This window comes from Streptomyces sp. NPDC001348 (genome assembly GCF_053597535.1).
Genome location: NZ_JBSFIK010000005.1, coordinates 22,820 through 220,048 on the forward strand (window position 1 = coordinate 22,820; position 197,229 = coordinate 220,048).

A 197,229-nucleotide genomic window follows, 5' to 3' on the forward strand; every position below is an offset into this window, starting at 1 on the left:
GTCGAGCCCGAGCCGGAGGGCGTCGAACCCGACGCCTTCGACGACACGGACGCCGAGGAACCCGACGCCTACGACACCTTCGAGATGTACCGGGTGATCTGCCCGGACTGCGCGCAGCCCATCGCCCTGCTGGCGGACGAGGAGATGCTGCCGGAGCACGCGCTGTGCGCCTCACCGTGGAACCCGTTCGGGCTCACGGTGTGCGCCGGAACCGGCCGTGCGGCGGGCGACGCGCGCCCCGCGGACGAGTCCTTCCGGCCCCAGGAGCAGGACGCCTCGCTCCTGTTGACCCTGCCGCAGGGACTGAACTGGCGGACGCAGCCCTTCTCGCACGTCGGCGGCCCGGGCTCGCGCCCGATGCGCGTGGCGACGTTGCGCCGCCAGGCCGCCTGAGTCACCGGCCGCACGCCGGCACCGTCCTGCACCACGGCACGCGGGCCGCCGTGGTGCAGGACGAGTGCGTCCGGGCGATTCGCGAGTGCTCCGGTGGCCCTCCCGAGGGGGCAGCGGTGAACTCACGCTCGATTCGTCGGGGCGGTGACCTGTCCGCCGGTGCGGGCGTTGCCCTGGTATGACCCCCACACAATCGGCGACCGGGCGTCAGTACCGCGTGTTCGTCCCCCGGCCCACCGGTCCGGTGCCGCCGCCCCCGCCGCCGGACCCGCCCATCTACCGGGACCTGATGCGCGTCTGGGCCGACCGGGGCCGCACCCTGCCGGGCCGCCACGACCCGGAGTGGGTCAGGCTGGCGGCCCCGTCGGCCACGCTCGGGCAGTTCAGCGCCCTTCCGGCCCCGCTACGTGACGGGCGATGACCATCCGCTGGATCTGGTTGGTGCCCTCGACGATCTGCAGGACCTTGGCCTCGCGCATGTAACGCTCCACCGGGAAGTCCGCGGTGTAGCCGTATCCGCCGAGGATCTGCACGGCGTCGGTGGTCACCCGCATGGCCGTGTCCGTGCAGTGCAGCTTCGCCATGGCGGCCTGCTTGGCGAACGGCCGGCCGGCGTCGCGCAGCCGGGCCGCCGCCAGGTAGAGGGCGCGGCCCGCCTCGATCTGGGTGGCCATGTCGGCGATCATGAAGCGCAGGCCCTGGAAGTCGGCGATCGCATGCCCGAACTGCCTGCGGTCGGCCGCGTAGGCGACGGCCTCGTCCAGCGCCGCCTGGGCCAGGCCGATCGCACAGGCCGCGATGCCCAGTCGGCCGGAGTCGAGCGAGGACAGGGCGATGGCGAAACCCTGGCCCTCCTCGGCGATGCGCCGCTCGTCGGGGACCCGTACGCCGTCGAAGTGGACCTGGGCGGTGGGTGAGCCCTTCATGCCCATCTTCCGCTCGGGCATGGCGGCGCTCAGACCCTCCGCGTCGCCGGGCACGAGGAACGCGGTGATCCCACGCGGACCGTCCTCGCCGGTGCGGGCCATCACCGTGTAGAAGTCGGCGACACCGCCGTGCGTGATCCACGCCTTGGTCCCCGTGATCACCCAGTCGTCACCGTCGCGGACCGCCTTGGTGCGCAGTGAGGCGGCGTCCGAACCCGACGAGGGCTCGGACAGACAGTACGCTCCGAGCAGTCCGCCGCCGAGCATCGTGGGCAGGTGCTCGACCTGCTGCTGTTTGGTGCCGTGGGCGGCGAGGGCGTAGGAGGCCAGGGTGTGCACGCTGACACCGAGGCCGACGGTGAGGCGGGCGGCCGCGAGCTCCTCGAGGACCTGGAGGTAGACCTCGTACGGCTGGTCGCCGCCCCCGTACTCGGAGTCGTACGGCAGACCCAGCAGGCCCGATTGCGACAACAGGGTGAATGTCTCGCGCGGGAAGCGTCCGGCGTCCTCCTCCTCGGCCGCCTTCGGTGCGATCTCGCGCTGCGCGATCTCACGGACGAGCGAGATCAGATCCCGGGCCTCGTCCGTGGGCAGTTGCCGGTCCACAGGCTGCTGGGCGCGGTCGGGCATGGCGACGCTCTCCTCCCTGTTCGGGCGCATCGGCGGACGTGCGCCTTGGGTGGGGCGGCGCCGCCTGATTCGTCTGGTCGGCCGATGCGCGCGCTCCCGGGTCTCGGAAGCCGCTGACCAGCGGCTGTGCGCTGTGAGTATGCCCGATCAGCGACCTCTCGTCACCAGTTAACGACCGCTCACTCGAAGACGTCCACCCCAGAGGTACGCGCTCAGACCTCGCGTCGCGTCGGCACCGGAGCCGGATGGGCGGGATCCAGTTCCTCGATGGCACGCAGCGCGCCGCCCAGGGTCTTCACCAGCAGCTCACGCATGGTCTCGCGGGACAGTTCGGGCCGGTCGATCCAGTCCAGGGTGGCCCCCTCCACGCTGCACACCCAGGCGAGCAGGCCCATACGGGCCAGCGGAGCGACGTCCCTGCGTCCGTAGGCCCCCTCGGCGATGGTCGCCACGATCGCCTCACGCACACCGTCCCGGATGGCGTGCACCTCGGTGTCGAAGCCGACTCCCCCGCTGACGATGGTGCGGTACGCGGCCTGGTGGTGCTCGGCGTAGCGCAGATAGCTGTCGATGGTGCGGTGGACGCGGTCCACGGCGGGCAGGTCGACACCGCTCGCGGCATGCTTGACCAGACCCGCGACGGAGTCCTGGATGATCGCCAGGTAGTACCCGCGCTTGGACTGGAAGTAGTAGTAGATCAGGCCCTTGGCGACATGCGCCTGCCGGGCGATGTCGTCCATGGAGAGCGCGTCGTAGGACGTGTCCGCGAACAACTTCCGGCCTATGGCGATGAGTTCGGCGCGACGCGTCGCGGAACGCTCGGTACCGCGCGCCGGGGGACGGACGGCGGCACCCTGTTGCCTCATATTCAATTCGTACCCTGGTCTCGGGCGGGCTGCGGGACATCGGAAGTATGTCAGAACAGCATCGGCCGCTACGTCGAACAGCCATTCCCGCCCGGACCGTCAGCTCACAGCAGGCCGGTCCGGGTCACGAGCATGGCGATCACCACGGCCAGGACCCAGCCCAGGACGTGTTCGAGAAGCTTGGGCCCGTCGTCGCGCGGACCGCCGGTGCGGGTGCGGGCGGCGGTGGCCGAGTGTGCGGTCATGGTGTCTCACCGAGTTCTGCCGTGCCGGGTGGAATCCCCCCACCGTGGTGTCCACCCTGCCATCCGCCGCGGCCCGTGCGGCCGAGACGTCCGTCACAGACGGTCGTTCAGCACACGCCCACCGACGCGAGCGCCCGGCGCCGCCGGGGACCCGGGTGGGCGGGGAAGTACAGGTAGCAGACGCCGCCCGTGCCGGAGACCACCTTGCCGGCGGCGTTGTACCGCTTGGTCCTCAGCCAGATGTTCTCGAACTCCCGCCGCAGGTACACCCGGCGCACCGCCGCATCGCTCGGTGAGGCCGGGTCGTTGGCGATCACATCGCCCTCGGCGGTGAAGCCGATCACGGTCATGAGGTGGCCCGAGGTCCCGTATCCGGCGCCCGTCAGCTCCGTCTTGAGGAAGGACTGGGACGTTATGACCGGGATGCCGGCGGCGATCAGCGTCTCCACGTCGGTCAGCGAACCGAGCCGGGTGACCACACCCTGCAGGCCTCGGTAGGTGGCCGCGTAGGCGGCGTTGAACGGCCAGTTCCCGCAGCCCTCGTACTGGTAGTCGTAGGTGTTCCGGGCCGCGTGGCACACCTGCGGGTCGGCATAGGACGGGTCCACCCAGGACAGTTGCGCGGGGGTGGGGCGGCCGCCCCAGTACTCGATGATCATCTGCGAGGAGGTGGGGCTGCACCAGGCCTCGCCTCCGTTGTCGTACTCGGGGTACTGGCCCGCGTGGATCTCCTGCGAGTAGCGCGGCACGATCAGTTCCCCGGTCAGACCGGGAGTGGAGGCCGGGACGGTGAAGCGGTCGGGCACGTCGGAGCCCATGGCGCCGAGCCGCCAGACGGTGGGGGTGAGCGTGGTGCCGGGCTTGCGGTAGAGGGTCAGCCGCAGCCGGTAGGACGTGAGGCGCAGACCGGTGGAGGCGTCGTCGATGGCGAAGGTGTCCGTCCAGACGGTGCTCCTGCCGTCGGTCTGGCCGTCCACCGAGGTCCGCTTGATGTCCTGGTCACCGGCCGCCCAGCGGCCCATCACGTACCAGGGGGTCTCGGTGCCGTCGGAGTAGGTTCCCCGCAGCTCGACCTGGAGCCAGGTGCCGTCCGGGGTGAGGGCGTTCCAGGAGGCGACCGCCTCACTGGCGGGGACGGCGAGCCGGTGCACCGGCGAGGTCCAGGTCGCGTACTCCCAGGCGGCCGTGGTGCCCGTGTGCGGATCGGTGTAGTCGGTGGTGCCGGCCGGGTCGGCGATCACCAGGCCGGGGCGGCGGCCCCCGATGGCACGGGTGCCCGTCGCGGCGCCACCGCGCCAGTCGGGGTACGTCGTCCAGGCGCGGTAGTCGACGGCGCGGTCCGGGGTGTTGCCGGGGTCCTCGGCGTCGGGGGCCGTCGTGCCGCTCGCGGCAACCGCGGGACCGGCTCCGGAGACCACGGCGGCGGCGACGGCCGCGGCCAGGACGGTTCTGCGGGAAGGCTGCTCGGCTGTGCTCATGGGCGGAAGACCCCCAGGTGTCAGGTGTCGGGCGGTCCGTTGCACGGCTGTCCGCCAACTATGGGCCAGGCGGCATGCCCCTGCCAGCACTTCGGCCCGTGCCACGCCTACCAATATTGGTCTCGCCCACTGACGGGCGCCGCGGGACACGATCGGCCCCGGTGTGCGTACCCGGGTAGGCACACCGGGGCCGATGACGAAGCGTCAGACCAGGTCCATCGCCGCGACCTCGTCCGGGCGGCCGTAGCTGACCGGCCCCTGGAAGCGACGGCGGGCTGTGGCGAACCACCACACCGTGGCCACCAGCAGGACGACGGCCAGCGCGATCGGCGCGTAGTTGAAGGAGTCGACGGTGATCGGGGAGGCCTGCGGCAGCATGAACAGCACGCTGCTGACCAGGATCCAGACCACGGCCAGCCAGCCGATCGGACGGCCCCAGCGGCCCAGGTGCCAGGGGCCCGGCTGGAAGTCGTCACCGAGCCGCAGCCTCAGGAAGATCGGCACGGCGTAGGCGAGGAACAGCCCGACGACGTTGACGCTGACGATCGCGGTGAACGCCGTGTGCGACCACCAGCCGGGCAGAACCAGGACGAGTGAGCAGCCCACCGCCAGCCACACCGCCTTGACCGGCGTACGGGTGCGCGGGGAGACCGAGTGCCACCAGCGGGAGCCGGGCATGGCGCCATCCCGGGAGAAGGCGAAGATCTGCCGGGTGTTGCTGGTGAGGTTGGCCAGACCGCAGAAGAGCATCGCGCCGATCACGACCAGCAACAACGCCTTGGCCCACCCCAGGCCGAGACCGTCGATGAGGATCTGGACGGGCGGCGCGGACGAGCCCGCCACCTTGGCGTAGTCACCGATGCTGTAGACCAGCGCCAGCATCAGGATCAACCCGGTGATCGCCGAATAGCCGATCGAACGGGTGATCCCCTTGGGTGCGTTCACCGTCGCCCGGACGGTTTCCTCGGACATGTGGAAGCTGCCGTCGAAGCCGGTGAAGGTCCAACTGGTCACCAGCAGGCCGAGCATCCCGCCGTAAAGGCCGTTGGTGAAGCCCGTGTTGTTCACGAAATGCGTCACGAAGGACGCCGGCCGGTGGTGGTCCGGCATCACGATCAGTGTGCTCACGATCACCACGAGTCCGATGAGCAGCCACCAGACGGAAATCCGGTTGAGAACGGCGACCAGTTGAACGGTGTACGTGTTGGCAAGTCCCTGCACCACGATGATCAGAGCCGTGATCAGGACCGTCTGGTGGACGGTGGGCTCGTAGGAGTCCCACTGCAGGGCGACGAAGGCCTGGATGAAGGTCGCCGCCGCGTATCCAGTGGCGGCGGTGCCGCCGATCTGGCCCACGAAGTTCAGCCAGCCCGTGAACCAGGACCAGGCACCCTTGTGGCGTTTGGCGAGTTTACCGGCGGAGAAATACAGTGCCCCGCTCGTCGGGTAGGCCGAGGCCACCTCGGCCATGGCCGTGCCGATGAAAAGCACCATCACGGAAACGCCGATCCAGCCGAACACGAGAATACGGGGGCCACCCGCGTTCATACCGTAGCCGAAGGACGAGAAAATACCCGAGATGATGTTGATGATGGTGAAGGAGATCGCGAAATTGTCGAACGCCTGGAACCGACGGGTGAGTTTCCGCGGATAACCCATCGCATGCAGGGTCGCGTCGTCGTCGAGCGCGATCGGGTCCTCTCCCCCGCGGGCTCCGGCCCGTGGAACCGATATCCGTTCTGACACAGATCGACCTTTCTCTGGGTGGGGACGAGCAGGAAGTGGGGCGGTCAGGCGGGCCCCGGCACCGGCAGACCGCAGGCGCGCCGGGCCCTGGAGAGCTGCTCCGCGGGATCACCGAAGGCGCTCCAGGGCATGCGGGAGGCGTAGGGGCCCATCGCCGTGAAGACCGCCCGGGCCTCGAACTCGCACTGGGCCATGACCAGCGCGTGCGCGAGGTAAGCCAGGTCGAGCACCGGGGTGAAGCGGTATCCGGCCACCGTGGGCAGCCAGTTGTGATAGATCGCGAGAGCCGTGGAACGCCACTGGGGCTGCTCCCAGACCCGGTCGGCGAGCAGTTGGGTCGGGTTGTAGCTCTCGACCAGGGCGACCAGCGGCAGCAGCCGCAGTGGGGAGTCGGCCGGTGCCCGCTGGCTGAGGAAGGCGGCGACGTCCCAGGCCGCGTTGACCGAGCCGCCGTACCGGGTGAAGAAGAAGGAGAGGAAGCGGTGGTGGGCCTCGCGGTGCCACGGGTCGAGGGAGAGTACGTGTGCGAACAGCCGCCAGGGGCCGGGCGGGGCGGTGAGCAGCCCGTGCGGGGCCGGCTCGCGCAGCCGGTGCAGCCGGGCCATGGCCAGCTTGGCGACCCAGGGCGTGGGGTCGGCCGGAGCCAGGACGGTGGCCCGGTCGCAGGCGGCCAGCGCGATGCGCTCCAGGGCCTCGGCCCGCTCGTCGCGGGCATCGGCGGCCCTGAGCGCCCGCTGCACGGCCACCCGGGCCCACATCAGCGCCGACTCGGGTGCCGGCTCCTCCGCCAGCCAGCGTTCGACGAGATCGCTGCCGGCGGCCTCGGAGGCCAGAACCAGGGAGCGGTGGGCACGCAGACCGTAGTCGGTGCCCGTCTCCGCCAGCGCTTCCCGGGCGCTTCTATAACGCCCGGCGCGCACGTCGACGCAAACGTTCGCGAGCACACGGTCGTCGGCCGCCGGATGCCACACATACTGCCCTTCGAATAACTCCGCGGCCATCTACCCCTGTCCGTCCCCGCCCGACGCATCGCAGTTGTGCTGGAAGTACCTTACTCAGCCGCGGACGCGCCGGGAATGCCGAATTCGACATATCGGTCAACGGATACCGGCGTCAACCGGCCGGATTGACTGGCTGCCAGCCGGTGGTTCAAGGCGTGACTTCTTTTCGGCCGCCGGTACGCCGGCCATGAGCCACTACTAGAATGTTTCCGGAAAACCCCCCACACCGCACCACACCACAGGGAAACGCCATTCACGACCTCGCCGCCCGGCTGCGCGCACTTCCCCCTTCCTGCGGCCCGGTCCGCCTCGTCGGCGTCGACGGGCACGCCGGTTCCGGCAAGTCCACGTTCGCCGGACGCCTCGCCGCGACGCTGGGCGGAGCTCCGGTACTGCACCTGGACGACATCGCCACGCACGAGCAGCTCTTCGGCTGGACCGGCCGCCTGCTGACCCAGGTACTGGAGCCGCTGGGCCGCGGCGAGACCGCCCATTACACGCCGTACGACTGGCGCACCCGGCGCTTCGGCCCGCGGCACGCGCTGCCGCCCGCTCCCGTGCTCCTCGTCGAGGGGGTCGGCGCCGGCCGCCGCGCCCTGCGACCCCATCTGGCGGGGCTGCTGTGGATGGAGTTGCCCTCCGAGGACGCGTGGGCGCGGGGGCGACTGCGGGACGGACCGGAGCAGAGCGCGTTCTGGGCCGACTGGGTCAGGGCGGAACGCGCCCACTTCGCGCTGGACCCTTCGCGACCGTACGCCGACTTCCTGGTACGGCAGTCACCACAGGGGTACGAGGTGCTGCCGACGGGTCCGGCGTCTGCTGGACCGGACCAAGCCTGTCGCCGTGAGTGACGACCCGTCCGCGTAGTGCTGCACTCACCAAGAGCCGTGTCCGAGAACTGTTCGAGTGCTCCGACTCGGCTTGACCGGGGGCCGGGGCAGGTCTTACGTTCTCAATGTGCGGCCCATCGGGGTCGCCCACCTACGCGAAGCCCCCGGTTGTTCCCCCGTGATCGGGGGCTTCGTTCTGCCCGCGGACCGGTTTCCGGGCGCCGTGCGCCGTCGTCCGCTCACCGTATGTCACCGCGCCGTGTGCGCCCCATCTGCTCCCACCTCGCGGAACGGCTTGTGCGGCACCCTTCGGCGGGTGGACACCACGCGGGTACGATGCCCTCGGTGCGACCATCGAACGGCTGCTTCGCGCATCTGCAACTCCGGTCCGCAGTACAGCGTTTCGACCAAGGCAGTCGCCGGGACGACGGTGCGGCGACGAACCTACGGGGGCACGGTTTGTGGGGGACGTGATGGACTTCGGCACGCGGGGCCCCGAGGCCCCGGCCGACCTCGCCTGGCTGCGAGGCGTGGACGCCTACACCATGGGCGCCTATCCCCAGGCGGAGGAGGAGTTCCGCGCCGCGGTGCGGATGGATCCCGGTATGGCCGACGGCTGGCTCGGGCTGCATGCGCTGCGCGTCGACACGACGACCGCCCTGCTCAGGATGTTCCGGCACCGTGACCGCTTCGGGGAGCAGCGTGCCCGGCACCGCCGCACCCTCAACTCCTGGTACTGGCTGGGCTGGTGGGTGCAGCCGGTGCTCGAGAGCCCCCGCGACCTGCTGCTCGCGCACGCCTCGCACTGGCTGGACGGCCGCCACGTCCCGGAGCTGGACCGCGCCCTCGCCGGACTGCCACCGGTCGACACCGACGCGCAGGTCCGCTTTCTGCACGCCTGCCGCGCCTACCTGGTCAAGGACTGGGAACAGCTGGTCCGGCACACCGACCCGCTGCTCGACGATGCCCTGCTGGGCATCGAGGCAGGTTTGTTCGGCGGCATGGCCCGGGTCCGGCTGGAGATGTACGGGCAGGCCGAGCCGCTGCTGTCGGCGGCCCTGATGCGCTGCCGCAGCGAGCAGCCGCAGCGCAAGGAGCTCAGATACTGGCTGGCCCGGGCGCACGAGGGCACCGGCCGCAGCGCCGCGGCCCTCCCCCTCTACCGGGCGGTGCACCGCGTCGACTCGGCCTTCATGGACACCTCCGCCCGGCTCGCCGCCATAGCCGAGAGCGACGGCTACGACGACGCGACCGACCTCGCGGCGATCACCCTCACCGGAGTCGGCCAGGACACCGTCGACGGCCCCGACGTGCTCGACCCGCTGTTCGGAACGGAGGGCCGCGACCTGCGGCTGACCGAAGCCGACCTGCCGCCGGCCGGTGCGATGCCGTCGGTGACCGACCCGGCGGTGCGCGCCAAGACGGTCACACCTTCCTCGCCGCTGCCCGCCGGGCCGACCGATCCCGCGTTGCTGCAGGCCGCGCTCGCCGAACTCGAGCGCATGGTGGGGCTGGAGCCCGTGAAGCGCCAGGTCAAGGCGCTGTCCGCACAGCTGAACATGGCCCGGCTGCGCGCCGGACAGGGCCTGCCGGTCCAGCCGCCGAAACGGCACTTCGTCTTCTCCGGCCCCTCGGGCACCGGCAAGACCACCGTCGCGCGCATCCTCGGCCGTGTCTTCTACGCCCTCGGTCTGCTCGGCGGTGACCACCTGGTGGAGGCCCAGCGGGCCGACCTGGTCGGCGAGTACCTGGGCCAGACGGCCGTGAAGGCCAACGAGCTGATCGACTCCGCCATCGGCGGGGTGCTGTTCGTCGACGAGGCGTACTCGCTGTCCAACTCCGGATACGGCAAGGGGGACGCGTACGGCGACGAAGCCCTGCAGGTGCTGCTCAAACGGGCCGAGGACAACCGGGACCACCTGGTGGTGATCCTGGCCGGCTATCCGGAGGGGATGGACCGGTTGCTCGCCGCCAACCCCGGGCTGTCCTCCCGCTTCACCACCCGTGTCGACTTCCCGTCCTACCGGCCCCTCGAACTCACCTCGATCGGTGAGGTGCTCGCCGCGGAGAACGGCGACGTGTGGGACGAGGAGGCGCTGGACGAGCTGCGGTCGATCGCGGGGCACGTCGTCGAGCAGGGGTGGATCGACGAGCTGGGGAACGGGCGGTTCCTGCGGACGCTGTACGAGAAGAGCTGTGCGTACCGGGATCTGCGGTTGTCGACGTATCCGGGGAGGTTGACCCGGGACGATCTGGCCACGTTGCGGTTGCCGGATCTCATGCAGGCGTACGGGGAGGTTCTGTCCGGGCGGGGGCCCCAGGATCCGTCGGCCATGTAGGTGCCGTGGGCCGGGGCCCGGTGGGTGTCGCTCGCCGGCGCCGGCCGGGTGCCTCCCCCACTCTCGGCTTCGCTCGAGCGGGGGGACCCCCACCGGGAGGCACGACGGCCCGCAGCTACGCGTTGCTCGACTGCGCAGCGGCACCCATGCTCAGCTCGCCAGCGCCTCCTCCGGCTCCCCGTGCACCCGGGGGTCGCTCACCCTGGCATCCCGGGTCTCCCGGTGGGCCGGGTCGCGGACCTCGCCGACCAGGAGTTCCAGGACGTCCTCCAGTGCGACCAGGCCGAGCACCTTGCCGGAGGCGTCCGCCACCTGGGCCAGGTGGGTGGCCGCGCGCCGCATCACCGTGAGGGCGTCGTCGAGCGGCAGCTCGGACCGCAGGGTAGTCATCGGGTGCCAGACGTGCTGCGGGACGGCCCGTTCCGACTCCTCCAGGTCGAGTACGTCCTTCACATGCAGGTAGCCCATGAAGGCGCCGGTCTCCGCCGCCACCGGGAAGCGGGAGAACCCGGTGCGCGCGGTCAGCTCGACGATCTCCCCCGGCGTGACCGACGGAGCCACCGTCACCAGCGACTCGCGCCCGAGGAGCACGTCGGTGACCGGGCGTGAGCCCAGCTCCAGCGCGTCCTCCAGGCGCTCCTGCTCCTCCGGGTCGAGGAGGCCGGCCTGACCGGAGTCCTCCAGCAGGCGGTTGAGCTGCTCGCTGGTGACCACGGCCTCGACCTCGTCCCTGGGCTCGACCCGGAACAGCCGCAGGATGCCCTGGGCGCAGGCGCCGAGGGCGACCGTGATGGGCCGGCAGATGCGGGCGAAGGCGACCAGACCGGGGCTGAGCCACAGCGCGGCCTTCTCCGGGGCGGCCATCGCGAGGTTCTTCGGGACCATCTCGCCGACGACGAGGTGGAAGAAGACGACGGCGGCGAGGGCGATGATGTACCCCAGCGGGTGGACCATCCCCTCCGGCAGGTGGATCCGCTCGAACACCGGCTCGAGCAGGTGTGCCACCGTCGGTTCGGCGACCGCGCCCAGGGTCAGCGAGCAGACGGTGATGCCGAACTGGGCGGCGGCCATCATCTGCGGCAGCCGCTCCAGGCCGTACAGCACCTGCCGGGCCCGGGCCGTGCCGAGCGGCTCGATCTGGCTGCGGCGGACGGAGACGAGTGCGAACTCGGCCCCGACGAAGAAGCCGTTGGCGAGCACGAGGAACGCGGCGAAGAGCAGTTGGAGGAGGGTCATCGAAGGGCCTCCACTACGTTCACCGCGGGGGTGGTGCGCACCAGGCGGACCCGCTCGGCGCGGTAGTGGCCGACCCGGCGGACGGACAGCCGCCAGCCGGGCAGTTCCGCCTTGTCGCCGGGGGCCGGGATACGGCCGAGCAGGTCGGCGACCAGGCCCGCGACGGTCTCGTACGGGCCTTCGGGCACGTCGAGGCCTATGCGCAGGAGGATGTCCACGCGGCAGCTGCCGTCGACGTCCCAGGCGGGCCTGCCGTCCTCGGGCGGGGCGGCGGCGAGCTCCGGCACCAGCTGGCCGTCGTGCTCGTCGCGGACCTCGCCGACCAGTTCCTCGACGATGTCCTCCAGGGTGACGACTCCGGCGGTGCCGCCGTACTCGTCGACGACGACCGCGATGGGCTGCTCGCTGCGCAGCCGGGCCAGCAGGGGCTGGACGGGCAGCGTCTCGGGGACGAGCAGGGCCGGCCGGGCGATGCGGCTGACGGGGGTGCGCAGCCGCTCGTGGACCGGGACCGCCAGGGCGTCCTTGAGGTGGGCCATGCCCACGATCTCGTCGATCTTCTCCCGGTAGACGGGAAAGCGGGACAGCCCGGTGGCGCGGGTCAGGTTGACCACGTCCTCCGCGGTGGCCGAGGACTGCAGGGCGCTGACCTTCACGCGCGGGGTCATGACGTGCTGCGCGGTCAGCTCGCCCAGCGACAGGGTGCGGACGAACAGGTCGGCGGTGTCCTGCTCCAGCGCGCCGGCCTGGGCGGAGTGCCGCGCGAGGGAGACGAGTTCGCCGGGGGTACGGGCGGAGGCCAGTTCCTCCGCGGGTTCGACGCCCAGGGCCCGGACGAGCCGGTTGGCGACCGTGTTGAGCGCGGCGATCACCGGGCGGAACAGACGGGCGAAGCGGTGCTGCGGGCCGGCCACGAAGCGGGCGACCTGCAGCGGCTTGGACACCGCCCAGTTCTTGGGCACCAGCTCGCCGATCACCATCTGGATCGCCGAGGCGAGCAGCATGCCGACGACCACGGCCGCACCGGACACGGCTCCCGCGGGGATGCCGACCGCGGCGAACGGGCGGTGCAGCAGTTCGGCCAGGGCCGGTTCGGCGAGCATGCCGACCACGAGGGAGGTGATGGTGATGCCGAGCTGGGTGCCGGACAGCTGGAAGGACAGCTCTTTCAGCGACTCGACGACCGTACGGGCGCGTTTGTCGCCGTCGGCGGCGGCCTTCTCGGCGTCCGGGCGTTCGACGGTCACCAGGCCGAACTCGGCCGCCACGAAGAAACCGTTGGCGAGAATCAGCAGGAACGCCGCCGCGAGGAGCAGCAGGGGGGTGGTCATGATGCCACCGCCTCACCGTGATGTCGGGAGGGGGCGGCGCAGGTACTACAGGACGATCCGTCCATCGCCGGAGGGAGTCACTCCTCGGGTAGCAGGAACCCCTGGACGCCGGGCGGCGCACAGGGGCGGAGGCGCAGCGAAAACGCCTCCATCACCAGATTAATCAAGACACGGGCCACTACGGCAGGGTCGACGGCTCCGAGTCAGCCCTGATCTTCCACGGGGTGGGCCGTCGAGCGGGCCTCGGCGAGCGCCCTGAGGGTGCGCGCGTCGGCGATGGCACGCTGTTTGGCGACGCCCGGCTGGATGCCGAGCGCGGGCAGGCTGGTGCCGTCACTGAGGTCGATGAACACCCAGGGATCGCCCGGACGGAGGTTCACCTGGACGACTTCCGCCCAGTCCAGGTGCCGCTTGCTCGCGATGTTGACGACGGTGACGCCGGAGTCGTCGGCGACGACCTTCACCCGGGCGAGCTGGGCCAGCGCACCGAATATGAGGGCGCCGGTGATCACGAAGCTGAGCCGCTCCCCCGGGCCGAGGTGTTCCAGGAGCATCGCGATCCCCGAGATGACCACGAAGATCGCCACGCCCGCGGTGAGCAGAATCACGCGGGTGTGCCCCGGCCGGAAGGTGACGGGAAGATCGGGAAGGTCGGACATCTGCTGCTTACCCCTGCTTGTCCCTCCTGCGGCTCAGAGGCGGCAGGCGTGGATGGCGGTGGTCAGGATGGCGCGGGCACCGATCGCGTACAGGTCGTCCATGATCCGCTGGGCCTCCTTGGCCGGGACCATGGCACGGACGGCGACCCAGCCCTCGTTGTGCAGCGGGGAGACGGTCGGGGACTCCAGGCCGGGGGTCAGCGCGACGGCCTTCTCGAGCTGCTCCACGCGGCAGTCGTAGTCCATCATCACGTACGTGCGGGCCACCAGGACGCCCTGGAGGCGGCGCAGGAACTGCTGCACCTTGGGCTCTTCGGTGTCGGCGCCGGTGCGGCGGACGACGATGGCCTCGGATTTCATGATCGGCTCGCCGAAGACCTCGAGGCCGGCGTTGCGCAGGCTGGTGCCCGTCTCGACGACGTCCGCGATGACCTCGGCCACGCCCAGCTCGATCGCCGTCTCCACGGCGCCGTCGAGGTGGACGACCGAGGCGTCGACGCCGCTGTCCGCGAGGTGCTTGGCGACGATACCCTCGTAGGAGGTGGCGACCGTCTTGCCCGCCAGGTCCTCGATGCCGCTCGCGGTGCCCGGCTTGGAGGCGAAGCGGAAGGTGGAGCGGGCGAAGCCGAGCGGGAGGATCTCCTCGGCGTTGGCGCCGGAGTCGATCAGCAGGTCGCGGCCGGTGATGCCGATGTCGAGGCGGCCGGAGGAGACGTAGATCGCGATGTCGCGGGGGCGGAGGTAGAAGAACTCGACCTCGTTCCCCGGGTCGACGATGCGCAGTTCCTTCGACTCCCGGCGCTGCTGGTAGCCGGCCTCATGCAGCATCTCCGCCGCAGGGCCGGACAGTGAACCCTTGTTGGGGACGGCGATGCGCAGCATGAGGTCGGCTTCCTTTGCTCGTTCTGTACGTGGTTGTGTGCGGGTGCGGCTCAGAGGTGCGCGTAGACGTCGTCCAGGGAGATCCCGCGGGCGACCATCATCACCTGGACGTGGTAGAGCAGCTGCGAGATCTCCTCGGCGGCCGCCTCCTTGCCCTCGTACTCGGCGGCCATCCAGACCTCCGCGGCCTCTTCGACGACCTTCTTGCCGATGGCGTGAACACCCTTGCCGACCAGCTCGGCGGTGCGGGAGGTGGCGGGGTCGCCCTGGGCGGCCTTGTGCTGGAGCTCGGTGAAGAGCTCCTCGAACGTCTTCTTGGACATGGTGGTCCTTACCCTACGCGCTCCGGGCCGTGCCTCAGTGCCAGGGTTCGGATACTGAGCGAAGTGTGACCGCGGTTGCCACCGCCGCGGTCACTGCCTCGTGTCCCTTGTCCTCGTTCGAGCCTTCCAGACCGGCCCGGTCCAGGGCCTGTTCCTCGGTGTCACAGGTCAGCACGCCGAAGCCGACCGGGACGCCGGTCTCCACGGAGACCTGGGTGAGGCCTTGGGTGACGCCCTGGCACACGTAGTCGAAGTGCGGGGTGCCGCCGCGGATGACGACGCCGAGGGCGACGACCGCGTCGTAGCCGCGGCCGGCCAGCACCTTGGCGGCCACCGGGAGCTCGAAGCTGCCCGGGACCCGGATCAGCGTGGGCTCGTCGATGCCCAGCTCGCGCAGGGCGCGCAGGGCCCCGTTCACCAGACCGTCCATCACCTTGTCGTGCCACTGCGCCGCGATGACCGCGACCCTGAGGTCGCTCGCGTTGCGTACGGACAGTTCCGGTGCACCCTTGCCGCTCACGTCTCTCCTAAGTACTTTCTCTTACTGGTTGCCGCAGGTGGCCGCGGACGCGGTCACGGATTCTGCCGCGGACTCGGCCACGGATGCCGTCGCGGACCCGGCCGCGGGGGCCGGTACGGCGGGCGTGTCCAGCCAGGGCAGGTCGTGCCCCATCCGGTCCCGCTTGGTGCGCAGGTAGCGGAGGTTGTGCTCGCCCGCCTGCACGGGCATCGGCTCGCGGCCGGTGACCTTGAGTCCGTGGCGCAGCAGCGCCTCGGTCTTCTCGGGGTTGTTGGTCATCAGGCGCAGGCTGCGGACGCCGAGGTCGTCGAGGATCTGCGCGCCGGCGCCGTAGTCGCGGGCGTCGGCGGGCAGGCCGAGTTCGAGGTTGGCGTCGAGGGTGTCGTGGCCCTGTTCCTGGAGCTCGTACGCCCGCAGCTTGGACAGCAGGCCGATGCCGCGGCCCTCGTGTCCGCGCAGGTAGACGACGACTCCCCGGCCCTCGTCCTGGATGCGCTGCAGGGAGGTGTCCAGCTGGGGGCCGCAGTCGCAGCGCAGGGAGCCGAACACGTCCCCGGTGAGGCATTCGGAGTGGACGCGGACCAGGACGTCCTCCCCGTCGCCGATCTCGCCGTGGACGAGGGCGACGTGCTCGACGCCGTCGGCGGTGGAGCGGTAGCCGTAAGCGGTGAAGGTGCCGTGCGCGGTGGGCAGGCGGGTCTCGGCCTCGCGCCGGACGGTGGGCTCCGAGCCGCGGCGGTAGGAGATCAGGTCCTCGATGGAGATGATCGTCAGGCCGTGCTTGCGGGCGAACGGGATCAGTTCGGGCAGACGCAGCATGCGGCCGTCCTCACCCGCGATCTCGACGATGGCACCGGCCGGGCGCAGGCCCGCGAGCCGGGCGAGGTCGACGGCGGCCTCGGTGTGGCCGTTGCGGACCAGGACCCCGCCGGGCCTGGCGCGCAGCGGGAAGACGTGACCGGGGCGGACGAAGTCGGCCGGCTCGGCGTCGCCGCTCGCCAGCAGTTGCAGCGTGGTCGCCCGGTCGGAGGCCGAGATGCCGGTGCTGACACCGTGCGCGGCGGAGGCGTCCACGGAGACGGTGAAGGCGGTCTTCATCGACTCGGTGTTGTCCTCGACCATCTGGGGGAGCCTCAGCCGGTCCAGTTCCTCGCCCTCCATGGGGGCGCAGATCAGGCCGCGGCACTCGCTCATCATGAAGGCGACGATCTCGGGCGTCGCCTTCTCGGCGGCGATGACGAGGTCGCCCTCGTTCTCCCGGTCCTCGTCGTCGACGACCACGACCGGACGCCCGGCCGCGATGTCGGCGACGGCCTGCTCGACGGGGTCGAGCGCGAAGTCCTCGAAGCCGTCGGTGCTGTGGAGGACGGGTGGGATCGAGGGGGCGGCGCGATGGGGGTCCCCCCAGGCCTTCTGCTCTGGGGGAGCCTCGGTCAGGGTGGCGGCGGGCGACGGGCGGGCGGTCATGCGGGGGCTCCTTCCAGAGCGGGCCGCGAGCCCTGGCGGGAGCGCAGCCACCAGTCGCGCATGCCCCACAGGACCAGCGCGCCGTAGATGACGTAGACGAAGCCGGAGAAGGCGTAGCCGTTGGCGAAGTTCAGGGGGACGCCGACGACGTCGACGAGGAGCCAGGCGATCCAGAACTCGACCATGCCGCGCGCCTGGGCGTACATGGCGACGATGGTGCCGACGAAGATGTAGGCGTCCGGCCAAGGGTCCCAGGACAGGCTCGGGTACGCCTTGAAGAGCAGGGCGACGGCGACCGTGCCGACGGCTGCGGCGGCCAGCATGGCGCCACGCTCGGGCCAGGTGGCGAACCGCGGGACGATGTGGCCGTCGCCACCGTCTTCGGCCCGCCCCTTGTTCCGGTTCCACTGCCACCAGCCGTACAGGGCGACCGCCATGACGACGACCTGCTTGCCGGCGCTGCCGGTGAGGTGGCCGAAGAAGGCTCCGAAGAGGACGAGACCCGACAGGAACTGGACCGGCCAGGTCCACAGCGAGCGTCGCCAGCCGAGCGCCAGGGTGATCAGGCCGAGGATGTTGCCGATCATGTCCGACCAGAGGATGTGCTGGCCGAGGAGGGTGAACGCCTCGGAGTTCAGCCCGTTCACTTCGCGGCCCCCTGACCCGCCGCGAGCAGCCGCTCGACGTACTTGGCGACGACGTCCACCTCGAGGTTGACCGGGTCGCCGGGCTGCTTCAGGCCGAGGGTGGTCAGGGCGAGGGTGGTGGGGATGAGGCTGACGGTGAAGTGGTCGGGTCCGGCGTCGACGACGGTGAGGCTGATGCCGTCGACGGTGATGGAGCCCTTCTCGACCACGTAGCGCGAAAGGTCCGCGGGGAGGGAGATCTTGATGATCTCCCAGTTGTCGGAGGGCTTGCGCTCCAGCACTTCGCCGGTACCGTCGACGTGGCCCTGCACGATGTGGCCGCCGAGGCGGGCGCCTACTGCGGTGGGACGCTCGAGGTTCACCCGGGAGCCGGCGGAGAGGGCGCCCAGACTCGAGCGGTTGAGGGTCTCGGCCATGACGTCGGCGGTGAACTCGTCGCCCTCGTGGTCGACGACGGTGAGACAGACACCGTTCACGGCGATGGAATCGCCGTGCTTCGCACCCTCGGTGACGACGGGGCCGCGCAGTCGGAAGCGGGAGGCGTCGCCGAGGTTCTCGACGGCCGTGACCTCGCCCAGCTCTTCGACGATTCCGGTGAACACTTCCCGGGTCCTCCTGCCTCTTCGGGCACGGACTCCGGGGCCTGTCGACGACGACAGAATGAGCGGATCGGCATGACCGGGGCGACGCCGGACGGGACCCGCCCGCGACCGGACGAGCCCAGACGGCGGCGCGCACTTTTGCATGCCCGCCCGCCGCGCACTGCCTCCCATCCGGACTTTAACCGTCGGTCCAGGAATTTCACCTGGTCAACCGGCCGCTGGAAGCGACCGGGTCGCGGACTGTAACCGCCGGTTCGGACTTTCACCGACCCCGGAGTGCGCTGCTTCTGGTACAGGGCCAGTGTGCCACGCCCGGCCATCACCCATGCGGGTGATCGATGTGGAGTGGCTCACAGTCGACTCCTCGTCACCGTCCGCCTCCGCATTGGTCCGTACTATTGACCAGTTGGTCTAGTCCTTTTATGGTGCCGTCGGGCCCGGCGGCGGTGACGACGGCCCTTGCCCGTCGCCGGACCCCGCTCTGGCAGGGTGCTCTCATGACCGCCCCGTTCACCGACGCGTTCGAAGCCCACCGTCCACGGCTGTTCGCCCTGGCCTACCGGATGCTCGGCTCGGCCGCGGATGCCGAGGACACGGTCCAGGACGCGTATCTGCGCTACAGCCGCGCCGACATGGCGGGCATCGAGCATCTGGCGGCCTGGCTGGCCAAGGTCGTCACCAATCTCTGCCTTACCCGGCTCACCTCGGCCCGGGCCCGTCGCGAGAGTTACGTCGGCACCTGGCTGCCGGAGCCGGTGGTCACCTCCGACGGCACGCTCGGCCCCCTGGAGTCGGCCGAGCGGCGGGACGACGTGTCGATGGCACTGCTGATCCTCCTCGAGCGGCTGACACCGACCGAGCGGGCGGTGTACGTGCTGCGGGAGGCGTTCGGCTACGGGCACCGGGAGATCGCCGGCGTGCTGGACATCGGCGAGGCCAACTGCCGTCAGCTGTACCGGCGGGCGGTGAGCCGGGTGGCCGTGCCGGAGGGCCGGTTCGAGCCCTCGCCCGAGCGGCGGGAGGAACTGGTCGGCTCGTTCGTCGCGGCGGCACGCGACGGTGACCTCGCCCGGCTGGAGAAGCTGCTCGCGGACGACGTGACCTGGTGGAGCGACGGGGGCGGCAAGGTCAGGGCCGCCCTGCGGCCGATCGAGGGGCGGGAGAAGGTCGTCCGCTTCCTGGCGGGCATCGCCCGGCGGTTCCCGGCAGCCTCGGGTTTCACGGTGGTCGAGGCCAACGGCGGGAGCGCACTGGCCGCCTGGGTGGGCGACCTGCTGTCCGGCGTCGTCTCCTTCGGGTTCCGCGACGGACTGATCACGGAGGTGCATGCCGTGACGAACCCGGAGAAGCTGGGATTCGCGCGGCGTCAGCTGGCGCGGCCGCAGGAGATCCACGAGGACTGTCACATCGCGCGGGGGCTGCGCGGTCCCAGCTGACGAGGGACGCCCCGTCCGGGGGCGTCCGGCATCCGGAGGGACTGAACAGCCATGACCACGATCCTGGTGACCGGCGGTACCGGAACCCTGGGGCGGCTCGTAGCCGAACGGCTCCGGGCGGACGGGCACGAGGTGCGGGTGCTCAGCCGCCGTGCCCAGCCGTATGCCGTCGATCTGCGCGAGGGCGGTGCGGGACTGGACAGGGCCGTGGCGGGCGTGGACACGGTCGTGCACTGCGCGAGCACGCCGCGCGGCGGGGACGAGCGGGCGGCGCGGAACCTCGTCGGGGCGGCACGCCGGGCGGGGGTGGACCACCTGGTCTACATCTCCATCGTGGGCGTCGACCGGGTACCGCTCGGCTACTACAGGTCGAAGCTCGCTGTGGAGCGACTGGTCGAGGAGTCGGGCCTGGGCTGGACCGTGCTGCGGACGACCCAGTTCCACGACCTGCCCACGCAGATGTTCGAGACGCTGGCCAAGGTGCCCGTCCTGCTGCTCCCCGCCGGGATCTCCGACCAGCCGATCGAGGTGGCCGAAGTCGCGGACCGCCTCGTCGAGTTGGCGGCCGGGTCCCCGGCCGGGCGGGTCCCCGACATGGGCGGTCCCCAGGTGCGCAGCCTGGACTCCCTGGCCCGCGCCTGGCTGAAGGCGGCCGGCCGGCGACGCCCCGTCGTGCATGTCCCGCTGCCCGGAAAGACCTTCCGCGCCTTTCGCGACGGCGGCCACCTCACACCGCGTCTGGCGGTGGGCAAGGGCACGTTCGAGGACTACCTGGAGCGGCGGTTCGGGGGCGGGTCCAAGGGGTGAGGCCTGCCCCGGCGCGGCCCTCGCGGCCCGGAGCCCTCTTCTAGCTAGAGGGGGACCGGGGGTGCGAACAGTTCGTCCTGCGCCCGTTCCCGGGCCGTCAGCAGGGCTCCGCGCAGCACGGCGCTGCCGCCCAGCCGGCTCGCCCGTACCTCGGTGGGGAGCGGGGACATCCGGCCGATCCGCTCCGCGACCCGAGCGGCCAGCGCCTCCCCGCCGGCCTGGCCGGTCTCGCCGCCCAGGACCACGCATCCGGGGTCCAGGACGGCCACGACGGAGGCGACGCCGATGGCGATCCGGTCGGCAAGGGCGTCGAGGAAGCGGGCGGCCGCGTCCCCGGCGCCACCCCTGCCCGCCGTTCCGGCCGCCTCGCGTACCGCGACGATCGCCTCACGCACCACGACGGATGCGCCGGACTCTCCCCGGCCGGGGCCCGGAAGCCCGTGGACCGCGGCCAGTTCGGCGATCGCCGCCGCCCCGACCAGGGAGTGGAAACCGCCCGAGCAGTCGGTCGCCGAGGGCAGCGCGGCCACGCCCGGAACGGGCAGGAAGCCGATCTCACCGGTGCCACCGGAGGCACCCCGGCGCAGTGTGCCGTCGAGGACGACGGCGGCGCCGGGACTGTGGCCGAGCCAGAGGAGGACGAAGGTGTCCCGGTCGCGGGCGGCACCCTCCCGCTGCTCGGCCAGGGCGGCGAGGTTGGTCTCGTTCTCGACGCTGACCCGGGCCTGGAGAAAGCGTTCCTGGAGCGCGGTGACAAGGCCGCGGTGCCAGCCGGGCAGTCCCGCCGAGTCGCGCAGTTCACCCGTGCCGGGGTGGATCAGGCCCGGCGCACCGATGCCGACGGTGTGCAACCGGTCGGCCCCGGCCTCCTTCACCGCCCGTTCCACCAGCGCCACCGCCTGCTCCTGCGCGGGGCCGGTCCCGCCGTCCCCGCCGATCGGCACGGAGGCCTCGGCGAGCACCCGGCCGAGCAGGTCGGAGACCAGCACGGAGACGCTCTCGGTACGCACGTCGAGCGCCGCGAGGTGGGCCCGGTCGGCGACGATGCCGTACAGCCGGGCGTTCGGGCCGCGGCGCTGCGCGCCGGACTCCCCCACCACCGTGATCAGCCCGGAGGCGGTGAGACGTTCGACGAGGTCGGCGACGGTCGGCCGGGACAGTCCCGTCAGCTGCTTCAACTGCCCTGCCGTCAGCGGGCCCTCCTGCTGCAGCAGCCGCAGGGCGAGCCGGTCGTTGATGGCCCGGGCGGTGCTCGGTGATGCGGGCATGACCGGAATCCTTCCAGACCGCGGCACCCGATGGCGCGCAAAACACGCTATCTATCAGGCAGGCTCCCTGATAGTTTACGGCGGTGCGGCGGGGTGCGCCCATCCAGGGAGGGGACGGAACATGAGTCACATGGTCGACGACAGGCGTCCGGTCACGCGCGCCCGTTACGCCGTGGCGGCCGTCTTCGCCGTGCACGGTGCCGTCACCGGCTCGTTCGCCACCCGGGTGCCGTGGATCCAGGACCATGCCTCGCTCGGCACGGGTCAGCTCGGCTTCGCCCTGGCCTTCGGCGCGTTCGGCGCCTCGTGCTCGATGCCGCTGGCCGGCCGGATCAGCCACCGCTTCGGCAGCCGTACGGCCCTGCGGGGCCTGATCGCGCTGTGGACTCTCGCCCTGGTGCTGCCGTCCCTCGCGCCGAACCTGTACACGCTGTGCCTGGCGATGTTCGTCTACGGCGCCACCGCCGGGATGGCCGACGTCGCCATGAACGCCCTGGGCGTGGAGGTGGAGCGCCTGCTGGACCGGTCGATCATGTCCGGGCTGCACGGCATGTGGAGCGCGGGCGCCCTGATCGGCTCGGCGGCCGGCACGCTCGCCGCGCATCTCGGCTCGGACGCCCGGCTGCACTTCGCGCTGGCGGCGGCCGTGCTCACGCTGCTCGGCGTGCTGGCGTGCGGCTGGGTGCTGGACGTACAGCCCGCCGAGGACGAGGAGCCGCCGCCGAGGTTCGCGCTGCCGCCGAGGTCTGCGCTGCTGATCGGCGCGGTGGGCTTCTGCGCGGTGTTCGCGGAAGGTGCGAGCCTCGACTGGTCGGCGGTCTTCCTGCGCGACCGGCTGGAGAGCTCGGCGGGTCTCGCGGCGGCGTCCACGACCGGCTTCATGCTGACCATGGCGGTGGCCCGGATCGCCGGGGACGCGGTGGTGAACCGCTACGGAGCGGTCCGCACGGTCCGCGCCGGCGGCGCCCTGGCGGTCCTCGGCGGCCTGCTGATCGTCGTCGCGCGGTATCCGGCGGTGGCGATGGCCGGGTTCGCGCTGATGGGCCTCGGGATCGCGGTCGTCGTCCCACTGTGCTTCGCGGCGGCCGGCCACAGCGGGCCCAACCCCAGTCAGGCGATCGCGGGCGTGGCGACCATCACGTACACCTCGGGGCTGGTCGCGCCGAGTCTGATCGGCGGGGTGGCGCAGGCCACCAGCCTGGTGGTGTCGTTCGGCCTGGTGACGGCGCTGGCCTGCTGCCTCGCCGTCTTCGCGGGAGTTCTGGGCGGCGGGCGGGGCTCGCGCGAGATCAGTGCGCCGGCCGCAGCAGTTCCCGACCGGCAGTCCTGAAGGCCTCGCTCCAAGCGGTGGGGCGCAGGGTGGCCGCGTCCAGCCGGACCAGGACCCGGGTGCCGTGTGCGTAGGTGACCGCCCCGTCGGCCGAGCAGAAGCGGAAGCCGTAGGTCAGACCGGTGGTGCCGAGCCGCTCCAGCCACAGGTGGACGGCGTACCCGCCCGGGCTGGCGACCGGCGCCTCGTAGGTGATCCGCAGTTCCTTGACGGCGTTGCAGGCGTCTCCCGCGGCCGCCCAGTCCCCTTCGAAGCGGACGCCGTAGGTGTGCCACAGCTCGGTCCAGGCACGCTCGACCAGCAGCGGGTAGCGGGCGTTGTGCAGCAGCCCGAGGGCGTCCAGGTCGTCGAAGTGGACGGCCACGGGGATCAGCCGGCCGTACGCGAGGGCGGGGACGGGCGGGGCTTCGGCGGTCACGGAAGGGGCTCCTGAACGTGGCTGGACGAGGTCGGTGCGTACGCCTGGAACGCGCGTACGTGTCACGTACACCGTGAACACGCGTACACCTGATCCCCATCCTAAGCGAGCGCTCAGCAGCCCCGGCCGGAAAGCCTCCGGTCAGCCCGCTATGGAGTCCAGTTGCTCGGCCGCGGGCCGCAGCGCCCAGAGGTCGCCGCCGGGTGGGGACTCCAGCCCGGACACCGCCTTCCGGGCCGCCTCGTCCCCCGCGTCGGCGGCGGCGTGCACGACGTCGCTCGCCGCGTACCGATGGAACTCCAGTTCGGGGTACGGCCAGGCGGAGGCGCCGGTGGCGGCGGGCAGCAGGTAGTCGACCGCCTTGGCCAGCCCCTGCCCCCCGGGCCCCCGGTAGGCCCACAGGTCGACGCCGACGTGCCGCCCGATGGCCGCCAGCCGGGTGTAAGCGACCAGGTCGAAGGTCGAGTAGTGCCAGCTCCGGGTGCGTGCGAGCTCCTGCGGCTGGCTGCCGTCGGCGGCGATCTGCGGGTCGATCCGCTTGACGCGTGCGTCGCGGACGGTCCGTCGCGCCAGGTCCTCGTCGCCGGTGGCGTAGGCGAGGGCGGCCAGCTGCATGTCGTAGAAGGTCCCGTGGTTGTTCGCGGCGGCGCCCTCCTGCGCGCCGAAGTCGCTGTTCTTCAGCCAGTCACGGAAGTCGGAGTTCCAGTTCCCCATCGCGGTCCGGTCCTTCGTGGTCCAGCCGGGGGCGCCCGTGGCGAGGATCGCCTGCGCGTCGAGGACGCTGGTGTAGGACTGCGAGAAGTCGATGATGCCGATGGCCCGGCCGTCGTACTTGCACGGGATGAACTGCGCGTGGTTCAGGTTGGGATTCATCCGGGTGGCCGGATCGAGGAACCAGGTGCGCAGGATCTGCTCGGCCTTCTGGGCGTAGCTCCGCCTTCCGGTGTAGTACCAGGCGAGGGAGAGGTCGTAGGTCGAGTCGAAGACCTTCTCGACGTCCTGCCGGTCCGTGCCGCTGTCGACCTCCGGGTTGCGCTGTCCGTCGCGCTGCACGTAGGGGCAGCCCCAGGGGTTGTCGGCGGTGGGGGCCGTGCTGGGCCACCAGTAGGGGGCCTGGCTCAGGTAGTCGTGGAGGTCGCCGCCGGGCGCCGGCTTCGGTTTGTCGACGACCGTCCACGGACCCTGCCCGAGCCAGGCGTCCGCGCGCCCGGTCAGGCTCTTGAGCGCGCGCTCGAGTCGCGGGTCGCCGTGCTCCAGGCGGGCCCGGGTCTGCTGGAGGCGTGCGCCGTCGAGGACGACCGTCCGGGGAGCCCTCGGTGCCGCGTGCGCGGTGGGTACGAGTGCGGCTCCCACGGTCACCACGGCGGCCAGGAGAACGGCCGCACGGGATCTTCCACCCATCGAGTACTCCGATCGTGTACGTGAACGCAGTTCATGAGTAGGACCGTGCGAGCCTAGAACCGCCGACTGACCGTGACAAGGGTGGTGCGCAGGGCGGCCCCGACAAGGAGTCGCCGGTTTGCCAGCGCTTCGTCGTGCTCGTGAATGCCCCGGCGGCTTCGTCGTGCTCGTGAATGCCCCGGCGACTCGGAGGCGTGGTTCCTCGCCCGCCGACTTCACGTCTCGGCGCGCGCGACCGCGTCCGCAAGCAGGTCGGCGATCTCGTCCGCGTGCGAGAGGTGCGGGGAGTGCCCGGAGGGCACGCGCAGACTGTGTGCGGCGTGCGCGGCCCACTGCTCCTGCACCGCAGGCGGGAGGGCCGGGTCTTCGGTGGCCACGACGTACGTCGAGGGAACGTCCGTGGGCGCGGCACCCAGCTTCTCGGTGAAGGCGCGCATGCCCTGCCAGTTGAGCCGCTTGACCGCCTCGGCGGTCAGGACCGGGTCCACCCCGCTGAAGATGGACTGCTCCGCGTCCCCCGCCTTGACGGCCAGACCGTCGGGAGAGTGCTTCCAGGTGGGCGGGAAGTCGCCGCCCATCCACTCCATCATCGAGACCCCGGGCTCCAGGGCGAAGGCTGCCATGTAGACGAGTTCGGCGACCCGGTCCTCCTGTGCCGCGGCCCATGTGGCGGGCACACCTCCGTAGGAGTGCGCGGCGAGCACGACGGGGCCCTCGACGGCCTCGATCTCGGCACGGACCACGGCGACGTCCTCGGTCAGACCCTGGGCGGCGGCACTGTCGGGGTTGCTGCTGGGCAGCTGTGGGGCGCGGGAGGCGATGTCGCGGGCAGTGAGCCGCTCACGCAGCGGGTCGAAGATCCACGGCGTGTGCATCGCGCCGTGGACCAGTACGACGGTGGGCTTCATCAGGTGCGTCCTCAGGTACGAACTGCGGTGCGGGCGGGCGTCAGTCGGTCATGGCGTCGCGGACCTTGGCGGTGTCCACGAATTGTTCGAAGCGGACGATGAGTCCGCCGCGGACGACGAAGTGGTGGGCGACGCGGACGTCGATCGGCTTGCCGGTGGTCTTGTTGCGGGCGGTGTAGCGGGCCAGCACGACGACGTTCTCGCCGTCGACGACGTAGGTGTCGTCGTGGGCGGTCCAGCCCTCCCAGTCCCTGCCGAGCTGTTCCATGACGTTGGCGGTGACGCCGTCGGGGGTGCGGTAGGTGCCGGCCAGCGGGAAGCCGGCCATCTCCGTCCACTCCACGTCCGGGGCGAGGGTGGCGCGGAGGGCTTCCAGGTCCCCGGCCGCGGAGGCCAGGTACTGGCGGCGTACGACGTCGGCGGGTGCGGTGGAGGTCGCGAAGGTGGTGGACTCGGTCATGGTCAGCCCCACTTCATCTCGCCCTTGGCGACCTTGGCGCCGATCTGGGCGGCGATCAGCATCCCGTTGTCCGGGTACCGCTTGACCAGGGCCTCGGTCAGCGCCGCCCCGTCGGCCGCCTTGCCCAGCTCCTCCTCGAACGCCACCAGGTACTCGCGGGTGGCGGTGATGGCGGACGCGTCGGCGGGCGTGCCGGGCAGGCGGTGGCCGGGCACGACCAGCTCCGGCTGCAGGGCGGCCATCTCGTCGAGCAGGCCGATCCAGGCGTCGCGGTCGGCGGGGGTGGGGGTGTCGGCGACCCAGACGTGTTCCTGCTGGAAGAGCAGGACGCCGCCGAGCAGGGCACGGGACTCGGCCTGCCACAGGTAGTGCCGGTCGGGCAGTTCGGCCGGGCCGCCCTTGAGCTCGAAGCGGTGGCCGTCCAGGGTGAGGTCGCCGGTGAGGGGTTCGAGGTCGACGAGGCGGGTGGGGAGGTTGGCGCCCAGGGCGGCCCAGGCCTTGAGCTTGCCTTCGTAGGAGTGCTGGATGTGCTCGATGACGAGCGGGGTGGCGACGAAGACGGCGTCCGGGAAGGCGTCGGCGAGGACCTCGGCGCCGAAGTAGAAGTCGGGATCGGCGTGGGAGACGAAGACGGTGGTGAGGGTCTTGCCGGAGTCGAGGATCTCGGCGGCCAGGCGGTGGCCGTCGGCGCGGGTGAAGGCGGCGTCCACCAGCAGCGCGTCACTCTCGCCGGTGACGAGGGTGGCCGTCTTGTTCTTGCTGCCGGCCGGGAAGTCCAGGTCGAGAATCTTGAAGTCGAGGGCGCTCATGCTTGCTTCCTTGAGGTGAGGTGATGGCGGGGAAACCGGTGCTTCGCCCCGTGGCGGTGTACCGGCGAGAGACGGACGGGGGCCGGAATCGCAGTGCCCCTGTCGGGCGGACCGTCAGCCCTGGGTGCCGTTCTGGTCCGTGGGGTACAGGCCGAGCACATTCTTCGGGTCGGACGGGTTCACACCCTGCACGTCACCGACGTACAGGTTGATGCGGGCCTTGTAGCGGTCCAGGGCCGCGCGGTCGCTCATGAACTCTCCGAGGCCGAGCGGGTTCATGTTCTTGTAGTCGAAGATGTTCCTGCGGCCGGGGGGCGGGGCGACGTCGGTGCGGGCGCTCCACGTGCCGATGGCGTGTTCCTGGGCATCCTTGGAGAGCAGCCAGCTCAGGTACAGCTTGGCGGCGGCCTTGTGCGGGGCGTTCTTGAGGATGCCCGCGGTCTGCGGCCAGGCGACCCAGGGGGACTTGCGGGGCAGGGTGACCTTCGACAGGCCGCCGGCGCTGCCGCCGCTGGCGAAGTTCGCCACGTAGTCGCCGGTGCCGACCAGGTCGGCGGAGTCCTGAGTGCCACGCACGAACTTCGGGTGCTGGGCGAGCAGCTTCTTCAAGTAGCCGAAGCCGTATGTGTCCGTGAGCTGCTTGAAGTAGTACAGGACGGCGTCGTCGTCGTTCGGGTAGGTGAACACCAGCTTGTTCTTGAACTGCGGCTTGAGGAAGTCCTTCGCCTCGACCGGAGCGCCCGAGCCCAGCTTGGTGGCCGTGACGTCGGCGAAGGCGAAGAAGAACACGCCGGTGTAGTAGCCGTCCTGGTCCTTGATCTGCGGGTAGACCTTGTTCCAGCCGACCGGCTTGTACTTCTCGAGGACCCTTTCCCGCTTCCAGCGCGGGAAGTCGTCGATGGTCTGCAGGTGGACGACGTCGGCGACCACGTGATGCCCGGCGACCTGGTTGTCGACGCGGGCGTCGTGGTTCTTGCTGAAGTCGACCACGATGTCCACGTTCATCTTGGGGAACTTCTTCTCGAACGCGTCCTTGAGGTAGTCGGCCTGGCCCGGCTTGTCGCCGCCGGCGTAGACGACGAGCCGTCCGCCCTCGGCCACGGCCTGCCGGTACAGCGCCTGGAGCTGGGCCTCCTCGCTCGAGCCGGTCCGTCCGGCGGGAGCAGACGGGACAGCGGCGGCGGTCGCACCGCCCGCGGCGAGGACCCCCAGAAGGACGGCGGAGGCCAAGGTGCTACGGGTCGACTTCACGACTACTCCTTCAGGAACACTGGCGGTTCAGTCGGCTCCCCAGACCATATATCTGTCAATGCAGATATTGCAATAACAGATTCTTCCGCTCTTCTCTTCTGGCATCCTGGTGGAGTGAACGAGCATCTGCTGAACGACGACGACGTCACCCTCTACGGTCTGTTCGTAGAGGCCCACGCCCGCATCAAGCCCCTGGTGCACCGCGATCTGGGCATACCCGACGCCTGGTTCGAAGTGCTGCTACGCCTGGGACGGACGCCGGGACACCAGCTGCGCATGACCGATCTGGCAGAAGCCGTGTCCTTCAGCTCGGGCGGCTTCACCCGGCTCGCCGACCGCATGGAAAAGGAAGGGCTCATCCGCCGGGCGCCCGACCCCGGCGACCGACGGGCGGCTCTCGCCGTGCTGACCGACCAGGGCGAGGAGGCTCTCAACCACGCGCTGACCGCTCACGTCCACCAACTGCGCACTCACGTCACCGCCGCCCTCCCTGCCGACGACCGCGAGCACTTGGCGCGCATCCTGCGCACACTCCGCGACGCCTGCGAGTGACTCCGGGCACTGGGCAACAACGACATCACCGGCCGGCAGCAGGCCGTCGACGCCCTGGCCTCCGCGTCCGGCTACACACGATCCTCGCCCGCCACGGCGCCCCCACCGGGCCTGAGGTCTGCGAAGTCGTCCGCCGCTGCCTCGCCGACGCCCGCGAACTGCTCGGCGACGACGGCGACGCGTACAAGAAGGCGATCGTCGACAGGTACCCGGCCCACGTCGGCCCGTTCATCATCGGCATCGCCCACCGGTCGGTCTTCCCGGCCGGCAGCTGAACACCGTCGGCGTACGCCGTCAGCGCCGCGCTACTGGCACGTACCACCGAGAACCGCTGCCGCGCAGTCGCACGATCCCCGGCGGCGATGTGCTCGCCGGCTCGGTGCGTGTCTCGGCCGTGTCCGGACCGACAATGGTCCGGACCCACTTCACGCACCACGAAAGCGAACATCACCATGGATCTCGGCGTGCGCTGGAAACTGCACGGTGACGGGCGTACGCCCGCGCCCGGAGCGGTGGTACGCCCCGACGAACGGCTGTCCTGGCCAAGGACGGTGGGCCTCGGCGCCCAGCACGTGGTCGCGATGTTCGGGGCGTCGTTCGTCGCCCCGGTCCTCATGGGCCTCGACCCCAATCTGGCAATCATGATGTCGGGCGTCGCGACCGTGGTCTTCCTGCTGGCCACGCGCGGGCGGGTGCCGAGTTACCTGGGCTGCTCACTGTCCTTCGTGGGGGTGGCCGCGGTCATCCGGGCACAGGGCGGCACGAGCGCGACCGTGACCGGCGCGGTCTTCGTCGTCGGCGCGGTGCTGTTCCTGGCCGGCCTGGCGGTGCGGCGTTTCGGGGCGCGGATCATCCACGCCACGATGCCGCCGATCGTCACCGGCGCGGTCGTGATGCTGATCGGCTTCAACCTCGCCCCGGTGACCGCCTCCACCTACTGGCCGCAGGACCAGTGGACGGCCCTGCTCGTGATGTCGTTCACCGGGCTGGCCGTGGTCTGCCTGCGTGGTTTCTGGTCCCGGATCGCGATCTTCCTGGGCCTGGTCTTCGGCTACGGCCTCTCCTGGGCCTGTGACCGGATCTTCGGCATGATCCACTCGGTGGACGCGAGCGACAAGGTCACCGACCACTGGCGGCTCGACCTCTCGGGTGTCGGCAAGGCCGACTGGATCGGGTTGCCGTCCCTGCACGGCCCCTCCTTCCAGTGGTCGGCGATCCTCGTCGCCCTGCCGGTGGTCATCGCGCTCGTCGCGGAGAACGCCGGGCACGTCAAAGCCGTCGGTGAGATGACGGGCGACCCGCTGGACGACGAGCTGGGCACGGCGATCTCGGCCGACGGTGTCGCGTCGATGCTGTCCACCGCCGTCGGCGGACCGCCCAACACCACGTACTCCGAGAACATCGGCGTGATGGCCGCGACCCGGGTGTACTCGACGGCCGCGTACTGGGCGGCGGCGGGTTTCGCCCTGTTCTTCGGCGTCTGCCCGAAGTTCGGCGCGGTCGTCGCCGCCGTCCCGGGCGGGGTGCTCGGCGGCATCACCGTCATCCTGTACGGCATGATCGGCCTGCTCGGCGCCCAGATCTGGCTCAACGCCGGGGTCGACCTGCGCAACCCGCTCAACCTGGTCCCCGCGGCCGCGGGCATCGTCATCGGTGTCGGCAACGTGACGATGAAGTTCAGCGACACCTTCTCGCTCAGCGGCATCGCCCTCGGCACGCTGGTCACCGTCACCGGCTACCACGCCCTGCGCGCCCTCGCCCCCGCCCATCTCAAAGGACAGGAGCCGCTGCTGGACGAGGGCACCTCGTCCTACGACGAGAAGGCGGCCCGCTCCGAACCGGAGGCGTGACCGGCGGCGACGAACCGGGCGCCCGGCCCGCGACGCACGCCAGGAGGCCTTCACCCTCCCCCGCGGCACCTCCGCGTTCCCCCGTTCCGGGGAAGTCCGGGCCCGTCGGCCCGCCCGCGGCCCCGCGGCTGGGACGCTTCCCCCATGGCGCAGTTGAAACACCGCACCCCCTCCGTCGAGGCCGTCGTCTCCCGCATGCGCGGCCTCGACGCCGCACTGCCCGCGCGCGACGGGGTCGCGGTGTTCAACCGCGTCTACCTGGCCGTCACCGAGGAGGTGGAGCGGCGCCTGCGCACCGGGGCCTTCCCCGACCCGGGGGCCGCGACGGCGCTGGACGTCCGGTTCGCCGAGCGGTATCTCGCCGCGGTCGACGCGGTGGCCGACGACCGCCGGCCGCCCGCCTGCTGGCGACCGCTGCTCCAGTTCCGCCGCCACCCCGGCGTAAGGCCCCTGCAGTTCGCCCTCGCCGGCATCAACGCCCACATCGGCCACGACCTGGCGCTGGCCGTCGTGGACACCTGCCATGCCCTCGGCTGCGGACCGGAGGATCTCGAGGACGAGTTCGACCGTGTGGGCGAGCTCCTCGTGTCGTTGGAGGAGCGCATCCGCGAGGACCTGATGCCCGGTCCCGACCTGCTCCAGATCGCCGACCCGCTCACCCATCTCCTGGGCTCCTGGAGTTTGGAGCGCGCCCGGGACGCCACCTGGTCGGCCGCGCGCGCCCTGTGGGCGCTGCGCCGGTTGGAGGACCTGACCGAGGAGTTCGCCGAGCGCCTGGACGCGGCCGTCGGCTTCGCGGGCCGCATGCTGCTCACACCGCTACCGGACTGATCCGGCCACGCCGGTGCTTCGGCCCCTCAACTCCTGTGTGAACGTTGTACGTTCGACACCAAGCGACCTTCTGCAAAGGAGTACAGGGCATGGCGACGCGGCTCGGACTCGCTCTTCCCCAGAACAAGCAGTACGACCTCGGACGGGACGTGCCCGACGTGGCGCGCGCCGCCGAGCGGATCGGTTACGAGAGCCTCTGGGTGTACGAGCGGCTCCTGGTTCCCGAACCCGCCACGCAGGGCCTGTACGGCATCGAGGGTCTCCCCTGGCCGGACGGCTACCGGGGTGTCGCCGAGCCGCTGGTCACCCTCACCCTCGCCGCCGCGGCGACCGAAAGGGCCCGACTGGGCACCAGCGTGCTGGTCGCCCCGCTGCACGTACCGTTCCAGCTCGCCAAGGCCCTCGCCACCCTGGACGCGGCGAGCGGCGGCCGCGTGGTGGCGGGCCTCGGCACCGGCTGGTCCCTCGACGAGTACGCGGCCGCCTCGGTACGGCCCTTCGAAGAGCGCGGGCAGGTCCTGGACGAGCTGCTCGAGGTGTGCCGGGCGGTGTGGGGCCCCGATCCGGTGGTCTACGACGGACGCGTCACCAAGATCGCGTCCGCCGTGGTCGGCCCCAAGCCGGCCCGCCCGATCCCGATCCTGCTCGCCGCGATGTCGAAGAAGGCGCAGCGCCGCCTCGTCGACCACGCCGACGGCTGGATGCCGGTGGGCATGGGTGCCGACACCCTGGCCGCGCAGTGGCGCGACCTGCAGGAGCTGGCCGCGGAACGGGGGCGCACCGAACCGATCCAGACGGTGCTGCGCACCAACGCGGCCTACCAGGCCCAGGGGCACGCCGGCGCCGACCGGCGGCCCTTCCAGGGCAGCGTCGACCAGATCGTGGAGGACCTGGCCGCGCACGCCGAGGTCGGTCTCGACGAGATCTTCGTCGACCTCCAGGACGGCACCCGGGACGCCGAGGAGCTCAAGGACGTCGCCGCCGAGGTCTACGAGAAGGCGCGCGCGGCCGGGGTGTGAGCCCCCGGGCTCACGAAGGGCTCAGTCCTCCGGGAGCTCGACCGGCGCGATCTCGTCGTAGACGTCACCCGGCCCGGGGTTGCCCGGGTCGGTGGCGCCGCCGAGGTGGTGCATGACGCCCCAGACCGCGTTCAGCGCGGTCTGGACCGCCCCTTCGGCCCAGCCGGCCGTCCAGGAGATGTCGTCGCCGGCCAGGAAGATGCCCCGCTTGTCCTCGGGCAGCCGGTCCTGCATGAAGTGCGTGAACAGGCGTCGCTGGTAGCGGTAGTGACCCGGCAGATTGGCCTTGAAGGCGCCCATGAAGTAGGGCTCGTTCTCCCAGGAGACCGTCACCGGGCTGCCGATGATGTGCTTCCTGATGTCGACGTTCGGGTAGATCTCGCCGAGCGACTTCAGCATGACCTCCATCCGCTCGTTCGCGGACAGCGGCAGCCACTTCAGACTGTCGTCGCACCACGTGTACGAGAGGCAGATGACGGCGGGCTTGTCGGGGCCGTCGTCGAGGAGGTAGGTGCCGCGGGTCATGCGGTCGGTGAGCGTCATCGACATGACGTCCCGGCCGGTCGGGTTTCCCTTGTCGTCGACGGCCTTGTCGAGCCAGAACGGCCGGTCGACGGGGACGAACAGCTTCGAGCTCTCCATGTAGTGGGTGCGCTCGATCGCCGTCCAGTGGTCGATCGGGAAGAGCGAGTCGTCGCAGGCGATCTTGGACAGCAGCATCCAGGACTGGGCGGTGAAGATCGCCGCCTTGTAGGTGCGGATGTCGCCGTTCGCGTCCGTCACGGTGATCCGGTTGCCCGCGGTGCGGTGCAGCCGGGTCACGGCCGGGCGGGGCTCGCCGGCGACGTGCAGGGACTTCAGCGAGGTGCCGTACGGCCAGTGGACGATCTTCTCCGGCTCGCGCTCCCACAGGCGGAGCGGCAGCTGCTGGGAGCCGCCGACGATGCCCCGGTGGTGGTCGTCGGCCTCGGTGTAGACGACGCGCAGGATCTCCAGGATGGAGTTGGGGAAGTCGGTGTCCCAGCCGCCGGTGCCGAAGCCGACCTGGCCGAAGATCTCGCGGTGCCGGAAGGACTTGAAGGCCTCGGAGTGGCAGAGGAAGCCGTAGAAGGTCTCGTTGTCGAGCTTCTCCACGAGCCTCGCCCAGATCTCGCGGATGCGCGGTACGTCCCGCTCGCGTATGGCGCGGTTCATGTCGGAGAAGTCGGCGCCCTCTTCGAGGCACTTGTTCCAGGCCTCGGCGACGTCGCGGTAGACCTGCGGCAGGTCGTCGATGGTCTCCGCGTAGTGCGACTCGCCCTTGAGGTCGACGACGGTCGACGGGGTCGCCTCGGCCAGCGGGTTGGGGAAGGGCCGGGTCTCGAGCCCCGCCAGGTCGATGTAGTGCTGCAGGGCGGTGGAGGACGGCGGGAAGCGCATCGCGCCCATCTCGGCGGTCAGCGACGGGTCGCAGCCCTCGAAGCCCACCGTCCGCAGCCGGCCGCCGAGCCGGTCGGCCTCGTACACGACGGGCTTGAGGCCCATCTTCATCAGCTCGTAGGCGGCCACGATGCCGGACAGGCCGCCGCCGATGACCGCGACCTCGGTGCCGTGCTCGGTCGCGGGGACCTGGCCGAGGCCCGCCGGGTGGGCGAGGAAGTCGTCGTAGGCGTAGGGGAAGTCCGGGCCGAACATGGTGATCGGCGGCTGCTGCTCGTCGGCGTGCTCGACGGCGTTGGGCACCGTGGACGTCATGGGGTAGGGACTCCTTGCGCGGGGTGACTCGAGAGTCGAGAGAAGACTCGGGGGGATCGGTGGGTCAGACCAGGGACCCGTACAGACCGGGGCGGCGGTCCTTCAGGTACGGGTTCGCCTCACGGGAGGCGGCGAGGAGGACGGGATCGACGTCGGCGACGACCAGTTCCTCGGCGCGGCCGGCACGGGCGCGGGCGATGCCGTCGGGTCCGGCGAGGGCGGAGAGGCCGAAGAACTCGAACTCGCCCTCGTGGCCGACCCGGTTGACGTACGCGACGTACATCTGGTTCTCCCAGGCACGCACCGGCACCATGGCCTCGGCGACGAACTGGAACGGGTGCATGTTCGCCGTCGGTACGACCAGCAGGTCGGTGCCGGCCAGGGCGTGGGCGCGCGCGTTCTCCGGGAACTCGACGTCGTAGCAGATCATGATGCCGACGGTCAGGCCGCCCAGCCGGGCCTGGACGAGGGACTTCTCGCCCGGGGTGAAGTGGTCGCGCTCGGCGCAGCCGAAGAGGTGGGTCTTGCGGTAGTTCGCGAGACGGGTGCCGTCGGCGGAGATCAGCTGCGCGGAGTTGTAGACGGTCCCGCCGTCCCGCTCCGGGTAGCCGTAGGCGATCGCCAGGCCGTGCCGGGCGGCCATCTCGGCGATCGTGTCGGCGGAGGCCCCGTCGGCCGGCTCGGCGAGGCGGCCGACGGCGTCACCGATCGCGTACCCGGTGAGGAACATCTCCGGTGCGGCGATCAGCACGGCACCCGCGGCGGCGGCACGGCCCGCGGCCTCGTCGAGGACCTTGAGGTTCTCGACGGTGGAGCCGGGGCGGCCGGAGCTCTGGAGCAGGGCGGTGCGCATGCGTGTTCCTCACCGGGGCGGAAGGGTCTCGGGGGTCACTTAGACGGTACGGTCGCCGGGCTCGGCCGGACAAGAAGAACCCGTTGCGCGCCGATGAGCGGTTCGTTGCGTGAGCCTGCCGTTCGGCGGTGATTCGTTGCGTCCAGGAGCGGCCGAGGGGTCCGAACGGCCACGGATCCGAGGTACTGCGACTCCGTCGGCCGCTCGACGGTTTCCTGCGGCGGCCCGGTCGGGGTCGCCTCCCTCGATTCGACGCCCGGCTGTGCGACGTCCTTCCCGCCGCCTCCGCACGGCCGTGCGGAGGCGGCGGGGGCGACGGCGGGAGGAAGGTGGCGCCCCGGCCGCTGGGCGGGAGCGGAGGTCGTGGAGCCGCCACGCACCCGAAGGGGGCGTGGCGCGCCGTGCCGCGTCGGGCGATCCCCCGCCGGGCGCGGCCGGCGCGCTCCGCCCGGCCAGGGCGAACGCCGGGGTGCTCGGCTCAGGTCGGCGATCCCGACGAGAAGCGTCTGAGCAGTGGTGACAGCACCAGCACCGACTTGGTGCGCTCCACGAACGGCTCCCCGGCGATCCGCTCCAGCACCCGTTCGAAGTGGCGCATGTCGGAGGCGAAGACCTGGGCGACCGCGTCGGCGTCCCCGGTGACGGTGGAGGCGGCGACGACCTCCTGGTACCGCTCGAGGCCCCGCCGGATGGTCTCGGGCGAGGTGTTGCGCCGGCAGTAGATCTCGATGATCCCCTCCGTCTCCCAGCCCAGCGCCGCCGGGTCCACCCGTACGGTGAACCCGGTGATGGCTCCGGTGGCGCGCAGCCGGTCCACACGCCGCTTCACGGCGGGCGCGGACAGGCCGACCATCTGCCCGATGTCCGCGTAGGAGCGGCGGGCGTCCTCGGCGAGGGCGTGCACGATGCGTTCGTCGAGTTCGTTCAGCACAGTGGGTCGATCACTTCTCGGACGGTACGGGCGTTGCGAGTGGGGAGCGGGCTGTCGCGTCAGCTCCAGCTGGCGTGCAGCGGCTTGCCCTCGGCGTAGCCTGCGGCGCTCTGGATGCCGACGACGGCCTTCTCGGCGAACTCCTCCAGGGAGGCGGCACCGGCGTAGGTGCAGGAGGAGCGGACGCCCGCGATGATCGAGTCGATCAGGTCCTCGACACCCGGCCGGGCCGGGTCGAGGAACATGCGGGAGGTGGAGATCCCCTCCTCGAACAGGGCCTTGCGGGCGCGGTCGTACGCCGACTCCTCGGAGGTGCGGTTGCGCACCGCCCGGGCGGAGGCCATGCCGAACGACTCCTTGTAGGGGTGGCCGTTGGCGTCGTGCTGCAGGTCTCCGGGCGACTCGTACGTGCCCGCGAACCACGAGCCGATCATCACGTTGGACGCACCGGCCGCGAGGGCCATCGCCACGTCGCGCGGATGCCGGACGCCGCCGTCGGCCCAGACGTGCTTGCCGTACTTCCTCGCCTCGGCCGCGCATTCGAGGACCGCGGAGAACTGCGGCCTGCCCACGCCGGTCATCATGCGGGTGGTGCACATGGCGCCGGGGCCCACGCCGACCTTGACGATGTCGGCGCCCGCCTCGACGAGGTCGCGCACGCCCTCGGCGGCGACGATGTTGCCGGCCGCGATCGGCACCCGCGGGCCGAGGTCGCGGACCAGCTTGATCGCGTTGATCATCGACTCCTGGTGGCCGTGCGCGGTGTCGATGACGAGTGTGTCCACGCCCGCGTCCAGCAGCTGCTCGGCCTTGCCCGCCACGTCACCGTTGATACCGACGGCGGCCGCGACGCGCAGCCTGCCCCGTGCGTCGGTAGCGGGGGTGTACAGGGTCGCGCGCAGGGCACCCTTGCGGGTGAGGATGCCGGCCAGCCTGCCGTCCTTGTCGACGGCCGGAGCGTAACGGCGGTTGGCCCCGTCGAGCCGGTTGAAGGCCTCGGTCGGATCGATGTCGGCGTCGAGCAGCAGCAGGTCCTTGGACATGACCACTTCGAGCTGGGTGAAACGGTCGACACCGGTCAGGTCCCGGTCGGTGACGACACCGATCGGCCGCTGCTCCGCGTCCACGACGACACCGGCGTTGTGCGCGCGCTTCGGCAGCAGGGACAGCGCGTCGGCGACGGTCTGGTGCGGAGCCAGCACGATGGGGGTGTCGAGGACGAGGTGGCGGCTCTTCACCCAGGCGATGACGTCGGTGACGACGTCGATCGGGATGTCCTGCGGGATGACCACCAGGCCGCCGCGCCGGGCGACCGTCTCGGCCATGCGGCGGCCGGCGATGGCGGTCATGTTGGCGACGACGAGCGGGATGGTGGTGCCCGTGCCGTCCGGGGCGCTGAGGTCCACGCCCTGACGTGAGCCCACCGCGGAGCGGCGCGGCACCATGAACACGTCGTCGTACGTCAGGTCGTACGCGGGCCGGATGTCGTTGAGGAATCGCACGTGCTGCACATCCCAGTCGATCGGAGGCGGCCCCCCGGACAGGTCAGCCAGGGGGAAAGAGCACGTACTTCATTCTCCCATGAGGGCTCGCGTGCCATGCCCCGACGAAACATCCAGGCTGGTCAGCGGGGCCTCGGAGCAACCTCCAAGGACCGCCGTCCCGGGCCTGGAAGGCGTCGGGGCGACGGCGTGGGAGAACACCTCCTGGGCGGTCTCTCCCACTCCTCGGGTCGCCCGGTCATGTCAGGGCCCGTCCGGGTCCGCACGGTTGAGTGCGGGCTTCGGCGTCGGTCCGGCGGTCATCAGGTAGTCCGCGGCGGACGTGTCCGTCACCAGGCTGGTGACCAGCCCCGAGCGCAGTACCGCGTCGATCGCCGCCGCCTTGCGCTGGCCTCCGGCGATCGCCACCACCTCGGGGATGCGGCGGAGCTGGTCGGCCTTGACCGTGATGCACCGCTCTCCCAGGTCCCGTCCGACCCGGCGGCCCTCGGCGTCGAAGAGGTGCGCGGACATCTCGGCGGCGACGCCGAGCGAGGCGTAGTGCGCCCGCTCCTCGTCCCTGAGCATGTCGTGGACCGTCGAGATGCCCGGCTCCCAGGAGCCGATGGAGACGCAGGCGACCGTGACCTTGTCGAAGTACTCGAAGGCGCGGGCGATTCCCGTCTGGTGGCGCAGCGCCGCCGCGGTGGCCGCGTCCGGCAGCAGCATCGGCGCGTAGATGGGGTGGGCGTCGCCGCCGGAGACCTGGGCGGCACGGCGGACGGCCTCGACCGAGCCGCGCTCGGCGGTCCCGGCGTCGTACACGCCCGTCAGCTGCACCACCGTGCAGGGTGGCAGCCGGTCCAGGGCCGCCGCCATGTGGATGGTGGAACGGCCCCAGGCCAGGCCCAGGACGTCTCCCTCGTTCACGAGCTCACCGAGCAGGTCGGCGGCGACTTCCCCCAGGTTCTCGGGGTCGGGGGTCTCCTCGGCCTCGGCCGGGGACTCGACCACGACGGCGTGCCTGAGGCCGTAGCGGGCGCGGAGCGCGTCCGAGCGCTCGGCGTCCAGTTCGGCCGGGACTCGGATCTCGATGCGTACGAGGTCCCTTTCGAGGGCAGTCTCAAGTACCCGGGCCACCTTGAAGCGGCTGACGCCGAACTCCTCAGCGATCTGGATCTTGGACTTCCCCTCGAGGTAGAAGCGGCGGGCCATGGCCGCCGCCTGCACCAGCTCAGCGGGTCCCATCCGCATGGCTGACCGGCCCGCCGACATACCCGACACGGCGATCTCCTCACTGCTGTTCACACTCTGGATTCGCCGTTCATCCTTGCAGATTCGGCGCGCTTGATCTGCCCTGATGGGCGCCGTTCACATAGCTGTGGCCCGAGGGCCGTCTAGTGGTCGCACGCCCACGAAGCCCTGGCGGTCGCCCCCTCGGCCTGGGTGCGTAGTGCACGTACCGCTTCTGCCGGGTCCTTCGCCCCGTAGACGGCGGAACCGGCGACGAAGACGTCCGCTCCCGCGTCCGCGCACCGCTCGATCGTCGAGGCCGAGACGCCGCCGTCGACCTGCAACCACAGCTCCAGACCGTGCTTGGCGATCAGCTCGCGGGTGCGGCGGATCTTGGGGAGCATGATGTCCAGGAACGCCTGACCGCCGAAACCCGGCTCGACCGTCATGATCAGCAGCATGTCGAGCTCGGGGAGCAGGTCCTCGTACGGCTCGATGGGCGTCGCGGGCCTGAGCGCCATGGAGGCGCGGGCGCCCTTGGCCCGGATCTCGCGGGCCAGCCGCACGGGTGCGGCGGCCGCCTCGACGTGGAAGGTGACGGACGAGGCGCCCGCCTCCACGTACTGGGGCGCCCAGCGGTCCGCTTCCTCGATCATGAGGTGGCAGTCCAGCGGCGTGTCCGTCGCACGGGCCAGGGACTCCACGACCGGCACGCCGAGCGTGAGGTTGGGGACGAAATGGTTGTCCATGACGTCGACGTGGAGCCAGTCGGCGCCCTGGACCGCCTTGGCCTCGTCCGCGAGGCGGGCGAAGTCGGCGGACAGGATGCTGGGGTTGATCTGCACGGCCATGCCCCAAGCCTGCCATGTTCTTGCACGGTTGTTCGCGTCGGTACGGCCCTGGAACACTCCCCCGCCGCCCGTCCCGCGCCCCACGCGCCCCGCCGGCCTCCCGGCCCGCACCGGCCCACGCCCGAAGCTGCTGGTCACGGCCTTGCGACGGTCACGACGGACGGCCGTCACGGGCCCGGCCCCCGGCCGAGGGCTCACGGCGATGGCCGCCCCACTCGGCCCGGCCGCTCCGGCGGACGGCCCGTGCACGGCGCGCTCGGCGAAGGCGGGAGCGGCGGTGCCGGGGACGCCGCCCACGTCGCCCTCTCCCGCCGCCCGTGACCGGCCTGCCGCCTTCCGGCCGGCCCGGCGAACCAACCCGTCGACCGCGCCGACGCGTCCCAGCCCGGCACCGTGACGCACGCCCGGCCCACCGGCCACGGCCGCGCGAGGCGGCCGCTCCGGCGGACGGGCGGAACAGCGGACGGCAGTCAGCCGGTCCGGCGGATCAGCGCCAGGTACATCGCGTCGGTGCCGTGCAGATGAGGCCACAGCTGTACGTCGGGGCCCTCGCCGAGCGCCGGGACACCCGGCAGCAGAGGGCGGGCGTCGAGGAGTTCGGTGGCCGGGCGTTGCTTGAGCACGTCCTCGACCACGGCCCGGGTCTCGGCGAGGTGCGGCGAGCAGGTGGCGTAGCCGACGACGCCGCCGACCCGCACCGAGTCCAGCGCGCCGCGCAGCAGTGCGCGCTGCAGCGGCGCGAAGTTCTCCAGGTCCTCGGGGCGGCGCCGCCACCGGGCCTCGGGCCGTCGGCGCAGGGCGCCCAGACCGGTGCACGGCACGTCCACCAGTACGCGGTCGAAGCTGCCGGGCCGCCAAGGCGGGCGGGTCCCGTCGGCGGCGATCACCTGGTACGGACCGGGGTTGCCGGCCAGCGCCTTGGCCACCAGCCCGGCGCGGTGCGGCTGCTTCTCGGAGGCCAGCAGCACCGCTCCGCGTTCGGCGGCGAGGGCGGCCAGCAGCGCGGCCTTGCCGCCGGGCCCGGCACACCCGTCGAGCCATTTCCCGTCCGGTCCGTCCAGCGGCGCGTTCGCCAGCGCGAGGGCGACCAGCTGGCTGCCCTCGTCCTGCACTCCGGCCCGGCCCTCACGCACCGCCTCGACGGCTCCCGGCTCCCCGCCCTCGGTGAGCCGCACGGCGTACGGCGACCAGCGGCCGGGGACGGCGGCCTCCTCACGGAGCAGTTCCCCGGTCGTGGCTCGCCCGGGCCGGGCGACCAGGGTGACCTCGGGCCGCTCGTTGTCGGCCGCCAGCAGGTCCTCGATCCCGGCGCGGCCACCGCCGAGCGAGTCCCACAGCGCGGACACGACCCAGCGGGGGTGGGAGTGCACCACGGCGAGGTGGTCCTCGGGATCCTCGTCGTACGGCGGCGCGATCTTCGCCAGCCATCCGTCGAGGTCGTCCTGCGCGACCTTGCGCAGCACCGCGTTGACGAACTTCGCCCGCCCGTCACCGAGCACGACGCGGGCCAGCTCCACGGAGGCGGACACGGCGGCGTGCGTGGGGATCCGCGTCCCGAGCAACTGGTGCACGCCGAGGCTGAGCACGTCGAGGACGGGCGGGTCGACCTCCCTGAGCGGCCGGTCGACACAAGCGGCGATGACGGCGTCGTACGTCCCCTGCCTTCGCAGCGTCCCGTACACCAGCTCCGTGGCCAGTGCCGCGTCCCGGGTGTCGAAGTCGCCCTTCTCCCGCGCCTTCCTCAGCAGCGGCGGCAGCACGAGGTTGGCGTACGCGTCGCGTTCGTCCACGGCACGCAACGCCTCGAAGGCGAGGATGCGGACGGGGTCCTTCTGGGGCCGGCGGTAGGGTTTGGCGGGCTTACGGGGCCGACGGGGCTGGTCGCTCACGAAAAAGGTGCTCCGGGTGTGGGACGGGGTGCGGGGTCCAGGGTACGTCCGGCCGGCACCTGCGAGGACGGGCGGGCGCCTCAGCCGCCCAGCGTCTCCCCGTCCGCGATCCGCACGCCCCGGGCCCAGTCCGCCGCACGCATCGGCTTCTTGCCCTGGGCCTGCACCCACAGCAGCTCGACGGCGTACGAACCGGTTCCGACGTGCACGCTGTTCTTGCCCACGGCCAGGCGCCCGGGGGCGAGGTCGGTCCGCTCCGGCACCGGCGTGACGTGGACGAGCTTCAGCCGCTCGCCGCGGAAGGTGGTCCAGACGCCCGGCGCGGGGGTGCAGCCGCGCACGACCCGGTCCACCCGGAGCGCGGGGGCCGACCAGTCGATCTGCGCGTCCTCGACGGTGATCTTGGGGGCCACGGTGACGCCCTCGGCGGGCTGCGGTACGGCCTTCAGCGTGCCGTCCTCGATGCCGTCCATGGTGGCGGCGAGCAGCCCGGCGCCCGCGAACGCCAGCCGGGTGAGCAGGTCGCCGCTGGTGTCGGTGGGCCGGATCTCCTCGGTGACCGTCCCGTACACCGGGCCCGAGTCCAGCCCCTCCTCGATGAGGAAGGTGGAGGCTCCCGTGATCTCGTCCCCCGCCATGAGGGCGTGCTGCACGGGGGCCGCTCCGCGCCAGGCCGGGAGCAGCGAGAAGTGCAGGTTGACCCAGCCGTGGACGGGGATGTCCAGGGCCACCCTGGGCAGCAGGGCACCGTAGGCCACCACGGGACAGCAGTCCGGGGCGATCTCCCTCAGCCGCTCCAGGAACTCCGGGTCCCGCGGCTTGGCGGGCTTGAGCACCTCGATCCCGGCCTCCGTCGCGCGTTCGGCCACGGGGGACGCGACCAGCCTGCGTCCCCGGCCGGCCGGGGCGTCGGGCCGCGTGACCACGGCGGCCACCTCGTGCCGCCCGGAGGCGAGAAGGGCGTCGAGAGCGGGAACGGCGACCTCGGGGGTACCGGCGAAGACGAGCTTCATGGGTGGCTTCGGGCCTCTCGGGCGGTGATCGACGGGCAACACACAAGTCTATGCGGTGATCACCGCCCGCGAACGGACGGCCGCCGACGGCGGGCGACCCCCGCGGGAGACCCGAGCCTCCGGGCCGGCTGGAGGCGGGTGGTGCGCGGTGGGAGAACGGCGTACTCCCGAGCCCACACGCCCCCACCCCGTTACCAGCGGAGCGCAAACGCGTTGGTCAAGACAGAGTTGACCACATCGGGCCGCTTTGGCGTCCCAATTCCTTTCAACGCCGGTTCGAGAGGCTTGTTCATGGCCGACCACGCCACCCACGACGCCCAGGCCCGGGCCAGCCTGCACCTGCTGGTACGGGACATCGAGCGGGTCCGCCGGCAGGTGGACGCACTGCGCACGCTCACCGCCCAGCTGGGCAACGTCTACCGCCCGCGGCGCTCCGGCCCCTCCACGGGCTTCGTCGTCTACGGACGCGCCCCAGCCCCGACGGTCCGTCTCGCCCAGGAACTGCGGGACAGCGTCGAGACGCTGGTCACGGCCGCCGTGGACTTCGACCGCTCACTCGGCTTCTCGTGGGACGCGGTGGGCTCCGCCCTCGGGGTCACCAAGCAGGCGGTCCACCGCCGTTACGGCGCCCGCCGGGCCGCGGCGCAGGCGGCCGCGGAGGCCGAGCGCTCGACGGAGACCTCGGGCACCCGGACGCTCAGCGTGAACAGCGGTCTCCCCCCGGTGCCGACGGTCCCGGCGGCTCGCTCGATGCCGACCCAGCCGACCGCCGGCAGTCCCACACTCCGCGAAGACGCCCGGACCACGACCTTCCCCGGCCCGCGCAACGGCTGACGCCAGGGGCACCCGGTCCCGTTCCTGTTCGCCGGCCACCCTGTCGGCTCACCCGATGTCCGGCGGGTCGATCCGCACCCGGACCGGTGTCTGGCCACTCCCCCGCGCCATCCGCGCGGCCTGGGCCGCCTTCAGGGCGGACGCGAGCGCGGCCCCGCTACCGGGTGGCACCCGGACCAGCGCCCGTTCCCAGTGCTCCCCAGGAGGCGGCGCCCCGGGACGTCGGGGCCGCCCGGCGGGAGTGGCCGGCACCGGAACGGGCCCCAGCACCTCGGCTTCCGGCGGCAGCTCCACCGCGCCGAGGAACTCCGCCACGGCCTGCGCCGTCCCGGACACGGCCGCCATCCGCGACACGGGCGGGAAACCGAGCTCGGCGCGCTCGGCCAGCTCCCGCACCGCGTGCCCGACCGGGTCCCAGCGCACCAGCGCCTGCACCGGCCGCAGCGTCGGCTCGGCGACGACCACCACGGTGCCGCCCTCGCCCTGCGGTCGCACCAGCGCCGAGGCCCCGATCCAGCGGCGCAGCGCGTCCTCACCGGCGCGCAGGTCGGGCCGGCCGAGCATGGTCCAGCCGTCCAGCAGCAGGGCCGCCGCGTAGCCGCCTTCGGCGACCGGTTCCGCTCCCGGCGTGCTCACCACCAGTGCGGGTGTGTCCGGGACCGTGTCCAGCACATGCTCGCGGCCCGAGGTCCGCACAGGTACGGCGGGAAAGGCACGGCCCAGTTCCTCGGCGGTCCGCCGGGCCCCCACCACCTGGGCGCGCAACCGGAAGCCCCCGCACTCCGGGCAGTGCCAGGCGCCCTCGTCACGCCCGCACCAGCCGCAGCCGAGCGCCCCGGACTGCTGGGCCTCGAGCGGCCCGGAGCAGTGCCGGCAGCGTGCGGGCGCCCGGCACTGCGCACAGGCCATACGCGGCACATAGCCTCGCCGTGGCACCTGCACCAGGACCGGCCCGTGCCGCAGTCCCTCGCGGGCCACCTGCCAGGCGAGCGTCGGCAGCCGGGCCGCCCGGGCGGCCTCGTCCCGCGCCAGGTCGCCGTCCCCGACCGTACGCACCAGGGGCGCGGTCCGCCGCACCTCTTCCCGGCCCGCGGCCAAGGGCCGGGCCCAGCCGCTCTCCACGAGTTGCGCCGCCTCCACGGTGCAGCCCCAACTCCCCAACAGAAAACCGCACTTGTCCAGCGCGGCACGCAGCATCAGCACATCCCGGGCATGCGGCTGCGGGGCATGCTGCTCACTGTGGCTGTCGTCCCCGTCGTCCCATACGGCGACGAGCCCGAGGTCGCGCACCGGTGCGAACATGGCGGCCCGCGTCCCGACCACGGCCCGCACCGACCCGCGCCGCACGGCGAGCCACTGCGCATACCGCTTCTCGGGCCCGGCGTCGGCGGTGAGGACAGCATGCCGTCCCTCGCCGAGCAGTGCGGTCAGCGCGGCGTCGACCCGGGTGGCGGCCCGGCCGTCCGGTACGACGACGAGAGCGCCGCGTCCCGAGGCGAGCGTCGCGGCGACGGCCCGCGCCAGCTCCTCGCTCCATCCGGGCCCGGGCAAGGCGTTCCACACGGCTCGCGGCGAGCCTCCCGAGGCCAGCGCCTCCAGGAAGGCGGCCCCGTGCTCGTACCGGCTCCACGACCCGGCGCCGGGTGCCGTGGGCGGCGGCAGGGGCTCGGGCGACGGCCGCCGCTCGGCCCGTGCGCTGCGCGGCGGCACGGCCAGCTGAAGCACGTCCGCGAGGCTTCCGGCGTACCGGTCGGCGACGGCCCGGGCCAGCCCCAGCAGTTCCTCGTCCAGCACGGGCTCGGGCGACACCACCTGGGCCAGTGCCGCCAGCGGCCCTGCGTAGTCGGACTCGGCCCGCCGCTCGACGAGGAACCCGTCGATGAGGCCGCCGCCCTCACGCCGCCCTTCCCGCACCCGGCCCCGCCCGGCGCCGAACCGCACCCGCACCCGTACTCCGGGCTGGGCCTGCTCGTCCAGTTCCTCGGGTACGGCGTAGTCGAAGTACCGGTCGAGATGCAGCACACCCTTGTCGACCAGCACCCGCGCGACCGGCAACCGCCCGGCCAGCGCGGCCCCCCGCCAGGTACGCGGCTTGGCCCGCGGCGCCTTCGCCTTACCCTGCCGCACGCCCTCCCGGATGAGCGCGAGCTGCTCCGCCGCCGCGGCCCCTTCGGCCCCGCCGTCCCCCGGCCCGTTCTCGCTGCTCACCCTTGCATTCTTACCAAACGGCACTGACAACCGACGTGCGCCGACCAGCCGCCCAGGCTCACTTACCGGTCGGCAACTCCGGGTGTGCTCGCGCGGCGAGGCCATCTGGCCGGCACACCCCTCACCACACGCCGAGGCCCGGCCTCCCGATGGGAAGCCGGGCCTCTGACGGAGAACGGCGGGCCTACAGGCCCACGGCCGCCCGCAGGGCGTCCACGCGGTCCGTGTGCTCCCAGGTGAAGTCGGGGAGCTCGCGGCCGAAGTGGCCGTAGGCCGCGGTCTGGGCGTAGATCGGGCGGAGCAGGTCGAGGTCGCGGATGATGGCGGCCGGGCGGAGGTCGAAGACCTCGTCGATGGCCTTCTCGATCTTCTCGGTCTCGACCTTGTGGGTGCCGAAGGTCTCGACGAACAGGCCGACCGGCTCGGCCTTGCCGATGGCGTAGGCGACCTGGACCTCGCAGCGGGAGGCGAGGCCCGCGGCGACCACGTTCTTGGCGACCCAGCGCATCGCGTACGCCGCGGAGCGGTCCACCTTGGACGGGTCCTTGCCGGAGAAGGCGCCACCGCCGTGGCGGGCCATGCCGCCGTAGGTGTCGATGATGATCTTGCGTCCGGTCAGGCCGGCGTCGCCCATCGGGCCGCCGATCTCGAAACGGCCGGTGGGGTTGACCAGCAGACGGTAGCCCTCGGTGTCGAGTTTGATGCCCTCGTCGAGGAGCGCCTTGAGTTCGGCCTCGACGACGAACTCGCGGATGTCGGGCGCGAGCAGCGACTCCAGGTCGATGTCGCTCGCGTGCTGCGAGGAGACGACGACCGTGTCGAGGCGGACGGCCTTGTCACCGTCGTACTCGATGGTCACCTGCGTCTTGCCGTCCGGGCGCAGGTAGGGGATGGTGCCGTTCTTCCGGACGTCCGACAGGCGCTTCGACAGCCGGTGCGCCAGGAAGATCGGCAGCGGCATCAGGGTGGGCGTCTCGTCGGACGCGTAGCCGAACATCAGCCCCTGGTCGCCGGCGCCCTGCTTGTCGAGTTCGTCCTCGTCGCCCTCGACCCGGGACTCGTACGCCGTGTCGACGCCCTGCGCGATGTCCGGGGACTGCGCACCGATCGAGACGGAGACGCCGCAGGAGGCTCCGTCGAAGCCCTTCTTCGAGGAGTCGTAGCCGATCTCGAGGATCTTGTTGCGCACCAGGGTCGCGATGTCCGCGTACGTCTTGGTGGTGACCTCGCCGGCCACGTGGACCAGACCGGTGGTGATCAGCGTCTCGACGGCGACGCGGGAGGACGGGTCCTCGCGCAGGAGCGCGTCGAGAATGGTGTCGCTGATCTGGTCAGCGATCTTGTCGGGGTGACCTTCGGTCACGGACTCCGAGGTGAACAGGCGACGGGACACAACGCTCCCTGGGTTTGCAGCGGCTGCTGGCTGATCATTTGACGGACGACGCGGGGAGCTGCGCCCGGCATCGTCCGAGAGACAGTTTATCGGTGGCAGTCTGCCCACGGGGCACATGTCTCACCTCTCGGGAGCCCTGTGACCTGCGGCACGGGCATTCTGCCCAATGCGCAGCGGCCTTGGCCAGGGCCGCCACGCGCCAATGTCCCCTGCGGAGATCCCGCCGAACGGCCGAAACAGAGGGCCGTACGATCAGCCCAGCCGCCCCGCGACGAGGTCCCAGACGATCTCCGCGAGGGCCTCTTTCGGGCCGCGCGGTACGGGCGTCTCACTGCCGTCGGCGCCCAGTACGACGGCCTCGTTCTCCTCGGAGCCGAACGTCTTGCGCTCCCCGACCTCGTTCACCACGAGGAGGTCACAGCCCTTGCGCGCCAGTTTCCTGCGGCCGTTGGCGAGGACGTCGTCCGTCTCGGCGGCGAAGCCGACGACCACCTGTCCGGGCCGGGGCCGTTCGGCCGATATCTCCGCCAGGACGTCCGGATTCCGTACCAGGGCGACCGGCTCCGGGTCCTGGTCGTCCTTCTTCTTGATCTTCCCTGCCGCGTAGGTCGCGGGCCGGAAATCGGCCACGGCTGCGGCCATGACCACGGCGTCGGCGTCGGCGGCCGCCTTCAGTACGGCCTCGCGCAGCTGGAGCGCCGTGCCCACGGGTACGACGTCCACACCGGCGGGGTCCGGCAGTCCGCCGGTGTTGGCGGCGATCAGCGTCACCCGTGCACCCCGGGCGGCGGCGGTCCGGGCGAGGGCGTAGCCCTGCTTGCCGGACGAGCGGTTGCCGAGGAAGCGGACCGGGTCGAGGGGTTCACGGGTGCCGCCGGCGCTGACGACGACGTGCCGGCCGGCGAGGTCCGGCTCCGTCGCTCCCCTGGCCAGGACCCGGCGGCAGACCTCGAAGATCTCTCCGGGGTCGGGCAGCCGCCCCTTGCCCGTGTCGACGCCGGTCAGGCGGCCGACCGCCGGTTCGATCACGACGGCGCCCCGGCGGCGCAGTGTCGCGACGTTCTCCTGGGTGGCCGGGTGCTCCCACATCTCGGTGTGCATGGCCGGGGCGAAGACGACCGGGCAGCGCGCGGTGAGCAGCGTGTTCGTCAGCAGGTCGTCGGCGAGACCGTGGGCCGCCTTGGCGAGCATGTCGGCGGTGGCGGGGACGACGACCACCAGGTCGGCCTGCTGGCCGATGCGGACGTGCGGCACCTCCTGGACGTCGTCCCAGACCTCGGTGGACACCGGGTTGCCGGACAGGGCGGACCAGGTGGCGGCGCCGACGAAGTGCAGCGCGGAGGCGGTGGGGACCACCCGTACGTCATGGCCCGACTCCGTGAGCCTTCTCAGCAGCTCACAGGCCTTGTACGCGGCGATCCCGCCACTGACCCCCAGAACGACCTTGGGCTTGTCCACCGACTTGTCCACCGTCTCTCCCCGGCTCGGCAACGTACGGGTCCATCACACACCACAGGCCCGGCAGGAGCACTGCCGGGCCTGTGGATAAAACGACTGCGATCTGCAGGTCCTACTGCGCCGGGCCCTCGATGGCCTCGGAGGTCAGCAGACCGGCGTTGATCTCGCGCAGGGCGATGGAGAGCGGCTTCTCGTGGACGTGGGTGTCCACGAGCGGACCGACGTACTCGAGGAGGCCCTCGCCGAGCTGCGAGTAGTACGCGTTGATCTGGCGGGCCCGCTTGGCCGCGTAGATCACGAGGCTGTACTTCGAGTCGGTGGCCTCGAGGAGCTCGTCGATCGGCGGGTTGATGATGCCCTCGGGCGCGGTGATGGAAGAGGACACGCTCTACCTTCCGATGGATGGGAAAGAATCAATTGAGGGTGATCTTCACGATCACACAACGTCCATCAAGGCTAGCAGCTCGCGCGCCACGTCCTCGACGGAGGTGTTGACCAGGGTCTCGTCGAACTCGGGCTCGGCCGCCAGCTCGGTCCTGGCCGCCTCCAGGCGACGCTCGATCACCTCGGGCGGCTCGGTGCCCCGGCCGGTGAGCCTGCGCACGAGCTCCTCCCAGGAGGGAGGGGCCAGGAACACCAGCTGGGCCTCCGCCATGGACTCGCGGACCTGCCGGGCGCCCTGGAGGTCGATCTCCAGCAGCACCGGCACTCCGGCCTCCAGGTGCTCCAGCACGGCCTGGCGGGGGGTGCCGTAGCGGTTGCCGGCGAACTCGGCCCACTCGAGCAGCTCGCCGTTGGCGATCAACTTGTCCATCTCCTCGTCGGTGACGAAGAAGTAGTGGACGCCGTGCTGCTCGCCGGGGCGCGGCTTGCGGGTGGTCGCCGACACCGAGAGCCAGACCTCGGGGTGTTCCTTGCGCATATGGACGACGACCGTGCTCTTGCCGACCCCGGAGGGGCCGGAGAGCACGGTCAGCCGCCGACGTACGTCCGGGGGCTCGGGGGTCGTCCCCCGGGATGTTGCAGCCATGCAGCGATTATTCCAGCAATGCCGGGGTGCCCGGGACGCCGGTCCCGGACCACCCGGCACTCAGGAGCCGGTGCTTCCGAACTCACGCTCCAGGGAGGCGATCTGGTTGGAACCGAGGCCGCGCACGCGACGGCTCTCGGAGATACCGAGTCGCTCCATGATCTGCTTGGCGCGGACCTTGCCCACGCCCGGCAGGGACTCGAGCAGGGCGGAGACCTTCATCTTGCCGATGACGTCGTTCTCCTGGCCCTGCTTGATGACCTCGTGGAGAGAGGCGCCGGAGTGCTTGAGTCGATTCTTGACCTCGGCCCGCTCCCGGCGAGCCGCGGCGGCCTTTTCGAGCGCGGCTGCGCGCTGTTCAGGGGTAAGGGGCGGAAGAGCCACGCCTACGTCACCTCGGATGTCGAACTGTCGGATACGGACCGGTGAGGAACCTAGTCGTCCCACACCTGGGGAGCCACGAGCAACACGCTGCCCGTCCTCCCCCACTGCCTGAAGGGCGTGGGAGGTGTCCCCACTGCTCGGAGACTAGCGGGCAAGTCCGCCAGAGTCAGCGAGAACAGCGGAAAAGTCCTGGTCAGCCTCCGTCAGGCCGGACATTTCAGACATACTGCCCTCGATTTGAGAATGTATTCACCCTCAAGCCGCCCTGGAACCGCTCACCCGGGCACTCATCGGAGGACTCAGGCGTCCGCCACCGCGGCCCGGATCTCCTCCGCGAACCGCTCCGCGGCCGCTCGCAGCGCCCCGACCTCGGGACCGTGACGCAGAACACCCCGGCTGACGTTCGGCACCACGTTGCGCACCGCCGTTCCGAACACCCGGGGAAGATCGGCGGCCGTCGCCCCCTGGGCCCCGACGCCGGGCGCGAGGAGCGGACCGTTGATGCCGAGGTCGTACGAGGACAGGTCGCCGAGCGTGGCGCCCACCACCGCGCCGAACGAGCCCAGGGGTTCCTCCCCCGCGTTCTCGGCCGCCAGGTGGGCCAGCATCGTCGCTCCGACGTCGCGCCCGTCGGCACGGACCGCCTGCTGCACCTCGCCGCCCTCGGGGTTGGAGGTGAGGGCCAGTACGAACAGGCCCGTGCCGTTCTCCCGGGCCAGCGCGACGGCAGGGCTCAGGGAGCCGTAGCCGAGGTACGGCGAGACGGTCAGCGCGTCCGAGAACAGCGGGGCGTCCTTGTGCAGGAACGCCTCGGCGTACCCGGCCATGGTCGAGCCGATGTCGCCGCGCTTGGCGTCCATCACCACCAGCGCGCCGGCCTCGCGCGCCTCCCGCACCGACGCCTCCAGGACGGCGATGCCGCGGGAGCCGAAACGCTCGAAGAAGGCGCTCTGCGGCTTGAGGACGGCGACCCGGTCGGCCGTCGCCTCGACGACCGTCCGGCTGAACCGCTCCAGCCCGGCGACGTCGTCGTTCAGACCCCATTCGGTGAGCAGGGACGCGTGCGGGTCGATGCCGACGCACAGCGGGCCCCGCTCGTCCATGGCGCGGCGCAGACGTGCGCCGAAGGCTTCCTGAACCGTCATGCCGTCTTCCTCACGTCGGCGCCGACCGCGTCGGCGAGGGTGGCGTACGGGCTGGTGCGCAGACGGGCCGCCAGCCCCTTGTGGATCGCCCGGCCCCAGAAGGGCCCCTCGTAGATGAAGGCGCTGTAGCCCTGGACGAGCGTGGCGCCCGCCAGGATGCGCTGCCAGGCGTCCTCGGCGCTCTCGATGCCGCCGACGCCGACCAGGGTGATGCGGTCGCCCACGCGCGCGTACAGGCGGCGCAGAACCTCCAGGGAGCGCGCCTTCAAAGGCGCTCCCGACAGTCCGCCGGTCTCCTTGACCAGCGAGGGCGCGGATTTCAGACCGAGTCCCTCGCGCGCGACGGTGGTGTTCGTGGCGATGATCCCGTCCAGGCCGAGTTCGACGGCCAGGTCGGCGACCGCGTCGACGTCGTCGTCTGCCAGGTCCGGCGCGATCTTCACCAGCAGCGGCACGCGGCGGCCCGGCACGACCCGGTCGGCGGCCTCGCGCACGGCGCTCAGCAGCGGACGCAGCGCCTCGGTGGCCTGCAGGTTGCGCAGGCCGGGGGTGTTCGGCGAGGAGACGTTCACGACCAGGTAGTCCGCGTACGGCGCCAGCCGCTCGGCCGACTTCACGTAGTCGGCGACCGCCTCGGCCTCCGGGACGACCTTGGTCTTGCCGATGTTCACGCCCACGACCGTCCTGAACACCGGTTCACGGGTGGCCAGGCGGGCGGCGACGGCCAGGGAGCCGTCGTTGTTGAAGCCCATGCGGTTGATCAGCGCGCGGTCCGCGACGAGCCGGAACAGCCGCTTCTTCGGGTTGCCGGGCTGCGGCTCGCCGGTGACGGTGCCGATCTCGACGTGGTCGAAGCCCAGCATCGCCATGCCGTCGATCGCGACCGCGTTCTTGTCGAAGCCGGCGGCGAGCCCGAAGGGGCCGTGCATGCGCAGCCCGAGCGCCTCGGTGCGCAGTTCCTTGTAGCGGGGCGCGAGGGCCGCGGCGACGAAAGTGCGCAGCACGGGGATGCGGACGGCCAGCCTGATCCAGCGAAAGGCCAGATGGTGCGCCTTCTCGGCATCCATCCGTTTGAAAACCAGACGGAAGAAATACTTGTACATGTCCAGATGTCCTCGGGAGCCTCGTGAAGAGGGGGGCCTCATGAAGAGGGGGACACCGTTTCCGGTGTCCCCCTCCTGGGCCGCTAGTCGCGGGCCGCGGTCAGGTGCTGTGCGTGTTCCTGGAGCGACCGCACGCCCACGTCGCCGTGGTTGAGGGCGTCGATGCCCTGGACGGCCGCGGCCAGCGCCTGGACGGTCGTCAGGCACGGCACGGAACGTGCCACGGCCGCCGTACGGATCTCGTAGCCGTCGAGGCGGCCACCGGTGCCGTACGGGGTGTTGACGATGAGGTCCACCTCGCCGTCGTGGATGAGCTGGACGATGGTCTTCTCGCCGTTCGGGCCGGTGCCCTCGAACTGCTTGCGCACCACCGTGGCCTTGATGCCGTTGCGCTTGAGGACCTCGGCCGTGCCGGAGGTGGCGAGCAGCTCGAAGCCGTGGGCGACCAGCTCGCGCGCCGGGAAGATCATCGAGCGCTTGTCGCGGTTGGCCACCGAGATGAAGGCGCGCCCCTTGGTGGGCAGCGGACCGTACGCCCCGGCCTGCGACTTGGCGTAGGCGGTGCCGAAGACGGAGTCGATGCCCATGACCTCGCCGGTGGAGCGCATCTCCGGGCCGAGGACCGTGTCGACCCCCCGGCCCTGGATGTCGCGGAAGCGGGACCACGGCATGACCGCCTCCTTGACGGAGATCGGCGCGTCGAGCGGGAGCTCGCCACCGTCGCCCTGCTTCGGCAGCAGGCCCTCCTCGCGCAGCTCGGCGACGGTCGCGCCCAGCGAGATCCGGGCGGCGGCCTTGGCCAGCGGCACCGCGGTCGCCTTCGAGGTGAAGGGGACCGTACGGGAGGCACGGGGGTTGGCCTCCAGGACGTACAGGATGTCGCCCGCCATCGCGAACTGGATGTTGATCAGGCCGCGGACGCCCACCCCGCGCGCGATGGCCTCGGTGGAGGCGCGCAGCCGCTTGATGTCGAAGCCGCCCAGCGTGATCGGGGGCAGGGCGCACGCCGAGTCGCCGGAGTGGATGCCGGCCTCCTCGATGTGCTCCATGACGCCGCCGAGGTACAGCTCCTCGCCGTCGTACAGGGCGTCGACGTCGATCTCGATGGCGTCGTCGAGGAACCGGTCGACCAGCACCGGCCGGGAGGGGCTGATCTCGGTCGACTCGGCGATGTAGGTGGCCAGCCGGGTCTCGTCGTAGACGATCTCCATGCCGCGCCCGCCGAGCACGTAGGAGGGGCGGACCAGGACCGGGTAGCCGATCTCGTCGGCGATGGCCTTGGCCTCGTCGAAGGTGGTGGCCGTGCCGTGCTTGGGGGCGGGCAGGCCGGCCTCGGCGAGGACCCGGCCGAAGGCGCCGCGGTCCTCGGCGGCGTGGATGGCCTCCGGGGGGGTGCCCACGATCGGCACGCCGTTGTCCTTCAGTGCCTGCGACAGACCCAGCGGGGTCTGACCGCCCAGCTGCACGACGACGCCGGCGACCGGGCCTGCCTGCTGCTCGGCGTGCACGATCTCCAGCACGTCCTCGAGCGTCAGCGGCTCGAAGTACAGGCGGTCGGAGGTGTCGTAGTCCGTGGAGACGGTCTCCGGGTTGCAGTTGACCATCACGGTCTCGTACCCGGCGTCGCCCAGCGCGAAGGAGGCGTGGACGCAGGAGTAGTCGAACTCGATGCCCTGGCCGATGCGGTTCGGGCCGGAGCCCAGGATGATGACCGCGGCCTTCTCGCGGGGCGCGACCTCGCTCTCCTCGTCGTAGGACGAGTAGAAGTACGGGGTCTTGGCGGCGAACTCGGCGGCGCAGGTGTCGACGGTCTTGTAGACCGGGCGGATCCCGAGGGCGTGCCGGACCTCGCGGACGACGTCCTCGCGCAGCCCGCGGATCTCGCCGATCTGCTGGTCGGAGAAGCCGTGCCGCTTGGCCTCGGCGAGCAGCTCGCCGGTGAGCTCGGGCGCGTCGGCCAGCTCGTCCGCGATCTCCTTGAGGAGGAAGAGCTGGTCGACGAACCACGGGTCGATCTTCGTGAACTCGAAGACCTCCTCGGGCGTGGCGCCCGCGCGGATGGCCTGCATGACGGTGTTGATCCGGCCGTCGGTGGGACGGACGGCCTCCGCGAGCAGGGCGGTCTTGTCGCCCGGGTCCCCGACGAAGGTGAACTGGCTGCCCTTCTTCTCCAGCGAGCGCAGTGCCTTCTGGAAGGCCTCGGTGAAGTTGCGGCCGATGGCCATGGCCTCGCCGACCGACTTCATGGTGGTGGTCAGCGTGGAGTCGGCCTGCGGGAACTTCTCGAAGGCGAACCGCGGGGCCTTGACCACCACGTAGTCCAGGGTCGGCTCGAAGGAGGCCGGGGTCTCCTGGGTGATGTCGTTCGGGATCTCGTCGAGGGTGTAGCCGACGGCCAGCTTGGCGGCGATCTTGGCGATCGGGAAGCCGGTCGCCTTGGAGGCGAGGGCCGAGGAGCGGGACACGCGCGGGTTCATCTCGATGACGATGACACGGCCGTCCTCGGGGTTCACCGCGAACTGGATGTTGCAGCCGCCGGTGTCGACACCGACCTCGCGGATGACGGCGATGCCGATGTCGCGCAGGATCTGGTACTCGCGGTCGGTCAGCGTCATCGCCGGGGCGACGGTGATCGAGTCGCCGGTGTGCACTCCCATCGGGTCGAAGTTCTCGATGGAGCAGACGACCACGACGTTGTCGTGCTTGTCGCGCATCAGCTCCAGCTCGTACTCCTTCCAGCCGAGGATGGACTCCTCCAGGAGCACCTCGGTGGTCGGGGAGAGCGTGAGGCCCTGTCCGGCGATGCGGCGCAGCTCCTCCTCGTCGTGCGCGAAGCCGGAGCCCGCGCCGCCCATGGTGAAGGAGGGGCGGACGACGACCGGGTAGCCGCCGAGGTGGTCGACACCGGCGAGCACCTCGTCCATGGAGTGGCAGATCACGGACCGGGCGGACTCGCCGTGCCCGATCTTCTTGCGGACCTCCTCCACGACCTCCTTGAACTGGTCGCGGTCCTCGCCCTTGTGGATCGCCTCGACGTTGGCGCCGATCAGCTCCACGCCGTACTTGTCCAGGACACCGTTCTCGTCCAGCGAGATGGCGGTGTTGAGGGCCGTCTGGCCGCCCAGGGTGGGCAGCAGCGCGTCGGGCCGCTCCTTGGCGATGATCTTCTCGACGAACTCGGGGGTGATCGGCTCGACGTAGGTGGCGTCGGCGATCTCCGGGTCGGTCATGATCGTCGCCGGGTTGGAGTTGACCAGGACGACCCGGAGGCCTTCGGCCTTCAGAACCCGGCACGCCTGGGTGCCGGAGTAGTCGAACTCGGCGGCCTGGCCGATGACGATCGGGCCGGAGCCGATGACCAGGACGGACTGGATATCGGTGCGCTTAGGCACGCTGGCCCTCCATGAGGTTCACGAAGCGGTCGAACAGGTAGGCGGCATCGTGCGGGCCGGCTGCCGCTTCGGGGTGGTACTGGACGCTGAACGCCGGGCGGTCGAGGAGCTGCAGGCCCTCCACCACGTTGTCGTTCAGGCAGACGTGGGAGACCTCCACGCGCCCGTAGGGGGTCTCGGTCACCTCGTCGAGCGGGGCGTCGACGGCGAAGCCGTGGTTGTGCGCGGTGACCTCGACCTTGCCGGTCGTACGGTCCTGCACGGGCTGGTTGATGCCGCGGTGGCCGTACTTCAGCTTGTAGGTGCCGAAGCCGAGGGCGCGGCCCAGGATCTGGTTGCCGAAGCAGATGCCGAACAGCGGGGTGCCGCGCTCCAGGACGCTCTGCATGAGCGCGACGGGGTGGTCGGCGGTGGCGGGGTCGCCGGGGCCGTTGGAGAAGAACACGCCGTCCGGATTCACGGCGTGGAGGTCCTCCGCGGTCGCCGTGGCGGGCAGCACGTGCACCTCGATGCCGCGCTCGGCCATGCGGTGCGGGGTCATGCCCTTGATGCCGAGGTCGACGGCGGCGACGGTGAACTTCTTCTCCCCGATCGCGGGGACGACGTACGCCTCCTGGGTGGCGACCTCGGCGGAGAGGTCGGCGCCCTTCATCTCGGGGGCCTGGCGGACCTCGGCGAGCATGGTGCCCTCGTCGGGCAGCGCGTCGCCGGAGAAGATGCCGACGCGCATGGCGCCGCGCTCGCGCAGGTGGCGGGTGAGGGCGCGGGTGTCGATGCGCGAGATGCCGACGACGCCCTGCGCGGCGAGCTCCTCGTCCAGGGAGCGCCGCGATCGCCAGTTGGACGGCACGCGCGCGGGGTCGCGCACCACGTACCCGGCGACCCAGATGCGCCTGGACTCGGGGTCCTCGTCGTTGACGCCGGTGTTGCCGACGTGCGGGGCGGTCATCACCACGACCTGGCGGTGGTAGGAGGGGTCGGTGAGGGTCTCCTGGTAGCCGGTCATACCGGTGGAGAACACGGCCTCGCCGAAGGTCACCCCCATGGCCCCGTAGGCGCGGCCGCGGAAGATCCGGCCGTCCTCCAGGACGAGTACGGCGGGAGTCTTGGCAGCTCCCCTGGTGGAGGTCGTCATCGTTCGGCGCCTTCCGTGCTGGTTTCGTTGATCATGGAGTTGATGGCGTCGGCCCACTCGTGGTGTTCCGCGGCGCGGTCCGAGCGGAACCCGGAGTCGATCAGCCGGTCGCCGTGCTGCCAGGTGACGATCAGCAGCCCGCCCTCGGTGAGCACCTTGCCGGCGATGCCCTTGTCGAGCCGGGCCTCGCGCAGCGCGGCGGCGGGGACGAAGAAGTCGGCCGCCCCGGGACGTACGACGTCCAGTCCCGCGGCCGTCAGGGTGAGCTCGGCCCGGCTGCGGGTGCCCAGGCCGTGCGCCACGATGCGGTCCAGCCACTGACCGGCGGTGGTGGAGCCGTGGTAGCGGCCGCTCATGCTCAGTTCGACCGGGCCGAGGTCGTCCGGCGCGGTCGGCAGCTCGGGCAGGTCGCTCTGGAGGGTGCCGCGCCACTTCCAGCCCTCGCGCATCAGCCAGTAGACGAGCGCGACGAACAGGGCGAGTCCGACCAGCCAGCCGATACGCGCGGCCCAGTCGGTGACCTCCGCCGACTTCCTGTCGGCGGCGAGGCCGGTCGCGAGCAGAGTTGCAGGTGTCACGTGAGCTTCCCGTCGACGAGCGTGGTCTTGCCCCGCAGCCACGTGTGGGTGACACGGCCCGGCAGCTCGCGTCCCTCGTACGGGGTGTTGCGGCTGCGCGAGGCGAAGCCCGCGGGGTCCACCAGGCCACGGTAGGCGGTGTCGACGAGGATGAGGTTGGCGGGCTCACCTGCCGAGACGGGGCGGCCCTGGCCGTTCGCCCGGCCGATCTGCGCGGGCTTGACGGACATCCGGTCGGCGACGCCGGCCCAGTCCAGCAGACCCGTGTCCACCATGGTCTCCTGGACCACCGACAGCGCGGTCTCCAGGCCGACCATGCCCATGGCGGCCGCGGCCCACTCGCAGTCCTTGTCCTCGTGCGGGTGCGGGGCGTGGTCGGTGGCGACGATGTCGATCGTGCCGTCGGCGAGCGCCTCGCGCAGTGCGTGCACGTCGCGCTCGGTACGCAGCGGCGGGTTGACCTTGTAGACGGGGTTGTAGCTGCGCACCAGCTCGTCGGTGAGGAGCAGGTGGTGCGGGGTGACCTCGGCGGTGACCTGGATGCCGCGGGACTTGGCCCAGCGGACGATCTCGACGCTTCCGGCGGTCGACAGGTGGCAGATGTGCACGCGGGAGCCGACGTGCTCGGCGAGCAGCACGTCCCGGGCGATCACCGACTCCTCGGCGACGGCCGGCCAGCCGCCCAGGCCCAGCTCGGCGGAGACGACGCCCTCGTTCATCTGGGCGCCCTCGGTCAGCCGCGGCTCCTGGGCGTGCTGGGCGACGACGCCGCCGAAGGCCTTCACGTACTCCAGTGCCCGGCGCATGATCACCGCGTCGTCGACGCACTTGCCGTCGTCGGAGAAGACGGTGACCCCGGCGGCCGACTCGTGCATGGCGCCCAGCTCGGCGAGCTTCCTGCCCTCGAGGCCGACGGTGACGGCGCCGATGGGCTGCACGTCGCAGTAGCCGTGCTCCCGGCCGAGCCGGTAGACCTGCTCGACCACGCCGGCGGTGTCGGCGACGGGGAAGGTGTTGGCCATGGCGAAGACGGTCGTGTAGCCGCCGGACGCGGCCGCACGGGTTCCGGTCAGGACGGTCTCGGAGTCCTCGCGGCCGGGCTCGCGCAGATGGGTGTGCAGGTCGACCAGGCCCGGCAGCAGCACCTTGCCGTCGGCCTCGACGACCTCCGCGCCCTCGGCGCTCAGAGCGGCGCCCACCTCGGCGACGACCTCGCCGTCGATCATCACGTCCTGCGGCTCGCCGCCGAGCACCTTCGCACCACGGATCAGGATCTTGCTCATGGCTCTTACTTCTCCTCGGAACCGGAGGGGTGCGCGAAGCGCTCGTCGGAAGGGTGGTGGTGGGAGACGGGCGGGCGGGCGTGGGTGACGGCGGGTTCGTTGCCGCCGAGCAGCAGGTACAGGACGGCCATCCGGATGGAGACCCCGTTCGCGACCTGCTCCACGACGGTGCAGCGCTCGGAGTCGGCGACCTCGGCGGTGATCTCCATGCCGCGGACCATGGGGCCGGGGTGCATCACGACGGCGTGCTCGGGCATCCGCGCCATGCGGTCCCCGTCGAGGCCGTAGCGCCTGGAGTACTCGCGCTCGGTGGGGAAGAAGGCGGCGTTCATGCGTTCGCGCTGGACGCGGAGCATCATCACGGCGTCGGACTTCGGCAGCGTGCTGTCGAGGTCGTACGACACCTGGCACGGCCAGGTCTCGACGCCGACCGGCACCAGGGTGGGCGGGGCGACCAGGGTCACCTCGGCGCCGAGGGTGTGCAGCAGGTCGACGTTGGAACGGGCGACCCGGCTGTGCAGGACGTCGCCGACGATCGTGATGCGCTTGCCCGACAGGTCCTGGCCGATCCCGGCGTCCCGTCCCACCAGCCGACGGCGCATGGTGAAGGCGTCCAGGAGGGCCTGGGTGGGGTGCTGGTGGGTGCCGTCGCCCGCGTTGATGACGGCGGCGTCGATCCAGCCCGAGTTGGCCAGCCGGTAAGGGGCACCGGAGGCGCCGTGCCGGATGACGACGGCGTCGACGCCCATGGCCTCCAGGGTCTGGGCGGTGTCCTTCAGGGACTCTCCCTTGGACACGCTCGAGCCCTTGGCGGAGAAGTTGATGACGTCCGCGGACAGCCGTTTCTCGGCGGCCTCGAAGGAGATCCGGGTCCGGGTGGAGTCCTCGAAGAAGAGGTTGACGACGGTGCGGCCGCGCAGGGTCGGCAGCTTCTTGATCGGCCGGTCGGCGACCCGGGCCATCTCCTCGGCGGTGTCGAGGATCAGGACGGCGTCGTCGCGGGTGAGGTCGGCGGCCGAGATGAGATGACGCTGCATCTGTCAGGCTCCGTAAGGCAATTCAAGAATCGGGGGTCTGGAGGCCCCGGAGGCGCAACCGGGCGTGGACACGTGCGGGAACGCGCACCCGGGGCGGGCCGGAGTGCTAGTGCTGCTCGTCCGGGGCGGCCGGCTTCGCACCGAGCAGCACGGTGTCGCGACCGTCCTCCTCGGCGAGCTGGACCTTGACCGTCTCCCGCAGCGACGTGGGGAGGTTCTTGCCGACGTAGTCGGCGCGGATGGGCAGTTCGCGGTGGCCGCGGTCCACCAGGACCGCGAGCTGCACCGCGCGCGGGCGCCCGATGTCGTTCAGGGCGTCGAGGGCGGCGCGGATGGTACGGCCGGAGAAGAGCACGTCGTCGACGAGCACGACCAGCTTCCCGTCGATGCCGTCACCGGGGATCTCGGTGCGGGCCAGCGCACGCGGTGGGTGCATGCGCAGGTCGTCGCGGTACATGGTGATGTCGAGCGATCCGACGGGCACCTTGCGGTCGGTGATCTTCTCGAGCTTGGCGGCCAGCCGCTGGGCGAGGAAGACGCCCCGGGTCGGAATGCCTAGGAGCACCACGTCGTCGGCGCCCTTGGCGCGCTCGACGATCTCGTGGGCGATGCGGGTCAGGACCCGCGCGATGTCGGGCCCTTCGAGAACGGGCCGCGCGTCGGACGTCTGCGCGTCCGGCTTGTCTTGCCTGTCTTGCTTGTCCATACGAAACGGACCTCCTTCTCCGCCTCACGGGACGGACCTTAAAGGACGTCGGAATTGCGCCATCCACCGTAGCAGGTCGCCCGGACGCCTCCCGATCACCCCCTTGGCGCAACGAGCCGCCGCCACCACGGAAGAGTCGCTGCGGACCATTCCGCTTGACGCAGGAGAGTAACGCTGCGTAACCTCACAGTGAGTTACCAGCCGCGCGGCGTGGAAACGCTGCCAGCCGCGTCGACACAGTGTCCGGGGAGCTATATGTCCAGCGAATACGCCAAACAGCTCGGGGCCAAGCTCCGGGCCATCCGCACCCAGCAGGGCCTTTCCCTCCACGGTGTCGAGGAGAAGTCCCAGGGGCGCTGGAAGGCCGTGGTCGTCGGTTCCTACGAGCGCGGCGACCGCGCCGTGACCGTGCAGCGCCTTGCCGAGCTGGCCGATTTCTATGGCGTTCCTGTGCAGGAGCTGCTGCCGGGCACCACGCCGGGCGGTGCCGCCGAGCCGCCGCCGAAGCTGGTCCTGGACCTGGAGCGACTGGCCACGGTGCCGGCCGAGAAGGCGGGCCCGCTGCAGCGGTACGCGGCGACCATCCAGTCCCAGCGCGGTGACTACAACGGCAAGGTCCTGTCGATCCGGCAGGACGACCTGCGCACACTCGCCGTCATCTACGACCAGTCGCCCTCGGTCCTCACCGAGCAGCTGATCAGCTGGGGTGTCCTCGACGCGGACGCGCGCCGCGCGGTGGCGACCCACGAGGAGAGCTGATCCCCCCAGCGCCTCAGCAGAAACGTGCCGCCCACCAGGTGCACCAGGCACAACGCCGGAGGGCCCGCAGCAGTCGTGCTGCGGGCCCTCCGGCGTTCGGGTCACCGGGCCTCTCAGGCCTCGTCGCGGCGCAGCGAGGGCTTGAGCTCCTTCAGCCGGCCCAGCAGGCCGTTGACGAACGAGGGCGACTCGTCCGTGGAGAACTCCTTGGCGAGCTGCACCATCTCGTCCAGGACGACGGCGTCCGGGGTCTCGTCCACCCAGATCAGCTCGTAGGCTCCCAGGCGCAGGATGTTCCGGTCGACGACCGGCATCCGGTCGAGCGTCCAGCCGACCGAGTACTGGGCGATCAGCTCGTCGATGCGCTTCGCATGGTCGGCGTAGCCCTCGATGAGCTGCATCGTGTACTCGCTCACCGGGGGCTGCCGGGGGTCGGTCCGGGAGAGCCGGATCCAGTCCGCGAGGACGGTCAGGACATCGGCGCCGCGCTGGTCCCCCTCGAAGAGGATCTGGAAGGCGCGCTTGCGGGCCGTGTTGCGGGCGGCCACGGTTAGCTGTTCACCCGGCCGAGGTAGTCGCTCGTGCGGGTGTCGACCTTGATCTTCTCACCGGTGGTGATGAAGAGCGGGACCTGGATCTGGTGGCCGGTCTCCAGCGTGGCGGGCTTGGTACCGCCGGTGGAGCGGTCGCCCTGGACGCCCGGCTCGGTCTCCTGGATGGTGAGCTCGACGGCGGCCGGGAGCTCCACGAAGAGCACCTCGCCCTCGTGCTGGGCGACGGTGGCCGTGAAGCCCTCGACGAGGAAGTTGGCGGCGTCGCCGACGGCCTTGCGGTCGACCATCAGCTGGTCGTAGGTCTCCATGTCCATGAAGACGAAGTAGTCGCCGTCCATGTACGAGAACTGCATGTCGCGCTTGTCGACAGTGGCCGTCTCGACCTTGACGCCGGCGTTGAAGGTCTTGTCGACGACCTTGCCGGAGAGCACGTTCTTGAGCTTGGTGCGCACGAAGGCGGGGCCCTTGCCGGGCTTGACGTGCTGGAACTCGACGACGGACCAGAGCTGGCCGCCTTCGAGCTTGAGCACCATGCCGTTCTTGAGGTCGTTCGTGGAAGCCACGGTTGCGGAATCTCCTGGACTGACGTACGACCCCGGGGCAGGCGCCCAGCGCGAGGCTAGAGCGCGAGCAGCTCCTTGGTCGTGATGGTGAGTAGCTCGGGTCCGCCGTCCGCCTCAGGGCGTACGACGAGCGTGTCATCGATCCGGACGCCGCCCCGGCCCGGGAGGTGGACCCCCGGTTCGACGGTGACCGGCACGCAAGCGTCCAGTTTACCCATGGCCGCGGGAGCCAACTGCGGGTCCTCGTCGATTTCGAGTCCCACCCCGTGTCCGGTGAGCGGCGGCAGTCCTTGCGCGTACCCGGCGGAGTCCAGCACCTGGCGCGCGGCCCGGTCCACGTCCCGGCAGGCCGTGCCGGGTGCCAGGGCCTCGCGTCCGGCGCGCTGAGCGGCGAAGACCAGGTCGTACAGCTCGATCTGCCAGTCGGCCGGCGAGGTGCCGATGACGAACGTACGGCCGATCTCACAGCGGTATCCCCGGTAGGTGGCCCCCAGGCAGACGGACAGGAAGTCGCCCTCCTCGACCCGCCGGTCGGTGGGCGGGTGCCCCGGGCGGCCGGAGTTGGGCCCGGTGGCGACCGAGGTCGGGAAGGCGGGCCCGTCGGCGCCGTGGTCGACCAGGCGCCGCTCCAGCTCCAGGGCGAGGTGCCGTTCGGTGCGGCCCACCAGGATGGACTCCAGCAGCTCACCGAGGGCCTGGTCGGCGATCTCGGCGCCGATCCTCAGGCAGGAGATCTCCTCCTCGTCCTTCACCACCCTGAGCTGCTCGACGGCTCCGCCGAGGTCCGCGAGCCGGAGGCCGGCCGCAACGGAGGACACGGCTCTGTACCGCGTGACGGTGAGGTGGTGCTCCTCCACCGCGAGGGCCTCGGCCCCCTGGGACGCCGCGAGGTCGGCTGCCGCGACCGCCGTGTCACCGCCGGGTGACGGCAGGACGTGCAGCCGCAGGTTCTCGTCCGGCCGTCCCTCGGCGGGGCGGTCGTCGGGCGGGCCGGCGCAGACGAGGAGGTCCTCGCGCTTGCCGAGGAGCAGTGCTGCGCCCTGGGGGGCGGCCCCCGCCAGGTAGCGCACGTTGGCGGGGCGGGAGATGAGCGCTGCCGCGGTACCGGCCGCGTTGCAGCGCTCCCTCAGCCGGGATCGGCGGGTCGCGTACACCTCTGACATGAGACGAGCGTAGGAGTTTTGCCCGGTTCGCGCCGTTTGGTGGGGCCGAGTGGGGTTCGCTCCCACTGGATCCCGGGCGCGTGGATCACCAGCTCGGCGGGCTCGCGATCGCTCTGGCCAGGACCTCGTCCAGCACTCTCGCCGTTCCCGGGACGTCCAGCTGCGAGTTGTCGACGATGGGCAGACCCGAGCCGTACCAGCCGGCCATGCGGCCGTGGATGCGGGCCACCTCCTCGTCGGTGAGGCGGCGGTTGCCGGTGCGTTCGGCGTTGCGCTCCAGGACGATGTCGAGGCCCGGGAGGAGCACGACGGGCAGCAGTCCGGGACCGACGTGCCGCTTCCAGCCGCCGAGGCCGACGACCGGCCGGTCCGGGAACACGGCGTCGTCCAGGATGCAGGAGATGCCGTTGGCCAGGAAGTTCCGGGCGGCGAAGCCACAGGTGCGGCGGGCGAGGCGGTACTGGGCCTCGGAGTTGTCGTTCCACCCCGACTGCGGGTTCGCGTAGCCCGAGCGGACCCATTCGCGCACGTCGTCGAGGCTGATGTGGGCGGTGGGGACCCGGCGGTGGTCCGCCCAGTACTTGGCGACGCTGGTCTTCCCGGCACCGGCCGGGCCGATCAGCAGCACGGCCAGGGTCGTACCGGACGGATCGGGGCTCACGGCGGCCGGCGGCGTGCTCGGCATGGCGACCGGGCCGCCGGGCGGCAGCGGCACGTGGCCCGTGGTGTCGGGGGCCTGCGGGACGGGCGGGTGCTGCGGGACCGGAGCCGGGGGCTGCGCGGGCGCGGGGGGCAGCGGACCCGGGGAGCCGCCGGTGAAACCCGGCGCCGGGGGCGGCGGGGGCACGGGCACGGAGCCCTGGTGGGCTCCCGGGAGGTGGGCTCCCGCGTGGTGCGCTCCCAGGTGGTGTGCGGCCGACTGGTGTCCGGCCGGTACCCAGCCGGCGGCCGGTCCCTGCCCCGGCTGGTGGGGCGGCGGCAGCTCAGACCCCGCTGCGTGCTGCATCCGGTCCCACTCCGTCTCCTCCGTACAGGCAATTGGCGCTGGCAGCGGGGCTGTTCCCCCGCTCCCTACCGAACGGTACCGTCCCCGGCCGTCGTTTGGTGAAACGGCCGGGGAGGGCCCGAAGTGCCCGCCCGCCGAGGCGAATCGGACGGAAGGAGCCGTTGAGGACGTACCGCGCGGCTGCCTACTGCCCCACTTCGCCGTACGCGGCCAGCAGCACCGCCGGGTCCGGTCCCTCCAGGACGGTCGGCTTGGCAAGGCCGTCGAGCACGATGAAGCGCAGCAGGTCGCCGCGGGACTTCTTGTCCACCTTCATCGTCTCCAGCAGCTTGGGCCACTGGTCGTGGCGGTAGTGCAGCGGCAGCCCGACCGACTCCAGGATGCTGCGGTGCCGGTCGGCCGTCGCGTCGTCCAACCGGCCGGCGAGGCGCCCGAGTTCGGCGGCGAAGTGCATGCCGACGGAGACCGCGGCACCGTGCCGCCACTTGTAGCGCTCGTTCTTCTCGATGGCGTGGCCGAGCGTGTGGCCGTAGTTGAGGATCTCCCTCAGGCCGGACTCCTTCAGGTCGGAGGAGACGACCTCCGCCTTCACGCGGATGGAGCGCTCGATGAGCTCGGCGGTGTGCGGTCCGGCCGGGGTGCGCGCGGACTCGGGGTCGGACTCGATGAGCTCCAGGATCACCGGGTCGGCGATGAAACCGGCCTTGATGATCTCGGCGAGTCCGGAGACGTAGTCGTTGACGGGCAACGACTCCAGCGCGGCCAGGTCGCACAGCACACCGGCCGGCGGGTGGAAGGCACCCACGAGGTTCTTTCCCTCGGCCGTGTTGATGCCGGTCTTGCCGCCGACCGCCGCGTCCACCATGGCCAGCACGGTGGTCGGCACGGCGATCCAGCGCACGCCGCGCAGCCAGGTCGCGGCCACGAACCCGGCCAGGTCGGTGGTCGCACCGCCGCCCACGCCCACGATGACGTCGGAGCGGGTGAAACCGGACTGGCCGAGCGCCTTCCAGCAGTACGCGGCGACCTCGGCGGTCTTCGCCTCCTCGGCGTTCGGCACCTGGATGGCGACGGCCTCGTAGCCCTGCTCGGCGAGGTCGGCGCGCAGGGCGTCACCGGTCTCGGCGAGGGCCTCAGGGTGGATCACCGCGACCCTCTTGGCTTTGTGCCCGACCAACCCGGCCAGCTCGCCGAGGAGTTGCCGGCCGACCAGCACCTCGTAGGGGTCGGTGCCCGCGGTACCGGCTACCTGGATCCTCGTCACTGTCTCGCTCATGCTTCCTTCAACTCCAGTGCGTCCAGGGCCGCTTGGGTGACCTCTTCCGGCATGCGGCCGTCGGTCGGCACGACGGCGGTGGCGACCTCCTCGTACAGGTGCCGCCGCGCCTCCATCAGCTCGCGCCACTGCTTGCGCGGGTTGACGGCGAGCAGCGGGCGGGCCGCGTTGAGGCCGGTGCGCTTGACCGCTTCCTCGACGTCCATGGAGAGGTAGACCACACGGTGCCCGACGAGCAGGCCGCGGGTGTCCTCGTCGAGGACGGCGCCGCCGCCGAGCGCGAGGACGCCCTCGTGCTCGGCGAGCGCCTGGTGCACGGCGGCCTTCTCGATCGCCCGGAAGACCGCCTCGCCCTCGTCGACGAAGATCTCGGCGATCGTGCGGCCCTCGGCGGCCACGATGTCGTCGTCGGTGTCCCGGTAGGCGACGCCCAGCCGCTCGGCGAGCAGCTGTCCGACGGTGGACTTCCCGACGCCCATCGGGCCGACCAGAACGATCAGCGGTCCGCTCATCGGATCCGCAGGTTGTCGAGGTACGACTGCACGTTCCGGCGGGTCTCGGTCACCGAGTCGCCGCCGAACTTCTCCGCCACCGCGTCCGCGAGGACGAGGGCCACCATGGCCTCGGCGACGATACCGGCGGCCGGGACCGCGGACACGTCGGAACGCTGGTGGTGCGCCTGGGTCGCCTCGCCGGTGCTGACGTCCACGGTCCGCAGAGCGCGCGGCACGGTGGCGATCGGCTTCATCGCGGCCCGTACCCGCAGCAGCTCGCCGGTGGTCAGCCCGCCCTCGGTGCCACCGGAGCGGCCGGACACCCGCCGGATGCCGTCCGGCGTGCCGACGATCTCGTCGTGCGCCTTGGAGCCGGGCACCCGGGCCAGCTCGAAGCCGTCGCCGATCTCGACGCCCTTGATCGCCTGGATGCCCATCAGCGCCGCGGCCAGCCGCGCGTCCAGCTTGCGGTCCCAGTGCACGTGCGAGCCCAGTCCCACCGGCACGCCGTACGCCAGCACCTCGACGACGCCGCCGAGGGTGTCGCCGTCCTTGTGGGCCTGGTCGATCTCCGCGACCATCGCCTTCGACGCATCCGCGTCCAGGCAGCGCACCGGGTCGGCGTCCAGCTTCTCGACATCGGCGGGCGTGGGATACACGCCCGCCGGGGCCTTCGCCGAGGCCAGCTCGACGACGTGGCTGACGATCTCGATGCCGGCCGTCTCCTTCAGGTACGACCGGGCCACCGCGCCCAGCGCCACCCGGGCCGCGGTCTCCCGGGCCGAGGCGCGCTCCAGGATCGGCCGGGCCTCGTCGAAGCCGTACTTCTGCATGCCGGCGAGATCGGCGTGGCCGGGCCGGGGCCGGGTCAGCGGCGCATTGCGGGCCAGACCGGCCAGCACCTCGGGGTCGACGGGGTCGGCCGCCATGACCTGCTCCCACTTGGGCCACTCGGTGTTGCCCACCATGATCGCGACCGGGGAGCCGAGGGTCAGGCCGTGCCGGACACCGCCCAGGAAGGTGACCTCGTCCCGCTCGAACTTCATGCGCGCGCCACGCCCGTAGCCGAGGCGCCGCCGTGCGAGGTGGTCCGCCACCAGCTCCGTGGTGACCGGCACGCCGGCCGGAAGGCCCTCCAGCGTCGCGACGAGTGCGGGACCGTGGGACTCTCCCGCGGTCAGCCAGCGCAACCTGCTCAACGGTGCTCCTCAATGCTCGCGCCCGGTACTGCCCTGCGTACACGTCTCCTCGCGTACGGCAACGGCTCGACCGGGTGCGCGGCCCCGGCCCGCCACCTCCGATCCTCCCACGTCCGGGGGCGGGAACGGCCGCCGGTCCAGAAGACGGACGCGGGCGTGGGCGTCAGCGGGCCGCCAGCGCCTTCTCGCCGGCGTGCCGCATGGCCTCCAGCGGGCCCGGGGCGCACCCGGTCATCTGCTCGAACTGGAGTACCGCCTGGTGGACCAGCAGGTCCAGGCCGCTGACCACGGCGCCGCCGAACATGGACCAGCGGGCCGCCAGCTCGGTGGGCCAGGGCTCGTAGAGCACGTCGAAGAGGGTGGCGGGGCGTTCGGGTACGGCGGTGGCGAGGGCGTCGGTGGTGCCGGCGGGCGTCGTGGCGATCACCAGCGGAGCGCGCAGCGCCTCGGCCGCCTCCGACCAGTCCGCCGTACGGACGTCCACGTCGAGCCGTTCGCCCCACTGCCGCATCTCGGCGGCGCGGGCCTCGCTGCGGACGTAGGCGACGACCTCCCCCGTGCAGACCCGGGACAGCGCGGCGAGTGCGGAGGAGGCGGTGGCACCGGCTCCGAGGATCGCGGCGGAGTCGATCTGTTCGATGCCGTGCTCACGCAGAGCGGCCACCATGCCGGGGATGTCGGTGTTGTCACCGAGTCGGCGTCCGTCCTCGGTGAGAACGAGCGTGTTGACGGCGTCGACCGAGGCCGCGGTGTCACTGATCTCGTCGACCAGCGGGATGACCGCCCGCTTCAGCGGCATGGTCAGCGACAGCCCGGCCCACTCCGGCCCGAGCCGGTCCAGGAAGCCGGGCAGAGCGGCCTCGTCGACGTCGAAGCTTTCGTACGACCAGTCGGTGAGTCCGGCCGCCTCGTACGCGGCCCGGTGCAGCACCGGGGAGAGGGAGTGGGCGATCGGCGAACCGAGCACGGCGGCACGACGGCAGTCGTCTGCCTTCGATGTCATGGAAAGCTGCCCTCGACTTCCGCGGATGTGGGTTGCGTTCTCCGACTTGGGCCCCTCCCGATCGGGAGGCCGGGAAGTCGCCGCTCATCGGATGGCAAGTTTACTCGGACAGGCGGAACACCGCCGAGACGGCGCAACGGCCGGAACAGCCCGGCGAAGGGCTCGACCGGCCGTCACCGAACAGAGTGGCTAGGCCTTGTCAGGCCTGCTGACGCAGCTGCTCTCCTTCACCTTGCCGGCGTTGCCGACGCAAGCTTCGAGACGGATGGAGGCCCCGTCGGGCATCCAGGCTTCGTCCCGGCTGGTTACGCAACTGTGCGCCCCGTTCTTGTTCCAGACAGTCGTGTAGAGGTGGCCCTGGTAGTACATCCGACCGACCGCCGCGTGACCGTCTGCCTTTTCGTCGCAGATGGTCCAGTACTCGGTGGAGGAGTCGTAGCCGACACTCGCCGCACCGTCCGCGGAATAGATGAGGCCGCTGGCGTTGGCCGTGCCTGCCGCGAACCCGACGGCGGCGACACCCATGGCCACGACGGATCCCAGACGTGCCAACTTCATCGTGCTTCCCCCTGCATGGAGACGTGGAGCGGTCGGACTCCACTCATGATCATGATCAACTCGTTGATCATACATGCAGGTCGTCGGGCATCGCGGACACCGAGTGGCCGCGCGCTGCCGTCAGTTCTTGTTCCGCGACGCGTTCCACTCGTTGACCAGCTTCTCGTGTTCCGCGAGCGTCTTCGTGAATTCGCTGGTCTTACCGTCCATGGAGATGAAGTAGTACCAGCCGTCGTGCGTCGGGTCGAGTGCGCCCTGGAGGGCCTCTTCGCCGGGGTTGTCGATGGGCCCCGGCGGCAGGCCCCTGACGAAGTACGTGTTGTAAGGGTTGTTGTACTGCCGCAGCTCGGCGATGGACAGGTCGATCTTGCTCTGGTTCTTCACGTAGTTGTACGTGGAGTCGAATTCGAGCTTGCCGTTGGTCTGCGGGTTCCCGGGTACGAGGCGGTTGTAGACGACCTCGGCCATCTTGCGGAAGTCGTCGTGGCTGGTGCCCTCGGCCTGGACGAGGCTCGCCACGGTCAGCAGCTGCCAGGGGTTGTCGAGGCCCAGGGACTTCGCCTTCTTCACGAGGCCGAGCTGCGTGTACATCTCATTGGCCCGGGAGACCATGCTCTTGAGGACGGCCTCGGGCTTCTGCCCCTTCGCGACCGGGTAGCTGGACGGATAGAGGAATCCTTCCAGTGGGTCCTTGAGGTTCGGGTGGTTCAGAGCCCAGTTGGGCAGACCCAGTTTGCGGTAGTCCTTCCCCGCCACCTTGGCCGTTGTGCCCTGTGGCACCTCGAGACGCTTGTCGATCAGTGCGTAGACGTCCACGTTGCGCACGCCCTCGCGGATGATCAGGTTGCTGCGGCTCTTCGGGCTCAGCATCAGTTCGACGGCGCTAGCGGCCGACATATGCTTCTGCAGCGTGTAGACGCCGTCCTGGACGCTCTTGCCCTCGGGGTTCGCGCCCAGCGCGGAGACGAGCGCGTCGACGCTCTCGACGACACCCGCTTCCTCAAGCTTCTGCCCGATCACATAGCCGCCGGCACCCTTCGGGATGACGACCGTGACCTGTTCGCCGTTTCCGTCACCCGCGTAGTCGGGCGCCGCGCCGAAACGATCCTTGTAGAAGTGGTAACCGAAGTAGCCGACCCCGGCCAGCCCGCCGCCGAACACCAGGCACACCACCAGGCAGGCGATGCCGTTGCGCCCCTTCTTGCTCTTGGCGGTCTTTCCGCCCGCGCCGCGCGAGCGTTTCTTCTCCGGAGCGCCGTCGTCCTCGTCGTCCTGGCCCTCCTCCGCGAAGAAGGCGTGTTCGCCCTGGTCGGGGCCGGGGTCCCAGCCTGTCTCGGGATCTGCCTCCGGTTCCGGTTCGGGGCGTCTCTGGCCGGGGGGCTCCGGTGGGGGGTACGCGTCGGGGGTGCCGTAGAGGTCTGGCTGCTCGCCGCCGTACGCCACCGGCTGCTGGCCGTAGGGGTCGCCCGGATCGGCGGCGTACGGCACATGGCCGTGCGTGCCCGTCGCGTCCCATCCGCCCTGGTGGTACTGCTGCTGGGGTCCGCCCTGGTGGTACTGCTGTTGCGGGTACGAGGCCGCGTACTGCTCCTGGTCGTAACCCTGGTGACTCTGGTGGCCCTGGCCCTCGTAGTACTGGTACTGCTGCTGGTCGTACCCGTCCTGCTGCCCGCCCTGGCCCCAGTCGCCGTACTGCGACTCCGGCGAATGCTGCTGCGGCTGGCCGCCGTAGGCAGACTGCTGGCCCACATGGGCCTGCTGCTGCCCTTCCCATCCGCCGTCCCCGAACAACGGGTCCTCCGGATGCCACGGTTCGGAGCCTTGGCCCCGGCCATACTCAGTCATCGATCCCCTAGAGCCGCGAGGCGATCGGTGACACGGCTTGCCGGGCCGGTTTCCGTTCCGCCTCTTGCTGTGCGGCGGCTGTTCGAACACCGCCGCATCTCGCGGAACGTTACCGTATCGCGATCAGATGACCACTTCGACGCCCTCGCCGGGTGTATTGCCTGACACCCGTTCGGATTCCAGCGCCTGCTGCAGGATGATCACGGCGGCCGCCTGATCGATGACGGAACGGCCCTTCTTGGAGGTCACGCCGGAGGCGCGAAGTCCCTGAGTGGCCGTCACGGTCGTCATCCGCTCGTCCACAAGTCTCACCCCGACCGGCTGGATCATGCGGGCCAGTTCCTGGGCGAAACCACGGACCTTGGCGGCGGCCGGGCCCTCGCCCCCCTTGAGGGAGCGAGGCAGACCTACGACGACCTCGATCGGCTCGTACTCCTCGACCAGCTGCTTCAGCCGGCGGTGAGCCGCCGGGAGGTCCCGCCCCGGGACGGTCTCCACCGGCGTGGCGAGGATCCCGTCGGGGTCGCAGGAGGCGACCCCGATACGGGCGTCCCCGACGTCGATCGCGAGTCGGCGTCCTCGGCGCATCACTTGGCCGTTTCCGCCACGAGCCGCTCGACGGCGTCGACGGCCTCGCCGACGGCGGCCGGGTTCTGGCCGCCGCCCTGGGCGACGTCCGGCTTGCCGCCACCGCCGCCGCCGAGGGTCTTGGCGGCCGTGCGGACCAGGTCACCGGCCTTGAGGCCGCGCTCGCGGGCGGCCTCGTTGGTGGCGATGACCGTGAGCGGCTTGCCGTTGTTCACCGTGAACAGGGCGACCACGGCGGCCCGTCCGCCCTGGATGCGGCCGCGCACGTCGAGGACGAGCTTGCGCAGGTCGTCGGGGGTCGTGCCGTCCGGGACCTGGCCGGTGACGAGTGCGACGCCCCGCACGTCCTTGGCGGACCCGGCGAGACCGGCGGCGGCCTGGAGCACCTTCTCCGCGCGGAACTTCTCGATCTCCTTCTCGGCGTCCTTCAGCTTGCCGAGCATCGCGGAGACCTTCTCCGGGAGTTCCTCCGGACGGCCCTTGATCAGCTCCTGGAGCTGGGCGACGACCGTGTGCTCGCGGGCGAGGAAGTTGTAGGCGTCCACACCGACCAGGGCCTCGATACGGCGGACACCCGAGCCGATCGAGGACTCGCCGAGCAGCTTCACCAGGCCCAGCTGGGCGGTGTTGTGCACGTGCGTGCCCCCGCACAGCTCCTTGGAGAAGTCGCCGATGGTCACCACGCGGACCCGCTCGCCGTACTTCTCGCCGAACTCGGCGATGGCGCCCTGCTTCTTGGCCTCGTCGATGCCCATGACCTCGGCGTGCACGTCGAGGTCGCGGGCGAGCACCTCGTTGATCTTCTGCTCGACGTCGGTCATCACGGCCGTCGGAACGGCGGACGGCGAGCCGAAGTCGAAGCGGAAGCGGCCGGGCTGGTTCTCGGAACCGGCCTGGGCGGCCGTCGGGCCGAGGGCGTCGCGCAGGGCCTGGTGAGTGAGGTGGGTGGCCGAGTGGGCGCGGGCGATGGCCGTGCGGCGGCGGCGATCGATCGAGGCGTGGGCCTTGGCGCCGACGGTGACCTCGCCGAACTGGACGACGCCCTTGTGGACGTAGACGCCCGGGACCGGCTTCTGGCAGTCGCGGACCTCGACGACGGCACCGGAGTCGACCTTGATGCGGCCGGTGTCGCCGATCTGGCCGCCGCCCTCGGCGTAGAACGGGGTGCGGTCCAGGACGATCTCGACCTCGTCGCCCTCGGTGGCGGCCGGAGAGGAGACGCCGTCGACGAGGATGCCGACGACGGTGGTCTCGCCCTCGGTGTCCGTGTAGCCGATGAAGTCGGTCTCGCCGGTCCTGTCGGCGATCTCGCGGTAGGCGCCCGCGCCGGCGTGGCCGGTCTTCTTGGCCTGGGCGTCGGCCTTGGCGCGCTCCCGCTGCTCCTTCATCAGGCGGCGAAAGCCGTCCTCGTCCACGGACAGCCCCTGCTCGGCGGCCATTTCCAGGGTGAGGTCGATCGGGAAGCCCCAGGTGTCGTGGAGCAGGAACGCCTTGTCGCCGGAGAGGACCGTGCCGCCGGACTGCTTGGTCTCGGTGACGGCGGTGTCGAGGATGTTGGTGCCGGCCTTCAGAGTCTTGAGGAAGGCGTTCTCCTCGGCCAGGGCGACCTTCTCGATGCGCTCGCGGTCGGTGACCAGCTCGGGGTACTGCTGCCCCATCATGTGGATCACCGTGTCGATCAGGTCCTTGACGACCGGACCGGTGGCGCCGAGCAGGCGCATGTTGCGGATGGCGCGGCGCATGATGCGGCGCAGCACGTAGCCGCGGCCCTCGTTGCCGGGGGTGACGCCGTCGCCGATGAGCATCACCGAGGTGCGCATGTGGTCGGTGACCACGCGCAGGGAGACGTCCGAGTCGTGGGCGTCGCCGTAGGCCACGCCGGTCAGCTCGGTGGCCTTCTTGATGACGGCCATGGAGGTGTCGATCTCGTACATGTTCTGCACGCCCTGCAGAATCATGGCGAGGCGCTCCAGGCCGAGGCCCGTGTCGATGTTCTTGCTCGGCAGCTCGCCGAGGATCTCGAAGTTGTCCTTCCCGATGCCCTCGCCGCGCTCGTACTGCATGAAGACGAGGTTCCAGATCTCCACGTACCGCTCGTCGTTGACGGCGGGGCCGCCCTCGACTCCGAACTCGGGGCCGCGGTCGTAGTTGATCTCGGAGCAGGGGCCGCAGGGACCGGGGACGCCCATGGACCAGTAGTTGTCCTTCATGCCCAGGCGCTGGATGCGCTCCTTGGGCACACCGACGACCTCGTGCCAGATGCGCTCGGCCTCGTCGTCGTCCTTGTAGACAGTGATCCACAGGCGGTCGGGCTCAAGGCCGTAACCGCCCTTTTCCTGGGGCGTGGTGAGCAGCTCCCAGGCGTACTTGATGGCGCCTTCCTTGAAGTAGTCGCCGAAGGAGAAGTTGCCGCACATCTGGAAGAACGTGCCGTGCCGGGTGGTCTTGCCGACTTCTTCGATGTCGGGCGTGCGCACGCACTTCTGCACGCTGGTGGCGCGGGCGAACGGCGGCTTGACCTCACCCAGGAAGTAGGGCTTGAAGGGCACCATGCCGGCCGGGACGAGGAGCAGAGTCGGGTCGTCCGCGATGAGCGACGCCGAAGGGACGACGGTGTGACCGCGCTCCTCGAAGAAGCTCAACCAGCGGCGGCGGATCTCAGCCGACTCCATCAGTGGTCCTCATTCCGGTTGTACGAGTACGTCGTGTTCTCGATGTACTTCGGGTTGCTGCGGTTGTTCTCGATGGCGGTGTACCGCCGGGGCGCGGGGAGTTCGGGATCCGCGCCGATGCCCAGTGCGTCTCCGAGCTCGGCCTCCCGCTGCGCCATGTTGTCGCGGACGTCGAGCGCGAAGCCGACCGCGCGGTCCTTGACGCGCCGGCCCGTCTCGAGGGCCTTGTTGGCCGCGGTGGCGGCCAGGCTCTCGGGGGTGAGCTGCTTCAGCTTGCGGTTGACCTTGGTGGTGGCCCACACACCGGTGGCGACACCCGTGGTGAACCAGAACGTACGGCGGAACATCGCTCGGTCTCAGTCCTTACTTCCGCTTGCGTCGTGCGGCGGGAACCGTGCGGCCCACGATCACGGTACGCCGGGGCGACTTCGCGGGCGCTTCCTCCTTGCGGCCGCCCAGGGCCCGGCGCACGCCGTAGCCGAAGGCCGCGACCTTCACCAGGGGGCCGCCGAAGGTGGAGGCGACGGTGGTCGAGAGCGCGGAGGCGTTCGACGTGACCTCCTGGACGTCGGAGGCGATCGAGTCGACCCGGTCGATCTGGGTCTGCGCGGAGCGCACCGCCGCCGAGGCGTCGGCCAGCAGCGGGACGGCCTGGTCGGTCACGTCCGCCACGAGCTTGGTGGTCGCCTTGAGCGTCTGGGCCAGCCTCGCCAGCGCGACGGCGAGGAAGGAGACCAGGATCGCCCAGAAGACGGCCACCAGGATTCCGGCCACTTCGCCACCGGACACTGTGCGCACCCGCTCCCTGAAACGTGCTCTGGACATCGAGAAAGTCGTGCACCGAGCCTATCGCGCCGGGAGCGGGGCTCCGTACCGGATTACCTTCCGGCGGCGGGGCGATCACGAAAGCCCGCCGCCCCTCCGCCGGAAGGGCGGGGAGACGGCGGGCTGACGCTGAGGTGCTACGGCCGGCCGGTGATCAGCGGGCGTAGTACTCGACGACGAGCTGCTCGTCGCAGATGACCGGAACTTCCTTGCGGTTCGGCTCGCGGTCCAGGCGGAACGCCAGGGCGCGGAGGTTCACCTGCAGGTAGCGGGGGGTCTCGCCGTCGGGGGCGAAGCCACCCTCACGGGCGATCTGGAAGAGCGTCTTGTCCTTGGAGCGGTCACGGACCTGGACGACGTCGTCCGGGCGCACGCGGAAGGACGGCTTGTCCACCTTCTGGCCGTTGACCTGGATGTGGCCGTGGACGACCATCTGACGGGCCTGGTAGATGGTGCGGGCGATGCCCGAACGCAGGACCAGGGCGTCGAGACGGCGCTCGAGCTCGACGATCAGGGCCTCACCGGTCTTGCCCTGGACCTTGGAGGCGCGCTCGTAGGCGCGGACGAGCTGGCGCTCGGAGATGTCGTACTGGGCGCGCAGACGCTGCTTCTCGAGCAGACGGACCTTGTAGTCCGAGTTCTGCTTGCGGCCACGGCCGTGCTCACCCGGCGGGTAGGGGCGGGCCTCGAAGTACTTGACGGCCTTCGGGGTCAGCGCGATGCCGAGCGCACGCGACTTCTTGACCTTGGGGCGGGACTGGTTCGCCACTGTCTCTGTCTCTTTTCTGAATTTCCGGCTTGTCAGTGTCGAGGGAGGTCGCATCCGCAGCCGGGGAATCCCTCCTCGTCCTGACGGACGGGGTGGGCAGCCGCTCCCCTGGTCTGGGCACATACGTGCAGCACGCGAGTGGCCCACCGACCGTTCCCGGGATTCCGGGTGGTGGTGGGCTGCCCGCGACACCGTTCGACGGTGCGCGACGCTCCTGGAGCCGGTCCGCGGAGGACCGGGTCTCCGGCTGGCTGTCCCGCTCTGACTGCGCGGGACTCAGCACTTCGGAGCAGTCTACAGGGTGCTCAGGACCGCTTGCGACCTAGGTGCTTGCGGGTCCACTCGACGGCGTCCGCGTACCGCGCCTCGCCGCCGTGCCTGCTCGGCGTGTAGTACTCACGCTCCTTGATGGCGTCCGGCGCGTACTGCTGCTGGGCGATGCCCTCGGGCAGGTCGTGGGGGTACACGTACCCCTGCGCGTGGCCCAGCTTGGCGGCGCCCTTGTAGTGTCCGTCCCGCAGGTGGGCCGGTACCGGTCCGGCCAGGCCCTTGCGTACGTCGTCCAGGGCGGCGCCTATCGCGGTGGTCGCGGAGTTGGATTTGGGGGCCAGGGCGAGGGCGATGGTGGCGTGGCTCAGGGTGAGGGCGGCCTCGGGGAAGCCGATCATGGCGACGGCCTGGGCGGCGGCGACCGCGATCGGCAGGGCGTTCGGGTCGGCCAGGCCGATGTCCTCGCTGGCGGAGATCATCAGGCGGCGGGCGATGAAGCGGGGGTCCTCGCCGGCCTCGATCATCCGGGCCAGGTAGTGCAGCGCGGCGTCGACGTCCGATCCCCGGATCGACTTGATGAGCGCGCTGGCGACGTCGTAGTGCTGGTCGCCGTCCCGGTCGTACTTCACCGCGGCCCGGTCGACGGTCTCCTCCAGCGTCGCGAGGGCGATCTCCGTCTCGCCCTTGTCGAGTGCGGCTCCGGCGGCGGCCTCGAGGGCGGTCAGGGCGCGGCGGGCGTCGCCGCCGGCGATGCGCAGGAGGTGGTCCTCGGTGTCGGCGGGCAGGGTGACGGCGCCGCCCAGGCCGCGCTCGTCGGTCAGGGCACGCTCGACGAGGCCGCGCACGTCGTCGTCGGTGAGGGGTTCCAGGGTGAGCAGGAGGGAACGGGACAGCAGCGGGGAGATCACCGAGAAGTACGGGTTCTCGGTGGTGGCCGCGATCAGGGTCACCCAGCGGTTCTCGACCGCGGGGAGCAGGGAGTCCTGCTGGGCCTTGCTGAAGCGGTGGATCTCGTCGAGGAAGAGGACGGTCTCCTTGCCGAACCCGCCGGTGGCGCGGCGGGCGCCGTCGATGACCGCGCGGACCTCCTTGACGCCCGCGGTGATGGCGGAGAGCTCCACGAAGCGCTTGTTGGTGGCCTTGGAGACGACGTACGCCAGGGTCGTCTTGCCCGTGCCCGGCGGGCCCCAGAGGATCACCGACGACGGTCCGGCGGGACCGCCCGCGCCCTCGCCGACCAGTCTGCGCAGCGGCGAGCCGGGCTTGAGGAGATGCTGCTGGCCCACGACCTCGTCGAGGGTGCGTGGGCGCATCCGCACCGCCAGGGGGCTCGCGGCGGGGTCCTTCTCCTGGCGTTCTTCTGCTGCGGCGGTGAACAGGTCGGGTTCCACGTGGAAAACCCTAAGTCACCGCACTGACAACTCCACCGGGCCAGGACTCAGGCCCAGAGCTGGCTGCCCCAGCGGGTCAGGATCAGCATGGCGATGATCCCGACGTGGGTGACCGGGACGACCCAGGTGAACTCGGCGAGGAACTTCTTCAGCGGGCGCGGCGCCGGCAGGAAGTCGTTGCGGACGTTGAACGAGGTCACGTACCAGAACATCGTGATCGTGGCGACCCAGGCCAGCGAGCACCACAGGCACAGCGCGTTGATCCGGTACAGGGACTGGAACTGCAGCCAGGTGACGAAGGCGACGCCGAAGAGGGTGCCGAAGTTGAAGGTGAGCCAGTACCAGCGCGGGAAGCGGGCCCGGGCCAGCAGGCTCATGCCGACGCAGATGACGATGCCGTAGCAGACCAGGCCGAGCATCGGGTTGGGGAACCCGAAGACGGCGGCCTGCTTGCTCTCCATGACGCTGCCGCAGGAGACGACCGGGTTGACGCTGCAGCTGGGCGTGAAGGGCTTGCCCGCGACCTTGCCCTCGAGGATCTTGAACTTGTCGATCGTGATGACCCACGCGGCGAGCACTCCGGCCGCACCGGTGATCACCAGGAGCAGGGCGAAGGCACGGCTGCCGCCCACCGCCCGCGGCGTGGCGACGGCCTGCTCGGGCCCGGGCTCCGTCGAGACGTCTTTCACTGTCGTCTTGCTCATCACGCCGATTCCGTCACTCGAGAATAGGACCATCTTCGGGCACGGGTCATTGTGCCGCACGCACGCGTCTGTCCACCGTTCGATGGACATAAGGAGGTACGCACGGTCGTCCCGGAGCGTTCGGTTCAGGCCAAGGCTTCACGGCACCACAGCCCACGCGAACGAACTCGCGATGCGCGTTCGGGGGCTGCGCGAGCAGTACGGGACGGGGGCGAGGTCTCGGTCCTGGACGCGGACCCGGCGACCGCCACGCGCGCGGCGGTCCCGGGTGGGAATCATCCGACAGGACGAATCGGCGCCGCCGGGTTGACAGGGGCGGCGGGGGCGGCGGGGACGAGGAAACCGGGCCGCTCGCCCCCACGCGCCTCAGCCCAGCCGCGATTCCAGCTCGGCCACGATCTCGCCCACGCCGACGGCCGTCTGCTCGCCGCTCTCCATGTCCTTGAGCTGGACGACACCCTCGGCGAGGTCACGCTCACCGGCGACGATCGTGTAGCGGGCCCCGCTGCGGTTGGCGTTCTTCATGGCGCCCTTCAGCCCCTTGGCGCCGTACGAGAAGTCCGCCGCGATCCCCACCTTGCGCAGGTCGGTGACCTTGGCGAACAGGACGCGCCGGGCCTCCTCCCCCAGCGGCACCGCGAAGACACTGGTCGACGCGGGAAGGTCGAGCTCGACGCCCTCCGCCTCGAGGGCCAGCACCGTGCGGTCGACGCCGAGGGCCCAGCCCACCGACGGCAGCGCGGGACCGCCGATCATCTCCGACAGCCCGTCGTACCGGCCGCCGCCGCCCACCGCGGACTGGGAGCCGAGACCGTCGTGCACGAACTCGAAGGTGGTGCGGGTGTAGTAGTCCAGCCCGCGCACCAGCTTCGGGTCGTCCTCGAAGGCCACGCCCGCCGCGCCGATCAGCTCGCGGACCTCCTCGTGGTACGCCTTGCAGGCGTCGCACAGGTAGTCCCGCAGCAGCGGCGCGTCACCGAGCTGCTTCTGGACCGACTCCCGCTTGTCGTCCAGCACCCGCAGGGGGTTGATATCCGCCCGCCGCAGCGTGTCCTCGTCCAGGTCCAGGCCGCGCAGGAAGTCCTGCAGGGCGGCCCGGTACACCGGCCGGCACTCCTTGTCGCCCAGCGAGTTCAGCAGGATGCGGAAGTTCCGCAGTCCCAGCGAGCGGTAGGCCTGGTCGGCCAGGATGATCAGCTCGGCGTCCAGGGCCGGGTCCTCGGCCCCGATGGCCTCCGCGCCCACCTGCGAGAAGTGCCTGTACCGGCCCTTCTGCGGACGCTCGTATCGGTAGTACGAGCCGGAGTACCAGAGCTTGACCGGCAGGTTGCCCGACTTGTGCAGGTTGGCCTCCAGGGCGGCCCGCAGCACGGAGGCCGTGCCCTCCGGGCGCAGGGCCAGCCGGTCACCGCCCTTGGTCTCGAAGGCGTACATCTCCTTCGTCACGATGTCGGTCGACTCACCGACACCGCGCGCGAAGAGCTCGACGCTCTCGAAGCCGGGCGTCTCGATGTAGCCGTAGCCGGAGTTGCGCAGCGGCGCGGCGATGGCCTCGCGTACCGCCAGGAACTTCGCGGAGTCCGGCGGGATCAGGTCGTACGTGCCCTTGGGGGCCTTGAAGGTGCTCACGGGAAGTCTCGTCACATTCCTCGTCGGGGAGCGGAGGATCCGTCCGCTCCCGGGCCGGCGGCCACCTGCCGCAGATAGGGATTGGTGGCGCGCTCCTGGCCGATGGTCGTCTGGGGGCCGTGGCCGGACAGCACCACGGTCGAGTCCTCGAGCGGCAGGCACACGCGGGCCAGCGAGTCGAGCATCTCGGCCATGTCACCGCCGGGCAGGTCGGTGCGTCCGATGGAGCCGGCGAACAGCAGATCCCCGGAGAAGAACACCGACGGGATGTCGGTCGTCTCGGGCATCCGGAACGTCACCGACCCCTTGGTATGGCCGGGCGCGTGCGCCACGGAGAACTCGAGACCCGCCAGTTCCAGCCGCGCGCCGTCGGCGAGCTCCTTGACGTCGTCCGGCTCCCCCACGGTCAGCTCCCCCATGAGCGGCATGCCGATGGACCGCCCGAGCGCCTTCTCGGGGTCGCTCATCATGTAGCGGTCCTCGGGGTGGATCCAGGCCGGCACGTCGTGGGCGCCGCACACCGGGACCACCGAGGCCACATGGTCGATGTGGCCGTGGGTGAGGACGACCGCGACGGGCTTGAGCCGATGCTTCTTCAGTGCTTCCTCGACTCCGTCGGCGGCCTGGTGGCCCGGGTCGATGATCACGCACTCCTCGCCGGCGGCGGGGGCGACGAGATAACAGTTCGTCCCCCAGGCCCCGGCGGGGAACCCGGCAATGAGCACGATCGTCCTTCGTTGTGTCGATTAGGGGCGGCCACAGCTGCTGTCAGAGCCTACCGGCGCTGCCGTTTCCTCAGCGAACCCATATACGGTACGGGGCTACACGCGGCTGTCGACTCTTGACGCACGCGTACCGGTCGGCACACGACACGCATGAGGAGAGAACCCGGTGGTCAGCCAGGAGCAGCGGCGGCGTCAGCTCGCCCGGGAGAAGTTCTTGCGGCAGCAGCAGCGGCGCACCAGCGCGCGGCGCAAGGCACGTATGCGCAACTCCGTGATCGCGTCCGTGCTCGGCGTGGTCGTCATAGGGAGCGTCGCGCTGTACACGACCGGGGTGCTGAAGAACGACGACGACAAGGCGAGCGCCAATTCCGCGCCCACGCCCAGTGCCTCGGCCCCCAGCAAGGCTCCGGACCCCTGCGCGAAGCCCGCCAAGGGCTCCGTGAAGAAGCTGAGCTGGAAGAAGGAGCCGGCGATGACCATCGACACGTCGGCGAAGTACACGATGAACCTGGCGACGACGTGCGGTGACATCGGCATCGCGCTGAAGACGGCGGCGGCCCCGCACACCGTGAACTCGTTCGACTTCCTCGCGGGCAAGGGCTTCTTCGACCACACCAAGTGCCACCGGCTCACCACCAACGGCATCTACGTGCTGCAGTGCGGCGACCCGACGGGCACCGGAAGCGGCGGTCCTGGGTACACGATTCCTGACGAGAACCTCAAGGACAAAAGCCTGAAGGGCAACGTCTACCCGGCGGGTACCGTGGCGATGGCGAACACGGGCCAGAAGCACACCGGCGGCAGCCAGTTCTTCCTGGTCTACCAGGACAGTCAGCTTCCGCCCAACTACGCACCGTTCGGAACCATCGACGCGGCGGGCCTGAAGGTGCTGAAGAAGATCGCCGCCGCGGGCGAGAGCACGGGCCAGGGCGACGGCGCTCCGAACGCGACGGTCGTGATCGACAAGGCGACGGTCACGAAATCCTGACGGTCGGGCGGCCGGTAGCGGAATTTCGGTCGCGCTGGATGCGGACAGGCAACCCGCTGGTCGCCTATGTTGGCCGTGACGAAACTGTGGACGATGCCCGGGGGAGCTTCAGGCCCCCCGCAGGCATCATGTGGAGGAGGCGCTGTGAGCAGCGACCCGTGGGGCCGCGTCGACGAGACGGGGACCGTGTACGTGCGTACGGCCGACGGCGAGCAGGTCGTCGGTTCCTGGGCGGCCGGCTCCCCTGAAGAGGCGCTTGCCTACTTCGAGCGCAAGTACGAGGGCCTGGTTGTCGAGATCGGCCTCCTCGAGAAGCGAGTGCAGACCACCGACCTGTCGGCGAAGGACGCGCAGACCGCCATCGACCACCTCAGGGAGCAGGTCGACGCGCACCACGCGGTCGGTGACCTGGACGCGCTGCGGGCACGGCTGGACAAGCTGGTGCAGACCGTCGAGGCCCGCCGTGAGGAGCGCAAGCAGCAGCGGGCCAAGCAGTCCGACGAGGCCCGCAAGGCCAAGGAGGACCTGGTCGTCGAGGCCGAGCAGCTGGCGCAGTCCGACCAGTGGCGGGCGGCCGGCGAGCGGCTGCGTGCCCTGGTGGACACCTGGAAGGGTCTGCCGCGGCTCGACCGCAAGTCGGACGACGAGCTGTGGCACCGCTTCTCGCACGCTCGCTCCGCGTTCTCCAAGCGGCGCAAGGCGCACTTCGCACAGCTGGACGCGCAGCGCGAGGAGGCCCGCAAGACCAAGGAGAAACTGGTCGCGGAGGCCGAGGGGCTGTCGGGTTCGACGGAATGGGGTCCGACGGCGGCCCGCTACCGCGAGCTGATGGCGGAGTGGAAGGCCGCGGGCCGCGCCCAGCGTGAGCACGAGGACGACCTGTGGAACCGCTTCCGCGGCGCGCAGGACGTGTTCTTCGCCGCTCGCAGCTCGGTGTTCGCCGAGCGGGACGCGGAGCAGGCGGAGAACCTGAAGCTGAAGGAGGAGCTGGCCGAGGAGGCCGAGAAACTCCTCCCGATCACGGACCTGAAGGGTGCCCGGGCCGCCTTCCGCTCGATCAACGAGCGCTGGGAGGCCATCGGTCATGTGCCGCGCGACGCCCGTCCGAAGGTCGAGGGCCGGATGCACACCGTCGACCGGGCGATCCAGGAGGCCGAGGAGGCCGAGTGGCGCCGGACGAACCCGGAGGCACGCGCGCGTGCCGAGGGCCTGACCGGCCAGCTGCAGGCCGCGGTGGACAAGCTGAGGGGCCAGATCGAGCAGGCCCGCGCCCAGGGCAACACCGCCCGGGCGGACAAGCTGGAGCGGGAGCTGGAGGGCCGTCAGGCGCTGCTGGACCAGGCTCTGAAGGGCCTGCAGGAGTTCGGCGGCTGACGAGCCCCAGGCGTGTGTGAGGGCCCCGTACGACGTCGTACGGGGCCCTCTCGCCTGTCCCGTGGCAATCGTGCTCCACGAGCGGCCGCGCGCCGAGCTACGAGCGGCTGCGCGCCGACGTCACGCGGTACACGTCGTAGACGCCCTCCACGCCCCGCACCGCCTTCAGGACGTGCCCGAGGTGCTTGGGATCGCCCATCTCGAAGGTGAAGCGGGAGGTGGCCACCCGGTCGCGGGAGGTCTGGACGGCCGCGGAGAGAATGTTGACGTGCTGGTCCGACAGGACGCGGGTGACGTCCGACAGCAGACGGGAGCGATCCAGCGCCTCGACCTGGATGGCGACCAGGAAGACCGAGGACTGGGTGGGCGCCCACTCGACGTCGAGGATGCGTTCCGGCTCGCGGGACAGTGACTCGACGTTGACGCAGTCGCTGCGGTGAACCGATACGCCACTACCCCGCGTGACGAAACCGATGATCGGATCGCCGGGCACGGGCGTACAGCAGCGGGCGAGCTTGACCCACACGTCCTCGACGCCCTTGACCACGACGCCGGGATCGGCGCTGGAGCGCCGCTTGCGGCCACGCCCACGGGACGGCGGGACCGACTCGTCGATCTCCTCGGTGGCCGCCTCCTCGCCGCCGAGTGCCTGCACGAGCTTCTGTACGACGTTCTGCGCGGAGACGTGGCCCTCGCCGATCGCCGCGTACAGCGCGGAGATGTCCGGATAGCGCATCTCGTGCGCGAGGGTGACCAGCGAGTCACCGGTGAGGATCCGCTGGATCGGCAGGTTCTGCTTGCGCATGGCCCGGACGATGGCGTCCTTGCCCTGCTCGATCGCCTCGTCGCGCCGCTCCTTGGAGAACCACGCCCGGATCTTGTTGCGGGCGCGCGGCGACTTGACGAAGCCCAGCCAGTCGCGGGAGGGGCCCGCGCCGGACGCCTTGGAGGTGAAGACCTCTACCAGGTCGCCGTTGTCCAGGGTGGATTCCAGGGGCACGAGGCGGCCGTTGACCCGCGCCCCTATGGTGCGGTGTCCGACCTCGGTGTGGACCGCGTACGCGAAGTCCACCGGGGTGGCACCCGCCGGGAGCGCGATGACATCGCCCTTGGGGGTGAAGACGAAGACCTCGTTGCGGGAGAGGTCGAAGCGCAGCGACTCCAGGAACTCGCCGGGGTCCTCGGTCTCCTTCTGCCAGTCCAGGAGCTGACGCAGCCACGCCATGTCGTTGATGGCGTCCTTGTCCTTGGCGGACGTCTTCGGCGCGTCGGTCCGGACCTTGGAGGCGCCGGCGACGGCCTCCTGCTTGTACTTCCAGTGCGCGGCGATGCCGTACTCGGCGCGCCGGTGCATGTCGAAGGTGCGGATCTGCAGTTCGACCGGCTTGCCGTTGGGCCCGATGACCGTCGTGTGCAGGGACTGGTACATGTTGAACTTGGGCATCGCGATGTAGTCCTTGAACCGGCCGGGGACCGGGTTCCATCGCGCGTGCACGGTGCCGAGGGCGGCGTAGCAGTCGCGGACCGTGTCGACGAGGACACGGATGCCCACCAGATCGTAGATCTCCGCGAAGTCACGGCCGCGGACGATCATCTTCTGGTAGACGCTGTAGTAGTGCTTCGGGCGGCCCGTCACCGTGGCCTTGATTCGGGCGGCGCGCAGGTCGGCCTGCACCTCGTCGGTCACTATGGCCAGGTACTCGTCGCGCTTGGGCGCGCGCTCGGCGACGAGCCGCACGATCTCGTCGTACATCTTGGGGTAGAGGATCGCGAACGCGAGGTCCTCCAGTTCCCACTTGATGGTGTTCATGCCGAGCCGATGGGCGAGCGGAGCGTATATCTCCAGCGTCTCGCGCGCCTTCTTCTCCTGCTTCTCGCGCTTGAGGTAGCGCATGGTGCGCATGTTGTGCAGGCGGTCGGCGAGCTTGATGACCAGGACCCGGGGGTCCTTGGCCATGGCGACGACCATCTTGCGCACGGTCTCGGCCTGCGCGGCCTCGCCGAACTTGACCTTGTCCAGCTTGGTGACGCCGTCCACGAGCAGGGCGACGGTGTCGCCGAAGTCGCGGCGCAGCTGGTCGAGGCCGTACTCGGTGTCCTCGACGGTGTCGTGCAGCAGCCCGGCCATGAGGGTGGCCGGATCCATGCCCAGCTCGGCGAGGATGGTGGTGACCGCGAGCGGGTGTGTGATGTACGGGTCGCCGCTCTTGCGTTTCTGGCCGCGGTGCCAGCGCTCGGCCACCTGGTAGGCGCGTTCGATCTGGCGCAGCGTGGCGTTCTCGATCTTGGGGTCGTTGCTGCGGACTATGCGCAGCAGGGGCTCCAGGACCGGGTTGTACGGATTGGCGCGCTGGACACCCAGACGGGCGAGACGGGCCCGGACCCGGTTGGAGGAGCCGGAACGCGCGGGCTGCCCTGCGGGCGAACGGGTCGCCGGGGGCTGCTCGGGCGCTGGGGACGGCTTGGGGCGCACGGCCTCCGGCGACTTCTCGACGGGCGCGGACTGGGCGTGCTCGACCGGCCCGCGGCTGTCGTTCTTCGCGTGGGGCGCGTTCGGCGCGGGCTTCGCCGCGGGCCCCGAGGCGGACTCGGGCTTGGCGGCGGTCAGTGGCTGGGCCTCGTCTGGCAAGAGGGCTCCTCGTGCGCGATCCGGGTCCCCCGGTCAGGCTCCGGAGACCCCATGGTAGCGATCCTGGGCCCCGGCATCGCCTCCAGCCGGTCGTGAGGATCGTGTACTGGGGGAACACGGGCCGCTTCCGCGGGATTCCGCCAGGGAGGCCGCCGGGTTTCACAGGGGTGTCCCACGGGTTGCCGCCCGCGAAGACGCAGCCGAGGCCGCCCCGGATGCACCAGGACGGCCTCGCTGACCGGCGAACGAGTCAGACCCGCAGCAACGCCTCCAGCGGAGCACCCCGCAGAGCGGCCTCCAGGCGGGGACGGCCCTCCAGGAAGCACAGCTCCATCAGTACGGCGACGCCCGCGACCTCGGCGCCCGCCCGGTGGATGAGCTGGATGGCCGCCTCGGCGGTACCCCCCGTGGCGAGCACGTCGTCCACGATGAGGATGCGGTCACCGGAGACCAGGTCCTCCGCGTGCACCTCGATCTCCGCCGACCCGTACTCCAGCTCGTACGCCTGGCGCAACGTCGCCCCGGGCAGCTTGCCCGCCTTGCGTACGGGGATGAAGCCGAGCCCCGCCCGGACGGCCACCGGGGCGCCCAGGATGAAACCGCGGGCCTCGAGCCCGACGATCTTCGTCGCGCCGGTGCGCTCGGCGATCTCCGCCAGCGCGTCGGTGAGAGCGGTGAACGCCGCCGGATCCGCAAGCAGCGGGGTGATGTCCTTGAACATCACGCCCTGCTCCGGATAGTCCTCGACGTCCCGGATGCGGCTGAGCAGCAGTTCCTTGATGTCGGTCATCGGCGCTTCCCCGAGGGTCGGCCACGGCCCCGGTTGCGGGACGCGGGCTGGTTGCGCGGTCCCACGACGGCCGCGGCGGCGTCGTCCGGCTCGTCGTCGGCGGGCCGGGGCCCGGCGAGCTCCTCCTCGGCTGCGGCCTGGGCCCGCTTGGCCAGGACGCGCTTCCTGAGGGCCTTCATCTGCGGCTCGCGCTCCTTGAGGTCGGCGACGAGCGGGGTGGCGATGAAGATCGAGGAGTACGCACCGGCCGCGAGGCCGACGAACAGCGACAGCGAGATGTCGTTGAGCGTGCCGGCGCCGAGGAAGCCGCCGCCGATGAACAGCAGGCCGGCCACCGGCAGCAGCGCGACCACCGTGGTGTTGATGGAGCGGACCAGGGTGCCGTTGATCGACTGGTTGGCGATGTCGCTGTAGGTGAAGCGGGTCTGCTTGGTGATGTCCTTCGTCTGCTCCTTGAGGCTGTCGAAGACGACGACCGTGTCGTAGAGCGAGTAACCGAGGATCGTCAGCAGACCGATGACCGTACCGGGCGTGACCTCGAAGCCGACGAGGGCGTAGATACCGGTCGTGATGGTGATGTCGTGGATCAGTGCGACGAGCGCCGCGATCGCCATGCGCCACTCGAAGGCGATCGCCAGGTAGATCACCACGAGCACCATGAAGATCCCCAGGCCCTCCCAGGCCTTGTTGGCGATCTGCTCACCCCAGCTCGGGCCGACCAGGTCGGCGGCGAGCTTGTTCGGGTCGAGGCTGAGGTCCTTGGCCAGCGTCTGCTTGATCTGGTCGGACTTGTCGGTGTCGATGCCGGCGATCTGGATGCGCAGGCTGCCGTTGCCGAGCTTCTGCACGACCGCCTCATGGCCGGCGGCGTCCTGCGCGTACTGCTCCGCCTTGGCCACCGAGGTGCTCATGTGGGTCGGCGTGGTGAAGACCGCTCCGCCCTTGAACTCGATGCCCATGTTCAGGCCGCGCACCGCAAGGCCGAGGATGGCCGTGATGGTGATCAGGATCGAGACGCCGTACCAGATCTTGCGCTTGCCGACGAAGTCGTAGCTGATCTCGCCGCGGTGCAGTCGCGCGCCGAGGTTGCCGAGTTTCGACATCGCTCACGCCCCCTTCGGGTCGACGGAGCCGGCGGCGGGACCGGCGGGACGGCGGGTGCGGCGCAACGGCGGCTTGGCACCCAGGCTCTTCGGGTCGAGACCGGACCACTTGTGGCCGTTCGCGAAGAACTTGCGGCGGGCGAGCAGAGTCATCAGCGGCTTGGTGAAGAAGAAGACGACGACCACGTCGAGCACGGTGGTCAGGCCGAGCGTGAACGCGAAGCCCTGGACCTTGCCGACGGTCACGATGAACAGCACCGCGGCGGCGAGGAACGACACGAAGTCGGAGACCAGGACCGTGCGCCGGGCGCGCGGCCAGGCACGCTCGACGGCGGGACGCAGGGTGCGGCCCTCGCGGATCTCGTCCCGGATGCGTTCGAAGTACACGATGAACGAGTCCGCGGTGATACCGATGGCGACGATGGCACCGCAGACGGCCGGCAGGTTCAGCGCGAAGTGGATGGCCGGACCGAGCAACGACATGATCACGTAGGTCAGGGCCGCGGAGACCAGCAGGGAGGCCATGGCCACGAGCGACAGCCCGCGGTAGTAGATCACCAGGTAGATCACGACCAGTGCGAGGCCGATGGCGCCCGCGAGCAGACCGGCGTGCAGCTGCTCGCCGCCGAGCGCGGCGGTCACCGTGGTGACGGTGTCCTCCTTGAAGGAGAGCGGCAGGGCACCGTACGACAGCATGTTCCCGAGGCTCTGGGCCTCCTGCTGGGTGAAGCTGCCGGAGATCTCGGCCTGGCCACCGGTGATGGCCTGATCGACGTTCGGGCTGGAGACGACGTCGCCGTCGAGGACGATGGCGAACTCCTTCTGCACACCCTGGTTCTTGGCGAGCTGGGAGGTGATGTCGGCGAACTTCTTCGACCCGCCGCCGGTGAAGGTCATCTGGACCTGCCAGCCGACGGTGCCCTGGGTACCGAAGACGGCCTGGGCCTTCTTCACGTCGGTGCCGTCCACGGCGGCCGGGCCGAGCAGGTACTTGTACCAGACGTCCCTGATCTTGCCGCAGGCCACCGTCGACTCACCGGGCTTCGCGCTGGTGCCGGCCTTGGCCCGGTCGGCGGACTTGGTGCAGTCCAGGGCGGTGTACTGGGCCTGGAGCTTGGCGGCCTCGGCGCTGATGCCGGACGAGGGCGAGGCGGACGGGCTCGGGGAGGCCTTCGAGCCCGACGAGGCGCTCGGCGAGGAGGACGACGACGGAGTGGGGTCGTCCTTCAGGGCGTCACTGACCGCGCGGCCCTGCGAGGTGGCGGTGGCGGTCGGGGACGCGGAGGAGGGCGAGGACGCCTTCTCCTTCGAGGTGGCACTGCTCGAGGGGCTCGGCGAACCGCTGCCGCTGCCGCCGGCGGACGTGCTCGGCGACGGGCTCTGCGCGGCGCCGCCGCTGGGCTCGCTGGCGAGGACCGGCCGGAAGTACAGCTTGGCGGTGGTTCCTACCTGCTGCTGCGCCTCTTTGGAGTTGGTGCCCTTGGGGATGTTGACGATGATGTGGTCTTTCCCCTGGGTCTGCACCTCCGCCTCCGAGACGCCCAGGCCGTTGACACGGCGGTTCATGATGTCGACCGCGGTGTTCATGTTGGCCTGGTTGATCGCCGACCCCTGGTCGGCCTTCGCCTTGAGCGTGATGCTCGTACCACCGGCAAGGTCGATGCCGAGACGCGGAGTGGTGTTTCCGGAGGCGAACATTCCCCCGGTGAGCGCCGCGATGGCGATCAGGATGAGGGCCAGCGAGCGCCCCGGCTTGCTCTGGGCACTCGCGCTCCGGCCCCTCTTAGGTGCTGCCACCTTCTCGTACTCCCTCTCGGGCCGCCCCGCGCCCGGTCGGGGACGCGGTCGGCCATGACATGGTGTCGGGATCCCGTGCGGGAAACAGACGCGCCCGGGGTGCGCCGGGCGCGAACGTATCGCGCCGCGCGTCCCGGGGCGCGACTACTTCGCGTCGGAGTCGCCGTCGGTCTTCTTCGGCTCTTCGTCCGCCTTCGCCGCGGCGTCCCGGGCCTCTTCGGCACGGGCCTCGGCGGCCTGGGCCTCGTCGCCCTTCTCCTCGGACGCGTCCTTCTTACCGAGGTCGACGGCCTTGTCGTCGGAGGCGGCAGCGCCGGCGGCGCCGTCGGCCCCGGTGAGGGAGGAGGCGTCGTCCGGGACGACGTCGGTGTCGGACTTCAGGTCGTGCTCGATGCCGTGGACGATGCGGTTGTACTCGTCGTCGGTGAGGACGGCGCCGATCGCGTTCTTGGCGAAGAGGAGGTCCACGCCCGGGCCGGCGTCGAGGAGGACCGTGTCCTCGTTGACCTCCTTGACCGTCGCGTACATGCCCCCGATCGTGCGGACGCCGGAGCCGGGCTGCATCTCGTTCCGCATGTTGGCGGCCTGCTGCTGCTTCTTCTTGGCAGAGCGCGTCATCAGGAACATGGCCGCGATGAGCACGATGAACGGGAGGAGGGTCAAGGTATTCACGGGACGGGATTTCCTTCGCGCGACCGCGACGGAGAGCGGCCTGGTATTTGGGGGTTGGTCGGCGCCGCCCGCGAAGGCGGCATCGGCGGAGTCTAAGCGAGTCCGCGTGCATGGAACAACGCTCAGCATGGCACCTGGGTTCCTGCCCCCGCCAATGCCCGCGCCGTCACGCCCCGAACAGGTCCTGTTGTCCGGTTCCTGTGGATCCGTGGCGGGGCGGGGTGAGGCCGAGATGCGCCCATGCCGCGGGCGTGGCGACCCGCCCGCGCGGGGTACGGGCGAGCAGGCCCTCGCGTACCAGGAAGGGCTCGGCGACCTCTTCCACGGTCTCCCGCTCCTCCCCCACCGCGACGGCGAGCGTGGACAGGCCGACCGGGCCGCCGCCGAACAGCTTGAGCAGGGCCTGCAGAACCGCGCGGTCGAGCCGGTCCAGGCCGCGGGCGTCGACCTCGTACACGGCCAGGGCCGCCGCGGCGATCTCCCGGGTGATCAGTCCGTCCGCCTTGACCTGCGCGTAGTCCCGCACCCGGCGCAGCAGACGGTTGGCGATGCGGGGCGTGCCCCGGGAGCGGCCGGCGATCTCGGCGGCTCCGTCGGACTCGATCTCGACGTCGAGGAGGCTCGCGGAGCGGTGCACGACGCGCTCGAGCTCGGTCGGCTCGTAGAACTCCATGTGCGCGGTGAAGCCGAAGCGGTCGCGCAGCGGGGGCGGCAGCAGACCCGCGCGCGTGGTGGCGCCGACCAGCGTGAACGGGGGAAGTTCGAGGGGGATGGCGGTGGCGCCGGGGCCCTTGCCGACGATGACGTCGACCCGGAAGTCCTCCATCGCCATGTAGAGCATCTCCTCGGCCGGCCGGGACATGCGGTGGATCTCGTCGAGGAAGAGGACCTCGCCCTCCTGGAGGGAGGAGAGGATCGCGGCGAGGTCGCCGGCGTGCTGGATGGCGGGGCCGGACGTGATGCGGATGGGGGCGCCCATCTCGGCGGCGATGATCATCGACAGCGTGGTCTTGCCGAGGCCCGGGGCACCGGACAGCAGCACATGGTCGGCGGTCGCCCCACGCGCGCGTGCGGCGCGCAGGACCAGGTCGAGCTGCTCGCGGACCTTCTCCTGGCCGATGAACTCGCCCAGGTCCTTGGGTCGCAGGGCGGCCTCGACGGCCTGGTCCTCACGGTCGGCGACAGAGCCCACCAGCCGCTCGGGGGCGGCGGGGTCGGTCGTGTCGTCCCAGTTCATGTGGTGTGCCTCGGGGTGGTGTGGTGGATCAGCGGGCGCGGTTCAGGGTCTGCAGGGCCGCCTTGAGCAGCTGGCCGACCTGCGGGGTACCCCCGGCGGCCTCGGCCTGCGGGGCCACCGCGGTCACCGCCTCGTCGGCCTCCCGGGTGGCGTACCCGAGGCCGATGAGCGCGGCGTGCAGCTGGTCGCGCCAGCCCTGGGTGACGGGCGTGCCCATGGCGGGTGCGCCGATCGGCTCGCCGAGGCGGTCCTTCAGCTCCAGCAGCAGCTTCTGGGCGCCCTTCTTGCCGATGCCGGGGACGGCGGTGAGGGCCTTCTCGTCACCGGTGGCGACGGCCCGGCGCAGCGCGTCGGGCGAGTGCACCGCCAGCATCGCCTGGGCCAGCCGGGGGCCGACCCCGCTCGCCGTCTGCAGCAGCTCGAAGACCTGGCGCTCGTCGTCGTCGGCGAAGCCGTACAGGGTCAGCGAGTCCTCCCGGACGACCAGCGAGGTCGCCAGTTTGGTCTGCTGGCCGGTCCGCAGCCCCGACAGGGTGTTCGGAGTGCACTGGACGGCGATGCCGATGCCGCCCACCTCGACCACCGCGGAGTCGGGGGCGAGGGCGGCTACCGGTCCGCTCACGAAGGCGATCATCCCGTACGGCCTTTCGATGTGTGCAGGGCGACGGCCTGCTGGAGTCGGTTCTGCGCGGGGGCCCGCCAGATGTGGCAGATGGCGAGCGCGAGGGCGTCGGCGGCGTCGGCCGGCCTGGGCGGCGCGGCCAGGCGCAGCAGTCGGGTGACCATGGCGCCCACTTGTGCCTTGTCGGCGCGTCCGCTGCCGGTGACGGCGGCCTTGACCTCGCTCGGGGTGTGCAGGGCGACGGGGATGCCGCGACGGGCGGCGCACAGCATGGCGACGGCGCTCGCCTGGGCGGTGCCCATCACCGTACGGACGTTGTGCTGGCTGAACACCCGCTCCACGGCGACGAACTCGGGCCGGTGTTCGTCCAGCCAGGTCTCTATGCCCTGCTCGATGGCGACGAGGCGGTGACCCAACTCGGCGTCCGCGGGCGTCCGTACGACCCCGACGCCCACCATGGTGAGCGGGCGCCCGGCGACCCCCTCGACGACGCCGACGCCACACCGGGTCAGCCCGGGGTCCACCCCCAGTACGCGCACCGCGCGCCCCCCTCCCTCTCGATCGCCTGTTTGTGCAGGCTATCGGGTGCCACTGACAACGGCGGCGGGCCGGGGGACGTGTCCCCCGGCCCGCCGGAACGCGCTGAGCCCGCGGCAGCGTTACGCGTCGACCTTCTCCATGATCTCGTCGCTGACGTCGAAGTTGGCGAAGACGTTCTGCACGTCGTCGCTGTCCTCGAGGGCGTCGATCAGCTTGAAGATCTTCTTGGCGCCCTCCTCGTCCAGCTCGACCTGCATGGTCGGGACGAAGTTGGCCTCGGCGGAGTCGTAGTCGATGCCGGCGTCCTGCAGGGCGGTGCGGACCGCGACCAGGTCGGTGGCCTCGCTGAGCACCTCGAAGCTCTCGCCGAGGTCGTTGACCTCCTCGGCACCCGCGTCGAGGACGGCGCCGAGCACGTCGTCCTCGGTCAGCTCGCCCTTGGGGACGATCACGACGCCCTTGCGGTTGAACAGGTACGACACCGAACCGGGGTCGGCCATGGAGCCGCCGTTGCGGGTCATGGCGACGCGGACCTCGGAGGCGGCGCGGTTGCGGTTGTCGGTGAGGCACTCGATGAGCACCGCGACGCCGTTCGGGCCGTACCCTTCGTACATGATCGTCTCGTAGTCGGCACCGCCGGCCTCGAGCCCGCCGCCGCGCTTGATGGCGGAGTCGATGTTCTTGTTCGGGACCGACTGCTTCTTGGCCTTCTGGACGGCGTCGTAGAGGGTCGGGTTGCCGTCGATGTCGACGCCGCCCATGCGCGCCGCGACCTCGATGTTCTTGATCAGCTTCGCGAAGAGCTTGCCGCGCTTGGCGTCGATCACGGCCTTCTTGTGCTTCGTCGTGGCCCATTTAGAGTGGCCGGACATCTGCCTGTCTCCTTCGCGTAACCCATCCTGTACGAACTCCCCCGGGCCGGCCCGGGAGGTTACCCCCGGAGATCCTACAAGGACTCGGCTGCCCGGGTGGCGCGCACCATGTCGACGAAGTACGCGTGCACGCGGTGGTCGCCGGTCAGTTCCGGGTGGAACGACGTGGCCAGCGCGTTGCCCTGGCGGACCGCCACGATGTGGCCGTCGTGCTCGGCGAGCACCTCGGCGTCGGCGCCGACGGACTCGACCCAGGGGGCGCGGATGAAGACGCCCTCCACGGGATCTCCCCCGACGCCCTTGACGTCGACGGCCGCCTCGAAGGACTCGTTCTGCCGGCCGAAGGCGTTGCGACGCACGATCATGTCGATGCCGCCGATCGTCTCCTGGCCCGAGCGCGGGTCGAGGATCTTGTCGGCGAGCATGATCATGCCCGCGCAGGTGCCGTAGACGGGCATGCCGTCCCGCACGCGCGCACGGAGGGGTTCCATCACGCCGAAGAGGACGGCGAGCTTGGAGATGGTCGTGGACTCCCCGCCGGGCAGGACGAGGCCGTCGACCTCGGCGAGTTCTTCGGGGCGCCGCACCGGCCTGGCCACGGCGTCGGCCGCGGCCAGGGCGATGAGGTGCTCCCGTACGTCGCCCTGGAGGGCCAGGACGCCTATGACAGGAGTGTTCATGGGTGATTACCTGGTGCTGCTTTCCGGGGGTGGTTACCAGCCGCGGTTGGCGTAGCGCTCGGCCTCGGGGAGGGTGTCGCAGTTGATGCCGACCATGGCCTCGCCGAGGTTGCGGGACGCGTCCGCGATGATCTTCGGGTCGTCGTAGAAGGTCGTCGCCTTCACGATGGCGGCGGCGCGCTTGGCCGGGTCGCCGGACTTGAAGATGCCGGAGCCGACGAAGACGCCCTCGGCGCCGAGCTGGCGCATCAGCGCGGCGTCGGCCGGGGTGGCCACGCCGCCGGCGGAGAAGAGGACCACCGGGAGCTTGCCGAGTTCGGCGACCTCCTTGACGAGCTCGTACGGGGCACGCAGCTCCTTGGCCGCGGCGTAGAGCTCGTGGTTGTCGAAGCCACGCAGCCTGGCGATCTCGTTCTTGATCTGGCGCAGGTGGCGGACGGCCTCGACGACGTTGCCGGTGCCGGCCTCGCCCTTGGAGCGGATCATCGCGGCGCCCTCGGCGATGCGGCGCAGGGCCTCGCCCAGGTTGGTGGCGCCGCAGACGAAGGGGGTGGTGAACGCCCACTTGTCGGAGTGGTTGACCTCGTCGGCCGGGGTCAGGACCTCGGACTCGTCGATGTAGTCGACGCCGAGGGACTGCAGGACCTGGGCCTCGACGAAGTGGCCGATACGGGACTTGGCCATGACCGGGATCGAGACGGCGTCGATGATGCCCTCGATCATGTCCGGGTCCGACATGCGGGCCACGCCGCCGTCCTTGCGGATGTCGGCCGGGACCCGCTCCAGGGCCATGACGGCGACGGCGCCCGCGTCTTCGGCGATCTTCGCCTGCTCCGGCGTGACGACGTCCATGATCACGCCACCCTTGAGCTGCTCGGCCATGCCGCGCTTCACGCGGGCGGTGCCGGTCTCGGGGGACTGCGCGGAGTTGGGGATCGTGGTGGACACGGGTGACCTCACTCGGGGGAAAGAGGGGGTTTGGTGCAGCACTGAGGAAACGCGGTCGGACCAGTCCACAGCAAGGGCCAATGGCAAGCCGGTGGATCATTTTCGAACGCTCCCCGAACATCCGGAGGCTAGGCGGCCCGCTCCATCAGGGCCGCCGGCGGCTCGTCGTCCATCTCGAAGGCCAGGGGGAACGGCGCGTGCCCGGCCAGCCGGAACCAGCGCACCTTGCGATGCGCTCGCAGCCTGCGCGCCGCCCCGACCGCGTCGTTGTGGAACCGCCGTGCCATCGGAACCCGGCGCACGGCCTCGGTGAGCTCGTGCGCCGCCGCCTCTCCCCCGGGGGCCTCGCGGACGGCCTCGACCTGCTGGGGGTCCGCGAACACCGCCCGCAGCGCCTGGCTCAGCTCGCTCTCGGCGACCTCCCGCTGCTCCTCCTCGGCCTGCCGGGCGGCGTGGGCCGCCTCGTACAGCACTATCGAGGCCGCGGGGTCCAGCACCCCGGAGGTGGCCAGTTCCTGGGTCACGGAGGCCCGCCGCAGCAGCTGGGCGTCGAGCGCGGCGCGTGCGGCGTCGATACGCGCGTGCAGCCGGTCCAGCCGGCCCGCGGTCCAGCTCAGGTACAGGCCGATCGCGACGAGCGCGACGAGGATCCAGATGAGTGTTGCGGTCACGGGCGGCAAGGCTACCGGGGCGCCGTGCTGGGTTTGTCGGGGTGTCGCGCGGGGCGTTGTCGTGGCCGTCGCCGGGGGCCGTCGCCCCCGGACCCCCTCTTCGGCCTGAACCGCCTCGTCCTCGGACGCCGGACGGGCTGATCACGCCTGGACCGGCTGCGAAGGCACGGCTCAGTCCCGTGCCGCCAGGCCCAGCCGTGCGCGCAGTCCCGTGGCCCGCTCGTCCGCAGCCACCGCCGCGGCGCCCGCCGTCACCGTCTCGTACACCGAGAGGATGTCCGCGCCGACCGTCGACCAGTCGAAGCGCCGCACGTGCACGCTGCCCCGGTCCCGCAGCTCGGCACGGCGGGCCGGGTCGGCGAGCAGTCGTAGCGCCGCGTCGGCCAGGGCGTCGGCGTCCTCGTTGGGGAACAGTTCGCCGGCCGCGCCCTGGTCGAGGACCTGGGCGAAGGCGTCCAGGTCGGAGGCGAGGACGGGGGCGCCCGCCGACATGGCCTCGACGAGGATGATGCCGAAGCTCTCGCCGCCGGTGTTGGGCGCGACGTACAGGTCGATGCTGCGCAGGAAGCGCGCCTTGTCCTCGTCGCTGACCATGCCGAGGAACTCCACGCGAGAGCGCAGTTCGGCGGGGAGGGATTCGACCGCCTCCTCCTCGTCGCCGCGGCCGGCCACCAGCAGCCGGGTCTGCGGACGCGCGGCGAGGATCTTCGGCAGGGCCTTCATCAGCACCGGCAGGCCCTTGCGGGGCTCGTCGATGCGCCCGACGAAGCCGATGGTGTCACCCTGCCACTCGGGGTTGGGCTCGGCCTTGGCGAAGAAGTCGACGTCGACACCGTTCGGGATCACCACCGCGTCACCGCCGAGGTGCTCGACGAGGGTGCGGCGGGCGTACTCGCTCACCGCGATCCGTGCGCTGATCTTCTCCAGCGCGGCCTGCAGGATCGCGTACGCGGCGATCATCGCGCGCGAACGGGGGTTGGAGGTGTGGAAGGTGGCCACGATCGGGCCGGACGCCGCCCAGCAGGTCAGCAGGCCGAGCGACGGCGATGTCGGCTCGTGGATGTGGATCACGTCGAACGCGCCCTCGTGCAGCCAGCGCCGCACCCGGGCCGCCGAGAGGAAGCCGAAGTTCAGCCGGGCCACCGAGCCGTTGTACGGCACCGGCACGGCACGCCCGGCCGAGACCACGTACGGCGGCAGCGGTGTGTCGTCGTCGGCGGGGGCGAGCACGGAGACGTCGTGGCCCAGGCGGATGAAGTACTCGGCCAGGTCCCGGATGTGGAACTGGACGCCGCCCGGCACGTCCCAGGAGTACGGGCAGACGATGCCGATTCTCACGGCCTTCCCTTCGCGGGGTCGAGGTCGGCGAGCCACAGCCGTTGCAGCATGTGCCAGTCCTCGGGATGGTCGGCGATCCCCGAGGCGAAGGCGTCGGCCAGCGCCTGTGCCATGGCGGACGTCTTCTCGGCCCGGGTGCCCGACTCGGGCACCTCGACCGGGGGATGGACTCGGCCCCGCATGACGGGCGAGTCGTCGTACCAGAGGGTGACGGGCAGCAGGAGCGCCCCGGTCTGCTGGGCGAGCAGGGCCGGCCCGGCGGGCATGCGCGCGCTCTCGCCGAAGAAGGTCACCTCCACGCCGGAGGCGGACAGGTCGCGGTCGGCGACCAGGCAGACCAGGCCGCCGTCCCGCAGCCGCCGGGCCAGCGTGCCGAACGCGGAGCCGCCGCTGTGCGGCAGCACCTCCATGCCGAGGCCCTCGCGGTAGGCGACGAACCGGTCGTACAGCGTCTCCGGCTTCAAGCGCTCGGCGACCGTCGTGAACGGGATCTCCAGCTTCGTCGTGACCCAGGCGCCGGCCAGGTCCCAGTTGGCCAGGTGGGGCAACGCCAGGACGACGCCCCTGCCCGCGGCGAGGCCGTCCGTCAGGAAGTGCAGGTCCTTGGGGTCGAAGCCGGCCCTGATCCGCTCGGCGCTCCAGGCAGGGAGCCGGAAGGACTCCATCCAGTAGCGCAGGTAGGAACGCATGCCCGCCCGGGACAGCTCGGCAAGGCGCTCGGGGGTGGCGTCCGGCACCACGCGCGCGTAGTTGCTCTCCAGCCGCCGCACGCCCTTGCCGCGCTGTTTCCAGGCGAGGTCGGCGATGGTCCGGCCCAGCCGTACGGCGACCGGCTCGGGGAGCGTCTTCACGGTGCTCCAGCCCAGCCCGTACAGGGCGTCCGACAGCCGCTCCCCGGCGCTCACTGCGCCGCCTCGCTCCCCTGGGAGGCGTTCGCGCCGTCCGGCCCGGCCTCCGCCTCGGCCTCGGCGGACTCCCGGCGGACCGTGACGACCCGCTGGATCAGCGTGACCAGACTGCCGACCGCGACGATCCACAGGGCGACCGGCAGCAGGTACTGGATGCCCGGGACACCGAACTTGTGCAGACCCGCGAACCCGGCCGCGACCAGTGAGACCACCAGCCGCTCGGCACGCTCGACGAGACCGTTCACGGCGACCGGCAGCCCGATCGACTCGCCTCGTGCCTTGGTGTACGACACCACCTGGCCGCTGGCCAGGCAGAAGATCGACACGGCGCACAGGACGTTGTCGTTGCCCAGGCCCGCGTACCAGAGGGCGAAGCCGCCGAAGATCGCGCCGTCGGCGACCCGGTCCAGCGTGGAGTCCAGGAAGGCGCCCCAGCGGCTGGAGCGGCCCAGCTGGCGGGCCATGTTTCCGTCGACCAGGTCCGAGAAGACGAACAGCGTGATGACGACCGTGCCCCAGAAGAACTCGCCCCTGGGGTAGAAGACCAGCGCGCCCGCGACCACTCCGGCGGTGCCGATGAGCGTGACCGTGTCGGGGCTGACGCCCCGCCGGATGAGAAACGCGGCGAACGGTGTGAGGACACGCGTGAAGAATGCACGCGCGTACTTGTTCAGCATGGCCTTCCCGACGGTCGGTGTCGCCGCGGCCCCTGCTGGCCTCCGGCTGGCCCATCGTAGTCACGCGCGCGCATGAACGACCGCCGGGCACCCGCACCGGTGACCGGATCGGGTACATGGCTCGCAACCGCCCCCCGGCGAGGCGATGGGCGTCCCTCGTATGGACGCAGCGTGACGGGAGTGGAAAGCTCGAAGGACCGCGGGCGTCGCCGGAGCCGCCAGTGCACGCGGTGCCGCGTGTCCGCGCCCACAGTGACCTCACCGTGCACGGGAGGCAAGGCCATGGGCGACAAGGCGCACACACACCCCGGGGCCGCCGGCAGGGCTACGGCGGCCGACCACCCCGCGTCCGTACGGAATGTGGTGCTGGTCGGCCACTCCGGATCGGGCAAGACGACTCTGGTGGAGGCTCTCGCGCTGACGGCGGGAGCGGTGAACCGGGCGGGCCGCGTGGAGGACGGCGGCACCGTCTCCGACTACGACGACATCGAGCACCGGCAGCAACGCTCGGTACAGCTCTCCCTGGTACCCGTCGAATGGAACGGTTTCAAGATCAATCTCCTCGACACCCCCGGATACGCCGACTTCGTCGGGGAGCTCAGGGCCGGTCTGCGCGCGGCGGACGCGGCCCTCTTCGTCGTCTCGGCCTCGGACGGGGTGGACGGCTCGACCCGGATGGTGTGGGAGGAGTGCGCGGCCGTCGGCATGCCGCGCGCCATCGTCATCACCCACTTGGAGGCGGCACGCGCGGATTTCTCGGAGATGACCCGGGTCTGCGCGGAGGCGTTCGGCGCCGACGACCCGGACGCCGTGCTCCCGCTGTACCTGCCGCTGCACGGCCCCGAGGGCCCCGACGGGCACGCGCCCGTGACCGGCCTGACCGGGCTGCTGTCGCGAAAGCTGTTCGACTACTCCACCGGCGAACGCAAGGAGTCCGAGCCGGGCGAGGACCAGCTGCCGGGGATCGAGGAGGCCCGCAACCGGCTCATCGAGGGGATCATCTCCGAGAGCGAGGACGAGACCCTCATGGACCGCTACCTCGGCGGTGAGCAGGTCGACGTCAAGACGCTGATCGAGGATCTGGAGCGGGCCGTCGCGCGCGGCGCCTTCTTCCCCGTCCTGGCCGCCGCCCCCGCGGCCGAGGGTGCCAGGCAGGGCCTCGGCACGGTCGAGCTCCTGGAACTGGTCACCGGCGGGTTCCCGACCCCGCTGGAGCGGGAGCAGCCCCTGGTGACCACGCCCGACGGGGAGCCACGCGAGCTGAAGCGGTGCGACCCCTCCGGGCCCCTGGTCGCCGAGGTCGTCAAGACCTCCTCGGACCCCTACGTCGGACGGATCTCGCTGGTCCGCGTCTTCTCCGGCACCCTGCGCCCCGACGAGACGGTGCACGTCTCCGGCCACGGACTGGCCGACCGGGGCCACGAGGACCACGACGTCGACGAGCGCGTCGGCGCCCTGTCCACGCCGTTCGGCAAACAGCAGCGCCCGGTCACCCACGTCGTCGCGGGCGATCTCGCGTGCGTGGCCAAGCTGAACCGCGCCGAGACCGGGGACACCCTGTCCGCCAAGGACGACCCGCTGCTGATGGCCCCGTGGGAGATGCCGGACCCGCTGCTTCCGCTCGCCATCCAGGCGCACAGCAAGCCGGACGAGGACAAGCTCAGCCAGGGTCTGTCCCGGCTGGTCGCCGAGGACCCGACCATGCGGCTGGAACAGAACCAGGACACCCACCAGGTGGTGCTGTGGTGCCTGGGCGAGGCCCACGCGGACGTCGCCCTGGAGCGGCTGCGCAGCCGGTACGGCGTCCAGGTCGACGTCGTACCGCACAAGGTCTCGCTGCGGGAGACGTTCGGCTCCAGGGCGGCCGGGCGCGGTCGGCACGTGAAGCAGTCCGGCGGGCACGGCCAGTTCGCCATCTGCGAGATCGAGGTGGAGCCGCTGCCCGGCGGCTCGGGCATCGAGTTCGTGGACAAGGTGGTCGGCGGTGCCGTGCCCCGGCAGTTCATCCCGTCGGTCGAGAAGGGCCTGCGGGCCCAGGCGGCCAAGGGGGTCGCCGCCGGATATCCGCTCATCGACGTCCGGTTCACGTTGCTGGACGGCAAGGCGCACTCGGTGGACTCCTCCGACGCCGCGTTCCAGACGGCGGGCGCGCTCGCCCTGCGGGAGGCCGCCGTCGACGCGAGGATCCATCTGCTGGAGCCGGTCGCCGAGGTCACCGTGCTGGTCGGCGACGACTACGTGGGTCCCGTGATGAGCGACCTGTCCGGGCGGCGCGGCCGGGTGGTCGGCACCGAACAGGTGGGCACCGGGCGGACCCTCGTACGGGCCGAGGTGCCGGAGATCGAGATCGGCCGCTACGCGGTCGACCTGCGGTCCCTCTCGCACGGCACCGCCCGCTTCAGCCGGTCCTACGTGCGGCACGAACCGATGCCGCCGCAGATCGCCGAACGCGTCCGCGAGGACGCCAAGGAGGGCTGAGCGCTCCCTGGAACCGCAGCGCACCTGCGGGCCACTGCCCCGTCGGCGGGCGGCTTCGGCCGTCCGCCGACGAATGTCGGTCCCTGCCGATACGCTGGTGCGGTGATCAACACGCATACACGTGATCACCATGTGTCCTGATCAACAGGTGTGCGGACCAAGGAAGTCGGGAAGGCCGCAGGAGCGGGGCCGCGGCGATCGGGGGCGGGAATGTCGGTGGGAACGGAGTGGGACGGGCCACAGGTGCCCATCTCGGGGGACGAGAGCCAGGCGGCCACGTTCGCCCTGGCCTCGGCGGCCTATCGGGACAGTGACGTCACGGACATACTCAAGGCCAACGGCGAATGGCACGAGTCGACCGTCAAGGACGGTGTGTTCTCCCTGCTCAAGCCGAATCTCGGCGAGGCGTTCTCGCGGGCCGTGGTCGACCGTATGCTCGCCCCCGGCCGCGCCGCGCTCATTCAGTCGTTCGGCACGGAACCTCAGGTCGTCGTCGAGCACTGCCTCGCGGCGAACACCATCCGCCGGGACCGCGACAACCGGCTGACCGCCGTGATGGTGTTGTGCGGCCTGCTCTTCCTGCCCGGACTCCTGGTCTGGCTGCTCGTCTTCCAGATCCGCTCCACCATCGCCAAGCTCAACGACAGGCGGGCCGGCGCCCTGGGCACCACCCTGCTCGTGGCGGTGGGCGCGCTCACCGCGCTCTTCCTGGTACGCATGCCGTTCCACGGGTTCTGGGCCTGGTACGGACGTGCGGCGGCGGTGGCCCCGGTGCTGGGCTGGTTCTGGGCCAAGCGCATCTGCGAGCAAACCGCCCATGACCTGCGCGGACGGTGGGCCGGTCTGCTCGCCGGCAGTAGCGTCGGCGCCAAGATCCCCGAGTCGGTGCCCAGCAGCCCCGCCCAGACCGCCGCCGAGCAGTTGCGCCAGTCCCTGGCCAAGCTCAGCGCCGAGCAGCAGTCGAACTCCGTCTTCTACGCCGGGCCGAAGGGCATACTCGGCATGGGCACCCGCTGGGGCGCCTGGCAGCTGGCCGAGGACCTGGTCCCGGCCGACCCGTCCCGGGAGATCCACCCGTTCCGCAGCTGGGACGTCATCCGCGCCATCCATGACCAGCTGAGGATGCTGGAGCGCGGCCCGCTGAACACCGGAGGCTTCCCGAAGGCCTCGATACGGCACTGGATCGTCACACCGATCGGCGAGAACGCCACGGCCGTCTCCCGGCCGGAGGGCACCGACGTCGAGGCGTACCAGGTCAAGTCGCACGCCATACAGGACATCTGCAACAAGCAGCAGTTCGGCAGCGGCGACCGGCACTACCTCGGGGTCCAGTGGACGCTGTGGGACGGCCAGCTGATCATCACCATGCTGATCACGGTGACCGTGCTGCACGAGACGCTGCGCATCGAGGTGACCGGGCATGCGCTGGGGCCGGTGCACTCCCTGTTCACCTCGAAGCCCGAGGCGCCGACGAAGTCGGTCCCGAAGTCCCTGAAGCCCTGGGAGTCGCGCACGATCAAGCTGCCCCTGGTCAATGCCGACGAGGTGGTGCGGCTCACCGCGCGGGCGCCGCTCACCTGGTACCCGCCGCTGCTGAACTGGCTCGGCGGCACGCTCGCGCTGCCCGAGCCGTTCGGGCTGCGGCACGTGTGGGCGGACAAGCCGTGGCGCCACCGTTTCATGGCCGACGACGCACTGCGCGCCGCCACGCCGGTCCTCCGGGTGGTGCACTCGGCGGCGATCCGGGTGCTGCGCGAGAACGGCGTGGACGTGGAGAAGTTCGGGGCGCGGTCGGCGTTCCTCAGCGGGCAGGTACAGGACCCGACCCCCAAGAAGGCAGACCTCTACGAGGCGTAGTCCCCGGGGGCTGCCGCCCCCGGGACCACCTTCGCCGTCACACGGCCGGCCAGGCCTCCGCGAGCATCTTCCGGGTGTCCGCGAGCAGCTGCGGCAGCACTCGCGTGTGGCCGACCACCGGCATGAAGTTCGTGTCGCCGCCCCAGCGGGGCACGATGTGCTGGTGGAGGTGGGCGGCGATACCGGCGCCCGCCACGGCGCCCTGGTTCATGCCGATGTTGAAGCCCTGCGCGCCGGAGGCGGTGCGCAGGGCCGTCATCGCCTGCTTGGTCAGCTCGGCCAGTTCCATGGTCTCCGGGACGGTGAGCTCCGTGTAGTCCGCGACATGGCGGAACGGCACGGTCATCAGGTGACCACCGTTGTACGGGTAGAGGTTGAGCACCGCGTACACATGCTCACCGCGCCGGACGACCAGCCCGTCCTCGTCCGTCATGGCCGGGATGGCGCAGAAGGGACAACCGTCGCCGGCTCCTGGGCCGGTGGGCTTGTTCTCGCCCTGGATGTAGGCCATCCGGTGGGGTGTCCACAGGCGCTGGAACGCGTCCTGCGTCCCCACTCCGATCTGCTGCTCCGGCTCACTCGTCATGCAAGGCAGCATATGGCTTCGCCCGATCGCGGCGTGTCGCCGGGGCTCGGGCGAAGCGGTCCGGGGCGAAGCTGTGGCCATGGACGACGACAGCCGTACGGCCCGCTGGGAGCGGCGGGTGGGCTACCCGCTGGGTGTGGCGTCCCTGGTGTACCTCGGCTCGTACGCGGTGTGGGTCCTCGGGGAGGGCCTGCCCGAGCCCCTGCCCGACCTGTCCCTGGCGGTGATGGCCGGGTGCTGGGCACTGTTCGTCATCGACTACGCGGTCCGCTGGCACCTGAGCGGGGAGGGGCTGGGCTTCGTCCGCCGGCACTGGCTGGACACGGTGGTCGTGCTGCTGCCCCTGCTGCGTCCGGTACGGATCGCGCGGGTCTACGACGCCTTGCAGGAGCGCCGACCGGGACGGCCCCGAAGGTCCCTGCAGGCGCGGGTGATGCTGTACGCGGGGCTGTCGGCGGTACTGCTCGGCTTCGCGTCCTCGCTCTCGGTCTACCGCTACGAGCGGACGGCCCCGGGCACCACGATCCACACCTTCGGCGACGCGTTGTGGTGGGCGGCTTCCACCCTGTCGACCGTGGGCTACGGCGACGCGGTCCCGGTGACGCTGCCGGGACGGCTGGTCGCGGTCGTCCTGATGGGCTGCGGGCTGGCCCTGCTCGGCGCGGTGACGGGGTCGTTCTCCTCATGGCTGGTCGAGCGGTTCACCCGGGACGAGGACGAGGAGAGGCCCGCGGGGGACTGAAGTTCCTCGCGGGCCTCTCCTCGGACGTGGACGTCAGACCTGCGCCCGCTCCTCCACGACCTTCGCGATCTTGGCGATGGCCTCGTCGAACGGGATGCCGTTCTCCTGCGAGCCGTCGCGGTAGCGGAAGGACACGGAGCCGCCTGACATGTCCTCGTCGCCCGCGATGACCATGAAGGGCACCTTCTGCTTCTGGGCGTTGCGGATCTTCTTCTGCATGCGGTCCGAGGAGGAGTCCACCTCGACCCGCAGGCCCTGCCTCTTCGCGGCGGCCGCGAACTTCTCCAGGTACTCGACGTGCGCGTCCCCGATCGGGATGCCGACCGCCTGGACGGGGGCGAGCCACGCCGGGAAGGCGCCCGCGTAGTGCTCGAGCAGTACGGCGAAGAACCGCTCGATCGAGCCGAAGAGGGCACGGTGGATCATCACGGGGCGCTGCTTGGAGCCGTCCGGGCCGGTGTACTCCAGGTCGAAGCGCTCCGGCAGGTTGAAGTCGAGCTGGATGGTCGACATCTGCCAGGTGCGGCCGATCGCGTCCTTGGTCTGGACGGAGATCTTCGGCCCGTAGAAGGCGGCGCCGCCCGGGTCGGGCACGAGCGGGAGGCCCTGCTTCTCGGCGACCTGCCGGAGGGTCTCCGTGGCCTCCTCCCAGACCTCGTCGGAGCCGACGAACTTCTCCGGGTCCTTGGTGGAGAGCTCCAGGTAGAAGTCGGTCAGGCCGTAGTCACGGAGCAGTCCGAGGACGAAGGTGAGCGTCTTGTCGAGCTCCTCCGACATCTGCTCACGGGTGCAGTAGATGTGCGCGTCGTCCTGCGTGAAGCCCCGGGCGCGGGTCAGGCCGTGCACGACGCCCGACTTCTCGTACCGGTACACGGTCCCGAACTCGAAGAGGCGCAGCGGCAGTTCACGGTAGGAGCGGCCGCGCGCGTCGAAGATCAGGTTGTGCATCGGGCAGTTCATGGGCTTGAGGTAGTAGTCCACGCCCTCGTCGAGCTGCATGGGCGGGTACATGCCGTCGGCGTACCAGTCCAGGTGGCCCGAGGTCTCGAAGAGCTTCCCCTTGGTCGCGTGCGGGGTGTAGACGAACTCGTAGCCCTCCTCCTCGTGCCGGCGGCGCGAGTAGTCCTCCATCACGCGACGGACGATGCCGCCCTTGGGGTGGAAGACGGCGAGGCCGGAGCCGATCTGCTCCGGGATGGAGAACAGGTCGAGCTCGTTGCCCAGCTTGCGGTGGTCGCGCTTCTCGGCCTCGGCGAGGAAGTCCAGGTACGTCTTCAGCTCGTCCTTGGACGGCCAGGCGGTGCCGTAGATGCGCTGGAGCATGGGGTTCTTCTCGCTGCCGCGCCAGTAGGCGGCCGCGTTGCGCATCAGCTTGAACGCCGGGATGTTCCGGGTGGAGGGCAGGTGGGGACCGCGGCAGAGGTCCTTCCAGCACAGCTCGCCGGTCTTGGCGTCCAGATTGTCGTAGATGGTCAGCTCACCGGCGCCGACCTCGACGTCCGCGCCGTCGGCGCCATCCTGAACGGAGGCGGACCCCTTGAGGCCGATCAGCTCCAGCTTGTACGGCTCGTCGGCGAGCTCCTCACGGGCGGCGTCGTCGGTGACGACACGGCGGGAGAACTTCTGCCCCCGCTTCTGGATCTCCTGCATCTTCTTCTCGATGGCCTTGAGATCCTCGGGCGTGAACGGCTTCTCGACGTCGAAGTCGTAGTAGAAGCCGTCCTTGACGGGCGGGCCGATGCCCAGCTTCGCCTCGGGGAAGAGCTCCTGCACGGCCTGCGCCATGACGTGCGCGGTGGAGTGGCGCAGGATGTTCAGGCCGTCCTCGGAGGAGATCTCGACGCCCTCGACACTCTCGCCGTCCTGGACCTGGTAGGTGAGGTCCTTGAGCTCGCCCCCGATCCGCGCGGCGATGACCGAGCGCTCGCCGGCGAACAGCTCGGCGGCCGTAGTGCCCGGCGTCACCACGCGCTCTTCCCGCTCGGAATCGCGTTGGATGATCACACGGACGTCTGACACCGGTCTCTCCTGACTGAAGGTGGATGCGGCGCCATACCAGGAGCGCGCGCATTACGCGATCGTACCGACCCCGGACGGTCGAGCGCGAAACGGTTATCCCCGGTCCTCGGCCCCGCAGGACTCCTCGAAGAAGCCGGCCTTCTCGGCGGTCTCGTGCAGTGACTTCAGCAGCCGGTCGCGCTCGGCGTCGTCCACCCGCACCGGTACCACCCCGCAGGCGCCGGTGAGCCTGCGGAAGCCGCCCCGGCTCTCCAGCCGCCCCTGCACCCGCACCGGCAGCCCGACGAGGTGGGCGTGCCCGGCGGTGCGGTAGGCCTCCTCGTCCACGGTCACTTGCACGTACGGCACCTCCGCGCCGTCGATCACCCGCAGGCGTACGGCGCCCTCGCCCCGCGGCCCCGACCTGCGCATGCGGACCACCGTCCCGGTGATCCGCACCGCGACCGAGGGCTCCTCGCGCAGATAGCGGGCCCCGGCCTCGCGCAGGGCGGGCAGGTCGCCGGGCGAGAACTCGACGGGTTCCGCGGAGGCCGCGCAGCCCTCGGGGACGCCGGCGGCCGGCGCCCACTCCACGGTGATCCGGGCGCCCTCGGTGCCGCACACGAGGGCGACGAGGGCATCGGTCAGCTCACGGCTGACGCCCGCCTCGACGGCGCCGTCGAAGGCGTCCATGCCGCCGGTGGCCCGCTGGTAGTCGATGGCCTCGCGGGTCGCGTACAGAGCCTGGTGGAGGCGGACGGCGAGGGGGCGTGCGGTGCCGACGGGGGCGAAGGCGGTGAGGGCGCGGCCCGAGGCGGCCGGACCGACGAGGACGTCGTCCAGCAGCGCGGCGGCCGAGCGCCGGTGCCGGGCGCCGTGGTAGCCGGCTCGCGCCCGGGTGGCGAGTGCGGCCGCGAGGAGCGTCTGGCGGGCGGCGGTGCGCAGCCGTTCCTCGACGGTCCAGGGGGCGGCGCCCGCGGGCCCGCTCGGCACGTCCCGCCCCCAGTGGATCTCATCGCTGGGCATGGCGAGGGCGAGGAGCACCTCGCGGGCGGAGGGCGTGCCGCTGCGGGCGAGGGCGAACAACGCCTCGCCGAGCAGGTCGTCGCTGTCGGGGAGGGCCCGGTTCTCGGGCACGAGCAGGCTGGTGCCGTTGCCGCCCGGTCCGGGCGGGGTCCAGCGGCCGTAGCGGCCGGCTGCTCCGCCGCGCCGCTGCCAGCCGTGCCGGTGCAGCAGGGCGCCCAGCACGGCCGGGTCGACGTCGGCGGGCTCGGGGGGACGGTCCCAGGGGGCGGCGGCAGGGGCGTCCGGGTGCGGCCCGGGCTGCCGTGGGGGCTCGCCCAGGGGGCGGTGCGTCATGGTCTGCCTCCTGTCCCGGCCCGCGTCATGATCTCGCAGAGCGCCCGGTCGTCGAAGATGCGCGAGGTCGGTATCCGCACGGTGGTCCGGTGCCGTCCGGTGACGGGGTGGCCGGCGAGGTTGATCCAGTAGCAGCAGTGTCTGAGGTCGAGGCGGTCGTGGCCGGCGCGCAGCCAGTCGTCCTGGGACCGCGGCACGAGCATGACGACCAGGATCTTGTGCACCGTGACCGGTGTGCGGGCGAGTTTGCGCAGGTGGTCGTTGTCGAGGGTGAAGGAGAAGAAGCGGCCCGGGGGGTTGGGCGCGATCTGGTACGTGCACTTGAGCTGCACCTTGATGGTCACCTCGTCGTCGACGGTGTGCCCGGGCGCGCTGTGGCTGACGTGCCAGTCGATGCCGTTGTCCGGGAACGGCTGCGACAGCGAGCAGCCCGCCGCCGCGGCGACCGCGTGCAGATAGCCGACCTGCAGTGTCTCCATGCAGGCGGTGGTGGCGAGGGTGCCGCGAAGGGGGCCCGTGTGTGCGGGCAGCAGCCCGCCCCGCTCGGGCTGCGCTATCGCCATGACCAAGAGCCTTCCGCGCCAGGTGTTTCCCCGTTGCGGGCCGCTGAACTGCAAAGACCCGTACTCGTGTTGTGTCCTTCCGGCGTACGGCGCAAACAGCCCGGGTATCACCAAACAGGCAGAAGACGGTATGTCAGCTGCCTTCGTAGGGTGAGGAGTTGTGGTCGTATGACGTGCTGGTACGAGGGGCCGCTGGCCGCCTTCGACACGGAGACGACGGGCGTGGACGTCGAGACCGACCGGATCGTGTCGGCCGCGGTCGTCGTCCAGGACGCCCCGGGCACCCGGCCCCGGGTGAAGCGCTGGCTGGTGAACCCGGGTGTCCCGGTGCCCGAGGCGGCGACGGCGGTGCACGGGCTGACGGACGAGCAGCTGCGGCGTGACGGCCGCTGGCCGGCGCCGGTGATGTACGAGATAGCCGAGGAGCTGGCGGAGCACGCCGCGCTGGGCCGTCCGCTGGTGGTGATGAACGCGCCGTTCGACCTCACGCTGCTGGACCGGGAGTTGCGCCGGCACCGGGCGTCCTCACTGGACCGCTGGTTCGAGGCTTCGCCGCTGCGGGTGCTGGACCCGCGGGTCCTCGACAAGCACCTCGACCGCTACCGCAAGGGCCGCCGGACCCTGACGGACCTGTGCGGCCACTACGGCGTGACCCTGGACGGCGCGCACGACGCGGCGGCGGACGCGGTGGCGGCGCTGGAGGTGGTACGAGCCGTGGGGCGCCGTTTCGCGACCCGGCTGGAGCGGCTGTCCCCCGCCGAGTTGCACACCCTCCAGGCGAACTGGCACGCGGCACAGGCCCGCGGTCTGCAGGCGTGGTTCGCACGCAGCGGCTCGGAGGAGACGGTCAGCACGGACTGGCCGCTGCGGCCGGACCTGCCGGCGGCGGCCTGAGAGGTGGGGCGCAGCACCCTCGCTGGAAGCGGAAAGGCCGGTCCGCATGTGCGGACCGGCCTTCTCCCGGTGGGCGATACTGGGTTCGAACCAGTGACCTCTTCGGTGTGAACGAAGCGCTCTCCCACTGAGCTAATCGCCCGGGAACGCACTGAACAATACAGGTCCCCGCGGGCTTCCTTCAAACCGCTTCCAGGTAGCGCCGCAGTCCGCGCCGTCCGGCCCTCATCATCAGCCGGTGGTTGGCGCGGAAGACGGGGCGTCCCGGCACGGCGAGCCGCCTGAGCAGCGGCTTGGTCACGTCGACGACCTGGTCGTAGCGCGCGAGCGTCCCCCGCCCTGCGGGCGTGACCGTCCAGCGCGCCCGGCCCTCGATGTCCCCGGACACGGCGACCTGCAGAACTCCGGCGCCCGGGTCGCGGCGCGTCTCGCGGGCGGTGAAGGTCATGTCGTACGGCAGGAAGGAGCGAATGGTGAGAACCCCGGTGCCGCCGTCGAGTCGGGTGACCGAACGCACCTGCGGCCACCAGCGGGGGTAGTCCTCGGGTCGCTCGAGCGCCGCGTACACCGCGGCCGGCGGGGCGGGCAGGGGCCAGAGGCTGGTGAAGCGGTAGTGGGTCCAGTCCATGGACCGTGTCTTCCCCGGTCCGCCCCGGCCAGGCTCGGCCGACTGAGTACGCGTACTCATGCACCGTGTGGTGACGCGGCCCACACTCGGGGGACGAGCGCCGCCGCCCGTGCGACGGCGCTCCCCCGTCACGTCCTACGAGGGCACCGCGTCCTACGAGGGCATCCTGTCGCCCAGCAGGGCCAGGTTCTCGATGGCCGCGAGGCCGTAGAGCGCGGTGTCGTTGGTGGACACCCAGCTCGCCTCGCTGCCGGGGACGAGGGTGGCGGGGCCGCTCAGCTTCTCCGTCTTCCACGGCGAGGACTCGGTGTAGCCGTCGGAGGCGTAGAACTTGGTCCAGGCGCGCTGGGCGAGCGTCTGGTCACCGGTCTGCACGGCGGCGTACGCGTCGAGGCGCGAGTGGCCCTGGAAGAGCAGCAGGGTGCCGAAGTCGGAGCCGTAGCGGGCTTTCTGCTCCGCCTTGGTGGCGTTGAAGTACCGGCAGTAGTCGAGGTAGACCTGCTTGAACTTCGGCATGTCGACCAGGTGGATCAGTTCGGCGCACAGCTCGTTCAGGCCGAAGACGGCCGACAGGTGGGACACGGAGACCACCGGGGTGTCCGCGACGGCGAACTCGCCGGTGTCCAGGTCGTACAGGCCGCTGCCCTGGACGAAGCCGTTGGGCTGGGCGGCGATGCCCTCCATGGTGGACAGCACCCGTGCCTTGGCCTTCTCCCACTTGGGTCCCCTGCGTTCCCACTCGGTCAGCCAGGCCGACACCAGTCCGCTCCAGTCCGTGCCGAAGCCGATCGACAGGGCGTGCCGGTCGGGGGTGTAGGGGGTGGTCCGCACCTTTCGCTGCGGGTCGAGGACGAGGAATGTCTCGTCGGAGTCGATGTTGGCGTGCATGAGGTCGCCGACGCGTTCGTCCGCGGTGAGGAAGTAGTAGAAGCGGCGGTAGGTGGTGTTGGCGATGCGCTGCTGCTTGGCGCTGTCGGCGAAGTGCTGCACACCGTGCCGCGTGCCGAGTCCCGCCCACTCGCCGATGTGGTAGACGTCCACCTCGCCGGTGTGCCGGGTCATGGCCTCGGCGAAGCGGAAGATGTCGGACCGGCCGCTTCTCAGATACGCGTACCAGAGCCACAGGTCGGGCGAGAGCTCGGAGTTGTCCCAGGCGTAGCCGCCGATGTCGTAGCGCCACACGTGCCGGGCGGAGTCGTAGGTGTGCATGATGTCGCCGTAGTCCCAGAAGCCGTACCAGCGGCGCTGCTCCACCTGGTCCCGGTAGTAGGTGAAGAGGAAGTCGAGGTGGTCCTCGATCTTCGCCTTGGCGGCGGTGGAGCGGTCGGGCTCGGAGTAGAGGCCGGGGCCGAAGACCTTGGCCTTGATGAGCTGCTTGGGCGGGGCGGCCAGCTGCGGCAGCACGCGTACGGCGTTCACCTGCTCGGCCAGGGTGTCGGCGCTCGGGGTGGCGTCGTTGGCCCAGAAGAGCAGTTCGGAGGTGCGGGCGATGCCGTACGGGGTGCCGAACTTCGGCTCGTAGTCCTCGTAGGTGATGTTGAGGCCCTCGAGTTGTTCGGCGTAGGTGTCCTGGCCCATGCCGTCGTGGTAGAAGCGCAGGTCCATGGGCTGGGCCTCGGGTGACCAGAGCCAGAGGGTGACGGTGGCCTCGTCGGTGTGGGCGTCGCGGATGTCGAGCTGGGCGGGGAACTTCTCCCAGAAGTCGCGCAGTCCGAAGGAGAGTCCGCCGCTCGCCCCGCCGACGTAGCCGAATCCGGAGGCCCGTCCGCCGCCGCCGGCGCCGATCCAGCCGTAGCCCTTCTTGGTGCGCTTGCGCAGGGTGAAGCCGTCGGCGGAGAGCTGGGAGAGGGTGTAGTCGCCCCAGTGCGGGACGTACTGCAGGCGGCTGGTGACCCGCTGGTCCCAGGTGGAGGGGTCGGGCAGCTTCTTCCCCTCGTACTGGGCGGCCTGCACGGCGGCGCCGGGGTCGCGGCGCAGTCCGGTGATGCCCTGGACGGCCTCGCGCAGCAGGCCGGTGCCCTCGCCGCCGATCCGGATGTGCCGGTCGTAGGCGGCGTCCCGCATCGGCACGGAGAAGCGGACGCCGAGCCCTCGGATGAAGTCCCCGCCGGCCTTGCCGGGCTCCAGGGTGCCGTCGTAGGTGATGGTGTGCACCATACGGAAGGAGTCGGCGCCGGCGTAGAAGTAGAGGCGGAGGGAGAAGGGCAGCCAGCCGCGGCCGCCCCTGCGGTGCTTGCCGTCGATGCGGACGACGGCGCGGACCGGCCCCTCCTGCTCGACCGTGACCGAGGAGATCGCGCCGTCGAAGCGCTCGGTGCGCACCGAGCCCTGGTCCTCGTCCTCGATCTCGGGCTGGCGGATGAGCACCAGCCGGCCGTTCTTCGCGATCTCCGTCGACCCCCGGGTGACCGACTTGACGATGGTGGAGCCGTTCTTGCCGATCCGCACGGTGATGACGCCGGTCGACACGTCGACGGTGCCGCCGCTCTTGTCGACGGTGACCTTCTTGCCGGGGGCCTCGGGGGTGCCGGCCCGGAGGGTGAGCCTGCCGGTGCCGGAGCTCACCGCGTGGGCCGTCCACTTGAGTGAGCCGTCGGGCCAGTGGGCGAGCGGCCAGGACTGCACGGGCACGGCCGTGCCGTCGGCGTCCGTGACGGCGAAGGTCTGGTCCTCCTGGTACGCGCCCATCGGCCAGGGCACGCCGACGGTGGAGCCGGGCGCGGCGCCGAGGCCGCCGTCCTCCAGCCAGTCGAGCGTCACCGGGTCGGGGTCGGCGGCCGCGCCGCTCGGCGCCGCCTGCGCGTCCTGGGCCCCCAGCGCCCAGCTGAACCGGGCCGCGGCTCCGGCGACGGCGGCCGCCTTGAGGAGGGACCTGCGGGGAATGGGCGACATGGCTTTCCTTTCACACGCGGTGCGGTGGTCAGGGACATGACATAGACGGGGGCACCGGGACGCCCGGCGATGCGCGGCACCGCCGGTCAGCGCTGCCGGTACCGTTCCTCCACGGCGACGGCCGCCGCCGCGACGGCCCCCAGCACGGGGACCGCCAGCGGTGCGATGAGCAGGGCGGAACAGGCGACGAGTACCGTTCCGCCGACGAGCAGGAAGGATCCGGCCGGGTCGAGGACCGTACGCCGGCCGGCCGCGGCGAGCAGGGTCCGCCAGGTGGCGCCCGGGACCCAGACCGCCGCCGCGCGCATCGCGGCGACGGCGGTGCCGAGCAGCGCGAACAGCCCGACCGCCCCGACGAGCGGGCCACCGGGCAGCCCGGCCCGCACCGCCTGGACATCCACCCACCCCAAGGCCGCGGCGACCCAGCCGGCGAGCCCCACGGCCCAGCCGCCGCGTACGGCCGCCCGGAAGTCCCGGGCGAACTCCCGCCAGCCTCCGCCCTGGTGGGTGGTACGGCGTCGCAGGTGCCGGGCACCGGCGGCGAACGCGGCCGGACAGGTGACGACCCCGAGCGAGGCGACCGCGATCCACACGCCGGTCAGCAGGCACTCGGCGAAGATCCCGAACCTTCCCCAATCCCTCGGCTCCGCTCGGGCCGGGGAGGCCCCTGTGGCGAGCACGGACTCCTTGCGCGCCTTCGCGCGTACCTCGGCCATCGGTCCCCCTCAGCCCTTCAGTCCGGAGGTCGCCATGCCGTCGATGAGGTACCGCTGGAAGGCGAGGAAGAACAGCAGCACCGGCAGCAGCGCGACCAGCGACATGGCGATCATCCCGCCGTAGTTGGCGGCCACACCGTCGGAGTCGCGGAACATCATCAGGCCGAGGGAGACCGTGTACTTGCCGGGCTCGTTGAGGTAGATCAGTGGGCCCAGGAAGTCGTTCCAGGCGTTGATGAAGGTGAAGATCGCACTGGTGATGAGCGCCGGGCGGCACAGCGGCAGCACGATCGACCAGTAGATGCGCAGATGCCCGCAGCCGTCCAGCCGGGCCGCCTCGTCGAGCTCCCGGGGCAGGTTGCGCATGAACTGCACCATGAGGAAGACGAAGAACGCCTCGGTCGCCAGGTACTTGCCGATCAGCAGCGGGGTGTAGCTGTTGATCCAGCCCAGTTTCTGGAACATGACGTACTGCGGGATGAGCAGCACATGGTACGGCAGCAGCAGCGTGCCGATCATCAGGCTGAACAGCAGGTTCCGGCCCGCGAACCTGATCCGTGCGAAGGCGTAGGCGGTCAGTGAGCAGGAGATCAGGATGCCGACGACGGAACCGAGCGCGTAGAACAGGGAGTTCTCGAAGAAGGTCCAGATCGAGATGTCGGCTATGCCGTCGGCGAGGCCCTTGAAGTTGCTCAGGATCGGATGGGACGGGAACAGCTGGAGGCTGTTGATGATGTCCTTGCTGGGCTTGAACGAGGCACCGAGGACCCAGACGACGGGATAGAGGATGACGGCGAGGATCAGCAGGGCGCCGACGTGCCAGATCAGTGACCCGGTCCGCCTGCGGTTCATCCCGGCGCCCAGGGACTTGGTGGTGGTCGCACTCATCGGGCGTCCTCCTCGTAGTGCACCCACTTCTTCTGGGACCAGAAGAGAACGGCCGTCACCAGGGCGACGGCGAGCAGCAGCATCCAGGCCATCGCCGACGCGAAGCCCATCTGGGAGTTCTTGAAGCCCTGCTGGTACAGGTAGCAGGTGTAGACGAGCGTGGCGTCGGCCGGACCGCAGTACGTGTTGGAGACCACGTACGCCGAGCCGAAGATCTGGAACGAGTGGATGGTCTCCAGGAGCACGTTGAAGAACAGCACCGGGGAGATCATCGGCAGGGTGATGTTCCAGAACCGGCGGAAGGGCCCGGCGCCGTCCATCTCCGCGGCCTCGTACAACTCCCTCGGCACCTGCTTGAGCCCGGCCAGGAAGATGACCATCGGGGCTCCGAACTGCCAGACGGTCAGCGCCACCAGGCAGTACAGGATCCAGTCGGCGTTGCCGACCCAGCCGCCGACATGGAAGCCGAGGGCGGACTGCACACGGTCCACGACGGCGTCGTCGGAGAACAACGACCGCCAGACGAAGCCGACGGAAACACTCGCGCCGATCAGCGAAGGCGCGTAGAACGCGGCCCGGTAGAAGGCCTGCCCGCGCCGGCTCTGCGCGAGCAGCAGGGCGACCCCGAGCGCGAGCAGCAGCTTCAGCGGGGTGCCGATGATCACGTACTTGGCCGTCACCTCGACCGACTTCTGCCACCGCGGATCGTCGAACATCTTGGTGAAGTTGTCGAAGCCGACCCACTTGGGGGCGTTGAAGAGGTTGTAGTCCGTGAACGCGAAGTAGAGGGAGGCGATCATGGGGCCGGCGGTCAGGAACAGGAAGCCCGCGATCCACGGGGACATGAACAGATAGCCGGCGAGATTCTCCCGGCGCCCCCGGCGCTGTCGGGCGGCGGGGGCGGTGGCGCGGGCCTTCCGGGCGGTCGGAGCGGAGTCCTTGACGAGAGTCACAGGGGTTCCCATCGGGCTTGTCAGGCCTGGAAGGCGGCCTCGGCCTCGGTGAAGAACTGCTTCACCGCGTCCGAGACCTTGGTCTTGCCCTGGCCGAGGTCACCGCCTATGCGCAGGAAGGCGGCCTCGGTGGTGTCGGCGCCGGAGGGGTGCGGGGTGATCGTGCCGAGCACCCCGGCCTTGGCCGTGTCGTCCTCGTACTGCGCGATCTCCTTGTTCACGGCGTCGGTCGGCTTGAAGGCCTGGTACTGCTCGGTGCTGGCCAGGATGCCGCGGTCGTAGCCCATGATCTTGCCGACCTCGGGGTCGTGGACCATGAAGTCGATGAACTGGGCGACCTCCTTGGGATGCGAGGTGTGGGCCGAGGCGCTCAGCATCAGGGAGGCGAGGTACTGGCCCGTGTGCTTGCCGTCGGTCGTGGGGATCGGTGCCAGGCCGTAGGTGCTGTTGCCCTCGGCCGTGTACCGGACGGTGAAGTTGTCCCAGGTGAACTCCGAGGCGCCGTGGCGGGCGGAGAGCGAGGACTTGGGCATGTCCTGCTGGACGATCTTGGGGTCGGTGACGATGCCGGCCTTGACGCGGTTGTAGCCGTCCGTCCACCACTCCGTCAGGTCGGCTTGGTCGAAGCCGAGGCCGTCCTTGGTGAAGAACGCCTTGCCGTTCTGCCGGAGGTAGAGGTCGTACAGGTACATGATGGCGAAGTAGCCCGTGTCCCCCGGCACTTTGGTCTTGTCGTGGACGGTCTTCAGCGCCTTGAAGTACTCGTCCCAGGTCCAGCCCTCCTGCGGCTCGACGCCCGCCTGCTGGAAGAGCTTCTTGTCGATGACCAACGCCATGGTGTTGGAGCCGACCGGGACGCCGAGCTGCTTGCCGTCGACCTCGCCCACCTTGGTGACACCCGCGCGGAAGTGATCCAGGCTCAGATTGCCGGCCTGGATCTGGGACTTGAGGTCGAGGAGAATGCCCCTCTTGTCGTACTTCCGAAGAAACGTGACGGCGTTCTGGAAAACGTCCGGGGGATTTCCGCCGGCGGCCTGCGTCTGGACCTTCTCCCAGAACGATTGATACGTCTGAAAGTCGGTCTTGACCTTGATCTTCGGATGCTTCTTCTCGAAGAGCGCGATGGTTTGATTGATCTTTTTCGCCCGCTCCTCGGCACCCCACCAGGAGTAACGGATCGTAACCGTCCCGTCCCCGGATCCGCTGTCGCCCCCGCAGCCCGTCGTGGCGGCCAGCCCGAGCGCGGCCGCCCCCGCCCCGGCCGCCTTCAGGATCGTACGCCTCTCAACATTCTTGCCAGTCACCACTGTTGGGCCTCCCCGCAGCCTCGTGAGCAGTCATGAATCGTTTCAAGTAAGCGCTTGCTGGCACAAGGTACGGAGGGGTCCGGGGTGCGTCAATGATTCGGACAGGATTTTCTTGGGCGGGCGCCCGCGGGGATCGGCACTCCGGAGCGGACGAGCCGGGGACCTCGCAGGTGAGAGCGTCGAAGGGAGGGTGCGGGCGACGGAAGGCGGCGACGGAAGCCGCAGCGCCGGTCAGCGGACCCGGCGGCCCCGCGGTTCACGCGCGCGCCGTTCGACGTCCGCCGCGCCCACCGGACGACTCGGATCACACCGGACCCATAGCCCACAACGTGCGGCAACCGGAGGAAATGATCTCGAACCACCCTCGTCGGCGCAGGCGGCGCGGTCCAGTGGTGACCCGTTCCGCCGAAGGCGCCCCGGCCGGACCACGCGGCCGGGGGCGCACGACCGCGGCCCACCTGCGATGTCGCAGATGGGCCGTCGGTTCCGGGTGGTGGGCGATACTGGGTTCGAACCAGTGACCTCTTCGGTGTGAACGAAGCGCTCTCCCACTGAGCTAATCGCCCGGGCGCAGGAAGAACATTACCCGATCCGGCGAGCACGTCCGACCACGGGCGGGGCCGGCCGCGGCCACCCGGCCCTGGCCGGCGGAGCCGACCGACCCGGCCCCGAACCGGGTCACTGAGCGCCGATCTTCCAGGGCATCACGAAACCGAACTTCCACAGGTAGATCCCGAGCAGCACACCGACGACCACCAGCCCGACCGAGGTCAGGACGATGTTCCGGCGGCGCACCTTCGGGTCGAGTGCCCGCTGCGCGGCCTCGGTGACCTTGCGCTTGGTCCAGCGGAGCACCAGCTGGGCCCAGACGAACTCGGTCGCCCAGACGGCCATGCCACCGAAGATCACGACCCAACCCGGCCCGGGCAGCGGCAGCATGACGATCCCCGCCGCCACGACCGCCAGCCCGACGACGAAGACGCCGACCTGCCAGCTCAGGTGCAGTGCACGCCGGGCCTTGATGAAATCCGGTGCCCTCGATCCGAGTCCCCGCTCGTCCCGCGCCCCGTCCCTCATCTCCTCCGCCTCGTCCGACGCCACGGCAACCCCGCCAGGCTCGTTACTCCCCGTATTCATACGACCAAACCCTACCGGAGCGAAACCAATCACCGGAATGGGCGTACGTCCCAGACCCGCACTCGGCCGGAAGAGTTACGTAAACACACGCAAAACACTCAGAGGGGTTTACAACGGCACCGTAGGTGGCATGTCGATTTCGCCGACGTGCGAATCCCCGAGCGCACACTGAGCGAAAGGCCCTGGCGCTTATGAACACCACGGTCAGCTGCGAGCTGCACCTGCGCCTCGTTGTGTCGAGCGAGTCCTCCCTGCCTGTCCCCGCAGGCCTGCGGTACGACACGGCCGACCCCTACGCCGTGCACGCCACCTTCCACACCGGAGCCGAGGAGACCGTCGAGTGGGTGTTCGCCCGCGACCTCCTCGCCGAGGGGCTTCATCGTCCCACCGGCACCGGCGACGTCCGCGTCTGGCCGTCACGGAGCCATGGCCAGGGCGTCGTGTGCATCGCCCTGAGCTCCCCGGAGGGGGAGGCCCTGCTCGAGGCCCCGGCGCGGGCCCTGGAGTCCTTCCTGAAGCGGACGGACGCGGCCGTGCCGCCCGGCACGGAACACCGGCACTTCGATCTGGATCAGGAGCTCTCGCACATCCTGGCGGAAAGCTAGGTCGCGGGATCTCGAAGCCGGCCGACGCCGTCCAACTCGGGGAGACGGCTCGGGCGGCTCTCGGGCCAGGACAACCGCATACGGCAGGACCGGCGCCGTCACCGTACGTGTTCACGGGGACGGCGTCGGTGTGCGAGTGCTCTCCGCCGGGCGGGGCCGCGGCACTACGGGAACGCCGGCCGGCTCGCAGCCGTTCTACCGGGAGCCGATTGTGGGGCGGGGCCGGGTGCGGTGCGCGGGTATGTCGCTACCATCGGCCAGCATCGGCGGGCGCCCGCCCGACCCCCAGGCCAGGGAGCGAAAACGTGTTGATCACCCACGACACCCGGTGCGCCCTCGACACCGTGGTGGATCTGGTGAACACCGCGCCGGAGGAGGACGCGGCGGCGGACGGGCTGCCGGACGTCGCGGCTCTGGCGGACTTCGTGCGGAAGCACGAGATCAGCGGTGTCGGGGTGCTCTCGGAGTTCGACCTGTCGGCGGTGCGCAAGGTCCGCGGTCGGTTCGCGGGGGTCTTCGCCGCATCGGACGCCCGTACCGCCGCCGGGATGATCAACGAGCTGGTGGCCGCCGCGGGCACCACCCCCCAGCTGACCGATCACGACGGCTACGACTGGCATGTGCACTACTTCGCGCCGGGTGCCTCGGTGGCCGACCACCTGGCCGCCGACTGCGGGATGGCTCTCGCGTTCTTCGTGGTGGCCGGGGAGCAGGAGCGGCTGCGGCGCTGCGAGGCGCCCGACTGCCGACGGGCCTTCGTCGACCTCTCCCGCAACCGTTCGCGTCGCTACTGCGACTCCCGCACCTGCGGGAACCGGCTGCACGTGGCCGCCTACCGGGCTCGCCGGAAGGAAGCGGCCGGCTGACGGCGGTCGCCCGCTGTCGACGCCGCCCCCGGCGGGTGACGCCGGGGACGGGCGTGTACGGCTCACAGCAACAGCAGATCGTGCAGCGCAGCCATGAGGAGCAGACACCCGATCACCGCCAGGAAGATCATCAGCGGTGGCTGGGAAAGGGCGAAGAGGCACCCGCGCGGCTCGTCCTTCGGCGGCGCGGCCTCGCTCTCTGACGTGTCCAGCATCTCGCGGCGATGATGGACCAGAGGGCACCCCGGCCGCGATCAACACGCTCGGAATGAGCGGGAGCTCGCCGAATTCATCGATGTCGGTCCGGTTCCGGCCCAGCAGTGATCATTTGAGGGCACGGCGGGGACGGTCTGTGTCCGGTGGGCGGGTGCCCGACGACGTCATATTCCGTGCTTCTTGAGGATGGCCTCGATGTCGCTGAAGTCGTCCGCGGAGTCACCGGTGCGAGGGGCCGCGGCGGGGCGGGGGGCCGGACGGGTGCCCTGACCGAGGGAGGGCGCCGCGGCCGCCGGAGCGACCGCCTCACGCTCCGCCGTCCTTGCCGCCCTGCGCTCGGCACGGGTTCCCCCGCGCCTGCGCTCCACGGCCCGGGTCGTCGCGAACAGGGCCCAGGCCGCGCCCAGCACCCCGAAGCCGGCCCAGGCCGTCGGGCTGAACGCGGTGTCGGCCAGCCAGCCGACGACGCCGGTCATCACCAGTCCCACCGGCACGAGCGAGTAGGCCGCGATCCGGGCGGCGGCCAGGAAACGCCTGCGGTACGCGGTGACCACCGCGATGCCCAGGCCGGCCGCGGAGACGGCGGAGCAGACGGTCTCGGCAATCATCCGGTCCTCCTGGCGGCTCGGTCACGGCACCCTGTCCACTCCATCGTGCACCGCCCGGTACCTGCGAGGCCATGCCCCGGCCCGACATCAGGGACATCTCCGGGTCACCTCCTCCCCAGGTGCCGGTCACGGCGTACGGAGCCGATCGGGGCCGGTTGGGCCGGTGGGATCCGGACTGGGAGACTGGTGCTCATGAGCGACTCCTCCCCCGCGCGCACCGCCGTTCCCGTGCTGGACGTCTGGTGCGAACTGCAGTGCCCGGACTGCCGCACCGCCCTGGCCGACCTGCGTGCCCTGCGCGCCCGCTACGGCGACCGGCTGGAGCTGCGGCTGCGGCACTTCCCGCTGGAGAAGCACAAGCACGCGTTCGCCGCCGCGCAGGCCGCCGAGGAGGCGCTGAAGCAGGGGCGGGGCTGGGCATACGTCGAGGCGGTGCTGGCCCGCGTCGAGGAACTGGACCGTAAGGGAGAACCCTTCCTGGTCGAGGTGGCCCGGGAGCTCGGGCTGGACGCCGAGGAGTTCGACACCGCCCTGATCGACGGCCGGCACATCCTGGTCGTCGACGCCGACCAGGCCGAGGGCAAGGCGATCGGCGTCACCGGCACCCCGACGTACGTCATCGGCGGCGAACGCCTCGACGGCGGCAAGAGCCAGGAGGGCCTGCGCGAGCGGGTCGAGGAGATCGCGGACCGGTTGCTGGCCGGGGGCGCGCCGGCGCGGTGACAGGACCCCGCCGCGGGTCCTCGGCGCGGGTGCCCGCTGCCCGCCCCGAACCGGCCCGCTCAGGATCTCAGCACAGGTCCTTGTAGAGGTGGTGCGCGGTCGGCTCGTAGCCCAGGGCCGTGTAGAGCCGCTCCGCCGGGGTGTTGCCGGCGAAGACGTTCAGTGCGATGCGGTTCTTGCCGGCGCCGATGCCCTGCGCCTCCGCCAGCAGCATCAGTGTCCGCCCGTGGCCACGACCCCGGTGCTCCTCCCGCACCTCGACGTTGAGCACGTAGGCGGCGTCCGGCCACAGCGCCATCCGCAGCCCGACCCACAGGGTGCCGACCGGGGTCCCCTCGTGTTCCAGGACGCTGATCAGCATGTTGTCGGTGGCCGGCCCGTCCGGCAGGTACCGGGCATGACCCTGGTCCGCCTTGGCGTACGCCTCCGCCTCGGACACGCCCCTGGTGATCAGACTGCTCGCGAAGCGCTCCCGGTCCTCTGCCAGCCACGGACCGAACTCGTCCTCCGACATGGGCCGGACGGTGCTGCCGGGCGGCAGCACGGGCGCCACGCCGACCAGGCGTTTCGCCATGTTCCGGTTGCGCGGCACGTATCCGAGCGCCGTGGCGAGCCGGAGCGCCGCGGCGGACTCCTCGGGCACCGATATCTCGACGCGTCGGCACCCCCAGCCGCGGGCGACCTCCTCGGCGGCGAGCGCGGCCACCGTGCCCCGGCCCCGCCCGCGGTCGGGTTCCTCGATGCGCAGGTCTTGGAGGCGGGCCACGGTGTCCCCGTACTCGGGGTGTGTGGACAGGCGTACTCCGCCCACCGGGCGGCCGTTGACGCACACCTGGTAGCGCCGGGAGCGTGTTCCGTCCGGATGCTGCTGAAGCGGCTCGGTCGGCCGCAGGGTCGTCGTCATCAGAGGTGTTCTACCCACCGCGAAGGACCACGTCAGCTCGTTTTCCGGGGCTCTCAGGGATCGAGGTCGTGCCCGGAGCGCTCTTCGAAGACCCGCATCGCCTTGGTGGTCACCGGCCCGGGGGCGCCCGGCAGCTCCCGGCCGTCGACCCGGTGCACGGCCTGCACGTCCCGCAGCGTGGACGTCAGGAAGACCTCGTCGGCGTGCTCCAGGACGTCGAGCGGCAGGTCGGTCTCCCGCGCGCCGGTCCACTCCGCGGTCAGCACCCGGGTGATGCCGGCCAGGCAGCCGGAGGCGAGCGGCGGGGTGTGGATCTCGCCGTCCAGGACGACGAACACGTTCGAGCCCGTGCCCTCGCACAGCCGGCCGACCGTGTTGGCGAAGAGCGCCTCGGAGGCGCCCTGTTCGTGGGCGCGGGCGAGGGCGACGACGTTCTCGGCGTATGAGGTGGTCTTCAGGCCGGTGAGGGCGCCCCGCTCGTTGCGGGTCCACGGGACGGTGATCACTGCGGTGGAGTCGGGGCGACGGCTGGTCTCGCCCAGGGCGACCACCAGGGTGGGGCCCTGATCGCCACGGTCCGAGCCGAGCGGCCCGTGGCCGCCGGTGTAGGTGATGCGCAGCCTGCCGAGCGGCACCGGGCCGGCCTCCAGGACGGCCGCGCAGGCGCGGCGCACCTCGTCGAGGTCGGGGTCGGGCAGTCCCAGACCCCGGGCGGAGCGCGTCAGCCGGTCGAGGTGCCGGGTGAGCGCGAAGGGCTTGCCGTGGACCGCCTTGACCGTCTCGAAGACGCCGTCGCCCACGGTCAGCCCGTGGTCGAAGACGGAGACACGGGCGGTGTCGACGTCCTGCAGCCCGCCATCCAGCCAGATCTTCATATGAGCGCCCCTCCACTCTCCTCGTACGCCCCCGACGCTACCGCGAGCAGGCGGGACGCCTTGAGCTCGGTCTCCCGCCACTCGCCCTCGGGGTCGGACCCCCAGGTGATCCCGGCGCCGGTGCCGAACCTCAGGACACCCTCGGCGCGGTCGATCCAGAAGGTACGGATGCCCACGGCCAGCTCGCCCGTGCCCCGGTCGGCGTCGACCCAGCCGATGCCGCCGCAGTACGGGCCTCGGGGTTCCGTCTCCAAGGCGGAGATGATGCGCAGGGCGCTCTGCTTGGGAGCACCGGTGACCGAGCCGGGCGGGAAGGCGGCGGCGAGCAGTTCGGGCCAGCCGGCCCGTTCGCGCAGCTCGCCGCGGACCGTGGAGACGAGATGGACCAGGCCGGGGTGCTTCTCCACGGCGCAGAGGTCGGGGACGGTGACGCTGCCGGTGGCGCAGACACGCCCGATGTCGTTGCGGACCAGGTCCACGATCATCACGTTCTCGGCGTAGTCCTTCTCCAGGAGGTCCGCCTCGGTGCGCCCGGTGCCCTTGATCGGCCCGGACTCGACCGTCCGCCCCTCCCGGCGCAGGAACAGCTCGGGCGAGGCGGTGGCGATCTCGACACCGTGCCCCGGCAGCCGAATCGTTCCTGCATAGGGTGCGGGGTTGCCGCGCGCCAGCAGGGCCGTGAGGGCGTCCACATCGGCGTCGGGATCGACCGGCGCCGTCAGGACGCGGCAGAGGTTGGCCTGGTACACGTCGCCGGCCGCGATGTGCGCGCGGATCCGGCGCACGGCCGCGGTGTACGCGTCGCTGTCGAGTGACGACGTCCAGGCGTCCACGGCCGGGCCGCGCCACCCGCCCGGCGCCGGCGCGGGCACCGGCAGCTCCCGTACGTCGGCGAAGCGGGCGCAGGTCAGGGCGCCCTCGAAGTCGGCGCAGACGGCCCAGAAGCCGGTGGAGTCCAGCGCCGCCGGGTCACTGGTCACATCGAGGAGACCGGTGGCGACGCGGTGGCCGAAGCGGGCGAGAGGGGGCAGGTGGAGCACACGACCGAGTCTATGGCGGGTGTCGCGCGGGAGACCCGGAGGTGTCCTCCCGGGCGTCCTGACCACGGGGTCTCCCGGGTGCAGCGCAGCACGCTGCGCAAACGCGTTTTTGTGCTGGCCCGGGAATCCGCTAGAGTTCAACACGTCGCCGGGACGCGCAAGCGAACCGAAACGACAGGCGGACGTAGCTCAGTTGGTAGAGCGCAACCTTGCCAAGGTTGAGGTCGCGAGTTCGAGCCTCGTCGTCCGCTCGAAGGAGAGGGGACTTCCCGGTTCCCTGCACACTCCTGGTGGAGTGGCCGAGAGGCGAGGCAACGGCCTGCAAAGCCGTCTACACGGGTTCAAATCCCGTCTCCACCTCCATGGACGATTAGCTCAGCGGGAGAGCGCTTCCCTGACACGGAAGAGGTCACTGGTTCAATCCCAGTATCGTCCACGGGATCTGCCGGCACCTTCGGCAAGATCCGTACCCGCGCGATTAGCTCAGCGGGAGAGCGCTTCCCTGACACGGAAGAGGTCACTGGTTCAATCCCAGTATCGCGCACGCAGCACCCCCGGACGATTAGCTCAGCGGGAGAGCGCTTCCCTGACACGGAAGAGGTCACTGGTTCAATCCCAGTATCGTCCACACACCGGAGCCCCCGGCCGTCTCGTACGGCCGGGGGCTCCGTCGTGCGCCCGGTGGATGCCCGGTGGGTCTGTTGGGCTCAGCTCCCGATGGGCCCGTTGGGCTCAGCTGGAGAACAGCATGTGGCCGAAGCTCTTGTGGCGGTGGTGGCCGCCGTGACCGCCGTAGTGGCCACCGTGACCGCCGTGTCCGCCGCCGTACGGAGCGCCCCAGGCGGGTGCCGGCGGGGCCGGGTAGGCCTGGGGGGCGGGCGGAGGCGGCGGGGCAGGCTGGGACCACTGGGACTCCAGACGCGTGAGGGCCTCCAGTTCGCCGTAGTCGAGGAAGATGCCGCGGCAGCCGCTGCACTGTTCGATCTGGACGCCGTTGCGGTTGTACGTGTGCATCTCCGCATGGCACTTGGGGCACTTCATTGCTCGGCTCAACTCCTCGCCGGTCGGTCCTGCTTCGTGTTTCCCCAGGACAGACTCCGTGCGGCCCCGGTCGGTTGCACCCTACTTCGGGAATCCGTGCGGCGACTCGGGCGGGGCGGAGCCCATCCGCGCGCAGGCGTCGATGACGGACTGCTCCACCTCGTCCAGCGGCCGGTCCGCGGCACGGGCCTTGCTGATCACCAGGGCGGCGGTCTGGACGGTGAGGGCACGGGCCGGGACGTCCAAGGCGGGCCAGGGGTCGCCGTCCGGAGGCACGGCCGGGCCGCCCGCGGCGCGGTAGGCGGCGAGGAAGCGGGCCCACTCGTCGGGCGGGAGGAGTCCGCAGGCGTACCAGGCGGCGGGACGCGCCAGGTCCCAGGCCGCGACACCCACCCCGAGGTCGTCGACGTCGATCAGCCGCCAGGAGCCGTCCGGGGCGGGGTGCCGGACGAGCTGACCGAGGTGGAGATCGCCGTGGCAGAGGACGGCGGTGCCGGGCATGGGCGCCTCGGCGCGGGCCCACGCCGGGAGCGCCGCCCAGGCGCGCAGAACGGGGCGTGCGGCGGGGTGGTCTTCGCCGGCGAGGGCGGCCCGGAGCCTGGCCAGAGCACGTGCGGCCTTGGCGGGGCCGCGCATCGGGGGCACGGTGGTGGGGGCGTGCGCCCGGTGCAGGCGGGCGAGGAGGGTGGCGGCGGCCTCCCAGGGGGCGGCCTCCGGATCGTCCGGGTCCACGGGGACACCGTGAGGCCAGAAGGTGACGAGCCGGCTGTCCACGGTGACCGGGTCCGCGGTGACGGGCGCGAGGAGTATGCCCGGCAGACGGGCGGCGACGGCCAGGCGCAGGGTCAGCTCGGCGTGGTCCGTGTCCGGCGCGTGGGCCTTGGCGACGATTCCGGCGTGCCGGACGACAGTGGCGTCGGGACGGTCGGCGAGGGCGACGGAGGCGGTTCCGCAGGCACAGGCCGCTCCGTCCGGGTGAGCGGCGGCGGTGACCTTCGCGATCAGCTGCGGCAGCAGGAGGTCTGCGGTCACGGGGTCCTCTGGGGCGGCGACGTTTCTGCGAAGGGTACGGGGGTGCGGTGTGCCGGGGTCGAGTGCTGCCGGGGGACCTGTGCGGGCCAGGGGCGCGGAGCCCGGCGCGACGGGGTGCCGCCGCGCCCACTCGTGCCGGGCCGCGGACGACCAACCGTCGCCCGCCACAACGAACCCGTCTGAACCGCGGCCCATAACCGAGCAGCCCCCACAGACACCAACCACATCCGCGAAAAGCGGCTCCGGCTCGGGCCCAAAGGGGGTTATGCCGGCGCAGCTCCCCAGCTGCGCCGGCATCTGTGCCGTCCGCCGCACCCCCGTCCCCACGGGGTTTCATGGGTGGATGTCCCCGCCCGGACCGCTCTTCCGGGCCTGGGGTCGCTGTTCAGCGCCCCAGCATCACACCCACGGACGACGCCTGTGTGACCACTGCTTCCCATCCGCCGAAGGCGTAGACGAGCAGGGCCGCCAGGGGGAGGACCATCGCGGTCGCCACCAGTGGGTGACGCCGGCCGGTACGGCGGGGGCGCGCGGTGCGTGCCTGCGTGCGGATGAGTGTCCGCGGAGCCGTGTGGGCCATGGTCCCTCTCCTGACCGTTTCAGTTGTCCTTGGCAGCGGCGGGTGTCTTGACCTCGGGGGACGAGTGCTGCACCCGCCGCTTGACCCCCAATCTAGGCGGGTCGGCGACGACGGGCGTCATGCCGTCGTACCGCTTGACGGGCCTCCCGGAGGATGAGCCGTCACCTGCGGTGTACTCCCCTGGGTGGAGATGCGGCCCTTGATCTCGGGGTCTTCCCGGAGGGGACGCCCGGAGTGCCCCTGCTTTTCCGAGCTGTCCTCGCGCGGCACCGGCTGTTCGACCAGGGCCAGGACCCGGTTCGCCATGAAGCGGGCCGTGCGGACCACGCTACCGTTGCGAGTGACTTCGCTCACTTCGACCACCCCTCGCCGCACCGCCGTCTCCACTCGGCGGCCCGCCCGGCTCGCCACCACCTCGTACGTCCGTGTCGTGTCCCCCGCGTCCACGACTATCTCCACACGGTCACCCTTCACGCGTCCAATCCCCCTTCCGGGATGGATGGTTGAGGCCACTGGGCGGTCAAGGGAGCCCGCTGCGACGGCGCCCTGACCACTCTTCAAGTCTCCCACCCGGCACTGACAATCCATGGGGGCGAGAGGGCGCGGCCTCTGCGCGCTGCGGGCCGTGGAAACGTAAGCTGTGCCACGTCACACGGACCGGGCAGCGGGGATGAACATGGCGATGATGCGCCTGAGGCGCGAGGACCCGCGCGTCGTCGGCTCGTTCAGGCTTCACAGACGGCTCGGCGCGGGCGGCATGGGGGTTGTCTACCTGGGCTCCGACAAGAAGGGGCAGCGGGTCGCCCTGAAGGTCATCCGGCCGGACCTAGCGGAGGACCAGGAGTTCCGGTCGCGGTTCGCGCGTGAGGTCTCCGCGGCGCGACGGATCAGGGGCGGGTGTACGGCCCGGCTGGTGGCGGCGGACCTGGAGGCGGAACGGCCGTGGTTCGCCACCCAGTACGTGCCCGGTCCCTCCCTGCACGACAAGGTCGCCGACGAGGGCCCGCTCGGCGCGGCCGAGGCGGCCTCCATCGGAGCCGCCCTGTCCGAGGGGCTGGTCGCCGTGCACGAGGCCGGTGTGGTGCACCGGGACCTGAAGCCGTCCAACATCCTGCTGTCCCCCAAGGGGCCGCGGATCATCGACTTCGGCATCGCCTGGTCCACGGGTGCCTCGACGCTCACGCACGTCGGCACGGCCGTCGGCTCCCCCGGATTCCTCGCGCCCGAGCAGGTGCGCGGCGCCGCGGTCACGCCGGCCACGGACGTGTTCTCGTTGGGGGCGACCCTGGCTTACGCGTCGACGGGTGACTCCCCGTTCGGGCACGGCAGTTCCGAGGTGATGCTGTACCGGGTGGTGCACGAGGAACCGCATCTGCACGGGGTGCCCGACGCGCTCGCGCCGCTCGTGCGGGCCTGTCTGGCGAAGGATCCCGAGGAGCGCCCGAGCACGCTGCAGCTGTCGCTGCGGCTGAAGGAGATCGCGGCGCGTGAGGCGCAGGGCCTGGCCACGGTCCGGCCGCCCACGCCGCGCGCCGCCGAGGCGGACCGGCCCACCGGGCGGCTCGCCGAGACCTACCCGGATTCGCAGCGCGCGCAGCGGCGCCCGGCGGCCTCGCAAGGCACCCCGCCACCGCGCGGCGGGGCAGCCGGACGGGGCGGCACGCCGCCGCGCGGTGGTGGTCTGCCGAGGGGCGGTGTGCCGTCCCGGCCGGACGGGTCGCGCACCGGCGGCGGGCGGGCGACCCCCACCTCGCGGGGCGCCACCCGGTCCGGCGGTTCGGGGCGTCCCGGTCAGCGCGGTGGTGCCGGACGTCCGCGTCCCACGGGAACCGGGCGGCGGCCCGCCAACCCCCGGCTGCTGCGCCAGCGGCTGTTCGTGTTCGTCGTGGTGACCCTGCTGGTCGCGCTCGGCATCGCGGCGGCCCAGGGGTGCCAGGGGCCGGCGCACGGGCTCGGCGGCGCCGGGAGCGTCGTACATGCGCGGCGGGCGCATGTGCCGTTGCCTCCGGCGGATCTGCGGGAGTAGCGCTCGCCGCGGGGGCACGGGCTGTCCGGGCGGGGCGATGCTGGTGCCGGGGCAACCGTCGGTGGGCGGGGATGTTCCCCGGCGACCGTCGGTGGGCGGTGATGTTCCTCGCCCCCGCCGCCCCTACCCTTCCCGTCCCCAGGGGCTCCGCCCCTTCGACCCCGCCAGGGGGCTCCGCCCCCTGAACCCCCGCGGGGCTCCGCCCCTGCACCCCACCGGGGGGGCTGCGCCGTCGGGCACGTCGGGGTCTACGCCTCCGGGCGGCCGGTGGCCACGGCGTAGAAGGCGACCGCGGCCGCCGCGCCGACGTTCAGGGAGTCGACGCCGTGGGCCATGGGGATGCGTACCCATTCGTCGGCGGCGACCAGGGCCTGGGTGGACAACCCGTCGCCCTCGGCGCCCAGCATGAGCGCGACGCGGTCCATGCGGTGCGGTGCCGCCTCGTCGAGGGTCTTCGCCTTCTCGTCCGGGGTGAGCGCGAGGAGGCTGAAGCCCGCCTCGCGGACCGACTCCAGCCCCTTGGGCCAGGTGTCGAGGCGGGCGTACGGCACGGAGAAGACGGCGCCCATCGACACCTTCACACTGCGGCGGTAGAGCGGGTCGGCGCAGTCCGGGGAGAGGAGGACCGCGTCCATGCCGAGGGCGGCCGCCGACCGGAAGATCGCGCCGATGTTGGTGTGGTCGTTGACCGCTTCCATGATCACGACCCGGCGCGCGTCCTGCAGCAGTTCGGCCGCCGTCGGGAGCGGTTTGCGCTGCATGGAGGCGAGGGCGCCGCGGTGCACGTGGTAGCCGGTGACCCGTTCGGCGAGCTCGGGGCTCACCGCGTACACGGGGGCCGGGAGTTCGTCGATGACGTCGCGCATGACGTCGATCCACTTGGCCGAGAGCAGCATCGAGCGCATCTCGTAGCCCGCTTCCTTGGCCCGCCGGATGACCTTCTCGCCCTCGGCGATGAACAGGCCCTCGGCCGGTTCGCGCTTGCGGCGCAACTCGACGTCGGTCAGGCCCGTGTAGTCGCGCAGACGCGGGTCGGCTGGGTCCTCAACGGTGATGAGATCGGCCACAGAGCGATACTGCCTTGTCCTGGGTGCGGTGCCAACGGCTCGGAACGGGTGGGTTACCCGCGGTTACTCGGGGAGGAGGACGGAGGGGGTGGTTCCCACGGCGACCACCTCGCCGATGACGATGACCGCGGGGGGTTTCACGTCCTCGGTACGCACGGCGTCCGCGACCGTGGCGAGGGTGGCGTCGACGCGTCGCTGGGCGGCGGTCGTGCCCTCCTGGACCAGGGCGACGGGTGTCTCGGGGGACTTGCCGTGGGCGACGAGCGTCCCGGCGATCTTCCCGATCTTGTCGACGCCCATCAGGATCACCAGGGTGCCGGTGAGCCTGGCCAGTGACGGCCAGTCGACCAGGGAGCGCTCGTCGTCAGGGGCGACATGGCCGCTGACCACCGTGAACTCATGGGCGACACCCCGGTGCGTGACCGGGATGCCGGCCGCGCCGGGCACCGAGATCGAGCTCGAGATGCCGGGGACGACCGTGCACGGGATCCCGGCCTCGGCAAGGGCCTGGACCTCTTCCATGCCCCGGCCGAAGACGTACGGGTCGCCGCCCTTGAGGCGTACCACGGACTTGCCCTGCTTGGCATGCTCGATCAGCGCGTTGTTGATGGCCTCCTGGGCCATGAAACGGCCGTACGGGATCTTCGCCGCGTCGATCACCTCGACATGCGACGGGAGTTCGGCGAGCAGGTCACGCGGGCCGAGGCGGTCGGCGATGACCACGTCGGCCTCGGCCAGGAGACGCCGGCCGCGGACCGTGATCAGGTCCGGGTCGCCGGGGCCACCGCCGACCAGGGCGACGCCGGGGGTGCGGGTGCGGTGGTGCGGTGCCACCAGGGTGCCGTCGCGCAGCCCCTCGACGACCGCGTCGCGGATCGCGGCGGTGTGCCGGGGGTCGCGGCCCCGGGCGTCGGTGGTGAGCACGGCGACGGTGACGCCCTCGCTGTGGCCGGTGGCCGGGGTCCAGGCGGTCGCCGCGTCGGCGTCGTCGGAGCGGACGCACCAGACGCGGTGGCGTTCCGCCTCGGCGGAAGCGGCGGAGTTGGCCTCGGGGTCGCTGGTGGCGATCAGGGCGTACCAGGCGTCGGTGAGGTCGCCTTCCGCGTAGCGGCGCCGCTCCCAGGCGATCTCGCCGGCGTCCGCCATGGCCTCGACGGACGGGGTCGCCTCGGGGGACACGAGACGGATGTCCGCGCCCGCGGCGATCAGCGCCGGGAGGCGGCGCTGGGCGACCTGGCCGCCGCCGAGGACGACGACCCTGCGGCCGGTGAGGCGGAGACCTACGGGGTAGGCGGGGTGTTCGGCCATGAGGTGCGACTCCTCGTGCAGGCGGTGCGGGGGGCACGCTGCTGCGTCGAAGCGGCCCTGACGTGCGGATTTTAGGGTGTGGGCGGAGCAGCCCGCGCGGGCGGTCCGATGGCTGGGCACCGGACCGCCGCCGCTGCGGGCCTACTTCTCCGTCACCCCCGCCGAATCGAACGTGGCCACCTCGTGCATCGCCCGCGCCGTGCTCTGCACCAGCGGCAGGGCGAGCAGCGCGCCCGTGCCCTCGCCGAGGCGCAGGTCGAGGTCGACCAGGGGGCGCAGGCCCAGCTTGTTGAGGGCGGCCACGTGTCCGGGTTCGGCGCTGCGGTGGCCCGCGATGCAGGCGGCGAGCACCTCCGGGGCGATCGCCCGGGCGACCAGCGCGGCGGCACCGGCGCTGACGCCGTCCAGGATCACCGGCGTACGCAGCGAGGCGCCACCGAGGAGCAGGCCGACCATGGCCGCGTGCTCGAAGCCGCCGATCGCCGCGAGGACGCCGATGGGGTCGGCCGGGTCCGGCTTGTGCAGTTCGAGGGCGCGGCGGACGACCTCGGTCTTGCGGGCCAGCGTCTCGTCGTTGATGCCGGTACCCCGGCCCGTCACCTCGGCCGGGTCGGCGCCCGTGTAGACGGAGATCAGGGCGGCGGAGGCGGTGGTGTTCGCGATGCCCATCTCACCGGTGAGCAGGGCCTTGTTGCCGGCCGCCACCAGGTCGCGGGCGGTCTCGATGCCCACCTCGATGGCCTGCTTGGCCTCCTCGCGGGTCATCGCCGGACCGGTGGTCATGTCGGAGGTGCCCGCGCGGACCTTGCGGGGCAGCAGACCGGGTGTGGCGGGCAGTTCGGCGGCCACACCCACGTCGATGACGCAGACCTCGGCGCCCACCTGGCCCGCGAAGGCGTTGCAGACCGCTCCCCCGCCGAGGAAGTTGGCCACCATCTGGGCGGTGACCTCCTGCGGCCAGGGGGTGACGCCCTGGGCGTGCACCCCGTGGTCACCGGCGAAGATCGCGACGGCGGCGGGCTCCGGGATCGGCGGCGGGCACTGGCGCGAGAGACCGGACAGCTGCGCGGAGATGATCTCCAGCATGCCGAGCGCGCCGGCCGGCTTGGTCATCCGCTTCTGCCGCTCCCAGGCCTCGCCGAGCGCCTTGGCGTCCAGCGGGCGGATCTGGGAGACGGTCTCGGCGAGCAGGTCGTGCGGGTCCTCACCGGGCAGGGCCCGGCGGCCGTACGTCTCCTCGTGCACCACCCAGGACAGCGGGCGCCGCTTGGACCAGCCGGCCTGCAGCAGCTCGGGCTCGTCCGGGAACTCGTCGACGTATCCGACGCACAGGTAGGCGATGACCTCCAGGTGCTCGGGCAGGCCGAGGGCACGCACCATCTCCCGCTCGTCGAAGAAGCTGACCCAGCCGACGCCGAGGCCCTCGGCACGGGCGGCGAGCCAGAGGTTCTCCACGGCGAGCGCGGCGGAGTACGGCGCCATCTGCGGCTGGGTGTGCCGGCCCAGGGTGTGCCGGCCGCCGCGGGTCGGGTCGGCGGTGACGACGATGTTCACCGGGGTGTCGAGGATGGCCTCGATCTTCAGTTCCTTGAACTGCTTCGCCCGGCCCTTGGGGAGGGACTTGGCGTAGGCGTCGCGCTGGCGCATGGCCAGTTCGTGCATGCTGCGGCGGGTCTCCGCGGACCGGATGACGACGAAGTCCCAGGGCTGCGAGTGCCCCACGGAGGGCGCGGTGTGGGCCGCCTCCAGGACGCGGAGCAGCACTTCGTGCGGGATCGGGTCACTGCGGAAGCCGTTGCGGATGTCGCGTCGCTCGCGCATCACCTTGAGCACGGCCTCGCGCTCGGCGTCGTCGTAGCCGGGCGCGGCCGGGCCGGTGGGCTGTCGTGCTTCTGCCACTTCGGCCGTGCTCTCTTCCTGGTCGGCGGCCCTGGTGTCCAGGTCCTCCGCGTGCTGTACGACGTCGTGGTGCGGTTCCTCGTCCCGGTGCGCCGGCGCCTGGTCGGCCTCCCGGGGGGCGGGGACCGTGACGAGGTGCGGAGTGTCCGGTACGGCGCCCTGCACGGGCACGAACGCCTCCGGCTGCTGGTCCGGTTGCGGCTGCGGCTGCGCGGGCACGCTGCCCGCTGCCGCGGCGGCGGGGTCGGTCTGGGCGGGGACCTGTTCGGCGGCGGGGGCCGGGGATCCGTCGACGGGCCCGGGCACCTGGACGGGCGGGGCGGCGGGCTCCTCGGTCGGCTGGGCGGCCGGCGCCTGGAGTCCGGTGCCGTCCTCGGGGTGCACGGTTTCGGGCGCGGCGGCGTCGGGGACGCCCGGCTCCGCCGGGCCGGCCTCCGAGGCCTGGGGCGCGGCGTCCGGCTGTTCCGGTGCGGAGGTTTCCGGCGCGAGGGCTTCCGGTGTGAGGCTTTCCTGCGCGACACTTTCCGGCGCGAGGCTTTCCGGTGCGAGGCTTTCCGGTGCGGGAGCGGCGGGCTGCTCCCGGTCACCCGCCGGGGGGTACCCCGGCTGAGGGCCCTGGACCTGCTCGGGCAGGTCGTGGCCGGTGGGTGCCGTCGGCACGGCGTCGGGAGCGGCCGGGCCCGGCTCGGCCTGCGGGGGCTCGGCGGCGGGCACGGCGGTCCGAACCTGTTCCGGAGCGTTGTCCCCTGACTGGATCCCGGCGTCCGGCACCGGCGTGTCCTCCGGTGACGGAACGTGCTCCGGGGCCTGGGATCCGTCACTGGTCCGAGCGCCCTCGGTGAGTTCGGCGGCCTCGGAGCTCGGGTGAGCACCGGAGGCCGGGGCCGCGGGCTCGACCGTCTCGGAGGGCAGGACGGCCTCAACGGCCTCGACGGCCTCGATCGCCTCGACAGGCTGCTGGGTCTCCGGAGTCCCGGTCGGCACCTCCTGGGCCTGCGTCTCGTCCGGCACCGGCGCGGACACGGCCTCCGGAGCCTCCGGGGATTCAGTGCCCTCAAGGGCTTCCGGGGCTTCCGGCGCTTCAGGAAGCGGCTCGCCGAGCGCCTCCGCGTCCCCGTGGACCGGAACGCCCTGCGGAGCGGGCGGCTGTTCGGTCGCCTCGGCGTCCGGGACGGGCCGCGCGCCCTCGGAGCCCGGCAGGGCCTCCGTGACGTGGGCGGCCTCCGGGCTCTGGACGTTTTCGGAAGCAGGGGCGGCGTCGGGGCCGGGGACGGCCTCCGCGTCCTGTGCGGGCGCGGAGCCCTGAGCGGCATCCGGCGCGTGGGCCGCCTCGGCGCCCTCGCCTCCGGCCGCCGGGTGCGCCCCGACGGGCCCGGGGACGCCCTGCGCCGGGTCCTGTTCCTGGGCGACCGGCCCGGTGCCCTGCGCCTCCTGCGCCGCCGCGTGCGCGGCGGCGGCGGCCTCGGTCGTGGCGCTCGCGGTGGCGGCCTGCGCGGCAAGCCTGGCCAGGGTGGCCTGGGCCGGGCCGGAGGAGGTGGCGGCCGGGTCGGCGGCCGGAACAACCGTTTCGGCAGCCGGCGCCTGAGGGCTCACCTGTGGCTGGGGTGCCGCCTGCGGTGCCGCCTGCGCCGCACCCCAGGGGGCCGCGCCCTGCGGGGCGAGGTCGCGCAAGGGTTGCGCGTCGAGGTACTCCGGGCCGCCGGCGGGCGGCCCGGGCTGCCGTACGGGTGCCCCGGCGGGACCGCGGTCGGCGAGGGAACGGACCGGGCTGGCCGAGGTGTCGGGAATCGGCGGGCCGAGGTGCAGGGGGCGTCTCGGGACCGCCGGGGCCGTCGCGGGATCGTGCGGCACCGAGAGGATCGGCGACGGCGGGACGGACACCGGACCGGTCTGGGGCAGGCGGACGCCGCCGAGGTCGACGGAGCCGCTGTCACGGCCGTCCCTCTCGTGCGGGTCCGGCTCGTGGACGGTCTCCACAACCGGCTCCGGAGGAGGCGGCGGGACCTCGTTGCCCCAGGCGCCCTGGGCGCCCGGCAGCAGCAGGTCTTCGTCCTCGGCGGTGGTCTCGGAGAGGTAGGTGTACGCGCCGTGTGCGGAGACGCCCGGCTGTTCCACCATGCCCGCGCTCTCCGGCAGCCCCTCGCCCGGGACCTGGCCGGTGTCCGTCATGCGTACCCCTCGCCCATCGGTTAGTGCTCCCTACGACCAGCTCACGCGGAACGGCGCACCGACCGCCCCGCAAAGTCAAGAACGAGCATGCGTGCCCAGCGGCACGAACGACCCGTCCGGAAAAGGCGACAAAGCCATTCAGTGGCATTGTCCCGGCCGTGCCGCCGTCACGACAGCTTGATCCGCGACAGCCCGCTGTGGACTGCGCCACGTTGCGCGCCCTCCGGTTCTGCCGTACCACACCCGTCCCAAAACAGGTGGGTTTTCCGGACATTGGCGAACGAATTTCCGGACCACCGGGTGCGGTACAACGATCGGCCAGCCTACCGCGAGCGGTACGACAACCGGATCACGGGGCGCGATCGGGCGGCCCCACCCGTCGCCCGGCCACCCTCGGCGATGCTCCCCGGAGCTCAACGCCCGGGAGTGCCCCCATCGCGCCGCGGCAGTTCCCCCGTGAGCAGGAACGCGACGCTCCGTTCCGTCTCCGTCCAGGCCCGCGTGTCGAGTTCGACGGACTGCAGCAGGGCGCACTCGACCCGGTAACCGTGCTCGGTCAGGTCCCGGCCTACGAGTTCGGCGGCGTCGCGGGTCGCGGCGTGGGCGACGATGCGCTGGGGCCGGCGGTCGGCGACCGCGGAGACCACGGCCGCTCCCCCGCCGCCGACGCGGACCACGTCCGGCTCGGGCAGGTTCTCCAGCACGTGCGGGGCGGTACCCCGCACGACCTGGAGTTGTACCCCGAAGTGTCGTGCGGCCGTCTCGGTGCGGGCGCAGGCCTCCGGATCCCGGTCCACGGCGATGACGGCGGCGCCCGCGCGTGCGGCCTCGGTGGCGAACGCGCCGCTGCCGCAGCCGATGTCCCACACCAGGTCGCCGACGCGCGGTCCGAGGCGGGCGAGTTGGGCCGCACGGAGCAGACCGGTCTCGCCCTCGCCGAGCCCGCCGCCGTACGTCTCGTCGGGCAGCACCCAGCCGCGTGGGCCCGAGCCCGGTTCACGGCCGGCGATCCAGCCGTCCCCCGCGGCGGCGGGGCCCGTGGAGCCGCCGATGACGATGACGACGTTGGGGTCGCGCCAGGTGTGGTCGGGCGCCTTGTCGGAGGTGACGACGGAGACCTGCTCGCGTTCGGTGCCCAGTTCCTCGCAGATGACGAAGGTGCGGTGGACCCCGTCCAGGAGCAGACCGAGTTCGGCGGGACCGGCGCCGGGCGAGGTGAGCACGGCGACCTTGGTGTGGGCGCGGCACACGTTCACCGCACGTCGCAGGGTGCGCCGGTGTGCGACGACCACTTGGGCGTCGTCCCAGGGCATGCCGGCGCGGGCGAAGGCGGCGGCCACGGAGGAGACGGCGGGCACGACCTCGACCTCGAGGCCGAACTCCGGTGCGCGCAGCGTCCGTACGACGCCGAAGAAACCGGGGTCGCCGTCGGCGAGCACCACCGCGGTGCCGCGGTGGGCGGCGATACGGCGGGCGGCCAGGGGAACACTGCCGAGGCGGATGCGCTCGGCGGCGCGGGGGACCTCGGGGAGCTCCAGGTGGTGGGCCGCCCCCGCTACGAGGGTGGCGGCGCCGAGCGCGGAGCGTGCCGCGGCGGTCAGCGGCGAGCCGTCCCAGCCGATCACCGTGACCCGGTCGGCCATCGTCGTCAGTCTCCAGGTTTTCGCAGGTCGTCAGCGTACGGGCGCCCACAGGCGGGCTCCGTGAGGGTACCTGGTGGAGCCGCCGGGCGCGCGGCGGGCGGGTCGCTGTGGTTCGGTCCGGGCGGTTCCCGCCGTTCGGGTCTTGTCAGTTCCAGTCGGAGAACGACGTGAAACCGCCGGTGTCGGCGAGTTGTTCGCCCGCGCCTTCCAGGTCCTCCGGGAGGAGGCTCCACACGATGAAGTCGGTGCGGGTGTCGGTCCAGGTGCCGTCCGCGGTGCGGACGTGGGCTATGCAGGCGTTGCGCAGGACGCCCTCGCTGATGCAGCCGATCTTCTGTGCGACCTGCTGGGAGGCGGTGTTGCCGGCGGCGGTGCGCAGTTCGATGCGCTCGAACTTCTGGTCGCCGAGCAGCCACTGGGCGGTGGCGAGGGCGGCCTCGGAGGCGTATCCCTCGCCGCGCGCCCAGGGGGCGACTACGTACGACAGTTCGGTGGACCGGATGTGCCAGTTGGTCTTGGCCAGTTGGACGACGCCCACCAGTCGCTGGGTGAGGAACTCGGTGACCGCGAGGTCGAGGCCGCGCCCCGCGGCGCGCTCGGCGGGGGCGTACTCGCCGACCCAGCGGCGGGCCTGCTCCTCGGTGTAGGGCTGGGGGACGTCGGTCCAGGCTCCGACCTGCTCGTCGTTCATCATCTCGGCCAGGGCGGGGACGTCGTCCTCGTCCAGGGGACGCAGCACCAACCGCTCCGTGCTGATGGAGATGCTGGGGAAGGTGCTAGTCATGCGCCGCTCCGTAACCTTCGGTAAAGCCGCTGAAACCTGAAACACGGGACTGCTGAACTGCCCAGCATGCAGCATGAAATCACTCAGCCGCACAACGGGGTCCACTCGCAGTGAAGGAGCGGACCCCGTGCGTGGTGATATGGGATCAGAACGACGCGATGACCGAGCCCTGGTACTTGTCGTCGATGAACTTCTTCACCTGGGGCGAGGTCAGGAGCTTGGCGAGCTTCTTCACTCGCGGGTCCTTCTCGTTGCCCTTCTTCACCGCGAGGAAGTTGCCGTACGGGTTGTTCTTGGGGGACTCGAGGACGAGCGCGTCCTTGGCGGGCTTCAGGCCCGCGGAGATGGCGTAGTTGCCGTTGACCACCGCGGCGTCCACGTCGTCCAGGGAGCGCGGGGTCTGGGCCGCCTCGACCTCCTTGAACTTGAGGTTCCTGGGGTTCTTGGTGATGTCCTGCGGGGTCGCTTCGTTGCCCACGCCGTCCTTGAGGGTGATGAGTTCGTCGGAGGCGAGCAGCTTCAGGGCGCGCGCTTCGTTGACGGCGTCGTTCGGGACGGCGACGGTCGCACCGCTCTTCAGGGCGTCGGCCTTCTTGACCTTGTGGGAGTACAGGCCGAGCGGCTCCAGGTGGACCGTGACGACGGGCACGATGTCGGTGCCGCGCTTCTTGTTGAAGTCGTCCAGGTAGGGCTGGTTCTGGAAGTAGTTGGCGTCCACCGAGCCGTCCTCGGTGGCCGTGTTCGGCACGATGTAGTCCTGGAACTCCTTGACCTGCAGGTCGAGGCCCGCCTTCTTCGCCAGGTGGTCCTTGACGTAGTTCAGGATCTCGGCGTGCGGGGTGGGGCTGGCGGCGACGACCAGCGGGCCGCTGTAGTCGGCGGCGGAGTCCTTGCCCGAGCCGCAGGCACCGAGCCCGAGGGTGAGGGCTCCGGCGGCGAGGACGGCGATGGTGGTCTTGGCGGTGTTACGCACGAAAAGTGCCTTTCCTGGGGTGGTGCGACCCCGCTGTGGGTGCGCGGGGAGTCCGAGGGGGTGTTCAGGCAACCTTGCCGATGTCGGCCGCCGCCGGCTCCTTGGCCTTGAGCAGACGGAGCTTCGGCGCGGGGCCGGAGCGGCCGCCGCGGTGGTACAGGGAGCGGGCCGCGTAGTCGCCGGCGAACTGGATGAAGGAGATGACGACGGCGAGGATCGCCACGGTGACCCACATCAGCTGGGTCTCGAAGCGCTGGTAGCCGTAGCGGATGGCGATGTCGCCGAGGCCTCCGGCACCGACCGTGCCGGCCATCGCGGAGTAGCCGATGAGCGCCACGATCGTGGTGGTGGTGCTCGAGATCAGGGAGGGCAGGGACTCCGGTACGAGTACCTTGCGCACGACCGTCCAGGTGTTGCCGCCCATCGACTGCACGGCTTCGACGAGTCCGCCGTCCACTTCCCGGACAGCCGTCTCGACCAGGCGCGCGAAGAAGGGGATGGCGCCGATGGCGAGGGGCACGATGGCGGCTTCCCGGCCGATCGTCGTGCCGGTGATCGAGCGCGTGAAGTTCATCAGCGCCACCATGAGGATGATGAACGGCATGGACCGGGCGACGTTCACGATCTGCCCGATGACCTTGTTCGCGACGACGTTCTGCAGCAGTCCGCCCCGGTCGGTGAGGACGAGCAGGATGCCGAGCGGGAGTCCGCCGACGACGGCGATCAGCGTGGACCAGCCGACCATGTAGAGGGTGTCCCAACACGCCTGGGACAGCAGGGGCTGCATCTCGGACCAGTCCGTCCAGGTCACTTGGCACCTTCCTTCACCAGTGCGGGCTCACGGCCCTCGTGGCCGACGACGTCGATCTGGAGTCCCTGCTCGCGCAGGAAGCCGATCGGCACGACGTTGTCCTCGTAGCGGCCGGGCAGTTCGATGCGCATGCGGCCGATCTGCAGGCCGCCGACGGTGTCGATGGCGGCGCCGAGGATCGAGATGTCGATGTTGTAGGTGCGCGAGAGCTGGGAGATGACCGGCTGGGTGGCCGCCTCGCCCTGGAAGGTGACGTCCACGACGGTGCGGTCGGCGTCGGCGGCCTCGCCGCCCACCGGGAACAGCGCGGCGGCCAGTGCGGAGCCCGGGGTGGCCAGGAGCTCGCTGACCGTGCCGGACTCCACGACACGGCCCTTGTCCATGAGTGCGGCGGAGTCGCAGATCGACTTCACGACGTCCATCTCGTGGGTGATGAGCAGGACGGTCAGGCCGAGCTGCCGGTTCAGGTCGCGCAGCAGCGTCAGGATCGAGCGGGTGGTCTCCGGGTCGAGGGCGCTGGTGGCCTCGTCGGAGAGCAGCACCTTGGGGTCGCCGGCCAGGGCACGGGCGATGCCGACGCGCTGCTTCTGCCCTCCGGAGAGCTGGGCCGGGTAGGCCTTCGCCTTGTCGGCGAGCCCCACCAGGTCGAGCAGTTCCAGCGCCTTGCGGGAACGTTCCTTCCCTGACGTGCCGAGGATCTCGAGAGGCAGTTCGACGTTCTCCTGGACGGTCCGGGAGGCCAGCAGGTTGAAGTGCTGGAAGACCATGCCGATCCGGCTGCGGGCCCGCCGCAGCTCCCGGCCGGCGCGCGGTCCGCGCCCGGCGAGGGCGGTGAGGTTCTGTCCGGCGACGGTGACCGTGCCGGCGGTGGGGCGTTCCAGCAGGTTGACGCACCGGATGAGCGAGGACTTGCCGGCGCCGGACTGTCCGATGACGCCGTACACCTCGCCTTCGCGAACGTGCAGGTCGACGCCGTCGAGGGCGGTGACCTCCCGGCCGCGGGACCGGTAGACCTTGGTGAGGCCCGATGTGGTGATCACGTGGGTTTCCGTCACTGTCGAGTGCGCGGGCGTGGATGTGCCCGGGCACGGGTGCATTCGTTCAGGGACGCGGCACGGTTCTCGCGGTGGCGATGGAACCGGGAGAGAACATGTGCGCGGGGCGCGGCTCAGGTCACGTACGGCTCACGGCGTACGAACGTGCCACGCCGGCTCGCTTCGGGGCGCGAGCCCGGGGGTGGTGCAGGGGCCCTCTAGAAGGCGCACATTCGGCAGGTGCGACACATACGACGAGCACCGGGCGTCAGGGTCGCCTCGGTCGCAGGGATGCGGCAGCTCGTCGTGGTCATGCGATCAGTAAACCAGACGTACGGTCCTGACAGACCCGAACTGTCCGCATGCTGGACAGCCATGGACAGTCATGAACGGGTGCCGTGCGGGGTCAGTCGCGGACGGATATCCGGATCCCTCCGTCGGTGACCAGTGCGGAGAGGGCCGACAGGTTCTCGACCACCAGGTCGGCGACCAGCTCGTGGGCCTGGTGTGTTGTGGTCAATGCCACGGTGGTCATCCCGGCGGCGCGGCCCGCCTGGAGTCCGGCCGGAGCGTCCTCGAAGACGACGCAGCGGGCGGGGTCCACGCCCAGGTGGCGGGCCGCCAGCAGATAGGGCTCCGGGTCGGGCTTGCCGCGCGTGATGTCGTCGGCGGCGATCAGCGTCTTGGGCCGGATGCCCACGGCGCCCAGCCTGGCCTCGGCAAGCCGCCGGGTGGCCGAGGTGACGACGGCCCAGGAGTCGGCGGGCAGCGGGTCGAGGAGGTCCGTGGTGCCGGGGAGGAGGTGGACACCTCCGTTCGGTACGTCCTCGACCTCGAGCTGCTCGACCCGGGCGACTGCTTCCGGCACGCGACCGGCGGGCAGCAGGTCGGCGACGATCTCCACCGCGGGCCGTCCGTGCAGCTCGACCCGCCCGAACTCCTCGGCCGTGATCCCGTACTCCCGGGCCCATCGCGTCCAGCAGCGCTCCACGGAGTCCAGGGAGGAGACGAGGGTCCCGTCGTTGTCGAAGAGCAGGGCTTGCGCGTGGATCGTCATGGTCCAGACCCTACGGGCCGCGCGCACCCCGGCCGACGGGCGGCCCGCGCGCGGCGGACCGTCCGGTCCGTAATAGGGTCGCCGCATGCTCAATGTCCTGACGCTGGTGACGGGGGTCGCCGCGCTGTTGCTCGCCGCGTGGTGCGGGTGGGCCGCCTATCGGGACCAGCCGACCAAGGACTGGCACTTCATCGGGATGGCCGTGGTCTCGCTGCTGGCCCTGGCGCAGCTGGTGATCGGGTTCGTGCAGCTGGCGCGGGGCGAGAAGCCGGAGCAGGGCACGACGATCTTCGTGGCGTATCTGCTGGGCGCCTTCGCCTGTGCGCCGGCGGCGGGCTTCATGTCGCTGGCCGAGCGGACCCGCTGGGGCTCGGTGACGGCCGCCGCCGGCGGCGTGGTGCTGGCCGTGCTCGAGGTGCGGCTCTATGACATCTGGGGAGGATGACCGTGGACACCGCTCAGGACAAGCCGGCGCGGACGCGGCTCATCAGCGGGCCGGGCATGCTGCTCGTCTGGTTCTACGGCGTGATGGTCGTCGGCGCGGTCTCCCGTTCCGCGTACCAGATCGCGACGGACTTCGACCGGGCGCCGCTCGCCTACTCGCTGTCGGCGGTGGCGGGCGTCGTCTACGGCTTCATCACGTACACGCTGGTGCGCGGCGGGGAGACGGCCCGCAGGGCGGCACTGGTGTGCTGTGCCGCCGAGCTGGCGGGGGTGCTGATCGTCGGCACCTGGACCGTGGTGGAACCGTCGGCGTTCCCGGACGCGACCGTCTGGTCCGACTACGGCATGGGCTACGTCTTCATTCCGGTGCTGCTGCCGCTCTCCGCGATCTATTGGCTACGGAAGGCGTCCGTTCAGCAGGACGGCTGAGGCATGGGGTTGGTCGTCATGCCGTGGCCGCGTACGTCCCGGCCGCTTTCTCCAGGACGATCATCTCGACGCCGTCCGCCCCCTTGGACGTGCCCACCGTCTGGTAGCCGACCCGGCGGTAGAGGCGGAGGTTGCCCTCACTGCGGTGACCGGTGTGCAGCTGGAACCTCTTGGCGCCGCGCTCCTGCACCAGGGCCGCCTCCGCCGCGAGCAGCAGCCGGGCGCCGATGCCGTGACCCTGCAGGCGCGGGTGGACGCAGAGCCTGCCGATACGGGCCGCGCCGTCCTCGGTGATCCGGCCGCGCACCGAGCCGACCACCTCCTCGCCGAGCCGCGCGACGAACACGCAGTCGGAGGCGACCTCCTGGCGGACCGAGTCCAGGCTCTGGACGAGCGGATCGATGCGGTAGTTGCCGTACAGCGCGGCCTCGCTCTGGAAACACAGGTACTGGAGCTTGAAGATCTGCTCCGCGTCCTGCTCGGTCGCCACCGAGATGGTCACGCTCATGCCCATGTGCGCACGCCTCCCGCTCACCTGATCACCGGTCGTCCCCCACACCTATCCCCGCACTTCGCGGGCCGCAACCTCCGGTGTCAGCAAACGTCTAAGACATCCCAGACATCTGGAACGTTCCGGACCGAGACTGCCCTGTGAGATACCCAACTCACCCGCGATCTCGCGGTAGGTGAGATCCCGTGCCGACAGCAGGACCTCCACCAGCCGGGGGCAGCGACCGGGAAGCCGGCGCACAGCGTCGCGCAGGACACGGCGCCGGGCCGCGGCGAGCACCAGTTGCTCCGGGCCGCGGCCGCTGTCGTCGGCGGGTTCGTCGCCGTACGGGCGCTCGTGGCGGGTCGTACGGCGGCTGCGGCGCACCTCGGCACGCACGGCCCTGCGCAGCCAGTCCTGCGGGTCGGCCGGCGGTCCGTCGGTCTCCAGCCGCTCCAGCAGGCGCAGCCAGACCGCCTGTTCCAGGTCGCCCGGCTCGGCCCCGGTGGCATGCGCCTCTGCGGAGGCCTCGGCGGTGAGGAGCGGGCGCAGGGAGGCAACCAGGTCGTGCTTCATGTGCAGTTCGACGCGGTGCCCCGGGGGCAGGTTGCCGGGGCGACCGCGAGTTTCCCCGAACGGGTTGCCGGGCGGCTCAGCCGTTGACGAAGTCCGCGCGGGCCAGGACACCGGTGTCGGCGTTGTCGGTGAACACCCCGTCGATGCCGGTCGCGAAGTACGCCTTGAACGCGCCGAAGGCGTCACCGTAGGCGTCGGCGCCGCTGCCCTTGCGGAACTCGGCGGGCAGGAAGGGGTTCTCGTTGCGCATGGTGTACGGGTGCAGGACCAGCCCGACGGCGTGGGCGTCCTTGACCAGGGTGGTCGGCGTGGTGAGCCTGCCGTTCGCGTCCTTGGGGATGACCAGGTCCAGGGTCGGACCGATGCCCTGTGCGTAACCGGCGATCTCCCGGAGGCCCTTCGGCGTGACGAGATCGGCCACCGTGCGCGGATCACCCGCCTCGACGAAGTCCCAGGGACGGCTGTCCGCCGTGGAGAGCAGCACGACGAGCGGGTTGTCGACCAGGGTGTTCAGGCGCTGGATGCTGCTCGGCTCGAAGGACTGCAGGATGACCGGCGAGTTCCGCTTGTCCTTGCCGTGCCTGCCCAGCAGCTTGGCCACGCGCTCCTCCAGACCGAGCCCGAGTCCCCGGAAGTAGGTGGGGTGCTTGGTCTCGGGGTAGATCCACACCTGCTTGCCGCGCCTGCGGGTCTGCTCGTCCTGCCACTGCAGGACTTCTTCGAACGTGGGGATCTCCCAGCGTCCGTTGTACAGGGTGTTGTGCGGGCGGTTGGCCGGGATGCGCTCGACCGCCCGCAGCGTCTTCAGCTCGGCGAGTGTGAAGTCCTCGGTGAACCAGCCGGTGGTGGAGACCCCGTCGATGACCTTCGTGGTCTTTCGGCCGGCGAACTCCGGGTGGGCGGCGACGTCCGTGGTGCCGCCGATCTCCGGCTCGTGGCGGCAGACGAGATGACCGTCCTTGGTGGGCACCAGGTCACCCGCCTCGACGACGTCCGCGCCGAGGTCCAGGGCCAGCTGGTACGAGCCGAAGGTGTGCTCGGGCCGGTAGCCGCTGGCCCCCCGGTGTCCGATGATCGTCGGCACGGGCAGGCTCTTCAGACCCGCGCCCTGGTGTCCGGCTCGCCTCCCGTCGGCGGCTCTGGCCACGCCGGGCAGCCCCAGGGCGGCTCCGCCCGCGCCGAGCACCGCGGCACCGAGCAGCGCCCGCCGTCCGGTGCCGTGCGCCTGTCCGTCCGCGTCCCGCTCGTTCGAGTCCCGCCCGTTCCGGTTCCGGGTTTCCATGAGGGCCCTCCTGCCGTCCGCCCGTCGGTGCGCGCCGATCGTAGGGTCGTGGACATGACCCGTGGGAGACCTTGGCCCGAACAGGTGGGTGACGCCGGATGGCCTAAAAGCGGCGGGGCCTGACGGCCCGTCGGCTTCGGTCGGCGCGCCCCGGGTACGCGCCCGGTCGAGGCCGAAGCAAGCGAGGTCCGTCACATCGTCGCGGTGACGTTACGGGCAGCCGGCGGCGCGGTACCGCAGGTAAACCAGCGTCAACAGTGCGTAAGACATCGGTGAACCGGACGCGCCCGATGTGCGCTTCGCAGGGACCCGCGAGTATCGTCCTCACCTGCACAGACATATACCGGCCCCCTTGACATCGGAGGAACCGTTGTCCCGCTTCGCGCTCATCAAGGCAGTGCTCGGACCGATCATGCGCCTGATGTTCCGCCCACAGGTGGAGGGCGTGGAGCACATCCCGGGCGACGGCCCGGTCATCCTGGCCGGCAACCACCTCACGTTCATCGACTCGATGATCCTGCCCCTGGTCTGCGACCGTCAGGTCTTCTTCATCGGCAAGGACGAGTACGTCACCGGCAAGAGCCTCAAGGGCCGGCTGATGGCGTGGTTCTTCACCGGCGTCGGCATGATCCCCGTGGACCGTGACGGCGGGCGGGGTGGCGTGGCCGCGCTGATGACCGGGCGGCGGGTGCTGGAGGAGGGCAAGATCTTCGGCATCTACCCCGAGGGCACGCGGTCGCCCGACGGCCGTCTGTACCGGGGGCGTACCGGTATCGCGCGGCTGACGTTGATGACCGGGGCGCCGGTGGTTCCCTTCGCGATGATCGGCACGGACAAGCTGCAGCCCGGTGGGCGGGGCATGCCGCGGCCCGGCCGTGTCACCGTCCGCTTCGGTGAGGCGATGGAGTTCTCGCGGTACGAGGGGATGGACCGGGACCGGTATGTGCTTCGGGCCGTGACCGACTCCGTGATGGCCGAGGTCATGCGGCTTTCCGGGCAGGAGTACGTGGACATGTACGCCACGAAGGCCAAGGCGGCCTAGGCGCCGTAGGGGGCTGCCGTCGTTCGGCGGGCGCGGGTGCGTCGTGGTTGATCGCGCGGTTCCCCGCGCCCCCGGGTTGGTGTGCCTACCCCACGTTCTCGAGTCGCTGCTCCTTCAGCAGGAACCACGCCCCCACCGCGGTCGCCAGCAGGACCGTCGCACCCGTGCCCGAGGCGAGGTGCAGGCCGTGGACGAAGGAGTCGCGGGCCGCGTCGAGGAGGGCCCGCGCCGTGTGCGGGGGCATGTTCGCCGATGCCTCCACCGCCGCGCCCAGTGACTCGTGTGCCGCCCCGGGGGTGCCCGCCGGGGCGGTGAAGTCGTGGTACGCCGCGGTCATGATCGAGCCGAGCAGGGCGATACCGAGGGCGGCGCCGAGTTCGTAGGCCGTCTCGGAGACCGCCGACGCGGCGCCCGCCTGCTCCCTGGGGACTCCGGCGAGGATGACGTCGGCGGTGACGGTGAAGGAGAAGCCCGCGCCGACGCCGACGACCAGGAGCGCGGCGCCGATGAGCGGGTAGCCGGTCGACCGGGTCAGCGCCGTCAGCGCGGCCAGGGCGAGCCCCATGGCGGCGAGGCCCCCGGAGACGACGGCCCGGACCGAGAAGCGCCGGGCCGCTCGGCCCGCGACCAGTCCGGCCACCACCGCGCCGACACCGCCGGGCAGTTCGGCCAGCCCCGCCTCGAACGGGTGCCTGCCCTGGACGAGTTGCAGGTACTGCGAGAGGAAGAACACCAGCCCGGACAGGCCGAGGACGGTCAGCAGATCGGCCAGGACGGCACCGCTGAAGCCCCGGTTGCGGAAAAGGCGCATGTCCAGCAGCGGAGCCGGGAGCGTGAGCTGGCGGTGGACGAATCCGTACAGGGCCGCGGCGCCCGCCGCTCCCGTGACGGGGGTCTGCCAGGTGAGGCCGTGGGTGGCGGCCTCCTTCACCGCGTACACCAGGGTGATCATGCCGACCAGGGACAGGAAGACGCTGATCAGGTCCCAGGGGCCGGGGTTCGGGTCGCGGAACTCGGGGAGCGCGCGGATGCCGACGAGGACCAGCACCGCCATCACCGGCAGGTTGATGAGGAACACCGAGCCCCACCAGAAGTGCTCGAGCAGGAAACCACCCGCGACGGGGCCGACCGCCGTGCCGGCGGAGGCGGTGGCGCCCCAGATGCCGACGGCGAGGCTGCGTTCGCGCGGGTCGTGGAAGAGGTTGCGGATCAGGGCGAGCGTGGCGGGCATCAGGGTGGCGCCCGCCGCCCCGAGCAGTGCCCGCGCCAGGATCATCAGCTCCGGCGTGGTGGCGTAGGCGTTGAGGACGGATACGGCGCCGAAGGCGGTCGCGCCGCCGAGCAGGATCCGCTTTCGGCCGATGCGGTCACCGAGACTGCCCATCGAGACCAGCAGACCGGCGATCACGAAGGAGTAGACGTCGCCGATCCACAGCAGCTGGGTGCCGGTCGGCTTCAGGTCCTCGCTGATGTAGGGCGTGGCGAGGCCGAGGACGGTGGCGTCCACGGCCACGAGCAGCACGGCGAGCACGAGCACGGAGAGCGCGAGCCACCGGCCCGGGCGCTGCTCCGCCTCCCGCGTCACTGACGCCGGCTGCAAGGTGCTGGTCATGGTTCCTCTCTCCGCAGTGCGCCGCCGAGCAGCAGCTCGACGATCATGTGATGGAAGTCCCTGGGGGCGCCCTTGCCGCTCTGCACCACCCAGACGCCGGAGGCCAGCAGGCCGAAGAGGGCCTCGGTCAGCCACGCGGGCGTGAGGTCGATGCGGAACTCGCCGCTGAACTGACCGCGCCGGAACAGCGCGCAGACGCGGTCGTCGAGCCGGGACCAGCCCTCGTTCTGTTCCTCGCCCTCGAAGAGCTGGTTCTCGGTGTAGAGGAAGGCGAGCAGTCCGGCGGCCGGTTCGATCTCCTTCAAGAACCGGCGCAGGGCTTCCTCGGCCGTGCCCTCGTCGAGCCGTGCGGCATCCAGCGCGGCGCCGCACTCCTCGATGCCGAGCGCCTCCAACGCCCGTACGAGGGCCTCACGCCCGGCGAAGTGGCGGTGCAGGGTGGCCCGGCTGATCCCGGCGGCCTTGGCGACCTCGTCCATGGTCGCGGTGGATTTACGGGTCAGCAGTGCGGCCGCACTGCGCAGCACCTGGTCAAGGTCGACAGCCACGAGACAAGCATAGCTCGCGTGAGACATGCGTGTCTCACGCGAGGCGCACGTGACTCGCCGATGCTGATAGGGCCGGGAGTCCGATCAGTGCCAGGGAAGCCGGCCGCGCTGCTCCCAGTACGCTCGCGGCTCCTCGACGAGCGTGGCGAGACGGGCGAGCTGGTCCTCGTCGAGGTCCACGACGGCGGCGTGCAGGTTGGAGGCGAGCTGGTTCAGGGTGGCCGCGCCGGAGAGGACCACCCCGGCCCACGGCCGGCGGAGGATCAGCGCCAGGGCGACCGCGTCGCAGCCCAGGCCGGTCTCCGCGGCCACGGTCTTGAGCTCCTCGGGCGCGTGCGGCTCGGCGAGCCGGCCGTTGGCCATGCCCTCCTTGACGATCACGGTGAGGCCGGCGTCGTGCGCCTCGGCGAGCGCCGCGTCGGCGGAGGTCTCCAGTGCGTTGTACGTCGACTGGACCGTACGGAAGAGGGGTTCGCCGTCGACGGTGACGGCCAGGGCGGCGCGAATGGCGTCCGCCTGGGCCGGTCCGCTGGTGGAGAACCCCACGGTGAGGCCCTGCGCGGCGGCCTCGGCGAGCCTGGCGTGCAGCTCCTTGTCGACGAGAGCGGGGCTGTCCGGGGTCACCGAGTGGATCTGGTAGAGGTCGAGCCGGTCGCCGAGCAGTCCGGCGGTCTCGGCGCGCTGCCGCTCGTAGGTGGCGAGGGTGTGGTCCTTGACCTCGTGCCGCTCGGCGTCGGTGGACCAGCCGGCGGTGTACGTGTAACCCCATTTGCTGCCCACCACGACGTCGTCGGCGTCCGGCCGGGCACTCAGCCAGTCGGCGAGGAACTCCTCGGAGCGGCCGTAGGAGCGGGCGACGTCGAAGTAGCGGACGCCCTGGGCGTAGGCGGCGTCCAGGAGCTGGTGGGTGCGCTCGCGCAGGGCCTCGACGGTGCGTTCGGCCGGGAGGTCGCTCTCCCGGCCGAGATTGATGTAGCCCGGCCGGCCGACCGCGGCGAGGCCCAGGCCGAGGTGGCAGGTGGGAGTCGTGGCTGAGGCCAGTCGGGCGAAGGGCATCGCGGGCTCCGTTCGGTCGGCTCCGTGCGGCTGCGGACCAACGTATCCCGCGATGCCCTTCGCATGCGTGACGCGACCTGCTACTTCTTGGCGTCCGCCCAGGTGTGCTGGGCCGCCACGTCCGCCTTGACCTCGGCCAGCTGGACGGCGACGGCGCTGGGGGCCGTGCCGCCGCGGCCGCTGCGGGAGGCGAGGGCGCCGGGGACGTTGAGGACCGAGCGGACCTCGGGGGTGAGGTGGGTGCTGATCGCGGCGAACTGTTCGTCCGTCAGCTCGTCCAGCTCCTTGTCCTCGGCCTCGGCGACCTTCACGCACTCGCCGGCCACCTCGTGCGCGACGCGGAACGGCACGCCCTGCTTGACCAGCCACTCCGCGATGTCGGTGGCGAGCGAGAAGCCGGCCGGGGCCAGTTCCTCCATGCGCTCGCGGTGGACGGTGAGGGTGGCGATCATGCCGGTGAAGGCGGGGAGCAGCACCTCCAGCTGGTCGCAGGAGTCGAAGACCGGCTCCTTGTCCTCCTGGAGGTCCCGGTTGTAGGCGAGCGGCAGGGCCTTGAGCGTGGCCATCAGGCCCGTGAGGTTGCCGATCAGGCGGCCCGACTTGCCGCGCGCCAGCTCTGCGATGTCCGGGTTCTTCTTCTGCGGCATGATCGACGAACCGGTGGAGAACGCGTCGTGCAGGGTCACGAAGGAGAACTCCTTCGTGTTCCAGATGATGATCTCCTCGGAGATCCGGGACAGGTCGACCCCGATCATCGCCGTGATGAAGGCGAACTCGGCGACGAAGTCCCGGGAGGCCGTTCCGTCGATGGAGTTGCCGACGCTGCCGTGCTCGAAGCCGAGGTCCTCGGCGACCGCCTCCGGGTCCAGGCCGAGGCTGCTGCCCGCCAGGGCACCGGAGCCGTACGGCGACACCGCGGTCCGCTCGTCCCACTGGCGCAGCCGCTCGGCGTCCCGGGACAGGGACTGCACGTGCGCGAGGACGTGGTGGGCGAAGAGCACGGGCTGGGCGTGCTGGAGGTGGGTGCGCCCGGGCATCGCCACGTCGGGGTGGGCTTCGGCGAGGCCGATCAGCGCGTCCTGGAGGTCGGCGATCAGGCCGCCGATGATCCGGGCGTGGTCGCGCAGGTACATCCGGAAGAGGGTGGCGACCTGGTCGTTGCGGGAGCGGCCCGCGCGCAGCTTGCCGCCGAGTTCGGGGCCGAGGCGCTCCAGGAGACCGCGCTCCAGGGCGGTGTGGACGTCCTCGTCCGCGATGGTGCCGACGAAGTCGCCGGATGCGACATCGGCCTCGAGCCGGTCGAGCCCGGCGATCATCCGGGTGAGCTCCTCATCCGTGAGCAGCCCCGCCTTGTGCAGCACGCGCGCGTGGGCACGCGAACCGGCGATGTCGTAGGGCGCGAGCCGCCAGTCGAAGTGGACGGATGCGGACAGCTTCGCCAGGGCCTCGGCGGGGCCGTCGGCGAAACGGCCGCCCCAGAGCCGTACGTCACCGCTGTTGCTGCTCACTGTGGGTTGCTCCTCGAAGGTGGTGACCGCGTTGTGCATGATTATGCAGAGCACTGCATGATTCGTCAATCTGAAAGAGATCGTCGGACGCGTTGAACAAACGAAACCGCTTTCGCGTACTGACCACCGAACGCTGGCGCCGCGTTAGTAATCCCACTCCTGACCCAAGTGAGGCATCCGCATGTCCAGGGCTCTTCCGAAGTACAACAAGCGTCGCGTCGCGATCATCGGTGGCGCTGCGGCCGTCGCACTGTCCGGCGCGATCATCGCGGGCTCCGCTCTCGCCGGGACGCCCGACGACAGCAACGGCAACAGCGGCAGCACGAACGCCCGCACGCTGGCCAGCCCCGGCACGATCACCTGCCCCGACGTGAAGTCGCAGCTCCCGGCCAACATCCCCGCCTCCGCGCAGGCCGAGGTGGACCGCAACCTCACCCTGCTGCAGACGCAGATCGCCGAGGCCAACAAGCGCCTGCAGGACACGGTCGGCCAGGGCGGACCCAACTTCGTGCAGAACGCGATCCTCGGCCCGCTGGCCGACAAGCGGAAGTCCACGGTCGACCGCATCGCCACCGCCATCGGCCGTAAGGGGACCAAGCCGACCGGCCTGGACGCCCTCGCGACGTGCACGCTGAACGGGGGCGGCACGAACGCCAACGCGGGCGGGAACGCCAACGCGGGCGGGAACGCCAACGGGAACGGGAACGCCAACGGGAACGCCAACGCGGGCGGGAAGGCGAACGGAAACGCGAACGGCAACGCCAACGCCAACGCGGGCGGCGCCAACGCGAACGGCAACGCCAACGCCAACGCGGGCGGCAACGCCGGCAACGCCGGGGCCGCCGCTGCGGGCACCATCAGCTGCCCCGACGTGAAGTCGCAGCTCCCGGCCAACATCCCCGCCTCCGCGCAGGCCGAGGTGGACCGCAACCTCACCCTGCTGCAGACGCAGATCGACGAGGCCAACAAGCGCCTGGTCGACACGGTGGGTCAGGGCGGCCCGAACTTCGTGCAGAACGCGATCCTCGGCCCGCTGGCCGACAAGCGGAAGTCCACGGTCGACCGCATCGCCACCGCCATCGGCCGTCAGGGGACCAAGCCGACCGGCCTGGACGCGCTGGCCGCCTGCACCCTCAACAAGTGAGGTGACAGGCCGCCGGGGCCGCCCCGAGTAACGCCGGCCGGGGCGGCCCCGGTAGCCGCGAAGGCTCGTACAGCCGAGCGGAGTTCACCGATAATCAGCAGTCATGGGAAAGACCTATGAGCGCATAGACGGCAGGCTCCGCACGTTCATCGAGGAACAGCCACTCTTCTTCACCGCGACCGCCCCGCTCTCCGGCGACGGCACGGTCAACCTCTCCCCCAAGGGCCTCAAGGGCTCCTTCGCGGTACTCGACGAGCACACCGTGGCGTATCTCGACTTCGCCGGGTCCAACGCGGAGACCATCGCACACCTGCGCGAGAACGGGCGGATCACCCTGATGTGGTGCGCCTTTCAAGGCCCGCCGAACATCGTGCGGGTGCACGGCCGGGGGGAACCGGTCTTCCGCGACGACCCCCGCTTCGGGGAACTGATCACCCACTTCCCCGGCATCGACCCGACCCCGCACGGCCTGCGCGCGATCATCGTCGTGCACGCGGAACTCGTCCGGGACACCTGCGGCTACGCGGTGCCCTTCATGTCGTACGAGACGGACCGCGACCTGCACGGAAAGCGCTTCGCCCGTGAGGACGACGCCTCGCTGAGCGAGTACTTCCGGAAGAAGGACCACGTGGCCACCAGCCTGGACGGCCTACCCGGGCTGCCGTTGCCGCTGCCCCCGTCTACCGTCTGAACCATGCGCCCCGCTGCAGTCGCCCTCGCGTCCGCGTCCGTGCTCCTGATCGGTGCCGCGTCCGGCGGCTGTCCGGCTCCGCTGCCCGCCCGGATGGCGGACACCGGGGGCGGGACCCAGCTGATCACGGCTCAGGCGGCGCGCACCGATTCGACGACGGGCACGGTCGTCTGGTGGGACCTGCGCAACGGACGGTGGGTGCGAGCCGGTTCGGCCCCCGCCCGCTTCGGGGCGAGGGGGCTCGTCGAAGGGACCGCCCGGCAGCAGGGCACCAACACCACGCCTACTGGGCTGTACGACCTGCCGTTCGCCTTCGGCATCGAGGCGCCACCGGCCGGCACCAGGATGCCGTACCGTCCGGTCCACGCGGACTCCTGGTGGTGCCAGGACAACGACTCCGCCGCCTACAACCGCTGGACCGAACCCCTGCCCGCCGACTGCCGGGCCACCGAGTCCGAGCACCTCGTCGACTACCAGGGGCAGTACGCGCACGCGCTCGTCATCGGGTTCAACTACCGGCAGCCGGTACGGGGGCGGGGCGCCGGCATCTTCCTGCACGTCGACGGTCCGGGCGCGACGGCCGGCTGTGTGTCGGTTCCCGAGGAGGCGATGCGGCGGATCCTGGGCTGGGCCGATCCCCGCAGGGGACCGCACATCGCCGTGGGCACGGAGGACGGTCCGACGGACATCACCCGGTACTGACGTCGCCCACGGGCAGCCGCACCGTGAACGTGGTCGCGCCCGGACTGCTCTCCAGCCCCACGCTCCCACCGTGCGCCTCCACCACCGCCGCCACGATCGCCAGCCCCAGCCCGGCTCCGCCCCCGGAAGCGTCCGTGCGGCGGCGGTGTTCGGCCCGGGTGAAGCGTTCGAAGACGCCGGGCTGGACCTCCGCGGGGACGCCGGGGCCGTCGTCGTGGACCTGCAGGCAGGCCACCTCGCCGTCGGTCTCCAGGGACACCGTCACCTTGGTGTCCGCGGGGGTGTGCAGACGGGCGTTGGTCAGCAGATTGCCCAGCACCTGGTGAAGCCGGTGGGCGTCACCCGTCACGGTCACCGGGTCCTCGGGGAGTTCCATCGCCCAGCGGTGGTCGGGACCGGCCGCGCGGGCGTCGGTGACGGCGTCCAGGACGAGGTGGGTGAGATCGACGGAGCGGCGTTCGAGCGGGCGGCCGGCGTCGAGGCGGGCGAGCAGCAGCAGGTCGTCCACCATCTCGCCCATACGGGAGGACTCGGCGGCGATACGGCCGAGGGCCCGGGTGACCGCCGCCGGTACCGGCCCGGGGTGCAGCAGGGCCAGCTCGGCGTGGCCGCGCACCGAGGCGACCGGGGTGCGCAGCTCGTGGCTGGCGTCGGCGGCGAAGCTGCGCAGCCGCTCCTCGCTGGCGTGCCGTTTGGTCAGGGCGTCCTCGACGTGGCCCAGCATGCGGTTGAAGGCCGCCGCGACCCGGCCGACCTCGCTGTGGGGATCGGGTTCGGGGGCGCGCGACGGCAGAATGACCTCGCCGCTGGCGAGTGGGAGCTCGCTGACCCGGGCGGCGGTCGCCGCGACCCGGCTCAGCGGCCGCAGCGACCAGCGCACCCAGAGGGCGCCGGCCACGCCGGTGGCGGCCAGGGCGAGCCCGAACACGATCCCGGCGACCAGTTCCAGGCGGTGGACGGCGGCCTCCACGGGCTCCAGGGGCAGCCCGGTGATCAGGACGTCGCCGTCGATGCCCTGGATCGCGACGACCCGGTAGCCGTGCAGCGCAGCGAGGTGGACACTGTGCCCCCTGCCGTCGGTGCCGACCGACGCAAGCTCGGCGCCGTCCCGTTCGGTCAGCTTGCCGGTCACGTACTGGATGCCGCCGGGGCGGATGACCGCCGCGTTGGTGACCCTCCCGTCCACCAGGCGCGCGCCGAAGGTGCCCGTCGCCTGTCTGCGGTCGTCGCCGTGCTCGTCGCCGTCGTTGTCGTCCGGCAGCTTGCCGCCGTGCTCCAGGCTCTGCGGGAACCGGGCACCGACCTGTTCGAGCTGCTGGTCGAGACGCTGGGTGAGGAAGCCGTTCAGCTCCACCACCGCGGCGAGCCCCACCGCCGCGCAGCTGACCGCCAGCAGCACCACCAGGCCGACGGTGAGCCGGGCCCGCAGGGTACGGGGACGGGGCAGGCGGTGCGGGTACCTCACTTCACCACCGGCTTGAGCACATAGCCCGACCCGCGCACCGTGTGGATCATGGGATCGCGTCCCACGTCCACCTTCTTGCGCAGGTAGGAGATGTACAGCTCGACCACATGGGCCCGACCGCCGAAGTCGTAGGACCACACCCGGTCCAGGATCTGCGCCTTGCTGAGCACACGGCGCGGGTTGCGCATCAGGAAGCGCAGCAGCTCGAACTCGGTCGGGGACAGCTCGATCAGTTCCCCGCCCCGGGTCACCTCACGGGACTCCTCGTCCATGACGAGATCGCCGACCACGAGCCGCGGCCCCTCGTCCAGCTGCCGTGCCATGCCCGCGCGGCGCAGCAGACCGCGCACCCGGGCGACGACCTCCTCCAGACTGAAGGGCTTGGTGACGTAGTCGTCACCGCCCGCCGTGATGCCCGCGATACGGTCCTCCACCGCGTCCCGGGCGGTCAGGAAGAGCACACAGACGTCGGGCTTCACCTGGTGCAGGGTGCGCAGCACCGCGAAGCCGTCGGTGTCCGGGAGCATCACGTCGAGGACGACGGCGTCCGGCATCAGCTCGCGCGCGGCGGTGACCGCCGAGGCGCCGTCCCCGGCGGCACGCACCTCCCAGCCCTCGTAGCGCAGGGCGCCGGTGAGCACCTCGGCGAGGTCGGGGTCGTCGTCGACGACGAGGACGCGCAGCGGTGTGCCGTCGGGGCGGGTGAGGGCCGGGCGGCCGGAGCGGGTCGTGTTCATCTCCCCTCCAGGATCACCCCTGCGCGGTACGACAGGTCAACGCCGCAGCTCTGAGTTTCCTCTGAGTGCGCTGAGAAAAGAGCCTGCTCAGAGCTCTCTCAGAGGTCCGTCGCGCACAGTTGCGTACCGAACGGCAGAAAGGAACCCTCATGACCACCGTGTACGAGCGGCGGACGGCACCCCCCGTGGCGCCCGCTCCACGCCGCTCCCCCGCGGGCCCGTTGCTCGCCCTGTTGTGGGCGGGGGCGGCGGCCGTGCTGGTCCTGTGGTGGGCGGACACCGGCTCGGTGGTCGGCGCCGAGGGCTGGCTGACCGGGGCCGGGCGGATCGCCGGGCTGCTGTGCGGCTACTCGTGCGCGGTCCTGGTGGGGCTGATGGCCCGGGTGCCGCTGCTGGAGCGGCGGATCGGCTCGGACCGGGTGGCCCGCTGGCACGCCATGGCGGGCAGGTACACGGTCTGCCTGCTCGTCGCGCACGTCGTGCTCATCCTGACCGGGTACGCCGCACAGGACCGGGCCTCGATCCTGCACGAGACGGCCACGGTGATCCTGGACTACCCGGACATGCTGATGGCGACGGCCGGCACGGTGATCCTGTTCGCGGTCGGCATCACCTCCGCGCGGGCCGTGCGCCGCCGGACCAGCTACGAGTTCTGGTACTACGTCCACCTGCTCACGTACGCCGCCGTCTTCCTGGCCTTCTTCCACCAGCTGTCGCTGGGCAACGACTTCAACGGCAAGCCGGTCGCCACGGCCGCCTGGTACGCCCTGTACCTGGGCGTGGCCGCACTGGTGCTCTGGTACCGGATCCTCGCGCCGGTGCGGCTCAACCTGCGGCACCAGCTGCGCGTGGAGTCCGTGCACCAGGAGGCGCCGGGCGTGTACTCGGTCGTGGTGCGCGGGCGGCGGCTGGAGGAGCTGGACGCCCGGCCGGGCCAGTTCTTCCGGTGGCGGTTCCTCGGCGAGGGCATGGGCTGGGCGTCGACGCCGTACTCGCTGTCCGCGCCGCCCCGCCCGGACCTCATGCGGATCACGGTCAAGGCGCTGGGCGACCACAGCGCGGCGGTTCCGCTGCTGCGCCCGGGTACCCGGGTGTGGGCGGAGGGCCCGTACGGCTCCCTGACCGCCGACCGGGCCACCACCCACCGTTCGCTGCTGATCGCCGGCGGCGTCGGCATCACCCCCTTGCGGGCGCTGTTCGAGACGCTGCCCGGCGACGTCACCCTCCTCTACCGGGCCCGTACGGCCGAGGACCTCGCCCTGGGCGGCGAGCTGGAGGCGATCGCGAACTGGCGCGGGGCGAAGGTGCTGTACGCGCTCAACGGACCGCGGGGCGAGCGCCCGAGCTTCACGGCCGAGGCGCTGGCCGCCACGGTTCCCGGTCTCGCCGAGCACGACGTGTACCTCTGCGGACCGCACGGCTTCGCCCAGGAGCTGTACCGGGAACTGCGCGCCGCCGGGGTCCCGGACCGGCGTATCCACCACGAGTCGTTCGAGCTGTGAGGCATAGAAGTGCACGCTTTGAGGAAGAACCGCCCCCTGCGCCGCATCGTGCTGGCCAGTGCCGCCACCGTCTCCGGGATGGTGCTGCTGCTGTCGCTGAAGCCGCACGAGAGTCCCGGCATCACGGTGAGCGCGTCGTCCCCGGCGCCGTCGAGCAGCGCGAGCGCGTCGCCCGGGGGGTCCGGCGGGTCCGGCGGGTCCGGCGGGTCCGGCGGGTCGAGCTCGACCGGCACGAAGACCGCCACCGGCGACACGGTCCAGACCCGTTGGGGCCCCGTCCAGGTGCGGGTCACCGTGAAGGGCGGCAAGCTCACCGAGGTGACCGCGGTGACCTACCCCACGGAGAACCCGCGCGACCAGGAGATCAACAGCTACGCCATCCCCCAGCTGCGGCGCGAGGCGCTGGCCGCGCAGAGCGCCGACATCGACACCGTCTCGGGCGCCACGTACACGAGTGAGGGTTACCGCCAGTCACTCCAGTCCGCACTGGACTCGGTGGGCGTCTGAACACTCGGCCGTCACGGCACGTATCTGTGGGCCAAGGGTCAAGTCCCCACGGAGGAACCGTGACCACCACGATCGCAGGCGGACGTGCCGCCCGCCGCCAGACGATGCGCCGCATCCGTCCGCGCCGCTCCCCGGCCGTCCCGCTGCTGCTCGCCGTATGGGCGGGCGCGGCGGGCGTGCTGTGGCTGTGGTGGCACAACACGCCGAACATCGCCGACGACAACAGCAAGATCCTCAACGCCGGCCGGATCACCGGCCTGCTCGCCGGGTACCTGATGGCCCTGGTCGTGCTCCAGATGGCCCGGGTGCCCGCGCTGGAGCGCCGGGTGGGTTCCGACCGGGTGGCCCGCTGGCACGCGATGAGCGGCCGGTACACGCTCTGCCTGGTCTTCGCGCACGTCTTCCTCATCATGTGGGGCTACGCGCTGCAGGCGGGCAAGTCGCTCGGCGACATCGTCCAGCAGACCATCGACTCCATCAACCAGCTCCCGGACATGGGCAAGGCGGCCATCGGCACGGGCCTGTTCGTGGTCATCGGTCTCACCTCGATCGGTGTGGTCCGCCGCAGGCTGCCGTACGACGCCTGGTACCACGTGCACGTGCTCACGTACGGCGCGGTGTTCCTGACGTTCTGGCACCAGATCACCACCGGCAACGACTTCGCGATCGAACCGACCGCGAAGACCTTCTGGTACGCCCTGTACGGCACGGTCAGCGCGCTGGTGGTCTGGTACCGGATCATCACCCCGATCCGGCTGAACCTCCGGCACCGCATGCGGGTCGAGGCGGTCATCGAGGAGACGCCGGGCATCGTGTCGGTACTGATCGGCGGGCGGAAGCTGCACCGGATGGGCGCGGAGGCCGGCCACTTCTTCCGGTGGCGGTTCCTGGCCCCGGGGATGCGGTTCAGTTCCCACCCGTACTCGCTGTCCGCGCCGCCCCGCCCGGACATGCTGCGGATCACGGTCAAGGCGATCGGCGACCACACCGCCCGGCTGCGCGAGCTCACGCCCGGCACCCGGGTGTGGGCCGAGGGCCCCTACGGCGCGATGACCGCCCAGCGGCGCAGCCGCGGCAAGGTGCTGCTGGTCGCGGGCGGGGTCGGCATCACGCCGATGCGCACCCTGTTCGAGACGCTGCCGGGCGGGGCCGGGGACATCACCCTCCTCTACCGCGCCAACACCACCCAGGACCTGGCCCTGTGGGACGAGCTGGCCCTCATCGCCAAGGAGCGCGGTGCCCGGCTGATGTACGCGGTCAACAGCCCGGAGGGCGAGCGGCCGGACATCTCCGCGGAGAACCTCCAGCGGAAGATCCCGGACATCGAGAACCACGACGTCTTCATGTGCGGTCCGCCCGGATTCGCGCAGGGGGTGTACGAAGCACTGCGCGGCGCGGGGGTTCCCGCCCGCCGCATCCATCACGAGTCGTTCGAGATGTGAGCGACGGGAATCGTCGGGAAACCCACGGGAAATCAGGAGCCCAGCAACCATGAGGAAGAGCCACCCCGTTCGGCGCGTCATGCTCGCGACCGCGGCCACCGTGTCCGGTGTCGTACTGCTGCTTTCGCTGAAGCCGTCCACGGACCCGGCCTCCGCGTCGGCGGCCGGTGCTGCGCCGCAGCAGACCGCGGCAGGACAGCAGGCGCCGCAGGGCGGCGCGGCGGCCGCCGGGACCGGCACCGTCACCGGTGATGTGGCGCAGACCCAGTACGGCCCGGTCCAGGTGCGCCTCACCGTCGCGAACGGCAAGGTGACCAAGGCGGAGGCGGTGCAGGCGCCCAAGGGCGGCACCAGCGACCAGAAGACCGCGCTGTCCGTGCCCAAGCTCAACCAGGAGGCCGTGACGGCGCAGAGCGCTCAGATCGACTCCGTGTCCGGGGCGACCTACACGAGCACCGGGTACAAGAAGTCGCTGCAGTCGGCGCTGGACAAGGTGAAGGCGTCGTCCGCGCAGAGCGGCGGCGGGTCGTCGTCCTCCTCCGGCGGCGGCGCGGCCCAGGCGAGCCGTACGCTCACCGGCAAGGCGGCCCAGACCCCGTACGGGCCGGTCCAGGTCCGGATCACGGTGGCCAACGGCAAGATCACCAAGGCGGAGGCGGTGCAGGCGCCCAAGGGCGGCACCAGCGACCAGAAGACCGCACTGTCCGTGCCCAAGCTCAACCAGGAGGCCGCGGCGGCCGGGAACGCCAACATCGACTCCGTGTCGGGAGCGACCTACACCAGCACCGGGTACAAACAGTCCCTCCAGTCCGCGCTGGACCAGGCCGGTGGCTGACACGGTGACGGACTCACCGGAAGCTCCCGCCGCGGTGCGGCACGCGGAGGAGGTCATGGGGACGGTCTTCTCCTTCGACGTCCGCGGCGGGGAACCGCGTGCCGTGCGCGCGGCCCTCGACGAGGCGGTGGCCGTCCTGCACCGGATCGACGCGGTCTTCAGCACCTACCGCGAGGACAGCCAGGTGTCCCGGCTGGTGCGGGGCGAGATGACCGTCGCGGACTGCGATCCCGAGGTCGCCGAGGTGCTCGAGCTGGGGGCCGAGGCGGAGCGGGTCAGCGGTGGCTGGTTCAGCATGACGTACGGCGGGCGGCTCGACCCGACCGGAGTCGTCAAGGGCTGGGCCGCGGAACGCTGCGCGCGGCTCATCTCGGGAGCGGCCGGGGTGAGCGGCGTCAGCGTGAACGGCGGCGGGGACGTCCAGATGCTCGGCACGCCCGCGCCGCAGCGGCCGTGGCGGGTCGGGGTGTCGGATCCGTTGCGGCCGGGCGGGCTGGCGGCGGTGATCTCTTCCACGGGAGTGGACGAGCTGGCCGTGGCGACGTCCGGTACGGCGGAGCGGGGGGCGCACATCGTCGACCCCCGCACACGGAAGTCGGCGGTCACGGACCTGGTCGCCGTGACCGTGGTGGCGCCCCGACTGACCTGGGCGGACTGCTGGGCCACGGCCGCGTTCGCGATGGGCTCACGGGAGGGTCTCGCCTGGCTGGATTCCCTGCCGGGGGTGGAGGCCCTGCTGATCACCGCGGGCGACGAGGTGCGGTGCACCGGGGGGTTGGCGGCGCGTTTGGGCTGACCGGGGCGGGGGTTCACTTGCCCGCGCCAACGGGGTGCCTCCCCCGCTCATGGGGGTCCCCCAGGCCCTTGAGGCCCCTTGAGGCGCTGGGGTGAGGCACGACTGCCCGCAGCTGAGCCGACCAAGGGGCGCGGGGAACTGCGCGACCAGCCCCCACCGACCCGCGGTCGGCCCACCACCGCCAACGCCCCACTCAGTGGCCGTTCTGAGCCAGCCTCAGCAAGTGTTCCGCCAGGGCCTGCCCACCCGTCGGCTCCCTGCTGATCAGCAGCAACGTGTCGTCCCCCGCGATCGTCCCGAGGATGTCGTGCAGCTCCGCCTGGTCGATCGCCGAGGCGAGGAACTGGGCCGCGCCGGGCGGGGTGCGAAGGACCACCAGGTTCGCCGAAGCCTCCGCGGAGATGAGCAGCTCCTGCGACAGCCGCCGCATCCGCTCCTCCTTCGCCGACTCCCCCAGCGGCGCCCGCGGGGTACGGAAGCCCCCCTCACTGGGCACCGCGTAGATCAGGTCGCCGTCGGTGTTGCGGATCTTCACGGCGTTCAGTTCGTCGAGGTCCCGGGAGAGCGTCGCCTGGGTGACGCTCAGCCCGTCGTCGGCGAGCAGCTTCGCCAACTGGCTCTGTGAGCGCACCGGCTTCCGGTTGAGGATGTCCACGATCCGGCCGTGGCGGGCGGTGCGGGTCTGCGGCACAGCCGCCCCGCCGGGCTGCTCCTGGTCCTGCGCCTGACTCATCGTCGTCTCATTCTCCGGATCGTCCGTCCCCGTGAACCACGTCGAGGATGCCGGGCAGTGCCCGGAGAAGCGCATCCGCGTCGTCGTCGCCGAGGTTCAGCGGCGGCATCAGCCGGACGACGTCGGGGGCGGGCGCGTTCACCAGGAAACCGGCCTCCTGAGCCGCCTGTTGCACCTGTGGCGCGAGCGGCTCGTTGAGCACGATACCCAGGAGCAGGCCCGCGCCCCGGACATGGTCGATCAATGGGTGGCCCAGTCCCTCGATTCCGCCGCGCAGCTTCTCGCTCTGCCGCTTGACGTTCTCCAGCAGCCCCTCGTTCTCGATGGTGTCGAGAACGGCGAGGCCGGCGGCGCAGGCGACTGGGTTGCCCCCGAAGGTCGTCCCGTGCTGGCCCGGCTGGAGGAGTTCGGCGGCGCGGCCGAAGGCGACGGTGGCTCCGAGCGGCAGTCCCCCGCCCAGCCCCTTGGCCAGGGTCACGACGTCCGGCAGGACTCCCTCGTGGGCCTGGTACTCGAACCAGTTGCCGGTCCGTCCGATGCCGGTCTGCACCTCGTCCAGGACGAGCAGTGCGCCCGTGGAGGCGGTGATCGCGCGGGCCGCCTTCAGATATCCGGCGGGCGGGACCACGACCCCGTTCTCGCCCTGGACCGGCTCGATGACGACGAGCGCGGTCTCCTCGGTCACCGCGGCGGCCAGCGCCTGCGCGTCACCGTAGGGCACGTGGGTGACGTCGCCGGGCAGCGGCCGGAAGGGCTCCTGCTTGCCGGGCTGGCCGGTGAGCGCGAGGGCGCCCATGGTACGGCCGTGGAAGCCGCCCTGCGTGGCGACCATGTGGGTCCGGCCGGTCAGCCGGCCGATCTTGAAGGCGCCCTCGTTGGCCTCGGCACCGGAGTTGCAGAAGTAGACCTTGCCGTCCCGGCCGAAGAGCTGCAGCAGCCGCTCGGCGAGGGCGACGGGCGGCTCGGCGACGAACAGGTTGGAGACATGTCCGAGGGAGGCGATCTGCTTGCTGACGGCCTGTACGACGGCCGGGTGGGCGTGGCCGAGCGCGTTGACCGCGATGCCGCCGACGAAGTCGGCGTACTCGTTGCCGTCGGCGTCCCATAGCCTGGCGCCCTCACCGCGCACCAGGGGCAGTCGCGGGGTGCCGTAGTTGTTCATGAGGGCACCCTGCCACCGTGTGGTCAGTTCCTCGTTGCTCATGTCGGCTCCCCCTCCTGCTCGTCGGGCACGACCATCGTGCCGATGCCCTCGTCGGTGAAGATCTCCAGCAGGATCGAGTGCTGGACCCGGCCGTCGATCACGCGGGCGGTGTTGACCCCGCCCCGCACGGCGTGCAGGCAGCCCTCCATCTTCGGCACCATGCCGGCGGACAACTCCGGCAGCAGCTTCTCCAGTTGGGAAGCGGTGAGGCGGCTGATCACCTCGTCCGAGTTCGGCCAGTCCTCGTAGAGCCCCTCGACGTCGGTGAGGACCATGAGGGTTTCGGCGCCCAGTGCCGCAGCGAGTGCCGCAGCCGCCGTATCAGCATTGACGTTGTAGACATGTCCGTCGTCCTGGCTCCGGGCGATCGACGAGACGACCGGGATACGGCCGTCGGCGAGCAGGGCCTCGATCGCGCCCGTGTCGATGTCGGTGATCTCTCCCACCCGCCCGATGTCGACCAACTCGCCGTCGATCTCGGGCTGGTGCCTGGTGGCGGTGATGGTGTGCGCGTCCTCGCCGGTGAGGCCGACCGCGAGCGGCCCGTGCTGGTTGAGCAGGCCCACCAGCTCGCGCTGCACCTGCCCCGCGAGCACCATCCGTACGACGTCCATGGCGTCCTCGGTGGTGACGCGCAGGCCCGCCTTGAACTCGCTGACGATGCCGTGCTTGTCGAGGGCGGCGCTGATCTGCGGGCCGCCGCCGTGCACGACGACCGGTTTCAGGCCGGCGTGGTGCAGGAACACGACGTCCTGGGCGAACGCGGCCTTCAGTTCTTCGTCGATCATGGCGTTGCCGCCGAACTTGATCACGACGGTCTTGCCGTTGTGCCGGACCAGCCAGGGCAGCGCCTCGATGAGGGTCTGGGCCTTGGGCAGAGCGGTGTGTTTCCTGGTCACGTTGCTCATGAGGAATAGGCGCTGTTCTCGTGGACGTAGTCGGCGGTCAGGTCGTTGGTCCAGATGGTGGCGGTCTGAGAGCCCGCGGCGAGGTCGGCGACGATGTGGACCTCGCGGTAGCGCATGTCGACCTTCTCCCGGTCCTCGCCGACTCCGCCGTTCTTGCAGACCCAGACGCCGTTGATGGCGACGTTGAGCCGGTCGGGTTCGAAGGCGGCGCTCGTGGTGCCGATCGCGGAGAGCACGCGGCCCCAGTTGGGGTCCTCACCGTGGATCGCGCACTTCAGGAGGTTGTTGCGGGCGATGGCGCGGCCCACCTCGACGGCGTCGTCCTCGCCGGCGGCGTTGATCACCTCGACCTTGATGTCCTTGCTCGCCCCCTCGGCGTCGCGGATCAGCTGCTGACCGAGGTCGTCGCAGACCTGACGTACGGCCTCGGCGAACTCGTCGTACTCCGGGGTGACTCCGGAGGCACCGGAGGCGAGCAGCAGCACGGTGTCGTTGGTGGACATGCAGCCGTCGGAGTCGACCCGGTCGAAGGTGACCCTGGTGGCCGCCCGGAGCGCCCTGTCCAGGGTGGCGTCGTCCAGATCGGCGTCGGTGGTGAGGACGACCAGCATGGTGGCGAGGCCCGGGGCGAGCATGCCCGCGCCCTTGGCCATGCCGCCGACGGTCCAGCCGTCCTTGGCCACCACCGACGTCTTGTGGACGGTGTCCGTGGTCTTGATGGCGATGGCGGCCTTCTCACCGCCGTGCTCGGAGAGCTGGGCGGCGGCCTTCTCCACGCCCGGCAGCAGCTTCTCCATGGGCAGCAGCACACCGATGAGGCCGGTGGAGCAGACGGCGACCTCGATGGCGCCCCGGCCCAGGACCTCGGCGGCCTTCTCGGCGGTGGCATGGGTGTCCTGGAAGCCCTTCGGCCCCGTACAGGCGTTGGCGCCACCGGAGTTGAGAACGACGGCGGACACCTGCCCGGCCTTCAGCACCTGCTCGGACCAGAGCACCGGGGCCGCCTTGACGCGGTTGGAGGTGAAGACGCCCGCGGCGGCGCGGCGCGGCCCGGTGTTGACCACCAGGGCCAGGTCCGGGTTGCCGTTCTCCTTGATCCCGGCGGCGACGCCCGCCGCCGTGAATCCCTTGGCTGCCGTGACGCTCACGGTGCGACTCCGATCGTGGAAAGGCCGGTGGTCTCGTCGAACCCCAGGGCGAGGTTCATGCTCTGCACGGCACCGCCCGCGGTGCCCTTGGTCAGGTTGTCGATGGCGCTGATCGCGATGATGCGCCCCGTCGCCTCGTCGAGGGCGACCTGCACCTGAACGGCGTTGGAACCGAAGACGGACGCGGTGGCGGGCCACTGCCCCTCGGGGAGGAGGTGCGCGAACGGCTCGTCGGTGTAGGCCTTCTCGTACGCGGCCCGCAGGGACTCGGCGGTCACGCCGGGGACCGCCTTGGCGCTGCAGGTGGCGAGGATGCCGCGGGGCATCGGCGCGAGCGTGGGCGTGAAGGAGACGGTGACCCGCTCGCCCGCCGCCGCGCTGAGGTTCTGGATCATCTCGGGGGTGTGCCGGTGTCCGCCGCCGACGCCGTACGGCGACATGGAGCCCATCACCTCGCTGCCCAGCAGATGCGGCTTGGGCGCCTTGCCCGCGCCCGAGGTGCCGGAGGCGGCCACGATCACGGCCTCGGTCTCGGCGAGGTGCGCGGCGTACGCCGGGAAGAGCGCGAGGGACACGGCCGTGGGATAGCAACCGGGTACCGCGATGCGCTTGGACCCCTCCAGCGCGGCGCGGGCACCCGGTAGTTCGGGGAGGCCGTAGGGCCAGGTGCCGGCGTGCGGGGAGCCGTAGAACCGCTCCCAGTCGGCCGGGTCCTTCAGCCGGAAGTCGGCGCCCATGTCGACCACGAGCACCTCGGGGCCGAGCTGTTCGGCGACCGCGGCGGACTGCCCGTGCGGCAGGGCGAGGAAGACGACGTCATGCCCGGCGAGGGCCTCGGGTGTGGTCTCGGCCAGCACCCGGTCGGCCAGCGGCAGCAGGTGCGGCTGCAGCGCGCCGAGCCGCTGCCCGGCGTTGGAGTTGCCGGTCAGGGCACCGATCTCGACCTCGGGGTGCGCGAGGAGCAGCCGCAGGACCTCTCCGCCCGCGTATCCGCTCGCTCCGGCCACCGCCGCACGTACCGCCATGCCACCCTCCTCCTGGATGGCATGACTATACGTTTCCATGCACGTTTATGCAATCTGCATCCGGGGCCCCGATCACCCGCGTGTGACATCGACGGCGTCAAGTGGACGATCGAAGATGTCCACGGCCAGCTCGGCCGACTCGCCCTTGCGGGCGGCGACGGCCGCGCGGAGACCCGCTCGTTCCGCCGGCTCGTCAACCGCGCCGGCATGCGGCTTCTTCCGACAGTCGAGTCGGGGCGCCCGTCAACGGTCGCCCGGCAGCACGGCGGCTGCCTGCTGCCGCTCAAGAGCGCCGTGCGACGGCCGCAGGGCCTCACGGCGGGCGCCCACGCGCACTCTCCCACCCATATCCCGCCCCGGGCGTTCAGCGCCCTCCGGAGAACGGGACTCCGGCACGGCAGAGTACGTTGGCGAAGAAGCTGTCCTCACCCGTGCGCACGGCAAAGCGCGCGGCCCTGACTCTCGCCTTGAACTCGTCGTGAGCGAGTGGCTCTGGGGCGAGCCCCAAAGAGCGCAGCCCGGTGTGGACAACGGGGTTGACCTCGCGGATCTGGTCGGTCACCCAGCTGTCCTCGACCACGACGTGTGCCAGCACGGCCTCCACGACGTCCAGGAACGGGGGCTGGCCGTACCGGTAGCCGAGATCCACGACCGGGGTACCCGGTGCCAGAGGCAGGCCCGCGTCGCTGATCACGAAGGTGTCGGTGTGCCGGAGCCCGGCGATCAGGCCGGCCAGCTCCTGGTGGATGATGCCGTTTCGTATCACGGATTCAGCCCTTCTCTGCAGGGGTGACGGTGGCAAGGGTGGCGCGCAGGGTGTCGAGGTCGGCGCGGTACTGCTGGGCGCCGGCGACCCGGACCGCCAGGGAGCCGGCGGCCGTCCCCAGCCGGGCGGCCTCCAGAAGTGAGTCACCGGCGGCCAGCCGGGCGGCGAGCACCCCGACGAACGCGTCGCCGGCACCGGTGGTGTCCGTGACCGGGGTGGGGATGGCCGGAATCGCGGTGGTGGTGCCGTCCGTATCGGTGATGATCGCGCCCGCCCCTCCCAACGTGGTGATCACCGCCTTGGCGCCCCGGGCGCGCAGCGCGGCGTGCGCCTTCCGCACGGCGGACGGCTCCGCGGCCCTCTCCGGGGCGGGTTGCCCGGAGACCACCGCCTGTTCGTGCTCATTCACGATCAGCACATCGCACCGGGAGATCAGCTGATCCGGCAGCCTGACGGCCGGCGCGGCGTTGAGCAGGAACCGGCCCGTGCAGGCGGCCGCCGCGCGCTCCACCACGTCCAGTGGTATCTCCAGTTGGGCCAGCACGACGTCCGCGTCCGCGCCGGCGCCCTCCAGCGGGTCGCCCTGGGACGGCCACCGGTGATTGGCCCCGGGGATCACGATGATGGTGTTGTCTCCGGCCGCGACCGTGATCCACGCGGTTCCGGTCTCGGCGTCAGGCACCGGGACTACCCCGTGCACCTCCACATCCCTGGCGCGCAGCCCCGCGCGGGCGCGGGCGGCCTCGGGATCGGCGCCGACCCGGGCGATCATCGCGGTACGCACCCCGGCAGCGGACGACGCCACGGCCTGGTTGGCTCCCTTGCCGCCGAGCGTGACCTGCGCGGTCCGGCCGAGGATGGTCTCCCCGGGGGACGGGAAGGCGTCGGACACCACGACGTGGTCGATGTTCACCGAGCCGATCACCACGACCAGCGGCGGCCGGGGCTCAGACACGAGCGTCCCCTTCGAGCGCTCCCGTGATCAGGCCGACCAACTCGTCGCCGGTGGTGTCGGCGACCGTCCGCCGGGCGGCGGTCTGCCCACGGCGCAGCACGTACGCGGTGTCCGCCACACGCAGCACCTGTGCCATGTCGTGGCTGATCAGCAGTACGGTCACCGCCGCGTCGCGCAGCCGGCGGATCAGTGCCTCCACGGCCGCCGTCTCCCGCACGCCCAGCGCGGCGGTCGGCTCATCCATGATCACCAGTGTTTTGCCCCAGTTGGCCGCCCGGGCGATGGCTATGCTCTGCCGTTGACCTCCGGACATACGGCGAACCGTGGCCCGTACGTTGGGCACGTTGACGTCCAGCCGGGCCAGGATGTCCCGGCTGTGGCCGATCATGGACTTCCTGTCCAGCACCTGGAACGGTCCGAATCCTTGGGTCAGCTCCCGGTTCAGATACAGGTTCTGCCACACCGGGAGGTCCTCGATCAGTCCGAGGGTCTGGTACACCGTCTCGATACCCAGCCGGCGCGCGTCGTCGGGGGAGTTGAGCCGGATCGGCTCGCCCCGGAACCGGATCTCACCGGCGTCCGGGGGATGCACCCCGGTCAGGCAGCGCACCAGGGTGGACTTGCCCGCCCCGTTGTCTCCCAGCAGTGCGGTGACCTCACCTTCGGTCAGAGTCAGGTCCACGCCCTGCAGTGCGCGCACCGCGTCGAAGGACTTGCACAGTCCGGTGATCGTCACGAGCGGCGGGTCGACGGCGGAGGCTTCGCCCGCCGTGCGGGCTGCGGTGTCTGTCATGACTGTCCCTACTTCTGGAACCGGGAGATGAACGCGGCGCCGAGCACCACGGCACCGACCGCGACGGGCTGGTAGTACTGCGAGATGCCGAGCAGGGTGAAGCCGTTGACCAGGGACTGCAGCAGCACAGCGCCGGCCACCGAGCCCAGCACGGAGGCCTTCCCGCCGAACAGGCTGGACCCGCCGAGCACGACGGCGGCGATGGAGCCGAGCAGCAGGTCGGTCTGCAGGCTCGGGTCGGCGCCGCCGGTGCGGGCCACGAACAGCACGGCGGCGATTCCGCACGCCAGCCCGGAGCTGGCGTAGGCGACGAGCCGCATGCGGTCGACATGGATGCCGGCCTCCCGAGCGGCTTCCCGGTTGCCGCCGGTGGACAGCAGATACGTACCCGTGCGCGTGCGGAAGAGCAGGAAGCCGACGATCGCCGCCCCCAGGACGGCCACCAACCAGAACCAGCGCACCGGGCCGATCCCGTCCAGCGCCAGGTCGCGCAGGAAGCCGGAGTTCACCGGGACGGTGTTGCCGCTGGTCAGCAGAAGGGTGAGGCCGCTGACCACGGACAGTGAGCCGAGGGTGACGATGAAGTCCGTCATGTTCAGCCGGGCCACCATGAGGCCGTTCACCACACCCACCGCCAGACCCGCCAGCAGCGCCAGGAGCACCGAGACGGGCAGACCCCAGCCGTGGGTGTAGGCGTATCCGAGTACTGCCGCCGACCAGGGCAGGTTGGACCCCACCGAGAGGTCGATGCCGGCCACGGTGACCACCAGCTGCTGGCCCATGGCGAGCACCAGGAGGATCGAGGTGGACACCAGCAGGTCGCTGATGTTGCTCACGGTGAGGAAGTCGGGCGTGGCGATGAAGAACACCACGAACACCGCGACCACCCCGATCGGGGCGGCGAGACGCGCCGCCGCCCCGACTGAGAGGCGCCCCGTGAGGTGTCCGGGCGCCTGAACGTCTGTCATCGTCGACTCACTTCCCGTCCGTGGTCAGCGGGTTGGTGAACGGCTCGATCGGCTGCGGGAAGGAGCTGATCGCCTTGTCCACGTTGCTGGAGTCGATCAGCGCCGTCGGCGAGACGATCCGGGTGGGCACGGTCTTGTGCTTGACCAGATCGATGCAGGCCTGCACGGCCATCTGTCCCTCGGCGTAGGGGTACTGCGAGATGGTGCCGCTCAGCGTGCCGGCCTTCACGGCGTGCAGCGCGGCGGTGATGCCGTCCACGGAGATGATGGACACCTTCCCGGTCAGCCCCGCGTTCTTCACCGCCTGTGCGGCGCCCAGGCCCATGGAGTCGTTGGCGGCGAAGATCCCGGTGATCCCCGGGTGCGCCTTGAGAATGGCCTCGGTGACCGTCTGCGCCTTGGCCTGGTCGTAGTCGGCCGGCTGGGTGGCCACGATCTTGAGTTTGCCCGCCACCGCCTCGGAGAAGCCCTTTTGGCGGTTGATGCCGTTCTGCTCCCCGGCGATGCCCTGCAGGATGGCCACGTCGCCATGTCCGCCCATGCGCTTCAGCAGCGCCTCTCCGGCCTGCTTCCCCGCGGTCAGGTTGTCGGAGCCGATGAACGACGCGTAGGACACGCCGGCCTGCTTCGAGGCGTTCGGGTCGATCTGGGTGTCCAGGTTGAGGATCGGGATCTTCTTCTGCGCCACCGGGACCAGCGGGGTGATCACGTTGGTGGCGTTCACCGGCACCACGCCGAAGCAGTTGTAGTTCTGCCCGGCCAGGGCGGACAACTTGGCGTTCTCCCCGGTGGAGTCGGTCTCCGACTGACCGGCCTGGACGTTCACCGTGACGCCCAGCTTCTTGCCCTCGGCCATCGCGCCGTCCCGCAGGGCCGCCCAGTAGGGGTTGGTGAAGTCACGGGTGACGATGGCGATGCGGGGGGCATCCTTGCTCTGACCGCTCCCGCTGCCGTCGCTCTGCCCGCCCCGGCCACAGGCCGTCACTGCGGCGAGCAGGGTGATGGCGATGGTCATGGTGGACAGCCTGCGTCTGGTGTGGTTGGACATGGCGGTGTGCCTTTCTTCGCGTCATTGCGTCCGGTCAGATCTGTGCCGACCGGTAGAAGGGGACTCGGGCCGTGGGCCGAGGGAGGGCGCTCCAACCGGCTACGAGCGTGCAGCCGAGGCTGGTCCGGTTTCTGGCTGGTACGTGCTGGTACGTGACCGAAGGTGCGGATGCGACAGCGGCCGGCGGGCCCGGGCTCGGCGTCGCCGGAGGGTAGGTGCCGTGGGGTGGAGCCGACCGGTGCTGATGTCCGGGAGGACCGGGCAGGGCGGGCTGCGACGACAATGGGCCATGGATCGGCGATCCGGCCGCCGTCGATCTTCGATCGGCAGCGGAACCGGCATGCGGCATGGCGGGTTCGGCGTACAGCGCGACGCCGTGGCCGTCGTGCGCCCTCGCGACGCGGCGGCGCCGCGGCCAGGCCGGCTGAGTGCTCATCGCCGAGCGGCGTTGGCGGACTGACGGACTGTGGGAATCACGTGGGAGTGATGAGCTTTGCTCATTCCTGTGCCACGGGGCGTGATTCCTTTCGTCGCCCGACCTCGCCCACCTAGTGGATCAAAAGACAGAAGGAGGGTAAGTCGGGCCGGCTGGACTGCAATTCCCCCGGAAAGAACGAGGTTCCGGGGCCGGATCGCCTCCGGCCGTCATTTCGAGATGGCAATGCCCACGGCCACTGGCTGGTGGCGCGCGACAAGCCGGCTCTTTCGCAAGGCTGCATCACGCACGTCCCTTCTAGGAACAGTCAGCCAAGAGATGTATTTGCCGTTACGTAATCGATTACGTCTCTGATGGCGAGTTATTTAAACCATGTGCCGTAAGGGGTGTCAAGGGTCGAATGTCATCGCATTGAGTTGGCGCAGGGCCCTTGACGGCACGGGGCGTAATCGATTACAAGGGGGCCCTGGTCTAGGTGGGAGGTGGCCGATGGCGGTGACCGTCGCAGACGTCGCTCGGCGTGCCGGGGTCTCGACGGCCTCGGTGTCACGGGCTCTGTCGGGGGCGGACGGCGTGAGCGCGGCCGTGCGGGAACGCGTCGTCGCGGCAGCCCAGGCCCTGGGTTACCGGCCGAACACCGTCGCTCGTTCGCTGCGGACCACACGGACACAGACGATCGGACTGATCATCCCCGACATGGTGAACCCCTTCTTCAGCGAGCTCGCCTGGGCCATCGAAGAGGCGGCACACGAGCACGGGTACAGCGTGATCCTGTGCAACGCCAACGAGGAGACCGACCGCCAGGACGGGTACATAGAGTTGCTGCTGGCCCGGCGTGTCGACGGTCTGCTGCTGACCCCGGTGCTGGAGGAGTCGGAGGCCCTGCGTGCCGTGGCACGCCAGGGCGTGCCGATGGTGTTCGTCGACCGGGCGTTGGCCAGCATGGAGGCCCCGGTGGTGCGTGCGGACGGGAGCCTGGCGATCTCGCAACTGGTCGATCACCTGGTGGATCTGAGGCATGAACGGATCGCGGTGATCACCGGCCCTCAAGCGACGGTCACCGGCCGCGAACGGCTTGCCGCCTTCCGCACCGCGATGCGGGCACGTTCGCTGGACCTTCCGGATGAGCTCGTGCGTTTCGGCAACTTCCAGGCGGACAGCGGCCGGCGGGCCGCTGCCGAGTTGCTCGATCTGGACGAACCACCCACGGCGGTGTTCGCCATCGACAACCTGATGACCTTGGGAGTGTTTCAGGAAATGCGTCGGCGGGGCCTGCGGATCGGCAGTGACATGGCGGTGGCCGGGTTCGACGATCCGCCCTGGTTTCAGCTGCTGGATCCGCCGCTGACCACGGTGTCGCAGCCCGTGACCAGAATGGGGGCACTGGCGGTGGACATGCTGCTCGAGGCGATCAACGCCGGATCGGTGGAATCCCATTTGCTCGACTGCGCATTGGTGATCCGGGAATCGTGCGGAGAGACCGCGGTCTCTCGCGACACATTCCGGCCACCGGCTTAAATCCCGTGAATGACGACGGCGACGACTGAATCCGATATCAGGGGCTCGGAACCCCAAGAGCTCACGGGCCGGCAGCGCGGCGGACCGCGCCGGCGGGACGAAACGCCGGAGCCGCCGCGATCAGCGGCTCCGGCGCGCGCGGCCCCAGGGCGGCGAGCGCGTGCCGGGCGTCCTCGGCCGCCTCGCTCGGCTCCGCGTCCAGGTCGGCCACGAGGCGGCTGATCTCGTCCGCCATGAGGGTCAGTCCGTCCGCCGGCCGACGCCCACCATGCTCCGCTTTCCGCCCATCCGCCGACGAAGACCCGGGGCACCGGTCGCGTTCGGCGCACGCAGACCGTCGACTCGCGGTCCTGTGCTGGTGGACGGCGGCAGCGACGGCCGCGCGGCACGCCGCCGCCGGACGGCGTCGAGGACGCCGAGCAGGATCAGAAGCAGGAGCGAGGCGGTTCCGACCGCCATGCCGAGCCGCAGCCCGGGCGGGTGGAACGTGCAGGTGACGCTGGTCGACGAACCGTCGAGGGGGACGGCTATCAGACCGTGGTACTGCCCGGCCGGCCGGGCGGCGGCGCCGCCCGCGGCACAGCGCCAGCCGGCGATCCGGGGAGCCGCCACGACCGCGGTGCCCTTGCTGCCCGTGGGGAGTACGGCCCGTACGGTGCCGTCGGAGACGCTCACCCGGGTGGCGCCGGTGGCCTCGAGCCCTTGGACGGCGGCGTGCAGCCGGGCGGTGTCGAGGCAGCCGACCGCGCCGTCGGGGATGCGGCCGGCCCGGTCGGGGCCCAGCTCGATCCGGAGGCGCCCGGAGGCCGGGACGCTGCCGAGTGGCTGCATGGCGGCGATCCGGTTGGGGTCGGACCGGAAGCGCACGACCCGCCCGTCGGCCCCGTCACGGGTCAGCCGCGCGGTGCCGGAGAAACGCGGCGCCCACAGGTACGCCTCGCCGCCCGCCCGGCACCGGGCCGTGATCGTCGGCTTCCGCACGCTGCCTGGAGCCGCGGGGCCGACGAGCAGTCCCGGGTGCGCGGTACCGCCGCCGGGCGCGGGACGGCCGGTGGCGGTCCGCACGGTGAGGCGGGGCACGCCGTAGACGCGGGTGCCGAGCAGCATCTCCTGGTTGCGGTACGGCGACGCCCCGAAGGCGGAGACGCCCGGGCGCGGGCCGGCGGCCGACGGCCGCACCGTGACGAGGGGCGGTACGTCCTGCCGGGACACCGTCATCCGGCTGCCGTCCTGCGGGGGCCACTTCTGGTGCGGGTCCGGCGGGGAGTGCACCCGCGCGCCGACGGAGAAGATCGCGTCCGTGACGGCGTTGTCCAGGCTCTGCGGACTGCGGCCGCCCGAGGTCCAGCCGGCCCCGAGAGCGGTGAGCAGGCGGTAGAGCACGTCGGAGGTGTGGCTGCTGTAGTACTGGGCGCCCTGGCCGCCCACCAGCAACGGGTCGTTGCCGACGGTCTGCTCCCGGCCCGGGTCGGTACGGTAGCGCGGCCAGCCGTCGGCCTTCGCGATCGCCTCCGACTGCTGCCGCTGCCGTTCTCCCCACGGGGCGTAGTCGTCCATGCCCGCGAGCCGCTGTCGGGTGGTGGCGGCGGAGTTGGCGGCGGCCTCCCCGAACTGCGCCCCGGCGAGCAGCACGACGGCCAGCCCCGTCAGCACGGTGCGACGGGTGCCGACGGCGAGTCGTCCGCCGCGGAGGCCGGCCAGCAGGGCCAGCCCGCCGAGCGCGCCCGCGGCGGCGAGCAGGAGCACCGGCCAGGCGTACGGGCGTACCAGATGGCTACGGCTCGCGGCGACCGCGATCAGCACGAGCAGCGTGCTCGCCGCGAGCAGCGCGCGCCGGCCGGGCGGGCCGTACGCGAGCGACTGCCACGCGGCGATGACCAGCAGCCCGCACAGGACGAAGGCCTGGCGGTACGGACTGCCCTGCGGTGCGGTGAAGGCGTGCCAGGCCAGATGGGTCGGGTTCCACTGCATCGACAGCGTCACCGCGACCACCAGCAGCGTCCATCCGGCGCGCACCCGCCGGGGCACCGCCCGGTGGAACGGCAGGGCCAGGGCGAGCAGCAGTGCCGTGACGCCCACGTACACGGCCGGCGTGGCGAAGCTGTACGTCGTCGGCAGCAGACGGGCTGCCAGGTCCTCCCCCGTCGCCGGGACGAACTCCTGGAACCTGCTCGGTGAGGCGTGCTCGCTGCCGAAGTACACCACCGTCACCAGAGGTGCGGCCAGGCCCACACCGAGCGCGAAGGTGAGGGCCGCGCGGCCCGCAACCGCGAGGGCCCGCCGACGCGGAAGGCCGGCGAGCAGCAGTCGGAGCAGCAGCACCAGGCCGGCGCCGAGGGTGGCCATGTAGGCGGTGTAGAAGTTGGCGGCCCAGGCGGCCGCGACGACCAGCACACCGAGGAGCGGGCGGCGTCCGGTCGACGTCCACTCGCCGACCAGGCACAGCAGCGGCAGGGCGATGAGCCCGTCGAGCCACATCGGGTTGTACGAGGCGGCCGCCACGCTCCAGCCGCACAGGGCGTAGGAGGCACCCAGCAGTCCCGCCGCCCACCAGCGGCCCGGGCGCAGGGCGAGCAGCAGGAAGGCCATGGCGGCGGCCGCGCACCCCGTCTTCAGTACGGTGACGACGTACACCGCGAGGTCGATCTCGTCGCGTGGGAACACCGCCACCAGCGGGGCGAACGGGCTGCTGAGATAGGTGCCGAAGTCGGGCAGGAAACTGGCACCGAAACCGGACTGCCAGTTGACGAGGAGTCCCCCGTCGGCGCGTCCGTGCAGCAGGTCCCACAGGTGCGCGTGATAGGGGATGTACTGGTTGCCCAGGTCGTTGACGCTCCGGGTCCGGGGGCCGAAGGGGTAGCTCCGGGCGATGGCGTCGCCGACGCACAACGCGGTGACGGTGAGGGCCGCCGCGAGCAGGGAGGCGGCCCGCCGGACGTTGCCGCCGCCCGTGCGCGGGGTGGTGGGTCGCATGCTTGGAAAGCCCCCGAAATCTGGCGTGTCACTGGCTTTACCGGCTAGGACGGACCGGATTTCGGATTGGTTGTGCCGCGGCCGAAAAGTGGGTGCGAGAATTCCGAGTACTCGGCCGAAAACTTCCGCAATTGCATTCCGGCCGGCAGGTGAATAAAAGATGGCCGGGAAATGACGAGCGGGTCGACGAGTGCCGCGCGGGCCGCTGCCGCCAGGAGGGGCATGAGCGCGTCAGCGGGACGGCGCGGCGTATCGTCGGGGGATGGATGCGCTGTTGCCCGCGGGGCTGACGTGGGCGAGGTGACGGCAGGCGGGTTCTGGCCTGTTCCGGACGTGCTGGAGCACCTGGCCGGCCGGTGGCTCGTGACGCGCACCGTGCGGGACCTGACGAGCGGCGACGAAGGGCGGTTCCACGGGGGCACCGTCTTCGTCCCGCTGGAGGGCGGGGGCCTGCTGCACGAGGAGTCGGGCCGTTTCACCTGGCGGGGAGTCCCACGGCCGGCCGAGCGCACGCTGCGGTTCCTGCCGGGTGCGACGCCGGGCACGGCGGACGTACGGTTCGCCGACGGGCGGCCCTTCCATGCCCTGGACCTGACGTACGGGCGGTACGTCGCCGAGCATCCGTGCGCGGCGGACCTCTACCGGGGCGAGTTCACCGTGGCGGGACCCGACCACTGGCGCACGGTGTGGCGGGTCGGCGGCCCCGCGAAGGACCTCGTGCTCACGACCGACTACGCGCGCGTGGTCGAGGGGGACACGCCGTCGAAGCGGAGGTTCCAGCGGCCGGCGCGGCCGATGACGGAGATCGCCGACAGCGGGCGGACGTCGATGTTCCAGTAGGTCGAGGGGGGCGCCTTCAGGGCGTAGACCAGGGCGGCGCGGATCACGGAAGGCTCGGCGACGGCGACGATGCGGCCGCCGTCGTCGGCGGGCCGGGTGTCCAGCCAGCCGCCGACCCGGGAGATGAACTCCAGCAGTGACTCGCCGCCGTGCGGGGTGGAGCGCGGGTCGGCGAGCCAGGCGTCCACCGCACCCGGCTCCCGGGCCATCGCCTCGCCCAGGGTGAGCCCCCGCCAGCGGCCCATGTCGCAGTCGCGCAGGGCCAGTTGTGCCAGCGGGGCGTACCCCAGGGCGTCGCCGGTGGCGCGGCTGCGCGGCGTCGGCGAGCAGTAGCGCAGCTCCGCCGCGGCCAGCGGCAGCAGCTCCGGCACGACCCGCTGCACCTCGTCCCAGCCCGCCTGGTCCAGCGGCCGGTCGTCCTGGAAGCGCTCGGCGAGCAGCGGGGCGCTCCGCACGGCGGCGACGAACGTGACCCGAATCTGCATGCGGTGATGGTGGGCCGCGCAAGTGAGCAGGTCAAGGGTCGGATATGGCCGTTACCCGGGAGTTACCGAGACGGTGCGGGACCTCGCTGGAAACCGTGGACCATCCAGTGGTCCGGCCGGTCGAGCGGCCGGAAGCCCAGCTTCTCATAGACCCCCTGGGCGTCCTCGGTGGCGAGCAGGAGGCGGCGCAGTCCGTACGGCCGCAGGTGCTCGCGGATGGCGCCGACCATCCCCGTTCCGACGCCCTTGCCCCGCACGGCCGGGTCCACGTACACGTCGGCGAGCCAGCCGAACAGCGCCCCGTCGGTCACCACGCGCGCGTAAGCCACCTGCTCCCCAGAGCCCGTGTCGTACACCCCGAAGTTCAGCGAGCCGGCCATCGCGCGGTCGTGCGTCTCGCGCGTGCGGCCGATCGCCCAGTAGGAGTCGGTCGACAGCCAGTGGTGGACGCGGCCGACGTCGACGCGGTCGGGGTCGGCGGAGAACTCGTAGCCTTCAGGGAGGGCGGGTGGCTCGGTCATGCCAGGAGACTGGCAGGCCCGGAGCGCGGGTGTCGAATCGTTTCTGCCGTCTGCGGCCCGCGTCGCCCGCGGTGCCACCCCGGCACTAGAACACCGCGTCGCACGCCGTCCGCAGCCGCCGCACCCCGTCCGCGATCTCCCCCGTACCCGCGACCGCCGCGAAGCTGAGCCGCAGATGGGCCGCCGAGGGCTCGGCACTGAAGTAGGGGCGGCCGGGGGTGACGGCCACGCCCGCGCGCAGGGCTGCCGACGCGAACACGGAATCGTCGATCCCGTCCGGGAGGCGGAGCCAGAGGTGGTAGCCGCCGGACGGGATGTGCGGCAGGGCGAGTTCGGGCAGGCCGTGGCGCAGGGCAGTGGTCATCGCGTCCCGGCGGACCTTCAACTCGGTGGCGACCGCGCGCAGATGGCGCGGCCAGGCGGGCGAGCCGACGAGTTCCAGGGCCGCCTCCTGCAACGGGCGGGGCACGAAGAAGGAATCGACGACCTGGATCGCGCGCAGGCGGTCCAGCACGGGACCACGGGCCGCCAGCGCACTCACCCGGAAGCTCGGCGAGGTGACCTTGGTCAGCGAACCGACGTGCACCACGACGCCGTCGGGGTCGTCGGCGGCCAGCGGACGCGGCAGCGGACCCGCGTCGGCGTGCACGAGCCGGCGTACGAAGTCGTCCTCGACCACGAACGCGCCCGCCTCACGGGCGATGGCCAGCACCTCGGCGCGCCGCCCGGGGGCGAGCACGGCACCGGTGGGGTTCTGGAACAAGGGCTGGCAGACGAAGACCCGGGCACCGCTCGCCCGGAACGCGTCGGCGAGCAGCTCCGGCCGCACCCCGTCGGAATCCACCGGCACGGGCACCGGACGCAGCCCGCCGGCACGGGCGATGGCCAGCATGCCCGGGTAGGTGGGCGACTCGACGAGCACCGGCGCCCCGGGCGGGGCGAGTGCGCGCAGCGCGGTGGCCAGCGCGGACTGCCCGCCCGCCGCGATCAGCACCTCCGCCGCGGTGACGGCTCCGCCGATGCCGCGTGCGAACCACTCCCGCAGCTCCGGCAGCCCCTCCATCGGCGGCCGCTCCCAGGCACCCGGGCGTCGCCCGGCACGGGCCAGGGCGGCCGCCATCGCCCGCTCCGGCTGCAGCGACGCGTGCAGATAGCCCCCGCTGAACTCCAGTACGCCCGGCGGTGGGGCGGCGAGGGAGATCGTGACCCCGGAGGCGTCGACCGTGCGCGGGACGGGTTCCGCGACGCCGTCGGCGCTGAGCGCGACCTCCTGCCAGGAGGTGTCACCGGTGGCGGTGGGGACGTCGCGTACGTGAGCGCGGAAGGCGCCGGCTCCGGGCCGGGTGACGACCAGACCCTCGGCGACCAGCTGTGCCAGCGCACGCGAGACGGTCACCGGGCTCACCCGGAACCGTTCGACGAGTGCCCGACTCGACGGGAGCTTTCCACCCGGCGAGTAGCGGTCCAGCTCCCGCCGCAGCTGATTGACCAGTTCCGCCACACTGCTACGCTCTTGCATGAGAACAGAGAGTAGCGCTACTACCGTTTCATCGATAACGGTCACCGCTCCCCGGGAGCGCTCCGGCTTCGGCGGCACCCTTCAGGCCGCCCTCGGCGTGACGGCCTTCTCCCTCACCTTCCCGGCCACCGTCTGGGGCCTGGAGGGCTTCGGACCCTGGTCGCTCGTGGCGGTGCGCAGTGTTCTGGCGGCGGTCGTCGCCGGCTGCTGTCTGCTCGGTGCGGGGGCGTCCCTGCCCGACCGCCGGCACCGGGCGGGGCTGGCCGTGGTCGCCGCGGGAGTGGTGCTCGGCTTCCCGCTGCTCACCACGCTCGCCCTGCAGACCTCCACGACCGCGCACGCCGCCGTGGTCGTCGGCCTGCTCCCGCTGACCACCGCGCTCTTCTCGGCCCTGCGGACGGGCACCCGCCCCTCCCGTACGTTCTGGGTGGCCGCCCTCGCGGGTGCGGGCGCGGTCCTCGCGTTCACCGTGCAGCAGAGCGGTGGCGCGCTGACCGCCGCCGACGGTTACCTGGCGGGCGCGCTGCTGGTGTGCGCCGCCGGCTACACGGAGGGCGGCCGGCTGGCCCGGGTGATGCCGGGCTGGCAGGTGATCGGCTGGGCGCTGGTGCTGTGCCTGCCGCTCACCATGCCGGCCGCCGCGCTGGCGCTGTCCTTCGAACCCGTGTCCCTGACCGCGCACGGTGTCGCCGGGGTGCTGTGGCTGGCGGCGGGCTCGCAGTTCCTCGGGCTGGTCGTCTGGTACCGGGGCATGGCGGCCATCGGCATCCCGCGGGCCAGCCAGTTGCAGTTGGCCCAGCCGCTGCTCACACTGGTGTGGTCGGTGCTGCTGCTGGGCGAGCACCCCACGGTGGCCGCTCCACTGACGGCCGCCGCCGTGCTCGTGTGCATCGCCGTCACCCAACGGTCTCGATCGTGAGGAGGCCCCGCAGATGCGCGCATCCGTGGGCGACCAGCTTGTCCAGCACGGCAGGGTGGTCGGCCAGCACGACCAGGTCACCGAAGTCGTCGAAGTGATGGGTACGGAGGGCACCCCGCCGTACCGCGTCCGCTTCCCGGACGGCCGCGAGGCCGTGATGTCCCCCGGCCCCGACTGCGAGGTCCGGCACCGGGAACCGGAACACCGGACACAGTAGATCAGCGGGGTGGCTTCGCCGGCTGCCCGTAGTGGTCGGCGACCACCCGTGCCATCGCCCCGATCGGGTCCTTCACCACGTCCTGCGCGGCGAAGAAGACGTGTCCGCGCACCTGCGGGTACCGCGCGGCCAGCGTGAGGTGCCGGGAGAGTTCGACCGGATCCTGCCAGGCCGCGGGCTGGGCGGCGGCGCCCGCCTTGTACAGCGCCTCCCCGATGTGGAGGCGCGTTCTCGTGCCGTCCGCGACCTCCGCCCACCAGGCCACCAGCGTGGCGTAGTCGGCGGCGGCGAAGCCGATGTGCCAGTACACCTGCGGCACGATGTAGTCGATCCAGTTCTCGCGCACCCACTTGCGGGTGTCCGCGTGCAGATCGTCGTACGTCTGCACACCGGCCCGGGTGTCCGAGCCCCGCTCGTCGGTCGCGGCGTTGCGCCACACGCCGAACGGGCTGATCCCGAACCGGGTGCCGGGCCTGACCTTCTTGATCCGGGCCGCGGTCTCGCGCACCAGCCGGTCGATGTTGTCACGGCGCCAGGCGGCCCGGCTGTCGAAGTCACCGCCGTACGCGTCGTACGCGGCGTCGTCGTCGAAGGTCTGCCCGGCGACCGGATACGGATAGAAGTAGTCGTCGAAATGGACCGCGTCGACCGGGTACCTGGCGACCGCGTCGAGCATCGCGTCCTCGACGAACGAGCGGACCTCGGGCAGACCCGGGTTGTAGTAGAGCTTGCCGCCGTACGGCACGACCCAGTCCGGGTGCTTGCGGGCGGGGTGCGAGGCGGCGAGCCGCGTCGGGTCGGCGTGGAGTGCGATCCGGTACGGATTGAACCAGGCGTGCAGTTCCAGGCCCCGCGCGTGCGCCTCGGTGACCGCGGTGCCCAGCGGGTCCCAGCCGGGGGCCCTGCCCTGGGTACCGGTCAGGACCCCCGACCACGGCTCGTACGGCGAGGGCCACAGGGCGTCCGCGGTGGGACGCACCTGGAAGACCACGGTGTTGAGCCGGTCGCGGACGGCGCGGTCGAGGAGGGCGAGCAGCTCCGTGCGCTGTTCGGCGGCCGTGAGCCCGGGACGCGAGGGCCAGTCCCGGTTGTCGACCGTCGCCAGCCACACGCCCCGCATCTCGGCGGCCGCCCGTGGGCGGCGCGGTCCCGCCGACGCACCCTGCGTCATCGCCAGCGTCGACAGCGCCGCGAGGGCGAACGCACGCCGTGAGAGCCGCCTCGTGGACCCCATGGGCACACCCCATACGCTCAGGATCCGCCCGGTCACGGATCGTCTCGGGGCAAAGGATGCCCCTCCCCGGACGATCGATCATCGATACTTGGGAGTAACGTGCACGATCGGAGCAGGGGCACAACCCGGAGCGCCTGCCTTCCAGTCGTTGATCAGCGAAGGGGACGATGTGACCGACATCGAGCGGGTCGGAGTCGTGGGCTGCGGCCAGATGGGAGCGGGCATCGCCGAGGTGTGCGCCCGCGCCGGCCTGGACGTGAAGGTCGCCGAGACCACCGGCGAAGCCCTGGAGATAGGCCGTACCCGGCTGTTCAACTCCCTGGCCAAGGCAGCCGAGCGCGGCAAGATCACCGAGGAGGAGCGGGACGTCACCCTGGAGCGGCTGAGCTTCACCACCGACCTCGGCGAGTTCGCCGACCGCGACCTGGTGATCGAGGCGGTCGTCGAGAACGAGCAGGTGAAGACCGAGATCTTCCAGGTGCTCGACCAGGTGGTGACCCGGCCGGACGCGATCCTCGCGTCCAACACCTCCTCCATCCCGCTGGTGAAGCTGGCGGTGGCCACCTCGCGCCCCGACCACGTCATCGGCATCCACTTCTTCAACCCGGCCCCCGTGCAGCGGCTCGTCGAGCTGATTCCGGCGCTCACCACCTCGGAGGGCACGCTCGGCCGCGCCCAGCTCTTCGCCGAGAAGCTGCTGGGCAAGCACGCCATCCGCGCCCAGGACCGCTCCGGGTTCGTGGTCAACGCGCTGCTGGTGCCCTACCTGCTGTCGGCCATCCGCATGTTCGAGTCGGGCATCGCGAGCCGTGAGGACATCGACAACGGCATGGAGATGGGCTGCGCCCACCCGATGGGTCCGCTGAAACTCTCCGACCTGATCGGCCTGGACACCATCGTCTCCATCGCCAACTCGATGTACGCCGAGTACAAGGAGCCGCTGTACGCCGCTCCCCCGCTGCTCCAGCGGATGGTGGAGGCGGGCCGGCTGGGCCGGAAGGCGGGGTCCGGCTTCTACACGTACGGCTGATCACAAGCTGCGACACCGCGATGTGCCCGGCACCCACTCGGTGCCGGGCACACGTGTTTCACTCCCCGTGTGCGCCCCGGGCACGCATATGCCCGTCGCACACGCTCCCCACGCGTCCACCAGGCGAGTTCACTCATCATGCGCATGCAGGGATGCGAAATCCGCCATGTTCGACTACGGAAAGGAGTGGACCCGTGACCGTCGATCCGGAGCATCCCGTGGTCCACGGAGAACTCGCAGAGTTACGTCGCCGCCTCGACGTGGCGTACGCCCGCGTCGAGGGAGGGCTGGCACTGCTCAGCCACCGTACCGAGGAGACCGCCAAGGAACTGGACGAGCTGAACACCCGCATGATCTCGCTGGAACACGCACGCTGGCCACTGCCCTCGCTCGCCGCACTCACCGCACTGGGAGCACTGGTGGTGACGGTCTGGCAGGCGCTGAACCACTAATCGTCGGCGAGCCTGAGGTGATGCAGCAGTAGTAACGCGGCCGCCATGTTGGCGGCCGGGACCTCCCCGCGGGCGACCATGTCGGGAACGAGTTTGAGGGGGACCCATTCCCGGCGGTCCGACTCGAAGTCGTCCACCGGGTGTCCGACGTACTCGCCCTCGTCGGCCCAGTAGATGTGATGCCTGGCGTCCGTGAGGCCGTTGGACGGCTCCACGCTCATGAGATGGCGCAGAGGCCCCGGCCGCCAGCCGGTCTCCTCCTCGAGTTCCCTGGCGGCCGCGGACGCGATGTCCTCGCCGTCCTCGACGACCCCCGCGGCCAGTTCCCACCCCCAGCTGTCCGTGATGAAGCGGTGCCGCCACAGCAGCAGGACCTCGTTGGCCTCGTTGACCACCGTGGCCACGGCCACGGGGCGCAGCCGTATCAGGAAGTGGTCGAGGTGCCGGCCGTCCGGCAGCTCGACATCTGCGAGATTGACGCTGAACCAGCGGTTCGCGTACACAGTTTGTTCGTTCTGTTTCGTCCACTGCACGGTTCTGCCACCTTCCGCCGAGTAAGTGGCAATATCGCAGCAGCGTGTCTGGTGAACCTACAGCGGAACGCGCAGTGCCCCGTCGATGAGTTCGGCGGCCTCCGCCGTGCCCGCGCAGCCACTGCGCACGAGGTGTTCGCGTACCGTGCGCAGTCTGTCCCGCAGTCTCTGGGACTCCATCCCCCGGGCCTGCTCGGCCATCTGTACCGCCGTGACCACCGCCTTGTCCGCGTTGCCCTGGCGGAGTTCGATGGTGCTGAGCATGGCGAGCCGGTGTACCCGGCCCCTGTCGTGGGCCGGATTGTCCACGGCGGCGGCCGCGTGCTCCCGGGCGGCCGCGAGTTCACCGAGGCTGAGCAGCGCCTCCGCCACCTGGACGTTGACCAGGCCCGGCTGGACATAGCCGGTCTCGTCGGGTTCGTGCCCGCGCCGGATGCGGCCGGCGGCCGTCTCCGCCCGCCGGATGCAGGACAGGGCGCTCGTGCCGTCGCCGAGGTGGGCGTACGCCTTGGCCTGCATCGCGTACAGGTCCGAGGCGAGGGCCGGGGTGATGTGCCGGCCGGCGGCGCGCAGCGCTGCCTCCGCGAAGGCGACGGCCTGCCGGTACTCCCGCATGAACAGCGCCTGGTTGACCAGGAGCGCGATCACGTAGGCGCCAAGTCCCCGGTCCCCGCTGGCCTTCGCCAGTCTGAGGGCCTGGTGGAAGTAGCGCTGGGCCAGACCGTGCGCGTCCGAGTCGTAGGCGCAGATGCCGGCGATCGCCACCAACCCGCCGGTCGCCCGGTGCAGTTGCCGGCCCGTGGCGTCCGTGTAGCTGCCGCGCAGCAGCGGGGCCGCCTCCGCGTTGAGGAAACCGACGATACGGGTGCGGGTCGCGATGCCGCCGGCCTTGCGGTACAGCTGCTCGTAGTGAGTGCGGGCGGCACGCAGCATCTCGATGTCGGCCGAGGTGACCCGATGCCGGCCGCCTCGGGAGACGTCCACGTCCTCCGGCGGGTTCTCCCACTCCCACACCGGCATCACGGCGGGTGTGCCGGTGACCGCGGGGGCGCCGAGGACGTGCGGGCGCTGCTGTTCGTCGGAGCGCCACAGGGCGGTGGCGCGTTCGACGAAACCGGAGAGCGAGGTGCCGTGCGGGACGCTCGGCTCGCCGGGCACACCGAGCCCGATGTCATCGAGGGTGACCGGGCGTCGCAGCCGGGCGGCGAGCACCTCGCAGATCAGGTCGGGCACCTGACCGCGTGGCCGCTGCCCCTTCAACCACCGTGCGACGGCGGTGTGTTCGTACCGGAGCGCGAGACCGCGTGCCCGGCCGGCCTGGTTGACGTGGGCGGCGAGACCGGCATGCGAGATCCCGGCCTCGTCGAGGATCGCGTCGAGCAGAGTGTTGGGCTGCATCAAGGCCCCCCGGGTGGCTGGGTGAGCGCCACCTTCGTCAGAGTAGCGGGTTCGTCTTCACACGGGGTGTGAACGGAGTGCGCGAATCCGCAATGTGCGCGCACTGTCGCGGAGAGTCGCCGGCCGGTTGACTGGATTGCCTCGCAAGAGGCCGGCCGGGCCGCCGGCTCCCCCTCACACAGCGGTGGCCTGGCCGTCGGCGCCGGCTCGTGCGGCCCAGCGGTGGGGGTCGCGGTCGTTGCGCAGCACCAGCAGGGCGATGTCGTCGGTCGGGGTGCCGCTGGTGTGGCGCAGCAGGGCCGTGAGGACCCTGCGCAGGACGGTCTGCGGCGTCACGGAGTGGGCCTGCAGGGCCTCGTGCAGCGCCATGGGCAGGGAGAAGAAACGGCCCCGCGCGTCACGGGCGTCCTCCGCGCCGTCCGTGTAGAGGACCAGGGTCCCGCCGGGCGGCAGCGGTCCGCACTCCAGGACCGGCAGGTCGGGCGGGAGCGGGAAGGGGCCGAGCGGCGGAAGGGGGTCGGCCCGCGTCAGGGGCTCGACCTGGGTACCGCCGAGCAGGTACGGCCAGGGGTGGCCGCAGTTGAGTGCGTGCACCTCGCCGTCTCGGTCGATCTCCAGGAGCAGTACGGTGACGAACTCCTCGGCGACGGGGGCGTCCGGCTCCGGCCCGCTCGCGGGATGCTCGACGCGGGCCCGCTCGCGCAGGTGCCGGGCCAGGGCGCGGTCCATGCGCCGCAGCACCCGGTCCAGTTCCGGCTCGTCGTGCGCGGCCTCGCGGAAGCTGCCGAGGACCGCGGCCGCGGTGCCGATGGCGGACAGCCCGTGCCCGCGCACGTCGCCCATCACCACCCGGACGCCGTGTTCGGTGGCCACCGCCTCGTACAGGTCGCCGCCGATGGCCGCTCCGCGGTCGGCGGACAGTTGGGCGGCGGCGATGCTCAGTCCGTCCAGGCGCGGGGGCGGAGGCCGCAGCAGCACGCTCTGCGCCGCACCCGCCGCCCGGCGGGCCTGCCACAGCTCACGCAGCAGGGTCCGGCTGAGATGAGCCACCAGGCCGGTGCCGACCGTGAAGAACACGGCGCTGGTGGCGAGCCTGGCGCCGAGCCCGTCCTGCCGGGCGAGCGGGCAGACCAGTTTGTAGAGGGCCGCCATGGCACCCCAGGCGAGCGGCAGTCCCAGCGCGCGGCACAGCGGCCGCCGGTCGGGCTTGCGGGCGGACCACCCTCGGGTCGGTCCCCGAGCGTTGATACGGATCATGCCGATGGCCCCCCATACAGGCTCTGACAGAGCAGACGGACCGGCCCCGAAAGGCCGGTCCGATTCTGTCCACGGCATGCCCCCGAAGGGGATGGATCACCCGAAGTTCTCACCCTAATGAGTGAACGTTCAACGGGTCCGTGCATTTATGCAGGTGGCAGCCGTCCTCGCTAGCTCCGCAGCACCGCGCCCGTACGCTCACCCGCGAGGGCCACCGCCGCGTCACGGGCCGCGGAGGCCTCGTCCACGGTCAGCGTGCGGTCGCTCGCCCGGAAGCGCAGCGCGTACGCCAGGGACTTCTTGCCCTCGCCCAGCTGATCGGCGTTCTCGTAGACGTCGAACAGGCGGATGGACTCGAGGAGTTCACCCGCGCCCTCGCGCAGCGCGGCCTCGACGTCCGCGTGCGGGACGGGCCGGGCGACCACCAGGGCGACGTCCTGCGTGGCCACCGGGAAGGCGGAGATCCGCGGCGCCTGCGGGGCGCCGTCACCGACCGCTTCCAGGGCGTCCAGGTCGAGCTCCATGGCGGAACTACGCTCGGGCAGGCCGAGGGCCTTCAGCACCCGCGGGTGCAGCTCACCGGCGTGGCCCACGACCTGCTCGGCGCCGTCCACCACGACCGCGAGCTCGGCGCAGCGGCCCGGGTGCCACGGGCCGTACTGACCCTTGCGCACGATCAGGTCGGCACCGGCCTCACGGGCGACGGCACGGGCGGCCTCGACCGCGTCGGCCCAGTCCGTGGGACGGCCCTTGCCCCACCAGCCGGCCTGCTCACGGGCCCCGGCGAGGACGACGGCGACGTGCCGCGGCTGCTCGGGGAGCGCTGCGTCGAGCTGTGCGAGCTCCTCGTCGGTGGGGCGCCGGTCGACGGGCAGATGCACGGCGGCACGCTGCTCGGCACGCGGCCGGAAGACCAGGCCCGTCTCGAACAGCGCCAGGTCGTGCGAGCCCCGGCCGTCGTTGCGCCGCAGGGCGCCGAGCAGGCCAGGGAGCAGCGTCGTACGGAGCGCGGGCTCCTCGTCGCTGAGCGGGTTGACCAGCTTGACCACACGGCGGGCCGGGTCGTCGGCCTCCAGTCCGAGCTGGTCGAAGACCTGCTCGGCGACGAAGGGGTAGTTCGGCGCCTCGACGTAACCGATGCCGGCCAGCGCCCGGCCGACCCGGCGGTGCAGCCGCTGGCGGTACGTGAGACCGCGGCCCGAGGGGGGCTTGGGCAGCGTCGAGGGCAGGTTCTCGTAGCCCTCCAGCCGGATGACCTCTTCGGCCAGGTCGTTGGGCTCGGCGAGGTCGGGCCGCCAGGACGGGACGGTGACGATCAGCTCGTCCTGCCCGTAGACGTCGCAGCCGACCTCCTGCAGGCGGCGCACGACCGTCTCACGGCCGTAGTCGACGCCCGCGACCTTGTCCGGGTGGTTCGCCGGCACGGTGATGGTGTGCGGCGCGGACGGCGCGATGATCTCGGTGACGCCCGCCTCGGCCGTGCCGCCCGCGAGCAGCACCAGCAGGTCCACCGTGCGCTGGGCGGCGGCGGCCGCGGCCTGCGGGTCGACGCCGCGCTCGAAGCGACGGGACGCCTCCGACAGCAGCTTGTGGCGGCGGGCCGTGCGCGCGATCGCCACGGCGTCGAAGTGGGCCGCCTCGATGACCACGTCGGTCGAGGCGTTCGCTCCGTTCTCGGTGGCCTCGTGATCCGCGATCTCGGTGTTGGCGCCGCCCATGACGCCGGCCAGGCCGATCGGGCCGCGCTCGTCGGTGATGACCAGGTCCTCGGCGTGCAGCTTGCGCTCGACGCCGTCGAGGGTGACGAGCTTCTCGCCCTCCTCGGCCCGGCGCACCCCGATGGTGCCCTGGACCAGCGTCCGGTCGTAGGCGTGCAGGGGCTGGCCAAGCTCCATCATCACGTAGTTGGTGACGTCGACGGCGAGCGAGATCGGGCGCATGCCGACCTTCTGCAGCCGGCGCTGCAGCCAGATCGGGGAGCGCGCCTCGGGGCTGAGGCCGGTGACCGTGCGGGCCGTGAAGCGGTCGCAGCCCATCGGGTCGGAGACCTGGACCGGGTGCCCGAAGGCGTTCGGTGCCGGTACGTCGATCAGTGCCGGGTCGCGCAGCGGCAGCCGGTAGGCGATGGCGGTCTCGCGGGCGACACCGCGGATGGACAGGCAGTCGCCGCGGTTGGCGGTGACGGCGATGTCCAGAACCTCGTCGACCAGCTCGAGCAGCTCGATGGCGTCCTTGCCGACCTCGGTCTCCGGCGGCAGCACGATGATGCCGTGGTTGCCGTCGTCGCCCATGCCCAGCTCGTCGCTGGAGCAGATCATGCCGTGGGACGTCCTGCCGTAGGTCTTGCGGGCGGAGATGGAGAAGCCGCCGGGCAGCGTGGCACCGGGGAGGACCACGACGACCTTGTCGCCGACCGCGAAGTTGCGGGCGCCGCAGACGATCTCCTGGGGCTCACCGGTGCCGTTGGCCTGGCCGACGTCGACGGTGCAGAAGCGGATCGGCTTCTTGAAGCCTTCCAGCTCCTCGATGGTCAGCACCTGGCCGACGACCAGCGGGCCCTTGAGGTCGGCGCCGAGCTGCTCGACGGTCTCCACCTCCAGGCCTGCCGAAATGAGCTTGGCCTGGACGTCACGGCCGGTCTCGGTGGCCGGCAGGTCGACGTACTCCCGCAGCCAAGAAAGCGGGACCCGCATCAGATCTCCATCCCGAACGGCCGGGTGAACCGGACGTCACCCTCGACCATGTCTCGCATGTCCTCGACGTTGTGGCGGAACATCAGCATCCGCTCGATGCCGAACCCGAAGGCGAAGCCGCTGTACTTCTCCGGGTCGACGCCGCAGGCGGTGAGCACCCGCGGATTGACCATGCCGCAGCCGCCCAGCTCGATCCAGCCCTCGCTGGAGCAGGTGCGGCAGGGCCGGTCGGGGTTGCCGACGGACTCGCCCTTGCAGACGTAGCAGAGCATGTCCATCTCGGCGCTCGGCTCGGTGAACGGGAAGAAGTTCGGCCGCAGCCGGGTCTTCATGCCCTCGCCGAACAGCGACTGGACCATGTGGTCCAGGGTGCCCTTGAGGTCGGCCATGGTCAGGCCCTCGTCCACGGCGAGCAGCTCGACCTGGTGGAAGACGGGCGTGTGGGTCGCGTCCAGCTCGTCGGTGCGGTAGACGCGGCCGGGGCAGATCACGTAGACCGGCAGTTCGCGTTCCAGCAGGGAGCGGATCTGCACGGGCGAGGTGTGGGTGCGCAGCACGACGCCGGACTCGGTGCCGCCGTCCTCACCTCGTACGAAGAAGGTGTCGGCCTCGCCGCGGGCCGGGTGGTCCGGGCCGATGTTCAGGGCGTCGAAGTTGAACCACTCGGCCTCGACCTGCGGGCCCTCGGCGACCTCGTAGCCCATGGCCACGAAGATGTCCTCGATGCGTTCCGACAGGGTGGTCAGCGGATGGCGGGCACCGGCCGGGACGCGGTCGTAGGGCAGGGTGACGTCGACGTCCTCCTCGACCAGCACCCGGGCGTCGCGCTCGGCCTCCAGCTCGGTCTGGCGGGCGGCCAGCGCCTTGTTGACGGCGCCGCGGGCCATGCCGACCCGCTTGCCGGCGTCGGCCTTGGCGTGCGGGGGCAGTGCGCCGATCTCGCGGTTGGCGAGGGCCAGCGGGGAGGCGGGGCCGGTGTGGGCGACCTTGGCCTCGTGGAGCGCGTCGAGGGAGTCCGCGGCGGCGAAGGCGGCGAGCGCCTCGTCCCGCATGCGCTCGATCTCTTCCGGTTTCAACGCCTCGACCTCTACAGGGTCGTACGACTTATTCGGTGCCGACATCTCTTCCCGTGCTTCCGATTGGCTGGCTGGGGTGCCCCGTCTTCGATCCGGAGGCGATCCGGAGACGAGCCGGAGGACGACTCGTCCCTGGTTCTGGATCGTCCCTGGTTCTGGACGCAAAGGTGCCAATGGCCGAGTCTAACGGGGCTGGGGAACGCGAATGCGCCCGCGGGCGGCTCAGGCCAGGTAGGCCGGCACGCTCACGGGCAACGTAAATCGGAACTCGGCGCCGCCGCCGGGGGCGCGGCCGACCGTGATGGTGCCGCCGTGGGCCTCGACGATGCCCTTGACGATGTAGAGCCCGAGGCCGGTGCCGCCGCGCTTGCTGCCCCGCCAGAAGCGGGTGAAGACGCGGTTCATGGACTCCTCCGGGATGCCTGGCCCCTCGTCGCTCACCGTGACCGACGTGCCGGTTTCCTCGCCCTCGCGCGGGGACGCGGAGGGCGTGACGTCAATGGTGACGGTTCCCTCGCCGTGCCGCACGGCATTTTCGATGAGGTTGCTGAGCACCTGGTCGACCTTGTCGGGGTCGGCCCACAGGGCGGGCAGCGGCTGTTCGATGCGGAGCAGGAAGCGGTCGGCGGGCTGTCCGGCGGCGACGTAGGCCTGGATGTGCCGTCCGACGGCGGCGCTTATGTCCACGGGCTGGCGGCGCACCTCAAGGCGGCCGGAGTCGATCCGGGAGATGTCCAGCAGTTCGGCGATGAGCCGGGTGACACGGTCGGCGTCCGCGTCGACGGTCTCGAGCATCAGCCGTTTCTGGTCGTCGGTGAACCGCTCCCACTTGGCGAGCAGGGTGGCGGTGAAGCCCTTGACGGAGGTGAGCGGGGAGCGCAGCTCGTGGGCGACGGTGGCGATCAGCTCGGCGTGACTGCGTTCGGTGCGGCGGCGGGCCTCGGTGTCGCGAAGGGTGACGACGACACGGCGGACGGGCCCGGTGGGTTCCTCACGGACGTAGCGGGCCGACACGAGGACCTCCCGGCCGCCGGGCAGCAGGAGGTTGCGCTCGGGCTGCCGCACGCGGATGGCGAGTCCGCCGTACGGGTCGGTGAGCTGCCACCAGCGCCGCCCCTCGAGGTCCTCCAGCGGCAGGGCCCGCTCCAGGTGCCGGCCGAGGGCGTCGCCGGCGCGGACCGCGGTGATGCGTTCGGCGGCGGCGTTGAAGCAGACCACCCGGCCGTCCTCGTCGGCGACCACGAGACCGTCGGGCAGCTCGTCCGGATCGATGCCGGACTCGGTGGGGTCGCCGGGCCGGGACGCGGGTGTGCGTCGCACGCCCCGCCCTCCCGGCGCCGTTCCGGTGCCGACGACACTCATCCCCGTACCCCACCTCTCGAACGGCGCAGGGCCCCGAGCTGGTCACCTTACTAGCTGTCGGTGACGGAACGGCACCCTCCGGAGGCGCGCTGTGCACGGGCTGACGCATAGAGACATACGGCGGCGGCCGTGGCGAGGTTCAGACTCTCGGCCTTTCCGTGGATCGGGACGCGCACCACGGCGTCCGCGAGCGCGCGGGTCTCCTCCGGGAGCCCCCAGGCCTCGTTCCCGAACACCCAGGCGGTGGGGCCGCCCATGGTGCCCCGGTCGAGCTCGTCGTCGAGGTCGCGGTCACCGGCGCCGTCCGCGGCGAGGATGCGTACGCCGGCGTCCTTGAGCCCTCGCACCGCCTGCTCGACGGGCACGCCGACGGCGACGGGCAGGTGGAACAGGGACCCGACGGAGGCGCGGACGGCCTTGGGGTTGTACAGGTCGACGGAGGCGTCGGTGAGGATCACGGCCTCGGCTCCGGCCGCGTCGGCGCACCGGAGTACGGTCCCGGCGTTCCCCGGGTCCCGCACATGGGCGAGCACGGCGACGAGCTTGGGTTCGGCGGCGAGGACGTCCCCGAAGGGCGTGTCCAGGAACCGGCAGACACCGACCAGCCCCTGGGGGGTGACGGTGGTGGAGATGTCGGCGATGACCTCTTCGGAGGCGAGGTGCACACGGGCCCCGATGTCCCGGGCCGCTCCGACGATGTCGGCGTACCGCTCCGCGGCCTCGACCGTGGTGAACAGCTCGACCAGGGTGGGGATGCCGTCCACGTGGTGCCCGGCGGCCTCCCTGACGGCCTGCGGCCCCTCGGCGAGAAACAGCCGGTCCTTCCCCCGGAAGTTCCGCTTCCCCAGCCGCCGCGCGGCGGCCACACGTGCGGAACGGGGCGAGATCAGCTCGGGGGTGGCGGGGGGCATGGGTTCACCTTCGGATGTTCACGGGTACTGATCTACGGCGCGGTGAAACCGACGGCACTGCGGCCGGCCCAGGGGCGCGGGGAACTGCGCGACCAGCCACGATGCTCCCGCAGCCGAACGACGACCAGGCAACCCCAACGACAGGACCCGCAAGCCATGAAGCCTGCGGGTCCTTCAGTGAGCGTCGGCTGAAAGCCAGCGCAGCCTCACGCGGCCTTCGGCGCGTTGACGTCCGAGGGCAGCGCCTTCTGCGCGACCTCGACGAGCGCGGCGAACGCGTTCGCGTCGTTGACGGCCAGCTCGGCCAGGATCTTGCGGTCGACCTCCACGTTCGCGGCCTTCAGACCCTGGATGAAGCGGTTGTAGGTGATGCCGTTGGCGCGGGCAGCGGCGTTGATGCGCTGGATCCACAGCTGGCGGAAGTCGCCCTTGCGCTTCTTGCGGTCGTTGTAGTTGTAGACCAGCGAGTGGGTGACCTGCTCCTTGGCCTTGCGGTACAGACGCGAACGCTGACCGCGGTAGCCGGAGGCCTGCTCGAGGATCGCCCGGCGCTTCTTGTGGGCGTTGACTGCCCGCTTGACGCGTGCCACTTGTTAACTCCTTGTAGCGGGGTCGTGGGGGTACTCACACGACCCGGAAACGATTCGGTCCCGGTCCGGACGTACGGCGCCGAGGCGGCGCCGCCGCGTCACTTGCCGAGAAGCTTCTTGATCTTCGCGGCGTCGCCCGGGGCCATCTCGGCGTTGCCGGTGAGGCGACGCGTCACACGGGACGACTTGTGCTCGAGCAGGTGGCGCTTGCCGGCGCGCTCACGGAGCACCTTGCCGGAGCCGGTGACCTTGAAGCGCTTGCTGGCACCGCTGTGCGACTTGTTCTTCGGCATAGCGCCGTTCTCTCCTCGTCGGTGGCGCTCCGGTGCCCGGTCGGGAAAACCGGGCACGGTGGAGCGTCGGACTTGTATCGGTTACATCCTGGGGACTCGCGTCCCCCGGGATCACGCCTCGGCGGAAGCCTCGGCAGGGGCCTCGGTCTCCACGGCGTTCTCGGTTTCCGCGGCGTTCTGCGACTTGCCGGGGTTCGCCTTCGCTTCGGCCTTGCGGGCCTCCTGCGCCTGACGGGCCTCGGCCATCGCCTCGGTCTTCTTCTTGTGCGGACCGAGGACCATGATCATGTTGCGGCCGTCCTGCTTCGGGTTCGACTCGACGAACCCGAGGTCCTGGACGTCCTCCGCGAGACGCTGCAGCAGTCGGTAGCCCAGCTCGGGGCGGGACTGCTCACGGCCACGGAACATGATCGTGATCTTGACCTTGTCGCCCTGCTTGAGGAACCGGACGACGTGACCCTTCTTGGTGTCATAGTCGTGCGGGTCGATCTTCGGCCGGAGCTTCATCTCCTTGATGACCGTGTGCGCCTGGTTCTTGCGCGCCTCACGGGCCTTCATGGCCGACTCGTACTTGAACTTCCCGTAGTCCATGAGCTTGCACACGGGCGGACGGGCGTTCGCCGCGACCTCGACCAGGTCCAGGTCGTACTCCTGCGCAAGCTCCAGTGCCTTGGCCAGCGGGACGATGCCCACCTGCTCGCCACTGGGACCGACAAGTCGCACCTCGGGAACGCGAATCCGGTCGTTGATGCGGGGCTCGGCGCTGATGGATCCTCCTCGGTAGCACCACGCGACGGTCTGGCGGACAGCCGCGTAACGTCTGTATTCGTAAGACCTAACCGCGCCGAAGCACAAAAAATGCCCCGGACGATCACAGGCGGGGCTCCAATGGCTACCGGAGCACCGCCGCGGTGAACGCGGGGCGCGCTTTCGGGCGACTCCATCGTCCGTACGGAACGATGGCGGCCGCCTGACCGGGTGACCCGCCGTCCCGGGGGACGGTCGGGTGGGAGATCGGAGCCTCCACTTGTGGGCCGGACATGGCGATGGTGACATGACGATGTCGAACATGGCGGCGTCCAGCCGGTCGTTACACAAGGTTAGCAGCAAGGGTCGGGAAAGGGCCAATCGGAAGGCGCGGCCGGGTACCGCCTATCGTGTGGGACATGAGTGAGACCTCCCCCTCCGGCACCGCCGACCAGCCCGACTTCGACGAGATGACCCGCGACATCGCCGAGGTCCCCGCGGTCGAGGTGATCGTGACGGTCGCCGTCAACCTGATGAGCGCCGCGGCCGTGAAGCTCGGGCTGACCGAGGAGGGCGACAAGCACAAGGACCTGGACGAGGCCCGCAAGCTGGTGACCGCCCTCGCCGGTCTGCTGGACGCGAGCGCGACCGAGATCAGCTCCTTCCACGCGGCGCCGCTGCGCGACGGCCTGAAGTCGCTGCAGCTGGCGTTCCGCGAGGCGTCGCTCGTCCCGGACGAGCCGGGCCAGGGCCCCGGCGAGAAGTACACGGGGCCGGTCTACGGCTAGCGATAGGTAGTAGTTTTACTAGGTAGTACTACTCACCGCGTACGAACGAACAAGGGCTCGCCCGGAGGCGTCGTCCCGGCCGGCAGCAGTGCCAGGTCGAGGCCGCGCACCAGGCGGGCCCTCAGTGTGTCGTCGGCGGCCAGGCGCCCGGCGACCGCGCGGGCCGCCTCGTCGGGGGCGACGGACGGGTCCAGGACCAGGGCGAGGATGCCGTCCGCCCGGCCGGGACCGAGATGGGCGCGGAGCACGGCGGGCTCGGCGGCCACGGCGGCGCGGACGGCCTCGACGACGGCCGGGTCCGCCAGCGGGTCGGCCGTCGTACGGCCCTCGGCGAGTGCGAGCAGCGCGGGCCCCGTCAGCTCGAACGGCACGGGACCGGACATGTCCAGCACGATCGTGTCCACCTTCTCGTGCGCGGCGGCCTGCAGGGCCTGGTGCAGGGGCACGGCGACGGGCCGGGCCGCGGGGTCCCAGCGGGCCAGCGACTCGGTGGACGTGAAGGCGGGCAGGGCGGTGCGGGCACCGGCCTTCAGCGTCGGCACCGCCATGTCGCTGGTCTTCTCGCGGCGCAGCCCCGTCTCGTCCTCCTCGACCTCGCCCAGTACGGCCACCACCGGGACCAGCAGCCGGGCCCCCTTGAGGGCCTCCAGGACGGGTGCGAGGGCGGTGCGGTCCTCGGCCCACGCGGCCAGTGCGGCGCTCAGCCGGGGGTCGGCGGAGCCGTCGTCGTCGGAGAAGCCGGGGTCGGGAATGTTCTTGTTCGCCACGGTCACCGACCCTATAGCGGGGATGTCGCCGGGCTGGTGCGGCCCCCGGGGACCCCGCGGACACCGCTTTCACAGGAATCCCAGTCCTCCCTGAGGCGGTTCTCAGTCCTGTCCAACGGGGTGCACAGTCAGCGCCCTCAGCATCGCGGGCATGGAGTCCTCCAGAGCCCGTCGGCGCCGCCGCGTGCGCCCGTCCCGGCGCCGTCCGCTGCTGCGCACCGCGCTCGCCGCCGTCGCCGTGCTCGGCGGCACGGCCGCGGGAACCGTGTACGTGAAGGCGCGGGCGCACCCCGGCCCCGTATCCTCTGCGGCGTCGCCGTCGGCCTCCTCCTCGGCCCCGGCGGGCGGGGAGGCATCGGTGGAACCTGTGGCACAGCCGTCGGCGGACCGGAACGCGACGCTGGCGAAGGCCATGTCGGCGGTCACCGTGCCGTCGGCCGCGAAGGTCTCGGCGGCCGTGCTGGCCCTCGGTTCCGGTGAGAGCGCCACCTACGGCGACGCCGCCTTCGACACGGCGAGCATCGTCAAGGTCGACATCCTGGCGACGCTGCTGCTGCAGGCGCAGGACGCGGGCCGCCGCCTCACGGCGGCCGAGAAGGCGTACGCCACGAAGATGATCGAGAACAGCGACAACGCCTCCGCGACCGCGCTGTGGCACGTCATCGGGAGGGCGGACGGGCTCGACGCCGCGAACAGGCGGTTCGGCCTCACCGGTACCGCGGGCGGTGCCGGTGAGCTGTGGGGGCTGACCCAGACCACGGCCGCCGACCAGCTCGTCCTGCTCCGGCAGGTGTTCGGGGACGACTCGGAGCTGAGCGAGGCCTCGCGGGAGTACGTGCAGGGTCTGATGAGGAACGTCGAGCCGGATCAGCGGTGGGGTGTCTCGGCGGCGGCCGACGGTTCCGCGTGGGCGCTGAAGAACGGCTGGCTGCCCCGCAGCACGACCGGGCTGTGGGACGTCAACAGCATCGGGCGGGTGACGGTCGACGGCGACGACTATCTGGTGGCCGTGCTGTCGAACGGCAGCGTGCGTCAGGAGACGGGGATCGCACTGGTCGAGGCGGCGGCGAAGGCGGCGGTGTCGGCGTTCGCCGGGGACGGTGCCGCGTCGTCGGCCGCGGCCGACGCGTTCCGGTAGGAGCGGCGGGCGGCCTCAGCGCGTAGGAGTGGCAGGCAGTCTCAGTGCCCGTCGTGCTCCCGTTCGCGGCGCCCCCGCCACAGGACGACCGCCGCCACCAGGAGCAGCCCGCCGGTGCTGCCGGCCAGGGTTCCCGCCCAGCCCGACGAGCCGTCGCCGGCCTCGGCGGTGTCCGGGCCGGAGCCGAAGTACTTCTCGCCGTAGGCGGCCGGGCGCAGGCCGTTCGGCTCGAGACGGCCGGCGGCCCTGATCGCGGCGGCGGGGTCGACCATGCCGAAGCCGCGGGAGTCGTCGCGTCCGCCGCTGGGCGCGTCCCGGGCGGTGTCCTCCAGCAGCTTCTTGATCTGGGCCGGGGTCAGACCGGGGTGGGCGGCCTTGACCAGCGCGACGGCGCCGGAGACGAAGGCGGAGGCCGCGCTCGTCCCCCATCCCTCGTAGTACTTGTGGTCCGGGTCGGCGATGACGACGTCGTCGCCGGGCGCGCTCACCGTGGCGTACCAGCGGCGGGTGGAGAAGTCGGCGCGGGTGCCGTAGCGGTCGACGGCGGTCGCGGCGATGACGCCGGGGTAGGCCGCCGGGTAGGAGATGTGGTCGCCCTTCTTTCCCCCGTTGCCGGCCGAGGCGACGACGACGACGCCCTTCTTGAGGGCGTACTGGACGGCCTCGTCCTCGCTGGGTTCGGGGTGCGCGGAGGCGGAGTCGTCGCCGAGGGAGAGGTTGATGACGTCGGCGCCCTGGTCGGCGGCCCAGCGGATGCCCTCGGCGAGGGCGTTGCCGCGGGTGGAGCGGGCCCTGGCGCGGGCGGGATCGTCGTCCTCCAGGATCACCCGGACGGGGAGGATCTTCGCCTCCGGGGCGATGCCCATCACCCCGTCGCCGTCGCCCGGTCCGTGTCCGTGGGCGGCGATGATGCCTGCCATCGCGGTGCCGTGCCGGGCCCAGGGGCGGTCACCGCGCTGGGCGCCGAACCCGATCATGTCCTTGCCGGGCAGGACGTTGCCGGCCAGGTCGGGGTGGTCCTCCTCGACGCCGGTGTCCAGGACCGCGACGGTGATGCCCTTGCCCTTGGTGGTGCGCCAGGCCTCCTCGGTGTGCATCGCGGACAGGCCCCACTGCTGGGCGCGGATGCCGTCGGCGTACGCCACGGTGGACGGCAGCAGGGCGAGTGAGCCGGCCAGCAGAAGGCTCAGGGCCGCCCCGGTCGTACGGTTCATGAGGGGCGCTCCGTGGGCGTGCTGACGGTCTTGCGCAGTCGCCGTTCGACGCGGTCGGCCAGGCCCTGCGCCTCGTTTCCGAGACCCGCCTGGGCGGGGGCCGAGGTGGCGCCGGAGCGGGTGGCCTCGGCCGCGGGCTGCGGGTCGTCGACGGTGCGGCCGTCGGCCCAGCCGGAGACGGCGTAGGCGACGACCGGGGCGTCGGTGAGTACGGAGATGGTCCAGGAGCCGCGCTGTCTGTCGCCGAAGCCCGCGGCCACGGTGTCCTTCGCCGCGTACGGGCGGGGCATGAGGTCGGTGCGGCCGGCCAGGCCCTCGCTCTGGAAGCGGTGGGCCAGGGAGCTCATCGCGGCGGCGTCGGCCTTGGTGAAGAGCAGGCCGACGGTGGTGACGTAGCTCTGGGTGGCGTCGGTGTAGGTGGCGCGCAGCAGCCGGCGGCAGCCGACGGGGGCGAGCGCCTTCGCGAGCAGCGGGTCGAAGGCGTTCGCGCAGCCGCTGTCCGGGGCGACGGCGATGCGGGTCCAGGTCCGGTCGGCGCCGCCGGGACCCGCGCCGGTGCCCTCCACGGTGGGCGGGAAGAGCTGGTCGACGGGCATGCTGTGCCAGAGGTCGGCGGCCGAGGTGTAGCCGTTCACGGCCCGGGTGCCGTCGTCGCCCCCGGTGAGCCAGCTCCCGGTCACCGCACCGCCGATGAGTCCGACGCCCAGTACGACGCAGGCGGCGGCAGCGGCGGTACGGGACCGGACCCGCGCACCGAGCGGCCGGGGCCGACCGCGCTCGTCGTACCCCTCGGCCTGTCCGAACGTCACGATGGGCGGGACGGCCGCGCTCCACGAGAGGGCGGGGTCCGGGTTCACGGTGGGCGCGCTCGCCGCTCGGGGCGAGGGGGGCGCGGTCGTGCGCGTCGCGCCCCCGGCACCGGCGGCCGCCGGGACGGGGGCTTCCCGCGTGACCGGGCGGGCCGCGCCGCCGCTCCCCGGCGGCCGGCCCGTCGGCTGCGCGGGGGGCTCGGCCGGGGTCCCGGGACGCCGGCCGGGCGCGGCGGGGCGGTGACGGGGCAGGGGCGGTATGCGCTCCGCGTCGGGGCTGTCCGTGCGCTCGGTGTCCGGTTCGCGGCCGACGGTGGGCGGGGTGTCGGGGAAGCGGGCCGAGGCGGGCGGCGGCGGGGCCGTGGGGGCGGGGTTGCGGGCGGCGAAGGCGGGACGCAGGTACGGGAAGTCGGGGCGGGCCTCCTGGCCGCCGCGGCGGGGCGGGCTCGCGTCGTCAGCGTTCCGGGCCGGCGCACCGGAGCCCGGCCGCACCGGCGCTGCAGGGCGACGTGGTCCATGGGGGGCACCGCCAGGCACCGTACGCCCGCCCGGGGTTCCCTCCCCGGCCGTCGTACGGGGAGCCCGGGGGGCACCACCGGCCGCCGCACGGGAACCCGGCGACGTACCGCTCCCGGACGGCCGTGCACCCGAGGGCGCGTCTCCGTCCGTCCCACGGGGTCCGGACGGAGCGTCACCGGCCGTACGGCGCGCGCCCGGGGAGTTCTCACCGGTGGCTGAACGTCCCTGCGGCGGAGTGTCACCGCCGACCGGCCGGGAGCCCGACGGTGTGCCACCGCGCGGCCGGGGCGGCAGGCCGTCGGTCTTCGGGCGCGTACCCGAGGAACCCTCACCCGTCGCCGACCGCGCCTGCGAAGAGACGCCACCGCCCACCGGCCAGGAGCCCGACGGTGTGCCACCGCGCG

Annotated in this window: 187 protein-coding genes, 7 tRNA genes, 2 pseudogenes and 1 riboswitch; of the genes and pseudogenes, 49 read left to right on the plus strand and 147 right to left on the minus strand. The window is 71.3% G+C overall.

Annotation, left to right across the window (positions count from 1 at the left end; genetic code table 11):
• Window positions 1–393: hypothetical protein (locus ACWC21_RS06855; protein WP_450878874.1), on the plus strand; the 393-nt coding region annotated here is incomplete at its 5' end.
• Window positions 394–776: 383 nt separating this feature from the next.
• On the opposite strand, the gene ACWC21_RS06860 is transcribed toward ACWC21_RS06855, so the two are convergent.
• The 6 genes from ACWC21_RS06860 to ACWC21_RS06885 form a co-directional block, all read right to left on the minus strand.
• Window positions 777–1,949 carry an acyl-CoA dehydrogenase family protein gene (locus tag ACWC21_RS06860; protein ID WP_450879339.1) on the minus strand — a complete coding sequence of 391 codons (1,173 nt, stop codon included), beginning with the start codon at window positions 1,947–1,949 and terminating at the stop codon, window positions 777–779.
• Between the two features lie 212 nt (window positions 1,950–2,161).
• Window positions 2,162–2,815 carry a TetR/AcrR family transcriptional regulator gene (locus ACWC21_RS06865; protein ID WP_450878876.1) on the minus strand — a complete coding sequence of 218 codons (654 nt, stop codon included), beginning with the start codon at window positions 2,813–2,815 and terminating at the stop codon, window positions 2,162–2,164.
• 104 nt (window positions 2,816–2,919) lie between these two features.
• Window positions 2,920–3,060 (minus strand): SCO1431 family membrane protein, encoded by a 141-nt coding sequence (locus ACWC21_RS06870; protein ID WP_450878878.1) that lies wholly within the window; start codon window positions 3,058–3,060, stop codon window positions 2,920–2,922.
• 107 nt (window positions 3,061–3,167) lie between these two features.
• Window positions 3,168–4,538 (minus strand): peptidase C39 family protein, encoded by a 1,371-nt coding sequence (locus tag ACWC21_RS06875; protein ID WP_450878880.1) that lies wholly within the window; start codon window positions 4,536–4,538, stop codon window positions 3,168–3,170.
• 204 nt (window positions 4,539–4,742) lie between these two features.
• Complete coding sequence (locus ACWC21_RS06880; protein WP_450878882.1) at window positions 4,743–6,284, minus strand: amino acid permease; 1,542 nt, start codon at window positions 6,282–6,284, stop codon at window positions 4,743–4,745.
• Window positions 6,285–6,328: 44 nt separating this feature from the next.
• Entirely contained in the window at window positions 6,329–7,285 is a 957-nt protein-coding gene (locus ACWC21_RS06885; protein ID WP_450878884.1) for a hypothetical protein, read from the minus strand.
• A gap of 203 nt (window positions 7,286–7,488) precedes the next feature.
• Here ACWC21_RS06885 and ACWC21_RS06890 point away from each other — a divergent pair, with 203 nt between their 5' ends.
• Complete coding sequence (locus ACWC21_RS06890; RefSeq protein ID WP_450878886.1) at window positions 7,489–8,136, plus strand: uridine kinase family protein; 648 nt, start codon at window positions 7,489–7,491, stop codon at window positions 8,134–8,136.
• A gap of 452 nt (window positions 8,137–8,588) precedes the next feature.
• Window positions 8,589–10,454: an AAA family ATPase gene (locus ACWC21_RS06895; protein WP_450878888.1), complete on the plus strand. Its 1,866-nt coding sequence runs from the start codon at window positions 8,589–8,591 to the stop codon at window positions 10,452–10,454.
• 150 nt (window positions 10,455–10,604) lie between these two features.
• Here the strand turns inward: ACWC21_RS06895 and ACWC21_RS06900 are convergent, their stop codons facing one another.
• The 9 genes from ACWC21_RS06900 to ACWC21_RS06940 all read right to left on the minus strand — a co-directional run bounded on the left by ACWC21_RS06900 (window position 10,605) and on the right by ACWC21_RS06940 (window position 18,121).
• Window positions 10,605–11,690, minus strand: coding sequence for a hemolysin family protein (locus ACWC21_RS06900; RefSeq protein WP_450878889.1), 1,086 nt, complete (start codon window positions 11,688–11,690; stop codon window positions 10,605–10,607).
• Entirely contained in the window at window positions 11,687–13,021 is a 1,335-nt protein-coding gene (locus tag ACWC21_RS06905) for a hemolysin family protein (protein ID WP_450878891.1), read from the minus strand. Before ACWC21_RS06905 ends, ACWC21_RS06900 begins: the two co-directional genes overlap by 4 nt.
• 203 nt (window positions 13,022–13,224) lie before the next feature.
• A complete protein-coding gene (locus ACWC21_RS06910) occupies window positions 13,225–13,680 on the minus strand; it encodes a PH domain-containing protein (protein WP_450878893.1) in 456 nt (151 codons plus the stop codon).
• A 33-nt stretch (window positions 13,681–13,713) separates the two neighbouring features.
• Window positions 13,714–14,562, minus strand: coding sequence for an ATP phosphoribosyltransferase (gene hisG, locus ACWC21_RS06915; RefSeq protein ID WP_450878895.1), 849 nt, complete (start codon window positions 14,560–14,562; stop codon window positions 13,714–13,716).
• A 50-nt stretch (window positions 14,563–14,612) separates the two neighbouring features.
• Window positions 14,613–14,885, minus strand: coding sequence for a phosphoribosyl-ATP diphosphatase (locus ACWC21_RS06920; protein ID WP_019983911.1), 273 nt, complete (start codon window positions 14,883–14,885; stop codon window positions 14,613–14,615).
• Window positions 14,886–14,919: 34 nt separating this feature from the next.
• Window positions 14,920–15,405: a 6,7-dimethyl-8-ribityllumazine synthase gene (gene ribH, locus ACWC21_RS06925; RefSeq protein ID WP_450878897.1), complete on the minus strand. Its 486-nt coding sequence runs from the start codon at window positions 15,403–15,405 to the stop codon at window positions 14,920–14,922.
• Window positions 15,406–15,426: 21 nt separating this feature from the next.
• Window positions 15,427–16,872, minus strand: a complete 1,446-nt coding sequence (locus tag ACWC21_RS06930; protein ID WP_450878898.1) for a bifunctional 3,4-dihydroxy-2-butanone-4-phosphate synthase/GTP cyclohydrolase II — start codon at window positions 16,870–16,872, stop codon at window positions 15,427–15,429.
• On the minus strand, window positions 16,869–17,519 hold the full coding sequence (pnuC, locus tag ACWC21_RS06935) for a nicotinamide riboside transporter PnuC (protein WP_450878900.1): 651 nt from the start codon (window positions 17,517–17,519) through the stop codon (window positions 16,869–16,871). Before pnuC ends, ACWC21_RS06930 begins: the two co-directional genes overlap by 4 nt.
• The gene (locus ACWC21_RS06940; RefSeq protein WP_450878902.1) at window positions 17,516–18,121 is read right to left on the minus strand and encodes a riboflavin synthase; all 606 of its coding nucleotides are present in this window, start codon (window positions 18,119–18,121) and stop codon (window positions 17,516–17,518) included. Before ACWC21_RS06940 ends, pnuC begins: the two co-directional genes overlap by 4 nt.
• Window positions 18,122–18,274: 153 nt before the next feature.
• A riboswitch (FMN riboswitch) is annotated at window positions 18,275–18,405 on the minus strand.
• Between the two features lie 213 nt (window positions 18,406–18,618).
• Here ACWC21_RS06940 and ACWC21_RS06945 point away from each other — a divergent pair.
• Window positions 18,619–19,557, plus strand: a complete 939-nt coding sequence (locus tag ACWC21_RS06945) for an RNA polymerase sigma-70 factor (protein ID WP_450878904.1) — start codon at window positions 18,619–18,621, stop codon at window positions 19,555–19,557.
• Window positions 19,558–19,608: 51 nt separating this feature from the next.
• Window positions 19,609–20,364, plus strand: a complete 756-nt coding sequence (locus tag ACWC21_RS06950; RefSeq protein WP_450878906.1) for an SDR family oxidoreductase — start codon at window positions 19,609–19,611, stop codon at window positions 20,362–20,364.
• A 44-nt stretch (window positions 20,365–20,408) separates the two neighbouring features.
• On the opposite strand, the gene ACWC21_RS06955 is transcribed toward ACWC21_RS06950, so the two are convergent.
• Complete coding sequence (locus ACWC21_RS06955; protein ID WP_450878908.1) at window positions 20,409–21,632, minus strand: ROK family transcriptional regulator; 1,224 nt, start codon at window positions 21,630–21,632, stop codon at window positions 20,409–20,411.
• A 121-nt stretch (window positions 21,633–21,753) separates the two neighbouring features.
• On the opposite strand from ACWC21_RS06955, the gene ACWC21_RS06960 reads away from it, so the two are divergent.
• Window positions 21,754–22,962: an MFS transporter gene (locus tag ACWC21_RS06960; protein WP_450878910.1), complete on the plus strand. Its 1,209-nt coding sequence runs from the start codon at window positions 21,754–21,756 to the stop codon at window positions 22,960–22,962.
• On the opposite strand, the gene ACWC21_RS06965 is transcribed toward ACWC21_RS06960, so the two are convergent.
• The 6 genes from ACWC21_RS06965 to ACWC21_RS06990 form a co-directional block, all read right to left on the minus strand.
• On the minus strand, window positions 22,922–23,380 hold the full coding sequence (locus ACWC21_RS06965; RefSeq protein WP_450878912.1) for an acyl-CoA thioesterase: 459 nt from the start codon (window positions 23,378–23,380) through the stop codon (window positions 22,922–22,924). The two genes, ACWC21_RS06960 and ACWC21_RS06965, sit on opposite strands and share 41 nt — an antisense overlap.
• A gap of 141 nt (window positions 23,381–23,521) precedes the next feature.
• The gene (locus tag ACWC21_RS06970) at window positions 23,522–24,781 is read right to left on the minus strand and encodes an alginate lyase family protein (protein WP_450878914.1); all 1,260 of its coding nucleotides are present in this window, start codon (window positions 24,779–24,781) and stop codon (window positions 23,522–23,524) included.
• Window positions 24,782–24,996: 215 nt separating this feature from the next.
• On the minus strand, window positions 24,997–25,689 hold the full coding sequence (locus ACWC21_RS06975) for an alpha/beta fold hydrolase (RefSeq protein ID WP_450878916.1): 693 nt from the start codon (window positions 25,687–25,689) through the stop codon (window positions 24,997–24,999).
• A 40-nt stretch (window positions 25,690–25,729) separates the two neighbouring features.
• Window positions 25,730–26,149, minus strand: a complete 420-nt coding sequence (locus ACWC21_RS06980; protein ID WP_450878918.1) for a nuclear transport factor 2 family protein — start codon at window positions 26,147–26,149, stop codon at window positions 25,730–25,732.
• Window positions 26,150–26,151: 2 nt separating this feature from the next.
• Window positions 26,152–26,958, minus strand: coding sequence for an MBL fold metallo-hydrolase (locus tag ACWC21_RS06985; protein WP_450878920.1), 807 nt, complete (start codon window positions 26,956–26,958; stop codon window positions 26,152–26,154).
• Between the two features lie 114 nt (window positions 26,959–27,072).
• The gene (locus ACWC21_RS06990) at window positions 27,073–28,209 is read right to left on the minus strand and encodes an ABC transporter substrate-binding protein (protein ID WP_450878922.1); all 1,137 of its coding nucleotides are present in this window, start codon (window positions 28,207–28,209) and stop codon (window positions 27,073–27,075) included.
• 114 nt (window positions 28,210–28,323) lie between these two features.
• On the opposite strand from ACWC21_RS06990, the gene ACWC21_RS06995 reads away from it, so the two are divergent.
• The 5 genes from ACWC21_RS06995 (at window position 28,324) to ACWC21_RS07015 (ending at window position 32,461) form a co-directional block, all read left to right on the plus strand.
• The gene (locus tag ACWC21_RS06995) at window positions 28,324–28,761 is read left to right on the plus strand and encodes a MarR family winged helix-turn-helix transcriptional regulator (protein ID WP_450878924.1); all 438 of its coding nucleotides are present in this window, start codon (window positions 28,324–28,326) and stop codon (window positions 28,759–28,761) included.
• Window positions 28,758–29,036: a hypothetical protein gene (locus ACWC21_RS07000; protein WP_450878926.1), complete on the plus strand. Its 279-nt coding sequence runs from the start codon at window positions 28,758–28,760 to the stop codon at window positions 29,034–29,036. The genes ACWC21_RS06995 and ACWC21_RS07000 overlap by 4 nt, the downstream gene beginning before the upstream one ends.
• A 177-nt stretch (window positions 29,037–29,213) precedes the next feature.
• Window positions 29,214–30,611: a uracil-xanthine permease family protein gene (locus ACWC21_RS07005; protein WP_450878928.1), complete on the plus strand. Its 1,398-nt coding sequence runs from the start codon at window positions 29,214–29,216 to the stop codon at window positions 30,609–30,611.
• Between the two features lie 144 nt (window positions 30,612–30,755).
• Entirely contained in the window at window positions 30,756–31,442 is a 687-nt protein-coding gene (locus ACWC21_RS07010; protein ID WP_450878930.1) for a DUF5995 family protein, read from the plus strand.
• 89 nt (window positions 31,443–31,531) lie between these two features.
• Entirely contained in the window at window positions 31,532–32,461 is a 930-nt protein-coding gene (locus ACWC21_RS07015; RefSeq protein WP_450878932.1) for an LLM class F420-dependent oxidoreductase, read from the plus strand.
• A 21-nt stretch (window positions 32,462–32,482) separates the two neighbouring features.
• Here ACWC21_RS07015 and ACWC21_RS07020 read toward each other — a convergent pair whose 3' ends face one another.
• From ACWC21_RS07020 to fmt, 8 genes are all read right to left on the minus strand, one after another.
• Window positions 32,483–34,195: a flavin monoamine oxidase family protein gene (locus ACWC21_RS07020; protein ID WP_450878934.1), complete on the minus strand. Its 1,713-nt coding sequence runs from the start codon at window positions 34,193–34,195 to the stop codon at window positions 32,483–32,485.
• A gap of 64 nt (window positions 34,196–34,259) precedes the next feature.
• Entirely contained in the window at window positions 34,260–35,048 is a 789-nt protein-coding gene (locus tag ACWC21_RS07025) for a carbon-nitrogen hydrolase family protein (protein ID WP_450878936.1), read from the minus strand.
• Between the two features lie 478 nt (window positions 35,049–35,526).
• Entirely contained in the window at window positions 35,527–35,979 is a 453-nt protein-coding gene (locus ACWC21_RS07030; RefSeq protein WP_450878938.1) for an Lrp/AsnC family transcriptional regulator, read from the minus strand.
• A 59-nt stretch (window positions 35,980–36,038) separates the two neighbouring features.
• A complete protein-coding gene (locus ACWC21_RS07035) occupies window positions 36,039–37,481 on the minus strand; it encodes a GuaB1 family IMP dehydrogenase-related protein (RefSeq protein WP_450879341.1) in 1,443 nt (480 codons plus the stop codon).
• Between the two features lie 243 nt (window positions 37,482–37,724).
• The gene (locus tag ACWC21_RS07040) at window positions 37,725–38,768 is read right to left on the minus strand and encodes a sugar-binding transcriptional regulator (protein ID WP_450878940.1); all 1,044 of its coding nucleotides are present in this window, start codon (window positions 38,766–38,768) and stop codon (window positions 37,725–37,727) included.
• Window positions 38,769–38,857: 89 nt separating this feature from the next.
• Window positions 38,858–39,544 carry a ribulose-phosphate 3-epimerase gene (rpe, locus tag ACWC21_RS07045; RefSeq protein WP_450878942.1) on the minus strand — a complete coding sequence of 229 codons (687 nt, stop codon included), beginning with the start codon at window positions 39,542–39,544 and terminating at the stop codon, window positions 38,858–38,860.
• Between the two features lie 470 nt (window positions 39,545–40,014).
• The gene (locus ACWC21_RS07050) at window positions 40,015–41,433 is read right to left on the minus strand and encodes an RsmB/NOP family class I SAM-dependent RNA methyltransferase (protein WP_450878944.1); all 1,419 of its coding nucleotides are present in this window, start codon (window positions 41,431–41,433) and stop codon (window positions 40,015–40,017) included.
• A gap of 80 nt (window positions 41,434–41,513) precedes the next feature.
• The gene (fmt, locus tag ACWC21_RS07055; protein WP_450878946.1) at window positions 41,514–42,446 is read right to left on the minus strand and encodes a methionyl-tRNA formyltransferase; all 933 of its coding nucleotides are present in this window, start codon (window positions 42,444–42,446) and stop codon (window positions 41,514–41,516) included.
• Window positions 42,447–42,737: 291 nt separating this feature from the next.
• Between fmt and ACWC21_RS07060 the strand changes: the two genes are divergently transcribed.
• Entirely contained in the window at window positions 42,738–43,280 is a 543-nt protein-coding gene (locus tag ACWC21_RS07060; RefSeq protein WP_450878948.1) for a hypothetical protein, read from the plus strand.
• Between the two features lie 48 nt (window positions 43,281–43,328).
• Here ACWC21_RS07060 and ACWC21_RS07065 read toward each other — a convergent pair whose 3' ends face one another.
• The 14 genes from ACWC21_RS07065 to pyrR all read right to left on the minus strand — a co-directional run bounded on the left by ACWC21_RS07065 (window position 43,329) and on the right by pyrR (window position 60,132).
• Window positions 43,329–45,488, minus strand: coding sequence for a primosomal protein N' (locus ACWC21_RS07065; RefSeq protein WP_450878950.1), 2,160 nt, complete (start codon window positions 45,486–45,488; stop codon window positions 43,329–43,331).
• 184 nt (window positions 45,489–45,672) lie between these two features.
• Window positions 45,673–46,881: a methionine adenosyltransferase gene (gene metK, locus ACWC21_RS07070; protein ID WP_450878952.1), complete on the minus strand. Its 1,209-nt coding sequence runs from the start codon at window positions 46,879–46,881 to the stop codon at window positions 45,673–45,675.
• Between the two features lie 252 nt (window positions 46,882–47,133).
• Complete coding sequence (gene coaBC / locus ACWC21_RS07075) at window positions 47,134–48,339, minus strand: bifunctional phosphopantothenoylcysteine decarboxylase/phosphopantothenate--cysteine ligase CoaBC (protein ID WP_450879343.1); 1,206 nt, start codon at window positions 48,337–48,339, stop codon at window positions 47,134–47,136.
• 112 nt (window positions 48,340–48,451) lie between these two features.
• Window positions 48,452–48,724 (minus strand): DNA-directed RNA polymerase subunit omega, encoded by a 273-nt coding sequence (gene rpoZ, locus ACWC21_RS07080; RefSeq protein WP_005319902.1) that lies wholly within the window; start codon window positions 48,722–48,724, stop codon window positions 48,452–48,454.
• Window positions 48,725–48,775: 51 nt separating this feature from the next.
• A complete protein-coding gene (gmk, locus tag ACWC21_RS07085) occupies window positions 48,776–49,369 on the minus strand; it encodes a guanylate kinase (protein ID WP_450878954.1) in 594 nt (197 codons plus the stop codon).
• A gap of 60 nt (window positions 49,370–49,429) precedes the next feature.
• Window positions 49,430–49,753 (minus strand): integration host factor, encoded by a 324-nt coding sequence (locus tag ACWC21_RS07090; RefSeq protein ID WP_003977346.1) that lies wholly within the window; start codon window positions 49,751–49,753, stop codon window positions 49,430–49,432.
• Window positions 49,754–50,052: 299 nt separating this feature from the next.
• Window positions 50,053–50,898 (minus strand): orotidine-5'-phosphate decarboxylase, encoded by an 846-nt coding sequence (gene pyrF / locus ACWC21_RS07095; protein WP_450878956.1) that lies wholly within the window; start codon window positions 50,896–50,898, stop codon window positions 50,053–50,055.
• A complete protein-coding gene (locus ACWC21_RS07100; RefSeq protein WP_450878958.1) occupies window positions 50,895–52,001 on the minus strand; it encodes a quinone-dependent dihydroorotate dehydrogenase in 1,107 nt (368 codons plus the stop codon). The genes pyrF and ACWC21_RS07100 overlap by 4 nt, the downstream gene beginning before the upstream one ends.
• A gap of 83 nt (window positions 52,002–52,084) precedes the next feature.
• Complete coding sequence (carB, locus tag ACWC21_RS07105; RefSeq protein ID WP_450878960.1) at window positions 52,085–55,393, minus strand: carbamoyl-phosphate synthase large subunit; 3,309 nt, start codon at window positions 55,391–55,393, stop codon at window positions 52,085–52,087.
• Complete coding sequence (carA, locus tag ACWC21_RS07110) at window positions 55,386–56,528, minus strand: glutamine-hydrolyzing carbamoyl-phosphate synthase small subunit (protein ID WP_450878962.1); 1,143 nt, start codon at window positions 56,526–56,528, stop codon at window positions 55,386–55,388. The genes carB and carA overlap by 8 nt, the downstream gene beginning before the upstream one ends.
• The gene (locus ACWC21_RS07115; protein WP_450878964.1) at window positions 56,525–57,106 is read right to left on the minus strand and encodes a PH-like domain-containing protein; all 582 of its coding nucleotides are present in this window, start codon (window positions 57,104–57,106) and stop codon (window positions 56,525–56,527) included. The genes carA and ACWC21_RS07115 overlap by 4 nt, the downstream gene beginning before the upstream one ends.
• Window positions 57,103–58,389: a dihydroorotase gene (locus tag ACWC21_RS07120; protein WP_450878966.1), complete on the minus strand. Its 1,287-nt coding sequence runs from the start codon at window positions 58,387–58,389 to the stop codon at window positions 57,103–57,105. The genes ACWC21_RS07115 and ACWC21_RS07120 overlap by 4 nt, the downstream gene beginning before the upstream one ends.
• A 5-nt stretch (window positions 58,390–58,394) precedes the next feature.
• Complete coding sequence (locus ACWC21_RS07125; protein WP_450878968.1) at window positions 58,395–59,426, minus strand: aspartate carbamoyltransferase catalytic subunit; 1,032 nt, start codon at window positions 59,424–59,426, stop codon at window positions 58,395–58,397.
• Between the two features lie 106 nt (window positions 59,427–59,532).
• Window positions 59,533–60,132 carry a bifunctional pyr operon transcriptional regulator/uracil phosphoribosyltransferase PyrR gene (gene pyrR, locus ACWC21_RS07130; RefSeq protein ID WP_450878970.1) on the minus strand — a complete coding sequence of 200 codons (600 nt, stop codon included), beginning with the start codon at window positions 60,130–60,132 and terminating at the stop codon, window positions 59,533–59,535.
• Window positions 60,133–60,387: 255 nt separating this feature from the next.
• On the opposite strand from pyrR, the gene bldD reads away from it, so the two are divergent.
• The gene (gene bldD, locus ACWC21_RS07135) at window positions 60,388–60,891 is read left to right on the plus strand and encodes a transcriptional regulator BldD (protein ID WP_086170636.1); all 504 of its coding nucleotides are present in this window, start codon (window positions 60,388–60,390) and stop codon (window positions 60,889–60,891) included.
• A gap of 113 nt (window positions 60,892–61,004) precedes the next feature.
• On the opposite strand, the gene nusB is transcribed toward bldD, so the two are convergent.
• From nusB to ACWC21_RS07230, 19 genes are all read right to left on the minus strand, one after another.
• Window positions 61,005–61,439 (minus strand): transcription antitermination factor NusB, encoded by a 435-nt coding sequence (nusB, locus tag ACWC21_RS07140; RefSeq protein ID WP_450878972.1) that lies wholly within the window; start codon window positions 61,437–61,439, stop codon window positions 61,005–61,007.
• Window positions 61,440–61,441: 2 nt separating this feature from the next.
• Complete coding sequence (gene efp / locus ACWC21_RS07145) at window positions 61,442–62,008, minus strand: elongation factor P (RefSeq protein ID WP_006131211.1); 567 nt, start codon at window positions 62,006–62,008, stop codon at window positions 61,442–61,444.
• A gap of 56 nt (window positions 62,009–62,064) precedes the next feature.
• Complete coding sequence (locus ACWC21_RS07150; protein WP_450878975.1) at window positions 62,065–63,171, minus strand: aminopeptidase P family protein; 1,107 nt, start codon at window positions 63,169–63,171, stop codon at window positions 62,065–62,067.
• An 85-nt stretch (window positions 63,172–63,256) separates the two neighbouring features.
• Entirely contained in the window at window positions 63,257–64,177 is a 921-nt protein-coding gene (locus tag ACWC21_RS07155; RefSeq protein WP_450878977.1) for a Pro-rich N-terminal domain-containing protein, read from the minus strand.
• A gap of 184 nt (window positions 64,178–64,361) precedes the next feature.
• Entirely contained in the window at window positions 64,362–65,453 is a 1,092-nt protein-coding gene (gene aroB / locus ACWC21_RS07160) for a 3-dehydroquinate synthase (RefSeq protein ID WP_450878979.1), read from the minus strand.
• Complete coding sequence (locus tag ACWC21_RS07165; protein ID WP_450878981.1) at window positions 65,450–65,965, minus strand: shikimate kinase; 516 nt, start codon at window positions 65,963–65,965, stop codon at window positions 65,450–65,452. Before ACWC21_RS07165 ends, aroB begins: the two co-directional genes overlap by 4 nt.
• Window positions 65,962–67,146 carry a chorismate synthase gene (gene aroC / locus ACWC21_RS07170; protein WP_450878983.1) on the minus strand — a complete coding sequence of 395 codons (1,185 nt, stop codon included), beginning with the start codon at window positions 67,144–67,146 and terminating at the stop codon, window positions 65,962–65,964. The genes ACWC21_RS07165 and aroC overlap by 4 nt, the downstream gene beginning before the upstream one ends.
• Window positions 67,147–67,309: 163 nt before the next feature.
• Entirely contained in the window at window positions 67,310–68,149 is an 840-nt protein-coding gene (locus tag ACWC21_RS07175; RefSeq protein WP_450878985.1) for a shikimate dehydrogenase, read from the minus strand.
• Between the two features lie 189 nt (window positions 68,150–68,338).
• Window positions 68,339–68,707, minus strand: coding sequence for a hypothetical protein (locus ACWC21_RS07180; RefSeq protein WP_450878987.1), 369 nt, complete (start codon window positions 68,705–68,707; stop codon window positions 68,339–68,341).
• Window positions 68,708–68,827: 120 nt separating this feature from the next.
• Window positions 68,828–70,552, minus strand: a complete 1,725-nt coding sequence (gene mltG / locus ACWC21_RS07185) for an endolytic transglycosylase MltG (protein ID WP_450878989.1) — start codon at window positions 70,550–70,552, stop codon at window positions 68,828–68,830.
• A gap of 123 nt (window positions 70,553–70,675) precedes the next feature.
• Window positions 70,676–71,140, minus strand: coding sequence for a Holliday junction resolvase RuvX (gene ruvX, locus ACWC21_RS07190; protein WP_450878991.1), 465 nt, complete (start codon window positions 71,138–71,140; stop codon window positions 70,676–70,678).
• Window positions 71,140–73,812, minus strand: a complete 2,673-nt coding sequence (alaS, locus tag ACWC21_RS07195; protein WP_450878993.1) for an alanine--tRNA ligase — start codon at window positions 73,810–73,812, stop codon at window positions 71,140–71,142. The genes ruvX and alaS overlap by 1 nt, the downstream gene beginning before the upstream one ends.
• The gene (locus tag ACWC21_RS07200; protein ID WP_450878995.1) at window positions 73,812–74,159 is read right to left on the minus strand and encodes a hypothetical protein; all 348 of its coding nucleotides are present in this window, start codon (window positions 74,157–74,159) and stop codon (window positions 73,812–73,814) included. Before ACWC21_RS07200 ends, alaS begins: the two co-directional genes overlap by 1 nt.
• Window positions 74,160–74,175: 16 nt before the next feature.
• Window positions 74,176–74,610, minus strand: a complete 435-nt coding sequence (locus tag ACWC21_RS07205) for a DUF948 domain-containing protein (RefSeq protein ID WP_450879345.1) — start codon at window positions 74,608–74,610, stop codon at window positions 74,176–74,178.
• 181 nt (window positions 74,611–74,791) lie between these two features.
• Window positions 74,792–75,406 (minus strand): 30S ribosomal protein S4, encoded by a 615-nt coding sequence (gene rpsD, locus ACWC21_RS07210; RefSeq protein WP_132853601.1) that lies wholly within the window; start codon window positions 75,404–75,406, stop codon window positions 74,792–74,794.
• A 305-nt stretch (window positions 75,407–75,711) separates the two neighbouring features.
• On the minus strand, window positions 75,712–77,067 hold the full coding sequence (locus tag ACWC21_RS07215; RefSeq protein ID WP_450878998.1) for a replication-associated recombination protein A: 1,356 nt from the start codon (window positions 77,065–77,067) through the stop codon (window positions 75,712–75,714).
• 47 nt (window positions 77,068–77,114) lie between these two features.
• Window positions 77,115–77,771, minus strand: coding sequence for a vitamin K epoxide reductase family protein (locus tag ACWC21_RS07220; RefSeq protein WP_450879000.1), 657 nt, complete (start codon window positions 77,769–77,771; stop codon window positions 77,115–77,117).
• Between the two features lie 366 nt (window positions 77,772–78,137).
• Window positions 78,138–79,400, minus strand: a complete 1,263-nt coding sequence (hisS, locus tag ACWC21_RS07225; protein WP_450879002.1) for a histidine--tRNA ligase — start codon at window positions 79,398–79,400, stop codon at window positions 78,138–78,140.
• An 11-nt stretch (window positions 79,401–79,411) separates the two neighbouring features.
• Window positions 79,412–80,125, minus strand: a complete 714-nt coding sequence (locus ACWC21_RS07230) for an MBL fold metallo-hydrolase (RefSeq protein WP_450879004.1) — start codon at window positions 80,123–80,125, stop codon at window positions 79,412–79,414.
• A gap of 166 nt (window positions 80,126–80,291) precedes the next feature.
• Here ACWC21_RS07230 and ACWC21_RS07235 point away from each other — a divergent pair, with 166 nt between their 5' ends.
• Window positions 80,292–81,113, plus strand: coding sequence for a peptidylprolyl isomerase (locus ACWC21_RS07235; RefSeq protein WP_450879006.1), 822 nt, complete (start codon window positions 80,292–80,294; stop codon window positions 81,111–81,113).
• Window positions 81,114–81,257: 144 nt separating this feature from the next.
• On the plus strand, window positions 81,258–82,487 hold the full coding sequence (locus ACWC21_RS07240) for a DUF349 domain-containing protein (protein WP_450879008.1): 1,230 nt from the start codon (window positions 81,258–81,260) through the stop codon (window positions 82,485–82,487).
• 97 nt (window positions 82,488–82,584) lie between these two features.
• On the opposite strand, the gene ACWC21_RS07245 is transcribed toward ACWC21_RS07240, so the two are convergent.
• From ACWC21_RS07245 to pgsA, 15 genes are all read right to left on the minus strand, one after another.
• Window positions 82,585–85,116, minus strand: a complete 2,532-nt coding sequence (locus ACWC21_RS07245) for a RelA/SpoT family protein (protein ID WP_450879010.1) — start codon at window positions 85,114–85,116, stop codon at window positions 82,585–82,587.
• Window positions 85,117–85,366: 250 nt separating this feature from the next.
• Entirely contained in the window at window positions 85,367–85,906 is a 540-nt protein-coding gene (locus ACWC21_RS07250; protein WP_388794406.1) for an adenine phosphoribosyltransferase, read from the minus strand.
• Window positions 85,903–87,009, minus strand: a complete 1,107-nt coding sequence (secF, locus tag ACWC21_RS07255; RefSeq protein WP_450879013.1) for a protein translocase subunit SecF — start codon at window positions 87,007–87,009, stop codon at window positions 85,903–85,905. The genes ACWC21_RS07250 and secF overlap by 4 nt, the downstream gene beginning before the upstream one ends.
• Before the next feature lie 3 nt (window positions 87,010–87,012).
• Window positions 87,013–88,806, minus strand: coding sequence for a protein translocase subunit SecD (secD, locus tag ACWC21_RS07260; protein ID WP_450879015.1), 1,794 nt, complete (start codon window positions 88,804–88,806; stop codon window positions 87,013–87,015).
• A gap of 144 nt (window positions 88,807–88,950) precedes the next feature.
• Entirely contained in the window at window positions 88,951–89,478 is a 528-nt protein-coding gene (gene yajC, locus ACWC21_RS07265; RefSeq protein WP_450879017.1) for a preprotein translocase subunit YajC, read from the minus strand.
• Window positions 89,479–89,644: 166 nt separating this feature from the next.
• Window positions 89,645–90,715, minus strand: a complete 1,071-nt coding sequence (gene ruvB / locus ACWC21_RS07270; RefSeq protein ID WP_450879019.1) for a Holliday junction branch migration DNA helicase RuvB — start codon at window positions 90,713–90,715, stop codon at window positions 89,645–89,647.
• 28 nt (window positions 90,716–90,743) lie between these two features.
• Window positions 90,744–91,349 carry a Holliday junction branch migration protein RuvA gene (ruvA, locus tag ACWC21_RS07275; RefSeq protein WP_450879021.1) on the minus strand — a complete coding sequence of 202 codons (606 nt, stop codon included), beginning with the start codon at window positions 91,347–91,349 and terminating at the stop codon, window positions 90,744–90,746.
• Window positions 91,346–91,876 carry a crossover junction endodeoxyribonuclease RuvC gene (ruvC, locus tag ACWC21_RS07280; protein WP_450879023.1) on the minus strand — a complete coding sequence of 177 codons (531 nt, stop codon included), beginning with the start codon at window positions 91,874–91,876 and terminating at the stop codon, window positions 91,346–91,348. The genes ruvA and ruvC overlap by 4 nt, the downstream gene beginning before the upstream one ends.
• 120 nt (window positions 91,877–91,996) lie before the next feature.
• The gene (locus tag ACWC21_RS07285) at window positions 91,997–92,749 is read right to left on the minus strand and encodes a YebC/PmpR family DNA-binding transcriptional regulator (protein WP_450879025.1); all 753 of its coding nucleotides are present in this window, start codon (window positions 92,747–92,749) and stop codon (window positions 91,997–91,999) included.
• A gap of 74 nt (window positions 92,750–92,823) precedes the next feature.
• Window positions 92,824–93,429, minus strand: coding sequence for a pyridoxal 5'-phosphate synthase glutaminase subunit PdxT (gene pdxT, locus ACWC21_RS07290; RefSeq protein ID WP_450879027.1), 606 nt, complete (start codon window positions 93,427–93,429; stop codon window positions 92,824–92,826).
• 33 nt (window positions 93,430–93,462) lie between these two features.
• Entirely contained in the window at window positions 93,463–94,311 is an 849-nt protein-coding gene (pdxS, locus tag ACWC21_RS07295; protein ID WP_231408172.1) for a pyridoxal 5'-phosphate synthase lyase subunit PdxS, read from the minus strand.
• A gap of 194 nt (window positions 94,312–94,505) precedes the next feature.
• Window positions 94,506–95,048, minus strand: coding sequence for a hypothetical protein (locus ACWC21_RS07300; protein WP_450879029.1), 543 nt, complete (start codon window positions 95,046–95,048; stop codon window positions 94,506–94,508).
• 171 nt (window positions 95,049–95,219) lie between these two features.
• Window positions 95,220–96,386, minus strand: a complete 1,167-nt coding sequence (locus tag ACWC21_RS07305) for a glycosyltransferase family 4 protein (RefSeq protein ID WP_450879031.1) — start codon at window positions 96,384–96,386, stop codon at window positions 95,220–95,222.
• Window positions 96,383–97,291: a phosphatidylinositol mannoside acyltransferase gene (locus ACWC21_RS07310; protein WP_450879033.1), complete on the minus strand. Its 909-nt coding sequence runs from the start codon at window positions 97,289–97,291 to the stop codon at window positions 96,383–96,385. The genes ACWC21_RS07305 and ACWC21_RS07310 overlap by 4 nt, the downstream gene beginning before the upstream one ends.
• Entirely contained in the window at window positions 97,288–97,971 is a 684-nt protein-coding gene (gene pgsA / locus ACWC21_RS07315) for a phosphatidylinositol phosphate synthase (RefSeq protein ID WP_450879035.1), read from the minus strand. The genes ACWC21_RS07310 and pgsA overlap by 4 nt, the downstream gene beginning before the upstream one ends.
• 282 nt (window positions 97,972–98,253) lie before the next feature.
• Here pgsA and ACWC21_RS07320 point away from each other — a divergent pair, with 282 nt between their 5' ends.
• Both ACWC21_RS07320 and ACWC21_RS07325 read left to right on the plus strand, forming a co-directional pair.
• On the plus strand, window positions 98,254–100,449 hold the full coding sequence (locus tag ACWC21_RS07320) for an elongation factor G-like protein EF-G2 (RefSeq protein ID WP_450879037.1): 2,196 nt from the start codon (window positions 98,254–98,256) through the stop codon (window positions 100,447–100,449).
• Window positions 100,450–100,659: 210 nt separating this feature from the next.
• Window positions 100,660–102,306 (plus strand): hypothetical protein, encoded by a 1,647-nt coding sequence (locus ACWC21_RS07325; RefSeq protein ID WP_450879039.1) that lies wholly within the window; start codon window positions 100,660–100,662, stop codon window positions 102,304–102,306.
• Between the two features lie 37 nt (window positions 102,307–102,343).
• Here the strand turns inward: ACWC21_RS07325 and ACWC21_RS07330 are convergent, their stop codons facing one another.
• Window positions 102,344–102,904 carry an HIT family protein gene (locus tag ACWC21_RS07330; RefSeq protein ID WP_450879041.1) on the minus strand — a complete coding sequence of 187 codons (561 nt, stop codon included), beginning with the start codon at window positions 102,902–102,904 and terminating at the stop codon, window positions 102,344–102,346.
• Between the two features lie 67 nt (window positions 102,905–102,971).
• Between ACWC21_RS07330 and ACWC21_RS07335 the strand changes: the two genes are divergently transcribed.
• Complete coding sequence (locus tag ACWC21_RS07335; protein ID WP_450879043.1) at window positions 102,972–103,634, plus strand: potassium channel family protein; 663 nt, start codon at window positions 102,972–102,974, stop codon at window positions 103,632–103,634.
• Between the two features lie 33 nt (window positions 103,635–103,667).
• Here ACWC21_RS07335 and thrS read toward each other — a convergent pair whose 3' ends face one another.
• The 3 genes from thrS to ACWC21_RS07350 all read right to left on the minus strand — a co-directional run bounded on the left by thrS (window position 103,668) and on the right by ACWC21_RS07350 (window position 107,554).
• On the minus strand, window positions 103,668–105,653 hold the full coding sequence (thrS, locus tag ACWC21_RS07340) for a threonine--tRNA ligase (protein ID WP_450879045.1): 1,986 nt from the start codon (window positions 105,651–105,653) through the stop codon (window positions 103,668–103,670).
• Window positions 105,654–105,746: 93 nt separating this feature from the next.
• Entirely contained in the window at window positions 105,747–106,991 is a 1,245-nt protein-coding gene (locus tag ACWC21_RS07345; protein ID WP_450879047.1) for a hypothetical protein, read from the minus strand.
• On the minus strand, window positions 106,988–107,554 hold the full coding sequence (locus ACWC21_RS07350; protein WP_450879049.1) for a DUF4365 domain-containing protein: 567 nt from the start codon (window positions 107,552–107,554) through the stop codon (window positions 106,988–106,990). Before ACWC21_RS07350 ends, ACWC21_RS07345 begins: the two co-directional genes overlap by 4 nt.
• A gap of 168 nt (window positions 107,555–107,722) precedes the next feature.
• Between ACWC21_RS07350 and ACWC21_RS07355 the strand changes: the two genes are divergently transcribed.
• Complete coding sequence (locus ACWC21_RS07355; RefSeq protein ID WP_450879051.1) at window positions 107,723–108,448, plus strand: exonuclease domain-containing protein; 726 nt, start codon at window positions 107,723–107,725, stop codon at window positions 108,446–108,448.
• A gap of 70 nt (window positions 108,449–108,518) precedes the next feature.
• Here ACWC21_RS07355 and ACWC21_RS07360 read toward each other — a convergent pair.
• From ACWC21_RS07360 to ACWC21_RS07400, 9 genes are all read right to left on the minus strand, one after another.
• Window positions 108,519–108,590: transfer RNA gene (locus ACWC21_RS07360), tRNA-Val, on the minus strand.
• Between the two features lie 39 nt (window positions 108,591–108,629).
• Window positions 108,630–109,076, minus strand: coding sequence for an SRPBCC family protein (locus ACWC21_RS07365; protein WP_450879053.1), 447 nt, complete (start codon window positions 109,074–109,076; stop codon window positions 108,630–108,632).
• Between the two features lie 153 nt (window positions 109,077–109,229).
• Complete coding sequence (locus ACWC21_RS07370) at window positions 109,230–111,968, minus strand: exo-rhamnogalacturonan lyase family protein (protein ID WP_450879055.1); 2,739 nt, start codon at window positions 111,966–111,968, stop codon at window positions 109,230–109,232.
• 86 nt (window positions 111,969–112,054) lie between these two features.
• Window positions 112,055–112,684 (minus strand): hypothetical protein, encoded by a 630-nt coding sequence (locus ACWC21_RS07375; protein ID WP_450879057.1) that lies wholly within the window; start codon window positions 112,682–112,684, stop codon window positions 112,055–112,057.
• Between the two features lie 9 nt (window positions 112,685–112,693).
• On the minus strand, window positions 112,694–113,572 hold the full coding sequence (locus ACWC21_RS07380; RefSeq protein WP_450879059.1) for a carbohydrate ABC transporter permease: 879 nt from the start codon (window positions 113,570–113,572) through the stop codon (window positions 112,694–112,696).
• Window positions 113,569–114,537, minus strand: coding sequence for a carbohydrate ABC transporter permease (locus tag ACWC21_RS07385; protein ID WP_450879061.1), 969 nt, complete (start codon window positions 114,535–114,537; stop codon window positions 113,569–113,571). Before ACWC21_RS07385 ends, ACWC21_RS07380 begins: the two co-directional genes overlap by 4 nt.
• Window positions 114,538–114,545: 8 nt before the next feature.
• Window positions 114,546–115,832 carry an ABC transporter substrate-binding protein gene (locus ACWC21_RS07390; RefSeq protein WP_450879063.1) on the minus strand — a complete coding sequence of 429 codons (1,287 nt, stop codon included), beginning with the start codon at window positions 115,830–115,832 and terminating at the stop codon, window positions 114,546–114,548.
• Between the two features lie 491 nt (window positions 115,833–116,323).
• Window positions 116,324–116,398, minus strand: a tRNA-Val gene (locus tag ACWC21_RS07395).
• 112 nt (window positions 116,399–116,510) lie between these two features.
• Window positions 116,511–116,969, minus strand: coding sequence for a TIGR02611 family protein (locus ACWC21_RS07400; RefSeq protein ID WP_450879065.1), 459 nt, complete (start codon window positions 116,967–116,969; stop codon window positions 116,511–116,513).
• A 191-nt stretch (window positions 116,970–117,160) separates the two neighbouring features.
• On the opposite strand from ACWC21_RS07400, the gene ACWC21_RS07405 reads away from it, so the two are divergent.
• Together ACWC21_RS07405 and ACWC21_RS07410 are read left to right on the plus strand one after the other, a co-directional pair.
• A complete protein-coding gene (locus ACWC21_RS07405) occupies window positions 117,161–117,574 on the plus strand; it encodes an SsgA family sporulation/cell division regulator (RefSeq protein WP_004002642.1) in 414 nt (137 codons plus the stop codon).
• Window positions 117,575–117,879: 305 nt separating this feature from the next.
• Window positions 117,880–118,440 carry a CGNR zinc finger domain-containing protein gene (locus ACWC21_RS07410; protein ID WP_450879067.1) on the plus strand — a complete coding sequence of 187 codons (561 nt, stop codon included), beginning with the start codon at window positions 117,880–117,882 and terminating at the stop codon, window positions 118,438–118,440.
• Window positions 118,441–118,502: 62 nt separating this feature from the next.
• Here ACWC21_RS07410 and ACWC21_RS07415 read toward each other — a convergent pair whose 3' ends face one another.
• The gene (locus ACWC21_RS07415) at window positions 118,503–118,655 is read right to left on the minus strand and encodes a hypothetical protein (RefSeq protein WP_167747935.1); all 153 of its coding nucleotides are present in this window, start codon (window positions 118,653–118,655) and stop codon (window positions 118,503–118,505) included.
• A gap of 165 nt (window positions 118,656–118,820) precedes the next feature.
• Window positions 118,821–119,264, minus strand: coding sequence for a hypothetical protein (locus ACWC21_RS07420; RefSeq protein WP_450879069.1), 444 nt, complete (start codon window positions 119,262–119,264; stop codon window positions 118,821–118,823).
• A 192-nt stretch (window positions 119,265–119,456) separates the two neighbouring features.
• Here ACWC21_RS07420 and ACWC21_RS07425 point away from each other — a divergent pair, with 192 nt between their 5' ends.
• A complete protein-coding gene (locus ACWC21_RS07425) occupies window positions 119,457–119,987 on the plus strand; it encodes a DsbA family protein (RefSeq protein WP_450879071.1) in 531 nt (176 codons plus the stop codon).
• A 67-nt stretch (window positions 119,988–120,054) separates the two neighbouring features.
• On the opposite strand, the gene ACWC21_RS07430 is transcribed toward ACWC21_RS07425, so the two are convergent.
• The 3 genes from ACWC21_RS07430 to ACWC21_RS07440 are packed head-to-tail and all read right to left on the minus strand — an operon-like array spanning window position 120,055 to window position 122,806.
• The gene (locus ACWC21_RS07430) at window positions 120,055–120,891 is read right to left on the minus strand and encodes a GNAT family N-acetyltransferase (RefSeq protein ID WP_450879073.1); all 837 of its coding nucleotides are present in this window, start codon (window positions 120,889–120,891) and stop codon (window positions 120,055–120,057) included.
• Window positions 120,892–120,944: 53 nt separating this feature from the next.
• Window positions 120,945–121,766 (minus strand): aminotransferase class IV, encoded by an 822-nt coding sequence (locus ACWC21_RS07435; RefSeq protein ID WP_450879075.1) that lies wholly within the window; start codon window positions 121,764–121,766, stop codon window positions 120,945–120,947.
• Complete coding sequence (locus ACWC21_RS07440; RefSeq protein ID WP_450879077.1) at window positions 121,763–122,806, minus strand: chorismate-binding protein; 1,044 nt, start codon at window positions 122,804–122,806, stop codon at window positions 121,763–121,765. The genes ACWC21_RS07435 and ACWC21_RS07440 overlap by 4 nt, the downstream gene beginning before the upstream one ends.
• 178 nt (window positions 122,807–122,984) lie before the next feature.
• On the opposite strand from ACWC21_RS07440, the gene ACWC21_RS07445 reads away from it, so the two are divergent.
• From ACWC21_RS07445 to ACWC21_RS07465, 5 genes are all read left to right on the plus strand, one after another.
• Window positions 122,985–123,057, plus strand: a tRNA-Gly gene (locus ACWC21_RS07445).
• 38 nt (window positions 123,058–123,095) lie between these two features.
• Window positions 123,096–123,169, plus strand: a tRNA-Cys gene (locus tag ACWC21_RS07450).
• A gap of 1 nt (window position 123,170) precedes the next feature.
• Window positions 123,171–123,242, plus strand: a tRNA-Val gene (locus tag ACWC21_RS07455).
• Between the two features lie 36 nt (window positions 123,243–123,278).
• A tRNA-Val gene (locus tag ACWC21_RS07460) sits at window positions 123,279–123,350 on the plus strand.
• Between the two features lie 12 nt (window positions 123,351–123,362).
• A tRNA-Val gene (locus tag ACWC21_RS07465) sits at window positions 123,363–123,434 on the plus strand.
• Between the two features lie 104 nt (window positions 123,435–123,538).
• Here the strand turns inward: ACWC21_RS07465 and ACWC21_RS07470 are convergent.
• From ACWC21_RS07470 to ACWC21_RS07485, 4 genes are all read right to left on the minus strand, one after another.
• Complete coding sequence (locus ACWC21_RS07470; protein ID WP_388794513.1) at window positions 123,539–123,847, minus strand: TFIIB-type zinc ribbon-containing protein; 309 nt, start codon at window positions 123,845–123,847, stop codon at window positions 123,539–123,541.
• An 81-nt stretch (window positions 123,848–123,928) separates the two neighbouring features.
• Window positions 123,929–124,879, minus strand: a complete 951-nt coding sequence (locus ACWC21_RS07475) for a phosphotransferase family protein (protein ID WP_450879080.1) — start codon at window positions 124,877–124,879, stop codon at window positions 123,929–123,931.
• A gap of 385 nt (window positions 124,880–125,264) precedes the next feature.
• Window positions 125,265–125,459, minus strand: coding sequence for a hypothetical protein (locus ACWC21_RS07480; protein ID WP_132853644.1), 195 nt, complete (start codon window positions 125,457–125,459; stop codon window positions 125,265–125,267).
• 117 nt (window positions 125,460–125,576) lie between these two features.
• The gene (locus ACWC21_RS07485; RefSeq protein ID WP_450879082.1) at window positions 125,577–125,933 is read right to left on the minus strand and encodes a hypothetical protein; all 357 of its coding nucleotides are present in this window, start codon (window positions 125,931–125,933) and stop codon (window positions 125,577–125,579) included.
• A 196-nt stretch (window positions 125,934–126,129) separates the two neighbouring features.
• Here ACWC21_RS07485 and ACWC21_RS07490 point away from each other — a divergent pair, with 196 nt between their 5' ends.
• Entirely contained in the window at window positions 126,130–127,485 is a 1,356-nt protein-coding gene (locus ACWC21_RS07490; protein WP_450879347.1) for a serine/threonine-protein kinase, read from the plus strand.
• Between the two features lie 248 nt (window positions 127,486–127,733).
• Here the strand turns inward: ACWC21_RS07490 and ACWC21_RS07495 are convergent, their stop codons facing one another.
• The 3 genes from ACWC21_RS07495 to cobT form a co-directional block, all read right to left on the minus strand.
• A complete protein-coding gene (locus ACWC21_RS07495; protein ID WP_450879084.1) occupies window positions 127,734–128,552 on the minus strand; it encodes a TrmH family RNA methyltransferase in 819 nt (272 codons plus the stop codon).
• A gap of 63 nt (window positions 128,553–128,615) precedes the next feature.
• Window positions 128,616–129,860 carry a uroporphyrinogen-III C-methyltransferase gene (gene cobA, locus ACWC21_RS07500; RefSeq protein WP_450879086.1) on the minus strand — a complete coding sequence of 415 codons (1,245 nt, stop codon included), beginning with the start codon at window positions 129,858–129,860 and terminating at the stop codon, window positions 128,616–128,618.
• A 141-nt stretch (window positions 129,861–130,001) separates the two neighbouring features.
• The gene (gene cobT, locus ACWC21_RS07505; RefSeq protein WP_450879349.1) at window positions 130,002–132,143 is read right to left on the minus strand and encodes a nicotinate-nucleotide--dimethylbenzimidazole phosphoribosyltransferase; all 2,142 of its coding nucleotides are present in this window, start codon (window positions 132,141–132,143) and stop codon (window positions 130,002–130,004) included.
• 115 nt (window positions 132,144–132,258) lie between these two features.
• Here cobT and ACWC21_RS07510 point away from each other — a divergent pair, with 115 nt between their 5' ends.
• Window positions 132,259–132,369 carry a pentapeptide repeat-containing protein gene (locus ACWC21_RS07510; RefSeq protein WP_450879351.1) on the plus strand — a complete coding sequence of 37 codons (111 nt, stop codon included), beginning with the start codon at window positions 132,259–132,261 and terminating at the stop codon, window positions 132,367–132,369.
• A 1,972-nt stretch (window positions 132,370–134,341) separates the two neighbouring features.
• Here ACWC21_RS07510 and cbiE read toward each other — a convergent pair.
• The 6 genes from cbiE to ACWC21_RS07540 all read right to left on the minus strand — a co-directional run bounded on the left by cbiE (window position 134,342) and on the right by ACWC21_RS07540 (window position 140,230).
• Window positions 134,342–135,571, minus strand: coding sequence for a precorrin-6y C5,15-methyltransferase (decarboxylating) subunit CbiE (cbiE, locus tag ACWC21_RS07515; protein ID WP_450879088.1), 1,230 nt, complete (start codon window positions 135,569–135,571; stop codon window positions 134,342–134,344).
• A gap of 145 nt (window positions 135,572–135,716) precedes the next feature.
• On the minus strand, window positions 135,717–136,355 hold the full coding sequence (locus ACWC21_RS07520; protein WP_450879090.1) for a GNAT family N-acetyltransferase: 639 nt from the start codon (window positions 136,353–136,355) through the stop codon (window positions 135,717–135,719).
• Window positions 136,356–136,500: 145 nt separating this feature from the next.
• Window positions 136,501–137,328: a MetQ/NlpA family ABC transporter substrate-binding protein gene (locus ACWC21_RS07525; RefSeq protein ID WP_450879092.1), complete on the minus strand. Its 828-nt coding sequence runs from the start codon at window positions 137,326–137,328 to the stop codon at window positions 136,501–136,503.
• Window positions 137,329–137,392: 64 nt separating this feature from the next.
• Window positions 137,393–138,115 carry a methionine ABC transporter permease gene (locus tag ACWC21_RS07530; protein WP_450879353.1) on the minus strand — a complete coding sequence of 241 codons (723 nt, stop codon included), beginning with the start codon at window positions 138,113–138,115 and terminating at the stop codon, window positions 137,393–137,395.
• Between the two features lie 20 nt (window positions 138,116–138,135).
• A complete protein-coding gene (locus ACWC21_RS07535) occupies window positions 138,136–139,236 on the minus strand; it encodes a methionine ABC transporter ATP-binding protein (RefSeq protein WP_450879094.1) in 1,101 nt (366 codons plus the stop codon).
• 343 nt (window positions 139,237–139,579) lie between these two features.
• Complete coding sequence (locus tag ACWC21_RS07540; RefSeq protein WP_450879096.1) at window positions 139,580–140,230, minus strand: HAD family hydrolase; 651 nt, start codon at window positions 140,228–140,230, stop codon at window positions 139,580–139,582.
• 85 nt (window positions 140,231–140,315) lie between these two features.
• Here ACWC21_RS07540 and ACWC21_RS07545 point away from each other — a divergent pair, with 85 nt between their 5' ends.
• Together ACWC21_RS07545 and ACWC21_RS07550 are read left to right on the plus strand one after the other, a co-directional pair.
• Window positions 140,316–140,675: a hypothetical protein gene (locus ACWC21_RS07545; RefSeq protein WP_450879098.1), complete on the plus strand. Its 360-nt coding sequence runs from the start codon at window positions 140,316–140,318 to the stop codon at window positions 140,673–140,675.
• Between the two features lie 56 nt (window positions 140,676–140,731).
• Window positions 140,732–141,103, plus strand: a complete 372-nt coding sequence (locus ACWC21_RS07550; protein WP_450879355.1) for a hypothetical protein — start codon at window positions 140,732–140,734, stop codon at window positions 141,101–141,103.
• A 16-nt stretch (window positions 141,104–141,119) separates the two neighbouring features.
• Here ACWC21_RS07550 and ACWC21_RS07555 read toward each other — a convergent pair whose 3' ends face one another.
• From ACWC21_RS07555 to ACWC21_RS07565, 3 genes are all read right to left on the minus strand, one after another.
• Window positions 141,120–141,617, minus strand: a complete 498-nt coding sequence (locus ACWC21_RS07555) for a GNAT family N-acetyltransferase (protein WP_450879100.1) — start codon at window positions 141,615–141,617, stop codon at window positions 141,120–141,122.
• 45 nt (window positions 141,618–141,662) lie between these two features.
• Entirely contained in the window at window positions 141,663–142,169 is a 507-nt protein-coding gene (locus tag ACWC21_RS07560; RefSeq protein WP_450879102.1) for an RNA polymerase sigma factor, read from the minus strand.
• Window positions 142,170–142,245: 76 nt separating this feature from the next.
• Window positions 142,246–143,451 (minus strand): glycerophosphodiester phosphodiesterase, encoded by a 1,206-nt coding sequence (locus ACWC21_RS07565; protein WP_450879104.1) that lies wholly within the window; start codon window positions 143,449–143,451, stop codon window positions 142,246–142,248.
• A gap of 370 nt (window positions 143,452–143,821) precedes the next feature.
• Here ACWC21_RS07565 and ACWC21_RS07570 point away from each other — a divergent pair, with 370 nt between their 5' ends.
• Window positions 143,822–144,493: a lysophospholipid acyltransferase family protein gene (locus ACWC21_RS07570; RefSeq protein WP_132853661.1), complete on the plus strand. Its 672-nt coding sequence runs from the start codon at window positions 143,822–143,824 to the stop codon at window positions 144,491–144,493.
• Window positions 144,494–144,578: 85 nt separating this feature from the next.
• On the opposite strand, the gene ACWC21_RS07575 is transcribed toward ACWC21_RS07570, so the two are convergent.
• The 4 genes from ACWC21_RS07575 to argH all read right to left on the minus strand — a co-directional run bounded on the left by ACWC21_RS07575 (window position 144,579) and on the right by argH (window position 149,217).
• A complete protein-coding gene (locus ACWC21_RS07575; protein WP_450879105.1) occupies window positions 144,579–146,105 on the minus strand; it encodes an MFS transporter in 1,527 nt (508 codons plus the stop codon).
• Window positions 146,102–146,653: a TetR/AcrR family transcriptional regulator gene (locus tag ACWC21_RS07580; protein ID WP_450879106.1), complete on the minus strand. Its 552-nt coding sequence runs from the start codon at window positions 146,651–146,653 to the stop codon at window positions 146,102–146,104. Before ACWC21_RS07580 ends, ACWC21_RS07575 begins: the two co-directional genes overlap by 4 nt.
• An 84-nt stretch (window positions 146,654–146,737) precedes the next feature.
• Window positions 146,738–147,709, minus strand: coding sequence for an aldo/keto reductase (locus ACWC21_RS07585; protein ID WP_450879107.1), 972 nt, complete (start codon window positions 147,707–147,709; stop codon window positions 146,738–146,740).
• An 80-nt stretch (window positions 147,710–147,789) separates the two neighbouring features.
• Entirely contained in the window at window positions 147,790–149,217 is a 1,428-nt protein-coding gene (gene argH / locus ACWC21_RS07590; RefSeq protein ID WP_450879109.1) for an argininosuccinate lyase, read from the minus strand.
• A 181-nt stretch (window positions 149,218–149,398) separates the two neighbouring features.
• Between argH and ACWC21_RS07595 the strand changes: the two genes are divergently transcribed.
• The 3 genes from ACWC21_RS07595 to ACWC21_RS07605 all read left to right on the plus strand — a co-directional run bounded on the left by ACWC21_RS07595 (window position 149,399) and on the right by ACWC21_RS07605 (window position 151,754).
• The gene (locus ACWC21_RS07595) at window positions 149,399–150,361 is read left to right on the plus strand and encodes a hypothetical protein (protein WP_450879111.1); all 963 of its coding nucleotides are present in this window, start codon (window positions 149,399–149,401) and stop codon (window positions 150,359–150,361) included.
• A gap of 103 nt (window positions 150,362–150,464) precedes the next feature.
• Window positions 150,465–151,052, plus strand: a complete 588-nt coding sequence (locus tag ACWC21_RS07600; protein ID WP_450879113.1) for a pyridoxamine 5'-phosphate oxidase family protein — start codon at window positions 150,465–150,467, stop codon at window positions 151,050–151,052.
• Window positions 151,053–151,055: 3 nt separating this feature from the next.
• The gene (locus ACWC21_RS07605; protein ID WP_450879115.1) at window positions 151,056–151,754 is read left to right on the plus strand and encodes a L,D-transpeptidase family protein; all 699 of its coding nucleotides are present in this window, start codon (window positions 151,056–151,058) and stop codon (window positions 151,752–151,754) included.
• Here the strand turns inward: ACWC21_RS07605 and ACWC21_RS07610 are convergent.
• Both ACWC21_RS07610 and ACWC21_RS07615 read right to left on the minus strand, forming a co-directional pair.
• Window positions 151,741–153,219, minus strand: a complete 1,479-nt coding sequence (locus tag ACWC21_RS07610; RefSeq protein WP_450879117.1) for a sensor histidine kinase — start codon at window positions 153,217–153,219, stop codon at window positions 151,741–151,743. The two genes, ACWC21_RS07605 and ACWC21_RS07610, sit on opposite strands and share 14 nt — an antisense overlap.
• Window positions 153,216–153,956 (minus strand): response regulator transcription factor, encoded by a 741-nt coding sequence (locus tag ACWC21_RS07615; protein ID WP_450879119.1) that lies wholly within the window; start codon window positions 153,954–153,956, stop codon window positions 153,216–153,218. The genes ACWC21_RS07610 and ACWC21_RS07615 overlap by 4 nt, the downstream gene beginning before the upstream one ends.
• 149 nt (window positions 153,957–154,105) lie before the next feature.
• Here ACWC21_RS07615 and ACWC21_RS07620 point away from each other — a divergent pair, with 149 nt between their 5' ends.
• From ACWC21_RS07620 to ACWC21_RS07640, 5 genes are read left to right on the plus strand one after another with little or no spacing between them, the layout of a single operon-like run.
• Window positions 154,106–155,458 (plus strand): ferredoxin reductase family protein, encoded by a 1,353-nt coding sequence (locus ACWC21_RS07620; RefSeq protein WP_450879121.1) that lies wholly within the window; start codon window positions 154,106–154,108, stop codon window positions 155,456–155,458.
• Between the two features lie 9 nt (window positions 155,459–155,467).
• Window positions 155,468–155,965, plus strand: coding sequence for an FMN-binding protein (locus ACWC21_RS07625; protein ID WP_450879123.1), 498 nt, complete (start codon window positions 155,468–155,470; stop codon window positions 155,963–155,965).
• A 59-nt stretch (window positions 155,966–156,024) separates the two neighbouring features.
• Window positions 156,025–157,407, plus strand: coding sequence for a ferredoxin reductase family protein (locus ACWC21_RS07630; protein ID WP_450879125.1), 1,383 nt, complete (start codon window positions 156,025–156,027; stop codon window positions 157,405–157,407).
• A gap of 49 nt (window positions 157,408–157,456) precedes the next feature.
• A complete protein-coding gene (locus tag ACWC21_RS07635) occupies window positions 157,457–158,242 on the plus strand; it encodes an FMN-binding protein (protein ID WP_450879127.1) in 786 nt (261 codons plus the stop codon).
• On the plus strand, window positions 158,235–159,038 hold the full coding sequence (locus ACWC21_RS07640; protein ID WP_450879129.1) for an FAD:protein FMN transferase: 804 nt from the start codon (window positions 158,235–158,237) through the stop codon (window positions 159,036–159,038). The genes ACWC21_RS07635 and ACWC21_RS07640 overlap by 8 nt, the downstream gene beginning before the upstream one ends.
• 193 nt (window positions 159,039–159,231) lie before the next feature.
• Here the strand turns inward: ACWC21_RS07640 and ACWC21_RS07645 are convergent, their stop codons facing one another.
• From ACWC21_RS07645 to ACWC21_RS07690, 10 genes are all read right to left on the minus strand, one after another.
• Complete coding sequence (locus ACWC21_RS07645) at window positions 159,232–159,771, minus strand: arginine repressor (protein WP_450879130.1); 540 nt, start codon at window positions 159,769–159,771, stop codon at window positions 159,232–159,234.
• A gap of 7 nt (window positions 159,772–159,778) precedes the next feature.
• A complete protein-coding gene (locus ACWC21_RS07650; protein WP_450879132.1) occupies window positions 159,779–160,975 on the minus strand; it encodes an acetylornithine transaminase in 1,197 nt (398 codons plus the stop codon).
• Entirely contained in the window at window positions 160,972–161,883 is a 912-nt protein-coding gene (gene argB / locus ACWC21_RS07655) for an acetylglutamate kinase (RefSeq protein ID WP_450879134.1), read from the minus strand. Before argB ends, ACWC21_RS07650 begins: the two co-directional genes overlap by 4 nt.
• Window positions 161,880–163,031 (minus strand): bifunctional glutamate N-acetyltransferase/amino-acid acetyltransferase ArgJ, encoded by a 1,152-nt coding sequence (argJ, locus tag ACWC21_RS07660; protein WP_450879136.1) that lies wholly within the window; start codon window positions 163,029–163,031, stop codon window positions 161,880–161,882. The genes argB and argJ overlap by 4 nt, the downstream gene beginning before the upstream one ends.
• Window positions 163,028–164,056 carry an N-acetyl-gamma-glutamyl-phosphate reductase gene (gene argC, locus ACWC21_RS07665; RefSeq protein ID WP_450879138.1) on the minus strand — a complete coding sequence of 343 codons (1,029 nt, stop codon included), beginning with the start codon at window positions 164,054–164,056 and terminating at the stop codon, window positions 163,028–163,030. Before argC ends, argJ begins: the two co-directional genes overlap by 4 nt.
• Window positions 164,057–164,420: 364 nt before the next feature.
• Window positions 164,421–164,822, minus strand: coding sequence for a D-ribose pyranase (gene rbsD / locus ACWC21_RS07670; protein WP_450879140.1), 402 nt, complete (start codon window positions 164,820–164,822; stop codon window positions 164,421–164,423).
• A 4-nt stretch (window positions 164,823–164,826) separates the two neighbouring features.
• Entirely contained in the window at window positions 164,827–165,777 is a 951-nt protein-coding gene (locus ACWC21_RS07675) for a ribokinase (RefSeq protein WP_450879142.1), read from the minus strand.
• Window positions 165,770–166,570, minus strand: coding sequence for an ATP-binding cassette domain-containing protein (locus ACWC21_RS07680; protein ID WP_450879144.1), 801 nt, complete (start codon window positions 166,568–166,570; stop codon window positions 165,770–165,772). Before ACWC21_RS07680 ends, ACWC21_RS07675 begins: the two co-directional genes overlap by 8 nt.
• Before the next feature lie 8 nt (window positions 166,571–166,578).
• Window positions 166,579–167,538: an ABC transporter permease gene (locus ACWC21_RS07685; protein WP_450879146.1), complete on the minus strand. Its 960-nt coding sequence runs from the start codon at window positions 167,536–167,538 to the stop codon at window positions 166,579–166,581.
• 7 nt (window positions 167,539–167,545) lie between these two features.
• On the minus strand, window positions 167,546–168,586 hold the full coding sequence (locus ACWC21_RS07690) for a sugar ABC transporter substrate-binding protein (protein ID WP_450879148.1): 1,041 nt from the start codon (window positions 168,584–168,586) through the stop codon (window positions 167,546–167,548).
• 925 nt (window positions 168,587–169,511) lie between these two features.
• On the opposite strand from ACWC21_RS07690, the gene ACWC21_RS07695 reads away from it, so the two are divergent.
• On the plus strand, window positions 169,512–170,540 hold the full coding sequence (locus ACWC21_RS07695; RefSeq protein WP_450879150.1) for a LacI family DNA-binding transcriptional regulator: 1,029 nt from the start codon (window positions 169,512–169,514) through the stop codon (window positions 170,538–170,540).
• A gap of 61 nt (window positions 170,541–170,601) precedes the next feature.
• On the opposite strand, the gene ACWC21_RS07700 is transcribed toward ACWC21_RS07695, so the two are convergent.
• Together ACWC21_RS07700 and ACWC21_RS07705 are read right to left on the minus strand one after the other, a co-directional pair.
• Window positions 170,602–170,775, minus strand: a complete 174-nt coding sequence (locus ACWC21_RS07700) for a hypothetical protein (RefSeq protein ID WP_450879152.1) — start codon at window positions 170,773–170,775, stop codon at window positions 170,602–170,604.
• 5 nt (window positions 170,776–170,780) lie between these two features.
• Window positions 170,781–173,513: a YfhO family protein gene (locus tag ACWC21_RS07705; protein ID WP_450879154.1), complete on the minus strand. Its 2,733-nt coding sequence runs from the start codon at window positions 173,511–173,513 to the stop codon at window positions 170,781–170,783.
• A gap of 222 nt (window positions 173,514–173,735) precedes the next feature.
• On the opposite strand from ACWC21_RS07705, the pseudogene ACWC21_RS07710 reads away from it, so the two are divergent.
• Window positions 173,736–174,254, plus strand: a pseudogene (locus ACWC21_RS07710) (DUF6314 family protein); the annotation flags it as partial.
• On the opposite strand, the gene ACWC21_RS07715 reads toward ACWC21_RS07710, so the two are convergent.
• The 3 genes from ACWC21_RS07715 to ACWC21_RS07725 all read right to left on the minus strand — a co-directional run bounded on the left by ACWC21_RS07715 (window position 174,245) and on the right by ACWC21_RS07725 (window position 176,878).
• Complete coding sequence (locus tag ACWC21_RS07715) at window positions 174,245–174,838, minus strand: histidine phosphatase family protein (RefSeq protein WP_450879156.1); 594 nt, start codon at window positions 174,836–174,838, stop codon at window positions 174,245–174,247. The pseudogene ACWC21_RS07710 and the gene ACWC21_RS07715 sit on opposite strands and share 10 nt — an antisense overlap.
• A 62-nt stretch (window positions 174,839–174,900) precedes the next feature.
• Window positions 174,901–175,359, minus strand: a complete 459-nt coding sequence (locus tag ACWC21_RS07720; protein WP_450879158.1) for a GNAT family N-acetyltransferase — start codon at window positions 175,357–175,359, stop codon at window positions 174,901–174,903.
• Between the two features lie 85 nt (window positions 175,360–175,444).
• Window positions 175,445–176,878, minus strand: a complete 1,434-nt coding sequence (locus ACWC21_RS07725; protein ID WP_450879160.1) for an aminotransferase-like domain-containing protein — start codon at window positions 176,876–176,878, stop codon at window positions 175,445–175,447.
• On the opposite strand from ACWC21_RS07725, the gene ACWC21_RS07730 reads away from it, so the two are divergent.
• Together ACWC21_RS07730 and ACWC21_RS07735 are read left to right on the plus strand one after the other, a co-directional pair.
• A complete protein-coding gene (locus ACWC21_RS07730; RefSeq protein WP_450879162.1) occupies window positions 176,877–177,797 on the plus strand; it encodes a DMT family transporter in 921 nt (306 codons plus the stop codon). The genes ACWC21_RS07725 and ACWC21_RS07730 overlap by 2 nt on opposite strands.
• A gap of 13 nt (window positions 177,798–177,810) precedes the next feature.
• The gene (locus ACWC21_RS07735) at window positions 177,811–178,014 is read left to right on the plus strand and encodes a DUF1918 domain-containing protein (protein ID WP_450879164.1); all 204 of its coding nucleotides are present in this window, start codon (window positions 177,811–177,813) and stop codon (window positions 178,012–178,014) included.
• A 1-nt stretch (window position 178,015) separates the two neighbouring features.
• Here ACWC21_RS07735 and ACWC21_RS07740 read toward each other — a convergent pair whose 3' ends face one another.
• Window positions 178,016–179,248 carry a glycoside hydrolase family 10 protein gene (locus tag ACWC21_RS07740; RefSeq protein ID WP_450879166.1) on the minus strand — a complete coding sequence of 411 codons (1,233 nt, stop codon included), beginning with the start codon at window positions 179,246–179,248 and terminating at the stop codon, window positions 178,016–178,018.
• 169 nt (window positions 179,249–179,417) lie between these two features.
• Here ACWC21_RS07740 and ACWC21_RS07745 point away from each other — a divergent pair, with 169 nt between their 5' ends.
• On the plus strand, window positions 179,418–180,278 hold the full coding sequence (locus ACWC21_RS07745) for a 3-hydroxybutyryl-CoA dehydrogenase (RefSeq protein ID WP_450879168.1): 861 nt from the start codon (window positions 179,418–179,420) through the stop codon (window positions 180,276–180,278).
• A 194-nt stretch (window positions 180,279–180,472) separates the two neighbouring features.
• The gene (locus ACWC21_RS07750) at window positions 180,473–180,730 is read left to right on the plus strand and encodes a hypothetical protein (protein ID WP_450879170.1); all 258 of its coding nucleotides are present in this window, start codon (window positions 180,473–180,475) and stop codon (window positions 180,728–180,730) included.
• Here ACWC21_RS07750 and ACWC21_RS07755 read toward each other — a convergent pair.
• The 10 genes from ACWC21_RS07755 to infC all read right to left on the minus strand — a co-directional run bounded on the left by ACWC21_RS07755 (window position 180,727) and on the right by infC (window position 191,611).
• The gene (locus tag ACWC21_RS07755) at window positions 180,727–181,263 is read right to left on the minus strand and encodes an NUDIX hydrolase (protein WP_450879172.1); all 537 of its coding nucleotides are present in this window, start codon (window positions 181,261–181,263) and stop codon (window positions 180,727–180,729) included. The two genes, ACWC21_RS07750 and ACWC21_RS07755, sit on opposite strands and share 4 nt — an antisense overlap.
• Window positions 181,264–181,320: 57 nt before the next feature.
• Window positions 181,321–182,661 carry a transcriptional regulator gene (locus tag ACWC21_RS07760; RefSeq protein ID WP_450879174.1) on the minus strand — a complete coding sequence of 447 codons (1,341 nt, stop codon included), beginning with the start codon at window positions 182,659–182,661 and terminating at the stop codon, window positions 181,321–181,323.
• A 174-nt stretch (window positions 182,662–182,835) separates the two neighbouring features.
• On the minus strand, window positions 182,836–183,918 hold the full coding sequence (locus tag ACWC21_RS07765; RefSeq protein WP_450879176.1) for a PP2C family protein-serine/threonine phosphatase: 1,083 nt from the start codon (window positions 183,916–183,918) through the stop codon (window positions 182,836–182,838).
• A gap of 170 nt (window positions 183,919–184,088) precedes the next feature.
• Window positions 184,089–186,611 (minus strand): phenylalanine--tRNA ligase subunit beta, encoded by a 2,523-nt coding sequence (gene pheT, locus ACWC21_RS07770; RefSeq protein ID WP_450879178.1) that lies wholly within the window; start codon window positions 186,609–186,611, stop codon window positions 184,089–184,091.
• A complete protein-coding gene (gene pheS, locus ACWC21_RS07775; protein ID WP_389147931.1) occupies window positions 186,611–187,732 on the minus strand; it encodes a phenylalanine--tRNA ligase subunit alpha in 1,122 nt (373 codons plus the stop codon). Before pheS ends, pheT begins: the two co-directional genes overlap by 1 nt.
• A gap of 177 nt (window positions 187,733–187,909) precedes the next feature.
• Window positions 187,910–189,049, minus strand: coding sequence for an ATP-binding protein (locus ACWC21_RS07780; RefSeq protein ID WP_450879181.1), 1,140 nt, complete (start codon window positions 189,047–189,049; stop codon window positions 187,910–187,912).
• Window positions 189,050–189,099: 50 nt separating this feature from the next.
• Complete coding sequence (locus ACWC21_RS07785; protein ID WP_450879183.1) at window positions 189,100–189,960, minus strand: TrmH family RNA methyltransferase; 861 nt, start codon at window positions 189,958–189,960, stop codon at window positions 189,100–189,102.
• A 206-nt stretch (window positions 189,961–190,166) separates the two neighbouring features.
• Window positions 190,167–190,550, minus strand: coding sequence for a 50S ribosomal protein L20 (gene rplT, locus ACWC21_RS07790; RefSeq protein WP_006141703.1), 384 nt, complete (start codon window positions 190,548–190,550; stop codon window positions 190,167–190,169).
• Window positions 190,551–190,648: 98 nt separating this feature from the next.
• Window positions 190,649–190,843 (minus strand): 50S ribosomal protein L35, encoded by a 195-nt coding sequence (gene rpmI, locus ACWC21_RS07795; protein WP_004933563.1) that lies wholly within the window; start codon window positions 190,841–190,843, stop codon window positions 190,649–190,651.
• A gap of 111 nt (window positions 190,844–190,954) precedes the next feature.
• Complete coding sequence (gene infC, locus ACWC21_RS07800; protein WP_093748663.1) at window positions 190,955–191,611, minus strand: translation initiation factor IF-3; 657 nt, start codon at window positions 191,609–191,611, stop codon at window positions 190,955–190,957.
• 398 nt (window positions 191,612–192,009) lie between these two features.
• Between infC and ACWC21_RS07805 the strand changes: the two genes are divergently transcribed.
• On the plus strand, window positions 192,010–192,378 hold the full coding sequence (locus ACWC21_RS07805; RefSeq protein WP_450879185.1) for a DUF1844 domain-containing protein: 369 nt from the start codon (window positions 192,010–192,012) through the stop codon (window positions 192,376–192,378).
• Window positions 192,379–192,410: 32 nt separating this feature from the next.
• On the opposite strand, the gene ACWC21_RS07810 is transcribed toward ACWC21_RS07805, so the two are convergent.
• Entirely contained in the window at window positions 192,411–193,145 is a 735-nt protein-coding gene (locus ACWC21_RS07810; protein WP_450879187.1) for an SseB family protein, read from the minus strand.
• A 151-nt stretch (window positions 193,146–193,296) separates the two neighbouring features.
• Between ACWC21_RS07810 and ACWC21_RS07815 the strand changes: the two genes are divergently transcribed.
• Window positions 193,297–194,283: a serine hydrolase gene (locus ACWC21_RS07815; protein ID WP_450879189.1), complete on the plus strand. Its 987-nt coding sequence runs from the start codon at window positions 193,297–193,299 to the stop codon at window positions 194,281–194,283.
• Between the two features lie 41 nt (window positions 194,284–194,324).
• Here the strand turns inward: ACWC21_RS07815 and mycP are convergent, their stop codons facing one another.
• Entirely contained in the window at window positions 194,325–195,497 is a 1,173-nt protein-coding gene (gene mycP / locus ACWC21_RS07820) for a type VII secretion-associated serine protease mycosin (RefSeq protein WP_450879191.1), read from the minus strand.
• Window positions 195,494–196,798, minus strand: coding sequence for a hypothetical protein (locus ACWC21_RS07825; RefSeq protein WP_450879193.1), 1,305 nt, complete (start codon window positions 196,796–196,798; stop codon window positions 195,494–195,496). The genes mycP and ACWC21_RS07825 overlap by 4 nt, the downstream gene beginning before the upstream one ends.
• Window positions 196,799–197,036: 238 nt before the next feature.
• Here ACWC21_RS07825 and ACWC21_RS07830 point away from each other — a divergent pair.
• Window positions 197,037–197,229 (plus strand): annotated as a pseudogene (locus ACWC21_RS07830) (hypothetical protein); the annotation flags it as partial.

Bases quoted from the DNA above. Each gene is read 5' to 3' on its own strand.
- ACWC21_RS07180 (WP_450878987.1), bottom strand. From the start codon at position 68,707: ATGAAGTTGGCACGTCTGGGATCCGTCGTGGCCATGGGTGTCGCCGCC.
- ACWC21_RS07815 (WP_450879189.1), top strand. From the start codon at position 193,297: ATGGAGTCCTCCAGAGCCCGTCGGCGCCGCCGCGTGCGCCCGTCCCGG.
- cobA (WP_450879086.1), bottom strand. From the start codon at position 129,860: ATGGCCGAACACCCCGCCTACCCCGTAGGTCTCCGCCTCACCGGCCGC.
- ACWC21_RS07420 (WP_450879069.1), bottom strand. From the start codon at position 119,264: ATGATTGCCGAGACCGTCTGCTCCGCCGTCTCCGCGGCCGGCCTGGGC.
- ACWC21_RS07555 (WP_450879100.1), bottom strand. From the start codon at position 141,617: ATGGGCATGAGCGTGACCATCTCGGTGGCGACCGAGCAGGACGCGGAG.
- ACWC21_RS07435 (WP_450879075.1), bottom strand. From the start codon at position 121,766: ATGAAGATCTGGCTGGATGGCGGGCTGCAGGACGTCGACACCGCCCGT.
- ACWC21_RS07370 (WP_450879055.1), bottom strand. From the start codon at position 111,968: ATGTCGCCCATTCCCCGCAGGTCCCTCCTCAAGGCGGCCGCCGTCGCC.
- ACWC21_RS07175 (WP_450878985.1), bottom strand. From the start codon at position 68,149: ATGACATCGAAGGCAGACGACTGCCGTCGTGCCGCCGTGCTCGGTTCG.
- ACWC21_RS07735 (WP_450879164.1), top strand. From the start codon at position 177,811: ATGCGCGCATCCGTGGGCGACCAGCTTGTCCAGCACGGCAGGGTGGTC.
- ACWC21_RS07325 (WP_450879039.1), top strand. From the start codon at position 100,660: ATGTCGGTGGGAACGGAGTGGGACGGGCCACAGGTGCCCATCTCGGGG.
- ACWC21_RS07385 (WP_450879061.1), bottom strand. From the start codon at position 114,537: ATGGGAACCCCTGTGACTCTCGTCAAGGACTCCGCTCCGACCGCCCGG.
- ACWC21_RS07005 (WP_450878928.1), top strand. From the start codon at position 29,214: ATGGATCTCGGCGTGCGCTGGAAACTGCACGGTGACGGGCGTACGCCC.
- mycP (WP_450879191.1), bottom strand. From the start codon at position 195,497: ATGAACCGTACGACCGGGGCGGCCCTGAGCCTTCTGCTGGCCGGCTCA.
- ACWC21_RS07780 (WP_450879181.1), bottom strand. From the start codon at position 189,049: ATGAGTGTCGTCGGCACCGGAACGGCGCCGGGAGGGCGGGGCGTGCGA.
- ACWC21_RS07010 (WP_450878930.1), top strand. From the start codon at position 30,756: ATGGCGCAGTTGAAACACCGCACCCCCTCCGTCGAGGCCGTCGTCTCC.
- ACWC21_RS07565 (WP_450879104.1), bottom strand. From the start codon at position 143,451: ATGGAAACCCGGAACCGGAACGGGCGGGACTCGAACGAGCGGGACGCG.
- ACWC21_RS07165 (WP_450878981.1), bottom strand. From the start codon at position 65,965: ATGAGCGGACCGCTGATCGTTCTGGTCGGCCCGATGGGCGTCGGGAAG.
- ACWC21_RS06885 (WP_450878884.1), bottom strand. From the start codon at position 7,285: ATGGCCGCGGAGTTATTCGAAGGGCAGTATGTGTGGCATCCGGCGGCC.
- ACWC21_RS07355 (WP_450879051.1), top strand. From the start codon at position 107,723: ATGACGTGCTGGTACGAGGGGCCGCTGGCCGCCTTCGACACGGAGACG.
- ACWC21_RS07405 (WP_004002642.1), top strand. From the start codon at position 117,161: ATGAACACCACGGTCAGCTGCGAGCTGCACCTGCGCCTCGTTGTGTCG.
- ACWC21_RS07015 (WP_450878932.1), top strand. From the start codon at position 31,532: ATGGCGACGCGGCTCGGACTCGCTCTTCCCCAGAACAAGCAGTACGAC.
- ACWC21_RS07375 (WP_450879057.1), bottom strand. From the start codon at position 112,684: ATGGCCGAGGTACGCGCGAAGGCGCGCAAGGAGTCCGTGCTCGCCACA.
- ACWC21_RS07730 (WP_450879162.1), top strand. From the start codon at position 176,877: ATGAGAACAGAGAGTAGCGCTACTACCGTTTCATCGATAACGGTCACC.
- ACWC21_RS07350 (WP_450879049.1), bottom strand. From the start codon at position 107,554: ATGGCGATAGCGCAGCCCGAGCGGGGCGGGCTGCTGCCCGCACACACG.
- ACWC21_RS07785 (WP_450879183.1), bottom strand. From the start codon at position 189,960: ATGCCCCCCGCCACCCCCGAGCTGATCTCGCCCCGTTCCGCACGTGTG.
- ACWC21_RS07060 (WP_450878948.1), top strand. From the start codon at position 42,738: ATGGCCGACCACGCCACCCACGACGCCCAGGCCCGGGCCAGCCTGCAC.
- ACWC21_RS07285 (WP_450879025.1), bottom strand. From the start codon at position 92,749: ATGTCCGGCCACTCTAAATGGGCCACGACGAAGCACAAGAAGGCCGTG.
- ACWC21_RS07380 (WP_450879059.1), bottom strand. From the start codon at position 113,572: ATGAGTGCGACCACCACCAAGTCCCTGGGCGCCGGGATGAACCGCAGG.
- ACWC21_RS07220 (WP_450879000.1), bottom strand. From the start codon at position 77,771: ATGAGCAAGACGACAGTGAAAGACGTCTCGACGGAGCCCGGGCCCGAG.
- bldD (WP_086170636.1), top strand. From the start codon at position 60,388: ATGTCCAGCGAATACGCCAAACAGCTCGGGGCCAAGCTCCGGGCCATC.
- ACWC21_RS06960 (WP_450878910.1), top strand. From the start codon at position 21,754: ATGAGTCACATGGTCGACGACAGGCGTCCGGTCACGCGCGCCCGTTAC.
- ACWC21_RS07430 (WP_450879073.1), bottom strand. From the start codon at position 120,891: ATGACGACGACCCTGCGGCCGACCGAGCCGCTTCAGCAGCATCCGGAC.
- ACWC21_RS07200 (WP_450878995.1), bottom strand. From the start codon at position 74,159: ATGTTCCGCCGTACGTTCTGGTTCACCACGGGTGTCGCCACCGGTGTG.
- ruvB (WP_450879019.1), bottom strand. From the start codon at position 90,715: ATGAACTGGGACGACACGACCGACCCCGCCGCCCCCGAGCGGCTGGTG.
- ACWC21_RS07025 (WP_450878936.1), bottom strand. From the start codon at position 35,048: ATGCGCACCGCCCTGCTCCAGAGCTCCGGCCGCCCCGGCTCCACCGTC.
- pdxS (WP_231408172.1), bottom strand. From the start codon at position 94,311: ATGGCCGAGCAGCTCAAGGGTGGCGTGATCATGGACGTCGTCACGCCG.
- ACWC21_RS06945 (WP_450878904.1), top strand. From the start codon at position 18,619: ATGACCGCCCCGTTCACCGACGCGTTCGAAGCCCACCGTCCACGGCTG.
- ACWC21_RS06895 (WP_450878888.1), top strand. From the start codon at position 8,589: ATGGACTTCGGCACGCGGGGCCCCGAGGCCCCGGCCGACCTCGCCTGG.
- ACWC21_RS07595 (WP_450879111.1), top strand. From the start codon at position 149,399: ATGTCCAGGGCTCTTCCGAAGTACAACAAGCGTCGCGTCGCGATCATC.
- ACWC21_RS07250 (WP_388794406.1), bottom strand. From the start codon at position 85,906: ATGACCGACATCAAGGAACTGCTGCTCAGCCGCATCCGGGACGTCGAG.
- ACWC21_RS07620 (WP_450879121.1), top strand. From the start codon at position 154,106: ATGACCACCGTGTACGAGCGGCGGACGGCACCCCCCGTGGCGCCCGCT.
- ACWC21_RS06930 (WP_450878898.1), bottom strand. From the start codon at position 16,872: ATGACCGCCCGCCCGTCGCCCGCCGCCACCCTGACCGAGGCTCCCCCA.
- ACWC21_RS06910 (WP_450878893.1), bottom strand. From the start codon at position 13,680: ATGTCCGACCTTCCCGATCTTCCCGTCACCTTCCGGCCGGGGCACACC.
- argC (WP_450879138.1), bottom strand. From the start codon at position 164,056: ATGGCGGTACGTGCGGCGGTGGCCGGAGCGAGCGGATACGCGGGCGGA.
- ACWC21_RS07535 (WP_450879094.1), bottom strand. From the start codon at position 139,236: ATGCACCCGTGCCCGGGCACATCCACGCCCGCGCACTCGACAGTGACG.
- ACWC21_RS07805 (WP_450879185.1), top strand. From the start codon at position 192,010: ATGAGTGAGACCTCCCCCTCCGGCACCGCCGACCAGCCCGACTTCGAC.
- ACWC21_RS07100 (WP_450878958.1), bottom strand. From the start codon at position 52,001: ATGTACAAGTATTTCTTCCGTCTGGTTTTCAAACGGATGGATGCCGAG.
- ACWC21_RS07330 (WP_450879041.1), bottom strand. From the start codon at position 102,904: ATGCTGCCTTGCATGACGAGTGAGCCGGAGCAGCAGATCGGAGTGGGG.
- ACWC21_RS06980 (WP_450878918.1), bottom strand. From the start codon at position 26,149: ATGACCGAGTCCACCACCTTCGCGACCTCCACCGCACCCGCCGACGTC.
- ACWC21_RS07120 (WP_450878966.1), bottom strand. From the start codon at position 58,389: ATGAGCAAGATCCTGATCCGTGGTGCGAAGGTGCTCGGCGGCGAGCCG.
- ACWC21_RS06865 (WP_450878876.1), bottom strand. From the start codon at position 2,815: ATGAGGCAACAGGGTGCCGCCGTCCGTCCCCCGGCGCGCGGTACCGAG.
- ACWC21_RS07575 (WP_450879105.1), bottom strand. From the start codon at position 146,105: ATGACCAGCACCTTGCAGCCGGCGTCAGTGACGCGGGAGGCGGAGCAG.
- ACWC21_RS07365 (WP_450879053.1), bottom strand. From the start codon at position 109,076: ATGGACTGGACCCACTACCGCTTCACCAGCCTCTGGCCCCTGCCCGCC.
- gmk (WP_450878954.1), bottom strand. From the start codon at position 49,369: ATGGCTGCAACATCCCGGGGGACGACCCCCGAGCCCCCGGACGTACGT.
- ACWC21_RS07725 (WP_450879160.1), bottom strand. From the start codon at position 176,878: ATGCAAGAGCGTAGCAGTGTGGCGGAACTGGTCAATCAGCTGCGGCGG.
- ACWC21_RS06860 (WP_450879339.1), bottom strand. From the start codon at position 1,949: ATGCCCGACCGCGCCCAGCAGCCTGTGGACCGGCAACTGCCCACGGAC.
- aroB (WP_450878979.1), bottom strand. From the start codon at position 65,453: ATGAGCGAGACAGTGACGAGGATCCAGGTAGCCGGTACCGCGGGCACC.
- ACWC21_RS06900 (WP_450878889.1), bottom strand. From the start codon at position 11,690: ATGACCCTCCTCCAACTGCTCTTCGCCGCGTTCCTCGTGCTCGCCAAC.
- ACWC21_RS07560 (WP_450879102.1), bottom strand. From the start codon at position 142,169: ATGAAGCACGACCTGGTTGCCTCCCTGCGCCCGCTCCTCACCGCCGAG.
- ACWC21_RS07150 (WP_450878975.1), bottom strand. From the start codon at position 63,171: ATGTCAGAGGTGTACGCGACCCGCCGATCCCGGCTGAGGGAGCGCTGC.
- ACWC21_RS07480 (WP_132853644.1), bottom strand. From the start codon at position 125,459: ATGGCCCACACGGCTCCGCGGACACTCATCCGCACGCAGGCACGCACC.
- ACWC21_RS07335 (WP_450879043.1), top strand. From the start codon at position 102,972: ATGGACGACGACAGCCGTACGGCCCGCTGGGAGCGGCGGGTGGGCTAC.
- ACWC21_RS06890 (WP_450878886.1), top strand. From the start codon at position 7,489: ATGTTTCCGGAAAACCCCCCACACCGCACCACACCACAGGGAAACGCC.
- ACWC21_RS06975 (WP_450878916.1), bottom strand. From the start codon at position 25,689: ATGAAGCCCACCGTCGTACTGGTCCACGGCGCGATGCACACGCCGTGG.
- ACWC21_RS07650 (WP_450879132.1), bottom strand. From the start codon at position 160,975: ATGAGCAACGAGGAACTGACCACACGGTGGCAGGGTGCCCTCATGAAC.
- ACWC21_RS07400 (WP_450879065.1), bottom strand. From the start codon at position 116,969: ATGAATACGGGGAGTAACGAGCCTGGCGGGGTTGCCGTGGCGTCGGAC.
- ACWC21_RS07615 (WP_450879119.1), bottom strand. From the start codon at position 153,956: ATGAACACGACCCGCTCCGGCCGCCCGGCCCTCACCCGCCCCGACGGC.
- pyrR (WP_450878970.1), bottom strand. From the start codon at position 60,132: ATGGACAAGCAAGACAGGCAAGACAAGCCGGACGCGCAGACGTCCGAC.
- ACWC21_RS07765 (WP_450879176.1), bottom strand. From the start codon at position 183,918: ATGATCCGTATCAACGCTCGGGGACCGACCCGAGGGTGGTCCGCCCGC.
- pheS (WP_389147931.1), bottom strand. From the start codon at position 187,732: ATGTCGGCACCGAATAAGTCGTACGACCCTGTAGAGGTCGAGGCGTTG.
- mltG (WP_450878989.1), bottom strand. From the start codon at position 70,552: ATGACTGAGTATGGCCGGGGCCAAGGCTCCGAACCGTGGCATCCGGAG.
- secF (WP_450879013.1), bottom strand. From the start codon at position 87,009: ATGTCGAAACTCGGCAACCTCGGCGCGCGACTGCACCGCGGCGAGATC.
- ACWC21_RS07600 (WP_450879113.1), top strand. From the start codon at position 150,465: ATGGGAAAGACCTATGAGCGCATAGACGGCAGGCTCCGCACGTTCATC.
- ACWC21_RS06955 (WP_450878908.1), bottom strand. From the start codon at position 21,632: ATGCCCGCATCACCGAGCACCGCCCGGGCCATCAACGACCGGCTCGCC.
- ACWC21_RS07415 (WP_167747935.1), bottom strand. From the start codon at position 118,655: ATGCTGGACACGTCAGAGAGCGAGGCCGCGCCGCCGAAGGACGAGCCG.
- pyrF (WP_450878956.1), bottom strand. From the start codon at position 50,898: ATGACGGTTCAGGAAGCCTTCGGCGCACGTCTGCGCCGCGCCATGGAC.
- ACWC21_RS06870 (WP_450878878.1), bottom strand. From the start codon at position 3,060: ATGACCGCACACTCGGCCACCGCCGCCCGCACCCGCACCGGCGGTCCG.
- pdxT (WP_450879027.1), bottom strand. From the start codon at position 93,429: ATGAACACTCCTGTCATAGGCGTCCTGGCCCTCCAGGGCGACGTACGG.
- ACWC21_RS07585 (WP_450879107.1), bottom strand. From the start codon at position 147,709: ATGCCCTTCGCCCGACTGGCCTCAGCCACGACTCCCACCTGCCACCTC.
- ACWC21_RS07425 (WP_450879071.1), top strand. From the start codon at position 119,457: ATGAGCGACTCCTCCCCCGCGCGCACCGCCGTTCCCGTGCTGGACGTC.
- pgsA (WP_450879035.1), bottom strand. From the start codon at position 97,971: ATGCTGAACAAGTACGCGCGTGCATTCTTCACGCGTGTCCTCACACCG.
- ACWC21_RS07685 (WP_450879146.1), bottom strand. From the start codon at position 167,538: ATGACAGACGTTCAGGCGCCCGGACACCTCACGGGGCGCCTCTCAGTC.
- hisG (WP_450878895.1), bottom strand. From the start codon at position 14,562: ATGCTGCGCATCGCCGTCCCCAACAAGGGTTCACTGTCCGGCCCTGCG.
- rpe (WP_450878942.1), bottom strand. From the start codon at position 39,544: ATGGCCGTGCAGATCAACCCCAGCATCCTGTCCGCCGACTTCGCCCGC.
- ACWC21_RS07125 (WP_450878968.1), bottom strand. From the start codon at position 59,426: ATGCAGCGTCATCTCATCTCGGCCGCCGACCTCACCCGCGACGACGCC.
- ACWC21_RS07715 (WP_450879156.1), bottom strand. From the start codon at position 174,838: ATGCAGATTCGGGTCACGTTCGTCGCCGCCGTGCGGAGCGCCCCGCTG.
- ACWC21_RS07550 (WP_450879355.1), top strand. From the start codon at position 140,732: ATGCTGCTCGTCTGGTTCTACGGCGTGATGGTCGTCGGCGCGGTCTCC.
- ACWC21_RS07720 (WP_450879158.1), bottom strand. From the start codon at position 175,359: ATGACCGAGCCACCCGCCCTCCCTGAAGGCTACGAGTTCTCCGCCGAC.
- ACWC21_RS07345 (WP_450879047.1), bottom strand. From the start codon at position 106,991: ATGACGCACCGCCCCCTGGGCGAGCCCCCACGGCAGCCCGGGCCGCAC.
- ruvX (WP_450878991.1), bottom strand. From the start codon at position 71,140: ATGCGCCGAGGACGCCGACTCGCGATCGACGTCGGGGACGCCCGTATC.
- ACWC21_RS06905 (WP_450878891.1), bottom strand. From the start codon at position 13,021: ATGACCACCCCCCTGCTGCTCCTCGCGGCGGCGTTCCTGCTGATTCTC.
- cbiE (WP_450879088.1), bottom strand. From the start codon at position 135,571: ATGGCCGACCGGGTCACGGTGATCGGCTGGGACGGCTCGCCGCTGACC.
- ACWC21_RS06970 (WP_450878914.1), bottom strand. From the start codon at position 24,781: ATGGGTGGAAGATCCCGTGCGGCCGTTCTCCTGGCCGCCGTGGTGACC.
- ACWC21_RS07530 (WP_450879353.1), bottom strand. From the start codon at position 138,115: ATGCAGCCCCTGCTGTCCCAGGCGTGTTGGGACACCCTCTACATGGTC.
- ACWC21_RS06875 (WP_450878880.1), bottom strand. From the start codon at position 4,538: ATGAGCACAGCCGAGCAGCCTTCCCGCAGAACCGTCCTGGCCGCGGCC.
- pheT (WP_450879178.1), bottom strand. From the start codon at position 186,611: ATGCGGGTCCCGCTTTCTTGGCTGCGGGAGTACGTCGACCTGCCGGCC.
- ACWC21_RS07545 (WP_450879098.1), top strand. From the start codon at position 140,316: ATGCTCAATGTCCTGACGCTGGTGACGGGGGTCGCCGCGCTGTTGCTC.
- ACWC21_RS07740 (WP_450879166.1), bottom strand. From the start codon at position 179,248: ATGGGGTCCACGAGGCGGCTCTCACGGCGTGCGTTCGCCCTCGCGGCG.
- ACWC21_RS06950 (WP_450878906.1), top strand. From the start codon at position 19,609: ATGACCACGATCCTGGTGACCGGCGGTACCGGAACCCTGGGGCGGCTC.
- ACWC21_RS07320 (WP_450879037.1), top strand. From the start codon at position 98,254: ATGGGCGACAAGGCGCACACACACCCCGGGGCCGCCGGCAGGGCTACG.
- ACWC21_RS07520 (WP_450879090.1), bottom strand. From the start codon at position 136,355: ATGACTAGCACCTTCCCCAGCATCTCCATCAGCACGGAGCGGTTGGTG.
- ACWC21_RS06920 (WP_019983911.1), bottom strand. From the start codon at position 14,885: ATGTCCAAGAAGACGTTCGAGGAGCTCTTCACCGAGCTCCAGCACAAG.
- ACWC21_RS07540 (WP_450879096.1), bottom strand. From the start codon at position 140,230: ATGACGATCCACGCGCAAGCCCTGCTCTTCGACAACGACGGGACCCTC.
- ACWC21_RS07020 (WP_450878934.1), bottom strand. From the start codon at position 34,195: ATGACGTCCACGGTGCCCAACGCCGTCGAGCACGCCGACGAGCAGCAG.
- ACWC21_RS07700 (WP_450879152.1), bottom strand. From the start codon at position 170,775: ATGGCGGACGAGATCAGCCGCCTCGTGGCCGACCTGGACGCGGAGCCG.
- ACWC21_RS07705 (WP_450879154.1), bottom strand. From the start codon at position 173,513: ATGCGACCCACCACCCCGCGCACGGGCGGCGGCAACGTCCGGCGGGCC.
- ACWC21_RS07695 (WP_450879150.1), top strand. From the start codon at position 169,512: ATGGCGGTGACCGTCGCAGACGTCGCTCGGCGTGCCGGGGTCTCGACG.
- ACWC21_RS07605 (WP_450879115.1), top strand. From the start codon at position 151,056: ATGCGCCCCGCTGCAGTCGCCCTCGCGTCCGCGTCCGTGCTCCTGATC.
- ACWC21_RS07635 (WP_450879127.1), top strand. From the start codon at position 157,457: ATGAGGAAGAGCCACCCCGTTCGGCGCGTCATGCTCGCGACCGCGGCC.
- ACWC21_RS06985 (WP_450878920.1), bottom strand. From the start codon at position 26,958: ATGAGCGCCCTCGACTTCAAGATTCTCGACCTGGACTTCCCGGCCGGC.
- ACWC21_RS07680 (WP_450879144.1), bottom strand. From the start codon at position 166,570: ATGACAGACACCGCAGCCCGCACGGCGGGCGAAGCCTCCGCCGTCGAC.
- fmt (WP_450878946.1), bottom strand. From the start codon at position 42,446: ATGAAGCTCGTCTTCGCCGGTACCCCCGAGGTCGCCGTTCCCGCTCTC.
- ruvA (WP_450879021.1), bottom strand. From the start codon at position 91,349: ATGATCGCCTTCGTGAGCGGACCGGTAGCCGCCCTCGCCCCCGACTCC.
- ACWC21_RS07760 (WP_450879174.1), bottom strand. From the start codon at position 182,661: ATGCAGCCCAACACTCTGCTCGACGCGATCCTCGACGAGGCCGGGATC.
- ACWC21_RS07690 (WP_450879148.1), bottom strand. From the start codon at position 168,586: ATGTCCAACCACACCAGACGCAGGCTGTCCACCATGACCATCGCCATC.
- ACWC21_RS07155 (WP_450878977.1), bottom strand. From the start codon at position 64,177: ATGCAGCACGCAGCGGGGTCTGAGCTGCCGCCGCCCCACCAGCCGGGG.
- ACWC21_RS07645 (WP_450879130.1), bottom strand. From the start codon at position 159,771: ATGAGTCAGGCGCAGGACCAGGAGCAGCCCGGCGGGGCGGCTGTGCCG.
- alaS (WP_450878993.1), bottom strand. From the start codon at position 73,812: ATGGAGTCGGCTGAGATCCGCCGCCGCTGGTTGAGCTTCTTCGAGGAG.
- ACWC21_RS07490 (WP_450879347.1), top strand. From the start codon at position 126,130: ATGAACATGGCGATGATGCGCCTGAGGCGCGAGGACCCGCGCGTCGTC.
- argB (WP_450879134.1), bottom strand. From the start codon at position 161,883: ATGAGCAACGTGACCAGGAAACACACCGCTCTGCCCAAGGCCCAGACC.
- rpmI (WP_004933563.1), bottom strand. From the start codon at position 190,843: ATGCCGAAGAACAAGTCGCACAGCGGTGCCAGCAAGCGCTTCAAGGTC.
- ACWC21_RS07470 (WP_388794513.1), bottom strand. From the start codon at position 123,847: ATGAAGTGCCCCAAGTGCCATGCGGAGATGCACACGTACAACCGCAAC.
- carA (WP_450878962.1), bottom strand. From the start codon at position 56,528: ATGACGACCTCCACCAGGGGAGCTGCCAAGACTCCCGCCGTACTCGTC.